Source organism: Streptomyces sp. NPDC048106, assembly GCF_040706415.1.
In the GTDB taxonomy this organism is placed as follows: domain Bacteria; phylum Actinomycetota; class Actinomycetes; order Streptomycetales; family Streptomycetaceae; genus Streptomyces.
The window spans coordinates 115,343-336,688 of sequence record NZ_JBEZND010000003.1 but is presented as its reverse complement, the minus strand read 5'-3'; the positions used below and the strand labels follow the sequence as shown (position 1 = coordinate 336,688).

181 protein-coding genes and 1 pseudogene (1 of these 182 running past the window's edge) are annotated in these 221,346 nt (G+C 73.0%); 90 read left to right on the top strand and 92 right to left on the bottom strand.

Going from position 1 to position 221,346, the window contains the following annotated elements; translation table 11 throughout:
* Positions 1-439: 439 nt before the first annotated feature.
* Complete coding sequence (locus AB0927_RS04635) at positions 440-1,366, bottom strand: DUF4232 domain-containing protein (RefSeq protein WP_366666038.1); 927 nt, start codon at positions 1,364-1,366, stop codon at positions 440-442.
* A gap of 375 nt (positions 1,367-1,741) precedes the next feature.
* Here AB0927_RS04635 and acnA point away from each other — a divergent pair, with 375 nt between their 5' ends.
* Positions 1,742-4,459 (top strand): aconitate hydratase AcnA, encoded by a 2,718-nt coding sequence (gene acnA / locus AB0927_RS04630; RefSeq protein ID WP_366666037.1) that lies wholly within the window; start codon positions 1,742-1,744, stop codon positions 4,457-4,459.
* Positions 4,460-4,550: 91 nt separating this feature from the next.
* On the opposite strand, the gene AB0927_RS04625 is transcribed toward acnA, so the two are convergent.
* A complete protein-coding gene (locus tag AB0927_RS04625; protein WP_366666036.1) occupies positions 4,551-4,958 on the bottom strand; it encodes a hypothetical protein in 408 nt (135 codons plus the stop codon).
* Positions 4,959-5,169: 211 nt separating this feature from the next.
* Here AB0927_RS04625 and AB0927_RS04620 point away from each other — a divergent pair, with 211 nt between their 5' ends.
* The 6 genes from AB0927_RS04620 to AB0927_RS04595 all read left to right on the top strand — a co-directional run bounded on the left by AB0927_RS04620 (position 5,170) and on the right by AB0927_RS04595 (position 14,273).
* The gene (locus AB0927_RS04620) at positions 5,170-5,949 is read left to right on the top strand and encodes an SDR family oxidoreductase (protein ID WP_366666035.1); all 780 of its coding nucleotides are present in this window, start codon (positions 5,170-5,172) and stop codon (positions 5,947-5,949) included.
* 238 nt (positions 5,950-6,187) lie between these two features.
* A complete protein-coding gene (locus AB0927_RS04615) occupies positions 6,188-8,302 on the top strand; it encodes a non-ribosomal peptide synthetase (RefSeq protein WP_366666033.1) in 2,115 nt (704 codons plus the stop codon).
* A complete protein-coding gene (locus AB0927_RS04610) occupies positions 8,299-9,531 on the top strand; it encodes a cytochrome P450 (protein WP_366666032.1) in 1,233 nt (410 codons plus the stop codon). The genes AB0927_RS04615 and AB0927_RS04610 overlap by 4 nt, the downstream gene beginning before the upstream one ends.
* A gap of 154 nt (positions 9,532-9,685) precedes the next feature.
* Positions 9,686-11,275 carry an MBL fold metallo-hydrolase gene (locus tag AB0927_RS04605; RefSeq protein WP_366666031.1) on the top strand — a complete coding sequence of 530 codons (1,590 nt, stop codon included), beginning with the start codon at positions 9,686-9,688 and terminating at the stop codon, positions 11,273-11,275.
* A gap of 52 nt (positions 11,276-11,327) precedes the next feature.
* Positions 11,328-13,073 carry a fatty acyl-AMP ligase gene (locus AB0927_RS04600; protein ID WP_366666030.1) on the top strand — a complete coding sequence of 582 codons (1,746 nt, stop codon included), beginning with the start codon at positions 11,328-11,330 and terminating at the stop codon, positions 13,071-13,073.
* Positions 13,074-13,091: 18 nt separating this feature from the next.
* On the top strand, positions 13,092-14,273 hold the full coding sequence (locus AB0927_RS04595; RefSeq protein ID WP_366666029.1) for a cytochrome P450: 1,182 nt from the start codon (positions 13,092-13,094) through the stop codon (positions 14,271-14,273).
* 60 nt (positions 14,274-14,333) lie between these two features.
* On the opposite strand, the gene AB0927_RS04590 is transcribed toward AB0927_RS04595, so the two are convergent.
* The 5 genes from AB0927_RS04590 to AB0927_RS04570 all read right to left on the bottom strand — a co-directional run bounded on the left by AB0927_RS04590 (position 14,334) and on the right by AB0927_RS04570 (position 20,332).
* Positions 14,334-17,018 (bottom strand): SpoIIE family protein phosphatase, encoded by a 2,685-nt coding sequence (locus AB0927_RS04590; protein WP_366666028.1) that lies wholly within the window; start codon positions 17,016-17,018, stop codon positions 14,334-14,336.
* A gap of 111 nt (positions 17,019-17,129) precedes the next feature.
* Complete coding sequence (locus tag AB0927_RS04585; protein WP_366666027.1) at positions 17,130-19,016, bottom strand: DUF4157 domain-containing protein; 1,887 nt, start codon at positions 19,014-19,016, stop codon at positions 17,130-17,132.
* A gap of 15 nt (positions 19,017-19,031) precedes the next feature.
* Positions 19,032-19,277: a DUF397 domain-containing protein gene (locus tag AB0927_RS04580; RefSeq protein WP_366666026.1), complete on the bottom strand. Its 246-nt coding sequence runs from the start codon at positions 19,275-19,277 to the stop codon at positions 19,032-19,034.
* 30 nt (positions 19,278-19,307) lie between these two features.
* The gene (locus tag AB0927_RS04575) at positions 19,308-19,550 is read right to left on the bottom strand and encodes a DUF397 domain-containing protein (RefSeq protein ID WP_366666025.1); all 243 of its coding nucleotides are present in this window, start codon (positions 19,548-19,550) and stop codon (positions 19,308-19,310) included.
* Positions 19,547-20,332: a helix-turn-helix transcriptional regulator gene (locus tag AB0927_RS04570; RefSeq protein ID WP_366666024.1), complete on the bottom strand. Its 786-nt coding sequence runs from the start codon at positions 20,330-20,332 to the stop codon at positions 19,547-19,549. Before AB0927_RS04570 ends, AB0927_RS04575 begins: the two co-directional genes overlap by 4 nt.
* Positions 20,333-20,477: 145 nt before the next feature.
* Here AB0927_RS04570 and AB0927_RS04565 point away from each other — a divergent pair, with 145 nt between their 5' ends.
* A complete protein-coding gene (locus AB0927_RS04565) occupies positions 20,478-20,879 on the top strand; it encodes an ATP-binding protein (RefSeq protein ID WP_366666023.1) in 402 nt (133 codons plus the stop codon).
* Between the two features lie 2 nt (positions 20,880-20,881).
* Here the strand turns inward: AB0927_RS04565 and AB0927_RS04560 are convergent, their stop codons facing one another.
* Complete coding sequence (locus AB0927_RS04560; RefSeq protein WP_366666022.1) at positions 20,882-24,685, bottom strand: GH92 family glycosyl hydrolase; 3,804 nt, start codon at positions 24,683-24,685, stop codon at positions 20,882-20,884.
* Positions 24,686-25,068: 383 nt separating this feature from the next.
* Between AB0927_RS04560 and ngcE the strand changes: the two genes are divergently transcribed.
* From ngcE to AB0927_RS04515, 9 genes are all read left to right on the top strand, one after another.
* Complete coding sequence (gene ngcE, locus AB0927_RS04555) at positions 25,069-26,511, top strand: N-acetylglucosamine/diacetylchitobiose ABC transporter substrate-binding protein (RefSeq protein ID WP_366666021.1); 1,443 nt, start codon at positions 25,069-25,071, stop codon at positions 26,509-26,511.
* Between the two features lie 29 nt (positions 26,512-26,540).
* The gene (locus AB0927_RS04550) at positions 26,541-27,467 is read left to right on the top strand and encodes a sugar ABC transporter permease (protein ID WP_366666020.1); all 927 of its coding nucleotides are present in this window, start codon (positions 26,541-26,543) and stop codon (positions 27,465-27,467) included.
* A 4-nt stretch (positions 27,468-27,471) separates the two neighbouring features.
* Entirely contained in the window at positions 27,472-28,395 is a 924-nt protein-coding gene (locus AB0927_RS04545) for a carbohydrate ABC transporter permease (RefSeq protein ID WP_366666019.1), read from the top strand.
* Between the two features lie 202 nt (positions 28,396-28,597).
* Complete coding sequence (locus tag AB0927_RS04540; protein ID WP_366666017.1) at positions 28,598-29,809, top strand: ROK family transcriptional regulator; 1,212 nt, start codon at positions 28,598-28,600, stop codon at positions 29,807-29,809.
* A 132-nt stretch (positions 29,810-29,941) separates the two neighbouring features.
* Positions 29,942-31,033 (top strand): substrate-binding domain-containing protein, encoded by a 1,092-nt coding sequence (locus AB0927_RS04535; protein WP_366666016.1) that lies wholly within the window; start codon positions 29,942-29,944, stop codon positions 31,031-31,033.
* A gap of 248 nt (positions 31,034-31,281) precedes the next feature.
* Positions 31,282-32,073: an ATP-binding cassette domain-containing protein gene (locus tag AB0927_RS04530; protein WP_366666015.1), complete on the top strand. Its 792-nt coding sequence runs from the start codon at positions 31,282-31,284 to the stop codon at positions 32,071-32,073.
* Positions 32,074-32,135: 62 nt separating this feature from the next.
* The gene (locus AB0927_RS04525; RefSeq protein WP_366666064.1) at positions 32,136-33,419 is read left to right on the top strand and encodes a sugar ABC transporter permease; all 1,284 of its coding nucleotides are present in this window, start codon (positions 32,136-32,138) and stop codon (positions 33,417-33,419) included.
* Positions 33,420-33,620: 201 nt separating this feature from the next.
* On the top strand, positions 33,621-35,549 hold the full coding sequence (dxs, locus tag AB0927_RS04520) for a 1-deoxy-D-xylulose-5-phosphate synthase (RefSeq protein WP_366666014.1): 1,929 nt from the start codon (positions 33,621-33,623) through the stop codon (positions 35,547-35,549).
* Positions 35,550-35,701: 152 nt separating this feature from the next.
* Entirely contained in the window at positions 35,702-37,210 is a 1,509-nt protein-coding gene (locus AB0927_RS04515; protein ID WP_366666013.1) for an amino acid permease, read from the top strand.
* A gap of 30 nt (positions 37,211-37,240) precedes the next feature.
* Here AB0927_RS04515 and AB0927_RS04510 read toward each other — a convergent pair whose 3' ends face one another.
* Positions 37,241-37,684 carry an NTP pyrophosphohydrolase gene (locus tag AB0927_RS04510; RefSeq protein ID WP_366666012.1) on the bottom strand — a complete coding sequence of 148 codons (444 nt, stop codon included), beginning with the start codon at positions 37,682-37,684 and terminating at the stop codon, positions 37,241-37,243.
* Between the two features lie 77 nt (positions 37,685-37,761).
* Between AB0927_RS04510 and AB0927_RS04505 the strand changes: the two genes are divergently transcribed.
* The gene (locus AB0927_RS04505; protein WP_366666011.1) at positions 37,762-38,778 is read left to right on the top strand and encodes a hypothetical protein; all 1,017 of its coding nucleotides are present in this window, start codon (positions 37,762-37,764) and stop codon (positions 38,776-38,778) included.
* A 60-nt stretch (positions 38,779-38,838) separates the two neighbouring features.
* Here AB0927_RS04505 and AB0927_RS04500 read toward each other — a convergent pair whose 3' ends face one another.
* From AB0927_RS04500 to AB0927_RS04480, 5 genes are all read right to left on the bottom strand, one after another.
* Positions 38,839-40,965, bottom strand: coding sequence for a 3-hydroxyacyl-CoA dehydrogenase NAD-binding domain-containing protein (locus tag AB0927_RS04500; RefSeq protein WP_366666010.1), 2,127 nt, complete (start codon positions 40,963-40,965; stop codon positions 38,839-38,841).
* Positions 40,962-42,179, bottom strand: a complete 1,218-nt coding sequence (locus AB0927_RS04495) for an acetyl-CoA C-acyltransferase (protein WP_366666009.1) — start codon at positions 42,177-42,179, stop codon at positions 40,962-40,964. Before AB0927_RS04495 ends, AB0927_RS04500 begins: the two co-directional genes overlap by 4 nt.
* A gap of 215 nt (positions 42,180-42,394) precedes the next feature.
* Positions 42,395-43,684, bottom strand: coding sequence for a ribonuclease D (locus tag AB0927_RS04490; RefSeq protein ID WP_366666008.1), 1,290 nt, complete (start codon positions 43,682-43,684; stop codon positions 42,395-42,397).
* 257 nt (positions 43,685-43,941) lie between these two features.
* On the bottom strand, positions 43,942-44,601 hold the full coding sequence (locus tag AB0927_RS04485) for a response regulator transcription factor (RefSeq protein ID WP_030777669.1): 660 nt from the start codon (positions 44,599-44,601) through the stop codon (positions 43,942-43,944).
* A gap of 281 nt (positions 44,602-44,882) precedes the next feature.
* A complete protein-coding gene (locus AB0927_RS04480) occupies positions 44,883-45,560 on the bottom strand; it encodes a DUF3000 domain-containing protein (protein ID WP_366666007.1) in 678 nt (225 codons plus the stop codon).
* Between the two features lie 111 nt (positions 45,561-45,671).
* Here AB0927_RS04480 and hemE point away from each other — a divergent pair, with 111 nt between their 5' ends.
* Positions 45,672-46,739 carry a uroporphyrinogen decarboxylase gene (gene hemE / locus AB0927_RS04475; RefSeq protein ID WP_366666006.1) on the top strand — a complete coding sequence of 356 codons (1,068 nt, stop codon included), beginning with the start codon at positions 45,672-45,674 and terminating at the stop codon, positions 46,737-46,739.
* Position 46,740: 1 nt separating this feature from the next.
* Here hemE and AB0927_RS04470 read toward each other — a convergent pair whose 3' ends face one another.
* Positions 46,741-47,565, bottom strand: coding sequence for a rhomboid family intramembrane serine protease (locus tag AB0927_RS04470; protein WP_366666005.1), 825 nt, complete (start codon positions 47,563-47,565; stop codon positions 46,741-46,743).
* Between the two features lie 52 nt (positions 47,566-47,617).
* Positions 47,618-49,003, bottom strand: coding sequence for an FAD-dependent oxidoreductase (locus AB0927_RS04465; protein ID WP_366666004.1), 1,386 nt, complete (start codon positions 49,001-49,003; stop codon positions 47,618-47,620).
* Positions 49,004-49,137: 134 nt separating this feature from the next.
* Here AB0927_RS04465 and hemG point away from each other — a divergent pair, with 134 nt between their 5' ends.
* Both hemG and hemQ read left to right on the top strand, forming a co-directional pair.
* The gene (gene hemG / locus AB0927_RS04460; protein ID WP_366666003.1) at positions 49,138-50,592 is read left to right on the top strand and encodes a protoporphyrinogen oxidase; all 1,455 of its coding nucleotides are present in this window, start codon (positions 49,138-49,140) and stop codon (positions 50,590-50,592) included.
* A gap of 5 nt (positions 50,593-50,597) precedes the next feature.
* On the top strand, positions 50,598-51,329 hold the full coding sequence (gene hemQ, locus AB0927_RS04455) for a hydrogen peroxide-dependent heme synthase (RefSeq protein ID WP_366666002.1): 732 nt from the start codon (positions 50,598-50,600) through the stop codon (positions 51,327-51,329).
* 33 nt (positions 51,330-51,362) lie between these two features.
* Here hemQ and AB0927_RS04450 read toward each other — a convergent pair whose 3' ends face one another.
* Both AB0927_RS04450 and AB0927_RS04445 read right to left on the bottom strand, forming a co-directional pair.
* Complete coding sequence (locus AB0927_RS04450) at positions 51,363-52,967, bottom strand: alpha/beta hydrolase (protein WP_366666001.1); 1,605 nt, start codon at positions 52,965-52,967, stop codon at positions 51,363-51,365.
* Between the two features lie 109 nt (positions 52,968-53,076).
* Positions 53,077-53,862: a TIGR04222 domain-containing membrane protein gene (locus tag AB0927_RS04445; RefSeq protein ID WP_366666000.1), complete on the bottom strand. Its 786-nt coding sequence runs from the start codon at positions 53,860-53,862 to the stop codon at positions 53,077-53,079.
* A 115-nt stretch (positions 53,863-53,977) separates the two neighbouring features.
* Between AB0927_RS04445 and AB0927_RS04440 the strand changes: the two genes are divergently transcribed.
* Positions 53,978-54,508 (top strand): hypothetical protein, encoded by a 531-nt coding sequence (locus AB0927_RS04440; RefSeq protein ID WP_366665999.1) that lies wholly within the window; start codon positions 53,978-53,980, stop codon positions 54,506-54,508.
* Between the two features lie 42 nt (positions 54,509-54,550).
* Here the strand turns inward: AB0927_RS04440 and AB0927_RS04435 are convergent, their stop codons facing one another.
* The 4 genes from AB0927_RS04435 to AB0927_RS04420 form a co-directional block, all read right to left on the bottom strand.
* On the bottom strand, positions 54,551-55,903 hold the full coding sequence (locus tag AB0927_RS04435; protein ID WP_366665998.1) for a DUF692 domain-containing protein: 1,353 nt from the start codon (positions 55,901-55,903) through the stop codon (positions 54,551-54,553).
* Positions 55,904-56,019: 116 nt separating this feature from the next.
* Complete coding sequence (locus AB0927_RS04430) at positions 56,020-57,246, bottom strand: MFS transporter (RefSeq protein WP_366665997.1); 1,227 nt, start codon at positions 57,244-57,246, stop codon at positions 56,020-56,022.
* A gap of 128 nt (positions 57,247-57,374) precedes the next feature.
* Positions 57,375-57,701 carry a divalent-cation tolerance protein CutA gene (cutA, locus tag AB0927_RS04425; RefSeq protein WP_366665996.1) on the bottom strand — a complete coding sequence of 109 codons (327 nt, stop codon included), beginning with the start codon at positions 57,699-57,701 and terminating at the stop codon, positions 57,375-57,377.
* 107 nt (positions 57,702-57,808) lie between these two features.
* Positions 57,809-58,501, bottom strand: coding sequence for a peptidyl-tRNA hydrolase (locus tag AB0927_RS04420; protein ID WP_366665995.1), 693 nt, complete (start codon positions 58,499-58,501; stop codon positions 57,809-57,811).
* Positions 58,502-58,600: 99 nt separating this feature from the next.
* Here AB0927_RS04420 and AB0927_RS04415 point away from each other — a divergent pair, with 99 nt between their 5' ends.
* Positions 58,601-59,482 (top strand): ATP-binding cassette domain-containing protein, encoded by an 882-nt coding sequence (locus AB0927_RS04415; protein ID WP_366665994.1) that lies wholly within the window; start codon positions 58,601-58,603, stop codon positions 59,480-59,482.
* Positions 59,479-60,150, top strand: a complete 672-nt coding sequence (locus AB0927_RS04410; RefSeq protein WP_366665993.1) for an ABC transporter — start codon at positions 59,479-59,481, stop codon at positions 60,148-60,150. The genes AB0927_RS04415 and AB0927_RS04410 overlap by 4 nt, the downstream gene beginning before the upstream one ends.
* Before the next feature lie 6 nt (positions 60,151-60,156).
* Here the strand turns inward: AB0927_RS04410 and AB0927_RS04405 are convergent, their stop codons facing one another.
* The 3 genes from AB0927_RS04405 to AB0927_RS04395 all read right to left on the bottom strand — a co-directional run bounded on the left by AB0927_RS04405 (position 60,157) and on the right by AB0927_RS04395 (position 63,515).
* Positions 60,157-61,011, bottom strand: a complete 855-nt coding sequence (locus AB0927_RS04405; RefSeq protein ID WP_366665992.1) for a polysaccharide deacetylase family protein — start codon at positions 61,009-61,011, stop codon at positions 60,157-60,159.
* A 113-nt stretch (positions 61,012-61,124) separates the two neighbouring features.
* The gene (locus AB0927_RS04400) at positions 61,125-62,642 is read right to left on the bottom strand and encodes an FAD-dependent oxidoreductase (protein WP_366665991.1); all 1,518 of its coding nucleotides are present in this window, start codon (positions 62,640-62,642) and stop codon (positions 61,125-61,127) included.
* A gap of 30 nt (positions 62,643-62,672) precedes the next feature.
* A complete protein-coding gene (locus tag AB0927_RS04395) occupies positions 62,673-63,515 on the bottom strand; it encodes a PPK2 family polyphosphate kinase (RefSeq protein WP_366665990.1) in 843 nt (280 codons plus the stop codon).
* Between the two features lie 260 nt (positions 63,516-63,775).
* Between AB0927_RS04395 and AB0927_RS04390 the strand changes: the two genes are divergently transcribed.
* Positions 63,776-64,039, top strand: a complete 264-nt coding sequence (locus AB0927_RS04390; RefSeq protein WP_366665989.1) for a hypothetical protein — start codon at positions 63,776-63,778, stop codon at positions 64,037-64,039.
* Positions 64,040-64,111: 72 nt separating this feature from the next.
* Here AB0927_RS04390 and AB0927_RS04385 read toward each other — a convergent pair whose 3' ends face one another.
* The 3 genes from AB0927_RS04385 to zapE all read right to left on the bottom strand — a co-directional run bounded on the left by AB0927_RS04385 (position 64,112) and on the right by zapE (position 66,974).
* Complete coding sequence (locus tag AB0927_RS04385; RefSeq protein WP_366665988.1) at positions 64,112-65,044, bottom strand: slipin family protein; 933 nt, start codon at positions 65,042-65,044, stop codon at positions 64,112-64,114.
* Between the two features lie 130 nt (positions 65,045-65,174).
* The gene (locus AB0927_RS04380; protein ID WP_366665987.1) at positions 65,175-65,753 is read right to left on the bottom strand and encodes a carbonic anhydrase; all 579 of its coding nucleotides are present in this window, start codon (positions 65,751-65,753) and stop codon (positions 65,175-65,177) included.
* A 117-nt stretch (positions 65,754-65,870) separates the two neighbouring features.
* Positions 65,871-66,974: a cell division protein ZapE gene (gene zapE / locus AB0927_RS04375; RefSeq protein ID WP_366665986.1), complete on the bottom strand. Its 1,104-nt coding sequence runs from the start codon at positions 66,972-66,974 to the stop codon at positions 65,871-65,873.
* Positions 66,975-67,011: 37 nt separating this feature from the next.
* On the opposite strand from zapE, the gene AB0927_RS04370 reads away from it, so the two are divergent.
* From AB0927_RS04370 to AB0927_RS04335, 8 genes are all read left to right on the top strand, one after another.
* Entirely contained in the window at positions 67,012-67,806 is a 795-nt protein-coding gene (locus tag AB0927_RS04370) for a pyrimidine reductase family protein (RefSeq protein ID WP_366665985.1), read from the top strand.
* A 131-nt stretch (positions 67,807-67,937) separates the two neighbouring features.
* Positions 67,938-68,411 carry an indole-3-glycerol phosphate synthase gene (locus AB0927_RS04365; RefSeq protein ID WP_366665984.1) on the top strand — a complete coding sequence of 158 codons (474 nt, stop codon included), beginning with the start codon at positions 67,938-67,940 and terminating at the stop codon, positions 68,409-68,411.
* A 76-nt stretch (positions 68,412-68,487) separates the two neighbouring features.
* Complete coding sequence (gene murC / locus AB0927_RS04360; RefSeq protein WP_366665983.1) at positions 68,488-69,879, top strand: UDP-N-acetylmuramate--L-alanine ligase; 1,392 nt, start codon at positions 68,488-68,490, stop codon at positions 69,877-69,879.
* 13 nt (positions 69,880-69,892) lie between these two features.
* Positions 69,893-70,300, top strand: a complete 408-nt coding sequence (msrB, locus tag AB0927_RS04355; protein WP_366665982.1) for a peptide-methionine (R)-S-oxide reductase MsrB — start codon at positions 69,893-69,895, stop codon at positions 70,298-70,300.
* Positions 70,301-70,426: 126 nt separating this feature from the next.
* Positions 70,427-71,539 (top strand): ABC transporter ATP-binding protein, encoded by a 1,113-nt coding sequence (locus AB0927_RS04350; RefSeq protein WP_366665981.1) that lies wholly within the window; start codon positions 70,427-70,429, stop codon positions 71,537-71,539.
* On the top strand, positions 71,536-72,189 hold the full coding sequence (locus tag AB0927_RS04345) for an ABC transporter permease subunit (RefSeq protein WP_366665980.1): 654 nt from the start codon (positions 71,536-71,538) through the stop codon (positions 72,187-72,189). The genes AB0927_RS04350 and AB0927_RS04345 overlap by 4 nt, the downstream gene beginning before the upstream one ends.
* The gene (locus tag AB0927_RS04340) at positions 72,186-72,857 is read left to right on the top strand and encodes an ABC transporter permease (protein WP_366665979.1); all 672 of its coding nucleotides are present in this window, start codon (positions 72,186-72,188) and stop codon (positions 72,855-72,857) included. Before AB0927_RS04345 ends, AB0927_RS04340 begins: the two co-directional genes overlap by 4 nt.
* A 95-nt stretch (positions 72,858-72,952) precedes the next feature.
* Positions 72,953-73,873 carry an ABC transporter substrate-binding protein gene (locus tag AB0927_RS04335; protein WP_366666063.1) on the top strand — a complete coding sequence of 307 codons (921 nt, stop codon included), beginning with the start codon at positions 72,953-72,955 and terminating at the stop codon, positions 73,871-73,873.
* A gap of 109 nt (positions 73,874-73,982) precedes the next feature.
* On the opposite strand, the gene AB0927_RS04330 is transcribed toward AB0927_RS04335, so the two are convergent.
* Positions 73,983-74,420, bottom strand: coding sequence for a DUF6114 domain-containing protein (locus AB0927_RS04330; protein ID WP_366665978.1), 438 nt, complete (start codon positions 74,418-74,420; stop codon positions 73,983-73,985).
* Positions 74,421-74,425: 5 nt separating this feature from the next.
* Complete coding sequence (locus tag AB0927_RS04325) at positions 74,426-75,121, bottom strand: DUF6230 family protein (protein ID WP_366666062.1); 696 nt, start codon at positions 75,119-75,121, stop codon at positions 74,426-74,428.
* A gap of 745 nt (positions 75,122-75,866) precedes the next feature.
* Between AB0927_RS04325 and AB0927_RS04320 the strand changes: the two genes are divergently transcribed.
* From AB0927_RS04320 to AB0927_RS04310, 3 genes are all read left to right on the top strand, one after another.
* Positions 75,867-76,517: a Tat pathway signal sequence domain protein gene (locus AB0927_RS04320; RefSeq protein WP_366665977.1), complete on the top strand. Its 651-nt coding sequence runs from the start codon at positions 75,867-75,869 to the stop codon at positions 76,515-76,517.
* 403 nt (positions 76,518-76,920) lie between these two features.
* The gene (locus tag AB0927_RS04315) at positions 76,921-77,565 is read left to right on the top strand and encodes a ScbR family autoregulator-binding transcription factor (RefSeq protein ID WP_366665976.1); all 645 of its coding nucleotides are present in this window, start codon (positions 76,921-76,923) and stop codon (positions 77,563-77,565) included.
* A 22-nt stretch (positions 77,566-77,587) separates the two neighbouring features.
* Positions 77,588-78,784 (top strand): damage-control phosphatase ARMT1 family protein, encoded by a 1,197-nt coding sequence (locus tag AB0927_RS04310; RefSeq protein ID WP_366665975.1) that lies wholly within the window; start codon positions 77,588-77,590, stop codon positions 78,782-78,784.
* Here AB0927_RS04310 and AB0927_RS04305 read toward each other — a convergent pair.
* Both AB0927_RS04305 and AB0927_RS04300 read right to left on the bottom strand, forming a co-directional pair.
* Positions 78,756-80,018, bottom strand: coding sequence for a cytochrome P450 (locus tag AB0927_RS04305; protein ID WP_366665974.1), 1,263 nt, complete (start codon positions 80,016-80,018; stop codon positions 78,756-78,758). The genes AB0927_RS04310 and AB0927_RS04305 overlap by 29 nt on opposite strands.
* Positions 80,015-80,861: pseudogene (locus AB0927_RS04300) on the bottom strand (alpha/beta fold hydrolase). The gene AB0927_RS04305 and the pseudogene AB0927_RS04300 overlap by 4 nt, the downstream one beginning before the upstream one ends.
* A 133-nt stretch (positions 80,862-80,994) precedes the next feature.
* Between AB0927_RS04300 and cyc2 the strand changes: the two are divergent.
* The 4 genes from cyc2 to AB0927_RS04280 all read left to right on the top strand — a co-directional run bounded on the left by cyc2 (position 80,995) and on the right by AB0927_RS04280 (position 87,657).
* Positions 80,995-83,157 carry a germacradienol/geosmin synthase Cyc2 gene (gene cyc2, locus AB0927_RS04295; RefSeq protein WP_366665973.1) on the top strand — a complete coding sequence of 721 codons (2,163 nt, stop codon included), beginning with the start codon at positions 80,995-80,997 and terminating at the stop codon, positions 83,155-83,157.
* Positions 83,158-83,276: 119 nt separating this feature from the next.
* Positions 83,277-85,160, top strand: a complete 1,884-nt coding sequence (phsA, locus tag AB0927_RS04290; RefSeq protein WP_366665971.1) for an O-aminophenol oxidase PhsA — start codon at positions 83,277-83,279, stop codon at positions 85,158-85,160.
* A gap of 375 nt (positions 85,161-85,535) precedes the next feature.
* Positions 85,536-86,663, top strand: a complete 1,128-nt coding sequence (locus tag AB0927_RS04285) for an aminopeptidase P family protein (protein ID WP_366665969.1) — start codon at positions 85,536-85,538, stop codon at positions 86,661-86,663.
* Positions 86,664-86,724: 61 nt separating this feature from the next.
* On the top strand, positions 86,725-87,657 hold the full coding sequence (locus AB0927_RS04280; RefSeq protein ID WP_366665968.1) for an aminoglycoside phosphotransferase family protein: 933 nt from the start codon (positions 86,725-86,727) through the stop codon (positions 87,655-87,657).
* Positions 87,658-87,672: 15 nt separating this feature from the next.
* Here the strand turns inward: AB0927_RS04280 and treZ are convergent, their stop codons facing one another.
* Complete coding sequence (gene treZ / locus AB0927_RS04275; RefSeq protein ID WP_366665967.1) at positions 87,673-89,418, bottom strand: malto-oligosyltrehalose trehalohydrolase; 1,746 nt, start codon at positions 89,416-89,418, stop codon at positions 87,673-87,675.
* A gap of 226 nt (positions 89,419-89,644) precedes the next feature.
* On the opposite strand from treZ, the gene AB0927_RS04270 reads away from it, so the two are divergent.
* Positions 89,645-90,202 (top strand): DUF1707 and FHA domain-containing protein, encoded by a 558-nt coding sequence (locus AB0927_RS04270; protein WP_366666060.1) that lies wholly within the window; start codon positions 89,645-89,647, stop codon positions 90,200-90,202.
* 49 nt (positions 90,203-90,251) lie between these two features.
* Here the strand turns inward: AB0927_RS04270 and AB0927_RS04265 are convergent, their stop codons facing one another.
* From AB0927_RS04265 to AB0927_RS04255, 3 genes are all read right to left on the bottom strand, one after another.
* On the bottom strand, positions 90,252-91,736 hold the full coding sequence (locus tag AB0927_RS04265; protein WP_366665966.1) for a hypothetical protein: 1,485 nt from the start codon (positions 91,734-91,736) through the stop codon (positions 90,252-90,254).
* 116 nt (positions 91,737-91,852) lie between these two features.
* Positions 91,853-91,999 (bottom strand): hypothetical protein, encoded by a 147-nt coding sequence (locus AB0927_RS04260; protein ID WP_366665965.1) that lies wholly within the window; start codon positions 91,997-91,999, stop codon positions 91,853-91,855.
* On the bottom strand, positions 91,996-92,145 hold the full coding sequence (locus AB0927_RS04255) for a hypothetical protein (protein ID WP_366665964.1): 150 nt from the start codon (positions 92,143-92,145) through the stop codon (positions 91,996-91,998). The genes AB0927_RS04260 and AB0927_RS04255 overlap by 4 nt, the downstream gene beginning before the upstream one ends.
* Before the next feature lie 391 nt (positions 92,146-92,536).
* On the opposite strand from AB0927_RS04255, the gene AB0927_RS04250 reads away from it, so the two are divergent.
* The 4 genes from AB0927_RS04250 to AB0927_RS04235 all read left to right on the top strand — a co-directional run bounded on the left by AB0927_RS04250 (position 92,537) and on the right by AB0927_RS04235 (position 96,026).
* Positions 92,537-93,355, top strand: a complete 819-nt coding sequence (locus tag AB0927_RS04250; protein ID WP_366665963.1) for an IclR family transcriptional regulator — start codon at positions 92,537-92,539, stop codon at positions 93,353-93,355.
* Positions 93,356-93,502: 147 nt separating this feature from the next.
* The gene (locus AB0927_RS04245) at positions 93,503-94,174 is read left to right on the top strand and encodes a TetR family transcriptional regulator (RefSeq protein WP_366665962.1); all 672 of its coding nucleotides are present in this window, start codon (positions 93,503-93,505) and stop codon (positions 94,172-94,174) included.
* 7 nt (positions 94,175-94,181) lie between these two features.
* Positions 94,182-94,961 (top strand): SDR family NAD(P)-dependent oxidoreductase, encoded by a 780-nt coding sequence (locus tag AB0927_RS04240; RefSeq protein WP_366665961.1) that lies wholly within the window; start codon positions 94,182-94,184, stop codon positions 94,959-94,961.
* 24 nt (positions 94,962-94,985) lie between these two features.
* Positions 94,986-96,026: an NAD(P)-dependent alcohol dehydrogenase gene (locus AB0927_RS04235; protein ID WP_366665960.1), complete on the top strand. Its 1,041-nt coding sequence runs from the start codon at positions 94,986-94,988 to the stop codon at positions 96,024-96,026.
* A 101-nt stretch (positions 96,027-96,127) separates the two neighbouring features.
* Here the strand turns inward: AB0927_RS04235 and AB0927_RS04230 are convergent, their stop codons facing one another.
* From AB0927_RS04230 to AB0927_RS04220, 3 genes are all read right to left on the bottom strand, one after another.
* Positions 96,128-97,744, bottom strand: a complete 1,617-nt coding sequence (locus AB0927_RS04230; protein ID WP_366665959.1) for a flavin monoamine oxidase family protein — start codon at positions 97,742-97,744, stop codon at positions 96,128-96,130.
* A gap of 421 nt (positions 97,745-98,165) precedes the next feature.
* The gene (locus tag AB0927_RS04225; RefSeq protein ID WP_366665958.1) at positions 98,166-99,419 is read right to left on the bottom strand and encodes a M14 family zinc carboxypeptidase; all 1,254 of its coding nucleotides are present in this window, start codon (positions 99,417-99,419) and stop codon (positions 98,166-98,168) included.
* Between the two features lie 124 nt (positions 99,420-99,543).
* Positions 99,544-101,085, bottom strand: coding sequence for an FAD-dependent oxidoreductase (locus tag AB0927_RS04220; protein ID WP_366665957.1), 1,542 nt, complete (start codon positions 101,083-101,085; stop codon positions 99,544-99,546).
* A 103-nt stretch (positions 101,086-101,188) separates the two neighbouring features.
* On the opposite strand from AB0927_RS04220, the gene AB0927_RS04215 reads away from it, so the two are divergent.
* Complete coding sequence (locus AB0927_RS04215) at positions 101,189-102,103, top strand: LysR family transcriptional regulator (RefSeq protein ID WP_366665956.1); 915 nt, start codon at positions 101,189-101,191, stop codon at positions 102,101-102,103.
* On the opposite strand, the gene treY is transcribed toward AB0927_RS04215, so the two are convergent.
* Positions 102,090-104,432 (bottom strand): malto-oligosyltrehalose synthase, encoded by a 2,343-nt coding sequence (gene treY / locus AB0927_RS04210; RefSeq protein ID WP_366666059.1) that lies wholly within the window; start codon positions 104,430-104,432, stop codon positions 102,090-102,092. The two genes, AB0927_RS04215 and treY, sit on opposite strands and share 14 nt — an antisense overlap.
* A gap of 511 nt (positions 104,433-104,943) precedes the next feature.
* Here treY and AB0927_RS04205 point away from each other — a divergent pair.
* Complete coding sequence (locus AB0927_RS04205; protein ID WP_366665955.1) at positions 104,944-106,182, top strand: SAV2148 family HEPN domain-containing protein; 1,239 nt, start codon at positions 104,944-104,946, stop codon at positions 106,180-106,182.
* A 102-nt stretch (positions 106,183-106,284) separates the two neighbouring features.
* Positions 106,285-107,007 carry a 3'-5' exonuclease gene (locus AB0927_RS04200; protein ID WP_366665954.1) on the top strand — a complete coding sequence of 241 codons (723 nt, stop codon included), beginning with the start codon at positions 106,285-106,287 and terminating at the stop codon, positions 107,005-107,007.
* Between the two features lie 22 nt (positions 107,008-107,029).
* Here AB0927_RS04200 and AB0927_RS04195 read toward each other — a convergent pair whose 3' ends face one another.
* Entirely contained in the window at positions 107,030-107,893 is an 864-nt protein-coding gene (locus AB0927_RS04195) for an aminoglycoside phosphotransferase family protein (RefSeq protein ID WP_366665953.1), read from the bottom strand.
* A gap of 390 nt (positions 107,894-108,283) precedes the next feature.
* Between AB0927_RS04195 and AB0927_RS04190 the strand changes: the two genes are divergently transcribed.
* Both AB0927_RS04190 and AB0927_RS04185 read left to right on the top strand, forming a co-directional pair.
* A complete protein-coding gene (locus tag AB0927_RS04190) occupies positions 108,284-108,778 on the top strand; it encodes a DUF1697 domain-containing protein (RefSeq protein ID WP_366666058.1) in 495 nt (164 codons plus the stop codon).
* Positions 108,779-109,160: 382 nt separating this feature from the next.
* Positions 109,161-109,484 (top strand): hypothetical protein, encoded by a 324-nt coding sequence (locus tag AB0927_RS04185; RefSeq protein WP_366665952.1) that lies wholly within the window; start codon positions 109,161-109,163, stop codon positions 109,482-109,484.
* A gap of 49 nt (positions 109,485-109,533) precedes the next feature.
* Here AB0927_RS04185 and AB0927_RS04180 read toward each other — a convergent pair whose 3' ends face one another.
* The 15 genes from AB0927_RS04180 to AB0927_RS04110 all read right to left on the bottom strand — a co-directional run bounded on the left by AB0927_RS04180 (position 109,534) and on the right by AB0927_RS04110 (position 124,624).
* Positions 109,534-110,271, bottom strand: coding sequence for a sirohydrochlorin chelatase (locus tag AB0927_RS04180; protein WP_366665951.1), 738 nt, complete (start codon positions 110,269-110,271; stop codon positions 109,534-109,536).
* Positions 110,272-110,276: 5 nt separating this feature from the next.
* Positions 110,277-111,167 (bottom strand): ABC transporter permease, encoded by an 891-nt coding sequence (locus AB0927_RS04175; protein ID WP_366665950.1) that lies wholly within the window; start codon positions 111,165-111,167, stop codon positions 110,277-110,279.
* Positions 111,154-111,933, bottom strand: a complete 780-nt coding sequence (locus AB0927_RS04170) for an ABC transporter ATP-binding protein (RefSeq protein ID WP_366665949.1) — start codon at positions 111,931-111,933, stop codon at positions 111,154-111,156. Before AB0927_RS04170 ends, AB0927_RS04175 begins: the two co-directional genes overlap by 14 nt.
* Positions 111,934-111,967: 34 nt before the next feature.
* Complete coding sequence (locus AB0927_RS04165) at positions 111,968-113,077, bottom strand: aliphatic sulfonate ABC transporter substrate-binding protein (RefSeq protein ID WP_366665948.1); 1,110 nt, start codon at positions 113,075-113,077, stop codon at positions 111,968-111,970.
* Positions 113,078-113,301: 224 nt separating this feature from the next.
* Entirely contained in the window at positions 113,302-114,633 is a 1,332-nt protein-coding gene (locus tag AB0927_RS04160; protein WP_366665947.1) for a GTP-binding protein, read from the bottom strand.
* Between the two features lie 2 nt (positions 114,634-114,635).
* Positions 114,636-115,571, bottom strand: coding sequence for a sulfate adenylyltransferase subunit CysD (gene cysD / locus AB0927_RS04155; RefSeq protein ID WP_366665946.1), 936 nt, complete (start codon positions 115,569-115,571; stop codon positions 114,636-114,638).
* Positions 115,568-116,188, bottom strand: coding sequence for an adenylyl-sulfate kinase (cysC, locus tag AB0927_RS04150; RefSeq protein ID WP_366665945.1), 621 nt, complete (start codon positions 116,186-116,188; stop codon positions 115,568-115,570). The genes cysD and cysC overlap by 4 nt, the downstream gene beginning before the upstream one ends.
* A complete protein-coding gene (locus AB0927_RS04145) occupies positions 116,185-116,895 on the bottom strand; it encodes a phosphoadenylyl-sulfate reductase (RefSeq protein WP_366665944.1) in 711 nt (236 codons plus the stop codon). Before AB0927_RS04145 ends, cysC begins: the two co-directional genes overlap by 4 nt.
* Positions 116,892-117,074 carry a hypothetical protein gene (locus AB0927_RS04140; RefSeq protein ID WP_366665943.1) on the bottom strand — a complete coding sequence of 61 codons (183 nt, stop codon included), beginning with the start codon at positions 117,072-117,074 and terminating at the stop codon, positions 116,892-116,894. The genes AB0927_RS04145 and AB0927_RS04140 overlap by 4 nt, the downstream gene beginning before the upstream one ends.
* Positions 117,071-118,768, bottom strand: coding sequence for a nitrite/sulfite reductase (locus AB0927_RS04135; protein ID WP_366665942.1), 1,698 nt, complete (start codon positions 118,766-118,768; stop codon positions 117,071-117,073). The genes AB0927_RS04140 and AB0927_RS04135 overlap by 4 nt, the downstream gene beginning before the upstream one ends.
* A gap of 145 nt (positions 118,769-118,913) precedes the next feature.
* On the bottom strand, positions 118,914-118,997 hold the full coding sequence (locus tag AB0927_RS04130) for a putative leader peptide (protein WP_310739661.1): 84 nt from the start codon (positions 118,995-118,997) through the stop codon (positions 118,914-118,916).
* A 126-nt stretch (positions 118,998-119,123) separates the two neighbouring features.
* The gene (locus AB0927_RS04125) at positions 119,124-119,696 is read right to left on the bottom strand and encodes an N-acetyltransferase (RefSeq protein ID WP_366665941.1); all 573 of its coding nucleotides are present in this window, start codon (positions 119,694-119,696) and stop codon (positions 119,124-119,126) included.
* 61 nt (positions 119,697-119,757) lie between these two features.
* Positions 119,758-121,092: a hypothetical protein gene (locus tag AB0927_RS04120; protein ID WP_366665940.1), complete on the bottom strand. Its 1,335-nt coding sequence runs from the start codon at positions 121,090-121,092 to the stop codon at positions 119,758-119,760.
* A 200-nt stretch (positions 121,093-121,292) separates the two neighbouring features.
* Positions 121,293-122,639, bottom strand: a complete 1,347-nt coding sequence (locus tag AB0927_RS04115) for a GAF domain-containing protein (RefSeq protein WP_366666057.1) — start codon at positions 122,637-122,639, stop codon at positions 121,293-121,295.
* A gap of 347 nt (positions 122,640-122,986) precedes the next feature.
* On the bottom strand, positions 122,987-124,624 hold the full coding sequence (locus AB0927_RS04110; RefSeq protein WP_366665939.1) for an acyl-CoA dehydrogenase family protein: 1,638 nt from the start codon (positions 124,622-124,624) through the stop codon (positions 122,987-122,989).
* A gap of 164 nt (positions 124,625-124,788) precedes the next feature.
* Between AB0927_RS04110 and AB0927_RS04105 the strand changes: the two genes are divergently transcribed.
* Positions 124,789-126,066 (top strand): YihY/virulence factor BrkB family protein, encoded by a 1,278-nt coding sequence (locus AB0927_RS04105; protein WP_366665938.1) that lies wholly within the window; start codon positions 124,789-124,791, stop codon positions 126,064-126,066.
* Positions 126,067-126,120: 54 nt separating this feature from the next.
* On the top strand, positions 126,121-126,888 hold the full coding sequence (locus AB0927_RS04100; RefSeq protein WP_366665937.1) for a helix-turn-helix domain-containing protein: 768 nt from the start codon (positions 126,121-126,123) through the stop codon (positions 126,886-126,888).
* On the opposite strand, the gene AB0927_RS04095 is transcribed toward AB0927_RS04100, so the two are convergent.
* Positions 126,871-127,272: a VOC family protein gene (locus tag AB0927_RS04095; protein WP_366665936.1), complete on the bottom strand. Its 402-nt coding sequence runs from the start codon at positions 127,270-127,272 to the stop codon at positions 126,871-126,873. The genes AB0927_RS04100 and AB0927_RS04095 overlap by 18 nt on opposite strands.
* A 61-nt stretch (positions 127,273-127,333) precedes the next feature.
* Positions 127,334-127,966: a VOC family protein gene (locus tag AB0927_RS04090; protein WP_366665935.1), complete on the bottom strand. Its 633-nt coding sequence runs from the start codon at positions 127,964-127,966 to the stop codon at positions 127,334-127,336.
* 275 nt (positions 127,967-128,241) lie between these two features.
* Between AB0927_RS04090 and AB0927_RS04085 the strand changes: the two genes are divergently transcribed.
* From AB0927_RS04085 to AB0927_RS04075, 3 genes are all read left to right on the top strand, one after another.
* Positions 128,242-129,105 carry an isocitrate lyase/PEP mutase family protein gene (locus tag AB0927_RS04085; RefSeq protein WP_366665934.1) on the top strand — a complete coding sequence of 288 codons (864 nt, stop codon included), beginning with the start codon at positions 128,242-128,244 and terminating at the stop codon, positions 129,103-129,105.
* Positions 129,102-129,350 carry a hypothetical protein gene (locus tag AB0927_RS04080; RefSeq protein WP_366665933.1) on the top strand — a complete coding sequence of 83 codons (249 nt, stop codon included), beginning with the start codon at positions 129,102-129,104 and terminating at the stop codon, positions 129,348-129,350. The genes AB0927_RS04085 and AB0927_RS04080 overlap by 4 nt, the downstream gene beginning before the upstream one ends.
* Before the next feature lie 225 nt (positions 129,351-129,575).
* Positions 129,576-131,144, top strand: coding sequence for a carboxylesterase family protein (locus tag AB0927_RS04075; RefSeq protein ID WP_366665932.1), 1,569 nt, complete (start codon positions 129,576-129,578; stop codon positions 131,142-131,144).
* A gap of 84 nt (positions 131,145-131,228) precedes the next feature.
* On the opposite strand, the gene mmuM is transcribed toward AB0927_RS04075, so the two are convergent.
* Positions 131,229-132,161, bottom strand: coding sequence for a homocysteine S-methyltransferase (gene mmuM, locus AB0927_RS04070; protein WP_366665931.1), 933 nt, complete (start codon positions 132,159-132,161; stop codon positions 131,229-131,231).
* Positions 132,162-132,336: 175 nt separating this feature from the next.
* Here mmuM and AB0927_RS04065 point away from each other — a divergent pair, with 175 nt between their 5' ends.
* Positions 132,337-133,152: an isocitrate lyase/phosphoenolpyruvate mutase family protein gene (locus AB0927_RS04065; protein ID WP_366665930.1), complete on the top strand. Its 816-nt coding sequence runs from the start codon at positions 132,337-132,339 to the stop codon at positions 133,150-133,152.
* On the opposite strand, the gene AB0927_RS04060 is transcribed toward AB0927_RS04065, so the two are convergent.
* The 3 genes from AB0927_RS04060 to AB0927_RS04050 form a co-directional block, all read right to left on the bottom strand.
* Positions 133,086-133,817 (bottom strand): alpha/beta fold hydrolase, encoded by a 732-nt coding sequence (locus AB0927_RS04060; protein ID WP_366665929.1) that lies wholly within the window; start codon positions 133,815-133,817, stop codon positions 133,086-133,088. The genes AB0927_RS04065 and AB0927_RS04060 overlap by 67 nt on opposite strands.
* A 93-nt stretch (positions 133,818-133,910) precedes the next feature.
* A complete protein-coding gene (locus AB0927_RS04055; protein WP_366665928.1) occupies positions 133,911-136,805 on the bottom strand; it encodes a glycoside hydrolase family 2 TIM barrel-domain containing protein in 2,895 nt (964 codons plus the stop codon).
* A gap of 303 nt (positions 136,806-137,108) precedes the next feature.
* On the bottom strand, positions 137,109-138,353 hold the full coding sequence (locus AB0927_RS04050) for an FAD-binding protein (protein ID WP_366665927.1): 1,245 nt from the start codon (positions 138,351-138,353) through the stop codon (positions 137,109-137,111).
* Positions 138,354-138,463: 110 nt separating this feature from the next.
* On the opposite strand from AB0927_RS04050, the gene AB0927_RS04045 reads away from it, so the two are divergent.
* From AB0927_RS04045 to AB0927_RS04020, 6 genes are all read left to right on the top strand, one after another.
* Positions 138,464-139,471, top strand: coding sequence for a hydroxyacid dehydrogenase (locus AB0927_RS04045; protein ID WP_366665926.1), 1,008 nt, complete (start codon positions 138,464-138,466; stop codon positions 139,469-139,471).
* A 99-nt stretch (positions 139,472-139,570) separates the two neighbouring features.
* On the top strand, positions 139,571-140,890 hold the full coding sequence (locus AB0927_RS04040) for a radical SAM protein (protein ID WP_366665925.1): 1,320 nt from the start codon (positions 139,571-139,573) through the stop codon (positions 140,888-140,890).
* A gap of 138 nt (positions 140,891-141,028) precedes the next feature.
* Positions 141,029-142,483 (top strand): cellulose-binding domain-containing protein, encoded by a 1,455-nt coding sequence (locus AB0927_RS04035; protein WP_366665924.1) that lies wholly within the window; start codon positions 141,029-141,031, stop codon positions 142,481-142,483.
* Positions 142,484-142,714: 231 nt separating this feature from the next.
* Positions 142,715-142,912 (top strand): 4-oxalocrotonate tautomerase family protein, encoded by a 198-nt coding sequence (locus AB0927_RS04030; RefSeq protein WP_031050342.1) that lies wholly within the window; start codon positions 142,715-142,717, stop codon positions 142,910-142,912.
* Positions 142,913-143,022: 110 nt separating this feature from the next.
* Positions 143,023-144,306: a multidrug effflux MFS transporter gene (locus AB0927_RS04025; RefSeq protein WP_366665923.1), complete on the top strand. Its 1,284-nt coding sequence runs from the start codon at positions 143,023-143,025 to the stop codon at positions 144,304-144,306.
* 144 nt (positions 144,307-144,450) lie between these two features.
* Positions 144,451-145,386, top strand: coding sequence for a LysR family transcriptional regulator (locus AB0927_RS04020; RefSeq protein WP_366665922.1), 936 nt, complete (start codon positions 144,451-144,453; stop codon positions 145,384-145,386).
* Between the two features lie 87 nt (positions 145,387-145,473).
* Here AB0927_RS04020 and AB0927_RS04015 read toward each other — a convergent pair whose 3' ends face one another.
* The 5 genes from AB0927_RS04015 to AB0927_RS03995 are packed head-to-tail and all read right to left on the bottom strand — an operon-like array spanning position 145,474 to position 150,954.
* Entirely contained in the window at positions 145,474-146,358 is an 885-nt protein-coding gene (locus AB0927_RS04015; RefSeq protein WP_366665921.1) for a DUF6282 family protein, read from the bottom strand.
* Entirely contained in the window at positions 146,345-147,049 is a 705-nt protein-coding gene (locus AB0927_RS04010; protein WP_366665920.1) for an RraA family protein, read from the bottom strand. The genes AB0927_RS04015 and AB0927_RS04010 overlap by 14 nt, the downstream gene beginning before the upstream one ends.
* Positions 147,046-149,250 (bottom strand): isocitrate/isopropylmalate family dehydrogenase, encoded by a 2,205-nt coding sequence (locus AB0927_RS04005; protein ID WP_366665919.1) that lies wholly within the window; start codon positions 149,248-149,250, stop codon positions 147,046-147,048. The genes AB0927_RS04010 and AB0927_RS04005 overlap by 4 nt, the downstream gene beginning before the upstream one ends.
* Positions 149,240-150,022: a hypothetical protein gene (locus tag AB0927_RS04000; protein ID WP_366665917.1), complete on the bottom strand. Its 783-nt coding sequence runs from the start codon at positions 150,020-150,022 to the stop codon at positions 149,240-149,242. The genes AB0927_RS04005 and AB0927_RS04000 overlap by 11 nt, the downstream gene beginning before the upstream one ends.
* Positions 150,019-150,954 carry a hypothetical protein gene (locus AB0927_RS03995; protein WP_366665916.1) on the bottom strand — a complete coding sequence of 312 codons (936 nt, stop codon included), beginning with the start codon at positions 150,952-150,954 and terminating at the stop codon, positions 150,019-150,021. The genes AB0927_RS04000 and AB0927_RS03995 overlap by 4 nt, the downstream gene beginning before the upstream one ends.
* Positions 150,955-151,502: 548 nt before the next feature.
* Here AB0927_RS03995 and AB0927_RS03990 point away from each other — a divergent pair.
* The 5 genes from AB0927_RS03990 to AB0927_RS03970 all read left to right on the top strand — a co-directional run bounded on the left by AB0927_RS03990 (position 151,503) and on the right by AB0927_RS03970 (position 159,515).
* A complete protein-coding gene (locus AB0927_RS03990) occupies positions 151,503-153,185 on the top strand; it encodes a DUF6880 family protein (protein WP_366665915.1) in 1,683 nt (560 codons plus the stop codon).
* Between the two features lie 250 nt (positions 153,186-153,435).
* Positions 153,436-154,554 (top strand): ribosome small subunit-dependent GTPase A, encoded by a 1,119-nt coding sequence (gene rsgA / locus AB0927_RS03985; RefSeq protein WP_366665914.1) that lies wholly within the window; start codon positions 153,436-153,438, stop codon positions 154,552-154,554.
* 243 nt (positions 154,555-154,797) lie between these two features.
* Positions 154,798-157,500, top strand: a complete 2,703-nt coding sequence (locus tag AB0927_RS03980; RefSeq protein WP_366666056.1) for a SpoIIE family protein phosphatase — start codon at positions 154,798-154,800, stop codon at positions 157,498-157,500.
* A 93-nt stretch (positions 157,501-157,593) separates the two neighbouring features.
* Positions 157,594-158,994 (top strand): AlkA N-terminal domain-containing protein, encoded by a 1,401-nt coding sequence (locus tag AB0927_RS03975; RefSeq protein WP_366666055.1) that lies wholly within the window; start codon positions 157,594-157,596, stop codon positions 158,992-158,994.
* Positions 158,991-159,515 (top strand): methylated-DNA--[protein]-cysteine S-methyltransferase, encoded by a 525-nt coding sequence (locus AB0927_RS03970; protein WP_366665913.1) that lies wholly within the window; start codon positions 158,991-158,993, stop codon positions 159,513-159,515. The genes AB0927_RS03975 and AB0927_RS03970 overlap by 4 nt, the downstream gene beginning before the upstream one ends.
* Here the strand turns inward: AB0927_RS03970 and AB0927_RS03965 are convergent.
* Entirely contained in the window at positions 159,473-160,087 is a 615-nt protein-coding gene (locus AB0927_RS03965) for a TetR family transcriptional regulator C-terminal domain-containing protein (protein WP_366665912.1), read from the bottom strand. The two genes, AB0927_RS03970 and AB0927_RS03965, sit on opposite strands and share 43 nt — an antisense overlap.
* Positions 160,088-160,186: 99 nt before the next feature.
* On the opposite strand from AB0927_RS03965, the gene AB0927_RS03960 reads away from it, so the two are divergent.
* On the top strand, positions 160,187-161,134 hold the full coding sequence (locus tag AB0927_RS03960) for an alpha/beta fold hydrolase (RefSeq protein ID WP_366665911.1): 948 nt from the start codon (positions 160,187-160,189) through the stop codon (positions 161,132-161,134).
* Between the two features lie 119 nt (positions 161,135-161,253).
* Positions 161,254-162,462 carry an SGNH/GDSL hydrolase family protein gene (locus AB0927_RS03955; RefSeq protein WP_366665910.1) on the top strand — a complete coding sequence of 403 codons (1,209 nt, stop codon included), beginning with the start codon at positions 161,254-161,256 and terminating at the stop codon, positions 162,460-162,462.
* Positions 162,463-162,480: 18 nt separating this feature from the next.
* On the opposite strand, the gene AB0927_RS03950 is transcribed toward AB0927_RS03955, so the two are convergent.
* Entirely contained in the window at positions 162,481-162,963 is a 483-nt protein-coding gene (locus AB0927_RS03950; RefSeq protein ID WP_366665909.1) for a DUF456 domain-containing protein, read from the bottom strand.
* Positions 162,964-163,011: 48 nt separating this feature from the next.
* Positions 163,012-164,001, bottom strand: a complete 990-nt coding sequence (locus AB0927_RS03945) for a helix-turn-helix transcriptional regulator (RefSeq protein WP_366665908.1) — start codon at positions 163,999-164,001, stop codon at positions 163,012-163,014.
* 469 nt (positions 164,002-164,470) lie between these two features.
* On the opposite strand from AB0927_RS03945, the gene AB0927_RS03940 reads away from it, so the two are divergent.
* The 3 genes from AB0927_RS03940 (at position 164,471) to AB0927_RS03930 (ending at position 168,388) form a co-directional block, all read left to right on the top strand.
* Positions 164,471-165,586 (top strand): protein phosphatase 2C domain-containing protein, encoded by a 1,116-nt coding sequence (locus AB0927_RS03940; RefSeq protein ID WP_366665907.1) that lies wholly within the window; start codon positions 164,471-164,473, stop codon positions 165,584-165,586.
* 105 nt (positions 165,587-165,691) lie between these two features.
* Positions 165,692-167,434, top strand: a complete 1,743-nt coding sequence (locus AB0927_RS03935) for a pyruvate dehydrogenase (RefSeq protein ID WP_366665906.1) — start codon at positions 165,692-165,694, stop codon at positions 167,432-167,434.
* 561 nt (positions 167,435-167,995) lie between these two features.
* A complete protein-coding gene (locus AB0927_RS03930) occupies positions 167,996-168,388 on the top strand; it encodes an ATP-binding protein (protein WP_366666054.1) in 393 nt (130 codons plus the stop codon).
* 70 nt (positions 168,389-168,458) lie between these two features.
* Here AB0927_RS03930 and AB0927_RS03925 read toward each other — a convergent pair whose 3' ends face one another.
* A complete protein-coding gene (locus tag AB0927_RS03925; RefSeq protein ID WP_366665905.1) occupies positions 168,459-169,502 on the bottom strand; it encodes a DUF2637 domain-containing protein in 1,044 nt (347 codons plus the stop codon).
* Positions 169,503-169,860: 358 nt separating this feature from the next.
* Here AB0927_RS03925 and AB0927_RS03920 point away from each other — a divergent pair, with 358 nt between their 5' ends.
* Positions 169,861-170,610 (top strand): GntR family transcriptional regulator, encoded by a 750-nt coding sequence (locus AB0927_RS03920; RefSeq protein WP_366665904.1) that lies wholly within the window; start codon positions 169,861-169,863, stop codon positions 170,608-170,610.
* A 47-nt stretch (positions 170,611-170,657) separates the two neighbouring features.
* Here AB0927_RS03920 and AB0927_RS03915 read toward each other — a convergent pair whose 3' ends face one another.
* The 3 genes from AB0927_RS03915 to AB0927_RS03905 all read right to left on the bottom strand — a co-directional run bounded on the left by AB0927_RS03915 (position 170,658) and on the right by AB0927_RS03905 (position 173,994).
* Complete coding sequence (locus tag AB0927_RS03915; RefSeq protein WP_366665903.1) at positions 170,658-171,212, bottom strand: DUF2231 domain-containing protein; 555 nt, start codon at positions 171,210-171,212, stop codon at positions 170,658-170,660.
* A 166-nt stretch (positions 171,213-171,378) separates the two neighbouring features.
* Entirely contained in the window at positions 171,379-172,146 is a 768-nt protein-coding gene (locus AB0927_RS03910) for a hypothetical protein (RefSeq protein ID WP_366665902.1), read from the bottom strand.
* Positions 172,147-172,311: 165 nt separating this feature from the next.
* A complete protein-coding gene (locus AB0927_RS03905; RefSeq protein WP_366665901.1) occupies positions 172,312-173,994 on the bottom strand; it encodes a PucR family transcriptional regulator ligand-binding domain-containing protein in 1,683 nt (560 codons plus the stop codon).
* Positions 173,995-174,335: 341 nt separating this feature from the next.
* Here AB0927_RS03905 and AB0927_RS03900 point away from each other — a divergent pair, with 341 nt between their 5' ends.
* The 4 genes from AB0927_RS03900 to AB0927_RS03885 all read left to right on the top strand — a co-directional run bounded on the left by AB0927_RS03900 (position 174,336) and on the right by AB0927_RS03885 (position 179,012).
* Positions 174,336-175,229, top strand: coding sequence for an FAD binding domain-containing protein (locus AB0927_RS03900; RefSeq protein ID WP_366665900.1), 894 nt, complete (start codon positions 174,336-174,338; stop codon positions 175,227-175,229).
* On the top strand, positions 175,229-175,846 hold the full coding sequence (locus AB0927_RS03895; protein ID WP_366665899.1) for a (2Fe-2S)-binding protein: 618 nt from the start codon (positions 175,229-175,231) through the stop codon (positions 175,844-175,846). The genes AB0927_RS03900 and AB0927_RS03895 overlap by 1 nt, the downstream gene beginning before the upstream one ends.
* Before the next feature lies 1 nt (position 175,847).
* The gene (locus AB0927_RS03890) at positions 175,848-178,268 is read left to right on the top strand and encodes a molybdopterin cofactor-binding domain-containing protein (RefSeq protein ID WP_366665898.1); all 2,421 of its coding nucleotides are present in this window, start codon (positions 175,848-175,850) and stop codon (positions 178,266-178,268) included.
* Between the two features lie 102 nt (positions 178,269-178,370).
* Positions 178,371-179,012: a LysE family translocator gene (locus AB0927_RS03885; RefSeq protein ID WP_366665897.1), complete on the top strand. Its 642-nt coding sequence runs from the start codon at positions 178,371-178,373 to the stop codon at positions 179,010-179,012.
* A gap of 23 nt (positions 179,013-179,035) precedes the next feature.
* Here the strand turns inward: AB0927_RS03885 and AB0927_RS03880 are convergent, their stop codons facing one another.
* Complete coding sequence (locus AB0927_RS03880; protein ID WP_366665896.1) at positions 179,036-179,476, bottom strand: SRPBCC family protein; 441 nt, start codon at positions 179,474-179,476, stop codon at positions 179,036-179,038.
* 81 nt (positions 179,477-179,557) lie between these two features.
* The gene (locus AB0927_RS03875; protein ID WP_366666053.1) at positions 179,558-180,265 is read right to left on the bottom strand and encodes a polysaccharide deacetylase family protein; all 708 of its coding nucleotides are present in this window, start codon (positions 180,263-180,265) and stop codon (positions 179,558-179,560) included.
* 224 nt (positions 180,266-180,489) lie between these two features.
* On the opposite strand from AB0927_RS03875, the gene AB0927_RS03870 reads away from it, so the two are divergent.
* From AB0927_RS03870 to AB0927_RS03850, 5 genes are read left to right on the top strand one after another with little or no spacing between them, the layout of a single operon-like run.
* On the top strand, positions 180,490-182,496 hold the full coding sequence (locus AB0927_RS03870) for a serine protease (RefSeq protein ID WP_366665895.1): 2,007 nt from the start codon (positions 180,490-180,492) through the stop codon (positions 182,494-182,496).
* A complete protein-coding gene (locus AB0927_RS03865; RefSeq protein ID WP_366665894.1) occupies positions 182,493-184,727 on the top strand; it encodes a tetratricopeptide repeat protein in 2,235 nt (744 codons plus the stop codon). The genes AB0927_RS03870 and AB0927_RS03865 overlap by 4 nt, the downstream gene beginning before the upstream one ends.
* Positions 184,728-184,758: 31 nt before the next feature.
* A complete protein-coding gene (locus AB0927_RS03860; protein WP_366665893.1) occupies positions 184,759-186,255 on the top strand; it encodes a VWA domain-containing protein in 1,497 nt (498 codons plus the stop codon).
* Positions 186,252-187,298, top strand: coding sequence for a hypothetical protein (locus AB0927_RS03855; RefSeq protein WP_366665892.1), 1,047 nt, complete (start codon positions 186,252-186,254; stop codon positions 187,296-187,298). Before AB0927_RS03860 ends, AB0927_RS03855 begins: the two co-directional genes overlap by 4 nt.
* A gap of 38 nt (positions 187,299-187,336) precedes the next feature.
* Entirely contained in the window at positions 187,337-188,578 is a 1,242-nt protein-coding gene (locus tag AB0927_RS03850) for an extracellular solute-binding protein (protein ID WP_366665891.1), read from the top strand.
* Between the two features lie 111 nt (positions 188,579-188,689).
* Here the strand turns inward: AB0927_RS03850 and AB0927_RS03845 are convergent, their stop codons facing one another.
* The 3 genes from AB0927_RS03845 to AB0927_RS03835 all read right to left on the bottom strand — a co-directional run bounded on the left by AB0927_RS03845 (position 188,690) and on the right by AB0927_RS03835 (position 193,526).
* Positions 188,690-189,481 carry a serine protease gene (locus tag AB0927_RS03845; RefSeq protein WP_366665890.1) on the bottom strand — a complete coding sequence of 264 codons (792 nt, stop codon included), beginning with the start codon at positions 189,479-189,481 and terminating at the stop codon, positions 188,690-188,692.
* Between the two features lie 208 nt (positions 189,482-189,689).
* Positions 189,690-192,509, bottom strand: coding sequence for an AAA family ATPase (locus AB0927_RS03840; RefSeq protein WP_366665889.1), 2,820 nt, complete (start codon positions 192,507-192,509; stop codon positions 189,690-189,692).
* A gap of 156 nt (positions 192,510-192,665) precedes the next feature.
* Positions 192,666-193,526, bottom strand: a complete 861-nt coding sequence (locus AB0927_RS03835; protein ID WP_366665888.1) for a helix-turn-helix transcriptional regulator — start codon at positions 193,524-193,526, stop codon at positions 192,666-192,668.
* A gap of 151 nt (positions 193,527-193,677) precedes the next feature.
* On the opposite strand from AB0927_RS03835, the gene AB0927_RS03830 reads away from it, so the two are divergent.
* Both AB0927_RS03830 and AB0927_RS03825 read left to right on the top strand, forming a co-directional pair.
* Complete coding sequence (locus AB0927_RS03830) at positions 193,678-195,351, top strand: AMP-binding protein (RefSeq protein WP_366665887.1); 1,674 nt, start codon at positions 193,678-193,680, stop codon at positions 195,349-195,351.
* The gene (locus AB0927_RS03825; RefSeq protein WP_366665886.1) at positions 195,348-196,961 is read left to right on the top strand and encodes an AMP-binding protein; all 1,614 of its coding nucleotides are present in this window, start codon (positions 195,348-195,350) and stop codon (positions 196,959-196,961) included. The genes AB0927_RS03830 and AB0927_RS03825 overlap by 4 nt, the downstream gene beginning before the upstream one ends.
* Before the next feature lie 21 nt (positions 196,962-196,982).
* On the opposite strand, the gene AB0927_RS03820 is transcribed toward AB0927_RS03825, so the two are convergent.
* The 3 genes from AB0927_RS03820 to AB0927_RS03810 form a co-directional block, all read right to left on the bottom strand.
* Positions 196,983-197,732 carry a hypothetical protein gene (locus tag AB0927_RS03820; protein ID WP_366665885.1) on the bottom strand — a complete coding sequence of 250 codons (750 nt, stop codon included), beginning with the start codon at positions 197,730-197,732 and terminating at the stop codon, positions 196,983-196,985.
* A 119-nt stretch (positions 197,733-197,851) separates the two neighbouring features.
* A complete protein-coding gene (locus AB0927_RS03815; RefSeq protein WP_366665884.1) occupies positions 197,852-198,079 on the bottom strand; it encodes a hypothetical protein in 228 nt (75 codons plus the stop codon).
* A 77-nt stretch (positions 198,080-198,156) separates the two neighbouring features.
* Positions 198,157-199,146, bottom strand: a complete 990-nt coding sequence (locus tag AB0927_RS03810; RefSeq protein WP_366665883.1) for a zinc-dependent alcohol dehydrogenase family protein — start codon at positions 199,144-199,146, stop codon at positions 198,157-198,159.
* 86 nt (positions 199,147-199,232) lie between these two features.
* Here AB0927_RS03810 and AB0927_RS03805 point away from each other — a divergent pair, with 86 nt between their 5' ends.
* The 6 genes from AB0927_RS03805 to AB0927_RS03780 all read left to right on the top strand — a co-directional run bounded on the left by AB0927_RS03805 (position 199,233) and on the right by AB0927_RS03780 (position 203,638).
* Positions 199,233-199,610, top strand: coding sequence for a helix-turn-helix domain-containing protein (locus AB0927_RS03805; RefSeq protein WP_366665882.1), 378 nt, complete (start codon positions 199,233-199,235; stop codon positions 199,608-199,610).
* Positions 199,610-199,873, top strand: a complete 264-nt coding sequence (locus AB0927_RS03800; protein ID WP_366665881.1) for a hypothetical protein — start codon at positions 199,610-199,612, stop codon at positions 199,871-199,873. The genes AB0927_RS03805 and AB0927_RS03800 overlap by 1 nt, the downstream gene beginning before the upstream one ends.
* Positions 199,870-200,232: a helix-turn-helix domain-containing protein gene (locus AB0927_RS03795; protein ID WP_366665880.1), complete on the top strand. Its 363-nt coding sequence runs from the start codon at positions 199,870-199,872 to the stop codon at positions 200,230-200,232. Before AB0927_RS03800 ends, AB0927_RS03795 begins: the two co-directional genes overlap by 4 nt.
* Before the next feature lie 130 nt (positions 200,233-200,362).
* Positions 200,363-201,250, top strand: coding sequence for a 2-oxo-4-hydroxy-4-carboxy-5-ureidoimidazoline decarboxylase (gene uraD, locus AB0927_RS03790; RefSeq protein ID WP_366665879.1), 888 nt, complete (start codon positions 200,363-200,365; stop codon positions 201,248-201,250).
* 4 nt (positions 201,251-201,254) lie between these two features.
* A complete protein-coding gene (gene pucL, locus AB0927_RS03785) occupies positions 201,255-202,172 on the top strand; it encodes a factor-independent urate hydroxylase (RefSeq protein ID WP_366665878.1) in 918 nt (305 codons plus the stop codon).
* An 86-nt stretch (positions 202,173-202,258) separates the two neighbouring features.
* Positions 202,259-203,638, top strand: a complete 1,380-nt coding sequence (locus AB0927_RS03780; protein WP_366665877.1) for an 8-oxoguanine deaminase — start codon at positions 202,259-202,261, stop codon at positions 203,636-203,638.
* Between the two features lie 155 nt (positions 203,639-203,793).
* Here the strand turns inward: AB0927_RS03780 and AB0927_RS03775 are convergent, their stop codons facing one another.
* The 10 genes from AB0927_RS03775 to AB0927_RS03730 all read right to left on the bottom strand — a co-directional run.
* Positions 203,794-205,101: a S53 family peptidase gene (locus AB0927_RS03775; RefSeq protein WP_366665876.1), complete on the bottom strand. Its 1,308-nt coding sequence runs from the start codon at positions 205,099-205,101 to the stop codon at positions 203,794-203,796.
* 25 nt (positions 205,102-205,126) lie between these two features.
* The gene (locus tag AB0927_RS03770) at positions 205,127-207,553 is read right to left on the bottom strand and encodes a hypothetical protein (RefSeq protein ID WP_366665875.1); all 2,427 of its coding nucleotides are present in this window, start codon (positions 207,551-207,553) and stop codon (positions 205,127-205,129) included.
* A gap of 316 nt (positions 207,554-207,869) precedes the next feature.
* Positions 207,870-210,845 (bottom strand): AAA family ATPase, encoded by a 2,976-nt coding sequence (locus AB0927_RS03765; protein WP_366665874.1) that lies wholly within the window; start codon positions 210,843-210,845, stop codon positions 207,870-207,872.
* 344 nt (positions 210,846-211,189) lie between these two features.
* Complete coding sequence (locus tag AB0927_RS03760) at positions 211,190-211,612, bottom strand: acyl-CoA thioesterase (RefSeq protein ID WP_366665873.1); 423 nt, start codon at positions 211,610-211,612, stop codon at positions 211,190-211,192.
* Between the two features lie 85 nt (positions 211,613-211,697).
* Positions 211,698-212,348 (bottom strand): hypothetical protein, encoded by a 651-nt coding sequence (locus AB0927_RS03755; RefSeq protein WP_366665872.1) that lies wholly within the window; start codon positions 212,346-212,348, stop codon positions 211,698-211,700.
* Positions 212,349-212,463: 115 nt separating this feature from the next.
* A complete protein-coding gene (locus AB0927_RS03750; protein ID WP_366665871.1) occupies positions 212,464-213,060 on the bottom strand; it encodes a histidine phosphatase family protein in 597 nt (198 codons plus the stop codon).
* Positions 213,061-213,150: 90 nt separating this feature from the next.
* Positions 213,151-213,909 (bottom strand): SDR family NAD(P)-dependent oxidoreductase, encoded by a 759-nt coding sequence (locus AB0927_RS03745; protein ID WP_366665870.1) that lies wholly within the window; start codon positions 213,907-213,909, stop codon positions 213,151-213,153.
* Entirely contained in the window at positions 213,906-215,381 is a 1,476-nt protein-coding gene (locus AB0927_RS03740) for a condensation domain-containing protein (RefSeq protein ID WP_366665869.1), read from the bottom strand. The genes AB0927_RS03745 and AB0927_RS03740 overlap by 4 nt, the downstream gene beginning before the upstream one ends.
* Entirely contained in the window at positions 215,378-220,780 is a 5,403-nt protein-coding gene (locus AB0927_RS03735; RefSeq protein WP_366665868.1) for an SDR family NAD(P)-dependent oxidoreductase, read from the bottom strand. Before AB0927_RS03735 ends, AB0927_RS03740 begins: the two co-directional genes overlap by 4 nt.
* Positions 220,781-220,823: 43 nt before the next feature.
* Positions 220,824-221,346 carry the end of an amino acid adenylation domain-containing protein gene (locus AB0927_RS03730; protein WP_366665867.1) on the bottom strand. The gene runs 4,538 nt beyond the window's last position, so the window shows 523 of its 5,061 coding nt (coding positions 4,539-5,061); the start codon falls outside the window, past its right edge — the gene reads right to left on this strand; the stop codon is at positions 220,824-220,826.

Below are 221,346 nucleotides of genomic sequence, written 5' to 3'. Positions count from 1 at the left end.
GCCCACGCCGACCGGCCCACGCCGACCGGGACCCGCGCCGCTACGTTGACCTCACGTCGACCGGGACCCCGCGCCGACTGGAACCCCGCGCCGCTACGTTGACTTCACGCCGGCCGGGATTCCCACGCCGACCGGAACCCCGTGCTGGCCGGGGCCCCGTGCTCGCAGGGGCCCTGCGCCGCTACGAGACCCCGCACCGACCTGGATCCCACGCCGACCGGGACCCGCGCCGCTACCTTGACCTCGCGCCGGCCGGGACCCCGCGCCGACTGGAACCCCGCGCCGCTACGGGTCCCGCACCGCTACGTTGACCTCACGCCGCCCGGAACCCCCCGCCGCTACGGGACCCACACCGCCCGGCACCCCACACCGCCCGGCACCCCACACCGCCCGGCACCCCACGCCGCCCCCGCCACCCACCCCAACCCCCAACCGCCCCCTACGCCGGCGGCCGGGTCCACGCGCGGACGGCCAGTTTGCCGGTGGTGCCGAGGTCGAGGTGGGGGGTCACGGTCACCGGGGCGGCGCCCTGCTTCGCCCGTACCCTGACGTACGGGACGTTGACCGGCGTGCCGAACTCCGTGAGGTTGCGCCACATGAGGCCCGAGTCGGCGCTCTCGCCGGGCTTCAGGACCAGCGGACGGGCCGGCTGGTCGAAACCGGTGCCGGTGCTGATGCCGCCGCTTCCCTGGAGGATCCGGACGCCGTGGACGGGCGCGAGGTCCTCGTCCAGCAGTTCCAGGAGCGGGTAGCCGTCGAGCGCGTAGTCGCGCTTGCCGCAGTTCTCCAGGTGCAGGCCCACCACGCGCAGCCCCATCGCGGCGTCGCCGTCGTCGATGGTGAGGCGCAGACCGGAGGCCGGGCACTCGCCGGGCGCGGGCGGCGCCTCGGCGGCGGGCACCTTGGTCACCTGGGCGACCTTGACGCGGCCCACCTGGTTCGAGCCGGGACCCGGCGCCCCCAGCCGGACCGTGCCGTGCTTCGTCGCGCCGGGGCCGACCGAGCGCACGGTCTCGTAGTGGTTGCCCATGACCGCGCCGGTGTCCGTGGTGAAGTCGAACAGGATCGTGTACGTCAGCGCCTCGGTGCCGTGGTTGGTGACCTCGTAGGTGGCCGAGATCCCGGAGTCGGCGGCGGGCAGGGGGTCGGCGTGCACCACGTAGTCGGACGGGGTGGGGCTCGGCGTGGCGGAGGGGATGGTCACCGACGTGATCCGGACACCGTCCACGGGCGGGTCGTCGACCGGAACCGCGGAGGCGGGCGCCGCGGACGCGGCCGCGCCGGGGGCGCCCGCGTGTTCGGATCCGCACGCCGTGAGCAGCAGCAGCGCGGCGAGGGCCGGAAGGAGCGAGGTGGCATTGCGCATCGGCTCATCCCATCAGTGCCGCGGTCCCCGGTCCGTGGCGGAAGCCACAGTTCCGGCCACAGGCGTGTCACGGGCGCCCCGCCGGACCCGGCCCAGCCCCGGAGGAGCCGGACGACCCCAAACAACCCGAACGACCCGGTGAGAGGGCGCGTCCCTGCCCGGCATGGCCATGATGAGAGGCCGAACCCCGGCCCGGCATGACCATCCGGCACCCATGTACTAGAGTTATCTCGACATCGAGATATCTGCCGAGGCGCACCGCGGTCGCCCATTCCAGTAAGGCGAGCCTAACTTAGCCTGACCTCACTGGACCGGCCAAGCCGGCGTGGCGGCACGATTGACGGTGGTACGCGCACATCAATGAAGGAGACTGTCGTGTCGGCGAACAGCTTCGACGCCCGCAGCACGCTGCAGGTGGGCGACGAGTCGTACGAGATCTTCCGGCTGGACAAGGTGGAGGGCTCGGCCCGGCTGCCGTACAGCCTCAAGGTCCTGCTGGAGAACCTGCTCCGCACGGAGGACGGCGCGAACATCACCGCCGACCACATCCGTGCCCTCGGCGGCTGGGACTCGCAGGCCCAGCCCAGCCAGGAGATCCAGTTCACGCCGGCCCGCGTGATCATGCAGGACTTCACCGGCGTGCCCTGCGTCGTGGACCTCGCCACGATGCGTGAGGCCGTCGCGGCGCTCGGCGGCGACCCGGCGAAGATCAACCCGCTCTCCCCGGCCGAGATGGTCATCGACCACTCCGTCATCGCCGACAAGTTCGGCACCAGCGACGCCTTCAAGCAGAACGTCGACCTGGAGTACGGCCGCAACCGCGAGCGTTACCAGTTCCTGCGCTGGGGCCAGACCGCGTTCGACGACTTCAAGGTCGTCCCGCCGGGCACCGGCATCGTGCACCAGGTGAACATCGAGCACCTGGCCCGTGTCGTCATGGTCCGCGACGGCAAGGCCTACCCCGACACCCTGGTCGGCACCGACTCGCACACCACCATGGTCAACGGCCTCGGCGTCCTCGGCTGGGGCGTCGGCGGCATCGAGGCCGAGGCCGCCATGCTCGGCCAGCCGGTCTCCATGCTGATCCCGCGCGTCGTCGGCTTCAAGCTCACCGGTGAGCTCCAGCCCGGCACCACCGCCACCGACCTCGTGCTCACCATCACCGAGATGCTGCGCAAGCACGGCGTCGTCGGCAAGTTCGTGGAGTTCTACGGCGAGGGTGTGGCCGCCACCTCCCTGGCCAACCGCGCCACCATCGGCAACATGTCGCCGGAGTTCGGCTCCACCGCGGCGATCTTCCCGATCGACGGCGAGACCCTCAACTACCTGCGCCTGACCGGCCGTTCGGACCAGCAGGTCGCGCTGGTCGAGGCCTACGCCAAGGCCCAGGGCCTGTGGCTGGACCCGAAGGCCGAGCCGGACTTCTCCGAGAAGCTGGAGCTCGACCTCTCCACGGTCGTGCCCTCCATCGCCGGCCCGAAGCGCCCGCAGGACCGCATCGTCCTGGCCAACGCCGCCGAGCAGTTCAAGCAGGACGTCCGCAACTACGTGGACGACGTGGACGAGGCGGGCCAGGAGTCCTTCCCGGCCTCCGACGCCCCGGCTGTCCACCCGAACGGCGGGCCGTCCAACCCGGTCCAGGTCACCGCCGCCGACGGCTCGACCTACACGATCGACCACGGCGCGGTCACCGTCGCGGCCATCACCTCCTGCACCAACACGTCCAACCCGTACGTCATGATCGGCGCCGCCCTGGTCGCCAAGAAGGCGGTCGAGAAGGGCCTGTCCCGCAAGCCGTGGGTCAAGTCCACCCTCGCCCCGGGCTCGAAGGTCGTCACCGACTACTTCGACAAGGCCGGCCTCACCCCGTACCTGGACAAGCTGGGCTTCAACCTGGTCGGCTACGGCTGCACCACCTGCATCGGCAACTCCGGCCCGCTGCCGGAGGAGGTCTCCAAGGCCGTCAACGACCACGACCTCGCCGTCGTCTCGGTCCTCTCCGGCAACCGGAACTTCGAGGGCCGCATCAACCCCGACGTCAAGATGAACTACCTGGCGTCCCCGCCGCTGGTCGTCGCGTACGCCATCGCGGGCTCCATGAAGGTGGACGTCACCCGTGACGCCCTGGGTACCGACCAGGACGGCAACCCGGTCTACCTGAAGGACATCTGGCCCTCCGAGGCCGAGGTGAACGAGGTCGTCGCCAGCGCCATCGGCGAGGACATGTTCAACAAGTCCTACCAGGACGTGTTCGCCGGCGACGCCCAGTGGCAGTCGCTCCCGGTCCCGACCGGCAAGACCTTCGAGTGGGACGCCGAGTCCACCTACGTGCGCAAGCCCCCGTACTTCGAGGGCATGGGCATGGAGCCGGCCCCGGTCGAGGACATCACCGGCGCCCGCGTGCTGGCCAAGCTGGGCGACTCGGTCACCACCGACCACATCTCCCCGGCCGGTGCCATCAAGGCCGACACCCCGGCCGGCAAGTACCTCACCGAGCACGGTGTGGAGCGTCGCGACTTCAACAGCTACGGCTCGCGCCGCGGCAACCACGAGGTCATGATCCGCGGTACGTTCGCCAACATCCGCCTGCGCAACCAGATCGCGCCGGGCACCGAGGGCGGCTACACCCGCGACTTCACCCAGGACGGCGGCCCGGTCTCCTTCATCTACGACGCCTCGCAGAACTACCAGGCCGCCGGCACCCCGCTGGTCGTCCTGGCCGGCAAGGAGTACGGCTCCGGTTCGTCCCGCGACTGGGCGGCCAAGGGCACCGCGCTCCTCGGCGTCAAGGCCGTCATCGCCGAGTCGTACGAGCGCATCCACCGCTCGAACCTCATCGGCATGGGCGTCCTGCCGCTCCAGTTCCCGGAGGGCGCCTCGGCGGACTCCCTCGGTCTGACCGGTGAGGAGACCTTCTCCTTCGCCGGCGTCACCGAGCTGAACGACGGCACCACGCCGCGCACGGTCAAGGTCACCACCGACACCGGTGTCGAGTTCGACGCGGTCGTCCGCATCGACACCCCCGGTGAGGCCGACTACTACCGCAACGGCGGCATCATGCAGTACGTGCTTCGCCAGCTTGTCGCTTCTTGAGCTGATCGACGCGCAAGCGCCCCGTCAGGCTTCGGCCCGGCGGGGCGCTTGCCGCCTTCGCGGGCGTCCTTCGTGGTGCGAACCACGTGACTCAACTCCCGTAACCCCGAACTGTCACGTTGGGATCACGCAGTCGAGTCGCTCCGCCGGGTCCCTTGGTGACGCGAAGGAGAGGTACTGCGGACAGGAGAACGAACAGTCCGAACAGCGTGATGGGCAGTAGCCCTACCGGTTGCAGCAGCCGTGCCGGGTCGGCTTTCACCCACGGCCAGTTGCCGATCCAGTTCGTGGTCACATCCAGCGTCATCACCACCACCGCGAGCAGGATGCCGCCGCGGCGCACGCGCGCCGCCAGCACGACGACCAGCGGATCCAGGAACACCAGGGCGTTCAGGTAGACCTGGGAGACCACCGGGAAATGCGCAAAGGCATGGATTCCGTTCGTCAGCACCCAGAACAGGTGCACACCGAACCCCTCGCCGAAGCCGATCAGGTACACCGCGAGAACCCACCGAGCCCAGCGCGGCAGACCGCTCCACTTTTCCCGCAATTGAACCTCCCCCAGCCCAGGTTATGCCGCGCCCACAGCCGAGCCGAAGCCGGGGCAAGGACGCGGCATTGCGGAGTGACCCACGTCACACTGCCGGCATCGTGACGCGAAAAGTTTAAGTACAGCTTTAGTCGGTGTTGCTAACTTGCTCCAAGGCGAAATGCGCCACGGAGGAAGAGCAATGGATGAGCGACGTCGACTTTCGTCGGCGATGGGCGCTGATGCCGCTGGGGCTGTATGTCTTGCGGAGGCGGGAATGGACGTGGCGATGCTCGCCCCGGTCGGCTCGTCCCGCACAGCGGCAGCGGATGCGATCGCGGAGTCGGGCCGACGGTCCATGACCGTCTTCGCGGACCTCGACGATTTCGCTTCCGTCGAATCCGCGCTGGCCCGAGTGCGCGCTTCATTCGGCACTCCTTCCGTGCTGCTGACTGTCATAGGTCCCGGCTCGTACCGCGGCCCGGGAGGACTTCTCGACCAGGACTGGAAAGAGGTCGTCGAGCGTCCGCTCCGCAGGGCCTTCCTGGCCGGCCGGGCGTCCATCGACTCCCTGATCAAGAATGGCTGGGGCCGGGTCATCGCCGTCCTCGACGTCGACCGTTCCGGTCGGGCACAGCCGCACGAGGACGCGGTACTGCGAGCCGGCTTGGAGGGGCTCGTCCGCACGCTCGCCCTGGAGTTGAGCCCGTTCGGCATCACTTCGAACCTCATCACGTCCGACCGCTCCGGTTCGGCTAGGGAGTGGGCGGGGGCGCGCTACGGATCGCGGGTCGCGGACCTGGTGGGCTTCCTCGTCAGCGATGAGGCCTCCGCCGTATCCGGTCGGAGCATCCCGCTGAACGACGACGGTTCGCAGCCCGAGGCGTCGGATGGTCCCTCGTCGGGGCGGCGATGCGGCGGCGAGCTGAACAAGCAAGTGGCGGTCGTGATGACGATTTAGGTCGACCGTTCTCCCGCCGCACCACATCGGTCGATATCGAGCTAGGGAATAGTTCGCCGCTGATCGGCATGGCCAAACCGGACCGGGTACGACTGCGCGCCGAAACTCGTGCGCGCTCGGAGGGCGTATTGGTATGACGGATCAACACGAGGGTCTCAGCATCGCGAACCTTTCGCAGGAGCTGACCGCCGCTTTGTCAGTCCGGGCGAAAGAGCGCGACGAGACACTCGAATCGGTTGTGCGCGAAGCCTGGGAATCGGCGCTGAGCCGGCTGCCGTCGCACCTCGGCGCCGGAGACATCGGCTGCGCCCTGGATTTCTCCCTGTGTCCGCCTGGCGACCGGATCCGGTTGGGCGTGGAGTACCGGCCCGACGAATTCCCCCGCGAGGACGCTGACCGGCTGCTGGCCTTGCTGGTCCGGATACTTGAAGCGGTGGAGCGGAACCCGGGCCGACCCGTCGAGAGCGTGGAGCTGCTCGACGCCGCCGAGCGGCGCCGGATCCTGACCGAGTGGAGCGGTTCCGGCGACCGTCGGCCTCCCCTTGCTTTGAGCCGGCTGCTGGAGCAGCCGGTGAAACGGAGTCCGGACCGCATCGCACTGGTCCAGGGGAGCGAGGCGATCTCCTACCGCGAGCTGGACAGCCGCGCGAACCGGCTCGCTCGTCTGCTCATGGACAGCGGGGTGGGACCGGGGCAGCTCGTGGCGTTGGCCCTGCCACGATCCATCACCTTGATCACGGCCGTCTTCGCTGTGGCCAAGACGGGAGCCGCGTTCCTGCCGCTGGACCACAGCTACCCGCTCGATCGCCTGTCCTTCATGCTCGACGACGCCGCACCGGCGCTGCTTTGCACCACTGAGGAGGCCGCCGAAGGACTGCCGGAGCGAGCGTGGCCGCCGCAACTGGTGCTGGACGACGCCGAGTTCGCCGCCGGCATCCGGGACCTGCCGGACACGCATCCGGATCCGTCCGGAGCCTGGGCCGGCCACGCGGCGACCGAACTGGCTTACGTCGTCTACACCTCGGGTACCACGGGCCGGCCGAAAGGTGTGGCCGTCACGCATTCCGGACTGCTGGATCTGGCGTCGGCCGCGGCCGACCGGATGGCGCTCGGCGCCGGCGACCGGATACTGCAGTTCTCCTCGCCGAGTTTCGACGCGTTCGTCTTCGAGTTGCTCGCGGCCTTCGCCGCCGGAGCCTCCCTCGTCATCCCGCCGTCCGGGTCGGCCCTGGCCGGGGAGGCGTTGGCCGAGACGCTCGCCGAGAACCGGGTCAGCCACGCGGTGCTCCCGCCCGTGGCCGCCGCGAGCATAGTCCCCGAGGCGGTGCCCGAACTGCGCACCCTTCTGGTGGCTGGTGAGCCGTGCTCCGGCGATCTCGTCGCCCGGTGGGCTTCGCGGTGCCGAATGATCAACGCTTACGGCCCGACCGAGGCGACGGTGTGCGTCACCATGAGCGAGCCCCTGTCCGGCTCGGCGACCCCGCCGATCGGCAGGCCTGTCGCCGGTGCCCGCGTGTACGTACTGGACCGGCACCTCCAGCCGCTGCCCGTGGGCATGCCGGGAGATCTCTACGTCGCCGGCGGCGGCCTCGGCCGCGGCTATCTGGGCCGCCCGGCACTGACCGCCGAACGCTTCGTCGCCGATCCGTTCACGGGCGACGGTGACCGCATGTACCGGACCGGCGACCTGGCCTCCTGGCGAAGTGACGGGAGCCTCTCCTTCCATGGCCGGGCCGACGATCAAGTCAAACTGCGGGGGTTCAGGATCGAACTCGGCGAAGTGGAGGCGGTGCTGGCCGGCCACCCGCTCGTCGCACAGGCGGTAGCCGCGGTCCAGGAGGACGAACGAGGAACCAGGCAGCTTGCCGCCTACGTGATTCCCGCCGGCTCGGAGCAACCGTCGTCGGGCGAGCTGCGTGAACACGCCAGTCGCTCCCTCCCGCACTTCATGGTGCCCGCCGCCTACGGCATCATCGACGCTCTTCCCACGACACCGAGCGGCAAGCTCGACCGGCGCGCGCTCCCGGTGCCGGTCCCGGCTCAAGCCGCGACCGCGCGTCCTGCCCGCACCCCCGCCGAGCTCGCGTTGTGCGAGATCTTCGGCCAGGTACTCGAGCGCGCCGACGTGGGCGTGACGGGCAACTTCTTCGAGCTGGGCGGCGACAGCCTGCTTGCCGTCTCGGTGATCCAGCGGGCGCGCCGGGCGGGCTTCGCGCTCTCGCCCATGGAGATCGTCAACAACCCGACCGTCGAGGCGCTGGCCGCGGTCGCGGAACCGGTCGGCCCGTCACGTGGACGAGGAGCCGGATCGGCGGGGCCGGCCGACACCGACGGGAGAGGCGGCGCACGATGACCGCGCGACCCGTGGTGCCGCCCGAGGAGATCGATGACATCGATCTCGCCGACCCCCGCCTGCACGCGGAGCGCGACCTGAGCGAGGTATGGCGCCATCTGCGCGCCACGAGGCCCGTCCACTGGCAGTCGGCGCGCGAGGGCAGGCCCGGATTCTGGGTGATCACCCGGCATGCCGACGCGACCGCCGTCTACCGGGACAAGGATCACTTCACGACGGAGCGCGGCAACGATCTGGCCATGCTGCTCAACGGCGGCGACCCGGCCGGCGGAACGATGATGGCCGTCACCGACGGGCTGCGGCACACCTTGCTCCGCAGCATCATGATGAAGGCGCTCTCCCCGCGGCGGTTGGAAGAGATGCGGCGGGAACTGCGGCGCAGGGTGGACGCGTTGCTGGCGAACGCGATGGACGACGAGAACTGCGACTTCGTCCGCGACGTGGGGGGCGATGTCCCTCTTGGGATGATCTGCGACCTTCTCGCCGTACCGGAGTCCGACCGCAAGTACCTCCTGGATCTCACTGCTCGATCCTGGAGCAAGCACGCCTCCGACACGCCCCCGGAGGACGCCAGGACCGCGCAGGGCGAGATTCTGCTCTACTTCGCGGACCTGGCCGACGAGCGGCGCGGCGGCGACGGCGAGGACGTGGTGAGCCTGCTGGCGAACAGCCGTGTCGACGGCAAGTACCTCAGCAACGCCGACGTCATGGCCAACTGCTACGGCATGATGATCGGCGGCGACGAGGCCCCGCATCACGCGATCAGCATGGGGCTGCTGGCCCTGCTGGAACATCCGGACGCCTGGTCCCTGCTCAAGAGCGGCGGCGCGCGACTGGAGACCGCGGCGGAGGAAGTACTGCGCTGGACGGTGCCCGCCCTGCACGCCGGTCGCACCGCGACGGGCGACGTCACCGTGGGCGGCCGGCTGATCAGGAGCGGGGATGTCGTCAGCGTGTGGATCTCCTCGGCCAACCGGGATGCCGAGGTCTTCGAGGACCCGGACCGGTTCGATCTCGACCGATCGCCGAACGAGCACCTGTCCTTCGGCTTCGGCAAGCACTTCTGCATAGGGCACTATCTCGGGCGCATGGAGGTCCAGGCGGTCCTGGACGGCCTGCGCCGGATGGTCGGCAGCGTCGAGCAGGTCGGGCCGGAGCGCTGGATCTACTCGGACATCCTGCACGGCTTGAGTTCGCTGCCCGTGGTTCTTCACGGCTCGGCGGCTTGAGGGGAAAGGACCCCACAGGTCGTGACCGACATGCGGCCCACCAGCCTGATCGCGGCCATGGACGGCGTCGCACAGCCCCACCGCCGACTCGGCTCGACAACCCGATGGGCGCCGCCGCTCGGCGGGCTCCCGCCATTGAGGACAGAGAAGACAGATGGCCGACAACACCGAGACCCGGTATCTCAGGTCCAACGTGATCCTGGAGCCGCTGGTCGACCGGTTCTACGCGTGGCTGCACACCGTGGCGCCGGTGCAGGCTTCGATGAACCTGGCGAACGTGCAGCTCCCGATGCTGGAGTCGTATCTTCAGTCCCCACAGGTGCACGTCTCGGCGAGCACCAACCCGAAGTTCCGTGGCGGCTACTACGTCGGCGTCCCGCGGTCGCGCGCGGCGGAGATCGCCGCATTGGTCGCGTCCATCCGGCGGGACCGGGCTCCGATGCTGGAGTTCGCCGCGGCGGTTGCCGAGGCCGAGAACCTGATCCGTCAGAACGCGACCGGATCCGACCTTTCCCCCCTGTACCCGAGGCTCCCCTCGGCCCTCAGGGGACTCGTGGAGATCTGCTACGACACCAGCAACCAGCCTTCGCTTCACTTCCTGGAGCCGCTGGTGTACCAGAGCGCCGCCTATATCGAGCAGCGGCAGTCGGTCCAGCTCTCCCTGGACGACGGTGAGGAGCGGCCGTTCATCCTGAGCACTCCGCGCCTGCCGTCAGCCACCACGCTCGACCTGGCACTGCCGTTCCGCCATCCGGGCCTCACGGAACTGGTCGGCGCACGGATCAGGCCGACGACGGCGGCCCGGCTGCGTGACGCGCTCGAACTCGACGACGGCCAGGCAGCCGTCCTCGACCAGATGCTGGACGCGAGCCCGAGCCTCTCGGCGGACCGGCACATCGACGGAGGCGGCCGGATCCGCTATTTCGGCCACGCCTGCCTCGTGTTCCAGACGGCCGAGGCCGCGATCGTCACCGACCCGTTCATCAGCACGGACAACCGGTTCGGCGACCGCTTCACCCTCGACGACCTCCCGGACCACATCGACCTGGTCCTGATCACCCACGGCCATCAGGATCACATCGTCCTGGAGACCCTGCTCCAACTGCGCGGCCGAGTGGGGTCGGTGGTGGTTCCGCGCTCGTCCCGGGGAAACCTTCCCGACCCGTCGATGGCGCAGTACCTCAGGCACCTCGGCTTCCCGGTGACCGAGGTCGACGACTTCGACGAGGTCGCCTTCCCCGGCGGGAAGGTCACCGCGACACCGTTCCTGGGCGAGCACGCCGACCTCGACATCCGCGGCAAGTCGACGTTCTGGGTGGAACTGGCCGGCAAGTCGGTCTTCGTGGGTGCCGACTCCTCGGGCATCGATCCGGACCTGTACCGCTACATCCGCGGGCATCTGGGTTCCGCGGACATGGCGTTCCTCGGCCTGGAGTGCGACGGGGCTTCGCTCACCTGGCTCTACAAGGGTCTGCTGACCAAGCCGGTGACCAAGAAGATGAGCGACTCGCGCAAACTGTCGGGGTCGAACGCGGCACAGGCCGGCGCCATCATCAGCGAACTGGGCGCGGGCGAGGCCTATGTCTACGCGATGGGCGAGGAGAGCTGGCAGGGCCACATCATGGCTACCTCGTATACGGACGACAGCTACCAACTCCAGCAGATCGACGAGTTCCTCCTCTGGTGCAAGGACCGCGGGATCGCCGCCGAGCACCTGTTCAACAAGCGCGAGTGGCGTTGGTGAACCGCGGAACGTGTCCACCACCGACGATGGGATGGCAGTGAGAACTGGATCCGTGTCCGAACGAAGCCCTCTGACGCTTCCCGCTCTGCTGGCGCACCGCGCGAGAACAGCGTCCGACCAGATCGCGTACGTTCACCTCGTCAATGGCGAGGAGCCCGGCGAGCAGACCACCTACGGGGAACTGCACGCCGCGGTGCAGGGCAGGGCGCGGGCGCTGGCCGGACGGCCCGGCGCAGCCCGCAGCGCGGTGCTGATGTATCCCACCGGCCTGGAGTTCATCCGCGGCTTCCTGGCCTGCGCCGCGGCCGGGATAGCCGGAGCGCCTGTGCAGGTTCCGACGCGGCGACTGGCGGTACGGCAGTTGCGTGCGATCGCCGACGACGCCGGCACCACCATGGTGCTCACCACCCGGTCGGTCCGCGACCAGGTGTACTCGGACTTCGGCGAACTGCCCGAACTGGCCGGCCTTGAGCTGATCGCCACCGATGAGCTCACTCCGCCCGCGACGCTCGTTCGGCTGCCCGAAGTGGGGCTGTCCGACGTGGCGTTGCTCCAGTACACCTCTGGTGCCACCGGGTCGCCCAAGGGCGTCATGGTCACGCATGCCAACTACTGGGCCAACACCGCGGAGACCGACGCGCTGTGGCCGTTCGGGGACGACGGCACCGTGGTGACCTGGCTTCCCCTGTTCCACGACATGGGAGTGATGCTCGGTGTGGTGGTGCCGCTGTGGGCGGGGTGCCCTGCCTACCTGATGGAGCCGGAGGCTTTCATCCGGCGTCCCGCTCGCTGGCTGGAGGCGCTGTCCCGATTCGGTGGCACCCATTCGTCCGCGCCGAACTTCGCCTACGACCTCTGCTTGCGTGACGGTCCCCGGAAGCCGATCGATCTCTCGCGCTGGCGTGCGGCGATCAGCGGGGCGGAGCCGGTGCGTCCGCACACGATGCGCGAATTCATCGGGAGGTTCGCCCCCTACGGCCTGGACCCGCGTGCCGTCTCCCCGGCCTACGGGCTGGCCGAGAACACCCTGAAGGCATGCGGCAGCCGAGGGGACACAGAGCCCGCCCAGGTCTGGCTGGACGCCGACGAGCTCGGGCAGGGACGTGTGGTCCTCCTTCCGGGCGATCCCGATGGGGGCAGCGAGCCGGCCGGCGCCGGAGTCCCGGTGATGAGCTGCGGGGTCCCCGTCGGCGGGACCCGGATCCGGATCGTGGACCCGCACACGTCGCGCGCCGTCGGTCCGGACCGGCTCGGCGAGATCTGGGTGTCCGGTCCGTGTGTGGCCGCTGGGTACACAGGCCGTGGAGAGGAGAGTGAGCGGAGCTTCCGGGCGCGTATCCGGGACGAGGAGGAGGCCGGCCCGTTCCTCCGCACCGGTGACACCGGATTCGTACGGGACGGTGAGGTGTATGTCACCGGCCGAATGAAGGACATGATCACCATCAAGGGCCGCGACCGCTATCCGCAGGATCTGGAGTATTCGGCGGAACAGAGCCATCCACTCCTGCATCCCGCCTCGGCCGCTGCCTTCGTCGTGGCCACCGGTGAGCAGGAGTCCCTGGTCGTGGTGGTGGAGGTCGACGGCAAGGCGCAGCGGTCCGCGGGAATCGACGAGCTGTCAAAGGCCGTTCGGGGGGCGGTCGCGCGCGACCACCGGCTCGAAGCCGCGGACGTGGTGCTCATACGGCGCGGTGCGCTGCCGAGGACCACCAGCGGCAAGATACGTCGCAATACCTGCCGTGAGCAGTACGAGTCCGGTGCGCTGCCCAGACTGGACAGGGCCTTGGAGCGCGCGTGATCCGACTTTGGAGTCAGTGTGGGCGCCATTCCTGAAATCGACCTCTCCGATCCGGCCGTACTGTCCGACCCGTTCACCGTGTACGGACGAGCGCGGGAGCAGAGCCCCCTCGCACGCCTGCTCAAGCCCGGCCTCGGCGCGATATGGGCGTTGACCCGGTACGAGGACGCCAAGGCGATGCTCACCGACGCGCGCTTCGAGATGAACGCGAACAGCTACGTGCGTCCGGACGTACCGGAGTTGCAGCAGCAGCAGAACATACAGCAGATGGACGGCCCCGGACATGCCCGTCTCCGCCGCCTCGTCTCGCCGCCCTTCACCGCACGCCGAACCGCCGAGTTCCGGCCTGCCCTGCAACGCATCGTGGAGTCCTTGCTCGATGGCCTCGCAGGGCAGGCAGACGGTGAACCCGTAGACCTGCTCGCGCACTTCGCCCGACCGCTGGCAGTCCACGTGGCCTGCGAACTGGTCGGCGTCGTGCCGGAGGACTACGACACCTGGCGGGCCCACGCCGCGGCCGTCGCCGTCGGTCACGGCCCCGAATTCATGCGGGCCGTCCCCGGCATCGCGCGTTCCGCGACGGAGGCGGTCGCCCGCAGCCGCCGGGAGCGGGCCCTCGGCCTGCTCGCCGAACTGCTCGGCACGGACGCCGAAGACCAGGACCGACTGACCGACGCGGAGCTGATCACCCTGGTCTGGCATCTCGTTCTGGCCGGGCAGGGCCCGGCCTACCTCATCGCCAATTCCGTCGAAGCCCTGCTCCGACACCCCGACCGGCTCGCCGAGCTACGCGCCGACGAATCACTGATGCCCGGTGCGGTCGAGGAGTTGACCCGCATGCACGGACCGCAGGTGCTGACCCTGCCGCGCTACGCTCGCGAGGATGTCGAGATCGCCGGCGTGGCGATTGCGGGCGGCGACCGCGTCTGCGCGGTGCTGGCCAGCGCGAATCGCGATCCGCGCGTCTTCGAGGATCCGGACCGGCTCGACTTCCGCCGCCCGCCCGGTCGGCCCGCGCACCTGGGGTACTCGCACGGCCCGCACTTCTGTCTCGGTGCGGCGTCGGCGCGCGTCCAAACCCGAGTCGCGCTCAGCATGCTGTTGCGCCGCTTCCCGAAGCTCGCCCTCGCCGAAGGGGACACCCTCCGCGTTCCGAACTCGGAGTTCTGGCGGCCCACCGCGCTCCTCGTCACGCTGTGACCTCGGATATCCAGCCCCCAAGGACGATCTGATGCCGCCATGCCCTCCGCCGTACCCCAGTCACGGGCCAGGCGCGTCCCGCAGCGCCGTCTCCGCCCAGATGACCTTCCCCTGCGGCGAGTATCGCGTCCCCCACCGCTCCGTCATCTGCTGCACCAGGAACAGCCCCCGCCCGCCCTCGTCCGTCGCCGCGGCGTACCGCAGGTGCGGCGAGGTGTTGCTTCCGTCGGCCACCTCGCAGATGAGCGTCCGGTCCCGGATCAGCCGCAGCCGGATCGGCTCGGAGCCGTACCGGATCGCGTTCGTCACCAGCTCGCTGAGCACCAGCTCCATCGCGAAGGCGGGCTCGTCGAGACCCCACTCCCCGAGCCGCTGGGACACGGCGCGCCGCAGCCCGGCGACGGCGGCCGGATCGGCGGGTACGTCCCACTGCGCCACCTGCTCGGAGGTGAGCGCCCGCGTGCGCGCGACGAGCAGCGCCACGTCGTCCTTGGGGCCCTCCGGCAGCAGCTCCTCCAGCACCGCCGCGCAGCTCGCGTCCGGGGACCGGTCGGGATGGCCGGCCAGCGCCCGGCGCAGCAGCTCCATCCCCTCGTCCAGGTCGCGGTGCCGGTCCTCGATCAGACCGTCGGTGTACAGCACCAGCTGCGTGCCCTCGGCCAGCTCCAGCTCGGCCGTCTGGAACGGCATGCCGCCCAGCCCGAGCGGCGGCCCGCCCGGCAGCTCGGGGTAGGTGACGCTGCCGTCGGGGTGGACCAGGGCGGGCGCCAGGTGCCCGGCGCGGGCCATGGCGCACCGGCGGGTCACGGGGTCGTAGATCGCGTACAGACAGGTGGCGCCGACGATCGCGCCCGTGGCCTCCTCGGGATTCTCGTCCTGGTCGATGCGGCCGACCAGGTCGTCCAGGTGGCTGAGCAGTTCGTCGGGCGGCAGGTCGAGGGTGGAGAAGTTGTGCACGGCGGTCCGCAGCCGGCCCATCGTGGCGGCGGCGTGCAGCCCGTGCCCGACCACGTCGCCGACGACCAGCGCCACCCGGCTGCCGGACAGCGGGATCACGTCGAACCAGTCCCCGCTCACCCCCGACTGGGCGGGCAGATAGCGGTAGGCCGCCTCCAGGGCGCTCTGCTCGGGCAGCGCGCGCGGCAGCAGGCTGCGCTGGAGGGTGACCGCGAGGGTGTGCTCACGGGCGTAGCGGCGGGCGTTGTCGACGCTGACCGCCGCGCGGGCCACCAGCTCGTCCGCCAGCGTCAGGTCCTCCTCGTCGAAGGGGTCCCGCTTGGCCCGGTAGAAGTTGGCGATGCCCAGCACCACCCCGCGGGCCCGGATCGGGACCGAGACGAGGCACTGGATGCCGAAGTCGAGGATCTCCTCGGTGCGCTGCGGATCCTGGGCCCGCCAACCCGTCGCGGCGGCCAGGTCGGGCACCAGTTCGGAGCGGCCGGTGCCGTAGCCGCGGGCCTGGGGGGTGGACGGCTTGAAGTCGATCAGCCGGTCCTTCTCGTAGAGGGGGTGGTCGTCGCGGATGCCGTGCACGGCGATGCGCCGCAGGGTGGCGGCGGTGGGGGCGGGCTCCTCGCCGTGCAGGACGCCGTCGTCCAGGTCCACGGTGACGTAGTCGGCGAAGCGGGGTACGGCGATGCGCGCCAGCTCCTCCGCGGTGCGGCGCACGTCCAGGCTGGTGCCGACGCCGAGCCCGGCGTCGTAGAGCAGTTTGAGCTGCTCCCGGGCGACCTCGGCGCGGCCGGAGAGGGCCTGGAGCTCGGTGGTGTCGCGCAGGGTGACCACGGTGCTGCCGGGGGCGCCGCCGTGTTCGGTGGGCCGCTGGCTGACCGCGAGCAGTCGCTCCCCGGCGAACAGCACCTCGTCGGTGGTCTCGCGTCCGGAGGCCAGCAGTTCCACCGTCTCGGGGTCGAGGCCGGGCAGCTCGGACAGGTGCCGTCCCTCGGCGTCGGGCGGCAGCCGCAGCAGGCGCCGCCCCTCGTCGTTGACGAGCAGCAGCCGGCCGTCGTCACCGACGATGAGCACGCCCTCGCGCACCGAGTGCAGCACCGTGTCGTGGTGCTCGTACATCCGGGTCATCTCGTCGGGCGCGAGGCTGTGCGTCTGGCGCCGCAGCCGCCGCCCGACCAGCGCGGTGCCGCCGGTCGACACGACGAGCGCGCCCGCCCCGGTGGTCAGGATGATCGGGACCTGCCGGTCCACCTGGCTGGTGACGTTCCTGACCTTGAGCCCGGCGGCGACGAGGGCGGTCACCTTGCCGTGCGCGTCCTCGATCGGCGCGGTGGCCTGCATCTCGTGACCCAGCGGGCCCTGCACGCTCTCCGTGTAGACCCGTCCGGCGAGCGGGGGCCCGATGTTACCCACGAACCGCCGGCCGATCCTGCTCGGCATCGGGTGCGTGTACCGGATGCCGTGGGTGTCCATGACGACGATGAAGTCGACCCCCGCCGCCTTGCGCGCCGTCTCGGTGAGCGGCTGGAGCACCTTGGAGGGGTCGGGGGTCGCCAGCGCCTGGAGGACGCCGGGGGAGTGGGAGAAGGTCTCGGCCACGGCGACGGAACGACGCTTCGCCTCGGTCTGGGTGTCCCGCTGGGACTGGAGGACCAGGGCGAGGACCCCGCTGAGCACCAGCAGCACCACCAGGGCCACCTGGAGCAGGAAGACCTGCTTGGCGACGCTCCACTGCCTCCTGCCGACCACAGAACGCCACAGCAGGCGCCTGAATCGAGCGACGGTGTCCGACATGCCGCATTTGTAGCACCGGGGTCCGTGGTGTGGCCACGGCCGGTCCGCAAAATGGACATGTGTTCTATGGGGTGGGCGGTGATCAGCGCGGGGTCGACATTGTGTCGAGTGCTAACCCTGCGGGAGCTGGCTCACCCGGGTTTCCGAGGCGGCCAGGCCCGGGATGGGGGCGCCGCTGTTGTAGCCGCCGCGTCCGCCCGCCGTCCATACGTACTGGTTGCCGTTGGTGCGTTTCGACGCGGTGTCGTAGACGTAGGCCCGTACCCGGTAGTCCTCCTCCAGGAGGTAGGCGAAAGCGATCCCCTGGCTGTCCGTGAGGCCGTGGACGTGGCACCTCATGTTGAGGGCCGGCTCGAAGCGGTCATTGCCGACGCCGTTGGCGCGGAGCTGGTTCGCCGCAAGCTGTTCGCGGGTGGTGGCCTTGAGCTGGTCGGGCGAGGCGCCGTTGAGGTAGACGATGTCGGGGTGCATGACCCAGGTGCCGCGGTCGTTCGCCTTGGTGGTCAACTTCCGTTGTTCCAGCTCCTGTTGGGCGGCGATGGCAGCGGCGTCGCGTTCCGCCTGGACCTCGGCCCAGACGGTCCGTGCCCTCTCGACGGACTTGTCCTTGCCGGCCTTGGCCCGCATGTCGTCGGGGAGTTCACCGACGTAGGTCCAGAACACCTCGTCGAACTGGGCGTGTTGGTCGGCCTCTCGAAAGACGTCCCGGAGCGGCCGGGGAGGGGCCGGGGCCTGGGCGGGGGCCTCGGCCTCCATCCGCTGCACCGGCCGCGCCCCCGCGCCCGCAGCGTGCCCCTCCGCCTCGGCCTCCAGAACCGGCGCCGAACCCGCCAGCGCGCGACGGGCGTTGGCCTCCGCCTCCCGCTCGAAGCGGTCGGACGGATCGCTGACCCTCAGCCCGGAGCCGTTGTCCGTGCCGGCCACCGGGCCGCTGCGCTGCTGGATGACGTGCGTCAACTCGTGGGCCAGGGTGTGCCGGTCGCCTCCGCCGTCACCGATCACCACATGATTGCCGGAGGTGTACGCGCGCGCGTTGACCTCGGCCGCCGAGCGGCGGGCGGCGGCGCCGGTGTGGACGCGGACGTCGGAGAAGTCGGCGCCGAGCCGGGCCTCCATATCGGCCCGCACCCCGGCGTCCAGCGGCCGCCCGGCACTGCCGAGCACGCTCCGCACGGCCGACGTCTGCACGACCTCGTCGGCGTCAGCGTGGGACGCGTGCGCCGAGGTGGCCAGACGCTGGACTTCTTCGTCCTCGTCCGCCTCCCGCGCCGCCGCGCAGGCCGGGCAGTCGGAACGGTGCTTCGGCCCGGCGTTGTCGGTGGTACGGCTCTCGCTCACCCGGCCGTCGCTGGAGTTGCACCGCGAGCAGAGCATCCGGAGGTTGTTCATGTCCCAGGCGGCGGCCTGTGCGTCGGCCAGCAGCATGGCGTCGAAGGTGTGACCGTCGGAGTCCTGCACCTCCTGGACCTCCTCCTCGCTCACGCGCGAGATGATGCCCCGCTTGTGGTCGATGGTGGCGAAGTCCTTGCTGCCCCGGGGGGCGTCCCGCTTGCGCGGCACCCAGTTCTCGCAGTTCTCGCAGCAGTAGGTGGCCACACCGTTGCCGTCGGTCTGCGAATTGAGGCTGTTGTAGAACTGGTCCTGCACGGTATCGGGGAAGCCGAGCTGGGCCCGGCCGCCCTGCCAGAGATCACGGCCCAGGGCATCCCGCCTCGGCGTCACCACCCGGACGGCGTTCGCGTTGCCCCGCTGCGCGCGCAGCCTCGGCGAGTAGGGCATGTCGGCTGCCTCGCGCTGCTGCCGCGAGGCGGTCTGGCGCAGTTCCCTGGGCATCCGCTGCACGCGTAACTCCTGGACCGCGCGGGCGACCGCGGCGTTCCCGATGCTGCGTTGCAGACCGAGGAACGCGGGCGCCTCGTGCGCGACCGTGCTGGTGCGCGGCGGAGCCGACCGCTGGACGCTCTGACCGGAAGCCTTGTCGGAGTCTTGCCTACGCACCTGGAGCTCCTTTGTTCACTTGACCGAGGACGTGAAGGCGGCCCAGGTGAGAGGGCTGACGCGGAGGGCGGGCGCCTTTGAGGGGTTCTGCTTCGAGTCACGGATGTGGATGGAGTGGGGGCAGGCGGCGACTTCCACGCATTGGCCGCCCTCGTCACCGCTGTAGCTCGACTTGCGCCAGGCGACGGCCACTTCGAGGCAGGCGCCGCCTTCGCTGCCGCTGTAGGTCGACTTGAACCACTGAAGTGCTTCCGCGCTCATTGCTCTCCTAGCAGGCGGTCGAGCAGGACGTCACTTGACCGAGGACGTGAAGGCGGCCCAGGTGAGAGGGCTGACGCGGAGGGTGGGCGCCTTTGAGGGGTTCTGCTTCGAGTCACGGATGTGGATGGAGTGGGGGCAGGCGGCGACTTCCACGCACTGGCCGCCGTCGCTGCCGCTGTAGCTCGACTTGCGCCAATTGACGGCCACTTCGAGGCACTGGCCGCCTTCGCTGCTGCTGTAGCTCGACTTGAACCACTGAAGTGCGGCGCTCATTGCTCTCCTAGCAGACGATCAAGCAGTCTTCTCGAGTCCTCAACCGTGAGGGCTTGTGTCCGCAGCATCGCATACTTGCGAGCCAGGATAGAGACTTCGCCGGGGTCGGAGACCCATTGGCTTCCGCGCTGGGATTCGGTGTAGGCCAGGTGCTGGTGGTCGGGTGTTTCCAGCAAGGTGAAGGGGCCTGCGTCGCCCGCGTGATGGGGGCGGTCCAGTGGAAGGATCTGCAGTGAGACGTTGGGGAGTTCGGAGCACTCGCGAAGAAACTGCATCTGCTCAAGGTGTGTCTCGTTGCCTCCAGTGGGCCAACGCAGCGCGGGCTCCCAGACGATGAAACTCAGTGTCGGCGGATCTGTGCGCCGGAGGATCTCGCGGCGCTTCATCCGGCCCTCGATCTTCGACTCGAGTTCGTCGGCGGTGTAAGCGGGGATGCGACCACTCAACAGTGCTCGGGCGTACGCCTCGGTCTGGAGCAGACCCGGCACGACCAAGGCGTCGTACCACGACAGCGCAATAGCCACCTTCTCCTGATCCATATACTCCTCCGCCCACAGCGGAAACTGGTCGATCTCCGGCAGGTTCGTCACCCCCGCCGCCAACGTCCCCCGCGTCTCCAGAAGCTCGTCGCACCGCTCGGCGATGTCCAGCTTCAGTGGGCGTCGGCCCTGTTCGATCGACGCGATGGTCTCGTCGTTCACGCTCAGCGCCGCGGCCAGCGCGGGTTGGCTCAGACCTGCCGCTCGCCGGGCCACAGCCAGTTGACGGCCCAGCATCTTCATGGCCGACTGGTTCTTCCTCCGTGTAGGCGTCATGCCTGTTGAACTCCCCGCACCGTCCGTACGCCACCCCGCACGAACCCGTACAAACAATCTGTACGGGATCACATACTGATGCAGGCTAGTCACGCTGGGCGACATTCGTCCCGTGAACGAGCAGATCGATCTCCTCCGCCAGCGCGACCAGTTCTACGCCCGCGCCCGCCGCTCCGTCCCCGCCGCCCGACGGTTCACGGCGTGGTCGCTGTCGTACTGGGGCCTGTCCGGCTGGGAGCGGAGCGCGGACGTGTTGCTGTGTGTGAGCGAGCTGGCCACCAACGCCGTGGTGCACGGTGCCCCGCCGGGCCGGGGCTTCCTGCTGCGGCTGCGGTACGACGGTGCCCTCGTCCGGGTCGAGGTCCACGACAGCGGAACGGGTGTCCCGGCGGTCGTGGACGCCGCCACGGACGAGGGCGGGCGCGGGCTGCTGCTCGTGTCGGTGCTGGCCGACAAGTGGGGCGTGGGGGAGCGGCTGCCCGGGAAGACGGTGTGGTGCGAGTTCGCCCCCTGAGGTCAGGCCAGCAGTTCCACCTCCGCGAGCGTCGCCGAACTGTCCAGCAGCAGCCGGTACTTGGCGTACGTGCCCGGTGAGGCGATGGTGAACGCCCTGGTCTGCCGGTCCCAGGTGAAGGTCTCGCCGGAGCGGTGGTCCAGGGTTCGCCAAGTCGTGCCGTCGGTGGAGCCCTGGAGGGTCCAGCCGGTCGGTGCCTTGGTGTGGTCGGCCGCCGACGTCAGCGTGTACTGAACGGGGCGCACGGCCCGACTCACCGGCAGGGCGACGGAGTCGACCGTCTCCTCCGTCGCCGAGGTGTTGTCGAACAGCGGGCCCTCGCCCGTGAGGACGTCCGCCCGGGGCGTCGGCGCCCGGTCGTCCCGCGTGATCGAGACCGGACCCGCGTCCTTGCCACTGCCCCAGGCGGAGGGCCGGGGCCCCATGGTGAACGTCAGCTCCCCGCCCTCGGCCAGCAGCGAGTGGGGCAGCGAAGTCGACCTCCAGGGGCGGCCGTTGACGGTCACCTTCTGGACGTACACGTTCTTCGCGCTGTTCTCCGGCGCGTTCACCACCAGGTCGTGCCCGTTCTCCAGATGCACGGTGGCCTTCCTGAACAGCGGGGAGCCGATGGAGTAGTCGCCGCTGCCCATGACGAGCGGGTAGAAGCCGAGCGCGGAGAACAGGAACCAGCCCGACTGCTCGCCGTTGTCCTCGTCACCGAGATAGCCCTGCCCGATCTCGCTGCCGAGGTAGAGCCGGGACAGGATCTGCCGCACCGCCGCCTGCGTCTTCCAGGGCTGCCCCGCCGCGTCGTACATGTACGGGACGTGGTGCGCGACCTGGTTGGACTGCCCGAGCATGCCCATGCGCACGTCCCGCGCCTCGGTCATCTCGTGGATGACCCCGCCGTAGGAGCCGACGAACTCCGGCGATGCAGTCTCCGGCGTGGCGAAGAACTCGTCCAGCTTCTGGGCGAGTTGGTGTTTGCCGCCGTACAGCCCGGCCAGGCCCCGGGTGTCCTGCGGGACGCTGAAGGCGTAGCCCCAGCCGTTGGTCTCCGTGTAGTCGTAACCCCACACCCGGGGGTCGTAACTTGCCTGGTTCTGACGCCAGTTACCGCTGGTGTCCCTGCCCTGGAAGAAGCCCACCCGGGGATCGAAGAGACTGACGTAGTCGCGGGCCCGGTTGAGAAAGTAGTCCGACTCCTCCCGGTAGTGCTTCTCGCCCGTCTTCCCGTACAGCGCCTCGCCCATCCGGGCGATGCCGTAGTCGTTGACGTACCCCTCCATCGCCCAGGACAGCCCCTCGGCGGTGTCGGTGCCGGTGTAGCCGAGGAACGGCGAGGTGCTCATGCCCTTGCGGCCCACCCCGGACGACGGCGGGACCACCGTCGCGTTCTTCAGCGCCGCCGCGTACGCCGCCTTCGCGTCGAACCGCACCCCCTTGACATAGGCGTCGGCGAACGCGACGTCCGACGAGGTGCCGGTCATCAGGTCCGCGTAACCGGGCGAGGACCAGCGCGAGGTCCAGCCACCGTCCTTGTACTGCTGCACGAAGCCGTCGATCAACCGGCCCGCCTGCGTGGGCGTCAGGAACGAGTACGCCGGCCATGTCGTCCGATAGGTGTCCCAGAAGCCGTTGTTGACGTACACCTCGCCGTCCACGATCTTCGCGCCGGTGCGCGTCGGGGTGTCCTGGCCCCGCGCCGGGGAGAACGGGGAGGCGTACCGGTCGGCGCCGTCCACCTTCTCGTAGCCCGAGTTGGGGTACAGGTACAGCCGGTACAGGCTGGAGTACAGCGTGGTGAGCTGGTCCGGCGTGGCGCCCGCCACCTCGACCTTGCCGAGCAGCCGGTCCCAGGTGCGCCGCGCCCGCGACTTCACGGTGTCGAAGGAGGTGCCGTCCGGGATCTCCTGACGCAGGTTGGCCTTCGCCTGGTCGACGCCGATCAGCGAGGTCGCCAGGCGCAGGGTGACCGTGTGGCCGGCGCCCGTCGCGAAGCGCAGCCAGCCCTTCACCCCACGGGCGGACCCGTCCGTCACCGGTCTGTCGAACACGCCGTACACGAAAAGCCGCGTCGCGCCGGTCGACAGGCTCGACCTGACGTCCGAATAGCCGGTGACGGTGCCGTGCTCCTTGTCGAGGGTCAGGCCCGCCTGCGCGGTGACGTTGTCGAACAGCACGCTCGCGTCGGCGCCGGGGTAGGTGAAGCGCAGCGCCGCCGCGTGGTCGGTCGGCGCCATCTCCGCCCTGAGCCCGTTCTCGAACCGGACGCCGTAGTAGTACGGCCGCGCCGTCTCGTTCTCGTGCCGGAACGCCAGCGCGCGCGCCTCGCGGCCGGTGTCCGGGGTGCCGGACGCGGCCGACGGCATCACCTGGAAGGTCTGGCGGTCCCCCATCCACGGGCTCGGCTCATGGCTCGCGGCGAACGCCTGGATGGTCGGCAGATTGGCCTCGTTGTTCGCATGTGCGTACTCGTAAAGCCAGCTCAGCGAAGACGCGTTGGTCACCGGCGTCCAGAAGTTGAAACCGTGCGGCAGCGCGGTCGCCGGGAAATCGTTGCCACGCGAGAAACTGCCGCTGGAGTTCGTGCCGCGCGTGGTGAGCGCGTAGTCGGAGAGATGCGCTTTCGGGGTTTCGGGCGCGACCGGTTTCAAAGACACGTCGTCGATCCAGCCGCGGAACTTCGCCGGGCCGCCGGGGGAGTCGTACGCGACCAGGATCCGGTCGACCGTCTTCCCGGCCGCGACCGACCCGATCCGCGAGACGACGTCGTTCCACTGGTTGACGTACAGCGACTTGGAGTCGCCCTGCCCGCGCGGCGACAGCGGGAACCCGTGCTGGTCCAGCGCGCCCAGGGCGCTGAGGTAGGTGCCGTCGGTGAAGGCCAGGTCGAGGGAGACGTTCGTGGCGTCGTAGTCCCGGTCTCCGTCGGCCATCGACGGGAAGATCCGGTAGGACAGCCGCGTGTCGCGGCCGACCCGCACATCGACGTCGAACACCTTGTTGTACGAGTACGCGCGCCCGTCCGCCGTGTGCCGCCCGGCGTAGCGCAGCGCCCTGGTCCCGGTGAACCCGGCCCGTGCCTTCGCCGTCGGCGAGGCGGTGGGGCCCCGGTCGACCAGCGTGCGCATGTCCCGTGGCACCGGGCCGCCGCTGCCGCCCGTGGAGAACTGCACGTCGGCGAGCTGGAGGAGGTCCGGGGCGCCGTTGTTCCGCGTCACCTCCAGACGGAAGTGCCGGTACCCGGCCGGCTGCGGCAGCTCGTACGACTTGGTCTGGAACCGCTCGGGGAAGGTCTCGCCGGAGCGGGTGTCGAGGGTCTTCCACTTCTTGCCGTCGGCCGAGCCGAGCAGCGTCCAGTCCCGGGGGTCGCGCCCGGCGTCGTCGTTGGCCGACGTCAGCGCGTACCTCCGCACCTCTGCGGGCCGGTCCAGGTCGAACTCCGCCCAGCCGCTGGGCCGGAGGACCAGCCACTTGGTGCCGGGCTCGCCGTCGGCCAGGTTCTCCGCGACCTCGCCCGCGCCGGTGTTCTCGCCGCTCGCCCGGACCTCGGTGACGCGGTCGTTCACATTGCCCGGTAGGCCGGTGCTGTAGCCGCCGTCCACGCCCGAGGCGCGCGGGGTGCCGCCGGGGCCGGTGTCGACCGTGTCCAGCCAGTCCGGCGCGGGGTCCCCCGCCTCGAACGAGGACGCGAACTCCCGGCCGGCCGCCGGGGCGTGGGCGGGCAGTGCGACCGCGGCGCCCCGCGCGCCCGCGGCCATGACGAAGGCGGCCGTGAGGACGGCCGCCCGGACCCATCTGTGCCGAGTTCTCCGCTGCATGTACGGAATTCCCTCCGTGCGCCATTGCGGACAACGTTGTCAGAAACGGGGCACAGGAACCAAGTAGGTGATCAAGTGGCGAGCCGTGTCAAGGGGGTTGGGCGTGTCGTTCGCGGGGCTGATGTCGTGCCGATTTCCCGGAGGCTTCGTGCGGCCCGGTCCCGTGTCCGTGAGGTCTCAACTCGGAAAAGACCCGCCGGGAACCCTGTATTCGATCTTGCTCCGCTGACGGGAAATGGACTATACCTGTCGGCGCCCGGTACAAGAGCAATCCCGGCAGTACATGCACGAAGAACTTCCTGCACCACCCAGCTTGACCCGAACGCGGTGCCGGGCAGGATCCGGTTCACCGCCTGAGTCCTGGAGAAGGCGAGGACTTGAGCATGGGATCCACTGCGCACGACCGTGAGGGTGTCGGCCGCCGAGAACTGATCAGGCGGTCCGCCGCGCTCGGCCTGGTCGCCGTTCCGGGGATGGGCCTGTTGTCCGCCTGTGCGAGCAGCGGCGGCGACGGCCAGAGCAAGGCCAAGGCCGGCGAGAAGACCACCAAGAACCCCCTCGGCGTCAACAACACCGCCAAGATGGAGTTCGTCCTCTTCGACGGCGGCTTCGGCAAGGAGTACGCGCAGGACGCGGTCAAGATCTACGAGAAGGACTTCCCGAAGGCCACGGTGAAGTTCGCCGCCACCCAGAAGATCCAGTCCACCCTCCAGCCCCGCTTCAACCAGGGCAACCCGCCGGACCTCATCGACAACTCCGGCGCCGAGCAGATGGACATGGGCGTCCTGGTCGGCAAGAGCCAGCTCACCGACCTCACCCCGCTCCTGGACGCGCCGTCGTACGACGACCCGAACAAGAAGGTCCGCGACACGCTGCGCCCCGGCATCGTGGAGATGGGCCAGTTCGACGGCAAGCCGGTGTGGATCCTGTACTACGCCTACACGGTCTACGGCGTCTGGTACTCGCAGAAGGCCCTCGACTCGCTCGACGCCGAGTACCCGAAGACCTGGGACGAGATGCTCCAGGTGTGCGCCAAGGCCAAGAAGAAGGGCATGGCGGGCTGGACGTACGCGGGCAAGTACCCGTACTACATCCCCTTCTCGCTCTACCCGATGATCGGCAAGGTCGGCGGCCGCGATGTCCTCGACGCCATCGACAACCTGGAGCCGAACGCCTGGAAGCACCCGGCGGTCAAGGCGTGTTTCGAGGCGTACTACGAGCTGTACAAGAAGGGTTACGTCCTCAAGGGCACGCCCGGTCTCGACCACATCCAGTCGCAGACCGCGTGGGCCAAGGGCGAGGCGCTGTTCATCCCCAACGGCTCCTGGGTGGAGAACGAGTCGGCGAACGTCATCCCCAAGGACTTCGACCTCGCCGTCTCCGCGCCCACCGGCATCGACAGCAGCGACAAGATGCCCTTCGGCACCATCTGGGCCTCCGGCGGCGAACCGTTCATCGTGCCCTCCAAGGCCGCGAACCCCGAGGGCGGCATGGAGCAGCTCCGCATCATGCTGTCGGAGGCGTCCTCGAAGAACTTCACCGCCAAGGTGAAGTCGCTGACCGCGTACAACGGCGGCACCAGCGGCATCGAGCTGACCCCGGGCCTGAAGTCCGGCGTGGCGGCGCTCCAGCTCGCCGGCGCCAACGTGGTCAACCCCCGCCTCCAGGACTGGTACGTGCAGTTGGAGAAGGAGAAGATCGGCGTGGGCGCGCTCGGCGAGATGATGGCCGGCCGCATCACTCCGGCGGAGGCCATAAAGAAGATCCAGGGCTTCGCCGACGAGGCGGCCAAGGACACCACGATCAAGCACTACAAGCACCAGTAACCAGCACCCCCGAGCGCACCGGAGTGGCGATGCAGCACGGCAAGTACCGGTTCATCGTGGGGTTTTTGGCAGTGCCCCTGGGACTGTACGCGCTGTTCGTGGTGTGGCCGTTCATCCAGTCCATCTACTACTCGTTCACGGACTGGACCGGCCTGAGCCCCGAATTCAAGATGGTCGGCTTCGACAACTACAAGAGGATGCTCGACGACGACATCTTCTGGAAGTCGTTGCAGCACAGCCTGCTCTTCGCCCTGGTGCTACCGGTCGTGACGATCAGTCTGGCGCTCTTCTTCGCCTTCATGATCAATGTGGGCGGACGACGCAGAAGGGGCGGCCCCGCGATCACGGGTGTGCGGGGCTCCTCCTTCTACAAGATCGTTTATTTCTTTCCGCAGGTGCTGTCCATCGCGATCGTGGCGCTGCTGTTCCAGTTCGCGTACAACCCGGACAGCGGGGCGATCAACTCGCTCCTGCGCGGCATCGGACTCGGCCACCTCCAGCCCCTGTGGCTGGGCGATCCGAGCCTCGCCCTGTGGTGTGTGATGGCGGTGCTCGTCTGGTCCACGACCGGCTTCTTCGTGGTCCTGTTCTCCGCGGGCATGGCCTCGATCCCGGCCGAGCTGTACGAGGCCGCGCTGATCGACGGGGCGAGCCGCGCCACCACCTTCTTCCGCATCACCCTGCCCCTGCTGTGGGACACCGTGCAGTCCGGCTGGGTCTACATGGGCATCCTCGCGCTCGGCGCCGAGTCGTTCGCCGTCGTACAGATCATGACGACCGGTCCGGGCGGGCCCGACTACTCGACCACGGTGCTGGTCCTGTACGTGTACCAGAAGGCGTTCCGGGACGGTCAGGCCGCCTACGCCACCACCATCGGCGTCGCCCTGCTGGTCGTCACGCTCGCGTTCGCGGCGATCGTGATGCGGCTGGGCCGTCGCGAGCGGCTGGAGTTCTGAACCGATGAAGACGACCGAGACCCCCGCTCCGCTGCCGGCCGAGTCCGGTGGACCCGTCTCCAAGGTGGACCTGCCGGTTTCGAAGCCCGGCCGCCGTAAAAAGGAGGGCGGCGTCCTCAACGTCTTCTCGCACGGCGTGCTGGTCGTCTGGGCGATCATGGTGGTCCTGCCGCTGCTGTGGGCGGTGATGACGTCCTTCAAGAACGACAGCTCCATCTTCGGCTCGCCCTGGGCGCTGCCGGACCGGCTGCACTTCGAGAACTGGGCGCGGGCCTGGACCGACGCCAACATGAGCGACTACTTCCTCAACACCGTCCTGGTGGTCGGCGGTTCGCTCATCGGCACCCTGGTGCTCGGCTCCATGGCCGCCTATGTGCTCGCCCGCTTCGACTTCCCGGGCAACCGGTTCATCTACTACCTGTTCATCGGCGGCATGAGCTTCCCGATCATGCTGGCCCTGGTCCCGTTGTTCTACGTGGTGAACAACATGGGCCTGCTGAACACCATCCACGGGCTGATCCTGGTCTACATCGCGTATTCGCTCCCGTTCACCGTCTTCTTCCTCACGGCCTTCTTCCGCACCCTGCCGACCTCGGTGGCGGAGGCGGCGTTCGTGGACGGGGCTTCGCACACGCGTACGTTCTTCCAGATCATGCTGCCCATGGCCAAGCCCGGTCTGATCAGCGTGGGCATCTTCAACTTCCTGGGCCAGTGGAACCAGTACATGCTGCCCACGGTCCTCAACACCGACCCCGACAAGAAGGTGCTCACCCAGGGGCTGGTCCAGTTGGCGGTCAGTCAGGGCTACAAGGGTGACTGGTCGGGGCTCTTCGCGGGCCTGGTGATGGCCATGCTGCCGGTGCTCGGGGCGTACATCGTCTTCCAGCGGCAGGTGGTCCAGGGGCTCACCGCGGGGGCGCTGAAGTAGCCCGCCCGGCCCAGCGGGGGTGACGCCTCGTAATCATCGTGCGCACGCCGTCCGGCCTCCGGGCGGCGTGCGCCGTTGTGGCGGATGCCCCGGATCCGGGTCAACCTCTTGACGGGAGTCGCCCCGAACGGCTCAGCTTAGAGTTCACTAGTTGGACATACATGGGGCCCCGCCGAAGCGGCCCCCCGCTCAGGAGGTCGTCGTGGAGACTCCAGGGTCGCAGTCGTCACTGCACCGAGCCAACCTGGAGCGGGTGGTACGGGCCGTCCGGCTGGCCGGTTCCCTCACACAGGCGGAGATCGCGCGGAGCACCGGCCTGTCCGCCGCCACGGTCTCCAACATCGTGCGGGAACTGAAGGACGGCGGGACGGTCGAGGTCACCCCCACCTCCGCGGGCGGGCGCCGGGCCCGCAGCGTCAGCCTCAGCGGGGACGCGGGCGTCGTGATCGGCGTCGACTTCGGCCACACCCACCTGCGCGTCGCCGTCGGCAACCTGGCCCACCAGGTGCTGATCGAGGAGGCCGAGCCGCTGGACGTGGACGCCTCCGCGGCCCAGGGCTTCGACCGGGCCGAGGAACTGATCAACCGGCTGCTCAGGGCCACCGGGGTCGACCGGTCCAAGATCGCGGGCGTGGGCCTCGGCGTGCCCGGCCCGCTGGAGCTGGAGTCCGGCACCCTCGGATCCATCACCATCCTGCCCGGCTGGGGCGGCACCAAGCCCGCCGCGGAGCTGCGCGAACGCCTCGGCGTGCCGGTGCACGTGGACAACGACGCGAACCTCGGCGCCCTCGGCGAGCTGGTCTGGGGCAGCGGCAAGGGCGTGCGCGACCTGGCCTACATCAAGGTCGCCAGCGGCGTCGGCGCCGGCCTGGTGATCGACGGCAAGATCTACCGGGGGCCCGGCGGCACCGCGGGCGAGATCGGGCACATCACCCTGGACGAGTCGGGGCCGGTCTGCCGCTGCGGCAACCGCGGCTGCCTGGAGACCTTCGCGGCCGCCCCCTACGTCCTCCCGCTGCTCCAACCGGGCCACGGCCCCGGCCTGACCATGGAAGGCGTCGTACGGCTCGCCCGGGAGGGCGACCCGGGGTGCCGCCGGGTGATCGCCGACGTCGGCCGCCACATCGGCAGCGGTGTTGCCAACCTGTGTAATCTGCTGAACCCCAGCCGAGTGGTCCTCGGCGGTGATCTCGCGGAGGCCGGCGAGCTGGTTCTGGGGCCCATCAGGGAGTCCGTGAGCCGCTATGCGATCCCCAGCGCGGCCCGCCAACTCTCGGTTCTCCCAGGGGCACTTGGGGGCCGTGCGGAGGTGCTGGGCGCGCTCGCGCTCGCCCTGAGCGAGATGGGTGATTCGGCGCTTCTGGACGGTTCTGCCACCGGCGCTCCGGCTGTGTCCACGCCTGCCTTCACTTAGATAACGGATGGCACCGTTGCCATCTCGTTAAGAATTTACTTCTTGACGTCGTACGCGTGGCCGAGTTGACTCACCACCACCTCGGCCGCAGTGCGGCCCTGTCAGGGAGGCACCCCAACAATGAACGCAACGATGCGTAGAGTCGTCATTGGCACCGCCGCTGTTTCCATGGCCCTTTCGCTGGCCGCCTGTGGTAAAGCGGGCGACAACAAGAAGAGCGACGACTCCTCCAGCAGTGGTTCCGGCGGCAAGACCATCGGCCTGCTGCTCCCCGACAGCGTCACCGCGCGCTACGAGAAGTTCGACAAGCCCTACTTCGAGGCCAAGGTCAGCGCGCTCTGCTCGGACTGCAAGGTCGAGTACGCGAACGCCGCCGGTGACGCCGCCAAGCAGGCCCAGCAGGTCAGCAGCATGATCACCAAGGGTGTCAAGGTGATCGTGGTCAGCGCGCAGGACTCCGCCGCCATCAAGTCCTCCATCCAGACCGCGGTCAACAAGGGCATCAAGGTCGTCGCCTACGACCGCCTCGCCCAGGGCCCGGTCTCGGCGTACGTCTCCTTCGACAACGTCAAGGTCGGCGAGCTCCAGGGCCAGGCGCTGGTCGACGCGCTCGGCTCCAAGGCCACCAAGTCGTCGAAGGTCGTCATGATCAACGGTGACGACGCCGACCCGAACGCCGCGGAGTTCAAGAAGGGCGCCCACAGCGTCCTCGACGGCAAGGTCGACATCGCCTACGAGCAGTCCGGCCTGTGGCAGGACACCGTCGCCGCCCAGAAGATGAAGGCGGCCATCACGCAGCTCGGCGCCAAGAAGATCGCGGGCGTCTACTCCGCCAACGACGGCATGTCCGGCGGCATCGCCACCACGCTCAAGGGCTCCGGCATCAGCGGCATCCCGCTGACCGGCCAGGACGCGGAGCTCGCGGGCATCCAGCGCATCGTCGCGGGCACCCAGTCCAGCACCGTATACAAGGCCTTCAAGCCGGAGGCCGAGGCCGCGGCCGAGGTCGCGGTCGACCTGCTCCAGGGCAAGAGCATCTCGTCCGTCGCCACCGTGACGAAGACCAGCGGCTCCGGTGACAAGGTGCCCTCGCAGCTGCTGACCCCGGTGTCGGTCACCAAGGCCAACATCAAGGACACGGTGATCAAGGACAAGCTCTACACCGTCCAGGACATCTGCACCGCCGCCTACGCCAAGGCCTGCAAGGCCGCCGGTCTCGAGTAAGCACTTGAGCGTCGCTCGGGCCAGGCTCGCAGAGCCGCCCGGGCCCTGACCGCCTCAGCGGTCACGCGAAACCTGTCCGACGCCCGCCCCGGCCTTCGTACCCCGCTGCCGGGGCGGGCGTCGGACGGATCCCGTTGCCGCCGGCAGCGGATTCGCCCCTGTTCATTCTGTAAGCCGCGTGCTGCATGCACGCTCCTCCGCGCCCGACCCCCCGGCGCGGAATTCCCGCCGGTCAGGCGGCGAAGGAGATGGTTCACGTGTCCGCTACGCCCGTGCTGGCGTTGCGCGGAGTCTCCAAGCGATTCGGTGCGGTCCAGGCCCTCACCGATGTCGAACTGGAGGTCCACGCCGGAGAAGTGGTCGCCCTGGTGGGCGACAACGGCGCAGGAAAGTCGACCCTGGTCAAGACGATCGCGGGTGTCCACCCCATCGATGACGGCGTCATCGAATGGGACGGCAAGCCGGTCAGCATCACCAAGCCGCAAGACGCCCAGGGACTCGGCGTCGCGACCGTCTACCAGGACCTCGCCCTGTGCGACAACCTCGACGTCGTCGGCAACCTCTTCCTCGGCCGCGAGCTGCTGCACTACGGCGCCATCGACGAGGTCACGATGGAGAAGCAGGCCCGTGAGCTGCTGAGCACGCTCTCGATCCGGATCCCGAGCGTGCGCATCCCGATCGCGAGCCTCTCCGGTGGTCAGCGCCAGGTCGTGGCCATCGCCCGCGCCCTGATCGGCGACCCGAAGGTGGTCATCCTCGACGAGCCCACCGCCGCCCTCGGCGTCGAGCAGACCGCACAGGTCCTCGACCTGGTCGAGCGGCTGCGCGAGCGCGGCCTCGGCGTCATCCTCATCAGCCACAACATGGCGGACGTCAAGGCGGTCGCGGACACCGTCGCCGTCCTGCGCCTGGGCAGGAACAACGGCTCCTTCCCCGTGAAGAGCACCAGCCACGAAGAGATCATCGCCGCGATCACGGGAGCCACGGAGAACGCCGTGACTCGTCGTGCGGAGCGTCGCAGCACGGAGGCGGCAAAGTGAGTGACACGTCCAAGACCGTGAAGGACGAGGGCTCGTCCGAGGCCGAGAAGGCCGACACCGCGGTGGAGACCCCGGAGAACGCGGCCCCCGCGGAGGACCCCACGGCCGCCCCGGTGCCCGTCGTCGACCCGCGCCTGCTGGTCCGCGAGGAGGGCCTCAAGGGTTACCTCACCGAGTTCAAGCGCAAGGTGAAGGGCGGCGAACTGGGTTCGCTCCCGGTCTTCGTCGGCCTGATCGTCATCTGGACGATCTTCCAGCTCAAGAACAGCCTGTTCCTCAGCGCGGACAACCTGTCCAACATCAGCTACTTCCTGTCGGCCACCGGCATGCTCGCCATCGGCCTGGTGTTCGTGCTGCTGCTCGGTGAGATCGACCTCTCCGTCGGCTCGGTCAGCGGCCTGTCGTCCACCGTCTTCGCGACCTTCGTGGTCAGCCACGGCATGAACCCCTGGCTGGCCTTGGTCCTGACGATCGTCACGGGCATCGTCATCGGCGCCGTGCACGGCTGGTTCTTCGCCAAGATCGGTGTACCGGCGTTCGTGGTGACCCTGGCCGGCTTCCTCGGCTGGAACGGCCTGATGCTGTGGCTGCTCGGCTCCAGTGGAACGATCAACATCCCGTCGGACTCCGGCCCTGTGCACATCTTCGGCCAGAACTCGTTCTTCATGGACCAGGCCATCGTCGGCGCCTACCTGCTGGCGGGCCTCGGTGTCGTGCTGATGCTGGTGGGCTCGTTCAACGAGCAGCGCCGCCGCCGGGCGGCCGGGGTGCCCTTCCGGCCCACCAGCGAGATCCTGTTCCGAGCCGGACTGCTCGCGGTCGCGTCCTTCGCCGCCGCGGCCACGCTGAACAACGCCTCCGGTGTCTCCAACGCCCTGGTGATCTTCCTCGCCGCGCTGGTCGTCGTCGACTTCGTGCTCCGTCGTACGAAGTACGGCCGTAAGGTCTTCGCGGTCGGCGGTGGCATCGAGGCGGCGCGCCGTGCCGGTATCAACGTGCCGCTGGTGCGGATCAGCGTGTTCGCCATCTCCGGTGGCTTCGCGGCCCTCGGCGGCATGTTCTTCGCCGGCCAGACGTCGAGCGCGACGCTGAACGCGGGCGGCGGCAACACGCTGATGCTCGCCATCGCCGCCGCGGTCATCGGCGGCACGAGCCTCTTCGGCGGTCGCGGCTCGGTGTGGTCCGCGCTGCTCGGCATGCTGGTCATCCAGTCGATCCAGACCGGTCTCGACCTGCTGAACATGAACACCTCGATCCAGTACATGATCACCGGTGCGGTGCTCCTGGGCGCGGTGGTCATCGACTCCGTGTCCCGCAAGAGCCAGAAGGCGGCCGGGCGCGCCTGAGGCCGCCCGCGATCCGCACGGCTGTGCCCGGCACCGACACAGGTGCCGGGCACAGCCGTGCCCCGGTGCGGGATCGGCCGTCTCCGCCGGGCACAGCCGTTCGAGCCACGACCCACCGCCCGCGCACCGGCCGCTCGGGCGGAACATTAGACTCGTCGAGCCCGGCGAAAGCTCGATCAGCTCTACTGCAAGGAGGCACGGGTGCCGCTGCTGACCCGCATCAGGGGACCGCGCGATCTGGACCGGCTCAGCCTGGAAGAGCTGGACCAGCTGGCAGGTGAGATCCGGACCTTCCTCGTGGAGGCCGTCTCCAAGACCGGCGGACACCTGGGCCCCAACCTCGGCGTGGTCGAGCTCACCATCGCCCTGCACCGGGTCTTCGAGTCCCCGAAGGACAAGGTGCTCTTCGACACCGGCCACCAGTCCTACGTGCACAAGCTGCTCACCGGCCGCCAGGACTTCTCCCGGCTGAAGATGAAGGGCGGCCTGTCGGGCTACCCCGCGCAGGCCGAGTCCGACCACGACGTCATCGAGAACAGCCACGCCTCCACCGTGCTCGGCTGGGCCGACGGCATCGCCAAGGCCAACCAGCTCATGAAGCGGGACAGCCACGTCGCCGCCGTCATCGGCGACGGCGCGCTGACCGGCGGCATGGCCTGGGAGGCGCTCAACAACATCGCCGCCGCCAAGGACCGCCCCCTCGTCATCGTCGTCAACGACAACGAGCGGTCGTACGCCCCCACCATCGGCGGACTCGCCAACCACCTGGCCACCCTGCGCACCACCGACGGCTACGAGCGCTTCCTCGCCCGCACCCGCGAGGTGCTGGAGAAGACCCCCGTCGTCGGCAGGCAGCTCTACGAGACGCTGCACGGCGCCAAGAAGGGCCTGAAGGACTTCATCGCCCCGCAGGGCATGTTCGAGGACCTCGGCCTGAAGTACGTCGGCCCGATCGACGGCCATGACATCGAGGCGCTGGAGTCGGCGCTGACCCGCGCCAAGCGGTTCGGCGGCCCGGTCATCGTGCACTGCCTCACCGAGAAGGGCCGCGGCTACCAGCCCGCCCTCCAGGACGAGGCCGACCGCTTCCACGCCGTCGGCCGGATCCACCCGGACACCGGCCTGCCGATCGCCGCCTCCGGCGCCGACTGGACCTCCGTGTTCGGCGAGGAGATGGTCCGGCTGGGCGAGGAGCGCGAGGACCTCGTCGCCATCACCGCGGCCATGCTCCAGCCGGTCGGCCTCGACCGGTTCGCCAAGCGCTTCCCCGACCGGGTGTACGACGTGGGCATCGCGGAGCAGCACGGCGCCGTCTCCGCCGCCGGCCTCGCCCACGCCGGCGTCCACCCCGTCTTCGCCGTCTACGCCACCTTCCTCAACCGCGCCTTCGACCAGGTCCTGATGGACGTGGCCCTGCACAAGTGCGGCGTCACCTTCGTGCTCGACCGGGCCGGCGTCACCGGCACCGACGGCGCCTCCCACAACGGCATGTGGGACATGTCGATCCTTCAGGTCGTGCCGGGCCTCAGGATGGCCGCGCCGCGCGACGCCGACCAGGTGCGGGCCCAGCTCCGCGAGGCCGTCGCCGTCGAGGACGCGCCGACCGTGGTGCGCTTCTCCAAGGGCGCCGTCGGCCCCGCCGTCCCCGCCGTCGGCCGCGTCGGCGGCATGGACGTGCTGCGCGAGGCGGGCACCGAACGGCCGGACGTGCTCCTGGTCTCCGTCGGCGCCCTCGCCCCGATGTGCCTGGAGATCGCCGCCCTGCTCGACAAGCAGGGCATCTCCACCACCGTGGTCGACCCGCGCTGGGTCAAGCCGGTGGACGAGGCGATGGCCCCGCTGGCCGAACGGCACCGGGTCGTCGTCACCGTCGAGGACAACAGCCGGGTCGGCGGCGTCGGCTCCACCATCGCCCAGGCGCTGCGCGACGCGGGCGTGGACGTGCCGCTGCGCGACTTCGGCATCCCGCCGCGCTTCCTCGACCACGCCTCGCGCGCCGAGGTGCTCGCCGAGATCGGTCTCACCGCGCCGGACATCGCCCGGCAGGTCACCGGCCTGGTCGCCAGGCTGGACGGCCGGTTCGACCGTACGGCGGACGCGGTGGAGTCCGTGGAATCCGCGCGCGACTAGGAACAGCGCCTGTGACCGGGCCGGTTCCGCCGCTCCTCGCGGTGGCGGAACCGGCCCGCGTGCGTAAGCCTGCCTGTCACGGGGCACTCGCGTCCCGTTCCTCTCGATCATGTCGAGCCAGGTCGAGGACGACGAGCGTGGGAGGCCGCAACGTGAGCAGCTCGCTCTTCAGGACGAAGAACGTCGAGCAGTCGATCCGGGACACCGAGGAACCGGAGCATGCGCTCAAGAAGTCGCTTTCCGCGCTCGACCTGACCGTTTTCGGTGTCGGTGTGATCATCGGTACCGGCATCTTCGTGCTGACCGGACAGGTCGCCAAGAACAACGCGGGACCCGCGGTCGCCCTGGCCTTCGTCGCCGCCGGCGTGGTCTGCGCCCTCGCCGCCCTGTGCTACGCCGAGTTCGCGTCCACGGTCCCGGTGGCGGGCTCGGCGTACACCTTCAGCTACGCCTCGCTGGGCGAGCTGCCCGCCTGGATCATCGGCTGGGACCTGGTCCTGGAGTTCGCGCTCGGCACCGCGGTGGTCGCGGTCGGCTGGTCCGGCTACATCCGCTCGCTGCTGGACAACGCGGGCTGGCACCTGCCGGGGTACCTCTCCGGCCGGGACGGCGCCCACGGCTTCGGCTTCGACATCCTCGCCGCGATCCTGGTGCTCGTCCTGACCGCGATCCTCGTCGTCGGCATGAAGCTCTCGGCCCGGATCACCTCGCTGGTCGTCGCGATCAAGGTGGCCGTCGTACTCATCGTGATCATCGCGGGCGCGTTCTTCGTCCGCGCCGACAACTACCGCCCGTTCATCCCGCCGGCCCAGCCGGTGCCGGCCGGTGCCAGCCTCAAGGCCCCGCTGGTGCAGCTCATGTTCGGCTGGGCGCCCGCCAACTTCGGCGTGATGGGCATCTTCACCGCCGCCTCGGTGGTGTTCTTCGCCTTCATCGGCTTCGACATCGTGGCCACCGCGGCCGAGGAGACCCGCAACCCGCAGCGGGACGTGCCCCGCGGCATCCTCGGCTCCCTGCTCATCTGCACCGTGCTCTACGTGGCCGTCTCCATCGTGGTCACCGGCATGCAGCATTACACCCAGCTGTCCGTGGACGCCCCGCTCGCCGACGCCTTCAAGTCCATCGGGCACCCCTGGTACGCGGGCGTGATCAGCTTCGGCGCCGCCATCGGCCTGACCACCGTGTGCCTGATCCTGCTGCTCGGGCAGACCCGGGTGTTCTTCGCGATGAGCCGCGACGGGCTGCTGCCGCGCTTCTTCTCCCGGGTCCACCCCCGCTTCCGGACCCCGCACCGGCCGACCATCCTGCTCGGCGTGATCATCGCGATCGTCGCCGGGTTCACCAGCCTCAGCGAGCTGGCCGAACTGGTCAACATCGGCACGCTGTTCGCCTTCGTGGTCGTCGCCATCAGCGTGATCATCCTGCGCAGGACGCGCCCGGACCTGCCCCGCGCCTTCCGCACCCCGTGGGTTCCGTTCGTGCCGATCCTGTCCGTGTGCGCCACGTTCTGGCTGATGCTCAATCTGCCCGCCGAGACCTGGCTGCGGTTCGCCATCTGGATGGTGATCGGGTTCGTCGTCTACTTCCTCTACGGCCGCTCGCACAGCCGCCTCGCCCATCCCGAGCAGCCGAAGCCGGAGCCCGCGCCCCCGATGTCGTGACCGGCGGGACCTTCGAAACAGGCTCCGGCCTCAGCCGAGCACCGCGCGCGGTCCGGTGACCCGCGCGCCCAGCGCCGTCACCCGCCGCCGCAGTTCACGGTCGGCGGTGACGACCAGACAGGTACGGCCCGCCGCCTGTGCGGCCAGCTCCACGATCCGGTCGTCCCCGCTGCCGGACGCCTCCACCACCCGCACCCCGGGCACGGACGGCACCCCGCGGGCGGCGCCCTCGACCACCAGCACCAGGTCGAGCGGCCCGGGCAGTTCCGCCGTACCGGAGTCCGCGTACGCCACCAGGCGGTCGCGCAGCCGCTCGGCGGCCCCGCGCCGGTCGCGCCACCAGCCGTCGGGCACGGATCCGACGACGTTCGCGCCGTCGACGACGAGCAGGGGCAGGACCGCGTCCGAGGCGACCGGGGTGTCGGGGATGCCGGGGGTGTCGGGGGTGCCGGGGGTTTCCGGAGGGTTCGTCATGCCTGCCATGGTGCCTTCGCCGACCGTCGGGGGAGGGCGCGGGCCGGGCGCGGACCGCCCCGGCTTAAAGTGACCGGGTGAACGGAGACTGGCTCCTTCGCGGCCGAGACGGCCGGCTCAGTGTCTACCAGTCGTCGGGCGACGCCGTCCTGTGCCGGGCGGAACTCGGCCCCGGCGGCCCCTGGACCGAGCCGCGCAGGATCGGCGGCGAACAGAAACTGCATCCCGTCCCGGCCGTCGGCCAGGGCGCGGACGGCTATGCCCACCTGGTGTCCTGGCGGCCCACCGCCAAGGGCGAGTCGGGCCTGGTGCACTCCACCCACTTCCGCGCCCGTCTCGCGGCCCTGGACTGGAGCCCGGTCGGCCACCCCGACAAGAAGGGCGACCGCACCGGCCCGCCCGCCGTCGCCGTCGACGCCCAGGGCCGCGCGCATGTCTTCGTGCGCAACGCGGGTGGCGGCGTGAGCATGCTCGCGCAGAAGGAGAAAGGCGGCTGGGAGCCCTGGCGGGACCTCGGCGGCAAGGACGTCCAGGACGGACTCGCCGCGGTGACGGGGGAGTCCGGCAGGGTCGAGCTGTACGCGACCACCCCGCAGGGCGTCCTGTACTGGCGTCAGGAGGCGCCCGGCGCCCAGCCGGTGCTCCAGGAGCCCCTGAAGGCGCCGGTCCGCCCAGGGAGCCTGTACGCCCTCGCCACGTCCGCCGGCAGTACGACGCTCTACTACACCGGCACCGGAGACGAACTGCGCGCCTGGCGGCCGGGCGGCGAACCGGTCACCCTGCTGCCCTCGCCCGGCCACGGCCCGGTCACGGCCGTCCGCTGCGACCTCGACGGCCACGACTGCACCCTGCTGGCCCAGCGCTCGTCGAGCGGCCGCGTCGCCTTCGCCGCCTACCCGACCGAACTGGAGTCCGCGGGCGCCTGGTGGACCGAGTCGGGCCCCCGGCTCACCGTGGACGCCCGGGTGGCCCTCGGGACGGACGAGGACGGCCGGGTGGTGGCGGCGACGCTGTCCCCGTCCACCGGCCGGCTCCTGCTCACCCGCCGCAAGGACGAACCGGGGCTCGCGCTGGAGGCGTGGCGGGCGGTCTGACCGCCCCGGCAGACGAAAGGGCCCCCGCCGAGGCGGGGGCCCGTCACGTCGTCACCGGTGTTACGCGGGGACGCTCGCCACGCCCGGGGCCAGGAACGGCTTGCCGTTCACCCGCTCCGAGACGCCCTCACGGTCCAGGTACGGCGTGATGCCGCCCAGGTGGAAGGGCCAGCCGGCGCCCGTGATCAGGCACAGGTCGATGTCCTGGGCCTCGGCGACGACGCCCTCCTGGAGCATGAGCCCGATCTCCTGCGCCACCGCGTCCAGGACGCGGTCGCGCACCTGCTCCTCGGTCAGGACGACATCGCCCTGCTTGAGAAGCGCGGCGACCTCGGGGTCCAGCTCCGGCGTGCCGCTGTCGTAGACGTAGAAGCCGCGCTTGCCGGCCTCGACCACGGCCTTCAGGTTCGGGGAGACCGTGAAGCGGTCCGGGAAGGCCCGGTTGAGGGTCTCCGAGACGTGCAGGCCGATCGCCGGGCCGACCAGTTCGAGCAGCACCAGCGGGGACATCGGCAGGCCCAGCGGCTCGACCGCCTTCTCGGCGACGGCGACCGGGGTGCCCTCGTCGATGACGTTCTGGATCTCGCCCATGAAGCGGGTCAGGATGCGGTTCACGACGAACGCCGGGGCGTCCTTGACCAGCACCGCGGTCTTCTTCAGCTTCTTGGCGACCGCGAAGGCGGTGGCCAGGGAGGCGTCGTCGGTCTGCTCGCCGCGGACGATCTCCAGCAGCGGCAGGATCGCGACCGGGTTGAAGAAGTGGAAGCCCACGACCCGCTCGGGGTGCTGGAGCTTCGAGGCCATCTCCGACACCGACAGCGAGGAGGTGTTGGTCGCGAGGACCGCGTGCGCCGGGGCGACCGCCTCGACCTCCGCGAACACCTTCTGCTTGACGCTCATCTCCTCGAACACGGCTTCGATGATGAAGTCCGCGTCCGCGAAGCCCTCGGCCTTGTCCAGGACACCGGTGACCAGCGCCTTGAGGCGGTTGGCCTTGTCCTGGTTGATACGGCCCTTGCCGAGCAGCTTGTCGATCTCGGCCTGGACGTAGCCCACACCCTTGTCGACGCGCTCCTGGTCGATGTCGGTCAGCACGACCGGCACCTCCAGGCGGCGCAGGAAGAGCAGCGCGAGCTGGCTGGCCATCAGACCGGCGCCGACGACGCCGACCTTGGTGACCGGGCGGGCCAGGCTCTTGTCCGGGGCGCCGACCGGGCGCTTGCCGCGCTTCTGCACCAGGTTGAACGAGTAGATGCCGGCGCGCAGTTCGCCGCCCATGATCAGGTCCGCGAGGGCCTGGTCCTCGGCGTCGAAGCCCTGCTGGAGGTCACCATTGCGGGCGGCGTCGATGATCTCCAGGGCACGGTAGGCGGCCGGGGCGGCGCCGTGCACCTTGGAGTCGGCGATGAAGCGGCCCTTGGCCACGGCCTGGTCCCAGCCCTCGCCGCGGTCGATCTCCGGACGCTCGACCTCGACGTCCCCGTTGAGGACCCTGGCCGTCCACAGCAGCGACTGCTCCAGGAAGTCGGCACCCTCGAAGAGGGCGTCGGCGATGCCCAGTTCGAAGACCTGCTTGCCCTTGAGCTGCCGGTTCTGGTTCAGCGAGTTCTCGATGATGACCGAGACGGCCTTGTCGGCGCCGATCAGGTTCGGCAGCAGGGTGCAGCCGCCCCAGCCGGGGACCAGGCCGAGGAAGACCTCGGGCAGCGAGAACGCCGGGATCGCCTTGGAGACGGTCCGGTAGGTGCAGTGCAGACCGACCTCGACGCCGCCGCCCATGGCCGCGCCGTTGTAGTAGGCGAAGGTCGGCACGGCGAGGCCCGCGAGGCGCTTGAAGACCTCGTGGCCGCCCTTGCCGATGGCGAGCGCGTGCTCGTGCTCCTTCAGCAGCTCGACGCCCTTGAGGTCGGCGCCGACGGCGAAGATGAACGGCTTGCCGGTGATGCCGATGCCGGCGATCGCACCGTCGGCCGCCTCCTTCTCGACCTGGTCGATCGCCGCGTTCAGGTTCGCGAGCGAGGCCGGTCCGAAGGTGGTCGGCTTGGTGTGGTCCAGGCCGTTGTCCAGCGTGATCAGCGCGAAGCGGCCGGCGCCGAAGGGGAGGTCGAAGTGGCGCACGTGCGCACTGGTGACGACCTCGTCGGGGAACAGGTCCGAGGCCTGCTTCAGAAGCTCGGTGGTGCTCACTTGTCCCCCTCGAAGTGCGGGTTCTCCCAGATGACCGTCGCGCCCATGCCGAAGCCGACGCACATGGTGGTCAGGCCGTAGCGGACGTGCGGCTGCTCCTCGAACTGGCGGGCCAGCTGCGTCATCAGACGGATGCCGGAGGAGGCCAGCGGGTGGCCGAAGGCGATGGCGCCGCCGTACTGGTTGACGCGCGCGTCGTCGTCCGCGATGCCGTAGTGCTCAAGGAAGGCCAGGACCTGGACGGCGAAGGCCTCGTTGATCTCGAACAGGCCGATGTCGGAGATGGACAGACCCGCCTTGGCGAGCGCCTTCTCGGTGGCCGGGATCGGGCCGTAGCCCATGACCTCGGGCTCCACGCCGGCGAAGGCGTAGGAGACCAGGCGCATCTTGACCGGCAGGCCGTGCTCGCGGGCGAAGTCCTCGCTGGCGATGATCGACGCGGTGGCACCGTCGTTCAGACCGGCCGAGTTGCCGGCGGTGACGCGGCCGTGGACGCGGAACGACGTCTTGAGGTTGGCCAGCCCCTCCAGGGTGGTCCCCGGGCGCATCGGCTCGTCGGCGGTCACCAGACCCCAGCCGGTCTCGCCGCCCACGGGGGTGGTGCGGCGCACCGAGATCGGGACCAGGTCCTGCTGGATCTTGCCGTCGGCGTACGCCTTGGCGGCCTTCTCCTGCGAGCGCACCGCGTACTCGTCGGAGCGCAGCTTGGTCAGGCTCGGGTAGCGGTCGTGCAGGTTCTCCGCGGTCATGCCCATGAACAGGGCCGACTCGTCCACCAGCTTCTCGCTCACGAACCGCGGGTTGGGGTCGACGGCCTCGCCCATCGGGTGCCGGCCCATGTGCTCGACGCCACCGGCGATGACGGCGTCGTAGGCGCCGAACGCGATGGAGCCGGCCACGGTCGTCACGGCGGTCATGGCGCCGGCGCACATGCGGTCGATGGAGTAACCGGGCACCGACTGCGGCAGGCCGGCGAGGATGCCGGCGGTGCGGCCGAGGGTCAGGCCCTGGTCACCGATCTGCGTGGTCGCGGCGATGGCGACCTCGTCGATCTTCTTCGGGTCCAGGCCGGGGTTGCGGCGCAGCAGCTCCCGGATCGCCTTGACGACGAGGTCGTCGGCGCGAGTCTCGTGGTAGATGCCCTTCGGGCCCGCTTTGCCGAACGGGGTGCGGACGCCGTCGACGAAGACGACGTCCCTGACGGTACGAGGCACGATGGCTCTCCTCCATGGTGCGGGACGCTGAGCGCTTGCTTAAGCCCATGCTACTTGCGAGTAATGTAGCTGCCCAGTCCTGGCGGGGCCAGCGGCGAAGGTCACACCGAAGGGGCCGCGCCCTGCGGGCACGGGGGAGAGGCGGCGGGCGGCCGGCGGTTCACGTCCGGGCGGGCGGACATCTTGGCGCGATCTCGTCGGCCGGGGCGCCGCCCTTACGCTCCCTTGTCCGACAGCGCGGCCACCAGCACGGGCGTCACCAGCCCGACCTGCCACGGGCGCGCGCCGTACCCGGCGAGCGCGGCGGAGACGGACGCCGCGTCGACCACGGCCGGCGGCTGCCAGCAGACCCGGCGGACGGTGTCGGGAGAGGCGACGTTCTCCTGGGGCATGGACAGCCGCTCGGCGAGCGCGGTCACCGCGGCGCGCGCCGCCGACAGGCGGGCCGCCGCCGAGGGGTCCTTGTCGGCCCACGCCCGCGGCGGGGGCGGGCCGGTCACCGGCTGTCCCGGCTGCGGCAGCTCCGGCTCCGGCAGGGCCTTCGCCCGGTCCACCGCCGCCTGCCACTGCTCCAACTGCCGCCGCCCGGTCCGGTGCCCGAACCCGTGCAGCGCGGCGAGGGCGTGCACATTGCCCGGCAGGGCCAGCGCCGCCTCCACGATCGCCGCGTCCGGCAGCACCTTGCCCGGCGACACGTCGCGCCGCTGAGCGATGCGGTCCCGCGTCTCCCACAGCTCCCGTACGACCGCAAGCTGCCTGCGGCGGCGCACCTTGTGCATCCCGGACGTACGGCGCCACGGCTCCCTGCGGGGCTCGGCCGGCGGGGCGCTCGCGATGGCGTCGAACTCCTGCAACGCCCAGTCCAGCTTGCCCTGCCGGTCCAGCTCCTTCTCCAGGGCGTCGCGCAGGTCCACGAGGAGTTCGACGTCCAGCGCGGCGTAGCGCAGCCACGGCTCGGGCAGCGGGCGGGTGGACCAGTCGACGGCCGAGTGGCCCTTCTCCAGGACGAAGCCGAGGACGTTCTCCACCATGGCGCCGAGGCCGACCCGGGGGAAACCGGCGAGCCGGCCGGCCAGCTCGGTGTCGAACAGCCGGGTCGGGACCATGCCTATCTCGCGCAGGCACGGAAGATCCTGGGTGGCCGCGTGCAGCACCCACTCGACGCCGGACAGCGCCTCGCCGAGCGTGGACAGGTCGGGGCAGGCGACGGGGTCGATCAGTGCGGTGCCGGCGCCCTCGCGGCGCAGCTGCACCAGATACGCGCGCTGGCCGTAGCGGTACCCGGAGGCGCGTTCGGCGTCCACGGCGACGGGACCGGAACCGGCGGCGAAGGCGGCGACCACCTCGGCGAGCGCGGTCTCGTCGGCGACGACGGGCGGAATGCCCTCGCGGGGTTCGAGAAGGGGTGTCGGCGCCTCCGTCACAGAAGATCCGGCGTCGTCCGGAGACGTGTCTCCACTGCTGCGCCGGGTGCTGTCTGCTGCGATGTCTTGGGCGTCGGTCACCTGTCAAGGGTATCCATGCGCGGACGGCGCCCGTCGCCGGAACGTTCCGTCGACGGGCGCCGAGGGGGCGTAAACCAGTCAGCCCGGTGAATCCGCCGGTCCACGGGAGTGAACCGGCCGCTTTCCGGAAGCGGTCGTTTGAAAGGGGAACCGGGGCGGCGGGGAGGGAGCGGGAAGCGGAGCGGGGTGGGGAACAGGATGGGGAGCAGGGAGGGGAACGGAGAGGGGAACGGGGAGGGGAACGGGGAGGGGAGGGGTCAGTGGATGATTCCGGTGCGCAGGGCCACGGCGACCATGCCGGCCCGGTCGCCGGTGCCCAGCTTGCGGGCGATGCGGGCGAGATGGCTCTTCACGGTGAGGGCGGACAGGCCCATGGAGACGCCGATCGCCTTGTTCGACTGGCCCTCCGCGACCAGTCGCAGCACCTCGACCTCGCGTCCGGACAGTTCGCGGTAGCCGCCCGGGTGGCTCGGGGCACCCGGGGGGCGGCGGTGCATACGGGCGGCGGCGCCGAGGGGGGCGGCACCGGGGCGGGTGGGGAGCCCGATGTTGGTGCGGGTGCCGGTGACGACGTAGCCCTTGACCCCGCCGGCCAGGGCGTTGCGCACCGCGCCGATGTCGTCGGCGGCGGAGAGGGCGAGCCCGTTGGGCCAGCCCGCGGCGCGGGTCTCGGACAGCAGGGTCAGGCCGGAGCCGTCGGGCAGGTGGACGTCGGCGACGCAGATGTCGCGGGGGTTGCCGATGCGGGGACGAGCCTCCGCGATGGACGAGGCCTCGATCACATCGCGCACACCGAGTGCCCACAGATGGCGGGTGACGGTGGAACGCACGCGCGGGTCGGCCACGACCACCATGGCGGTCGGCTTGTTCGGGCGGTAGGCGACCAGGCTTGCGGGTTGCTCAAGGAGAACGGACACCAGGCCTCCTGGGTGGGGGGACGGGGCCGGCTTGTGGGGAAGAAGCCGGGACGAACCGTGCTTTCAAGGTCACAGTCGTCTTCGGCAGCAAACCTGTCCGCCTTTAGAGAGTGATCACGATCTAGTGAGTAACAATCTGTGCAATTCGGACACGCGATCGATCATCCGAAGATCGAGTCGGTCCGAGCGAGTGCGATTCCAGTGCGCAATGTGGCCGTATCGACAAAGAGATGGTCAATAAGCGCCCCGGAGGATGACGGCGGTCATGACGCGCCGTCACTTCACCGGGACTGCGGACCCCTGCGCTGCGGCAGCGTCACCACGGAGGCGTCGCCCGGACCGGCCGGCGGCAGCCCCCCGACCTGGGCCAGCAGGTCGCACCAGGAGGCCAGGTGGGCGGCCGTGTCCGGCACCCCGCCGAGCCCCTCGCGCGGCGTCCAGGACGCCCGGATCTCGATCTGCGAGGCGGCCGGCCGGTCGGCGAGACCGCCGAAGTAGTGGGAACTCGCGCGCGTGACGGTGCCGCTCGGCTCGCCGTAGCCGAGGCCGCGCGCCTCCAGCGCCCCGGTCAGCCAGGACCAGCACACCTCCGGCAGCAGCGGATCGGCCGCCATCTCCGGCTCCAGCTCCGCCCGTACCAGCGTCACCAGCCGGAACGTGCCCCGCCAGGCGTCGTGCCCGTCCGGGTCGTGCAGCAGCACCAGGCGACCGTCGGCCAGCTCCTGCTCGCCGTCGACCACCACCGCCTCCAGCGCGTACGCGAACGGCGCGAGCCGCTGCGGCGCGGGGGTCGGCTCCACCTCGACCTGCGGGCGCAGCCGGCAGCCGCGCAGGGCGTCGACCGCGGCCCGGAACGCCGGCGGACCCGCGGCACCCGAGTGCCGGTCCGCCTCCTCGGTGTCCTTCACGTCGCCCAATCCGTCAGCGCCATCCGACATTTGTCCGTGAGCCGCAGCCATGCGGGGAAGAGTAAGGGGAATCGGGCCCCTGCGCAGGCAAGACACCCCGCGACGTGCGCGTGCCCGCCGCCCCCGCGCGGCCCCTTGACGCCGTCGTGCGAGACTTTCCCCGTGACCGCCAACAACGCCTCCCAGGGCAAGCAGCCGACCGCGACGTACGACAGCGCCTTCCTCAGGGCGTGCAGGCGTGAATCCGTGCCGCACACCCCCGTGTGGTTCATGCGCCAGGCCGGCCGGTCCCTGCCCGAGTACCACAAGGTGCGCGAGGGCATTCCCATGCTGGAGTCCTGCACCCGGCCCGAGCTGGTCACCGAGATCACCCTCCAGCCGGTGCGCCGGCACGGCGTGGACGCGGCGGTCTACTTCAGCGACATCGTCGTCCCGCTCAAGGCCATCGGCCTCGACCTGGACATCAAACCCGGCGTCGGCCCGGTCGTCGAGCAGCCGATCCGTACCCGCGCCGACCTGGCCCGGCTGCGCGACCTGACCCCCGAGGACGTCTCGTACGTCACCGAGGCCGTCGGCATGCTCACCCGCGAGCTGGGCCCCACCCCGCTGATCGGCTTCGCGGGCGCCCCCTTCACGCTGGCCAGCTACCTGGTCGAGGGCGGCCCGTCGCGGACGTTCGAGAACGCCAAGGCGATGATGTACGGCGACCCCGAGCTGTGGGCCGACCTGCTCGACCGCCTCGCCGACATCACGACCACCTTCCTCAAGGTCCAGATCGAGGCCGGCGCCTCCGCGGTGCAGCTCTTCGACTCCTGGGCCGGCGCGCTCGCCCCCGCCGACTACCGGAGCTCGGCGATGCCCGCCTCGGCCAAGGTCTTCGACGCGGTCGCGGACTACGGCGTCCCGCGCATCCACTTCGGTGTGGGCACCGGCGAGCTGCTGGGCCTGATGGGCGAGGCCGGCGCGGACGTCGTCGGCGTCGACTGGCGCGTCCCGCTCACGGAGGCCGCCCGCCGCGTCGGCCCCGGCAAGGCGCTCCAGGGCAACCTGGACCCGACCGTGCTGTTCGCCGGCAAGGAGGTCGTCGAGACCAAGGCCCAGGAGGTGCTGGACGACGCCGCGGGCCTGGAGGGCCATGTCTTCAACCTCGGTCACGGCGTGATGCCCAACACCGACCCGGACGCGCTGACCCGGCTGGTGGAGTACGTCCACGGCGCGAGCGCCCGCTGAGTCACCACGTCCGGTAGGGCCGCGCGCGCCTGCCGAACAGCAGGCCGGGCGGCTCCGGCGGGGGCGGGGTGCCGGGTCTGAGGGGCAGGGCGATGAGCAGGCCCACCACGAAGCCGATCACGTGGGCCACGTACGCCACCGTCCCGGTGTCGGAGACCCCCTGCCCGGACGAGTAGACGGCCTGGAGCACGAACCAGAAGCCCAGCACCAGCCAGGCCGGCAGCCGCAGCGGCAGGAACACCAGGAACGGCACCAGCACCCACACCCGCGCCCGGGGCCACAGCACGATGTAGGCGCCGAGCACCCCGGCGATCGCCCCGGACGCGCCGATCAGCGGGTCGGCCGAAGCGGCGTTGAGCAGCGCGAAGCCGTACCCGGCCGCGTAGCCGCAGACGACGTAGAAGACGAAGAAGCGGATGTGGCCCATCCGGTCCTCGACGTTGTTGCCGAAGATCAGCAGGAACAGCATGTTGCCCAGCAGGTGCAGCCAGCCGCCGTGCACGAACATCGCCGTGAACACCGACAGCGGCGGCGACTTGTGGAAGTCGGGCGGTGCCACCACGCAGCCGGGACCCTGCGGGCCGACGCCGACCTGGCCCGTCGGCACCAGTTGCGGAAGCTGATGGTGGATCAGCTCCCTCGGGACCGCCGCGAAGCGGTCCATGAAGGCCTCCAGATGGCACGTCTGCGCCAGACTCCCGCCGCCGGTCAGGGAGCCGGCCATGCCGGGCGTCGACAGGAACACGAGGACGTTCGCGACGATCAGTGCGTACGTCACCCAGGGGGTGCGGCGCACCGGATTGATGTCATGGACGGGGATGACCACACAGGAGTAGTGCCCGGCCGGGCCTCGGCCGACCGGGTGATCCCGGCGCCGGTCAGCCGCCGCCCACCGTCCGGGCCGCCTTGCGCGCCGCCACCAGGACCGGGTCCCACACCGGCGAGAACGGCGGTGCGTAGCCGAGGTCCAGGGCGGTCATCTGCTCCACCGTCATCCGCGCGGTCAGCGCCACCGCCGCGATGTCCACCCGCTTGGCCGCGCCCTCCCGCCCCACGATCTGCACGCCCAGCAGCCGTCCGGTGCGGCGCTCGGCGAGCATCTTGACCGTCATCGGGGAGGCCCCCGGGTAGTAGCCGGCCCGGCTGGTCGACTCGATGGTCACCGCCTCGAACTCCAGGCCCACCCGGCGCGCGTCCTTCTCGCGCAGACCGGTGCGGGCGATCTCCAGGTCGCAGACCTTGCTCACCGCGGTGCCGACCACGCCCGGGAAGGTCGCGTAGCCGCCGCCCGCGTTGGTGCCGATGACCTGGCCGTGCTTGTTGGCGTGGGTGCCCAGCGGGACGTACTGCTCCTGCCCGGAGACCAGGTTCAGCACCTCCACGCAGTCGCCGCCCGCCCAGATGTTCTCGTGGCCGCGCACCCGCATGGCCAGGTCGGTGAGCAGCCCGCCGTGGGCGCCGAGCGGCAGCCCGGCGGCCCGCGCGAGCGAGGTCTGCGGGCGGACGCCGATGCCGAGGACCACCACGTCGGCCGGGTACTCGGCGTGCTGGGTGGCCACCGCGCGCGCCCGGCCGTCCGCGCCGGTGAGGATCTTGGTGACCTCGGCGCCGTTCACCATGGTGATGCCGAGGCCCTCCATGGCGCGGTGCACCAGGCGGCCCATGTCCGGGTCGAGGGTCGACATCGGCTCCTGACCGCGGTTGACGACCGTCACCTCGAAGCCCCGGTCGATCAGCGCCTCGGCCATCTCCACGCCGATGTACCCGGCGCCCACGACCACCGCGCGCCGGCCCCGGGCGCGGGCCAGGGTGTCGAGCAGCGCCTGTCCGTCGTCCAGGGTCTGCACCCCGTGCACCCCGGGGGCGTCCGCGCCCGGCAGCTCCGGGCGGACCGGGCGGGCACCGGTGGCGATCACCAGTTTGTCGTACGACGTCCACGACTCGGCGCCGGAATCCACCTCCCGCGCGCGCACCCGCTGTCCCGGGACGTCGATCTCCGTGACCTCGGTGCGCAGCCGCAGGTCGATGTCCCGGGCGCGGTGCTCCTCGGGGGTGCGGGCGATCAGGTCGTCCCGCTCGGGGACCGCGCCGCCCACCCAGTAGGGGATGCCGCACGCCGAGAACGAGGTGAAGTGACCGCGCTCGAACGCCACGATCTCCAGCTCCTCGGGCCCCTTCCGCCGTCGCGCCTGCGACGCCGCCGACATGCCCGCGGCGTCCCCGCCGACGACGACCAGCCGCTCCCGCCCCTGATGCATGCTCATGGGAACACGCTAAAGGGTCACGGCGGCGGCACGCGGGGGACCGCGGCCTTCGGGCCGGTGGGCCTCCTGTGGCCTGCGGCCGAGGGACCTACGGCCCTGTCCGGACTGTCGGAGGGGTCTGAGAGAGTGGGGGCATGAGCGCAACGGGTACGAGTTCGGGGCACGTCGTCGTCATCGGAGCCGGTATCGCCGGTCTGGCCGCCGCCCACCGGCTGCTGGCGCGCGGCGCGCGGGTGACGGTGCTGGAGGCGTCCGAGCGGGTCGGCGGCAAGCTGCTGCCCGGCGAGATCGCGGGCGTCCGGGTCGACCTCGGCGCCGAGTCGATGCTGGCCCGCCGCCCCGAGGCCGTGACCCTCGCCCGCGAGGTCGGCCTCGACCGCCGGCTCCAGCCCCCGGCCGTCGCGGGCGGCGCCATCTGGACCCGCGGCGCGCTGCGCCCCATGCCCAAGGGCCACGTCATGGGCGTGCCCGGCACCGCCGCCGCGCTCGCCGGCGTCCTGTCCGAGGACGGCCTGGCCCGCATCGAGCAGGACGCCGTCCTGCCCCGCACCGAGGTCGGCGACGACGTGGCGGTGGGGGAGTACGTGGCGGCCCGGCTCGGCCGCGAGGTCGTCGACCGCCTGGTCGAACCCCTGCTCGGCGGGGTGTACGCGGGCGACGCGTACCGCATCTCGATGCGCTCCGCCGTCCCCCAGCTCTTCCAGGCCGCCCGCGCGCACGCCTCCCTCACCGAGGGGGTCCGCGAGATCCAGGACAAGGCGGCCGCCCAGCAGCAGACCGGGCCCGTCTTCATGGGCATCGAGGGCGGCGTGGGCACCCTGCCGCTCGCGGTCGCCGAGTCCGTCCGCTCGCGCGGCGGCGAGATCCGCACCGACACGCCCGTCACCGAGCTGCGCCGTGACCCCGCCGGCGGCTGGCGGATCACCGCGGCCGGGCAGCCGCTGCACGCCGACGCCGTGGTGCTCGCCGTACCCGCCCCGGCCGCCGCGCGGCTGCTGCGCCCCGAGTCCCCCGCGGCCGCCGCCGAGCTGGCCGCCGTCGAGTACGCCTCGATGGCCCTGATCACCCTCGCCTACCGGCGCGCCGACCTGTCCCTCCCCGAGGGCAGCGGCTTCCTGGTGCCGCCCGTCGACGGCCGCACCATCAAGGCCGCGACGTTCGCCTCCCAGAAGTGGGGCTGGATCGCCGACGAGGACCCGGAGACGGTCGTGCTGCGCACCTCCGTCGGGCGCCACGGCGAGACGGCGGTCCTCGACCGGGACGACGCCGACCTGGTCGGCGTCTCCCGGCACGACCTCGCCGAGGCCGTCGGCGTCGAGGCCGCGCCCGTCGAGACGCGGGTCACCCGCTGGACCGACGGGCTGCCCCAGTACCCGGTCGGGCACCACGGGCGGGTGGCCCGCATCCGCGAGCACATCGCCAAGCTTCCGGGCCTCGTGGTCTGCGGCGCGCAGTACGACGGCGTGGGCGTCCCCGCGTGCGTCGCGAGCGCGAACGCGGCGGTCGACCAGCTGTCCGGTGATCTGCGCGGGGTCGAGGAGCTGACCGCCCACCCGGTGCAGAGCCTTCACGGCGGAGCAGGAGAATAGGAACCATGAGTGAAGACGCCCCCATCATCGAGTCCGGCAGGATCCCCAACAAGGGCAAGCTGGCCAAGGACCTGAACGATGTCATCCGCTACACCCTGTGGTCGGTCTTCAAGCTGAAGGACGTGCTGCCGGAGGACCGCACGGGCTACGCCGACGAGGTCCAGGAGCTGTTCGACCAGCTCGCCGCCAAGGACGTGACGATCCGCGGCACGTACGACCTCTCGGGCATGCGGGCCGACGCGGACGTGATGATCTGGTGGCACGCGGAGACCAGCGACCAGCTCCAGGAGGCGTACAGCCTCTTCCGCCGGACAAAGCTCGGCCGCGCGCTGGAGCCGGTGTGGTCCAACATGGCGCTGCACCGCCCCGCCGAGTTCAACCGCTCGCACATCCCGGCGTTCCTCGCCGACGAGACGCCCCGCGACTACGTGAGCGTCTACCCCTTCGTGCGCTCGTACGACTGGTACCTGCTGCCCGACGAGGACCGCCGCCGCATGCTCGCCGACCACGGCAAGATGGCCCGCGGCTTCCCGGACGTGCGCGCCAACACGGTCGCCTCCTTCTCGCTCGGCGACTACGAGTGGATCCTCGCCTTCGAGGCGAACGAGCTGGCCCGCATCGTCGACCTCATGCGCCACCTGCGCGGCTCCGAGGCCCGGATGCACGTCCGCGAGGAGATCCCGTTCTTCACCGGCCGCCGCAAGGACGTGGCTGAGCTGGTGGCGGGGCTGGCGTAAGCGGGACTGGCGTAAGCGGGACTGGCATAAGCCTCAGCCCGCGGCCGGTTTCCGGCCCGGCCCGGGTTCGGGTTCGGCGCGGGGCGCGCACGACGCGTTCCGTGCCGGGCCGCGGCCCTGAAGCAGATAGCGCTCCAGGTAGCCGTTGACGCAGCCGTTGGGGCCGCCCCCGATGCCGTGCGTGCCCGCGCCCCGCTCGGTCACCAGCAGGGAGCCGGCCAGCCGCCGGTTCATCTCCAGCGCCCCCTGGTACGGCGCCGCCGCGTCCCGTTCGGCCGCCAGGATCAGCACCGGGGGCAGCGCGCCGGGGGCGGTGCGCACGTCCAGCGGCCGTTGCCGGGGCGCCGGCCAGTAGGCGCACGGCAGGTTCAGCCACGCGTTGTCCCAGGTCTCGAAGGGCGCGACGCGGGCCAGCCGGGTGTTGTCCCGGTCCCACACCGCCCAGTTCGCGGGCCAGGGCGCGTCGTTGCACTCGACGGCCGTGTACACCGCCCGGCTGTTCTCCGCCGCCGCGGCCGACGTGCGGCCCGGCGGGTCCAGCTCGGTCAGCGGCCGCGGATCGCCGTGCAGATAGGCGGAGAGCGCGGCGGCCCGGCTCGGCCAGTAGTCGTCGTAGTACGCGGCCGACAGGAACGCGTGCCGCAGCTCGCCGGGCCCGGTCTGCCCGCCCGCCGGCTCGCGGGCCAGCCGCGCCTCCGCCCTGTCGTAACTCGCCTGCACCTTCTGCCGCGTGTCCCCGAGCCGGTAGACGTCGTCGTGCCGGGCGATCCAGTCCCGCAGGTCCGCCCAGCGCCGCTCGAACGCGGCCGACTGGACGAGGTTGCTGCGGTACCAGATCGCGCGCGGGTCCGGGTCCACCGGCGCGTCCAGCACCATCCGGCGGACATGGGAGGGGAACATCGCCGCGTACAGGGAGCCGTAGTAGGTGCCGTACGACGCGCCCATGAACGTCAGCCGGTCCTCGCCCAGCGCGGCCCGCAGGACGTCCAGGTCCCGTGCGTTGTCGAGGGAGTTGTAGAAGCGCAGCCCGCCGCCCGAGCGCCGGGCACAGCCGCGGGCGTACGCCTTCGCCTCGGCGACGCGCCGGCGTTTGTACGACTCGGAGGGGTGCGACGGCGCCTGGGTGGGCGTCCTGCCGAACCGCTCCGGGTCCTCACAGGACAGCGGCGCCGACCGGCCCACGCCGCGCGGGGCGTAACCGACCAGGTCGTACGCGGCCGCGATCCGTTTCCAGGCGGGGAGCGTGCCGGCCAGCGCGAAGTACATGCCGGAGGCGCCGGGGCCGCCCGGGTCGTAGACGAGGGCACCCTGCCGGGGGACGGCGCGCTCGCCGTCCTTCCCGGTGGCCGGGGTCCGGCTGACGGTGAGCCGGATCCGCCTGCCGTCGGGGCGGGCGTAGTCGAGGGGGACGGAGACGGTGCCGCAGCGCAGGCCGGCGGGGGAGTGCGGGATCGCCGGCACGTCGGCGGGGTCGCAGGCGCCGTAGTGGATCCCGGCGGCGCGTGCGCGCAGGGCGGCCACGAAGGTACCGCGCAGTTCGGCGGCGCCGGAGCGGCCCGGCGCGCCCCCTGCCGGGGCGGCGGCCAGGGCGGCCAGCAGCAGGGACCCGGCGGCCGAGCAGAGGGCGACGGCTTTCATCCAGCATCCCTTCGGGTCACCGCGGCGGACACCAGGGATGTTTCGTTCCCGCGCCGGGGAAGGCAAGCACCGTCCGGCCGGTGTCGGCGCCCGCGCCCCGATGCGCCCCCTATCTACGGTGTGGTGGCGCGTCGCGGTGGGCGAAGGCGGCGCGCAGCTCCGGTTCGCCGACGGCGCGGATGCCGCGCAGGGCGACGGAGGTGAGCAACGACCGGTCGGCGCCACCGCGCTGACGCGGCAGCGCGCCCAGCAGCCGCTGCCCGGCGGGGGAGGCCCAGGGCGAGTACGGGTGCACCTCGAACCGGGCGACGGCCAGACAGCTCAGCGACAGCGTGAACGGCAGGAGGAACCACAGGCCGACCATCAGGCGGGACGTGTCGGCCTGGACGGGCAGCAGCAGCGCGGCGACGGCGAGGACCGCCACGGCGAGTGCGGCGACCCGGACCTGACGGACCGCCGCGCCGACGGTGCGGCCCGCCGCCGCGTCGGACACGGCGAGCCCGCTGCGCACGAGGCGGTCGGCGAGGCGTCGTACGGCGTCCGCGCGGGCGGCACGGGTGCGCACCGGCGCGATCCGCGACTGGCCGTCGGGGCCGATCGCACCTATGACGGACCGTTCCATGTCGTCCCGGCCGTGCGGGTCGACGACGGTGGCCCACCCGGTGTGGGCGAGGAGCAGGCGCCGTTGGCGGGCCATGGAGACGAGGGTGACGTCGGCGACGCGCCGCGGTCCTCCGGACAGGAACGCCGCCTCGTACAGGGTCAGTTCCCGCGCATCGCCCACCGCTGCGGAGTCCCGGTCCGTGGCCGCGTCGCGGAGTGCCGCCAGACAGAGCCGGACACCGGCCGTACCGGCGAACGCCCAGGCAAGGAGCAGGAGGAGGAGCCAGAACATGAGGTGCTTTGTATGTCAGGGACATGGGCGAACGCCAGGACTTTTCACATACGGAGTGGACCCTTTCGATTAGGGCCCTGCCGTCGGCGGCGGGGGCGGTGGCATGATCCGGGCCATGGAACAGCTCGCGTACTCGGCCGCATGGCTGTCCCGTTGGCGTGACGACATCACGGACGCCCTGAACTCCATGATGGCGACGTTCGAGGAGACCTACGGCTACGAGCCGGACGTGAACGAGATCCGGATCGCCGGCGAAGAGGACCTCCGGGCCGCCCGCGACTACGGCCGGGAGGGCCTGGGGTTCGGGGAACTGCTGACGTTCTACGAGTCGATCGGGGAAGTGACGCTGCCGGACGTGGGCAACGGCTGCTTCGTCCACTCCGCGCGCGCCGTCCTGGACCGACTCGCGGCGGAGGGGCCCGTCTTCATCCCGGAAGCCGACGATTTCCAGGGGATGGTGATCGCCTCGGACGGCGGGGGCATCCTCTACGTCGCCGACTGGGGCGGCGTGATCCACCGCTCCCGGACCGCCTCCCTGGACGACGCGGAGTTCGACAGGGCCGCCGACAGCCTGCCGGAGTTCCTCGACCGCATCCGGCGCCGCGTCGTCCGCTGGGTGGAGACGGGCACCGTCGGCGACCTGTAGCGATCACCGGCCGCGGTCGCCGGGGGCGTACCGGATCCGCGTTCAGGCCCGCCGCGACAGCACCCTGCGCGCGGCCCTGGCCACCCGTCCCCGCGGCGCCGGGCCGGAGCGGTCCAGCCACCACTCCCGCAGCTCGCGCCTCGGCACCCCCGCCCGCTCCCCGTCCAGCAGGAACCCCGCGAAGTCCAGCGCGTCCCGCCGGTAGCCCCCACCCAACGGCCGCGTCCGCGCGTACTCCAGGAACGACTTTCGGTACGACGCCCCCAGCAGCACCGGCAGTTCCGGTGCCACCTTCGCCACCACGTCCGCCCGCTTCGCCGCGAGCGCCCGCGCCTGCACCCCCATCCGCGCCCGGTCGAACCCCTCGGGCAGGGGCGTCCCGGCCACCAGCGAGGACAGCACGGCGGCCTGCGCGACCCCGAGGCGCTGCCGGGCACGCACGTCGGCCGTGTCGTCCGGTCTGTTCATGTCGCCAGTGTCGCCAGTGTCGCCAGTGTCGCCCGTGTCATCCGTACGCGCCGACGGGACGGGCCGCGCCGACGGGACGGGCCGCGCCCGCGCCCCCACCCGTCCGCCGCTCTCCACGACCTCCCGGATAGCCGCCAACTCCCGCTCCAGCTCGGCCGGTTCGGGGAAGTTCTCGTCTCGCTCCAGCAGGACTCCGGGCGGGGCGGCCCGTGAGGCGAGGTCGGCCAGGATGCCGAGCACCGCGTCCGGCACCGGGTGCGCGTGGCTGTCGTGCCACACCCCGTCCCGCTCGACGCCGCCCGCGACATGGACGTACGCGATCGCCTCCAGCGGCAGCCCGGCCAGCGCCTCGGCCGGGTCCTCCCCGCGGTTGACGTGGTTGGTGTGCAGGTTGGCCACGTCGATGAGCAGGCGTACGCCGGTCCGGTCGGCCAGCTCGTACAGGAACTGCCCCTCGGTCAGCTCCTCGTCCGGCCAGGAGAACAACGCGGCGATGTTCTCCACGGCGAGCGGCACGGGCAGCGCGTCCTGGGCGATGCGCACGTTTTCGCAGAGCACGTCGAGGGCGTCCCGGGTGCGCGGCCCGGGCAGCAGATGGCCCGCCTCCAGGCGCGGCGAGGCGGTGAGCGCGCCGCCCGCCCGGACGAACGCGATGTGCTCCGTGACCAGCGGCGCCCCGAGCGCCTCCGCGCGTTCGGCGAGCGCCGTGAGCCGGCCGGCGTCGGGCCGTTCCGCGCCGCCGAGGCCGAGGGAGACGCCGTGCGGCACCACGGTCACCCCGCGCTCCCGCAACCGCCGTAGCCCTTCGGGGAGATGGCCCGGGCAGACGTTCTCCGCCACGACCTCCACCCAGTCGATCCCGGGCATCCGCTCCACGGCCTCCGCGATCTCCGGCCGCCACCCGATGCCGGTCCCCAGTCTCCGCACGGCCCGTCCCCCTCCCGCCCCCCGGCGCACGTGTCGTACATGACCCCGGCGGCCGGCCCCGAATCCCCTCCGCGCCGCCTTCAGAGCAACATTTGAGGTTCGGCCGGCCGAGCGTCCTAGGCGAGCCGGTTGACGCGGTGCAGATCCGGCACGCAGAGGTTGAGCACGGTCGTGGCGGCGATCACCGCGGCGCATGCCAGCAGCACACCCTGGCCGCTCCACACGTGGACCGCGAGGGCGGTGACGAGATAGCCAAGGGGGATGGCGAGCCGCTCCCCGACACCGTTGAACGCGCTCATCCGGCCCTGTTCCGCCGACGGCACATGCTGCTGGAAGGCGGTGGTCCAGGCGACGATCGCGACATCGAGTCCGACCCCCGCCAGCAGGGCGGCGACCAGGACCAGCGGCAGCGGCGCGCTCCAGGCCATGGCCGCCAGCGGGAGCGCGAGACCACCGCCCGCGGCGACCGCGACGGCAAGCAGCCGGTACGGCTTCCACCGCAGGCACACCAGGGTCCCCGCCAGGAGACCGCAGGCGAAGGCCGCCTGGACCAGACCCCAGTCGCGGGCCCCGGCGTACCGGCGGGCGGCGACCAGGGGGCCGAGGAGCTGGAAGCCGGCCAGCCAGGCCGCGACGAGGACCGTACCGGCGGCCGTGTACGTCCACAGCCAGGTACGGGACCAGAACCCCCTCCAGCCCGCCCGCAGATCGGCGAGGACGCCGCCGGCCGCGGCGGGTGGCACCGCCAGGCGCAGGCCCAGCAGCAGGACGGCCGCGACGGCGAAGGTGCACGCGTCCCAGGCCAGGGCCCATGCCGCGCTGCTCGTGGCGACGACGAATCCGCCGACGGCCGGGCCCAGCACCTTCACCGCGTTGCCCGGCAGCCTGAGCAGCGCGTTGGCCCGCTGGAGGTGTTCGCCGGGAACGATCTGCGCGACGGTGCCCTGCGTGGCCGGGACGATGAACGCCGCCGCCGTCCCCGACACGAAGCCGCACGCCGCGATCGACACCGTCGTCGCCTGGCCGGTGGCCACGGTGACCGCCAGCGCACCCTGCGCGCCCGCCGCCACCAGGTTCCCGAGGAACAGGATCCGGCTCCGCGACAGACGGTCCGCGAACAGGCCGCCCAGCAGCAGGAAGAGGATCGTCGGAACGGTGTTGACGGCGAGCACGAGCCCGAGCGAGCCGGCCCCTCCACCCTCCTCGATCACGGAGTAGGCCAACGCGAGGGGGGCCATCGCGGACCCGGTTTTGGAAATGAGATCGGCCGCCACGAACCGCCGGAAGGCCGCTATCCGTAAGGGCGTACTGACGGTCTTCGACGACACTGCGGCGGTCTCCATGATCTCCCTCGAACTCGGTGCAGCGCGCACCCTAACGCAGCAACTCGCGCGCACGTCGGTGGGGATCTGCCGCGTCTTTCGGATCTTGTCGGCGGTCGCGCGGTCTACCTGAATCCGAAAGAAAGGCCCTACTCCGCTGGTGTCGTGTTGGCGGCGATCCACTCCAGGCAGGCTTCGGAGCCTGCCTGGATCGGCACTGCCGCGAGTTCCGGGTTCTGCCACGGGTGATGCTTCAAAATGTGGGCTTCCAGTTCGGGATAGCGGGCGGCAGTGGTCTTCAAGAGCAGCTGCCACTCTTCGCCGGTACCGAACTCCCCGTCGTGCCAAAAGGCGGAGATCACCGGGCCGATGATCTGAGCACCTGCCGCCAGGCGGCGGCTGACGACGGTACGCGCCAGTTCAACAGCCTGGTCTCGTGTCGGAGTTGCCGTAGATACCTGGAAGTAGTCAGCCATGCCGCGAGCGTAGCTTCATCTCTGATCTCCGCGAGGACGAAGTCGGCCTGATCGTGTTCAGATGTCAGCGCCAACCGAGCCAGCCGCGCGGTCAGGTTCCACGGCCCTCACCGCAACCCCGGATGATCCGCCACCACCGTGCACGAGCCGGGCGCGATCTCCGTGTAGCCGGCGTCGCGGACCAGGGGGAGGCCGCTGTGGGTGAGGCGGGTCCAGGCGGCGGGGGTGGCGGTGCGGACGGAGAGGGGGTAGCCGGCGGCGCGCCAGGCGGTGCGGGCGTCGTCGGGCAGGGCCCACCAGGCGAGTTGGGCGCCGTGGCCGGTCTGGGCCATGGTCTTGCCGGCGGACATCGCGAGCTCCGGGTTGAGCCACAGGACGGGGGCGGTGGGGTCGGCGTCCAACGGCGGCTCGGGGTCGTCCAGTTCGGTGCCGGACACCTGGAGCTTGGCCAGGTCCTTGGGCCAGCCGTCCAGGGGGATCGGCGGGAAGACCCGTACCTCCGCGGACTTGCCGGTCACCGTGATCCCGGGCAGCGTCCCCGCGCGCCGCCACTCGGCGCCGCGGGCCCGCCGGACCACCTTGCGGATCTGGGCGTCCTCCCAGTTCCGCACGGCCTCGGCCCACTCGCCGTCGCCGACCGACCGCTCGTCGCCGAGCAGCGTCAGGACCGCCCGCGCCGAGGTCTCCAGCGCGTCGGTGCGGGCGGGCGGCGCGTCGCGCTCTATGCGGACGACGAGGGGCAGCACGAACTGGCGGGCCTCGTCGCGGGGGGCTTCGGCGGGGATCGGAACATCGCTCACGACAGGCCAGCCTACGGAGCCGCCCGCGCGCCGTTCAACGCACGTCCCGCATGGCGAGGACCACCCCCGCGCGGCGGCGCCCTGAAGAAGAATGACCCCATGCACCGTGACCTGCGCATGACCGCCGTGGGCCGCCGCTACGGCGTCCGCGGCCCGTGGGTGTTACGAGGCGTCGACCTCGCCATCGCCCCCGGCACCCTGACCCGGATAGAGGGGGCGAACGGCACCGGGAAGTCGACCTTGCTGCGGCTGCTCGCCCGGCTGGACGCCCCCACCGAGGGCCGGATCACCGGCCGCCCCCGCACGGCCTACGTGCCGGAGCGGTTCCCGTCCGCGCTGCCCTTCACGGCCGCCGGCTACCTGACCCGGCTCGGCACCGTCCACGGCCTCTCCCGCGCGTCCGCCGCCCGCGCCGCCGGTACCTGGCTGGAGCGGTTCGGCGCGGCAGCGTACGCCGGCACGCCGATGGCGCGGCTGTCCAAGGGCAGCAGCCAGAAGGTCGCCGTCGCGCAGGCACTGCTCGCCGACCCCGAGCTGCTGGTCCTGGACGAGGCCTGGACCGGGCTCGACGCCGACGCTCGGGACGAACTGGAGCGGGCGGTGGCCGAGCGGACCGCCGAGGGCGGCGCCGTCGTCTTCGTGGACCACGACCCGCGACGGCTGGCGGGGGCGCCGGACGCGACGTACACCGTGGCCGGCGGCGGGCTCGAAGTCCGCACGGCGGACGCGGTTCCGGCCACCGGGTCGCGCGCGGTCGTCGTCGTGCAGGGGGCGTCCGGCGGGCGGCTGCCGCCCGACGCGGCGCGGCTCGTCACCGCCGCCGAGGAGACCGGCCCCGGCCGCCACCGGCTGACCGTGCCCGCCGCCCGCTCCGACGTCCTGCTGCGCACCCTGCTCACGGCCCGACCGTCCTGGCACGTCGTCAGCGTCGCGCCGCCCCCCGACGCCGTACCGGCCCACGACCCCGGGAGCCGGGCATGACCGCACTCCTGCGTTACCACGCCGAACTGCTGCTGCGCTCCCAGCGCTGGCTGGCCCCGGTGATCCTGTACGCCGCGTTCCTCGGGGTGGGTGTGCAGAGCGGTCAGCCGGTGCTGGACTCGCTCGGGTACACGGCGGCCGGGCTGCTGCCGGTGGCCGCCTGGCTGGTGCGGATCTGCGTCACCGGCGAGCCGCCCGCCGCCCGCGCCGTCGCGGCCGCGCCGCGCGGCCCCGCGAGGGCGCACCTCGCCTGCCTGCTGACGGCGCTGACCGCCGCGGCCGTCCTCGGTACGGCGGCGACCCTCGTCGTCACCCTGATCAGCGACCCGGCGAGCAACGGCGACCGGGTCCGGGTGCCGCGCCTGGACGCGGGCGCCGCCGGACTGTCGGCCGTGCTCGCCTGCGCGCTGCTCGGCGCGGCCGTCGGCGCGCTCACCCACTGGCCGCTGCTGCGCTCCACCGGGCGCGCGGTGCCCGCGATGCTGCTGGGCGCGCTGCTGGCGACGGTGCTCGCGGGCTCCCCGGCGCAGGCCGCGGTCAGCGGCCTGGTCACCGGTTCGCGGTCCGGCCGGGTGCCGGTGCCGCTGCTGCCGCTGGCCGGGGCGGCCCTGCTGGCGGCCGTGGCCTTCGCCGTGGCCTGCGCGCTCACCGCCCGCAGGACGCCCTGAGCGGACTCAGCGGTGGCCGCTGGTCTCGCCGATCAGCTCGGAGACCTTGACGAACCGGTAGCCGCGCTTGCGCAGCTCCGGCACGACGGCGCGTACGACCGTCTCCGTGGTCGGGGCGGCGCTGCGGGTGCAGTGCATGATGACCACCGAGCCCGGCCGCACCCCGTCCAGCACCTGCTTGGCCACCGCGTCGGCGTCCGTGGCGAACGCGTCCCCGCTCACCACGTCCCACTGGACCGCGGTCATGCCGAGCCCGCCGAGCGTACGCAGCGCCTGGTCGTCGTAGCAGCCGCCCGGGAAGCGGAAGTACGGCAGCGCGTGGCGCAGGCCCGCCTTGCGGAAGGCGGTGTAGGCCCGCTCCACGTCCGCCCGCATCTCCGAGGCGTCGAGCGTCGGCAGGCCGTAGCAGCTCGGCGTGAACGCGTAGTGGCTGTAGGAGTGGTTGGCGATCTCGAACCGCGGGTCGCCGCCGAGGCCGCGGGCCTCGTCCGGGTACTGCTCGGCCCACCGGCCGGTCATGAAGATGGTCGCGGGCACCTTCAGCGTGCGCAGGGCGCCGATCAGACCGGGGTTGTCGAAGTGCTCGCCGGCGGCGGCGCGGGCGCCCTCGTCGGCGGTCATGTCGGCGTCGAAGGTGAACGCCACGGTCTTGCCCCGGTCGCGCGGGCCGTGCTCGAAGACCGGGGTGAGGCCGCCGGGTCCCGAGGCGAGCACGGGCGGGCGGGTGGCGGACGGGGAGGCGGTGGCGGGGGAGCGGGCCGGGGCGGGGCGGGTGCTGCCCGTGGGGCCCGCGGTGGCGCAGGCGGCGAGAGCCGAGCCCAGCGCACAGACGGCGGCGATACGGCGTGCTAGTGGGATCACCCTACGAAAATAAGACTGATTGCCCATTTGTATGGCGATATGTTCTATGGCGCGGCGGTACGGTCACCCGCGCGGCGGTCGGCCCAGGAAGCACCGGGGCCGCGCCCGCGGGCTCACTCGATGTCCCGCTGCTCCAGCGGCCGGACCGCGGGCCCCTGGAGCACCCGGCCGTCGATGTCGAAGCGGGAGCCGTGGCAGGGGCACTCCCAGGCGCGTTCGGCGCGGTTGAAGGCAACCAGACAGCCCAGGTGGGTGCAGCGCGCCGAGACGGCGTGCAGCGCGCCCGCGTCGTCGCGGTGCACGGCGAGCCGCTGCTCCCCGGCCCGGACCAGCGCGCCGTCCCCCGGTGCGAGGTCGTCGAGGTCGGCCGGCGGCTTCAGCCGGTCGCCGACGAAGTGCCGGGCCACCTCTGCCTGCGTCTTGAGCAGCGCGGGCGCCTCGCGCACCACCGACTTCAGGCGCCGGGGGTCGTACAGCTCCCGCCAGGGGCTGTCCCCGCCGGTGATCAGCGCGGTCAGCAGCAGCCCGGCCATGATGCCGCCGCTGAGGCCCCAGCCGCCGAAGCCCGTGGCCACATAGGTGTGCCGGGCGCCCGGGTGCAGCGGGCCGACCAGCGGCACGGTGTCGGTGGCGTCGTTGTCCTGGGTGGCCCAGGCGTGGTCGAGGCGCACACCGGGGAAGTGCCGCGTGGCCCAGTCGGCGAGCCCGTCGAAGCCGGCGCCCGGGTCGCCGGTGCCCGGCGTGAAGTGCTCCCCGGTGACCACGAGCAGCCGCCCGCCGTCGTACGGCGCGGTGCGCACCGAGCGGGTGTTCTCCTCGGGCGTGATGTACATGCCCCCGGGGTCGGGGCCGTCGCCCAGCGGTCCGGCGACGACCAGTTCCCGGCGCGGGTGCAGCCGGGCGAAGAGCAGGGCGCGGTCGAAGACCGGGTAGTGCGTGGCGACGACGACGTCCCGGGCGGTGACGGTACGGCCCGTCTCGGTCGTCAGCCGGCAGGGTCCCGAGCCGCCGCCCTCGTCCAGGCCGACGACCCGCGTCGCCTCGTACACCCGGCCGCCGCGGGCGAGGAGGTCCTCGGTGAGCGCCCGCAGGTACTTCACCGGGTGGTACTGCGCCTGCCCGCGCACCCGCACCGCGCCCGCCACCGGGAACGGCAGCCCGGTCTCCGTGGTGAACGAGGCGTCCAGGCCCGCCTCCCGCGCGGCCCGCGCCTCCGCCCGCACCTCGTCCACGCGCTCCTGGTCCCGGACGTAGGTGTACGCGTCCCGGTTCTCCCACTCGCAGTCGATGCCCAGCTCGGCCACCAGGTCCGCCGCGTGCTCGATCGCCTCCGACTGCGAACGGGCGTACAGCCGCGCCCCCTCGGGCCCCCGGGTGCGCCGCAGCCGGTCGTAGACCAGGGTGTGCTGGGCGGTCAGCTTGGCGGTGGTGTGGCCGGTGACCCCGGCCGCCACCCGTCCGGCCTCCAGCACGACGACCCGCAGCCCGGCCCTGGCCAGCTCGTACGCGGTGCTCAGCCCGGCCATCCCGGCGCCGATCACCGCCGCGTCGGCCTCGGTGTCCTCGGTCAGGGCGGGGTGGGCGGATCCGGGGGCGGTGCCCAGCCAGTACGACTCGGTGACCTTGCGCATGCCCGCCGGGTACCCCCGGCCGGGGCCGGCTCACGTCTCCTTCAGCAGCCGCTCCCGGCACTCGGCCAGATCGAGGCGGGACCGCGGGTAGCGGGGGTCCAGTTCCCGCAGGTGTTCGAGGAGCAGGCGGCCGACGGCCCAGTTCCGGTACCACTTGTGGTCGGCGGGGATCAGGTACCAGGGCGGGGTGGCGCAGCGTTCGAGGGCCAGCTCGTACGCCTCCTGGTAGGCGGGCCACAGGGCGCGTTCGTCGATGTCGGAGGGGGCGAACTTCCAGCGCTTGTCCGGGCGGTCGAGGCGGCGCAGCAGCCGGCGGCGCTGCTCCTCGTAGGACAGGTGGAGAAAGCACTTGACCAGGGTCACGCCGTCCTCGGCGAGGGCGCGCTCGAAATCGTTGATCCGGCCGTAGCGGCTGCCGATCGCGGCGGGCGGGACCAGGTGCCGGACGCGGGCGACCAGGACGTCCTCGTAGTGCGAGCGGTCGAAGATGCCGATCTCGCCCGGCTCGGGCAGCGCCCGCCGCACCCGCCAGAGGAAATCGTGCCGGAGCTCCTCGGCGGTCGGTGCCTTGAAGGCGTGGATACGGCAGCCCGAGGGGTTGAGGTGGCCGATCACGTGCTTGACCGTGCCGCCCTTGCCGCTGGTGTCCATGCCCTGGAGCACCAGCAGCACCCGGCGCCGGTCGCCCGCGGTGCCCGCCGCCCACAGCCGCTCCTGGAGTCCGGCCAGCTCCTCGCCCATGCGGTCGGCGTCGGCGAGCGAGGTGTTCTTGCCGCCGGGGGCGGCGGGGGTGGCACTCGCGTCGTGCGCGGTCAGGTCGACGGGTTCGCCCGGGGGCAGGCGCAGCACCTGCCGCAGGTCTTTCTTCGCCACGGGTGTCCCTTCGTCGATCATGTAATGTGCCCTGTACTCAGGTACGGATTAACTGTCAATTCGGACACATCCATGCCCTCTTGTGTCCGATCCTTGTTTGACCAAAGCTATTTGCATCCGGCGGGAAGCCGCGGGATGACCTCAAATCGGAAATGCTCATCGCCGTAATGCGTTACGAGTACTGAGGTATATGAGTCGCCGGCCGGGGCTTTCGGAAAAACTCTCCGGTCTTCTGGAGCGAGCGCTGCGGCTCGTGGATCGTGACGCGCTACGCGGACTGCCACGACGTGCTCAGCGACGTGGACGGATTCGCCAGCGACTGGCGCAGGGCAACTGGGGCGCCGGGGCGGCTCTGGTACGCGGACTTCGACCGTCCGCACTACGCGCAGAACCTCGGTACCGAGCGCCGGATCCACCTGGTGGTCGACTGCATGCCCACCCCGGAACTCGTGGCGCTCTTCCCCGAGGAGTTCAAGAACCGGCTGCCGTGGTCCGAGGTGCTGTCCGCCCGCACCGCGGTCTGACCAGACGGTGGTTCGCGGCGCCGTGACCGGAGCGAAGGCCCCGGTCACGGCGCCGCGTCGTCGGCCTCGCCCTCACTCCGGGCCCAGTGTCCCGTCGAGCTTCCGGTCCGGTGTTCTGCCGAGATCCTGGTGCGTCGCTCCGCCGAGATCGTGGCTCGTCGTCCCGTCGCCGTTCGGCGTGATCTCCCGGGGGCCCTGCTCACGGCGCGGCGCCGACCCGGAGGCCTCGCCGTCCGGTGCGGTCTCCCGGTTGCCCCGCTCCAGGAAGTGCAGCAGCTCCACCGGGATCGGCAGCACCAGCGTGGAGTTCTTCTCGGCCGAGACCGCCATCACCGTCTGCAACAGGCGCAACTGGAGCGCGGCCGGGGTGCCGGACATCTGCTGGGCGGCCTCGGCGAGCTTCTTGGAGGCCTGCAACTCGGCGTCGGCGTTGATGATCCGGGCCCGGCGCTCCCGGTCCGCCTCGGCCTGGCGGGCCATGGACCGCTTCATCGTGTCGGGCAGCGAGACGTCCTTGATCTCGACCCGGTCGACCTGGATGCCCCAGCCCACGGCCGGACTGTCGATCATCAGCTCCAGGCCCTGGTTGAGCTTCTCGCGGTTGGAGAGCAGATCGTCCAGATCGCTCTTGCCGATGATCGACCGCAGCGAGGTCTGCGCCATCTGCGAGACGGCGAACTTGTAGTCCTCGACCTTTATCAGCGCGCTCGTCGCGTCGACCACCCGGAAGTAGACGACCGCGTCCACCCGCACGGTGACGTTGTCGCGGGTGATGCCCTCCTGGGCGGGGATCGGCAGCGTGACGATCTGCATGTTGACCTTCGCCAGCCGGTCCACGAAGGGAATGATCAGCGTGAAGCCCGGCGGCCGTACCTCATCGGCGACCCGGCCGAGCCGGAACAGCACCCCGCGTTCGTACTGCTTGACCACGCGGGCCGCCATCCCCGTGTACACCAGGGCGACGCAGACCAGCGCGACGATCGCCCCCACCAGCTCCGGGACCATGGCGACCTCCTCACAGAGAGGCCCGTTTCATCTGTCGATGCAACGATATGCCACTTTTGGCCCAACCCGGAGATGCCCGAACCCGGAGGTGCCCGAACCCGGTGGGACTCGGACTCGGAGGGACTCGGACTCAGAGGGACTCGAAGCAGTCGGTCTCCGGCCGGTGGGTCCGCACCGCGCCGGTGTGCACCTCGTAGTACCACCCGTGCAGCCCCAGCCGGCCCTGTTCGAGGCCCCGCCGCACGCACGGGTACGAGCGCAGCCGCAGCAACTGCGTGAGCACATGGCACTGCACGGCCTCGGCGACCTCCGGGTCCTCGGGCGCCCCGGACGGGCGCGGGGCGGCGTGCGCCAGCCAGTCGCGCACGGCGGGTACGGCGGTCAGGTCGTCGCCGCGCACGAGCGCGCCGACCGCGCCGCAGTGCGAGTGGCCGCAGACCACGATGTCGCGGACGCCGAGCACCTCCACGGCGTACTCGATGGTGGCCGCCTCGCTGGTGGGGTGGGCGGAGGTGTGCGGCGGGACGATGTTGCCCGCCGTGCGCAGCTCGAACAGCTCGCCGGGGCGGGCGCCGGTGATCAGGGCGGGGACGACGCGGGAGTCGGAGCAGGTGATGAACAGGACCTGCGGAGACTGGCCGTCGGCGAGCCGGGCGAAGTCCTCGGGGCGGTGTCCGAACTTCCGGGCGTTGTCGATGAGGGGCTGCATGGAGTCCACGCCTCTCGTGCGGGCCAAGCATTGGTCAACAGGAGGTCAAGAAAGACATTAGCGTGGCAAAGCCCCCCATGGGGCGCAATTCACCCGATGGGGGGACGAGTCTCCTGGTCAGGAGCCGACGAGCCCTTTCGCGTCCCGGGCGAGCGCGGTGAGGCGGGAGATCGCGCGGAAGTACTTCTTGCGGTAGCCGCCGTTCAGCATCTCCTCGCTGAACAGCTTGTCGAACGGGAGTCCGGACGCCAGGACCGGGACCTCGCGGTCGTAGAGCCGGTCCGCGAGCACCACCAGGCGCAGCGCCGTCGACTGGTCCGGCACCGGGCGCACGTCGGTGAGGCAGACCGCCGTCAGCCCGTCGGTCAGCGCGCCGTAGCGGCTCGGGTGCACCTTGGCCAGGTGCTCCAGCAGGTGCGGGAAGTCGTCCAGGGAGGCGCCCGCGGTGGCGTACGCCGTCTTGGTCACCTGCTCGTCGCTGAACGGCGCCGGTGCCTCGGGCAGGCCCCGGTGGCGGTAGTCCTCGCCGTCGATGCGCAGGGCGCGGAAGTGGGCGGACAGGCCCTGGATCTCGCGCAGGAAGTCGGCGGCCGCGAACCGGCCCTCGCCCAGCTTGCCGGGGAGCGTGTTGGAGGTGGCGGCGAGCGCCACCCCGGCCTCGACCAGCTTGCCGAGCAGCGTCGAGACGAGCACCGTGTCGCCCGGGTCGTCCAGCTCGAACTCGTCGATGCACAGCAGCCGGTGCTCGGACAGGGTCCGCACGGTCTGCTGGAAACCGAGGGCGCCGACCAGGTTGGTCAGCTCCACGAAGGTGCCGAACGCCTTGCGGGAGGGCTCGGCGGGGGTGGCGTGCCACAGGGAGGCGAGCAGGTGGGTCTTGCCGACGCCGTAGCCGCCGTCGAGGTAGACGCCGCGGGGGCCCGCCGGGGCCTTGGGCGCCTTGGCCCGGCCGAAGCCGAGGAAGCCGCGCCGGCCCGCGCCGGAGGCGTGCGCCCCGCCGAGTCCGGCCGCGAAGCCCTCCAGGACCGTGACGGCCTCGCTCTGGCTGGGCTGGTTCGGGTCCGGTATGTACGTCGAGAAGCGGACCGAGTCGAAGCGCGGCGGCGGCACCATCTCGGCGACCAGCCGGTCCGCGGGGACGTGCGGCTCGCGCTGGCAGAGGGAGGAGGGGCCCGCGTCGGTCAGGGCGCTGGATCCGGGGGCGGTGGTGGAGGACGACACGGTTACCCATGCTAAGCGCCGTGTCAGACTGCACGACATGCGACGCCTGTTCCCTGTGACCGACGAAACACCAGCCCAGGCCTCCGGCGGGAGCGGTGGCGCCGCCGTGGCCGCCGACCACGAGTGGAGCCTGGCGGAGCTGGCCGCCGCCTACGCCTACCCGGCGGGCCGGCCCTGGCTGCGCGCCAACATGGTGTCCTCCCTGGACGGCGCCGCCCAGCACGACGGCCACTCCCAGCCCATCTCCAGCGCCACCGACATGCGGATCTTCGGCACCTTGCGGGCGCTCGCGGACGTCGTGGTCGTCGGCGCGGAAACGGTACGGCAGGAGGGGTACCGGCCGGCCCGCGCGCGGGCGGAGTTCGCCGCGGCGCGCAAGGCCGCCGGGCAGGAACCCGCCCCGGCCATCGCGGTCGTCACCGCGAGCCTGGACCTGGACTTCTCGCTTCCCCTGTTCACCTCGCCCCACGTGCCCACGCTGATCCTGACCGGGGCCGCGGCCGCGCCCGAGCGGGTCGCCGCCGCCGGGAAGGCGGGCGCCCGGGTGATCGTCGCCGGGGAGGGGACGGGCGTCGACCCCGACCGCGCGGTACGCGCCCTCGCCGGGCTCGGCCACACCCGGCTGCTCACCGAGGGCGGCCCCCGGCTGCTCGGCCAGTTGATCGCCGCCGAGGTGCTGGACGAGCTGTGCCTGACCCTCTCGCCGACGCTCACCGCGGGGGATGCCCAGCGCATCGCCGGGGGGCCGCCGGTCGCCGTGCCGCGCCGGTTCGAACTCGTGTCCCTCCTGGAAGAGGACGGATTTCTGTTCGGCCGTTACCGCCGGCCCTGAAAATCGGCGGAATCTGCCGTTCCGTTTAGGCTTCGGCGGGCACACTTAGACCCGCAGTACCCGTGCGGGCACGGGGAAGGATGGTTTCCGCAGGGGCCTTGCCGTGGCCCCCGGAGGAGAAGAGGCGTTTGGTGTTCACAAGCGTTCTGATGATCGAGAAGGCACTGACGTCCGCGGACGTCGAGTTCGTCACCACGTTGCACGGCGACGAGCCGGTGACCTTCCATGTGCTCCTCCAGCCGCGCGGCGACCAGGCGGACCGCCTGCTGCGGGCCATCGACGACATCGCGCTCGGCGAGCTGGACGAGGCGGTGCGCGAGCACGAGACGCCGGAGGGGGAGGACGCGCGGAGCGTCGGGCGGCAGGCCCTGGACGTGTCCGTCACCGCCCTGCGGGCCTCGGGCAGCGCGGCGGACGGGCGGCTGGTCGAGGACCACCCGCTGGAGGCGCTGAAGGCGATGGTGGCGGAGGTGGGCGCGGACGAGGTGATCGTGCTCACCGACCCGCACTACGTGGAGGAGTTCTTCCACCGGGACTGGGCTTCGCGGGCCCGGCACAAGGTGGGCGTGCCGGTCCTGAAGCTGTTCTCCCACAGCAAGGCGTAGGGCCTTCACCGAAGGCGGGGCCCGAGCGCATAGGCTGGGACCCGTTCGAGCTCGTACCGTCTCTGGGGAGAAACGCATGGCACCCGGCCTTCCTGCCGCCATGGACCGACCGCACTTCATCGGCATCGGCGGCGCCGGGATGTCGGGGATCGCGAAGATCCTCGCCCAGCGCGGGGCCGAGGTGGCCGGCAGCGACGCCAAGGACTCGGCGACCGCGCGGGCGCTGCGGGAGCTCGGGGTCACCGTGCACCTCGGGCACGCGGCCGAGCACCTCGCGGACGACGCCGACTGCGTCGTCGTGTCCTCGGCGATCCGTGAGGACAACCCGGAGCTGGCGCGCGCCGCCGAGCTGGGCATCCCGGTCGTGCACCGCTCGGACGCGCTGGCCGCGCTGATGGCGGGACTGCGCCCGATCGCCGTGGCCGGCACCCACGGCAAGACGACGACCACCTCGATGCTGGCCGTCTCGCTCGGCGAGCTGGGCCTGAAGCCGTCGTACGCCATCGGCGGCGACCTGGACGCGCCCGGTTCCAACGCCCTGCACGGCGAGGGCGACATCTTCGTCGCCGAGGCGGATGAATCGGACCGCAGCTTCCACAAGTACGCCCCCGAGGTCGCCATCGTCCTCAACGTCGAGCTGGACCACCACGCCAACTACGCCTCGATGGACGAGATCTACGAGTCCTTCGAGACCTTCGCGGGGAAGATCGTGCCCGGCGGCACCCTGGTGATCTCCGCCGACCACGAGGGCGCGCGCGAGCTGACCCGGCGCCTCGCGGGGTCCGTCAGGACGGTGACGTACGGCGAGGCCGCGGACGCCGACGTCCGGGTCACCGCCATCGTGCCGCAGGGGTTGAAGAGCCTGGTCACCGTGGTGCTCGACGGCAAGGAGCTGACCTTCGCGGTCTCCGTGCCCGGCCGGCACTACGCCCTCAACGCCGTCGCCGCGCTCACCGCCGGGGCCGCGCTCGGCATCCCGGCCGCCGAGCTGGCGCCCGCGCTCGCCGCGTACACCGGGGTCAAGCGGCGCCTGCAGCTCAAGGGCGAGGCCGCCGGGGTGCAGGTGATCGACTCCTACGCCCACCACCCCACCGAGACGACCGCCGACCTGGAGGCCATGCGGGCCGCCGTCGGGGACGCCCGGATCCTCGTCGTCTTCCAGCCGCACCTGTTCTCCCGCACCCAGGAGCTGGGCAAGGAGATGGGCCAGGCCCTGGCCCTCGCCGACGCCTCGGTGGTCCTGGACATCTACCCGGCCCGCGAGGACCCGATCCCGGGCGTGACCAGCGAGCTGATCATCGAGGCCGCGCGGGCCGCGGGCGCCGAGGTCACCGCGGTGCACGACAAGGCCGCGATCCCGGACGTGATCGCGGGAATGGCCGGGCCCGGTGATCTCGTTCTCACCATGGGCGCGGGCGATGTGACCGACCTGGGCCCGCTGATCCTGGACCGCCTGTCGCAGCAGTAAGGGGCCGAGACCCATGTCGTACGACGTCGAGAAGCCGGACGAGCAATGGCGCGCGGAGCTGAGCCCGAAGGAGTACGCGGTGCTGCGCCAGGCCGCGACCGAGCCGGCCTTCACCGGTGAGTACACGGACACCACGGCCAAGGGCGTCTACTCCTGCCGCGCCTGCGGGGCCGAACTGTTCACCTCCGACACCAAGTTCGCCTCCCACTGCGGCTGGCCGTCCTTCTACGACCCGAAGGACACCGACGCCGTGGAGCTGATCGAGGACCGCTCCCACGGGATGGTCCGCACCGAGGTGCGCTGCGCCCGCTGCGGCTCGCACCTCGGGCATGTCTTCGCGGGGGAGGGGTATCCGACCCCCACCGACCAGCGCTACTGCATCAACTCGGTCTCGCTGCGACTGGCGCCCGAGGAGAGCTGACACACCTGGTTCGCGCCGGGAACACCGGGCCGTTGCCGTCTAGACTCACGCGGCAACGGCCCGCGCGTCGTGCACCGGGGCCGCGGGCGGGTGGACAGTTGTCAAACCCGAAGGGTGTTCGGCGTTTTGATACGGATAGATGCAGTCACGAAGCGGTACGACGACGGCACGGTCGCGGTCGACCGGCTGTCGCTGGACATACCGGACCGCGCGATCACCGTCCTCGTCGGGCCCTCCGGCTGCGGCAAGACGACGACCCTGCGGATGATCAACCGGATGGTGGAGCCCACCGCGGGCAGCATCCTCCTGGACGGCGCGGACATCCGGCAGCAGCCGGTCAACTCCCTGCGGCGCTCGATGGGTTACGTCATCCAGAACGCCGGTCTCTTCCAGCACCGCACCATCCTCGACAACATCGCCACCGTGCCCCGGCTGCTCGGCTGGAGCAAGCAGAAGGCGCGCGGCCGGGCCGCGGAGCTGATGGCGCGGGTCGGCCTCGACGCCTCGCTCGCCAAGCGCTATCCGTACCAGCTCTCCGGCGGCCAGCAGCAGCGCGTCGGCGTGGCCCGCGCGCTCGCCGCCGATCCGCCGGTGCTGCTGATGGACGAACCGTTCTCCGCCGTCGACCCCGTGGTCCGCAAGGGACTCCAGGACGAACTGCTCAGGATCCAGGCGGAGCTGGGCAAGACCATCGTCTTCGTCACGCATGACATCGACGAGGCGATCAAGCTCGGCAGCATGGTCGCCGTGCTGCGCGAGGGCGGCCGCCTCGCCCAGTTCGCCCCGCCCGCCGAGCTGCTCAGCGCGCCCGCCGACGCCTTCGTGGAGGACTTCCTCGGCGCGGACCGGGGGATCCGCCGGCTGTCCTTCTTCCCGTCCGACACACTGGAGCTGGAGACCGCGCCGCTCGTCCCGCTCGACGCGGACGCCGAACGGCTCGCCGCCGGGTCCGGCGCCCCCTACCTCCTGGTCACCGACGCCGACGGCAGACCGCTCGGCTGGGCCGAACCCGGCCGGCCCCTCGACGCAGCTCGACTCATCGACCACGGGCGGCCGTTCCGGCCCGGCACCGACTCGCTGCGCACCGCACTCGACGGGGCCGTGCTGTCGCCGACCGGATGGGCCGTCGCGGTGGACGGCGAGGGGCGCGCGGTGGGTGTCGTGTCGCAGCAGGTCATCGGGGAGGCGATCCGCGCGGCCCATGGCCGGGCGGGCGCCGATGTGAAGGCCGCCCGATGAACGGCTTCTTCGATCTGCCGAGCGACCTCCAGTACAGCTACCTCGGCCTCGTCGGGCTGCATCTGCGCGAGGCGCTGATCCCGGTGCTGGCCGGGCTGGTCATCGCGCTGCCCCTCGCCCAGCTCTGCGCCAGGTTCCGCTGGGTCTACCCGCCCGTGCTCGGTCTCACCACCGTGCTCTACTCCATCCCCTCGCTCGCCTTCTTCGTCGTCCTCATCGACTACTTCGGGCAGAGCGAGACCACGGTGATGATCCCGCTCGCGGTCTACAGCCTGGTGGTGCTGGTCCCCGGCATCGTGGACGGCGTCCGCTCCGTGCCGCGGGAGACGCTGGCCGCCGCCGAGGCGATGGGCTTCGGCCCGCTGCGCCGCTATCTCCAGGTCCAACTCCCCATCGCCGCACCGGCCATCATCGGCGGGCTGCGGGTGGCGGTGGTCTCCAGCCTCTCGCTGGTCAGCGTCGGCATGCTCATCGGCAACCAGGGCGCCCTGGGCAACATGCTCTACGACGCCAACGCCTACCACCGGCCGGCCCTGGCCCTCAACTCGGTCCTGACCACAGCGGTGCTGGCGATCATCGGCGACGCCCTGCTGGTCCTCGCGCGCCGCCTGCTGACCCCCTGGATGCCGAGGAAGGGCGCCACCCGGTGAACGTACTGCACCTCATCCACTCCTTCTTCGGCGACGGCGCCCACTGGCACGGCTACGACGGCATACCGGCCCGGCTCGCCGAGCACGTCACCTACTCACTGGAGGCGCTGCTGCTCGCCGCCGTGATCGGGCTGCCCGTCGGCCTGGTCACCGGGCACTACGGCCGGGGCGGCAACGCGCTCGCGCTGCTCGCCACCGCCGGGCGGGCGCTGCCCAGCTTCGGGCTGCTGGTGCTGATGGTCCTCTGGATGGGGCTGGGCCTGGTGCCGGTGATGATCCCGCTGGTGGTGCTCGCCGTGCCGCCGATCCTGGTCACCACCTACGAGGCGGTGCGCACCGTCGACCCGGCCCCGGTGGACGCCGCCCGGGGGATGGGGATGTCCGAGGCCCGGGTGCTGTTCCGGGTCGAGGTGCCGGTCGCGCTGCCGCTGATCCTCTCCGGGCTGCGCACGGCGGCCGTGCAGATCATCTCCACCGCCACCATCGCGGCGTACGTCGGTCTCGGCGGGCTCGGCCCGTACATCATCGGCGGCCTCGCCCAGCGCGACTACGAGAAGGTGGTGGGCGGCGCCGCGCTCGTCGCCGGGCTCGCCCTGGCGACCCTCCTCGTGTTCTGGGCGGCCTCCCGGCTCACGGTGTCACGGGGAGTGCGCGGACGCGCCGGTTGACGCGAGTGCCGGCCGCGCCGCTCTTCATCAAGAATGCATTACGAGAGCGGGACGTGCGGTTGACTCGACGTCAAGCCCCTGGATTGGATCAGGTGGTGACTTCAACAACCCATATCAGCAGGTCCATACGGAGGAACCGGGGCGCGGCGGCGGTGGTCGCGCTCGCGATGGCGACGGCCCTGCTGGCGGGCTGTTCCTCCAAGTCCGACGGCGTGGTCGTCGGCTCCAACAACTTCCCCGAGAGCAACCTGCTCGCCGACATCTACGGCGAGGCGCTGAAGGCCAAGGGGATCGACGTCACGTACAAGCCGAACATCGGCAGCCGGGAGACCACCTACGGCCTCCTGAAGAACGGCTCCGTCGCCGTCCTGCCCGAGTACAACGGCGCGCTGCTGGCCTACCTCGATCCCAAGGCGACGCCGAAGAGCGCCGAGGAGACCACGGCGGCCATCAAGACCAAGCTCGACCCCAAGCTGACGCTGCTGGACGCCTCGTCGGCGCAGGACAAGGACTCGCTGGCGGTCAACGCCGCCACCGCGCTGAAGTACCACCTCACCGCGCGGTCCACCGCCGCCGACCTGAAGGGGGCCGCGAAGGACCTGGTGATCGGGGGCTCGCCGGAGTTCCAGACCCGGCAGCAGGGCCTGGTGGGCCTGAAGTCCGTCTACGGCCTGGAATTCAAGTCCTTCAAGGCCCTGGACGCGGGCGGCACGCTCACCCAGACGGCGCTGAAGAAGAACGACGTCCAGGTCGCCGACATCTTCAGCACCGACCCGACCATCGCCAAGGAGAAGTTCGTCGTCCTCCAGGACCCCGAGAACCTCTTCGGCTTCCAGAACGTCCAGCCCGTCGTCTCCAAGGCCGCGCTCCCCAAGAAGGGCATCGCCGCCCTCAACGCCGTGTCCGCCAAGCTCGACACCGCGACCCTGCTGGACCTGGACGCCCAGGTGCAGCTCCAGCACAAGGACCCGCTGGACGTCGCGAAGGCGTGGCTGAAGTCGGCGGGGCTCGACTGAGGTCTCCGTGACGCGACGGGCCGGGCCACGCGCCGACGCCCCTCGGCACCCACCGGCGGCTTCCACGTGACCGCGGAAACCGCCGGTGGGGCCGGAGAGTTCCGGGACGTCAGACCGCGGTCGTCTCGGCCTCCTTGGCGAGGGCCCGTGCCCGGCGGCGCTTGCGGCGGCTCAGGCGCGGCTCCTGGTCAGGCAGCCAGCCGAAGGCGAGGCAGCTACCGACGACGCCGAGCAGCAGGCCGATGAAGAAGCCGCCCAGGTTGGATGTGACCCAGGTGCCCAGCGCCAGCAGCACCCCGGTGATGGAGTAGAAGAGCCGCTGGGCGGGGTTGAAGAGGATCAGCAGGCCGAGCAGCGTCATCAGGCCCGGCAGCAGATAGCCGGCGAGCCCCTGCATGCCGATGTGCATGACGACCTTCAGCGACGCCTTCTCGGACAGCAGGATCTCGCCGCCGCCCAGGGCGAGCAGCAGCCCGCCCCAGAACGGCCGGCGGGACCGCCACGCCCGGAAGCTGCGCCGGGGACTCTCTCCCGCGGTTTCCGGCACGGCGCTCAGCAACCCGAGTCGCTGAAGCGGAGCTTGAGACCGGGCAGCTTGAACACCCCAGCCGTCGTCGCGTAGTTGGTCTGCCGCAGGTTGTCGATGTGCACGCTGTCGGCCTGCTGGCTGAAGACGCCCTTCGGGCCCTTCGCGTTGGCCTTGTCCAGCGTGCTCGCGTCGTTGCCGATCTCGATGTTCTTGAACGCCGCGTCACCCGACATCTCGGTGGAGTCGGTCGTCAGGTCGGAAGCGCTGACCTTCTTCGCACCGCTGCCCGCGGTGATCAGCAGGTTGGTGCCGCCGAGGTCGACGCTCTGGCACAGCTTGGTGAGCGTGGCCTTCTTGATCGCCGAGGTGACGATGAGGACCTGGCCGCCGGTGTCACCGGCGTTGGGGCTGTCCTCCGCCATGTTGTCCAGGCCGCCGTACTGCTCGAAGCCGGTGCCGTCCAGCTCGGTCGCGGTGACCGTGAAGGGCATGCCGGAGATGGCGAACTGCACGCCCAGCGCGCCCTGCGCGGTGAAGACCGCGAGGCCGGCCGCGACGAGGGTGGCGGGCACCGCCATGATCGCGGCGCGACGGGCCCGGACACGGCCCCGTCTCCCGGCCGCGGGGGTCGCCGTGCTGGTCGGTATTTCCGAGGGAGAACCGCTTCCGGGGTTCTCGGGGCTGTTGCCGGTGGACGAGACGTCCGGGGACGAGGCCATGTCTGCTCCCATGGGCATGGATCGTTGCGTGGTTGGGCTTCAGTGGCGCGATGTCCTGGCGCGGACAGCGGCCGCCGCGGACGCCTCCTCGCACTCCCGGCGGGCACAAGGGCTTTCTCGTTACGCGGCGGTAGCCTTTCGAGGAAGTTACCGCCGGTTACTTTTTGGGGTCAAGGGAGATGTGAAAAAAGGGTGTCGGTGGTGCGTGCGGGCCGTCCGGAGCCCCCAACTCCCTGCCGAAGTCGCTAAGTTGATCAGTTCAACGGGTTGACGGCGTTGGTTGACGGGGCTACAAATTCTCCAGATTCCACGGATCCGTGGCGCAGGATCCCTTGAGCGGTGGCGGTCGTGTCCCCCAGGGACGTCGGCCGCGTTCCCGGCCCTCTCGCGGCAACCGCTCCATCGCATGGCGATCGTCTCGAACGCGGGCCGCTGGGCACACCGGCCCTTTCGGGCGATGGCCGCTTCGAACGGTGATCTTCCCGCACTGCGCGTGAGCACGGCACGGACAGCTCCCCCACGGGTCCGTACCGGCGCCCCCATGTTCGTCCGGCCCGGCCGATTCCCCCCGGGTACCGGCCGGTGTCCGGCCTGCCGTCGCCGCCGGTCCGTCGCGTAAGGAGAAGGCGTGACGGGCCCGCGGCGGCGGCGACATCCGCACCAACAGCACCGCCGTGCACCATCAGCACCACCCGCACCGCTGCGCACCGCCCCCGTTCCCCCACTTCAGCAGAGAGGCACCCGCATGCGTACGCGTACCCTCATCACCCTGGCCGGCGCCGCCACGGCCACCGCGCTCGCCCTCGTGTCGGCCGGTCCCGCCTCCGCGGCCGGCTCGGTCCTCACCACGGGCAGCGCCGGCGGCACCGCCGTCGCGGTCGGCGACACGCTCACCGCGCCCCTGGCGAGCGGCACCTCGGCCACCCTCTACTCCAGCGCGACCGGCACCAGCGGCGTGAAGTGCAGCACCTCCCAGTTCACGGCCAAGGTCACCGGCAACCCGACCGCGCCCGGCACCGCCACCGAGTCCCTCACCGGGCACACCTTCAGCAACTGCACCAGCAACGTGACCGGTGTGCTCGGCGTCAACAGCATCACCATCGACAACCTGCCCTACACGGCGACGGTCTCCTCCAGCGGCACCCTCAACGTCACGCCCCCGAGCGGCTCCGTCATCCAGTCCACGGTCAAGCTGAGCACCCTGCTGGGCAGCGTCACCTGTGTCTACCAGGGCTCGGGTCTGACCGGGACGGCGTCCAACGCCGACAACAGCATCAACTTCACCAACCAGCAGTTCAACAAGGTCTCCGGGTCCTCGCTCTGCTTCTCCACCGCCTACTTCAGCGCCAAGTACGCGCCGGTGACGGACGGCGGAGCGGCGGTCTTCGTCAACTGATCGTCAACTGATCTATGTGGACGGCCACTTCGCGCCGTCGTGAGTGCAGCGCCCAGGCGGCGTCGTCCCGGTGCACACCAGCACCGCGGCGGCGCCGCCCTGCTGTGTTTCACGGGACGCGGTGACGGCTGTACTTCCTTGCATCAACGGTCAGTTGACGTTTTTCGGCCCTCCGGTGAGACGCCGTTGAGGAGCCGGCCGCCCGCCTCGTATCGTGGCGATCATGGGTGCGGCATGCGCCGTCGAGCGCCCGTTCGGCGCCGGGATGCCGGAGCGGGTGACACGTGTCCCGCAAACGGGTAGCAATCCGGACTCCTGTTGTCATTCCGTGAGTTATCGTATGCAAGGGGTTAAAAACAAACCGCATGTCCCGTTCGTTCGTCTTGCGAGGAGGGGTCACAGGATGGCGAGGCAGTTACGCGCCGAACAGACCCGGGCCACGATCATCACGGCCGCCGCCGATCTGTTCGACCAACACGGCTACGAGTCCACCAGTCTCAGCGACATCGTCGCACACGCGAAGGTCACCAAGGGCGCTCTCTACTTCCACTTCGCCGCCAAGGAGGATCTGGCGCACGCGATCCTGGAGCTGGAGGCCCGTGCGGCCCGCCGCCTGGTGGCCGACATGGAGGGCCGTGGCTACTCCTCGCTGGAGGGCCTGATGCGCACCACCTTCGGGGTCACCCGGCTCGCCGTGGACGACCCGGTGCCGCGCGCCGGACTCCGCCTCGCCACCGCCGACGTCACCGTGCGGCCGCCGCTGCGGCACCCCTACACCGAGTGGCTGGAGTTCGCCGCCCGCAAGTTCTCCGGGGCCGTGCGCGAGGCCGATGTGCACGGGGACCTCGACATCTCCGCCGCCGCCCACTCGCTCGTCTGTTTCTTCTTCGGCACCCGGGTCGCCGGCCGGTTCGAACCGGCGGGACGCCTGCCGCGCAGGGTCGCCGAGATGTGGCACCTGATGATCCGCGGCCTCGTCCCGGTGCACCGGCGCCCCCGCTACGTCACGCTCGCCACGCAACTGGAGCGGGAGATCAGAACCGCGTGAGGCGCGCGGTACGGTGACGGACATGCCCGAAACCCCGTTCGCACCCGTGATCCTCGGCAACGAACCCGGCTCGTTCCCCCACAGCGTGCTGGCCGAGCGGCACCCGGCGATCATCCGGCAGGTGCGGGACGCCTTCCCGTACGGACCCGGGCAGCACCGGGCGCTGGACGAGCTGCTGGAGAGCTGCGCCGAGGGGACCGTCGCACCCCTGCCCGCCGACGCCCCGGACCGGGCGGCGTGGCATGAGTGGGGCCTGGCCGAGTACGCCGGGCGGTCCTGGTTCGACCTCCCGTGGCTGTGGTCGGAAAGCTATTTCTACCGCCGACTTCTCGAAGTCGTCGGCTACTTCGCCCCGGGGCCCTGGCGGGGCATCGACCCCTTCCGGCCCGTCAAGCGCGCGGAGCTGGACGCGCCCGAGACCGGCCGGGAACTCGCCGCCCTCGACGGCCTGCGGGATCTGCCGGAACCGGAGCGCGGGGAAGCCCTGTTGCACGGCTCGCTGTGGGGAAACCGCGCCGACCTGGGCTTCCGGCTGTCCGCCGCGGGCGCCGAGGCCCGTGAACCGGTGCCCGCGCTGGTCGCCGACGACAGCGAGCCGCTGTGGTCGCTGCTGCCGCCCGGGGGCGCCGCCACGCTCGTCCTGGTCGCGGACAACGCCGGCCGCGAACTCGTCCCCGACCTGCTGCTGATCGCCCACCTGCTCGCCGGGGGCCGGATCGCGCGGGCGGTCCTGCACGTGAAGCCGTACCCGTACTACGTCTCGGACGCCACCATGGCCGATGTGCTCGACGCCCTGGAGCTGTTGCGTACGGCGCCGGGCGCGGCCGGTGAGCACGGGCGGCTGCTGCGGTCCGCCATGGCCGACGGCCGGCTCGCGGTGCGCGCCCACCCCTTCTCCTGCGCCCCGCTGCCGTACGAGCGGATGCCCGAGGAGCTGCGCGCCGAGTTCGCCGGCGCCACCCTCACCCTCTTCAAGGGCGACCTCAACTACCGCCGTCTGGTGGGTGATCGGCGGTGGCCGCCGACCACGCCCTTCGCGGCGGCGACCGCGTACTTCCCCGGCCCGGTGGCCGCGCTGCGCACCCTGAAGTCGGAGGTGATCACCGGGCTGACCGCCGCCACCGAGGCGCGTCTGGTGGCGGCGGCCGACCAGCGCTGGCGCACCGACGGCACGCACGCGCTGATCCAGGTCAGCCGGCCCGCACCGGCAGCGACTTGATCCCGTTGATGAAGTTCGACACCAGCCGCTCGGCCGGCCCCGCGAGCCGCAGTCCGGGCAGGGCGCGCGGCACCTCCTCGTACAGCAGCCGCAGTTGCAGACGGGCGAAGTGGGCGCCCAGGCACACGTGCGGGCCGTCGCCGAAGGAGACGTGCGGGTTGGGGGAGCGGGCGAGGTCCAGCCGGTCGGGGTCGGCGAAGACCCGCTCGTCGCGGTTGGCGGCGGCGTGGAAGACCACCACCTTGTCGCCCGCCGGGATGCGCCGGCCCGCCAGCTCGGTGTCGCGCGCGGCGGTGCGCCGGAAGGTCAGCACCGGCGGATGCCAGCGCAGCAACTCCTCGACCGCCGGGCCCAGTTCCGCCTTGCCGGTACGCAGCAGGTCGTACGACGCCGGGTGTCCGGCCAGGGCCAGCAGTCCGCCGGGGGCCGCGCTGCGGACGGTGTCGTTGCCCGCGACGGTGAGCAGGAAGAAGAACATCTCCAGCTCGGGCGCGGAGAGTTCGTCCTCGTGGGCGAGGGCCGTCATGACGTCGTCGCCGGGGTGCCGTCGTTTGTGCGCGGCCAGTTGGTGGGCGTAGTCGAACATGTCCCGCAGCATCGCCGGGGAGCGCGGATTCAGCGGCTTGCCCGACTCGTCCAGCACCGGGGGACCGGCCTCGTCCGGGTCCTGGTAGCCGATCACCCTCTGTGTCCAGCGCAGGAGCAGCCCGCGGTCCTGTTCCGGGACGCCCAGCAGGTCGGTGAGGTTGAGGAGGGCGTACTCGTCGGTGACGGCCGCCACCAGGTCGAGGGTGCCGTCGCCCCGCGCGGCCCGCTCCAGCGCCGCCGCGAGCAGCGTCCGCGCCCGCTCCCGGGCGACCGCCGCGAACCGCTCGATCCGCCCCGGCGTGAACGCCCGGCTGACCAGCCGCCGCAACCGTCCGTGCCCGGGCGGATCCTGGTTGAGCATCATGCGCCGGATGAACGGCAGATCCTCCGGGTCGGGATCCCGGATCTGCGTCGCGCCGAGGTGCGACGAGTACGACGCCGAGTCCTTCAGCACCCGTACGACGTCCGCGTGCCGGGTCACCGCCCAGAACCCGGGCCCGGCCGGCCACCCCAGCACCTCGGGCTCCTCCTGCCAGGCCACGGGATGTTCGTCGCGCAGGACGCGGTAGGCGTCGTACGGCACCCCCGTGGCGTACCGGCGCGGGTCGAAGACGTCCGGCACCGGACCGGCGGCCCGTGTGCTCACGCCGCCCCGCCCCCGTCCGCCCCGGCCGCCCCGTCCTCCGTCCCGTCCGCGCGCAGGAAGTCCTCCACCACCCGGATCAGCTCCAGCGGCGTCTCGTCCATCGCGTAGTGCCCGGCCCCGGCCAGGGTGACGAGCTGCCCGTGCGGGTACCAGGACAGCCAGGTCGCCCGCATCAGCGCGGGCGACAGCGCCGGGTCCAGCTCGCCCGCCACGGCCAGCGCGGGCACCTCGCGGCCGGCCACCTCGGCCTGGAAGTCCTCGCCCGCCCACGAGTCCAGCCAGGCGCGGAACGCCTTCGCGTCGCTGCGCCGGAGCGAGCGCGCGACCATCCGGTCCAGCCAGACGGCCGGTCGGCGGCCGCCGGTGGTGAAGTCGATGATCGCGCGCCGGTTGGCCGGCTTGTGCGCCGCGTCCGTGAACAGCGCGCCCTGCTCACCCGAAAGCGGCAGGCCCGCGGCGGGCACCGGGGAGACGCCGACGACGCGGCGCAGCCGCTCCGGGGCGAGCGCGAGCAGCCTCCCCCACTGCCTTAAAGGCGTGGGAGGTGCCCCCACGGCCACCACGCCGCCCATGGAGTGCCCGATCACCGAGAACCGCGGCCAGCCGAGCCGGTCGGCCAGCGCCACCAGATCCACGGCCGCCTGCGCCGTCGTATACGGTCCCGAGGCGTCCGAGGCCTCACCGTAGCCGCGCAGGTCCACCGGCACATAGGTGAACCGAGGCGCGGTCCAGGTCCGGCAGGACGGGCGCGAAGGCGGACCGGTCGGCGAACCATCCGTGCACGGCGAACACCCGGTGGGCGCTGTCGCCGTGCACCTCATGGGGCAGCACGAAGGAGTTCATGCGCCTACCGTGGCCCCGGTGTCCGAGCAGGGCAAGAGCACGGACGGGGCATACATCGGGGCCTGTTCACGCGATGGTGTGATCATGTCCCCTGCGGTGGATGGGCGTTCGGGGCCACGGGTAGGGCCCGCCCATGACGCAGCCGTTCGAACTCCCGCACTTCTACATGCCGTTTCCCGCGCGGCTCAACCCGCACCTCGACGAGGCCCGCGCCCATTCCACCGCGTGGGCGCGCGAGATGGGCATGCTGGAGGGCTCCGGGATCTGGGACCGGGCCGACCTGGAGGCGCACGACTACGGACTGCTGTGCGCCTACACCCACCCCGACTGCGACGGCCCCGCCCTCTCGCTGATCACCGACTGGTACGTGTGGGTGTTCTTCTTCGACGACCACTTCCTCGACATGTTCAAGCGGACCCAGGACCGCGCGGCCGGCAAGGCGCACCTCGACCGGCTGCCGCTCTTCATGCCGACCGACCCCGCCACCCCGGTGCCCGAGCCGGAGAACCCCGTCGAGGCGGGCCTGAAGGACCTGTGGGCGCGTACGGTGCCCGCGATGTCCCTGGACTGGCGCCGCCGCTTCTCCGTCGCCACCGAGCACCTGCTCAACGAGTCGATGTGGGAGCTGTCCAACATCAACGAGGGGCGGATCGCCAACCCCGTCGAGTACATCGAGATGCGCCGCAAGGTGGGCGGCGCGCCCTGGTCCGCCGGGCTCGTGGAGTACGCGACCGAGGAGGTGCCCGCCGCCGTCGCCGGGACGCGGCCGCTGCGGGTGCTCATGGAGACCTTCGCCGACGCCGTCCACCTGCGCAACGACCTGTTCTCCTACCAGCGGGAGGTCGAGGACGAGGGCGAGAACAGCAACGGCGTGCTCGTCCTGGAGACCTTCTTCGGCTGCACCACCCAGCAGGCCGCCGACACCGTCAACGACATCCTCACCTCGCGCCTGCACCAGTTCGAGCACACCGCGCTCACCGAGGTGCCCGCCGTCGCCCTGGAGAAAGGTCTCACCCCGGCCGAGGCGGCGGCGGTCGCCGCGTACACCAAGGGACTCCAGGACTGGCAGAGCGGCGGCCACGAATGGCACCTGCGCTCCAGCCGCTACATGAACAAGGGCGCGCGCGAGGACTCGCCCTGGCGGCTCCCCAGCGGCCCCGGCACCTCCGCGGCCCACGTCGGGGCCCTCCTCGCCGCCGCCGCGCACGAGCGCCTGCGCGCCTACACGCATGTGCCCCACCAGAAGGTCGGCCCCTCCGTCCTGCCCGAGTTCCGCATGCCGTACGCCGTGGCACTCAGCCCCCACCTCGACGCCGCCCGCCGCGAGTTGCGCGCCTGGTGCGACCGGGTGGGCATCCTCCGGGAGGGCGTCTGGGACGAGGACCGGCTGCGCGCCTGCGACCTCGCCCTGTGTGCCGCCGGACTGGACCCCGACGCCACCCCCGAGGCCCTCGACCTCAGCACCCAGTGGCTCGCCTTCGGCACCTACGGCGACGACTACTACCCGCTCGTCCACGGCCGCCGCGGGGACCTGGCCGGCGCCCGTCTGGCCACCGCCCGGCTGTCGGCCTGCATGCCGGTCGACGGCCCGCCCGCGCTCGTGCCCGGCAACGCCATGGAACGCTCCCTGACCGACCTGTGGGCCCGCACCACCGCCGGGATGAGCACGGAGCAGCGGCGCACCCTCAGGGCCGCGGTGGACACCATGACCGAGAGCTGGGTGTGGGAGCTGTCCAACCAGGCGCAGAACCGCGTCCCCGACCCGGTCGACTACCTGGAGATGCGCCGCGCCACCTTCGGCTCCGACCTCACCCTCGGCCTGTGCCGGATGGGCCGCGGCCCCGCCATCCCGCCGCAGGTCTACGAAAGCGGCCCGGTGCGCTCCCTGGAGAACGCCGCCGTCGACTACGCCTGCCTGGTCAACGACATCTTCTCCTACCAGAAGGAGATCGAGTACGAGGGCGAGATCCACAACGCCATCCTGGTCGTGCAGAACTTCTTCGGCATCGACTACCCGGCCGCACTCCGCGTCGTACACGACCTGACCACCCAGCGCATGCGGCAGTTCGAGCACGTGATCGCCCATGAACTGCCCGTGCTGTGCGACGACTTCGGGCTGTCCCGGGAGGCGCGCGCGGCGCTGGACGGGTATGTCCTCGACCTGCGCAACTGGCTGGCCGGGATCCTCAACTGGCACCGGAACGTGGACCGTTACCGGGATGCCTGGCTGGCGCGGCGCGCCCATGGATTCCTGCCCGACCGGATGCCCGCGCGACCGCTCCTCCCGCTGGGCTGACCGACCGTTTCGCAATCTTCTCGTACGGAATGGGGCATTCAGGGAACTTCGGCGGACTCCCGGCAGTCTTCACGGTCAAGGGGAACAACACAACGCGAGAACACGGGGGGTGTTCGAGCTTGACCGAGATCATCGAGCAGGCCGTCGGGAGGATCACCGGGGCGGCGGCGGAGACGAAGCAGGCCCACGGTGAACTGAGGCCGTACGTCGCACCGTTGACCGTGCCGCCGGTGCTGCGGCCGGAGGCGGCCGACGTCCGGCAGGAGACCGAGATCGCCCTGCGCCCGACCTGGGTGCGGCTGCACCCGCAGCTCCCGCCCACCCTGATGTGGGGCTACGACGGCCATGTCCCGGGCCCGACCATCGAGGTGCGGCGCGGCCGGCGCGTCCGCATCGCCTGGACCAACCGCATCCCCAAGGACGCCGAGTACCCGGTGACCGCGGTCACGGTGCCGGTCCGCGCGCCCGGCACCGCGCCCGCCACCACCGAGCCCGGCCGCGGCGGCGCCGAACCCGACAAGGACGTCGCCGCCCTGCCCGCCTGGACGGTCACCCACCTGCACGGCGCCCAGACCGGCGCCGGCAACGACGGCTGGGCGGACAACGCCGTCGGCTCCGGCGACGCCCAGCTGTCGGAGTACCCGAACGACCACCAGGCGACGCAGTGGTGGTACCACGACCACGCCATGAACATCACCCGCTGGAACGTGATGGCAGGGCTCTACGGCACCTACCTCGTCCGCGACGACGAGGAGGACGCCCTCCATCTGCCGTCCGGGGAGCGGGAGATACCGCTGCTGCTCGCCGACCGCAACCTCGACACCGACGAGGACGGCCGGCTCAACGGGCGGCTGCTGCACAAGACGGTCGTCGTCCAGCAGAGCAACCCGGAGACCGGCAAGCCGGTGTCCATCCCGTTCAGCGGGCCCTACACCACGGTCAACGGCCGCATCTGGCCGTACGCCGAGGTGGATTCCGCCTGGTACCGCTTCCGGCTGGTCAACGCCTCCAACGCGCGCATCTTCGACCTCGTGCTGATCGACGAGGACGGCGACCCGGTGCCCGGCATCGTGCACCAGATCGGCAGCGACGGCGGGCTGCTGCCGCGGCCCGTGCCGGTGGACTTCGGCGCGGAACTGCCCGCCCTGACCGCGGCGCCCGCCGAGCGCTTCGACCTGCTGGTGGACTTCCGGCGGCTGGCAGGCCGCACCCTGCGGCTGGTCAACAAGGGCCCCAACCAGCCGGCGGGCGTGCCCGACCCGGCCGGCGACGTGCGCTATCCGGCCGTCCTGGAGTTCCGGGTCCGCAAGGCGGCCGTGCGCGACACCTTCGAGCTGCCCGAGGTCCTGTCCGGCTCCTTCCGCCGGCTCACCCACGACACGCCGCACGGCCACCGGCTGGTCGTGCTCACCCCGCCCGCCGCCAAGGGCGCCGGCGGCCACCCGGAGATCTGGGAGATGACCGAGGTCACGGACACCGGCGGGCTGACGCTCCCGGCCGACGGCGTCATCCAGCTCACCGGCTCCGACGGCACCACCAAGACGTACCGGCGTACCGCGCGGACGTTCAACGACGGGCTCGGGTTCACCCTCGGCGAGGGCAGCTACGAGCAGTGGAGCTTCCTCAACCTCGCGCCCATCGTGCACCCCATGCACATCCACCTGGCCGACTTCCAGTTGCTGGGCCGGGACGCCTACGACGTCTCCGGCTTCGACCCGGCGGCCGGCGGCACCCGCACCCCGATCCGGTACGACGCGGGCACCGCGATCCCGCTCGCGCCCAACGAGCAGGGGTACAAGGACGTCTTCCGGGTGCCCGGCGGCCAGCTGCTGCGGGTCATGGGCCGCTTCGACGGGGCGTACGGCAGGTTCATGTACCACTGCCATCTGCTGGAGCACGAGGACATGGGCATGATGCGCCCGTTCGTCGTCATGCCGCCCGAGGCGATGAAGTTCGACCACGGTGCCGCGCACGACGGCGGCCACGGGGGGCACACGGGCTGAGCCGACTCCGAACCGGCTCCGAGCCCGGCTCCGAACCGTTCGTCGCGTCGCGGCCCGGGCCTCCGCCGGGCCGCGGCGCCCGCCGGGCATCCGCATCGAGCATCCGCATCGAGCATCCGCATCGAGCATCCGCGTCGGGCATCCGCGCCGGGAATTCGCTGGTCGGTGCGGCCCGCGCCGGTGATGATGGCCGTATGCCGACCGACCGGCCGCACCGAGGACCCCGACCCGCGCGGAATGCCGCGGCGCGCGCCGCGGCCGTGGGATCGTCCGATGGGGTCGCGTGGCCCGGTCCGGGCGGGCAGGATGCTGCCCGGGGCGCCGCTCGTGACGCCCCGGCACCTGCCCGACCAGCCAGATCGCCCGGAGGCCCGGATGACCGGTAGTACCACCACGCCCTTCAGCGCAGCCGACCACAGCGCCCGCATGGAGCGCGCCGCGCGTGCCGCGGCCGACGCCGGGCTCGCCGGGCTGCTCGTGGCGCCCGGCCCGGACATGGTGTGGCTGACCGGATACACCCCCACCGCCGTCACCGAGCGGCTCACCCTGCTGGTCCTCGCCCCCGGCCAGGACCCCGTGCTGGTCGTGCCGACCCTGGAGGCCCCGGACGCCGCGCAGTCCGCCGCGGGCGAGGCGCTGACACTGCGCGACTGGACCGACGGCAAGGACCCCTACGCCGTCACCGCGGACCTCCTCGACGGCCGCGGGCGCTACGGCATCAGCGACAACACCTGGGCGATGCACGTCCTCGGCCTCCAGCGCACCCTGCCCGACAGCTCGTACGCCGCCCTCACCGACGCCCTGCCCATGCTGCGCGCGGTCAAGGACGCCGCCGAGGTGGAGCTGCTCGCGGCCGCCGGAGCCGCGGCCGACGCGGCCTTCGAGGAGATCCGCAAGGTGCCCTTCGCCGGGCGCCGCGAGACCGACCTCGGCCAGGACCTCGCGGGGCTGCTGCGCCGCTTCGGCCACTCCCAGGTCGACTTCACCATCGTCGGCTCGGGACCCAACGGCGCCAACCCGCACCACGAGGTCGGCGACCGCGTCGTCCAGCGCGGCGACATGGTCGTCCTCGACTTCGGCGGCCTGAAGGACGGCTACGGCTCGGACACCACCCGCACGGTGCACGTCGGCGAGCCCACGGAGGAGGAGCGCCGGGTACACGACATCGTGCGCGCCGCCCAGGAGGCGGGCTACCAGGCGGTACGGCCGGGCGTGGCCTGCCAGGAGGTCGACCGCGCCGCCCGCGCGGTGATCGCCGACGCCGGGTACGGCGAGTACTTCATCCACCGCACCGGGCACGGCATCGGCGTCACCACGCACGAGCCGCCGTACATGATCGAGGGCGAGGAGCTGCCGCTGGTGCCCGGCATGTGCTTCTCGGTGGAGCCCGGCATCTATCTGCCCGGCCGGTTCGGCGTGCGCATCGAGGACATCGTCACCGTGACCGAGGACGGCGGCCGGCGCCTCAACAACACCACCCGTGACATGGTCATCGTGGACTGACGCCCCAGGGCGGCCCCAGGGAGACCAACCCGACGACACCCGGAACGGCAACGCGCGATCCATGACCCAGGCACCGATCCCCACCGCGGACACCGTCCGCCAGCTGGTCCGTTCGCTGCTCAAGGAAGGCCCGGAGGGCGACGGACCCGACGTCCGGCCCGTGCGGGAGGGACACGCGTACACCTGGTGGGTCGGCACCCGCCAGGTGCTGCGCCTCGCCCCCGACCGGGAGGCCTCCGCCCGCCGTCGCCGGGAGCTGCGGCTGCGCGCCCTGGTCCGCCCGCACGTCCTGGTCGCGGTGCCCGTCAGCGTCGCGCACGCCGACTGGGCGCCCGGCCTCGCCTGCACCCTCGACACCGTGGTGCCCGGCGGCACCGCCGAGGAGCACGAGGTGTCGGCGGCCGGCGAGGCCGATCTCGCCGGGCTGCTCACGGGCCTGCGCGCGGTGCCGGTACGGCAGGCCGAGTCGCTCGGCGTGCCCCGCGCCGCCCCGCGCTCGCTGGAGGCGCTGCGCCGGATGGCCGTGCACGCGGCCGAACGGCTCGCCGTCGCCGACGAGTTCGACGCCGCGCCGATGTACCAGTTGACCCCGGCCGGCGCGGCCCAGCTCGCCGCGCAGCCCGGCGTCGCGGTGCTCACCCACCACGGGCTGACCGGCGAACACGTGGTGGTCAGCGCCGACGGGCGGGTGCGCGGCGTCCTGGACTGGACCGAGGCGGCGCTCGGCGACCCCGCCGAGGACATCGCGGGACTCGCCGTCGCCGTCGGCTCCCCGGCCGCCGTCCGCGCCGCCACCCTCGCCGGTTACGGCGCCCGCCCCTGCCTGCGCGGCCTGTGGCTCGCCCGCTGCGACACGGTCCTGCGCCTCATGGACCACCTCGACGGCCGCACCCCCGGCGACCCGGCGCTGCTGCGCGCCCAGCTCCGCCGGGCGTGGGAGCCGATCCTGCTGGAGCGGGTGACCGACTTCAAGACGGCGGGGGAGGAACCGTGATCGGCACCCGCCGCCTCAGGGCTGCGTGAGCACCACGCACGACTCCCCGGGCAGTTGCAGCATGCCGTCCGCCCCCGGCGCCTCCACCGGCTCCCACGCGGCCAGCACCAGGGCCGGGCGGGAGCCCAGCGGGATGGCGGCCGGTTCCTTGCCCAGGTTCACCGCGACCCGTACGTCGCCCCGCCGGAAGGCCAGCCAGCGGGCCTCCTCGTCGTAGGCCACCTTCGTGTCGGCGAGGTCCGGGTCGGTGAGGTCCGGCAGGTCGCGGCGCAGGGAGATCAGCAGGCGGTACCACTCCAGCACCCGCGCGTGCGGCGGGCGCCCGGGCTCCGACCAGTCCAGACAGGAGCGGTCCCGGGTCGCCGGGTCCTGCGGGTCCGGCACGTCCTGCTCGGCCCAGCCGTGCGCCGCGAACTCCCGGCGCCGGCCGCGTCGTACCGCCTCCGCCAGGCCGGGATCGGTGTGGTCGGCGAAGAACTGCCAGGGGGTGCCGGCCGCCCACTCCTCGCCCATGAACAGCATCGGCGTGAACGGCGCGGTCAGCACGAGCGCCGCCGCGCAGGCCAGCAGGCCGGGGGAGAGGTGGGCGGAGAGCCGGTCGCCCTGCGCGCGGTTGCCGATCTGGTCGTGGGTCTGGGCGTAGCCGAGCAGCCGGTGCCCGGCGACCCGCGCGCGGTCCAGCGGACGGCCGTGGTGCCGCTCCCGGAAGCCGGAGTACGTGCCGTCGTGGAAGTAGCCCCCGGTGAGCGTCCTGGCCAGCGCGGCGAAGGGCGCCCGCGCGAAGTCCGCGTAGTAGCCCTGGGACTCGCCGGTCAGCGCGGTGTGCAGGGCGTGGTGGAAGTCGTCGTTCCACTGCGCGTGCAGCCCGAGCCCGTGCTCCGCGCGCGGCGTGATGAAGCGGGGGTTGTTGAGATCGGACTCGGCGATCAGGAACAGCGGCCGGCCCAGCTCCGCCGCGAGGCCGTCCACGGCCTCCGACAGCTCCTCCAGGAAGTGGCGGGCCCGGGTGTCGTACAGCGCGTGCACCGCGTCCAGCCGCAGCCCGTCCAGCCGGAAGTCCCGCAGCCACGCCAGCGCGCTGTCGACGAGGAACGCGCGCACCTCGTCCGAACCGGGCGCGTCCAGGTTCACGGCCGCGCCCCACGGCGTGGTGTGCGTGTCGGTGAAGTACGGCCCGAACGCGGGGAGATGGTTGCCGGAGGGCCCCAAGTGGTTGTGCACGACGTCCAGGACGACGCCGAGCCCCAGTTCGTGCGCCCGGTCCACGAACCGCTTCAGCGCCTCGGGGCCGCCGTACGGCTCGTGCACCGCCCACAGCGACACCCCGTCGTACCCCCAGCCGTGCCGCCCGGGGAACGGGCACACCGGCATCAACTCCACGTGTGTGATGCCCAGTTCCACCAGATGACCGAGGCGGGCGGCTGCCGCGTCCAGGGTGCCCTCGGGGGTGTACGTGCCCACGTGCAGCTCGTAGAGCACCGCACCCGGCAGCCCCCGCCCCGGCCACGGCGCGCGCCACGCGTACCGTCCCTGGTCCACGACGGCGCTGAGTCCGTCCGGGCCGTCCGGCTGGCGGCGCGAGCGCGGGTCGGGCAGCACCGGACCGTCGTCCAGCGCGAACCCGTACCGCGCGCCGTCGTCCGCCGCCGCCTCCCCCCTCCACCAGCCCCTGCGATCGGGATCGCGCGCCAACGCGTGCGCGGCGCCCTCGCACTGGAGCGTCACCCGGTCTGCCTGCGGTGCCCACACCTCGAACTGCACGGACGGTTCCCCTTCGTCTGCTCACCGTGATGTCCCGCGCTCCCATCGTGCCCGCCCGGACGGGTGATCCGCCCTTCAATCGGGGCCTTTCCCTCCAGGTGTCGTGGAACGTTTCCCGACGGGCCGCGCGGAAGTGCCGGTGCGCGGGCGCCGATTGCCCGTTTTCTGGACACCCGCCGCCCGCTGACCGACAATCACAGGCGTGACGTCGTCCTTCGAGTTCCCCATCGCCCCGGCCCCGGCCTCGGTCCCGGCCCCGGCGTCCGCGCGGCTGTCCGACGCGGAGCGGGACGCGGCGCTGGAGGTGCTGCGGGACGGCGCGGCCAAGGGCCGGCTGTCGCACGACACGTTCCTGCACCGCATGGAACTGGCCCTCGCCGCACGTCACGCCGACGAACTCGCCGTCCTCATCGCCGATCTGCCCCGCGAGAACCGGGTCTCCCGCGCGGTCTTCGGCACCGTGGAGGCCGTCTCCGGGTTCACGGTACGGCTGCGCCGCGCCTGGCAGGCCGAGCGGCTGCCCAAGCTGCTGCTGCCGGGACCGGCGCACACCCGTCCGCTGCGCATCGGCCGCGACCCGGGCAACGGGCTGCGGCTGACCCACGAGACGGTCTCCCGGGTGCACGCCGAACTCAGCCACCAGGGCGGGCTGTGGATCCTGCGGGACCTCGGCTCCACCAACGGCACCACCGTCAACGGCCGCCGGGTGATCGGCGCGGTCGTGGTCCGCGCGGGCGACCAGGTCGCGTTCGGGCGGGTGGCGTACCGGCTGTCGGTGAGCTGAGCGCGCCCTCCGGCGTACTCCTGACGCCGGAGGGGGTCGTGAGTGCCCGTCAGCGACGGGTGATCCGCAGCACTCCGGTCTCCGTGCCCTGGTAGAGGGTGCCGTCCGGCGCGGTGGTGCCGGTCATCTGGAGGGGGTTGTAGAGCAGGCCGAGACCGATGGACGACGTCTTCTGGACCGTGCCGGTCGCGGGGTCGACGACCGCGTAGGAGTAGTCGGCGAAGGTGTTGGAGCCGACCACGTCCGTCGGCCCGCTGACCGTGAAGGTGTAGATCCTGCCGTCGTCGAGCGAGAGCCGGGGCAGCGCCGCCGACTTCACGCCGCTGTTCCACACGAGGTGGCAGCCGCTGCCGTCCGCGTCGACGTCGATCCGGCTCATGCCGCCGTCGAAGTCCGCGGAGGACGGGACGCTGGGCGGGGCGCCGTCCGGGAGCGCCGGGTAGGCGTAACCGAAGGTGTTGGTGACGAAGACGCTGCTGCCGCTGGCGATGACGGCGTCCTCGGTGCCGCTCTGGGCGTACTGGGTGAGGACCGGGGTGGCGCACAGCGGGGTGGGACCGTCGGCGACCCGGTACACCAGCAGGTTCTCGTGCGGCGCCGCGTTGTCGGTGATGGTGACGTACTCGGTGCCGTCGCCGGGGCCGAAGAAGCTGGGCGTGGCGCCGGTGCCCCAGCTGAGCTGGCCGGGCTTGCGGCCCGGGCCGCGGTCGTAGGCCGCCCGCCAGTCGATCACGGGGGTCCCGTCGGCCGTCTGGCTCAGCAGGTACAGCGCGTGGTCGGTGGCCACGGCGGTGTGGCCCGGCACCGTGGAGATGCTGTTGCCGATGCCCTCGCCGGTGCTGAGGGTGCGCACGGCTCCGGTCGCGGTGTCAACGGTCCCGATGACGCCGCCGGCGCTGGCGAACCACACGCGGCCGTCCCACCCGGGGCTGAGGCCGACGACGGCGTCACCGGCCGGGAGGGCACCGGCCAGCGGGGTGGACTGGTCGACCGTCAGCTTCCAGTCGCCGCCCTGGAGGTGGTGGCCGATGCGCAGCAGGTTGTCGTCACCGTCGACGACGACCAGCGCACCCGTCGCGTCCAGGTAGGCGTAGACGCCGCCGAACAGGCTTCCCTTCGGCAGGGCGAGCGACGCCAGATCGCCGCCCGTCGCCGGGTCGAGCAGATGCACGGTCGGGGTCTGCCCGAAGATCGTGGTGCACAGGGTGACGGGATACCCGTCGGAGCCGATGACGACGGTGGGGCAGGCCGAGGCCAGTGCGGTGCGGCTCCAGGCGATAGAGCCGGTCCCGGGCCCGGCATAGGGCGTGGTGTCGCTCGACGCGCTGTCACCGTGCATGGTGGCCGTGCCGTTCGGCGCGGTGGCCGGGTTCTGCGGCGGCAGGGGGCCGAAGCCGGGGGTGGTGGCCGAGGCGGTGGCGGTGGCGGTGGTCGCCGCCACCACGGCGGCCGCCACCACGGCGGCCGCCACCACGGCGGCCGCCACCGCGGCCAGCAGGTGGCGGAGGCGGCGACGCGGGGCAGGTGGGCGCATGGCGGGGTCCTTCGCTGAGGTCGAGGCGGGAGGTCCGGCGGCCGGACGGAGAGGACAGGGAGGAAAGGAAGGCCAGGGAGGACGGGGAGCACGGGGAGGACGGAGGGGGTGGGGAGTCAGGCGAGTCGGCGCAGGGCGAGGTCGGCGAGGAGGGCGGCGCCGTCCGGCAGCACCGCGTCGTGGAACACCGCGTCCGGGGCGTGGTTCCCCGGGACGGTGCGGGGGTCGCGGCCCGGCGGGCAGGCGCCGAGGCTCGTCATCACCCCGGGAACGTCGGCGAGCACCCACCGATGTCGTCGGAGACGAGAGCGGGGTGGGTGGCCTCGGCCAGGGTCCCGCGGTCGGCCGCGATGCCGGTGGCGGTCGGGACGGGGCAGCGGGTGAACCAGATCTCGTCCGGAACGGACATGGGTGCTCCAAGCGGCATACGGGGGGGAAGGCGGGGCGCGGGCGAACCCGGCGCGTGCGGCGCTCGGTTCACCACCACGCGAGAAGTCGTACGAGGGCGGGTGCGGCGGTCGTCAGCGACAGCCGGTGCCGCGGGACCCGCAGAGGTCCAGGTAGAGCCGCGCGGCCAGCGGCGGGCGGAACGGGTCGAGCGGACCGGGCGTCGTCGTCACGGGTGCTCCCCTTCCGTTGCGGTGTGCGGCGTGCAACGGAGGCTGGCACACGTGTTCCGCCCGGAGCAATGCTTCCCACCATGTGGCATGCCCTTCGTCGGGCAGCGTTCACAGGAGGAGACACGGCGCAATGTTCTGGCAACAGTTGCCAGATCGTGGCAGCCTCCGCATGCTGGGGTCATGACGACGGATGCGCGCACCAGCGTTCCCGACGCGCCTCCGGGAGCGCAGGCGGTCACCCGCGCGCTGCGGCTGCTGCACTGTTTCCGGGACAACGTCGGAGAGCTGACCGCCTCCCAACTCGCGCGCCGCATGGAGCTGTCGGTGTCCACCGCGCACCGGCTGGCCCGAACGCTGGTCGCCGCGGGCTTCCTGGAGCAGGACGAGCGCAGCGCCCGCTACCGGCTCGGCCCCTCGGTCGCCGAACTGGGCCAACTCTCCCTGCACCAGCGGGGCATGCACCGCGTCGGGCCCGAACTCGACGCGCTGGCAAGGGCCACCGGCACCACGGCCGACCTCGCCATCCGCGGCGGCGCCCACGCGGTGATCCTGGCCGGCGGATCGGTGAACGCGGCGTCCGGACTCGGCCTGCGCCGCCCGCTGCACTCCACGGCCCTGGGCAAGGTGCTGCTGGCGTGGGCGCGCCCTGGTGAGCAGGGCCTCGACGCGCTGCCGCCGCTGCGGGCGCACACCGACCGCACCATCACCGCGCCGGCCGAGCTGCGCGCCGAGCTGGACCGCGTCCGGAAGGCGGGATTCGCCCTCAACGACGGCGAGTCGGCCTACGGGGTGCGCACCGCCGCGGTGCCGGTCCTCGACGCCGCCGGCCACGCGCACGCGGCCCTCGCGGTGCGCTCCACCCCCGACGTCATCACCGACGACCGGCTCGCCTGGTTCGTGAGCCGGGCCAACGCGTGCGCCCGCGCCCTGGAGGTGCTGCTGCTGCCCCCGGCGCAGCGGCACGCCGCCGCTGACGCGGCCGTCCTGGAGGATCGCTGAACATCTCGCCGTGAGGGCGGTTCCGCTGGCGGCGGGGCCGCCCTCCGTGCTTCTCGTGTCCCCGTGACGTGCTTCTGGTGTCCCAGTGAGACACATGTCCCAGTGGGAAAAGTGTCCCATTGGGACATGGAGAGGTATCGTGCGGATATGAAAGCGACGGAGCTTCCCACCGCCACCACCGGGGACCGGCGGCAGCGCAAGGCTCGAAGGACACGTGACGCGATGGCCACCGCCGCGGTCGACCTGATCTTCGAACGGGGTCTCGCCGCCACCACCGTGGAAGCCATCGCGGAGCGCGCCGACGTGACCCGCCGGACCTTCAGCCGGTACTTCGCCGGCAAGGAGGACGCGGCCCTCGACTTCGTCCGCGGTGACGGCGACCGCATCAACGCCCTCCTGCGCGAACGCCCCGCCGCCGAACCTCCCCTGCTGGCCTACCGCAGAGCCGTACGCGACTGGCTCGCCGACCGGGAGAACCCCGCCTGGCACGTCCGGCCCCGCATGCGCCGGCTGCTGGCCCTGGTGGACGGCGAACCCGCGCTTTTCGCCGCGTACGAACGCATCCGGGTCGACGCCCAGGAGGAATCGATCCGCATCATCGCCGAACGGCTCGACACCGACGAGGTACGGGACGTACGCCCCGCCGTCGTGGTCGACGCCGCCGCCGGAGTCCTCACCGCCGCGCTGCGCCTGTGGGCGCGGGGCGCGTCGGGCGACGACTCCGCCGCCGCAGACCTCGCCGCCCTGGTGGAGCAGGCCTACGACGCCCTGACCTCGGAGGCCGCCCAGGCGGCCACCGACCGCAACAGCGAAGAGTGAAGGCACCATGAGCACCATCTCGAACACCGCGTACGCGACCGAGTTCGCCGGGCGCAGCGCCCTCGTGACCGGTTCCGCCTCCGGCATCGGCCTGGCCACCGCCCGGCGGCTGGGCGCCGCCGGCGCCGGAGTCGTCATCGCCGACTACAACGAAGAGGGCGCCGCGAAGGCCGCCGCCGAACTGAAGGCCGAGGGCATCAAGGCCGCCGCGGTCCGGCTCGACGTCACCTCGCCCGAGTCCGTCGAGGCCGCCGTCTCCTTCGCCGTCGACACCTTCGGTGGCCTCGACCTGGCCGTGAACAACGCCGGAATCGGCGGCCCGAGCGCGCCCACCGGTGAGTACGACATCGAGGCCTACAACCGCGTCGTACGCACCAACCTCGACGGCGTCTTCTACTCCCTGCGTTACGAGCTGCCCGCCATCGAGGCCACCGGCAACGGCGGCGCGATCGTCAACGTCGCCTCCATCCTCGGCTCGGTCGGCTTCGCCGGTTCGGCCGCCTACGTCGCCGCCAAGCACGGCGTGGTCGGTCTGACCAAGACCGCGGCCGCCGAGTACGCGGCCAGGAACATCCGCGTCAACGCCGTCGGCCCCGGCTTCATCGAGACCCCGCTGCTCCAGGGCATGGACCAGGCCGCGCACGACGGCCTGGTCGCCCTGCACCCCGCCGGCCGCCTCGGCCGCCCCGCGGAGGTCGCGGAACTGGTCGCCTTCCTGCTGTCCGACCGTGCCTCGTTCGTGGCCGGCAGCTACCACCTCGTCGACGGCGCCTACACCGCCCTCTGAGCCCCAGGAAAGGAGCCACACGCCATGAAGGCACTGCAGTACCGCACCGTCGGCGCCGCCCCCGAGGTCGTCACCGTCCCCGACCCCGAGCCCGGTCCCGGACAGGTCCTGCTGAAGGTCACCGCGGCGGGCGTCTGCCACTCCGACATCGCGGTGATGAGCTGGCCCGCCGAGAACTTCCCCTACCCGCTGCCGCTGACCCTCGGCCACGAGGGCGTGGGCACCGTCGCCGCCCTGGGCGCCGGCGTCACCGGCCTCAGCGAGGGCGACGCCGTCGCCGTCTACGGCCCCTGGGGCTGCGGCACCTGCGCCAAGTGCGCGGAGGGCAAGGAGAACTACTGCCTGCGGGCGGCCGAGTTGGGCATCATGCCGCCCGGCCTCGGCTCCCCGGGCTCGATGGCCGAGTACATGATCGTCGACGACCCCCGGCACCTGGTGCCGCTGGAGGGCCTGGACCCGGTGGCGGCCGTACCGCTGACCGACGCCGGGCTGACGCCGTACCACGCGATCAAGCGGTCGCTGCCCAAGCTGGTCGCCGGCTCCACCGCCGTCGTCATCGGCACCGGCGGTCTCGGCCATGTCGCCATCCAACTGCTGCGCGCCATGACCCCGGCCCGGGTCATCGCCCTGGACGTCAGCGAGGACAAGCTCGAACTGGCCCGCGCCGTGGGCGCCCACGAGGCCGTCCTCTCCGACGCGCAGGCCGCGGGCAAGGTCCGCGACCTGACCTCCGGCACCGGCGCGCAGGCGGTCTTCGACTTCGTCGGCGTCGAGCCCACCGTCCGCACCGCCGCCGCCGTCGCCGGTGTCGAGGCCGACGTCACCATCGTCGGCATCGGCGGCGCCGCGCTGCCCGTCGGCTTCGGCCTGCTGCCCTTCGAGGTCTCGGTCACCGCGCCCTACTGGGGCACGCGCGCCGAGCTCATGGAGGTGCTCGCACTGGCCCGTTCGGGCGCCGTGTCGGTGCACACCGAGACGTTCTCGCTGGACGACGCGCCGGTCGCCTACGAGCGGCTGCACGCCGGCACGATCAACGGCCGTGCGGTGATCCTGCCCAACGGCTGACCACCACCGCGCCCCGGCCGGGCCACCGCGTTCTCGCTCGCGGTGGCCCGGCCGCTCTCACGGGCGGACTCCGGTCGCCCACCGCGGGCCCGCGGGGCGGGTCAGGAAGCCAGAACCCGCTGATGCAGTGCGGTGACGACCTTGCGGGCGGAGGAGATCGCGCCGCACTGCCAGGCGTCCAGGTAGCTCAGGTAGTCGCCGGCGAAGTAGACGTTGCCCTGGGCCTGGTTGAGCGGGGCGAACGCTGGGGCGTCGGGGCCGCCGGACATGGAGTGCCAGGCGGCCTCGATGTGCGGGGCGAACTTCCACTGGTGCGAGTACGAGGCCGCGAGTTCCGACCGGTACTTCTCACCGTGGATCTTCACGCCCTGGGTGACGGCGCGCTCCAGACGCTGGGCCGGGGTGAGCGCCGAGTAGGCGTCGGAGTGGGAGCCGGTGTTGTAGTAGCCGATGACGGTGCCTCGCTCGCCGAGGTGACCGTAGGACGGGTACCAGATGTGGTCCAGATCCAGGTCGGTCTCGGTGATACCGCCCATGATCTTGAAGTCGGTCTCCCACCAGCGGCTCTTGTACTCCAGGCCGATCTTGGAGGCCTGGGAGGGCCGCACGGCCCCCAGGGCGCTCTGCACCGTGGAGCCGAGGTTGTGGGAGGTCCGGGCGAGGATCCAGGGTGCCAGCGTGGCGATGCAGTAGTCCGCGGTGATGACCTTGGTGACGCCGTTACGGGTGTAGGTGACCTCGACGCCGTCGGAGGTGTTCCTGATGTCGGTGACCGCGGCACCGGTGCGGATCCTGCCGGGACCGATGGCCTTCGCGAACGCCATGGGTATCGCGTCCATGCCGCCGACCGGCTGGAACATCAGCATGGCCTGGTCGTAGCCGAACTCGAAGGAGAAGTAGCGGCCGACGTTCGAGGCGAAGACCTCGGACAGGGACGGTATGTCGCCGAGTACCACGCCGGGGGTGCCCGCGGCACCCGGATCGGCGCTGAAGCCGCGGTGCTCGGTGCCGGTGTACTTGTAGTCGGAGCCGAGGGAGCCGTAGCTCTTCAGGAAGGTGAGCAGCCGCTCCTTGTCGTCGGTGCTCAGCTCGGCGTCCAGGGCGCCGGTGCTGGTGGCCTTGGCGAGCAACTCGGAGACGTAGCCGTACACATCGGCCTTGGCGGTGCGGTAGGCGACCGGGGCCTTCATGCCGGTGGACTCGTTGTAGATGAGGGCACTGGCGTTGGTGTTGGTGAACACCTCGACCGGTACCCCGAGTTCTCGGCAGTAGTCCAGGGTGCTCATCCACTGGGCGAGACGGCCCGGGCCGCAGTTCATGTACTGGCCCTGGCTGAAGGTCACATTCTGGGTGACACCGTTCAGGTCGGTGACGGTGTCACCGCCGCGCACGGTGAAGTTGCGGCCGCCGACGCGGTCGCGGGCCTCCAGTACGGTGCAGTCGTACCCAGCCTTGCCGAGCTCGTAGGCGGAGGTGAGGCCGGCTATGCCGCCGCCGATGACGACGACTTTGGCGGGCTTGCCGCCTCGGCCCTGGAGAGTGAAGTCACCGCGTCGGGGAGCGATGAAGGGCGCTTCCTTCTCGGCGGCGTAGGCGGCGGTGGGGGCGAGCCCGAGAGCTCCCATGGTGGCGAACATGGCCCCGGCGCCACCGGTGATCCCGACAGCCCGCAGGAAACCACGTCGGCTGGTGCCCGATCCCGGCTGAGACTCTGCCATCTGGCGGATCCCCTTTCAGTAGGACGCACCACTGGTGTCTGGGAACCGGTGGTGATCTTGAAAGACGAGGAGATCCTCACCGCGCCGTGTTACGAGCCACCCCGCTCAGGCGTGTCGAGCGCGTTTCTCCGTGTTACATGCCATGCGCATTACAGGAACGGCTGGCTGAAACGCGGAAGTGCCTGCCCTCTTGAGACCCCGCGAGCCCGGCGTGATCCAGACGAGAGGCCCTAGCCTAGGGGGTGTCCGGCGGATCTTGGCGCAGACGCGGGGTCCGGCACGCCGATCTGCGGCGTTGTCGTCGGTCGCCGACGCCCGCGTCGACTCCCTCCTCCGCCTTGCATCTCGACGCACCAGACCCCGCTCACCTGGGTCAAAACCGTGCCGTGACTTCCGTCCACCAAGATCCGCCGGACACCCCCTAGCAGTCCGCCTGCTCCCGGGCCTGCTGGGCTGCCAGCAGTACCGTGCGGGACTGGTGCTCCACCTGGTGGTCCAGCGGCACCCAGCGGGCCCGGAAGCGCTGCGCGAAGGCGTCGGACCAGGCGGCGACGAGCCGTTCGAGGTCCGGCGCCGCCCGGTCGCCGCTCTGCCGCAGCACCCGCAGCAGCATCGCGGCCGCCCGCAGCGGCAGCCGCCGGCCGAAGGCGTCCACGCTGCCGACGTAGGCCATCGTCGTGGCGGCCGGCGCGGTGTGGGTCCAGTCCTCGGCCAGGCCCGGGATCAGCTCCAGCGCCCAGCGCGCGGCCCGCAGCAGCGGCCCGTCGGCGCCGTCGAGCCGGGGCAGCGCCTCGGTCAGCACCCGCTCCACCTGCGAGGAGTCCCGCAGCAGCCGCTGGGCCAGCCGCCGCATCGCCGCCTCCGGCGCCGGGTGCGGCGCCGGGTCGTCCACCAGGTCGCTGGCCCACATCGGCACCTCCACCACGGCGGTCAGGCCGCCGTAGCGGTGCGCGTGGTACCAGGTGCTGTGCCGGGCGTCGTCCGGCATGCTCGGGTAGGCCACGCCCGTCTCCGGACCGGGCATCACATGCACACCGGGCCCGGACGCCGGCCAGCCCGCGGCGTCCGAGGCGCCCGTCTCCACCGGGATGTGCAGTTGGGCCGCCGACTTTGCGAACGGCTCCGCGAGGCCCGGCACGTCACGGGTCAACTGCACCCAGCTACCGCCCAGATCGGTGCCGTGCAGGGTCACCTGGAGGTAGGGGCGCAGCTCGTCGATCACGCGGGTCAGCGTCCGCGTCTCGGGCGGCAGCCGGTCCGGGGGCAGCACGGACGGTGACCACTCCGGCTGCTCGGCGCCCGTGGGCCGGTAGAAGCCGAGGTGGTAGTCGAGCAGGCTGCGCGGCGCCGGGGTGACATGGAGGGCGGCGCCGTCCGGGTCCGCGCACAACAGGAAGTGCCAGGAGGTACCGGTACGCAACTCGCGTTCGGCCGCCACCCGTTGGGCCAGCATCCGCAGGGTCGATCCGCCGGCCGGCTCGTTGGCGTGGGCGCCCGCCACCACCAGGACCGACCGCCGGGCGTGCCCCACCGACAGCAAATGCAGCGGGCGTCCCGCGCGCGAGACGCCCACCTGCCGCAGCGCGCACAGCCCAGGTTCCGAACCCGCCAACGCCCTTGCGCAGGCGACCAGTTCGGGAACGCTGGGATAGCGCAGCTCCGGCAGGAGACTCACCCCCGATTCGTCCGCCCTGCTTCGCCCTCCCAGTCCCGCACGGCACGCGGTGGCTGTCAAGCGTCCGGCGGGATACCCCACCGGCAAGCGCCAACCGGAGCCGGTGCCACCGCATCCGCCGTGGTCACCGCTGGTGCAGCCCCCGTCCCGCGAGCGTCAGGAAGACCTCGCCCACCGCCTCCGAGAGCGTCGGGTGCGGGTGCACGTGCCGGGCCACGTCGGCGGGTTCGGCGTCCCAGCCGACGATGAGCTGGCCCTCGGCGATCAGTTCCGAGACGTGCGGGCCGACCAGGTGCACCCCGAGCACCCGTCCGCCACCCGCCTCCGCGACGACCTTCACCATCCCGCCCCGGCCGTGCACCATCCCCTTCGCCAGGGCGGTCAGCGGCATGCTGTTCACGGTCACCTCGTGCCCCCGCCCCCGCGCCTCGGCCTCCGTGAGCCCGACGGAGGCGGTCCCCGGCGAGGAGTACGTCACCCGGGGGACGGTCGCGTAGTCGACCGGCGCGGGCCGCAGCCCCGCGAGCGTCTCGGCGACGACCAGCCCTTCGGCGAAGGACGCGTGGGCGAGACCGAGCGACGGGGGCGGCAGCAGGTCGCCGACGACATGGACACCCGGCACCGCCGTCTCCAGCCGGTCCCAGTCGGCCGGTACGACGAATCCCCGCGCGTCCGCCGCGAGGCCGGCGGCGGCCAGGTCCAGGCCGTCGGTGACCGGCACCCGGCCGACCGCCACCAGCAGCCGCCGTGCCGTCAGCGTCCGGGTCTCGCCGCGCGCGGTGCGCACCCGGGCCCGTACCCCGTCCGTCAGCACCTCCGCGTCCAGCAGCCGCGCCCCCGCCTGCACATCGATGCCGCGCCCCCGCAGCCCCCGGGTGAGATGCCGGCTCACGTCCGCGTCCTCCAGGGGCACGATCCGCTCGGCCGCCTCCACCAGGGTGACCTCCGCGCCCAGGGAGCGGTGCAGGGAGGCGTACTCCACGCCGATCGCGCCCCCGCCGAGGACCAGGACCGACTCCGGCAGCCCCGGCGCGAACAACGCGTCGTCGCTCGTCACCACGCGCTGCCCGTCCGGCTCCAGACCGGGGAGCGTGCGCGGGCGCGAACCGGTGGCGAGGACGATGCCTCGGCGCGCGGTGAGGTGGTGCGCCCCGGGCGTACCGTCGGCACCCACGCCCCCGACCGATCCGGCGCCCCCGTCCGTTCCGGCGCCCCCGACCGTCCCTGCGCCTCCCACCGATCCGGCACCCGCTACCGTCCCGGCGCCTCCGTGCTGTCCCGCGCCCTCCACGGACACCGTCCGCGCCCCCGTCAGCCGCGCGCTGCCCCCCACCACCCGCACGCCCGCCTCCGCCAGATGCGCCCGCAGCCCCTTGTGGTTGCGCGCCACGATGTCGTCCCGGGTGGCGACCAGCGCCGGCCAGTCGACGGAGTCCAGCGTGACCTGCACGCCCCATCGCTCCCGGGCCTCGGCGATCCCGTCGACCAGTTCGGCGGCGTGCAGCATCGCCTTGCTCGGGACGCAGCCGCGGTGCAGACAGGTGCCGCCCAGCTCGTCGCGTTCGACGAGGACGACGCCGAGGCCGAGGGCGGCGGCGCGCAGGGCGGTGCCGTAGCCGCCCGTGCCGCCGCCGATGACGATGACATCCGCTGTGTTCGTGCTCATGACCACCACCCTGCGGCCGTCCCTTGCCATGAGTCCAAGGCAATGTTCTTGTGGAATCCATGCACAACGCTCATGGGAGGGTGGCGAGTTGAGCCTGCGGCAGATGGAGTACTTCGTGACGGTCGTCCAGGAGGCGTCCTTCACGCGCGCGGCGGACGCCCTGCACGTCACCCAGCCCGCGCTCTCGCACCAGATCAAGGCGCTGGAGAAGGAGGTCGGCGGGGCCCTGCTGGAGCGGCTGCCCCGGGGCGTGCGGCTCACCCCGATGGGCCGCGCGTTCCTGCCGCACGCCGAACTCGCCGTGCGCAGCGCCGCCCGGGCCCGCCGCGCGGCCCGCGCCGCCGCCGGGGCCGAGGGCGGCGAACTCCATGTCGCCGCCCTGCACTCCATCGCCGTCGGCGCCCTGCCCGACGTCTTCGCCCGCTGGCGCGCCGCCCACCCGCGGGTCCTGCTGCGGCTGCACGAGTACGCCACCGCCGAGGCACTGGAGGACGCCGTGCGGCGCGGCACCGCCGACCTCGCCATCGGCCCGGAGCCCGTCGAGCCGCCCGGGACCGTCGTGCCGATCGGCGCGGAGGAGATCGTCCTGGTGGTGCCGTTCGACGACCGGCTCGCGGGGCGCGCGACGGTGACGCTGCCCGAGCTGGCCGACCACGCCTGGATCCGCTGCGCCATGGAGCCCGTCGTGCACGGCGCGCGCTTCCTCGACTGGGCCTGCGGGCGTGCCGGGTTCACCCCGCGGACCGCCGTGTGGACCGAGCAGTCCTCGACGGCCGTGCGGATGGCCGCCGCCGGGGTCGGGGTGTGCGCCGCGCCGACGCACATCGTGCGCGGCGCCGTCGGCGAGGACTGCGTGCTCCTCACCCCCGACCCGGCCTGGCGGCGCCCGCTGGCCGTCTACGCCCGCGCGGCGCCCACCGGGGCCGCCGCTGCCTTCGTGGAGCTGCTGTGCGCCGTGTGGCCCGCCGTGAACACCCTTCCGGGCCGGCCCGACGAGCCGGCCCTCAGTCCCGCGTGACCCGCTCCAGCAGCGCCACCGGCAGCGGCCCGAACAGCTCGGCGAGTCCTACCTGGCCGGTGAACTCCCGTTCCGGCGCCAGCACGTCGGCCCAGTGGCCGGGCGGCAGCGGCAGCCGGGTGTCCTGCCAGCCGCCCGACTCCGCGAGCCGCAGCGACAGGCGGGTCACCGCCGTGATCACCTCTCCGGAGCGGGCGAAGGCCGTGCAGTGCTCCGCCGCGGGGCCCCGCGCCGACAGCGGTTCGTACGACGCGGACGCCCCGAAGGCACCGGGCCTGCGGGCCCGCAGCCGCAGCGCCGCGCTCGTCAACGCGCCCTTCTCACCGGCGTCTTCGGGCGGCAGGGAGACCGGCAGGCGGTTGTCCGGGTCCACCAGGGCCCGGTACTCGGCCTCGGCGCCCTGGTAGACGTCCGGGACCCCCGGCATCGTCAGATGCACCAGGGCCGTGCCGAGGACGTTGGCCCGCACATGCGGCTCCAGCGACTTCCGGAAGGCGGCCACGCGTTCACCGGGCGGCCCGCAGGGACCGGCCGCGACGAAGGCGGCCACCGCCTCCTCGTACGGCTCCTCCCGCTCGGTCCAGCTGGTGTACAGGCCGGCCTCGCGCACGTGCTTCAGCAGGTACCGCCGCACCCGTTCCTCCTCGGCGGGACCCAGGCCGAACGCCGTCTGCCAGGCTGCCCAGACCAGTTGCCGGTCCGGGGCGCCCGCCGCGGGCCGGGTCACCTCGGTCACCAGTTCCGCCCAGCGGCCGGGGCACTCGGTGAGGACGGCGAGGGCCGCGCGGACGTCGGCGCTGCGCTTGGTGTCGTGCGTGGTGACGGCGGTGCCGGTGAGCGGGCGCTCGCGCTGGACGCGGGCGCAGTACGCGTGGAACTCGCGCGGGGAGACGCCCGGCCGGCCCGGGTCGCCGCCCACCTCGGTCGCCGACAGCAGCGGCACATAGCGGTAGAACGCGGTGTCCTCGACGGACTTGGCCCGCAGCGCCGAGGCCGTCTGCGCGAACCGGGTGCGCAGCTCGACCCGGTCGGCGTGGTCCGGCGCGGCCGGATCGCCGGGCGGTTCGACCAGCAGCCGGCGCACGAGATCGACGGCCGCCCCCTCCTCGGGCACCGCGAAGGCGAGCCGGGCCTCCTCGGCGGCCCGTTCGGTGACGGCGGCGGCCGCGTCCCCGGAGGCGTACGGCCGGTACACCCGCATGCGGACCAGGAGTTCCTCCAGGGCCGTGCGCAGCGCCCAGGGCGCCCGGTCGCGCAGCGCGAGGTCGGGCGAGGTGGCGCACAACCGCGCCGCGACCCGGGTGAGCCGCTCGGTCTCGGCGGCCAGCTCGTGGGTGAGCACCTTGTAGGCGGCCCGGCGGACCGTGGCGTCCCAGACGCCGCCCCGGTCCGGCTGCGGGGCCGCGAACCGCCGGTATTCCGCGACGAGTTCGGCGGCGCCCTCGGGGTCGGTGAACAGACCGTCGACCCGGCGCAGGGCGTCGTAGCCGGTGGTGCCCGCGATCGGCCAGGAGGCGGGCAGCGGCTCGTCGTCGGCGAGGATCTTCTCGATCACCGTCCAGCGGCCGCCGCTCGCCTCGTGCAGCCGGGCGAGATAGGAGTCGGGGTCGGCGAGCCCGTCGGGGTGGTCCACCCGCAGCCCATCGGCCACGCCCTCCTCCAGCAGCTGGAGGATCTTGGCGTGGGTGGCGTCGAACACCTCCGGCTCCTCCACTCGCACCCCGATCAGCTCCGAGATGCTGAAGAACCGGCGGTAGTTCAGCTCGGTGCGGGCCAGCCGCCACCACACCGGGCGGTACCACTGGGCGTCGAGCAGTTCCGGCAGCGGCAGCCGCTCGGTGCCGGCGCGCAGCGGGAGGACGTGGTCGTGGAGGCGCAGCACCTCGCCGTCGACCGTCAGGTGCGCCAGTTCGGCGCCGAGCGGGCCGCCCAGCACCGGCAGCAGCAGCCGTCCGCCCCCGGCGTCCCAGTCGATGTCGAACCAGCGTGCGTACGGCGACTCCGGTCCCTCGCGCAGCACCTCCCACAGGGCGCGGTTGTGCCGGGGCGCCATCGCCATGTGGTTCGGCACGATGTCGAGCACCAGGCCCAGGCCGTGCTCGCGGGCGGTCCGGGACAGCGCCCGCAGCCCCTCCTCGCCGCCCAGCTCCTCGCGGACGCGGGAGTGGTCCACGACGTCGTAGCCGTGCGTGGAACCCGGCACGGCCTCCAGGACGGGGGACAGGTGCAGGTGCGAGACGCCGAGCGACGCCAGGTACGGGACGGCCGCGGCGGCGGCGGAGAACGGGAAGGCGGGCTGGAGCTGGAGCCGGTAGGTGGCCGTGGGCACCCCCGGTCCGGGTCGCGCAGAGGTCATGGGGAGCTACGTACCCATCCCGCCGCATTTCGTGTCACCCCGGCGGGGCCGGTGGGCGAGGCGGCTCACATTCGCTCACCCACATGGCCTAGGGCGTGTTTCGAAAGTCCCTCCCCCAGCCTTCGGCCGGGAGGTGCCCCCAGCACCAGACGCCGCGGGCCCCGCCCTTCGGGCGGACGACGCTACTTTCGAAACACGCCCTAAGACGCCTGCGCCGGTCGCCGGAGGACCGCGAGGCCGCGGCCCGCCGGCGCCAGCCGCCCCGGCCTTCGCCCCTTGCCTCCACGGGTCCGGCGGGTACCCGGTTATGAGACCGCTCACTCCCCGCGCGCGGGCGGCCCGGAACGGGCGTGAGACGCCGAACAGTTGAGCAAAGCAGCCGGGGTACCGACCTGTCCATCCGGCTGCACCGCGCGGCGCTCCCGGAGTACCCTTCCTTGATCGTTGAGACGGGAAAGGCCCGGGGACGGAAGGCGGTGCACGGGTGGGCTCGGGAGGGCTGGAGCTGCCCCCTGGTGACGAGGGTCACGAGGGGAACTCCGCGGACGTCCCGCCCGGCGCGGTGTCCCTGGCGCGGCCGATGGACGCGGGATCCATCGGGCCGGAGCTGGACTGGGGCGCCGACGCCTGGCACGAGGTGCGCACCCGCGCCCAGCGGGCGGGCCGGGCCTACATCTGGCTGAACCTCGTGGAACAGCGGCTGCGTTCGGTCGTCGCCGCCGTCCTGCGGCCCGTCTACGAACCCGTGCACGGCGACGAGTGGGTGGTCGCCGCGGCCGGACCGGCCGGCCAGGAGTGGGTGCAGCGCGCGGTCGCCGTCCGCGAAGTCAGCCGCCGCAAGGGCTACTTGCTCGACCCCGCCGACGACAACGTGCTCAGTTTCCTGACGTTGCCCCAGCTGCGCGAGCTGATGGTGCAGCACTGGCCCTGCTTCGAGCCGTACTTCGACGAGCGCCGCGACCTCGAACTCGCCCTGGACGAGCTGGAGGTGACGCGCAACGTCGTCTCCCGCAACCGTGCCCTGTCCCAGGCGGTGCTCGGCCAGGCGGAGCGCGCCTCGGCGCGGCTCCTGGAGATGCTCGGCGCGGGCGGCGACGTGCCCTCCGCGCGCCGGCTGCCCGTCGACGCGGTCGAGGACCTGGTCGGGGACCGGTACGCCGATGTCGTCGCCGTGCACTCGGACCGGGTGCGGCTGATGCGCCAGTTCCCGGCCGAGGACATCTTCGGCGGCGCCCGGCGCCTGGACGCCATCGGCATCGGCCTCAACCTGCTGGTGCAGAACTTCTCCGGACGGCGCCTGGTCCGGCTCGCCGAGTCCGGCTGCCGGGTCCGGCTGCTCTTCCTCAACCCCGCCTCCAGCTCGGTCAAACGCCGCGAACGCGAACTCGGGATGAAACGGGGCGAACTGAGCCGCTCCGTCGAGATGAACATCCTGCACATGCGCCGCGTGCGCTCCCGGCTGCGCGACCCGGGCGCCTTCGAGATCCAGGTGTACGACGAGACGCCCCGCTTCACCGCCTACCTGGTGGACGGTGACGGCGCCGACGGCGTCGCCGTGGTGCAGTCCTACCTCCGCGGGGCGCGGGGCATGGAGTCGCCGGTCCTGGTGCTGCGCAACGGCAGCCGGCTGGTCACGTCGGACGACGTGGGCGAATCCGGTCTCTTCCCGACATACCGCGAGGAATTCGAGCTGACATGGGCGGATTCGCGCCCTGTGTCCTGAACCGTCCCCGAGGGGAAAGGGAACAGGGTCCTCCGATTGTCAGTGCCTCGTGTCAGGGTGGAGGCCACTGGGGGAACGCACCATCGAGAAGGGGGACCGCCCATGGGCTGGCACCAGGAGCTGCTGGTCGGCTTCGACCTGGAGACGACCGGCACGGATCCGCGCGAGGCGCGCATCGTCACCGGCGCGGTGATCGAGGTCAGGGCCGGTGAGCCGCTGGGCCACCGGGAGTGGCTGGCCGATCCGGGCGTGGAGATCCCGGCCGACGCGGTCGCCGTGCACGGCATCAGCAACGAACGGGTGACGGCCGAGGGCGAGCCCGCCGACCGGGTGGCCGACGCCATCGCCGAGGCGCTGGTGTCGTACTGGAAGACGGGCGTGCCGGTCGTCGCCTACAACGCGGCGTTCGACCTCACCCTGCTCTCCGCCGAGCTGCGCCGGCACCGACTGCCGTCCCTCGCCGACCGCCTCGGCGGGGCGGCCCCCGCGCCGGTGATCGACCCGTACACCATCGACCGCCGGGTGGACCGCTACCGGCGCGGCAAGCGGAACCTGGAGGCGGTCTGCGGGGAGTACGGCGTCGTCCTGGGCGCGGCGCACAACGCGTCCGCCGACGCCCTCGCCGCGGCCCGTCTGGCCGCCGCGATAGCCGTCCGCCACCCGAAGATCGCCGGCCTCGGCCCGGCCGAACTGCACCGGCGCCAGATCGAGTGGTACGCGGAATGGGCGGCCGACTTCCAGGCCTTCCTGCGCCGCAAGGGGGACGCGGCGGCGGTGGTGGACGGGGTGTGGCCGCTGCGGGAGCTGACGGCCGACGTGGTCTGAGAGGGCCGTAGACGAAGGGGGATCAGAAGGGGTACCAGCGCACCGACTCGTCGCCGTCCCGCAGGGACGCCACCCGGCGGCGGAACTCGGCCAGGGCCTTGGGGTTGCTCGGCGCGTGCTGCGCGACCCAGGCGCAGCTGGCGGTCTCGCGGGCGCCCCGGAGCACCGAGCAGCCCTCCCACTCGCGCACGTCCCAGCCGTACGCCTCGGTGAAGGAGTCGTACGACTCGGCGGGCAGCCCGTACCGGTCGCGGGAGAGGGCCATCACCACCAGGTCGTGCTCGCGCAGGTCGGCGGAGACGGTCTCCAGGTCGACCAGGACCGGCCCCTCGGGCCCGATGTGGACGTTGCGGGGCAGCGCGTCGCCGTGGATGGGTCCCGGCGTCAGGCGGGGCGTCAGCGCGGCGGCGGCCGCCGCGAAACCGTCCCGGCGCTCGCGCAGATAGGCCGCGTCCTCGGGGTCGATCGCCTCGCCCGCGAGCCGCAGCCAGCGCTCCACCCCGCCCAGCAGCTCACGCGGCGGCAGTGCGAACGGAGCGGCGGGCAGCGCGTGCACGAGCCGCAGCAGCTCGGCCAGGTCGCCCGGTTCGGCGGGTCGTACGGCGTCGGGCAGCCGGTGCCACACCGTCACCGGATGGCCCTCGACCAGCCGCGGCTCCGGCTCGGCCGCCCGCACCGCCGGCACGCCCGCCTCGGCCAGCCATCCGGCGATGCCCAGCTCGCGCCGGGCCCGCTCCAGCAGTTCGGCGTCGCGCCCCACCTTGACGACCAGGTCCCCGGCGGCGAACACCGCGTTCTCGCCGAGCGCGAGCAGCCGCGCCTCCCCGGCCGCGACCGCGGGTACGCGCGCCGCGGCCAGTACATCCCGCGCCCGTGCCTCGTCCATCGTGGTGCCTCCGTGCCGCCGTCTTCCGTGCCGCCGTCTTCCGTGCCGCAGTCTTCCGAGCCGCTGTCCGGGGATCCGGCGCCCGCCGTCTCCCCGGACAGTCTCCCATCCACGCGGACCGGAGCCCGCTCCGGCGTCACGGGATGTCCGTTCCGCCGTCAGAGATCCACTTTGTGATTACGAAAGCTTGTTGAACAAGTCACAGCTGTGTTCAGAGGTTGATCCGGCCCCCGCCGAACCGGCAGAGTTTCGCGCAGCCCGCCCCCTGGGGCCGGGCCCGGCCGTCGTGCCCGCCCCCACGGGGCACGACGGCCGCCCTAAGCTGACCGGGTGACGACCTATGCGGCGCTGTTGCGCGGAATCAACGTCGGCGGCAACCGGAAGCTCCCGATGGCCGACCTGCGCGCGCTGCTCGGCACCCTCGGCCACACCGGCGTCCGCACCCATCTGCAGAGCGGACAGGCCGTGTTCACCGCAGACCACGGGGACGAGGACTCCCTGGCGGAGGAGCTGACCCGGGCGATCGGGGAACGCTTCGGCTTCCCGGTGGACGTGCTCGTGCGCGACCACGCCTACCTGGCCGAGGTGGTCCGCGCCTGCCCCTTCCCGGCCGCCGAGCCGGCGGCCAGGCAACTGCACGTCACCTACTTCTCCGCCCCCGTCACCCCCGACCGCTACGCGCACCTCGACCAAGCGGCCCACCTCCCCGAGGAGTTCCGCCTCGGCGACCGCTGCCTGTACCTGTACGCCCCCGACGGCCTCGGCCGCTCCCGGCTCGCCGAGGCGCTGAGCCGCACGCGGGCCACCAAGGACCTGATCGCCACCAGCCGGAACTGGAACACGGTGGTCAAACTGGCCGAACTGACCGCACTCCGCTTGCCCTGAACCGGAGTTCGACCGGTCCTCGCCGTGGTGGCTGATAACCGCCCCTGCCGCGCGCCGACTTGACCTTCCCCTGTGACACACGGGTCGCCCGGGACGCAGAACGGAGTGCCGTCGTGGTCCGACGTCACAGGGGAACGCCGGACCGCGGCGGCTTTACCACGTCCTCACCCGTAAGGGGACGGCTCCCGCGAACAACGCGACAAGTCCGTCCCGCTGTCCCTAGGGTGAAGCACGCCGAACGGCCGGAACGACAGCGCCCGGCTCTCGCCCCGGAGCACGCGCACGCCGTTCCGCTACCGCGTCCGGAGGCGTCAGCGGACACCGGTCACCAGGAGGAGTGGCGATTTTCGGCCTACCTCCGATCCACGAGCGAGGACGGGACATGAGCACCTATGGCTACGGACACGTCAACGGTCCGGGACAGTACGGCGAGTTCGCCGGCCTCGACCTGACCCACGGCACCCCGCCGCTGGAGGCCCTGATCGCGGTCTCCGCCCGGCTCACCGAGGCGCTGCGCAGGGAGTGCCCCGGACTCGTCCGCCAGGGCCAGATCATCGAGGCGGCGTTCGCGGAGTCCGCCGACGACGGACTGCCGCCCAACCGGGGCCGCATCCGCTCCGCCCTGGACGACATCTGCATCGGCGCGTCGGCCGGCACCGCCAGCCTCGCCTACACCCGGCAGCTGGTGCAGGCCCTGGGACTGTGACGCCAGGCCGTGCCAGGGCCCCCAGGGCCCCCAGGGCTCCTCGGGCCGCTCAGGCGCCGAGCGCCTGGAGGGCCGGCCGGCTCGCGGCGTCGTAGCGGCGCAGCAGCAGCCGCGCCACCTCCGGCGCGGGCCCTAGCACGTCTCCGAGGACGTCCGCCCCGGCCGCGCCGCGCGCGATGCGGTCCGGCAGGAAGCCGGGGGCCAGGACGTACGGCGCCACGGCGACCCGCGCGCAGCCGAGCGCGCGCAGCTCCCGTACGGCGTCCTCGGTGCGCGGCAGACGAGCGGAGGCGAACGCGGGTCGCACGGCGCACCAACCGGTGTGCCACCACTCCCGCGCGATGTCGGCGATCACCGCGATCGCCTCCGGGTCACTGGACCCCGCCGAGGCCAGCACGACCCCGGTCGAGGACTTGTCGGCGGGGCTGAGCCCGGCCTCGTACAGGCGCCGTTCCAGCGCCGTGAGCAGCAGCGGCGACGGGCCGAGCACCTCCGCCTGCCGGATCCGCAGCCGCGCCGGGGCCGCCCGCAGCACCGCCGGGATGTCGGCCTTGGCGTGGAAGGCGCGGGTGAGCAGCAGTGGCAGCGCCACGACGTCCCGGACACCCTCGGCCGCCAGGGACTCCAACACCCCTTGTACGGAGGGCACGTTGAAGTCCAGGAAGCCGGTCTCCACGCGCAGCCCGGGACGCTGCGACCGTACCCGCTCGACCAGGGCGTGCACCGTCCGGGCGTGCCGCGGGTCGCGGCTGCCGTGGGCGATGACGAGGAGTACGGGCGCGTTCATGCCGGTCAGCCTTTCACCAGCAGGCCGCGGCTGCGCAGCACCCAGCGCTCCAGCGGGCTGAAGATCAGCAGGTCGATGGCGATGCCGACGAAGAGGATCAGCAGGATGGCCTCGAACACCATGGCCATGTCGCTGGCCGTACGGGCGTTCTCCAGCAACTGGCCGAGACCGGTGCCCAGGTCGGGGAAGTTCGCGATGATCTCGGCGGCCATCAGGGAGCGCCAGGAGAAGGCCCAGCCCTGCTTCATGCCGGCCACGTAGCCGGGCAGGGCGGCCGGCAGGGTGATGTGCCAGGTGCCCTTGACGCCGGTGGCGCCCAGGGTGCGGCCCGCGCGCAGGAACAGCGGGGGCACCTGGTCCACGCCGGAGACCAGCCCGTTGGCGATGGACGGCACCGCGCCGAGCAGGATCACCGTGTACATCATGGAGTTGTCCAGGCCCAGCCAGATCACCGCGGGCGGCACCCAGGCGACCGACGGCAGCGACTGGAGCCCGGAGAGGATCGGCCCGATGGCGGCGCGCACGAACTTCACCCGCGCCACCAGCAGCCCGAGCGGGGTGCCGATCACCAGCGCGAGGCAGAAGCCGAGCAGACCGCGCGAGACGCTGGTCCAGATGTAGCCGAGCAGCTTGCCCTGGAGCCAGTCGTCGCGGAAGGCGGCCCAGACCGCGCCCGGCGTGGGCAGTTTGGTCGGGTCGTCCACGATCTTCAGACTGACCAGGCCCTGCCACACCACCAGCACCACGACGATCGCGGCGACGGGCGGCAGGACCTTGTCGACCAGGGTCCGGCGAAGCGGCGTCCGGTCCGGCTGCGTGGTCTCCAGCGCGTCGAGGCCGGCCTCCACGCTGCCTGCGGCCGGGGTGTTGCTGGTCGTCGTGTCAGTGCTGGCCATGGCGGCGGATCTCCCCACGCAGTACTTCGGTGATCTCCAGGGACAGTTCCGCCACGGGCGCGTCCTCGATGCGGCGCGGCTGCGGGATGCCGACCTCCCACTCGCGGGCCACCCGGCCCGGCCGGGAGGACAGCAGCACGACCCGCTGGGCGAGGCGCACCGCCTCGCGCACGTTGTGGGTGACGAACAGCACGGACAGGCCGGTCTCCGACCAGATCCGGGTCAGCTCGTCGTGCAGCACGTCGCGGGTGATGGCGTCCAGGGCCGCGAACGGCTCGTCCATCAGCAGCAGTTGGCTTTCCTGGGCGAGCGCGCGGGCCATCGCGACCCGCTGGCGCATGCCGCCCGACAGCTCGTGCACGCGTTTGCCGTACGCACCCGGCAGGCGGACGAGTTCGAGGAGTTCCTCGGCCTTGCCGCGCCGCTCGGGGCGGGGAACTCCCCTCAGTTTGAGGGCGAGTTCGATGTTCTTGCCCGCGGTCAGCCAGGGGAACAGGGCGTGTTCCTGGAACATCAGCGCGGGGCGGCCGTCGGTACGGATGGCGCCGGTGGTGGGCTCGTCCAGGCCCGCCACCAGGTTGAGCAGGGTGGACTTGCCGCAGCCCGAGGCCCCCAGGAGGGTGACGAACTCGCCGGGCGCGACATCGAGGCTGATGTCGTCCAGGACGAGCTGGGGCCCGCCCGGACCGGCGAAGGACTTCGAGACATGCTCAAGGCGTGCGGCGTACTCCACCGACCGCGCGGCCTTGGCGAGGGTCGTGGCCATGGTCGTCACCTCCTGGGACGTCTTCGGGCGGGCGTCAGCTGGTGCCGAGTCCGGCGGCGTCGACCGGACGCCCGCCCTCGGCCTTGAGCACCTTGTTGAGGATCGTCAGGTCGTAGATCCCCTTGAGGTCGGGCTTGTCCAGCAGACCGGCCTTGACCGCGTGCGCCGCCTCGGTGTCGAGGGTGGCGGCCAGCGGGTCGTCGGTGAACTGGACGGACTTCCACGCCGGGTCGAGCACCTTGGCCGGCAGCGCCTTGCCCGAGTCGTCCGCGAGCTGCTTGTTCGCGGCCTGCTTCGCCTGCTCCGGCTCGGCGTTGATCCACTTGTTGGCCGCGACGGACGCCTTCAGGACCGCCTCGACGGCCTTCGGGTGCTCCTTGAGGAACGCCTGCCGCACGATGATGTTGGTGATCACGAACTTGTTGCCGGGCCACAGCGAGGACTCGTCCAGCAGCACCTTGCCGCCCTCGGCCACCAGCTTGGACGCGGTCGGCTCCGGCACCCAGGCGCCGTCGATGGAACCGGACTTGAAGGCGTCCGGGGTCACCTTGTTGTCGCTGCGGACGACCGTGACATCGCCCTTGCCGCTCTGCGGGTCGACCTTCCAGCCCTGCTCCGCCACCCAGTTGAGGAACGCCACGTCCTGTGTGTTGCCGAGCTGCGGGGTGGCTATCTTCTTGCCCTTGACGTCCTTCAGGGAGGTGATCTTCTTCGGGTCGACGACCAGCTTCACCCCGCCGGACGCCGAACCGCCGATGATCTTCAGGCTCTTGCCGGCGGACTTGGTGTAGCCGTTGATCGCCGGGGAGGGGCCGATCCAGCCGATGTCGATGGAGCCGGAGTTCAGCGCCTCGATCTCGGAGGGCCCGGCGTTGAAGGTGGCGTAATCGGCCTTGGTGGCGCCCAGTTCCTTCTGGAACAGGCCCTTCTGCCGGCCGACCAGCGCGGTGCCGTGGGTCAGGTTCGGGAAGTAGCCGATCTTGACGGAGTCGAGGCCGTCGATCTTCTCGGCTCCGGCGGCGACCTTCGCGGTGTCGTCGCCCTTGGACTCGGAGCCGTAGCCGCACGCGGCGAGTGCGAGCAGGGGAAGGGCGGCGAGCGCGGCTATCGCACGACGCGGGAAAAGGGAGTTGATGGCAGGCACGGGAGGTTGTCCCCTCGTTGGCCCGGCGGTCACGGTCTCTCAGGTCGTGGCCGGGAGGTCGGCAGGTCTTCGTCTGTGGCGGTGGGGGGTGAGGGCGCGCGTGCGGTGCGCGTACGTCAGCGCACACATCGCGCGACCCCGCCCTGCCCGCTGCCGAGGGCGCCGCTGCCGACGCGGCCGCCCTCCTTCGCGAACATCGAGAAGAAATCAGGGGAGTTCATGACTCAGAAGTCCCATCCGTCGTCGTCGGCCGGGTCCTTGACGGGGTCGGGCGCGGCGAAGGACTCGCCGACCATGCCCGCGGTGAGGGTGGTGCCGTCGGCGGGGTCGATCAGGATGAAGGAACCGGTGCGGCGCGAGTCGGCGTAGGAGTCGACGGGCAGCGGTTCGGCGGTACGGATCTTCACCCGGCCGATGTCGTTGGCGGCGAGCCGCCCGGGGTGGGGGTGCAGCGACAGGTCGTCCAGGGTGAGCCGGGAGGGGATGTCCCGGACGATCGCCTTGACGGTGCGGGTGCCGTGCTTGAGCAGGACCCGGTGGCCCACGGTCAGCGGGGCGTCGGCGACATGGCAGACCGTCGCCTCCACGTCCTGCGTGGTCGGCGGCGCGTCCTTGGCCGGCACGATCAGGTCGCCGCGCGAGACGTCGATGTCGTCCGCGAGGAGGAGGGTCACCGACTGGGTGGTCCAGGCGACGTCGACCGGCTCGCCCAGTAGGTCGATGCCGGAGATCCGGGTGGTCCGCCCGGACGGCAGGACGGTGACCTCCTCGCCGACCCGGAAGCTGCCGGCGGCGATCTGGCCCGCGTAGCCCCGGTAGTCGGGGTGCTCGGCGGTACCGGGGCGGATCACGTACTGCACGGGCAGCCGCGCGTGGCAGCGGGCCAGGTCGTGGCTGACGGGGACGGTCTCCAGGTGCTCCAGGACGGTGGGGCCGCCGTACCAGTCCATGTGCGCGGACGGCTCCACCACGTTGTCGCCGGCGAGCGCGGAGATCGGGATCGCGGTGACCTCCGGGACGCCCAACTCGGTGGCGTAGGCGGAGAACTCCTCGGCGATCGCCGCGAAGACGGGCTCCCGGTAGCCGACGAGGTCCATCTTGTTGACGGCCAGCACCACGTGCGGGACGCGCAGCAGGGCGGCGATCGCGGCGTGCCGCCGGGTCTGCTCGACCACGCCGTTGCGGGCGTCGACCAGGATCACCGTCAGCTCGGCGGTGGAGGCACCGGTGACCATGTTGCGGGTGTACTGCACATGGCCCGGGGTGTCGGCGAGGATGAACCGCCGCCGGGGCGTGGCGAAGTAGCGGTAGGCCACGTCGATCGTGATGCCCTGTTCCCGCTCGGCGCGCAGCCCGTCGGTGAGCAGGGCGAGGTCGGGTGCGTCCTGACCCCGGCTCGCCGACGCCCGCTCCACGGCCTCCAGTTGGTCGGCCAGGACCGACTTGGAGTCGTGCAGCAGCCGTCCGACGAGGGTGGACTTGCCGTCGTCGACGGAACCGGCGGTGGCGAACCTGAGCAGCGTGGTGGCCGACAGCGCCTCGGTGGTCGTGGTCATGGTTAGAAGTACCCCTCGCGCTTGCGGTCTTCCATCGCGGCCTCGGACAGCTTGTCGTCCGCGCGGGTCGCGCCCCGCTCGGTCAGCCGGGACGCGGCGATCTCCGCGATGACGGCGTCCAGGGTCGTCGCGTCGGAGTCGACGGCGCCGGTGCAGGACATGTCGCCGACCGTGCGGTAGCGGACCAGGCGCTTCTCGACCGTCTCGTCCTGGCGCGGGCCGCCCCACTCGCCGGCCGTCAGCCACATCCCGGCGCGCTGGAACACCTCGCGCTCGTGCGCGAAGTAGATCTGCGGCAGCTCGATGCCCTCGCGGGCGATGTACTGCCACACGTCCAGCTCGGTCCAGTTCGACAGCGGGAAGACCCGGACGTGCTCACCGGGCGCGTGCCGGCCGTTGTACAGGTTCCACAGCTCGGGGCGCTGGCGGCGCGGGTCCCACTGGGAGAACTCGTCGCGCAGCGAGAACACCCGCTCCTTGGCCCGCGCCTTCTCCTCGTCCCGGCGGCCGCCGCCGAAGACCGCGTCGAACCTCTCCGACTGGATCTTCTCCGTCAGCGGCAGCGTCTGGAGCGGGTTGCGGGTGCCGTCCGGGCGCTCCCTGAGCACCCCCCGGTCGATGTAGTCCTGCACGGAGGCCACATGGAGGCGCAGCCCGTGCCGTGCGACCGCGCGGTCCCGGTATTCGAGCACCTCGGGGAAGTTGTGCCCGGTGTCCACGTGCAGCAGCGAGAACGGGACCGCGGCCGGGGCGAACGCCTTCAGCGCGAGGTGCAGCATGACGATCGAGTCCTTGCCCCCGGAGAACAGGATCACCGGGTTCTCGAACTCGCCCGCCACCTCACGGAAGATGTGCACGGCCTCGGACTCCAGCGCGTCCAGGTGCGAGAGCGCGTACGGGCTGTCCGTACCGTCCTCGACCTCCGCGAGCGTGGTCATACCAATCCCCTCTCGCTGAGCAGGGCGGACACCGCGGCGGCGGACTCCTGCACGGTCTGGTGCTGCGACTCGATGCGCAGCTCGGGCGACTCGGGCTCCTCGTACGGGTCGTCCACACCGGTCAGCCCGGTCAGCTCGCCCGCCGCCTGCTTGGCGTACAGACCCTTCACGTCACGGACGCTGCACACCTCGACCGGCGTCGCCACATGCACCTCCAGGTACGGGGTGGCGTTCTTCGCGTGCCGTTCGCGCACCGCGTTCCGGCTGTCCGCGTACGGCGCGATCACCGGCACCAGCGTCAACACGCCGTTGCGGGCGAGCAGTTCGGCGACGAAGCCGATGCGCTGCACGTTGGTGTGCCGGTCCTCGCGGGAGAAGCCGAGGCCCGCGGAGATGAACTCGCGGATCTCGTCGCCGTCGAGCACCTCCACCCGGCGGCCCCCGGCGCGCAGCCGGCCCGCCAGTTCGTGGGCGATGGTGGTCTTGCCGGCGCTCGGCAGTCCTGTGAGCCAGACGGTGGCTCCGGTGGTCACGTCGTTCTCCTGGGTCTGGGTCTGGGTCCGGGTCTCGGCCTGAGCCCGGGGCTGATGCCGAGGCCGGATGCGGTCGGTCGTCATCCGTGCAGTCCGCACTCGGTCTTGGCGCGCCCCGCCCACCGTCCGGCACGCGCGTCCTCGCCCTCCAGCACCCGGCGGGTGCAGGGCTCGCAGCCGATGGAGGGGTAGCCGTCCATCAGCAACGGGTTGGTGAGGACCCCGTGTTCGGCGATGTAGGCGTCCACGTCGTCCTGGGTCCAGCGGGCGATGGGGGAGACCTTGACCTTGCGGCGCTTCTCGTCCCAGCCGACCACCGGGGTGTTCGCCCGGGTCGGGGACTCGTCACGGCGCAGGCCGGTCGCCCAGGCCCGGTAGTTCTCCAGCCCCTCGGCCAGCGGGCGCACCTTGCGCAGGGCGCAGCACAGGTCGGGGTCGCGGTCGTGCAGCTTCGGGCCGTACTCGGCGTCCTGCTCGGCCACCGTCTGCCTCGGCGTGAGGGTGATGACACGGACGTCCATCACCGCCGCCACGGCGTCCCGGGTACCGATGGTCTCCGGGAAGTGGTAGCCGGTGTCGAGGAAGACCACGTCCACGCCCGGGCGCACCCGCGAGGCGAGATGGGCGACCACGGCGTCCTCCATCGAGGAGGTGACGCAGAACTCCGCGCCGAAGGTGTCCACCGCCCAGCGCAGGATCTCCAGCGCGGAGGCGTCCTCCAGCTCACGCCCCGCACGCTCGGCCAGGGCCCGCAACTCGTCGTCCGTACGCGTAGCCTGATCGGTCGTCATATCCGCCCCTCCCCTTGGTCGTCGGCTCGCCGCAGTCCCCGCGCGAGCAGCCCGAGGAACTTCAACTGGAACGCCCGGTTGCACGCCCCGCACTCCCAGGCGCCGTGTCCCTGCTCGTTGGGCCGCAGGTCCTCGTCGCCGCAGTAGGGGCAGTGGAAGGGGGCCGCACGCTCGCTCACGACAGGGCCTCCTCGGAGGCGCGGGACGCCCAGGCGGCGAACCGCTCGCCGTCCGTGCGCTCGGCCAGGTAGCGCCGGAGCACCCGCTCGATGTAGTCGGCCAGTTCCCGGGAGGTGACCTTCAGCCCGCGCACCTTGCGGCCGAAGCCCGCCTCCAGGCCGAGCGCGCCGCCCAGGTGCACCTGGTAGCCCTCGACCTGGTTGCCGTCCTCGTCCAGGACGAGCTGGCCCTTCAGGCCGATGTCCGCCACCTGGATCCGGGCGCAGGCGTTCGGGCAGCCGTTGAGGTTGATGGTGAGGGGCTCGTCGAACTCGGGCAGCCTGCGCTCCAGTTCGTCGATCAGGGCGCTGCCGCGCGCCTTGGTCTCCACGATGGCGAGCTTGCAGAACTCGATGCCGGTGCAGGCCATGGTGCCGCGCCGGAAGGGCGAGGGGGAGACGGTGAGGCCGAGCGCGTCCAGGGCCGACGACAGCGACTCGACCTGGGCCTCCTCGACGTCCAGCACGATCATCTTCTGCTCGGCGGTGGTGCGCACCCGCCCCGAGCCGTGCGCCTCGGCGACCTCGGCGATCTTGGCCAGCGTGGTGCCGTCGACCCGGCCGACGCGCGGCGCGAACCCGACGTAGAAACGGCCGTCCCGCTGCCGGTGCACGCCGACGTGGTCGCGCCAGCGCTCCACGGGCTGCGCGGGCGCGGGCCCGTCGATCAGCTTCCGCTTGAGGTACTCGTCCTCCAGTACCTGCCGGAACTTCTCCGCGCCCCAGTCGGCGACCAGGAACTTCAGCCGGGCCCGGTTGCGCAGCCGCCGGTAGCCGTAGTCACGGAAGATCGAGATGACGCCCTCGTGGACGTCGGCGACCTCCGCGAGCGGCACCCAGGCGCCCAGCCGGACACCGATCTTGGGGTTGGTGGACAGCCCGCCGCCGACCCACAGGTCGAAACCGGGCCCGTGCTCGGGGTGTTCGACGCCGACGAACGCGACGTCGTTGATCTCGTGCGCCACGTCCAGCAGCGGCGAGCCGGAGACCGCGGTCTTGAACTTGCGCGGCAGGTTCGAGTAGGCCGGGTTGCCGATGACGCGCCGGTGGATCTCCTCGATGGCCGGGGTGCCGTCGACGATCTCGTCCTCGGCGATGCCGGCGACCGGGGAGCCGAGGATCGCGCGGGGCGTGTCACCGCAGGCCTCGGTGGTGGACAGCCCGACCTCTTCGAGCCGCCGCCAGATCTCCGGCACGTCCTCGATGCGGACCCAGTGCAACTGGATGTTCTGCCGGTCGGTGATGTCGGCGGTGCCGCGCGCGAACTCCTGGGAGACCTCGCCGATCACCCGCAGCTGCCGGGTGGTCAGCCGGCCGCCGTCGATCCGCACCCGCAGCATGAAGTACTCGTCGTCCAGCTCCTCCGGCTCCAGGACGGCGGTCTTGCCGCCGTCGATCCCGGGCTTGCGCTGGGTGTACAGGCCCCACCAGCGCATCCGGCCGCGCAGATCGGTCGGGTCGATGGAGTCGAAGCCGCGCTGGGAGTAGATCGTCTCAATGCGTGTCCGTACGTTGAGACCGTCGTCGTCCTTCTTGAACTGCTCGTTGCCGTTGAGCGGCGTGAAGTGACCCTGGGCCCACTGGCCCTCGCCGCGGTGACGGCTCACCTTGCGGCGGGGCGCTGAGGCGGCGGGGTTGGGTGGGGTGGCGGCCATGGTTGCTACGTCCTTCGGACAGGCTGCGGACAGGGAGAAGCGGCGCTGAAAGGCTCTGACCTGCACGGAAGTGCACGCGCGGCGAGAGGTGAGAGGCCGTGCGCGAGCAGGGACCGGGGTGCGGAGAGCGGCGGTGCTGGAGGAGTCAGCTCGCCGGACAGATGGCGCTGGACATGCGGCCGAGGTCGACGTGCCGCCGACTCACCAAGGCAATTCCAGTTCCAGGCATGACGGCAGCGTGTCACGGAGATCTGGACAGAGTCCAGCTTCTTCCGCCATGCGGACACCCTTGTCTCGTATTACGGACAAGGGCGGGCTCGCTCACATGCGGCGCGGGAAGGCTTGTCGGGGCAGGTCAGGCAGGGTAGGCGCCCGGCCACGGGCCCGGGTTCGCCACGTCGGGCTCCAGCTCGACCCGGGTCTCGTACAGCTTGAAGCCGCGCCGCTGGTAGTTGGCCATGGCGAATTCGCCGTCCTTGTCGCAGGTGTGCACCCACACCCGCTTCGTCGGCGTCCGCCCCGGCCAGCGCTCGGCCAGGTCCCAGGCGCGGGCGGTGCCGTGGGCCAGCAGCCGCCCGCCGATGCCGCGGCCGCGGAAGGCCGGGATCAGCCCGAAGTAGAGGATCTCCACCGCGCCGTCGTCCTGCGCCCCCAGCTCGATGTAGCCGGCCGGGGTGCCGCGCTCGTACGCGACCCACGTCTCCGTGCCGGGCCGCTCCAGCAGCTCCTGCCAGCGCGCGTACGGCCACCCGAGCCGGTCGGTCCAGCGGATGTCCCCGCCGACCGCCGTGTACAGGAACCGGCTGAACTCGGGGGAGGGCACCTGTGCCCGCTCGATCCGCACCTCGCCCTCCGGCGCGGCGGCGGGCAGCAGATCGGCCGGCGACGTCTGCTCCAGGAACCATGTGGTGACAGGGATGCTGCTCATGCGGGCCAGGGAATCATCCCGCCCCGGTCCCTGTCGATCGGCCGGCCCTCGTCGCGGCAGGTCAGCCCAGCGACCGGTCCAGTTCCGCGAGCGGCACCGCGAACAGCATCCGGTCCGACAGCGACCACACCTCGCCGGTCTCCTGCCAGTAGGACAGGGAGCCCGCGGACTCGGCCCAGCAGCGGTGGGTGGCGTCCGCCCCGCACTCGGCCGCCGTCGCGCCCCGGGTGTCCTGCCGCCAGAGCCCGCCGTGTCCGTCTCGCGAACCGGGCAGTCGTCCCACATACCAGGACGTGCGTTCCGCCCCGGCCTCCCGGTACGACAGGACGCCCCGGATCCCGGTCACCCGGGTCCGGTACTCCTCCACCGCGTCCGCCTGCCCCGCGGCGTTCGTGGCGAGCAGCCCCGCGCGGCGCGGGTCGGTGCTGAACGCGTACCGCCACAGCCGGGCGGCCCGCTCGCTGCCGGGCACGGTCCACTCCGCGGCGACCAGGCTGACCGGCGCCGTACCCCGGTCGAGGGAGAGCGCGCCGGGACAGGGCGGTCCGGTGGGCGAGCAGCGGCCGGCGGCGAAGCTGTAGCTGCCGACCGCGGGCATCACGTACCGGTACCCGTCGGCGGACCAGCCGCCGGGCACCCGGCCGACCGCGGGAGCGTCGACGGTGGTGCGCTGGATCCGGTCGAGGTCGTACACATAGAGCGCCGCGGAGCCGCCCCGCCGCGCGGTGACCAGGAGCTTGTCCTGGTACCAGACCATGGAGGAGACCCGGGAGCCCAGGCCCCGGTAGTCGCGGCCGCCGTCCACCGGCACCACCAGCAGCACCCAGCGGTAGGCGGGCCGGCCGGGATCGTCGGTGTCGACGAAGGCGACCCGGGCGAGGCCGCGTTCGGCGCGCGGGCCGGTGCGGGTGCTGTGGTTCCAGCCGCTGAGGACGACCCGGTGCGTGCCCCACACCCCGTCGTCGTCGGCGTCCCCGGACGTGGTCACCGAGGCCGGCCGCCAGTCCGTGGCGTCGGTGTCGGCCGGGTCCCAGCAGTACGCGCGGGTCGGGGAGGGCTCGACGGGCAGGCTCTCGCGGTCGGCGCCGGAGCAGTCGGGGCCCGTGCGCAGGGTGCGGTCCGCGTCGGCGAGCACACTGTCCACGCCGACCGGACGGCCCATCGCCGCGGCCAGGCGGTCCAGGGTGCGGGCGGGCACCAGGCGCTCGCGCAGCCGCAGCCGGCCGGTGTCCGCGGGGGAGGTGAGCGGCGTGAGCGCGCCGGGGCGCTCGGCGACCTGCGCCTGGGAGGTGCTGATCAGGGTGGCGGCCGCGGTCAGCGCCAGCGCGGTCCCGGTGAGTACGGCACGCAGAGCCACGCCCCGCCTGCGCCGGCGGTGTCTGCCGCGATGCATCATGTCGTCCCCTCTTCAGGGCCCTTCCGCTCCGGCGCACGCCGTCGCCCCGGCCCCGGCCGAGGCGGGCCAACTGCGCATGCCGGTCCGTACGTTGACGCCGCGGTCGGGCCCGTAGGGGATGCTACGGCAGTAACGGTCCGCGCAGGGCGAAGACCCCGCAAATACCCGGAAGTCACGCCGGAAGTGCCGCGCCCCCGCCGTCACGCGGGCCGCGGACGGTCCTTCGGCAGGGCCGTCCGCCGGTGCGCCACCGCCGCCGCCGAGGAGCGGGGCAGCAGGTCACGGGGGTCCTCGGGCAGCACGACCTCGACGTCCGCCGCATCGGAGAAACGATACGGCCGATGCTGGAGAAGTCCCCCGAGATAGCGGCGGATCCGCGACATCTCCGCCCGCACCGTGACCGTGCGTGACGGGTCTCCGAAGAGGTCCCCGGCCAGCTCCGCCGCCCCGCGCCCGTCCGGGTGTTCGGTCAGCAGGAACAGCAACTCGGCGTGGCGCGGGCTCAGTTCCCGCGACCAGGCGCCCGCCGAGGCGCCCGCCGAGGCGCCCGCCGAGGCGCCCGCCGAGGCGGACGCCGACACCGTCACCGCGGCGCGCTCCGGCCGGGACAGGTCCAGCACGACGCGGGAGGCGGGCGCGGCCCCCGGCTCCTCGTCCGCCCGCAGCAGCCAGCCCTCGCCGAGCGGCTCCGCCGCGCACCAGCCGAGCGAGGGCAGCCACCGGCGGCCCGGCACCAGCGACTTGGGCAGCGTCACGCGCCGCAGGTACGGCATCCCGGTCACGGCCGCCGACCAGCCGTCCCGGTCCACCACCAGCGCCCGCCCGGTCAGCCGGGCCAGCACCGGCGCGGCGACCGCGCGCAGCCGCTCCAGCGAGCCCAGGTGCAGCTCCCGCAGCCGCGCCTCGGCCAGCTTCGCCACCGCGTCCACCCAGGCCAGCGTCGCCGGGTGCATGGTCTCCAGCGGGCCGCTCACGTCCACCACCCCGAGCAGCCGGCCGTCCCGCGGATCGGTGATCGGCGCCCCCGTGCACGTCCACGAGGCGTGGGACCGTACGAAGTGCTCGGCGGCGAACACCTGTACCGGCCGCCGCACGACCACGGGGGTGCCCACCCCGTTGGTGCCGACGACGTCCTCCCGCCAGTCCGCGCCCAGTTCGAAGCCGTGCCCGTCCGCCTTGCGCAGCACCGGGACCGACCCCTCGCGCCACAGCACGCGCCCGTCGGCGTCCGCGACGACCATGATGTGCTGGGCGACGTCCGCGACCGAAAGCAGCCCCTCGCGCAGGACCGGCAGCACATGGCGCAGCGGCGACTCCTCGCGCCGTCGCCGCACCTCGTCCGGCGGCAGCAGCCCGGCTCTGAAGTCGCGGTCCGGGTCGACGCCGCTGCGCAGCATCCGCCCCCAGGACTGCTCGATCACCGGCCGCGGCGCGAGCGGCAGGCGCTGGCCGGCGAGCGTGGCCTCGCGCATCTCGCTGAGGACCCGCGCCGCCTGCGCCGCGTCCACGGCGGCCAGGCGCGCCACGTTCATCGGCGGGTTCACCAGGGGTTCTCCTCCCGGAGAAGGGCGTCGTACACACACGTGGAGCCGTCCGGGCGGCGCCCTGCGGCCGGCTGCACCTCACATACTGCCGGGCCGGGCAGGCCGGAGGCACAGACTCCGCGCATGTGCGCCAACAAGTTGCAACCCCCTGCAACCCTGGTGAACCGTCGGATCCCGGCCGAGACTTGACCAGGACGCCCATCGCGGCGTTCCCGGGCCGTGAGGCCCATCTTGGCGGGGGTGGTGCCGTGTCGGCGCAGCACCACCCCCGGCCGGGCACCGGCGGTTTTCGGCCGGGCACGCGGACGACTCCCCTTACACCGCGGGGCATTGGGGGAGCGCCCCCCGTTTCAGCAGACCGGGCGCGCCCGCTCCACCACCGACGCCAGGTCCAGACTCCCCGGCAGCGTGCCGAACGTGCCGCCGTGGTCACCGCCGAGGCGGGAGGCGCAGAAGGCGTCGGCGACCTCCGGCGGCGCGTGCCGCACCAGCAGGGAGCCCTGGAGCACCACCGCGAGCCGCTCCACCAGGCGCCGCGCCCGGCCCTCCGCGCCCTCCAGGTCGGCGAGTTCGGTGAACAGGTCCTTCACCGCACGGTCCAGCCGGTGGTCGGCGCCGTGCGACCGCCCGATCTCCGTCAGACACGCGTCCAGCGCGCCCGGCTCCCGCCGCAGCGCCCGCAGCACATCGAGTGCCTGCACGTTCCCGGCGCCCTCCCAGACGGAGTTGAGCGGCGACTCGCGCACCAGCCGGGGCAGCCCCGACTCCTCCACGTACCCGTTGCCGCCCAGGCACTCGGCGGCCTCGACCACCACGGGCGCGCACCGCTTGGTGATCCAGTACTTGGCGGCCGGCACCGCGAGCCTCAGGAAGGCGTGCTCCCGCTCGCCCCCGTCGTCGTACGCCGCCGCCAGCCGCAGCGCCAGCGCGGTCGCCGCCTCCGACTCCAGCGCGAGGTCCGCGAGCACGTTGCGCATCAGCGGCTTGTCCAGCAGCCGGCCGCCGAACGCCTCGCGGTACGCGCAGTGGTGCACCGCCTGCGTCACCGCCTGCCGCATCAGGCCCGCCGAGCCGAGCGCGCAGTCGAGCCGGGTCGCCGCGACCATCCCGATGATGGTGCGCACGCCGCTCCCCTCCTCGCCGACCCGGCGCGCCCAGGTGCCGTCGAACTCGACCTCGGCGGAGGCGTTGGACCGGTTGCCCAGCTTGTCCTTCAGCCGCTGGAGCAGGAAGACGTTGCGCGTGCCGTCGTCGAGGACGCGCGGCACCAGGAAGCAGGTCAGGCCCCCGGGCGCCTGCGCTAGCACCAGGAAGGCGTCCGACATCGGGGCGGAGCAGAACCACTTGTGTCCGGTGAGCGCGTAGGCGCCGTCCTCCGCGAGCGGGCGGGCCCGCGTGGTGTTCGCGCGGACGTCGCTGCCGCCCTGCTTCTCGGTCATGCCCATCCCGAAGAGCGCGCCGGGCTTGCGCGCGGCGGGCCGCAGCTCGGGGTCGTAGACAGTGGAGGTCACCCGGGGCTCCCAGACGGCGGCGAGCGCGGGATCGGCGCGCAGCGCGGGCACGGCCGCGTGGGTCATGGACAGCGGGCAGCAGGTGCCCGCCTCGACCTGGGCCCACAGCAGGAACCCGGCCGCCCGGCGCACATGCCCGGCGGGCCGGGTCCAGGCGCCGGTCAGCCCCGCCGAGACGCCCTTGCCGAGCAGCCGGTGCCAGGCCGGGTGGAACTCCACCTCGTCGATCCGGTGGCCGTACCGGTCGTGGGTGCGCAGCCGGGGCGGCTGCTCGTCCGCCTGCCGCGCCCACTCCTGGAGCTGCGCCGAGCCCCCGGCCCGCCCCAGCGCGGACAGCTCCGCGCGCACCTCGCCGAGCAGCTCGTCCGGCGTGTACCGCGCGACGGCGTCCACCAGCGCCCGGTCGGCGGTGAAGAGGTCGCCGCCGACCAGCGGGGGCGGCTGGTTCGTCACGGTGTGGGTGGGGAAGCCTGCCATGGTTGCGAACCTACCCGGGACGGCGGCGGTGCGGGCCTCCAGAGTGACACAGGGCGGCCGGGGCGGCGGGAGGAATCGGGACAGGCGGTGCGGGACGTGCGGAGCCGGCCGCGGGAAAACCCCGCGAGGTGAGGAGGGCCGCTCGCTGCGGATACCTTTGGGTCGTGCAGCCAGCAAGTGAATCCCCCGAACGGCCGGTCGGACGGCTCCACCGGGCCCGCGCCCTCTACCGGAACGTATCCAAGCGCAGGACCGCCTGGCTGCTGCTCAAGGACACCGTCAACTCCTGCATGGAGTACCGCATCCTCGGCCTGGCCGCCGAGGCCGCGTTCTTCACCCTGCTGTCGGTGCCCCCGCTGCTGCTCTGCCTCATCGGGCTGCTCGCCTACGTCGACACCTGGACCGGCGCGCACACCATCGGCAGCCTGGAGACCAACCTCCTCGACGCCTCCCGGACCGTGCTGTCCGACAAGGGCGTCAAGGAGATCACCGAGCCGATCCTGCACGACGTGATAAACGGCGGCCGGCCCGACGTCATCTCCCTCGGCTTCCTGTTCGCCCTGTGGTCCGGCTCCCGCGCGGTGAACGTCTTCATCGACACCATCACCGTCATGTACGGCCTCGACGGCGTCCGGGGCATCGTCCGCACCCGGGTCATGTCCTTCGTGCTGTTCATCGTGGCGCTGCTGATCGGCTCGGTGGCGCTGCCGCTGATGGTCGCGGGCCCGGACGCGGTGGTCCGGGTGGTGCCCTGGTCGGAGACGCTGGTGCAGGTCCTGTACTGGCCGGTCGTCATCGTCCTGTCCGTCGTCTTCCTGACCACGCTGTACCACGTGTCCGTGCCGGTGCGCTCGCCGTGGATCGAGGACGTCCCGGGCGCCCTGGTCGCCCTCGCCATGTGGGTCTTCGGCAGTTTCCTGCTGCGCATCTACCTCGTGCACACCATCGAGGGCGCCACGATCTACGGCTCCCTCGCCGCGGCCGTCGCCGTCATGCTGTGGATCGGGGTGTCCGCCTTCGCCGTGCTGGTCGGCGCGGCGGTCAACGCCGCGATCGACCGGGTCTGGCCGGCCGCCGCCACGGCCGCCGCGCGCGCGGCCAACGAGCGGGTGCGCCAGGCGCAGGTCGCCGAGTACGTCGCGCGGGCGGCGGCGGCGCGCGAGAGCGACCCGGAGGACCCGGACATGCCGTCCGAGTTCCCCGAGCGGTGGTCGCGGTTCCTGCCGCCGGAGGACGTCACGTCACGGCTGCGGGGGCACGCGCGGGGTCCGCACGGGGCGCACCGGGCGCGCAAGGGATCCAAGGGGAGCGGGGACCAGGACAAGAGGGGCGGCTCCCACACCGGCTCCAACGGCCCGCACTCCGGTGGTCCGCACTCCGGCGCCAACGGCCCGGGCGCCCCCGGCAACGGAAACGGCGACACCCCGTACCGCCAGTGGTGACCTGACCGCGCCGCCCGGACCGGTCCGCGCCGCCGGAGTCGTAGGCTGGCAGCCGTGTACGCCGAACGGACGTCCCCGCTGACCGGCGCGGTGGTGTGGACGAAGGCGCCCGTCGCCGACGCTGCCGCCGCCCGGCCCGTGCTGCCCGACGGCTGTATGGACCTGCTCTGGGACGAGGAGCGGCTGCTGGTCGCCGGCCCCGACACCGGCCCCTACGCCCCCGAGGGTCCGGCCCGCCGCTGGGCGGGCGTCCGGTTCCGCCCCGGTACCGCCCCCGTCCTGCTCGGCGTCCCGGCCCACGAACTCCTCGATCGGCGGGTGGAGCTGGCCGACCTCTGGTCCGCCGCCCGGGTCCGCCGGCTGCGCGACCGCGTGGCGGCGGCCGGCGACCCGGCGACCGCCCTCGAAGGCGTCGCCCTGGACCTCGCCACGGCGGCCGGGCCCCCCGATCCGTGGGTGCACCGGCTGGTACGACGCCTCGACGAGGGCCGTCCGGTCGCCGCGACGGCCGCCGAACTCGGCCTCGGCGCCCGCACCCTGCACCGCCGCTGCCTCGGCGCCTTCGGCTACGGCCCCAAGACCCTGGCCCGCGTCCTGCGCCTGCGCCGGGCCCTGGCCCTGGCCCGCGCGGGCGTGCCCCACGCCGAGACGGCGATCCGCGCCGGGTACGCCGACCAGCCCCATCTCGCGCGCGAGGTGCGCCGGTTGGCGGGCCGGTCGCTCGGGGCCTTTCTGTCGGACCAGGTCGCTCCGGCCGACGGCCCGCGACCGCCGACAAGATCCGAAAGAGAGGACCCAGAGGATCTACTCGCCGGACGGTAGCGGCGCGAACAGGTCGACACCGTTGCCGTCGGGGTCGAGGACGGTGGCGTACCGCTGGCCCCAGACGGCGTCCCAGGGCTTCAACTCCCCGTGGTACCCGGCGCCCACCAGGTCCTCGTACAACGCGTCGACCTCCTCGGGCGCGCCGCACCGGAAGGCGAGCGAGACCCGGCCCCCGGCGGCCGGCGGGCGCCAGGCGGGGTGGAAGGAGCGGACGGTCTCCTCGGTGTCGAGCGCGAGGGTCGGCCCGCCGGGCAGTCCGGCCTCGGCGTGCGGCAGGGTCTCGGCCCCCTCGGGGAACACCAGTCCGAGGCGGCGGTAGAAGGCGAGCGAGGCGGCCATGTCGGAGGCCACCACGCCGATCAGGGCGAAGTGTGCGGTCATGCGGACACCGTAGGCAGGGGCCGGGCGGCGGGTCTTGAACGAATCGGACACCCGGGCCGGTTCAGCCGAACGCGACCGGCCCGCGAGGCGTGTCCACGGTGAAGGTGAGCGCCACCGGGCCCTCGGACAGGGCGAGTCCGGTGCCCAGGGCCGCCAGCGGGCCGCGCACCTCCTCGGGCGCAGGCACCTTCGCGGACACCTCCAGCAGCGGGGTGACCGGCAGCCCCGAGGCGGCGGGGTGGCGCGAGTCGCCCCAGTCGATCAGGAACGGCACCAGGCCCGAGGGATGGGCCTGTTCGCCGCCGGTCAGCCGCCACCGCAGCACCTCGCCGTCCGGGGTGCGGCGGCTCATCGGGTGCGCGGGCCCCGGATCGTACCCCCGCGCGCGGGCCGCCGCGATCGCCCCGTCCAGGTCCGGCGGGCTGATCGCCCAGGTCAGTACGCGCGGCCCGGGAAGCCGGTCGACCCCGAAGGGCCGCTCCCCGACGTGCCCCGGCTGCTCCGGGTCCGGGCCGACGATCTCCAGATAGGCCCGGCCGCCCAGCCCCACCAGGTGGTTCCGGGTGCCATGGCCCATGTGCGCGCCGCCGGGTGCGGGGGTCACCCCGGTGCGCCGCGCGAACTCGGCGACGGTCGCGGCCAGATCGGGAGTGGCGAGGACAAGATGGTCCAGATGCGCAGGAATGGCGTTCACCCCGTGGGAGGCTACGGTCAACGGCCGCCCCGTTCAAGGCCGTCGCGCGAGCGCGGTCGTCGGCGACCGTGACCGTCCACCGCCCGCGGCGGCCCCGGCGGGGCGGATCGGCCCCACAAGTGACGTTTCTGCGGTGAACGATTACTCCACCCGAGTGAGTAAAACTGGCGTCATGGCAATTCCATGTGAGTACCTAGAGATGCTCTTGAATTGGTAAAGGGCGTCGAGCGTGGCGGCCCCCGCCGCCGTGCCGCACTCACAGAAGGAGCCGGACCTTGACCCACGGGAAGAAGCTGCGCGATCGCATCGCCGGGCCCGGGACCACCCCGCTGATCGGTGTCTACGACATGTACTCGGCGTCGATCGCGGCCAGGCACTACGACGGGATGTTCGTCTCCGGATTCGGCTTCGCGGCCTCGTACTACGGCCTGCCGGACATCGGCTTCATCGCCTGGCCCGACATGGTGGCCTTCGTCCAGCGGCTGCGGGGCGCGTTCCCGCACCACCACCTCCTCGTGGACATCGACGACGGGTACGTCGACCCCGAGGTCGCCTGCCATGTCGTCGAGGGCCTGGAGCGCATCGGCGCCTCCGGGGTGATCCTGGAGGACCAGAAGCGGCCCCGCCGCTGCGGACACGCCGACGGCAAGCAGGTGCTGCCGCTGGAGGAGTACCTGGAGAAGCTCCACCAGGTCCTGGAGACCCGCAAGGACCTGGTGGTCGTGGCCCGCACCGACGCGACCGACGAGCACGACATCCTGCACCGCGCCGAGCGGCTCGCCGCGACCGACGCCGACGTGGTCCTGGTCGACGGGGTGCGCAGCGTGGAGTGGATCAAGCGGATCCGGGAGGTGGTCGGCGGCAAGCCGCTGCTGTTCAACCAGATCGCGGGCGGCAAGTCGCCCCGCCTGTCCCTCGGCGAACTCTCCGAACTCGGCGTGGACGTCGCCATCTACAGCACGCCCTGCCTGTTCGCCGCGCACGAGGCGATGGACTCGGCGCTCACCGGGCTGAAGGCCGCCGACGGCCGGCTGCCCGAGGTGGACCCGGCCAGCGGGGTCGGCGTGCGGGCGTCCACCACCCTGCTGGAACGCAACATCGCCCGCGACCGGCTCGTCCCCGAGAGCGTGGGCGTGTGAGGACACGTATCGGCACGGCGGCCGCGCTGGCCGTGGCCTTCCTCGGCGCGGGCGCCGCCCCGGCGCTCGCGGACAACAGCATGATCACGCTGATCGACAACTCGCACGCCGACTCCTGGCTGGAGGTCGACCGCACGGCCAACGTGAACACCGGCAAGGGCGACGCCGGAAGCGACCACGACGGCAGCGCCGTGGACGCGATCGAGGCCCTCTTCGGCAGCCCCCCGTCCGGTGACGAGGACTGAAGGGGACCGAAGACGACTGGACGAGGGCTCAGGCTCACGCGGTCCGACGACCGCGTGCTCGGGGCGACGAGGGCCGGGCACCTCCGCGAGGAGGCCGCCCGGCCCTCGTCGTTCCCCCAGCGGCTGCGCCGAACGGCCCAGCCGGAGGTCTGTGCGCCGGAATACATCCGGGCCCCGTGGTGCTCTGAAGTGAAAGGTGCATGACGCGGCGAAGGGCTGGTGGCGATGACGGCAGACCCGGCGGGACCGGTGGTCCGAACCCCCCACGGCGCCGTACGCGGCCGCTACGAGCGGGGCGTCGCCGTGTTCCGGGGCATCCCGTACGCCGCCCCGCCCGTCGGCCCCCGGCGTTTCCGGCCCCCCGCGCCGCCCGAGCCCTGGGACGGCGTCCGGGACGCGGCCGAGTTCGGTCCGACCGCGCCGAAGCCGCCGTACTCCGAGGCGTTCGCCCAGTACCTCTCGGACCCCTCGATCCCCGGCGACGACTGCCTCAACCTCAACATATGGACACCGGAGCCGGCCCCCGGCGCCCGGCTGCCCGTCTTGGTGTGGCTGCACGGCGGCGCCCTGACCAGGGGCTCCTCGGCCGTGCCGGTCTATGACGGCCGTACCTTCGCCCGCGACGGCGTCGTCTGCGTCTCGGTCAACTACCGGCTGGGCATCGAGGGCTACGGACTGTTCCCGGACGCGCCGCCCAACCCCGGCCTGCGCGACCAGCTCGCCGCGCTGCGCTGGGTGCACGAGGCGATCGGGGCCTTCGGCGGCGACCCGGACCGGATCACCCTGTGCGGCCAGTCGGCCGGCGCGATCAGCGCGGGCGTCCTGCTCGCCTCGCCCCACACCGACGGCCTGATCCGGCGCGCGGTGCTCCAGAGCGGCCCGCCGGAGGTCTCCGAGCGCGACAAGGTACGGCGGATGGTGCGCCGGATGGCCGCCCGTCTGAAGATCCCCGCCACGGCCGCCGCCTTCGCCGCCGTGGACCGCGACCTGCTGCTGCGCACCCAGGCCGAGGTGGGCCGGCTGTCCAGTCCCGTCCTCGGCGGACCGGCCTTCGGCGTCGTCGTGGACGGCGACCTCGTGCCCCGCGACCCGCTCAAGGCCCTGATCGAGGGCGACGCCGCCCGGGACGTGGACCTGCTGATGGGCTGGACCCGCGACGAGTACCGGCTGTGGCTGGTGCCCGGGGGACTGCTGGAGCACGTCGACCGGATCGGTGCCGTCGCCGTCGCCGGGGCCATGGCCCGCTGCCACGCGGGGCACGAGATCCCGCGCGGCTACCGCGCCCTGCGGCCCGGCGCGGGCGCCGCCGAGATCGTCGGCCAGATGGTCACCGACCACCTCCTGCGCGTCCCGCTGCACCGCCTCGCCGACGCCCGCCCCGCCACCAGCCACCTCTACGAGTTCGCCTGGCCCTCCCTGCGCCCCGACCTGCGCGCCTGCCACGCCCTGGAGCTGGGCTTCGTGTTCGACTCCGGGGACATCCCGGAGTCGCAGAGACTGGCCGGGCAGGGTGCCCCGCACGAGCTGTGCGACGAGATGCACGGAGCCTGGGTGCGGTTCGTGACCACCGGCGATCCCGGCTGGGAGTCCTGGAACCCCACACACCCCGTCCGCGTCTTCGGCGACGGCGCCGCGCACACCGCCTACGGCCCCCGCGACGCGGAATACGCCCTGTGGTCCGCCACCCCCCGCACCCCGCCACCCCGCCCCGCCTCCGTCCCCCGCGCCCCCGGCGCCGAACTGGCCTCCGCCATGCGCCGCCTGCGCCGCTCGGTGGGCGCGCTGCGCCACTGAAGCCTGCGCGACCTGCGTGACCGGCGCGACCGGCGCATACCGGCGGACGGGAGGCGAAGGCAGGCCGTCACCGGCGCCCGCCGCTCAGCCCGCCGCCCCCAGCGCCCGCGCGATCGAGCCGATGTGCTCCGGGCCCACCCGGCAGCACCCCCCGATCAGCCGCGCCCCCCGCGCCCGCCACGCCGTGACCTGCTCGGTGGCGAAGGTCGTCCGGCCGTCCCAGGCGCGGGCCCCGGCGTCCCAGGACTCGCCGCTGTTGGGGTAGACCACGACCGGCTTGCCGGTGATCCGGGCGGCGAGCTCCACGGCGGGGGTCACGTCCTGGGGCGCGCAGCAGTTCACGCCCACCGCGATGATCTCCTCCGCGTCGGCCGCCAGGGCGAAGGCACGCTCCAGGGGCTGGCCGGCGCGGGTGCGCGGGCCGTCGACCGTGTACGACAGCCAGGCCGGCACCCCCAGGCCGCGTACCGCCCTGAGCAGCGCGGCCGCCTCGTCGGTGTCCGGGACGGTCTCCAGGGCCAGGACGTCCGGTGCGGCGGCGGCCAGGGCTTCGAGGCGGGGACGGTGGAAGCGCTCCAGCTCGGTGATGGTGAGCCCGTAACGCCCCCGGTACTCGGAGCCGTCCGCGAGCATCGCGCCGTACGGTCCGGCCGAGGCCGCCACCCACAACGGGCGCCGGACGCCGGCGTCCCGGGCCCGCCGGGCCGCGTCCCGGGCCAGCCGGACGCTCAGCGCGAGCAGGCGCCCCGCCTCCGCGCGGCCGATGCCGCGCCGCGCGAAGCCTTCGAAGGTGGCCTGGTAGCTCGCGGTGATCGCCACGCTCGCGCCCGCCAGGTAGTAGGCGAGGTGTGCCTCGGTGATCGCCTCCGGCCGCTCGGCGAGCAGCCGCGCGGACCACAGCTCGTCGGTCAGGTCGTGCCCGGCGGACTCAAGCTGGTTGGACAGCCCGCCGTCGAGGACGACCGTCCCGGCGGCGAGGGCCCCGGCGAGGCCGGGGGCGGAGGCGTTGCTGCTCATGTCAGTGACGCTAGTCCACCTGGCGGTGGAGCGGGCCGGAGTGTCCGGCGGCCGGGTGGTGCGCGCACATGGGTGGTCCGCACCTGTTTCGGGCCGCACACGCTTCGGGATGCACACGTTTCGGTCCGCACACGCTTCGGTCCGCGCCGAAACGACCCGGAGCTAGCGTGGCCGTATGACCGCAGACCTGCCGCCCGGGAAAACGTCCTTCGCCGGACTCCACCACCGTCCGGGCGAGCCGCTGATCCTGCCCAACGCCTGGGACCACGCCTCGGCCGCCACCCTGGCCGCCCGGGGATTCCCCGCGATCGCCACGTCGAGCCTCGCCGTGGCGGCGGCCGCCGGGCTGCCCGACGGGGAGTCGGCGACCCGGGAACACACGCTGCGGCTCGCCCTGACCCTCGGCTCCGAGCCGTACCACCTGTCCGTGGACGCCGAGGACGGCTTCAGCGACGATCCGGCGGAAGTGGCCGTTTTGGCACGGGAGTTGTGGGCGGTCGGCGCGGTCGGCGTCAACCTGGAGGACGGGCTCGGGCCGAGCGGACGGCTCGCCGCGAAGATCACCGCCGTCAAGGCCGCCGTACCGGGGATGTTCGTCAACGCCCGCACCGACACGTACTGGTCGGGGGACGGCGACGAGAAGGACACCCTCCGTCGCCTGGACACCTACCAACAGGCGGGCGCCGACGGTGTGTTCGTGCCCGGCCTCACCGACCCGGCCCGCATCGCCGACCTCGTGCGGCGCCTCCGCGTCCCCCTCAACATCCTCCACTCGCCCGCCGGCCCCACCGTCCCCCGCCTCGCCGCCCTGGGCGTGGCCCGGATCAGCCTCGGCTCCCTCCTCTACCGCAGGGCGCTCGGCGCGGCGCTGGACGTGATGACCGACCTCGCGGCGGGACGGGCGCCGGGCGGTACGACCCCCTCCTACGACGAGGTTCGCGCGCTGGCGCGCAGCGTCTCGGCCAGCAGGTCCGCGAACTCCACCGGGTGATCCAGCGTGCCCAGGTGGCCGCCGGGAAACTCCGCGAACGTCCCGCCCAGCCGCCCGGCCGTGAACTCGGCCGTACGGTGCAGCAGTTGACCGCGCGAGTCGGCCCCCGCGGCGAGCGTGAGCCGGGCCGGGTCCGGCACCGGAAGCGGTGTGTACTTGGTGAACGGATGCAGCACCCGGGCCAGGAAGACGCCCATCGGGGTCGCCGACGCGCCCTCGGCGGGCGGCCGTTCGGGACCGTCGAGCTGTCCGAGCAGCCCGGCGCGCTGCTCGGCCCCGTCCGGCAGCACCGTGACACACGGCGGCTCGTGCGCGACCACGTGCGCCAGCCGCTCCGGATGCCGGGCGAGCAGGTCGAGCACCGCGATACCGCCCGAGCTGGTCCCGAACACATACGCCGACTCGCCCCCGGGCAGCACCGCGTCCAGCACCCGGCGCGCGCCCTCGCTCCAGTCCGCCACCCGCTGCTCGGGCACCGGCAGGCCGAGCCGGCCATGGGCGAGCCCCAGCGGGTCGTACGTCACCACGGTGAACCGGGCGGCCAACCGCTCGACCAGCGGCGCGAGCCCCATCGGATGCCCGGCCCCGCCCGGCAGCACCAGCAGCACGGGTCCCTCGCCGGTGACGTCGTAGTGATCGCGGCCGTCGTCCGCCGTCTCGGTCATCGCTCGTCCTCTCCGGGTCCGGCGCCCGAGGCCGGGGCGCCGATCGTCCTGCCCGGCAGACGGTACGTCCCGTGCCGCGTCGAGGCCTCCGATTTACGAGGTGCCCGGCTCGGGGGAGAAGGTGAAGGAGAACTCGGCGGGTTCGGCGCGCAATTGGTAGTGGGGCAGGGGGCCCGGGCCGCACGACTGGGAGCCGATGCCGTGCTGGGCGTGGTCCAGGTTGACCCAGACGGTGTCGCCCGGCACCAGGTCGGTCCGGTGGGCGGCGGCGTCCAGTTGCTCCGTGGTCCAGCGGCGGGCCGTCAGGAAGAAGACGGGCTCACCCTCGATCCGCAGACCGCCCAGCTCCGCCCAGCGGACGTCGATCCGGGCGCCGTTCTCCTGCGGACGGACGTACGGCGTCTGGAGACCGTCCACCGTCGATTCCCAACGCCCCAGCATCGCGGCCGACTTGGTGTCCGGATACGCCTCTCCGGGGCCACCGCCGAACCAGCGGACCCGGTCGGCCGAGGCGGCCGGCAGGCCGAAGCGGATGCCGAGCCGGGGGAGCGGGACCGCCCAGTCGCCCTCCGGCACGACGCCCACCGTCAGCCGCAGCCGCTCCCCGTCCGATGTCCAGCGGTACACCGTCGAAAGACCCAACTCCCGTGCGGCGGGAGCCACTCGGGTGCGGACCGTCAAGGCCTCGTCGGTCGCCTCCACCGCGTCCAGCCGGTGCCGCATCCGGTGCAGACCGAGCCGGCGCCACAGTCGACCGCAGCGCGGGTCGTCCTGCCAGGCGGCGCCCTCGTCGTTGTCGGTGGGCGCCCGCCACACGTCCAGCCGCAACCCCTCCACGGCCACGTCACCGACCGCCCTCAGGGCGCCGGTGCGCGCGTCGAACGTGCCGAGGCCCAGGGTGAAATCCCCGTCAGACGAACGGAGTCGGGCGTTCGCCGGGCCGTGCGTGACCGCCCGTTCCGTGGCCGGGACCTGTCCCCAGGCGACGACATGCCCCCGCGCCGCCCACGGCGCATCGGCCGCGAGTTCCGCCCGGACCAGCCAGTGGGCCTCCCCTTCCGGCGCCCCGGCCGGCGGCGCGGGCAGCTTGACGTCCACCGACTCACCGGGCGCCGGAGCCGGCGCGGGTACCGGCAGCGGCCCGGACGCGACCGTCTCCCCGTCCACCTGGTACGACCACGAGAACGCGAGCGCCGACAGGTCGGCCACGTCGTACCGGTTGGTCACCTGAACCGTGCCGGCCGTGCCGTCGCCCGTGATGCCCACCGGTTCGAGCACCTTCTTGTACTCGGCCAGGCCGGGGGAGGGCCGCCGGTCCGGGAAGAGCAGCCCGTCGCAGACGAAGTTCCCGTCGTGCAACTCCTCCCCGAAGTCGCCGCCGTAGGCGTAGCCCAGCTCCGGATGCGCGATGCCGTGATCGATCCACTCCCAGACGAAGCCGCCCTGCAACCGGTCGTACGACGTGAACAGCCGCTGGTAGTCGGCGAGTCCGCCGGGGCCGTTGCCCATGGCGTGCGCGTACTCGCAGAGGATGAAGGGGAGCCGGCGCCTGCGCAGCGGGCCGCCGTCCAGGCCGCGGCCGATGCGCTCCACCTCCGCGTGACCGGCGTACATCCGTGAATACACGTCCGTGTCACGGCAGTCGTGGTCGCCCTCGTAGTGCAGCGGGCGGGAGGCGTCGCGGGCGTGGATCCACTCGGCCATCGCGGTCAGGCCCCGGCCCGTGCCGGCCTCGTTGCCCAGCGACCACAGGACGACCGACGGATGGTTCTTGTCCCGCTCGACCATGCGGGCCGCGCGGTCCAGCAGCGCGGGGGTCCAGCGGTCGTCGTCGACGGGGTTGTCCCGCCAGCCCAGTTCGGTGAAGCCGTGCGTCTCCAGGTCGCACTCCTCGATCACCCACAGGCCGTACTCGTCGCACAGGTCGAGGAAGGCCGGGTGCGGTGGATAGTGGGAGGTGCGCACGGCGTTGATGTTGTGCCGCTTCATCAGCAGCACGTCCTCGCGCATGGTCGCGGGATCCAGCGCCCGGCCCCGCTCCGGATGCCACTCGTGCCGGTTGACGCCCTTGAAGAGCACCGGCCGGCCGTTGACCTTGATCAGGCCGTCCGCCACCTCCACCGTGCGGAAGCCGATGCGCAGCGGCACCCGTTCGCCCCCGGTGGCCAGCACCCCGTCGTAGAGCGTCGGCACCTCCGCCGACCACGGCCGGACCGGCACCGTCACCGGCTCCCCGGCCGGGACGTCGATGCCGAGGTCCGGGACCGTGACCCGGCCCGCCACGTCGGAGTCGACGCGCAGGGTGCCGGTGCCCGAGCGGTGGTCGTAGGAGGCGTGTACGAAGAAGTCGCCCACCCCGTCGGCCGGGCGGTGCGACAGGGTGACGTCGCGGAAGATACCGGGCAGCCACCACTGGTCCTGGTCCTCCAGGTAGGAGCCCGCGGACCACTGGTGGACGCGCACCGCCAGCACGTTGCCGGTGGTTCTCAGCAGCGGGCCGACCGCGAACTCGTGCGTCAGCCGCGACCCCTTGAACGTGCCCAGCTCCGTGCCGTTCAACCACACCCGGGCACAGGACTCCACCCCCTCGAACCGCAGCACCGCCCCGTCGCCGTCGCCCCGGGGCCAGTCGGCCGGGAGGTCGAAGACCCGCAGATGGTCCCCGGTCGGATTCTCGGTCGGCACGCGCGGCGGATCGACCGGGAAGGGATAGAGGTGGTTGGTGTAGACGGGGGAGCCGTGGCCCTGGAGGACCCAGTGGCCGGGGACCGTGACCTCCGCCCAGCCGCCGGCGTCGTACCCCTGCGCCGCGAAGCGGGGGGCGTCGGCCGTCGGCGACAGCCGGAACCGCCAGGATCCGTTCAGGGAAAGGGACTTGGCGCTGGACGACGCGTACCAGGCGCGGGGCGGCAACGCCCCGGAGCCGGGGGAGACGTCCTCGACGTAGTCGGTGTCGGTGTCAGTGTCGGTGGAGGAGGCGACGGACATCGGTCTCCGATCTGGTGCCACACACGACGGAAGGGCGGGTCAGGCGGAGGGATGCGGGGCAGGCAGGCCCCCGGCCGCCGCTCACGTGAGGCTAGGGCCTCTCGTCTGGATCATGCCGGGCTCGCGGGCCCTGGCACCGCGCCTCGCGGCGTTGTCGTCGGTTGCCATGGCTCCGCCATGTCGCCCTCCTCCGCCTTGCGATGCACGGCACCAGACCCCGCTCCCTGATCCGGCCTGATCCAGACGAAAGACCCTAGGCGCGCCGCCCGGCCCCCGACAAGGGGGCCGGGAAGGCGGGAGCCGTCAGGCGCCGAGGACGTCGGCGACGAACGCGTTGGTGAACTTGCCCGTGGGGTCCAGGGACCGGACGAGGTCCCGGAAGTCGCCGAGACGGGGGTAGCGCCCGCGGACCACCGCCGAAGGCAGGCCGAAGACCTTGCCCCAGTGCGGGCGCGGATCGAACGGGTCCAGCGCCTCCTCCAGCGTCCGCACCACCGGCAGCACGGCCGCCTCGTCCCGCACCCAGGTGAAGTGCAGCGCCACCGAGTCCCGCGCGTGGGCCGGGCTGAGCCACTGCGGATCGGCGGCCACCGTACGCACCTCGCAGGTCTGGAGCACACCCGCGACGGTCCCGCGTATCGCGTCGATCGCGTGCAGCGCGTCGAGGGCCGCCGAGCGCGGCACCAGGTACTCCGACTGGATCTCCTCCCCGCTGCTCGGCGTGAACTCCGCCCGGAAGTGCGGCAGTCGCTCGTGCCACGGACCCGGAACGCCCAGCTGCTCGGTGCAGTTGACCGCGGGCATGCCCGGCACCGGGTGCATCGGTCCCGCCGCCGGGGCCGCCCAGCGGAAGTCCACCGACGGCCGGTCGGTGCGCCGCTTGACCCACACCTGACGGAAGCCCGGCTCCCGCCAGTCCGTGAACAGGCTGACGCTGTAGGCGGATCCGGCGACCGCCTCGAACTCAAGCCCCTCCAGCGGCAGTTCGGTGAACACGCGCTGCTCCACCTCGAACGCCGGCTCAAGGTCCAGGGTGAGCGCGGTGACCACGCCCAGCGCGCCCAGCGAGGTCACGGCGCCGTCGAAGCGGGCGTCGCCCCGGCCGATCGTCACCGTCGTACCGTCCGCGACCACCAGCTCCACCTCCCGCACCGCCGAGGCCAGCGGCGGGTTGGCCATGCCCGAGCCGTGCGTGCCGGTCGCCACCGAACCGGCCACCGAGATGTGCGGCAGCGAGGCCATGTTCGGCAGGGCGAGGCCGCGGGCATGGACCGCGCGGGCCAGTTCGGCGTAGCGGACCCCGCCCGAGACCCGGACCGTCCGTGCCGCCGTGTCCACCTCGATCACCGCGGGCAGTCCCGCGCTCGACAGCAGCACGCCGTCGGGGCCGGGGTCGGCGACCCGGTTGAAGGAATGCCCGCTGCCCAGGACCCGCACCTTCGCGGCCCCGGCCACCAGGGCGCGCAGCGCGTCGAGCGTCGCCGGACGCTGGTACTCCTTCGCGCCGTAGGTGATGGTGCGGGACCAGTTGGTCACCGTCTCCGTCATGCTGCCGTTCCTTTCGCCGGGGCGGCGGGCCCGTTGACCCTCTCGTCCGCCGCCACCTACGGTAGAGACCGCTTACCGCCCGCGTCGCACCGAGCCCGGAGGATCCGTCCTTGCCCGAGCGCCCGGGGGCCGTGTTCGCCATGGCGCCCGAGAACGTGCCGTATGTCTTCCCGCCCCGCCTCCTCGCCCGCCTGCGCGACCACCTGGACCTCGATCCCGCCCTGGTGGCGCACGACCTCACCGCGCCGCGGGTGCGCGAGGCCCTCGCCCGCGCCGAGGTCCTCGTCACCGGCTGGGGCTGCCCCCGCCTGGACGCGGCCGCCCTGGACGCCGCCCCGAGGCTGCGGGCCGTGCTGCACGCGGCCGGGTCGGTCAAGGGATTCGCCACCGCCGAGGTGTGGCGGCGCGGCATCGTCGTCTCCTCGGCCGCCGACGCCAACGCCCTCCCCGTGGCCGAGTACACCCTCGCCATGATCCTGCTCACCGGCAAGGACGTCTTCGCCCGCCGCGAGGAGCTGCGCGCCCGCCGCGGCCTCCCGCACGGCGCGATCGTCCCCGGCATCGGCAATCACGGCCGCCGCGTGGGCGTCGTCGGCGCCTCCCGCGTCGGCCGCCGGCTGATCGAACTGCTGCGCCCCCACGACCTCGCCGTCGCCCTCGCCGACCCCTACGTGGACGCCGCCGGGGCCCGGCGCCTCGGGGTGCCGCTGCTGCCGCTGGACGAGCTGCTGCGCACCAGCGACGTCGTCACCCTGCACGCCCCCGAGACGCCCGGCACCCGGCATCTGATCGGCGCCCGCGAGCTGGCGCTGATGCCCACCGGGGCGGTGCTCGTCAACACCGCCCGCGGCGCCCTGGTCGACCAGGACGCGCTCGTCGCGGAGCTGCGCACCGGGCGCCTCAGCGCCGTCCTGGACGTCACCGACCCCGAACCGCTGCCCGCCGGATCCCCGCTGTTCGACCTGCCGGGCGCCTTCGTCACCCCGCACCTGGCGGGCTCCCAGGGCAACGAGGTGGCCCGCCTCGGCCGGACGGTGGTCGAGGAGGCCGCGCGGCTGGCGGCGGGCGACCCGCTGCGGCACGCGGTCGACCCCGCGACGCTGGACCGGACGGCCTGAGGAACCCCGCCCGGACCCCTGCGAGGGACCCGGCACCGCTCCGCCCGAGCAGGGGGCATACGGTTGGGCAGTACGCCTGAGCCGGGAGGAGACATACGGATGGGCACTCGCACCGCACTGGTCGAGGATCTGATGGAGCGCTTCCCGCACGTGCCGCGGGAAGCCGTCTTCAAGGAGGACCTGCTCCGCGGCGGTGTGGCCTTCGACAAGTCCGCCCTCAGCGACAACGAGAGCGGGGACGTCAAGCCGAAGTCCTACTTCATCTTCTCCTTCGACCACGGCACCCTGCCCGAGCTGGGCGAGGCCGCGCTGCGCCGGCCCCCGGAGGAGATCATCCTCACCGGCGGGCCGTACGACCTGCGCCGTACGGTCGTCTCCGTACGGGTGAATCCCGCCTCCCCCTACCGGGTGGCCGCCGACGACGAGGGAGTGCTCGGCCTCTACCTCGACGGCAAGCGCATCGCCGACGTCGGGGTGCCGCCGATGCCCGAGTACTACCGGCACACCCTCTCCAACGGGAAGTCGGTGATGGAGGTCGCGCCCACCATCCAGTGGGGCTACCTCATCTACCTGACCGTCTTCCGGGTCTGCCAGTACTTCGGCGCCAAGGAGGAGTGCCAGTACTGCGACATCAACCACAACTGGCGCCAGCACAAGGCCGCCGGCCGGCCGTACACGGGCGTGAAGGACGTCGAGGAGGTCCTCGAGGCCCTGGAGATCATCGACCGGTACGACACCCAGAAGGCGTCCACCGCGTACACCCTCACCGGCGGCGCCATCACCAAGACGGTCGCCGGGCGCGACGAGGCCGACTTCTACGGCCACTACGCCAAGGCCATCGAGGAGCGCTTCCCGGGCCGCTGGATCGGCAAGGTCGTCGCCCAGGCGCTGCCCAAGGCGGACGTGCAGCGGTTCAAGGACTACGGCGTGCAGATCTACCACCCCAACTTCGAGGTGTGGGACCGCCGGCTGTTCGAGCTGTACTGCCCCGGCAAGGAGCGCTACGTCGGGCGCGACGAGTGGCACAAGCGGATCCTGGACTCCGCCGAGATCTTCGGCCCGCGCAACGTGATCCCCAACTTCGTGGCCGGCGTCGAGATGGCCGAGCCCTTCGGCTTCGGCTCCGTGGACGAGGCGATCGCGTCCACGACCGAGGGCCTGCGCTTCTTCATGTCGCACGGCATCACGCCCCGCTTCACCACCTGGTGCCCGGAGCCCACCACCCCGCTCGGCAAGGCCAACCCGCAGGGCGCGCCGCTGGAGTACCACATCCGGCTGCTCCAGGCCTACCGCCAGACGATGGAGGACTTCGGCCTGTCCTCCCCGCCCGGCTACGGCCAGCCCGGACCCGGCCGCGCGGTCTTCTCCGTCAGCTCCTTCATGGACAGCCTGCCCGCGGAGGAGCCGGCCAAGGCCTGATCCGCGACCCTGCGTGACCGCTCGCGTACGGGCAGCTTGTCAGCGGGGCCGGGCCCGTGAAAGGCTCGGCTCCGCGAGGTCTACGCCAACTCCGTCGTCCCTGTGGTGAGTTGCCCTCGCCCGTGATGCAGGAGTTCCATGCCCGACCTGCCGACCCCGCGGAGCGCCGCCGAGACCGCGCTGTTCTCGGATGCCTGGGACGCGGTGCTCTCGTACGCCGCCCTGTGCGCCTCCGGCTCCGCCACGGCCCACCGGCTGGCCACCGAGGCGTTCACCCTCGGCATGCGCGAGGTCCGCGCCGCCCGGCGCACCCATGTGCGCGGCGCGGGCCGGCGCCCCGCCCGGTTGCCGACGATCCCGGCCCTGCTCGGCGCCGTCCGCGCCACGGCCGCCGGCTGGTCGGCCGCGGGCCAGGGCCGGCTGCTCGCCCCCGGCCTGCCCCAGTGGCTGACCTCGCCCGAGGCCGGCCGTCTCACCGGCTCCCCCCGCGCCCACCCGCCGGCCCTGCGCGCCCTGCGCGACCTCCGGGAGCGGGACGCGGCGCTGCTGTGGCTGGCCGAGGTGGAGGCCCTGCCGCTGCCCGCGGCGGCGCACCGGCTGGGGCTGGATCCGGCCACCGTGCGGGCCGAACTCGACCGGGTCCGGGTGCTGTTCCGGGACCGCTGGCGGCGCGCCCATGGCGACACCCCGGCGGCCGAGGGCGCCGGACTGGCCGCGGTGCTGGCCGGCGGGGTGATCGGCTGGGGCGGGCTCGACTATCTGGAGCGGCGCCGGCGGGCCGCCGAGGCGCGGCTCGGGACCGGGCGGGCGGACGAGCCGGTCCGGGGCGAACCCGAGGAGCGCCGGGGGCTCGGGCGGCTGCTGCGCGGGGGCGGCATGTTCGCCACCGCCCTCCTGCTTTCGGCGCTGGCGCTCGGCGCGTCGCTCATGCCGTACGGCGGTTCGGGCGCGGATACCTTCACCGCCCGGGACGACACCGCCGCCACCCGCGACGACACCGGGGCACCCGGCGACGGCGGCGCCCGGGGCGGCGGCCGTCCCGCGGCCGTACCCGGCACCCGCCCCACCACCGCGGGCGCCTCCCCGGTACCGGAGCCCCGGTCCACGCCCACGGTCACGCCCCCGCCCCCGTCCGCCCCGGCGCGCGCCTCCGCCACCCCCGGCAGCCGGGACTCCGGCCGCACGGAACCCCGTCCCGCCCCCGACTCCCCGCCCCAGGGCCTCTCCTCCCTCGCCCACGGCCCCCGGAGCACCGCGCTCCCCCCGGCCACTCCACCGCCCGCCTGCCGCGTCGCCTACGACCTCGTCGACCAGTGGCCCGGCGGCTTCCAGGCCACGGTCACCGTCACCAGCGAGCGGGCCCTCGCCGGATGGCGGGTCGACTGGGCCTTCCCGGACGGCCAGCGGCTCGGCGTGATGTGGGACGCCACCGGCCGGCAGGACGGCGCCCGGGTCACCGCCACCGCCGCCGACTACGACAGGGACGTCCCGGCCCGCACCGCCGTGTCCTTCGGCTTCACCGCCACCCGGTCGGACACCAACCGCGCCCCGGCGGCCTTCACGCTCGACGGCGCGCCCTGCGCGAGCGGCTGACGGCGCGTCCGCCCGGCGGTGGCCGGCTCCCGGGTCCCCCGGGGCGATTGGTCTCTACCTGATTCGGCGTTCTGTCGCCGCGCTACCTGGACGTATCACGATTCGTGATCGGTCCCAGAGTGGATTGCGTCTTGGACGGTCCCGGGCCCGGTGCTGGACTGGGCCACGGCGTCCCGGCCGACCGGCCGAGGACCGCGCGCCATCGGCGCGACCCCTATCCAGGAGAACGCAATGCCCCTCATCCACGTGCAGCAGACCCCCGGCAAGACCGCCGAGCAGAAGGCCGAGCTGGTTCGCGAGCTGACCGACGCGTACGTCAAGGCGACCGGCAGCAAGCCGGAGAGCGTCTGGGTGACCGTGCAGGAGATCGGCACCGACAGCTGGTCCATCGCCGGCGAGACGCTCGCCGCCCGCGCCGCCAAGCGCTGAACCGACGGACCGGCCCCCGAGCCGCCGTTTCCGGGTGCGTATCCCCCGTTCCACCCGGAAACGGCTCCCCCTCTCCGGTCGACACCCGACCAAGGAAGTTGCCACGTGCCATGAAGACCGCCTCGACCCGGACCCCCTACGCGCTGCTGCTCGCCGTCCTGTCCTCGCTGAACGCGGGCGGCCTGTTCGCCTCCGACATCAACCTGCCGGGCGTGCCGGCCACCGCGCACGCCTTCCACACCCCGGTCGCGTCCGTGCAGTGGACTTTCAGCGCGTTCATGATCGGCATCGCGGTCTCGCAGGCGGTCTACGGCCCCCTCTCGGACGCGTGGGGCCGCAAGCGCGTCATCGTCTCCGGGCTCGGCCTGTTCGTCCTCGCCTCGCTGGTGTGCGCCGCGGCGCCCACGGTCGAGGTGTTCGGCGCGAGCCGGCTCCTCCAGGCGCTGGGCGCCGGCTCGGGCATGGTGCTCGGCAGGGCGGTGATCAGCGACCTGTACGAGGAGAAGGACGCGGCCCGGATGTTCGCCACGGTCATGCCGATCGTCGGCGTCTCCCCGTCCGTCGCCCCGCTGATCGGCGGCTACCTGACGACCTACGTCTCCTGGCGCGCGCCGTTCGTGGTCACCGCGCTGATCGGTCTGGTGACCCTGGTCGCGATGATCACGTCCATCCCCGAGAGCCTGCCGCCGGAGCGGCGCAGCAAGCACCTGGGCGCCACGCTCAGGAGCTACCCGAAGCTGCTGTCCCGCCCGCTGTTCTGGGCCTACACCGTCAACCTGTGTGTGGCGTACGGCGGTTACTTCGGCTATCTGGCGGCCTCTCCGCTGGTGTTCGAGAAGATGCGGCTGGCCACCGAGACCACCAGCTACTGCTACATCACGGTCTCGCTCGCGTACGTCGCGGGCAACCTCACCTCGCGCGCCCTGGTCCGCACGCGGTCCGTGGACCGGCTGCTGTGGACGGGCCACGGGTTCTTCCTCGTCGGGGCGCTGATGATGCTGGGGCTCGGGCTCAGCGGGGCCGGCGGGCGCTGGGGCCTGCTGGTGCTGGTCTTCATGCCGGTGATGACGTTCGGCAACGGCTTCCTGCTGCCCCTGTCGATGAGCGCGGGGGTGACCACCTTCCGCTCGACCGCCGGTTCGGCGTCCGGTCTGATGGGCGCGCTCCAGTTGCTGTCCGCCTCGCTGGGCATCTACCTGTCCAGCCGGCTGCCGGCGGGCGACCTGTTCGCCCTCGGCTGGTTCGTGCTGGCCGCCGCGGTGCTGGGCATCTGCGCCTTCGCCCTGTTCCTGTCCCTGGCGGGCCGGCGGACGGCCGCCGCACCCGCGAAGGACGGCGCGGACCGGACGGCCGACAGGCCGGCCGCCGATCTTCAGGAAGCCGCCGCGGAATAGGGGGTGTGCGGGTGTCGCCGCCGGGTGTGCGAGGATTCCTCTGCGGCGACCCCGAAGACTGTATTGATCTATTCATCAACTATTCGTCACCACAGTAATGTGAGTTTCCATCAGGGTCGCCCACGTCGAGGATTGGGGGGTCCTGTGGAACTGCGTCAGATTCAGTACTTCGTCGCCGTCGCGGAGGAACTGCATTTCGGCAGAGCGGCGGGGCGGCTGCACATCGGCCAGCCCGCGGTCAGCCAGCAGGTGCGCCGGCTGGAACGGGAGCTGCGCACCCAGCTCTTCGACCGGTCCAGCCGCACGGTCACGCTCACGCCGGCCGGCCAGGCCCTGCTGCCCGAGGGCCGCGAACTGCTGAAGGCGCGGGACTCCTTCGCCGCCAAGGCCCGGCGGCTGGCCGCGCAGCAGGAGGCCACCTTCCGGGTCGGGATCAGCTCCGCCCTCGGCGAGCGCCTGGACGACTTCCTGGACGCGCTGCCCGACTCCGGGTCCGGCACCCGCTTCGAGTTCCAGACACTCGGCGCCCACAACCGCCTGGAAGAGGTGCGTGCCGGGCGCCTCGACGCCGCTTTCGTCCGGGGCGTCGAAAGCGCCCCCGGCCTGCGGCTGCTCACCCTCTGGTACGACCCCCTGGTGGCGGCGCTCCCCGCCGCGCACCCGCTTTCCGGACGGCGGAACCTGAATCTCGCCGATCTCGCCGGCGTGCCCCTGCGCATCGCGTCCCGCAGCGAGAACCCGGCGCTCTTCGACGCCGTGGTCGCCGCGTGCCGTAAAGCGGGTTTCGAACCCACCTACGGCGCGCCCTTCACGGGATTCCAGGACACCCTCGCCGAGATCGGCGCGAGCGGCGACGGCTGGACACTGATGTATCCGACGGCGGCCGACACGGTCTCCTCGCGCCGGATCGCGCTGCTTCCGCTGGACGGCGAGCCCATCACCATGCGCATGTTTCTCGCGCTGCGGGAGAACGCGGACCCGGCGCGCCTGGAACTGCTCACGGAAACAGCCGCGCGAGTGCGCCGGAAGACCGCGGAGGAGAACCGGCGGCGGTCGGCTTCGACCGGCCTTCTGCCGTGAAACGGAATACCGCTGAATTCCGCTCCGGGCGGACCCGGAACACCGGGTCCGCCCCGAGCGGCCGACACACGCTCACGGACGCGGCCTTCAGAGACCGAGCATCCGCAGGGGCGCGTCGCGCACGACCTCGGTGATCCGGTCCTCGCCGAGGCCGGCCCGCGCGAACCAGTCACGGCTGCGCGTCGTCCACTCCCCGATGTCCATCTGGGAGGTCTGCCCCAGGTCGGAGCTGTAGACCACCCGCGGGACCCGTGAGAGGACGGCGGAGAAGTCGTCCCACTCCTGGTAGCCCAGCAGGTACGTCAGCGCGGTCTGCTCGGTGTAGACCTGCTCCGCCGACGCGAGGTCGAGTAGGTCGGAGCAGGTCAGACCGGTCATCGGGTTGGCGGGCTGGTTGAGCATCAGGCGGGGCACGTCGAGCCGCACCGCCTCCTCGACCAGCAGCGTCACCTCGTGGCGGTCGGCGTGCCCGGTGGAGATCACGATCGGCAGATCGCGGGCCATGCGCAGGAGTTCGCGCACCTCCGCGCGGAGCGTGCCGTCCTCGTCCGTGACGGTGAGCGGACGCAGGCCGTCCGCCAGCAGGGGGTGGGCCGGGGTGCGGGCCAGGCGGCTCGTGTGGGCCCTCCCGGTCACCGTCGGCAGATGGACGATGAGGCGCAGCCCGCTGTCCTCCCCGTGCTGGACCACGGCCTGCTCCACCGACCGGGGGTCCAGGCCGCCCGCGATGTCGTTGAGCACGATCGACCCCGAGACGGGCAGGCCCTGCTGCCGGGCCTCCCAGGCCTGGGCCGCGGTGGAGCCCAGGTGGTTCTTCAGCACCACCCATCCGCCGAGCCGGGCGTAGCGGGCACCGGCCGAGGCCGTGGTGTGCCGCCGCACGTAGGCGTCCGGGCCGGCGTGGTAGTGGACGTCGACGAACGCGGCCCGCTCGGCGGCCGGGGCGGCGGGCCGTGGGTCAGCGAGCGTCATCGTGGCCCTCGTCCTCCCAGGGGCGGGCGTAGCCGTAGCGGGCCCGCGCCTCGTCCAGCCGGCTGCCGTCCAGGGCTGCCGCCCGGATGCGCCGCTCCGTCCGCTCGACCGCCTCGGCGCGGCGGACGACCTCGGCGACGAGGCCGGCGGGGACGCGCAGCGCCCCGTTGTCGTCGGCGAACACCAGGTCCCCGGGGCTGACCCGGGTGCCGGCGATGTCCAGGTCGACGCCGGTGCGCTCCAGCACCACCCGGTTCTTGCCGCTGACCATGGTGACGGCGCTGCTGAAGAGCGGGTATCCGGCCTCGCGGGTCTCCCGCACGTCGCGCACCGACCCGTGCACGACGGTTCCCGCGATCTTCCGGCGCAGCGCCACGGAGGTGAGCAGCGACCCCCAGTTGGTGCAGGCGCCGGTGCCGCCGTTGTCCACGACCACGACCGAACCGGGCGGTACGTCGTCGATGTAGTCGGCGGCGTTGTGGAACGCGCCGTCGTCCTCGATGGGCCGGTAGCGCAGGGTGAACGCGGGACCGAAGGCCACGGCGCCGGGGGTGCGGGCACCGATGCCGGGCAGCACGCACGGCGCTGCCCGCAGGCTGTCCACCGCGTCGGAGAGGGCGGCGGTGTCCAGCCGCGCCAGGCGCGCGCGCAGGGCGCCGTCCAGCAGCGGATCGGCGGATGCGGTGGTCATGCGGTCTCCTCCACGAGCTGACGGGCGACGGTCCAGGCGGCGAACTGACCTGCGTAGGCGATGACTTCGGGACCACGGTTGGGGACGGTCAGCTCGCGGGCGGATTCCGGGGCCCCGCCGCCCACCGCGCACCGGAAGCGAACGGTTCCCGTGTGGTCCCGCGGACCGCCGCCGTCCCAGGCCGCGTCCAGCGTCACGGACACCCGGCCGTTCGGCGGCCCGTCCGGCGCCGGCCGCCGCTCGGCGGCCAGCTCGGCCGCGAACCGGCCGCCGGTGAGGTGGTCGTCCGCTTCCAGGGCCAGGCCGCGGGCGTCGAGCAGGGTGGCCAGTTCCTGGACGGCGGTGCGCTCCCTGCTGGTGACCACGTACGCCCCCAGCGCCTCGTCCAGCCGCTTCGCGAGGTCGGCCGCGCCCTCGGGCGGGCAGTCGATCCGGACGTCCACGTAGGGGTAGTGCCAGCGGTAGGCGGGCTTGACCCGCAGCCCCAGGTCCCGGACGAGGGCGTCCACCGCGGCGGCGGCGTCCGCCTCGATGACGCCGAGGGTGCGCCGGAACACCGTGACGACGGGCTCCGGTTCGGGCAGGTGGGCGATGCCGTCGCGCAGGAAGGCGTCGAGCATCGGCAGGCACTCGCGCGGCGGGCCGGGGAGCATCACCACCGTGGTGCCCCGCACGTCGAGGCGGCAGCCCCAGGCGGTGCCGTTGGTGTTGGGCAGCAGCTCGGCGCCCTCGGGGAACAGCGCCTGGCGGCGGTTGTCCTCGTGCACGGCGACACCGAAGCGGGTGAGCCGTTCGACGACGCCCCGCCAGGCCTCCTCGCGGTGCTCCAGCGGGCGGCCCAGCGCGCGGGCGACCCCGACCCGGGTCACGTCGTCCGAGGTGGGGCCGAGGCCGCCCATGACCACGACCACGTCGTCGCGGCCGAGCGAGGCCCGCACGGCGTCCGCGATCGCCGCCTCGTCGTCACCGACGGTGTGCCGGACGCGGGACGGCACCCCGCGGGCGGCGAGCCTGCGGGACGCCTCGCCCGCGTTCGTGTCGTCGAGGACGGCCCGCAGCAGTTCGTCCCCGACGGTGACGACGGCGGCGGTGTGGGCGCGCGGCACGGCACGGCACGCGTCCAGCACGGACGCGGCGCACTCCGCGGTGGTCGCCGTACCGCCCAGGTCGTACGTCACCCGGTCCCGGCGGCGCGTGACGTGCGAGACCGCGTCCCGCACCTGGCCCGCGGCCTCGCCGAAGCCGAGGTGCTCCAGCAGCATGCCGATGGTGAGGAAGGCGGCGAGCGGGTTGGCGCGGCCGGTCCCGGCCAGGGCGGGGGCGCTGCCGTGCACCGGCTCGAAGTAGTTGCCGTGCTCCCCGATGTTGGCGCTGGGCGCGAGGCCGAGCCCGCCCATCACACCGCCGCCGAGGTCGGACAGGATGTCACCGAACATGTTCTCGGCGACGATGACGCCGAAGCGCTCCGGGCGCCGGGCCATCCACAGCGCGACGGCGTCCACGTTTTGGATTTCGTACTCGATCTCCGGGAACCGGGAGGCGATCTCCTCAAGGCGCTCGCGGGCGTAGGCGCTGCTTCGCCGCAGGACGTTCGGCTTGTCGGCGAGGGTGACCCGGGGGTGCCCGTGGGCGCGGGCGTGCTCGAAGGCGAAGCGCAGGATGCGGTCGAGGCCGTGCCGGGTGAGCATCCGCACGCTCGCGGTGGTGGCGTCGCGGCCGCTGCGCCGCGCGTTGGGGTGGTCGGCGACGAGCGGCCACAGCTCCTCGGGCACCCGGTCCCAGTCGAGGCCCGCGTAGAGGCCCTCGGTGTTCTCGCGGACGACGCAGAAACGGTACGGGGTGCCGCCGAGGTGGTTCTCGACCGGCCGGAGGTTGGCGAACAGGTCGAGGCGTTGGCGCAGTTGGATGATGGGCGACACGTACTGCGGGGCCCGCTCGCGCAGGTGCGGCCGGAGGTCGGCCAGGGCCTCGCGCCCCGGCTTGCTGGTGGTGGCGCCGAGCAGTACCGCGTCACTGCGGTCGATCAGGTCCCAGGTCCGCTGGGGCACCGGGGTGCCTTCGGTGCGCCAGAACTCCCAGCCGATGTCCCCGTGTTCCAGGGTGAGGGGCAGCCCGAGGGCGTCGATCACCGGGAGGGCCGCATCGAGTACCTCGGGGCCGATGCCATCGCCGGGGAGTACCGCGACGGTCTTACTTCTCATGGATCCTCTTCGTTGGCTGTGGTTCCAGGAACGCGGAGACGGCCCGCCGGGTGGCGTGCGGCTGGTCGGCGTGGGGGCGCATGCCCGCCCGCGCGATGCCGGCGCGGATGTGCCCGGGGCCGGTCGCGAGGTGGTGGTCGCGGACGAGCTTGGACTCGGTGCCGTAGACGTGCAGCAGCCTGCCGGGGAACGCCTCGACGCGGCTTCGCGCGTCGGCGCGGTGCAGCAGGCGCAGCCCGGTGGCCAGCCGCCGGCCGTGCCGCTCGTCGTCGGCGTGGTGCCGCGGGCCGGCCGGGGCGGGGGAGGGGTCCTCGGGACCGCGGACCACCTCGTGCAGCAGGCGCAGCGCCGCCGCCGTGCCGTGCGAGGCCACGGCCGCCGCGATGCGTTCCAGGGTCGCGTCGAGCGGCCCGTCGGCCACCGTGGGGGCGGACAGCAGGACGACGTCGGCCCGGTGGGTCCAGGGGCGATCGAGGAGCTGCTGGACGACGGCGCCGCCCAGGGCGTTGCCCGCCAGGAGGTCGGGCTCCTCGGCGCGCAGGATCCCCGCCCACCGGTCGGCGAGCGCCGCGAGGTCGTCCCCTTCGCGCAGCAGCGACAGGGTGTCGTACACCGTCACGCGGTGGCCGGTGGACAGCAGTGCCCCGGCGACGGGCTCGAAGAAGGCGCCCTGGTCCCACTGCGCCATGACGGGGGCGAGCACGCAGGCGGTGCGGGGTGCGCGCGGGTCGCCCAGGCGCACACGGACCGGGGCCGGCACCGGCGAGGTCATGCCGCGACCACCGGGGCGGTCAGCTCGCGCGCGGCGCTGAAGGCGGCACCCATGTGGTCCACGGGCAGTTTGGCGCGTTCCTCGACGGAGAGGTCGAAGTGGCCGAGGACCAGGTCGGGCAGCGGCAGCGAGGGCTTGGCCTCGGCGATCTCGGACTCCATGCGGTGCGCGAGGGTGAGGATCCGCCCGAGGTCGTACCGGTCGGTGCGGCCGGCCCGCCCCAGGTAGGCCAGCCACTGCTCGGTGATCAGGTTGCCGGGGCCCTTGCCCATGCCGAGGACCGAGGAGTCGATCCAGGTGGCGCCCGCGTCGACCGCCGCGATGGAGTTGGCCAGGGCCAGCCCCAGGTTGTTGTGCGCGTGCAGGCCGATGGCGGAGTCGGTCACCGAGCGCACCAGGGTGACCAGGCGCGCGACCTCGTCGGGCAGGAGGCTGCCGTTGGAGTCCGCCAGGTAGATCACGTCCGCGCCCGCGTCCTCGGACAGCGCGGCGAGCTCCACGAGCCGCCGGCGGTCGAGCTGGCTGACGCGGGTGATGTTCACGGTGGTGGTGAAGCCGAGGTCCGCCGCCTTGCGGAGCACGGTGAGCCCCGGTTCGGGCGTCGCGGACGGCAGGCAGAACCGTACGAGCCGCACGCCCGCCTCGAACATCTGGGTGAGGTCGGCGTCGTCGATGTTCTTCGGGTGCAGGATCATGCAGATCCGCTCGGGCGGTACGACGTCGGCCACGGCCCGTATGTAGTCGTCGGTGCCCGTCCCCGTCAGCCCCAGGCCAGGCTTGGGCTGGAAGGACCCCTTGCGGTATCCGATCTCGACCCACTCGATACCGGCCGCCACGCTCTCCCGGGCGTGGTGCAGGGCGTAGTCGAGCGGAAATCCGAAGTTGTTGCGGTATCCCCCGTCTCGCAGCGTCACATCGAGATTGGTGACCATGTCTCCTCCGTTGACTGTCCGAGTGGCGGCTGGAGGGCGAGACAGATGGTCGGCATCGCGAATCGCGACGAAAAATCGGTGTCAACAGATAACTGACACATGGTAGCGATTTCCCCCGTCCCCCCGTTGCCCTGATTTACGCTTCAACAGGTCCGCGCGAAATACCGGCCTTCATTCCCGGACGGAATGGCTGCCGGGCAGACCCGGAATTCTCCGTGGCGCAACGATTGCGCATTCACATCGCTAGCTGCGGCCCCCGAAGGCGGAACGGATGCTAGCGGTGCCGCCGCGGACAGTGCAAGGCGGGAGGGAAAGCGCGGGAAGTGCTGTTCTCGCAGGGTGCTGTATTCGCCGAATAAATTTACTATCCATATACCGTGAGCCGGGCCGAGGGGGTTTCAGGCGGGTCGGAAGCGGCCTGCCACGCGCCAAGTCCAGCATCGGCACCCGGGCCGTCCAAGACCCGATTTGCTCTGACACCCATCATGATCGGTGATGAGCCGAGGTGACCGCCGCCGCACATCCCGTTCTTCCGGTTGAATGCCCCTGTGGCACAGGACGTGGACTTCGACGAGGACGACCTGCGGGCGCTGGCCGGGCCCCGCTCCTTCGAGCGGGGACGGAGGTATCTGGACGCGGTGACCGCCGTGGAGGTCGGCGACGTCTGGGTCACGGCCACCGTCCACGGGACGGACGCCTACCAGGCGGAGCTGATCATCGACGGACCCGACGGCCTTGCCGGGGAGTGTGACTGCCCGTACGGCATGGAGGGCAACTTCTGCAAGCATCTGGTCGCCCTGGGCCTGACGTTGCTCGTCGAGCCGGAGACGGTGCCGCGGCAGCGCGGCCGGGCCAGGACCCGCGCTCAGGAACTGGATGCGTGGCTGGCGGCGCTTTCCAGGGAGGAGTTGCTCACTCTGGTGCGGGAACTGGTCGCCGATGACCGGCAGTTGGCGCGTCGGCTGGAGCTGCGGGCGGCGAGCGCCCGCGGAGACCTGGCCGAGGTCCGTGCTCGGATCCGGGAACTCCTCGACACCGCTCCCTTCGCACGGTACGGCTACGTGGAGTACGCCGATGCCCACGCCTACGGCGAACGGGCCTCGCAGGCGGTGTCCGCGATCGCCGCGCTGACCGCCGACGGGCGGGCCGCGGACGCCGTCTCACTGTCGCGGGAGGCGATGCGGCTGCTGGGCGAGGCGCGGGAGGCGATCGACGACTCCGACGGTCATCTGGGCCGCATCGGGGCCGCGCTCGCCGAAGCCCATCTCGACGCGTGCCGCGCGGGGCGCCCCGACCCGGACGAGACCGCGCGGTGGCTGGTCGGCCATCTGCTCGGTGACCTGGACGATCTCACCGGCATCGACCTCCTCGACTACGAGGATGTCCTCGGCGCGCACGGCATGGCCCGGGTAAGGGAGTCGGCGGCCGCCGCCTGGCGGCGCAACCGCACAGGGTGGGCGGAGAAGTACCTGATGGAACGGCTGGCCAGGGCGGAAGGAGACGTGGACGGCTGGGTCGCCGTGCAGGCGGCCGACCTCGCCCCGGACGGCAGCACCCACCTGGCCGTCGCCCACGAACTGGACACCGCGGGCCGCCCGGACGAGGCCCTGCGGTGGGCGGAGCGCGGCATCGAGGAAACCTTCGACGGCATCGCCCCCGACATCGCCCTGGTCGACTACCTCTGCGACCGCTACACCCGTACCGACAGGCTCTCCGACGCCGTCGCCCTGCGTCGCGTCCAGTTCGCCGCCCGCCGCTCCCTGGCCTCGTACCAGCAGTTGCGTACGGCGGCCCAGGCGACGGGCTGCTGGCAGGCCGAGCGTGATCAGGCGCTCGTGCTCCTGCGCGCCGACGCCGGGCAGCGACAGCGGACCCGGTACGGCGGTCCGGTCCTGGTCGACGCCCTGCTCGACGACGGGGACGTCGACGCCGCCTGGCGGGCCGCGACCGAAACGCGTGCGCACGACCGGCAGTGGCTCGCCCTCGCGGACCGATCCCGCGCCGTCCGTCCCGCCGACGCGCTCGCGGTCTACCTGCGGCTGGCCGAACCGCTCATGAAGCAGACGGGCAACGCCGTCTACGAGCAACTGACCGGTCTCCTGCTGAGCATGGGCGACTGCCACCGCCGTCTGGGCACCGAGGACGAGTTCCTCGCGTATCTCGCCGCTCTGCGTGCCGGCCACAAGCGAAAGCGGAACCTGATGCGGCTTCTCGACCAGCACGGTCTGTGACCCTGCCGGAAAATCGGTGGCGCCGGAACGCGGCCGCCTCTAGGGTGGGATCCACTTCACGCAGTGGCCGTCGGCCGCTGCCGCCGGCCGAGTGAGAAACGGGAGGTGTGACCGATGACTGTCTCTGTGACGGGTGCTGTCCGCAACCAGAAGTTCATCCACTCCACCTCCGTGGCCTCCGGCTGATCCTTCCTGTCTTCTTCGCGCCCACGAGTGCGCGCGGCCGGGGCTGCCCTGTGAAGGGTTTCCCTTGAATCTCTCTTCTCCTTCGGCTTCCTCCACCTCTTCCGCTTCGTCGCACCCCCTGTCCCGCTACGGCTGGGACGAGGGGTGGGAGGCGGAGTTCGCTCCGTTCGCCGGTCAGGACCTCCTGCCCGGCCGGGTCGTGCGGGTCGACCGCGGTCAGTGTGACGTCGTCACCGCCGGCGGGGTCGTCCGCGCCGACACCGCGTTCGTCACGCCGCACGACCCGATGCGGGTCGTCTGCACCGGCGACTGGGTCGCCGTCGAGGCGGGCGGCAACCCCCGCTACGTCCGGGCGTATCTGCCGCGCCGCACCGCCTTCGTGCGGTCCACCTCCTCCAAGCGGTCCGACGGGCAGATCCTCGCGGCCAACGTCGACCACGCCGTGGTCGCCGTCTCCCTCGCCGTCGACCTCGACCTCGGCCGCGTCGAGCGCTTCCTCGCCCTGGCGTGGGAGTCCGGGGCGCAGCCCGTGGTGGTGCTCACCAAGGCGGACCTCGTGGCCGATCCGGTCACCCTGGCCCACCTCGTCCAGGACGTCGAGAACAGCGCGCCCGGCGTGCCCGTGCTCGGCGCCAGCGCGCACACCGGCGACGGGCTCGACGTCCTTTGCGCCCTCGTCGGCTCCGGCACGTCCGTGCTGCTCGGGCAGTCCGGCGCGGGCAAGTCCACGCTGGCCAACGCGCTCGTCGGCGAGGACGTCATGGACGTGCGGGCCGCCCGGGACGTCGACGGCAAGGGGCGGCACACCACGACCACCCGCAACCTGCTCGTCCTGCCCGGCGGCGGCGTCCTGATCGACACTCCCGGGCTGCGCGGGGTCGGCCTGTACGACGCCGAGAGCGGGGTCGGACAGGTGTTCGCCGAGATCGAGGAACTGGCCGAGCGGTGCCGCTTCCACGACTGCGCCCACGAGAGCGAGCCGGGCTGCGCGGTGCGCTCCGCGGTCGACAGCGGCGAGCTGGCCGTACGGCGGCTGGAGAGCTACCGCAAGCTGATCCGCGAGAACCAGTGGATCGTCGCCAAGACCGACGCCCGCGTGCGCGCGGAACTCCGCCGCGAGTGGAAACTCAAGGGCGCCGAGGGCCGGGCGGCGATGCAGGCCAAGCGGGGCCGCTGGTCCTGACCCCGCCGGTGAGGCCGCCCCGTCCCCGGGCCGGGGCGGCCTCACCGGCGTCCTCGATCGCCCCACCCCGGCAGGTCGCAGTATGTCCCCTTCCTTCGCGAATGCTAGAAATGCAACATGAAGAGGCGTTTCGGCCTATTTTCGGGGCGGGATGCTTCCGCCCCCGCCGAAGCGTCCCCGGCTGCCACCGACTCCGGTCGGCTGAGGTGGCTGCCGCCGGGTGTCCGGACCGTGGCCGGACAGATGTTCGTCCTCCAGTTCGTCATCCTGCTGCTGTTCGGCACGGTGGCCGGCACCACCCTGGTGCTGGAGGCCCGCGAGGCCGGTCTGCACGAGGCGGGGCACCGCACCCTCGCCGCCGCCGTGGGCTTCGCCCACGCCCCCGGCACCCTCGACGCGATGCGCTCGCCGGACCCCTCCGCGGTCCTGCAGCCCCGCGCCGAGCAGGTCCGCAAGGAGACCGGCGTCGACTACCTCGTCGCGTTCAGCCCGGCCGGGATCCGCTGGACCCACCCCGACCCCCACCTGATCGGCAAGCGCATCACCGTCGGCTTCTCGCGGGCGCTGCGCGGCCGCCCGTACACCTCCACCTCCGCCACCCCCATCGGCGCGGTCGTGTACTCGACCGTGCCCGTCCTCGACGCCCACGCCAAGGTCGTCGGACTGGTCACCGCCGGCATCACCGTGCGCAGCGTCGAGCAGCAGGTGATCCGGCAGCTCCCCCTGCTGTTCGCGGCCGGCGGCGGCGTGCTGCTGCTGGCGACGGCCGGCGTCGCCCTGGTCAACCGGCGGCTGCGGCGGCAGACCCGCGGCCTGGAACCGGCCGAGCTGCGCCGGATGTACGACCACCACGACGCCGTGCTGCACGCCGCCCGCGAGGGCGTCCTCATCGTCTCCGGCGACGGCACCGTGCTGCTCGCCAACGACGAGGCGCGGCGCCTGCTCGGCCTCCCCGAGGACGCCGAGGGGCGGCAGCTCGCCGATCTCGGGCTCGCGGGGCCCCTCGCCCCGCTGCTGTCCGCCGAGCGCCCGGCCACCGACGAGGTGTGCGAGGCCGGCGACCGGCTGCTCGCGGTGAGCGTCCGGCCGACCGGGTCCGAGGGCTGCCGGCCCTCCTGCGTCATCACCCTGCGCGACACCACCGAACTGCGGGACGTCACCGGCCGCGCGGCGGTGGCCCAGCGGCGGCTGCGGCTGCTGTACGACGCCATGAGCAGCGTCGGCACCACCCTCGACGTGGAGCGCACGGCCGACGAACTGACCCGGTTCACCGTCCCCCGGTTCGCCGACTACGCCTGTGTGGACCTGCTCGACTCGGTCCTGCGCGGCGGGGAGCCCGAGGGCACCACGATGCGCCGCACGGCCCTCGCCGGGATCGACGCCGACCATCCGCTGTACCCCGTCGGCACCCTCACGGACTTCGCCGCGCAGACCCCGCAGGCCATCGGCTTCGGCTCAGGCGCGCCGGTCCTGGAGCCCGATCTGCGCGAGGACACCGGATGGCAGCAGTACGACCCCGTCAACGCGCGCCGCATCCTCGCCCACGGCATCCACTCGATGCTGGTGGTGCCGGTGCGGGCCCGGGGTGTCCTGATGGGCGTGGCGAGCTTCTGGCGCTCCGCGCACGCCGAGTCGTTCGAGGAGGAGGACCGGGCGGTCGCCGAGGAACTGGTGGCCCGTGCCGCGATCGCCATCGACAACGCCCGCCGCTACACCCGCGAGCACACCACCGCCGTCACCCTCCAGCGCAGCCTGCTGCCGCGGGGCGTCCCCGACCAGTCCGCGCTCGAAGTGGCCTACCGCTATCTGCCCGCCCAGGCCGGGGTGGGCGGCGACTGGTTCGACGTCATTCCGCTGCCGGGCGCCCGGGTGGCGCTGGTCGTCGGGGACGTCGTGGGGCACGGGCTGCACGCGGCGGCCACCATGGGCCGGCTGCGCACCGCCGTGCACAACTTCTCCGCCCTCGACCTCAGCCCCGACGAACTCCTCGTCCACCTGGACGAACTGGTCAGCCGCATCGACAGCGACGAGCTGGGCGACCTCGCGGTCGACGGCTCGCTGCGGGACGGGCGGGTCGCGCGCGACGGCATCGCGCACGTCACCGGGGCGAGCTGCCTGTACGCGCTCTACGACCCGGTCGCCGGGCGCGCCACCATCGCGCGGGCCGGTCACCCCGGCCCCGCCCTCGTCCTGCCCGACGGCACCGCCACCTTCCCCGACGTGCCCGTCTCCCCGCCGCTGGGCCTCGGCGACGGCATGCCGGTGGAGACGCTGGAGCTGGAGCTGCCGGAGGGCTCGCAACTGGTGCTGTACACCGACGGGCTGCTGGAGGACCGCCAGCGGGACATCGGCACCGGCCTCGACATGCTGCGCGACACGCTGGCCGAGTCGGCGGGGCACGGCCCCGAGGCCCTGTGCACGGCCGTCCTGGACACGGTGCTGCCCGCCCGGCCGATCGACGACGTGGCCCTGCTGGTGGCCCGCACCCGGCTGCTCGGCCCCGAGCACGTCGCCGAGTGGGAGGTGCCCCGCGATCCGGCGGCCGTGGCCCCGGTCCGTGCCGAGTGCGCCGCCCGGCTGGAGGCCTGGGGGCTCGGGGACGTCGGCTACACCGCCGAGCTGATCCTCAGCGAGCTGATCACCAACGCGGTCCGCTACGGCTCCCCGCCCATCCGCGTCCGGCTCCTGCACGACCGGAGCCTGATCTGCGAGGTCGCCGACGGCAGCAGCACCGCCCCGCATCCGCGCCGGGCGGCGGCCACCGACGAGGGCGGCCGCGGACTGTTCCTCGTCGCCCAGCTGGCCAGCCGCTGGGGCACCCGCTACACCGCCCGCGGCAAGGTGATCTGGGCCGAGCTGGCCCCCCAGGAGGACGGCGGGCCGCCGGCCGGCGGCGCGGACGAGGACAGCACGGAGGACATCCTGGACCAGTGGGAGAGCCTGTAGCCCTCTCTGGCCCAGCCGTCTCCGGGCCTGCCGGCTCCGTGTCCGTTTTCCGCCAGCCGGTGCCGCCGGCCAGGGGCCACACTGGAACCCGTGATGGACGAGGACAGCAGGTACGAGGCGGTGCGCAGCCGGGACGGGCGGTTCGACGGGGCGTTCTTCTTCGCCGTCGAGACGACCGGGATCTACTGCCGGCCGAGCTGCCCCGCGGTGACGCCCAAGCGGCGCAACGTGCGCTTCTACCCGACGGCCGCCGCCGCCCAGCGCTCCGGGTTCCGGGCCTGCCGGCGGTGCCGGCCGGACGCCGTGCCGGGGTCGGCGGAGTGGAACGTCCGCGCGGACGCCGTCGGCCGGGCCATGCGGCTGATCGCCGACGGCGTGGTGGACCGCGAGGGCGTCGCCGGGCTCGCCACCCGTCTCGGCTACAGCGCCCGGCAGGTGCAGCGGCAGCTCACCGCCGAGCTGGGCGCGGGTCCGGTGGCGCTGGCCCGCGCGCAGCGGGCGTACACCGCGCGGGTCCTGCTCCAGACCACCGGCCTGCCGGTCACCGAGGTCGCGTTCGCGGCCGGCTTCGCCAGCGTGCGGCAGTTCAACGACACGGTCCGCGAGGTGTACGCGGCGACGCCGACCCAGATGCGCGCCACCGCCCCGCGCGGCGGCGGTGCCCGCCGGGCCGCCTCCGGCACCGGCATCCCGCTGCGGCTCGCCCACCGGGGCCCCTACCAGGCCGCCGCCGTCTTCGACCAGCTCGCGCGGGAGGCCGTGCCGGGGGTCGAGGAGGTCACGGGCCGGCCCGGCGCGCGCACCTACCGGCGCACCCTGCGGCTGCCGTACGGCACCGGGGTCGCCGCCGTCGCCGAGCGCACCCGGGCGCCGCGCGCGGGCACCGGCACGCACCCGGGCGGCTGGTTGGACGCCCGCCTGCACCTCACCGACCCACGGGACCTCACCACCGCCGTGCAGCGGCTGCGGCGGCTGTTCGACCTCGACGCCGACCCGTACGCCATCGACGAACGCCTCGGCGCCGACCCCCGCCTCGCCCCCCTGGTCGCCGCCCGCCCCGGCCTGCGCGCGCCCGGCGCCGTCGACCCCCTGGAACCGGCCGCCCGCGCTCTGCTGGGCCCGGCCGGGTGCGGGCGCCTCGTCCAGGAGTACGGCAAGACCCTCGACACCCCGAACGGCACCCTCACCCACCTCTTCCCGGAACCGGCGGCACTGGCGGCGGCCGGGGGCGAGACCGGTGCGGCGCTCGCCGCGCTCGCCACCGCCCTCGCCGACGGCACCCTGCGGCTGGACGCGGGCGCCGACCGGGACGACGCGCAGCGGCGGTTGCTCGCGCTGCCGGGGATGGACGCGGCCACCGCCGCCGTGCTCCGGGCCCGCGCGCTCGGGGATCCCGACGTGGCCCCGCCCGGCGTCCGGGCGCCCGACGCCTGGCGCCCCTGGCGGACATATGCCCTACGACACCTTGACGTGACAGGAGAGCGGAACCGATGACCGCCGGATGCTTCACCCACCTCGACACGCCCCTCGGGCGGCTGCTCCTCACCGCCGGTCCGGACGGCGCGCTCACCTCGCTGCACTGCGCGCGGGACGTCCCGGAGGGATTGCGGCAGGACCCGGGCCCCTTCGCCGAGGCGCGGGCGCAGCTCGACGCCTACTTCGCCGGTGAACTGCGCGCGTTCCGGCTCCCGTTGCGCGCCCACGGCACCGAGTTCCGGCGGCGGGTCTGGGCCGCCCTCGACGAGGTGCCGTACGGCACCACCCTCACCTACGGCGAACTGGCCGCCCGGATCGGCGCCCCCCGCGCGGCCGTCCGCGCCGTCGGCGGAGCCCTCGGCGCCAACCCCCTGCTGATCGTGCGCCCCTGCCACCGGGTGATCGGCGCCGACGGCTCCCTGACGGGCTACGCGGGCGGCCTCGACCGCAAGGTGCGGCTGCTGACCCTGGAGGGCGCGCTCAACGGCGAGGAGGCCTACGCATCTCCGGCGGGCTCGAAGATCCGGTCCAGGTGGTAGGCGAGCACGCCGGTGGCGGATTCGGCGGTGCGCTGGCCGACCAGGACGCCGGTGCCGAGGCCGGCCGACATGGCCAGCAGTCCGGCGGCCGCCGCGCCCGGGTCCGTGCCGGGGCGCAGCTGCCCCGCGTCGGCCGCCTGCCGGAGCAGCCCGGCGACGGTCGCCTCCGCCGCGTCGGGGTCCTTGATGAAGGGCTGGGCGGCGAGGGCCTCGTCGGTCACCGAGAGGACGGCGTACGAGGTGTAGAGGTGGTGGAACGTACGGCTCTCCGCGTCCACCGGCAGCGCGGCCGCCAGCAGCGCCTCGATCACCGCGCGCGGTCCGGGGGCGGGTCCCGCGGCGGCGACCCGCGCGGCCACCCGTTCCCCGAACCTGCCCGCCAGGTGCCGTAGTCCGAAGAGCAGCAGCTTCTCCTTGGACTCGAAGTAGTACTGCACCAGCCGCAGCGACACGCCCGCCTCCGCGGCGACGTCGCGCATCCCCACGGCGTGCAGCCCGAGCCGCCCCGCGGCCCGCACCAGGGCCTCCGCGATCTCCGTCCGCCGCTCGGCGTGGTCCACGCGCCTGGGCATCGTCCGGCCTCCTCCACTTTCGCGGTCCGGTCGCCTTGATGGTACAGCCGTACCATCGATGTGGTACGTTCGTATCACGAAAAATCGACTGCCCCGGAGGTGGCCGTGTCCAAGCCCGCAGCACCCCGACCCCCGGCCGACGTGGGCCGCTACGTCAGCGACACCTGGCGCGAGCGCTACTTCGCCGCCTGCGACGCGCTGTACGCGCTGGGCGCGCCCGCGACCGGCGAGACGGACGTGGAGACGTCCTTCGGCACCACGCACGTCTACCGGTACGACCCGCCGGCCGGGTCCGGGGCGGCCGCCCCGGACCGGACACCCGTCGTCCTCGTGCACGGCGCCGGAAGCTGCTCGGCGATGTGGTACCCGAACACCCGCGACCTCTGCGCCGAGCGGACCGTCTACGCCATCGACACCCCGGGCGACCCCGGCCGCAGTGTGCACCGCGCCCCCCTCCACGAGCCCGAGCGCGCCGCGCGGTGGCTGGACGAGACGCTCGCCGGGCTCGGCCTCGACCGGGTGCACCTGGTCGGCAGCTCCTACGGCGGCTGGCTCGCCCTCAACCAGGCGCACCGCGCGCCCGATCGGCTCGCCTCGGTGACGCTGCTCGACCCGGGCGGCCTGGAGAAGGTCGGACTGCGCTTCTTCGTCTGGATCTTCGTCAGCCTGTTCGCCACCTTCGCCCCCAAGGCGCTGCGGCCGCGCCTCGCGTCCTGGCTGGAGCAGCCGGTGCTGGTCGTGCCCGAGCTGCGCGCCATGGTCCGGACCGGCGTGCGCGCCTACCGCATCCGCCGGCCCGCGCCGAAGCCGCTCACCGACGCCGAACTGGCCACCGTGCGCACGCCGTTGTACCTGCTGCTCGGCCGCCGCAGCCTGCTGGTGCACCCCGACCGGCAGGCCGAGCGCGTCCCCCGGCTCGTGCCCGGCGCCCGCGCCGAGATCATCGCGGAGACCGGTCACGGACCGCAGATCGACCACGCCGGGACGACCAACCGCCTGATGCTGGACTTCATGGCCGGCACCGAACGGGACAAGGTCACCGCCTGACCTTCCGAGTCGAGCGGGCTGTTGGGCCGAGCGGGTGGCATCGCGGCGGACGTGCGGCGGCGCGGCCCGGTGCTGTGGCACGGTCGCCTCCGGCGGAGCACGGGGAAGGGCGGGCGTACATGGGCAAGGTGAGAGGGGTCCTCGCGGCCCTGCTGCTGGCGCTGGTCCTGCCGGGCGCGCGGGCCACCGCGGACGTCGCCGCCGCAACCCGCGTCGCGGCCGACGCCCCGCACTGGACCGGCAGTTGGGAGACCGCGCCGTCCGGCACCGCCGCCGCGGTACCCGGCGCGGCCGTCCGCAACGTCGTCCATCTCGGCATCGGCGGCACCGCCGTACGGATCCGGCTCAGCAACCGGCTCGGCACCGGGCCGCTGCGGCTCGGCGCGGTCACCGTGGCGCTGCGCCGGGCGCCGGGACCGGACGCCGCACCCGGTACCCTGCGCGCCGTCAGCTTCAGGGGCGCCCCCACCGTGACCGTCCCGCCGGGGCAGGACACCGTCAGCGACCGGGTGCGGCTGACCGTGCCGGACGCCGCCGACCTCCTCGTCACCGTGTACACCCCCGAGGACGACGGCCCGGCCACCTACCACGCCACCGCCCTCCAGACCAGCTACCTGGCCCCCGAGGGCGCGGGCCACGCCGCCGACGAAAGCGGGTCGTCGTACACGACCGTCGTCCGGTCCTGGTACTACGTCACCGGCGTCGACGTCCTCGGCGGTGCCAACGGCAGCGTCGTGGCCTTCGGCGACTCCCTGACCGACGGCACCGGATCCACCCCCGACACCAACCGCCGCTGGCCCGACCGGCTCGCCGCCCGGCTGCTCGGCCACCGGCTCGGCGTCCTCAACGCCGGGATCGGCGGCAACCGGCTGCTGCGCGACGGCGCCGGACCGAGCGCCCTCGCCCGCCTCGACGCCGACGCCCTCGACCGGGCCGGGGCGCGGATCCTCGTCGTCTTCGAGGGCGTCAACGACATCAAGGGCCTGCCCCCGGCGAACGACCCCGCCGCCTACGCCGACGCCTACCGCACCCTCGTCTCCCGCGCCCACGCCCGCGGCATCCGGGTCGTCGGCGTCACCCTCACCCCGTTCCGCGGATACGCCGCCTACACGGACGGCCGCGAGGAGGTGCGGCAGCGGGTCAACGCCTTCATCCGCACCGGCGGCGCCTTCGACGCGGTCGCCGACGCGGACGCGGCCGTACGCGACCCCGCGGAGCCGACCCGCATCCTCCCGGCGTACGACCCCGGCGACCATCTGCACTTCAACGACGCGGGGATGGCGGCGGTGGCGGAGACCGTCCACGGGGCGCTCCCGGTGCCGGACTGACCCGCGAGGCGGGCCGCCTCACCCCCACCGCAGCACCCCCAGCCACGCCCCGGCGATCAGCAGGCACGCGAACAGCTCGGTCAGCACGCCGGCGCCGCCCGCGCGCATGACCGTGCGCAGGGCCGCCATCGCCTCGCCGTGCCGGCCCAGCCGGAGCCGTTCATGGAGATAGATCCCGGCCAGGAACCCCGGCACCGCCCCCACCACCGGCAGCAGCACGAAGCCGAGCAGGGCCCCCGCACCGGCGTACCCCGCCAGCGCGGGCGTGGCGCCGCTCTCCCGGAGCCGGCGCGGCGGCAGCGTCCAGCGCACCACCCGCGCGAGCAGCAGCACCGCCGTGGCGCCCACCAGCACCGCCCACGCCACCGGGCGCGGATCCTTCAGCGCCCACCACAGGACGGCGGCCCACACCAGCCACGACCCCGGCACCCCGGGCACCAGCACGCCCACCAGGCCGGCGGTGATCACCACGCCGACCAGCAGGAGTTCCGGGGCGCCCATCCGCCCAGGGTGCCGGAGAACCGGCCCCCCGGCGAGACCGGCGGCGGATCACTCCGGTCGGCCGCGGGCGACCCAGCCGCGCTCGTAGGCGTGCCAGCCGAGCTGGAGCCGGGTGGTCACCCCGGCCAGCTCCATCAGCCGCTTCACCCGGCGCTGCACGGTGCGCAGGCCCAGATCCAGTTGCTTGGCCACGCTCGCGTCGGTCAGCCCGGCCAGCAGCAGCGACAGCACCTCCAGATCGGTGGCGTCCGGGCCGTCCGGCACCTCCTCGGCCGCGCCGTCCGCGTTCAGCCGCAGCGGCAGCGCCTCCCGCCACACCGACTCGAACAGCCCGGCGAGCAGCTCCAGGAGACCGCTGGCGTGCACCACCAGCGCGGCCGGCTCCGCGCTGGGCGAGGTCAGCGGCACCATCGCCAGCGAACGGTCGGCCACCACCAGCTTCGTCGGCACCCGGTCCGTCACCCGCACCCGCTCGCCGCGGCCGAACGCCTCGGTCAGCCCGTCGAGCGCCCGCGGCAGATCGAGCGCCGCCCGCTCCACCACCACCCGGTACCGCACCCCGCGCCCGGCCGCCTGCTCCTCCGCCTCGTTCTCCGGCGCGGGGACCGCCACCGGGTCGCCGGTCACCAGTGCGCACACCTCCTCGGCCGCGCCCAACTGCAACTGGAGGAAGCGCTGCGCGACCGCCGAGGCGCCGGTCACCACCTCCACCAGATCGTGCACCGCGGGCTCGACCGCCGCCGCCCGGTACTCCCGCGCGAGCAGGGCCGCGGCCAGCTGCGCCTGCTCCAGCTCGTGCCGCTGCCGGGTGAGCAGCGCGCCCAGCGCCACCGCGGGCGGCGCCGCCACCCAACGGCCGGGCCGCGCCGAGGAACGGGCCGCGAGCCCCTGCCGCTCCAGCCCCCGCAGCGCGCTCTCGGTGTCCCCCACACACAGCGTCAGCCGCCGCGCCAGATCGGCCACATCGGCCGCGCCCACCGCCACCAGCGCCCGGTAGGCCGCCTCTTGTCCCTCGTCCAGCCCTATCGCCGCCAGCATCGCCCCGCGTCCCTCCCTGCGTACCGCGTACCGGGGTACCGCGTACCCGAGTACAAGCCACCTGAGCACGAGCCGTCCCCGCCACCGGCCGTCCGGGAACAGGCCGTCGCGGAGGACCGTGGCTGGCGGGAACCGGCCACGGCGTAAACCCGCCGCGCACATCATCGCCGTAGCGCGGCGGCCTCTGCCAAGGTGGGCCTCGTCGTGGCGGAGAACGAGTGCGCCGCGATCCGGCCACCCGGCGGGTGGCCGACATGGTCCGGTCCGTGAGGACCGTGACGCGGCCCGTGCGGGTCCGGGCGTCAGGAGACGTCCGCGGACGCCAAGGGGACACGGGGCCGGGTCACTTCGCGCGTCGCCGGGCGGTCCCCCCGTGGGGGGTGGGGCCGTCCGGCGGCCGTTCACCTTTTCGCGGCGGGAATCCTCCGATGGCCCGTTTTCCGTCCGTCCGCGTGGTGACAATCAGGGCATGAGCCAGCAGCGGGGAAGGCCCACCGCCCGTCCCGAGGACGACTGGTGGGGGCAGCTGTACGACGTCTCCACCGGGGACACGGGTCCGTCGACCGCGCCCGACTCCCTGGACGACCGCTTCGCCTCGGTGCGGAACACGGTCCGGGAGAGACCGGACCCGCCCGGCTTCCCGGTCCCGCCCGACACCCCCACCCTGCCGATCCTGCCGGTCGTGCCGGCCCGGCGCCCGGCCCCCGAGCCCGCCGCCGGCCCCGACTACGTGGGTTCGGGACCCCCCACCTACGACCCCGAGCCCACCGTCCTCCCCGCCGCCGGGCCGGGGGAGCCGGACGAGTCGGTGGCGGACACGGTGCTGGACGGCGCCCGGTACGGCTCCTGGACGCTGCGGTCGGTGTCCTCGCGCGGGGACTCGGCGCGCTATCGGGGCGAGCCGCGCCGGGACGCGGTGCTGACCGCGCGCTTCGGGAGCGGCGAACACGCGCTGGTGCTCGTCTCGATGGCCACCGGCGCGCGGACCACGCCCCAGGCGCACCTCGCGGCGGCCGAGGCGTGCCGCTGGATCGGCCGGGCCGTGGGCCGCAGCCACCGGCGGCTGGCGGAGGACCTCCGCGCGGCCCGGCGCGCCGACCTCAAGGCCGGCCTGCACCGGCTGACCGGCCGCAGCCTCGGCCGGCTGCGCGCGAGCGCCGCCGAACGGGGCGCCGAGCCGGGGGAGTACACGGCGACCCTGCGCTGTCTGCTGCTGCCCGCCGACCCGCGCTGCCGCACGCGCGTCTTCTTCGGCGTCGGCGAGGGCGGCCTCTTCCTGCTGCGGGACGGCGCGTGGCGGGACATCGAGCCGGGCGAGGCCGACGAGGAGCCGCCCGAGTCGCCCGGGCCCGCTCCCGGCCCGTTCCGCTTCCAGGTCTCGCTAGCCCGCCCGGGTGACGCGCTGCTGATGTGCACGCCGGGCCTGGCCGAGCCGCTGCGCGGTGAGCCGGCCCTGAGCGCCTATCTGTCCCGGCGCTGGTCCGGCCGCCGCGCACCCGGCCTCGCCGCGTTCCTCGCCGACGCCCGGGTACGGGTCAAGGGCTACGCCGACGACCGTACGGCGGCGGCCGTGTGGGAGGCGTAACCGCTTCTCGTATGCCTCCATGGAACCGGGGCACCACGGACGGATCCGGGACCTCGGACGGATCCGGGACGGATCCGGGACCTCGGAAGGGGCAGACGCGAGAACATGGCCAAGCAGAACGTAGCCGAGCAGTTCGTCGACATCCTCGTCCGCGCCGGCGTGCGCCGCCTCTACGGCGTCGTCGGCGACAGCCTCAACCCGATCGTGGACGCCGTCCGCCGCCACTCCGCCATCGACTGGGTCCATGTCCGCCACGAGGAGACCGCCGCCTTCGCGGCCGGTGCCGAGGCCCAGATCACCGGGAAGCTGGCCGCCTGCGCCGGCTCCTGCGGCCCCGGCAACCTCCACCTCATCAACGGCCTGTACGACGCCCACCGCTCCATGGCCCCCGTGCTGGCCCTCGCCTCCCACATCCCCTCCAGCGAGATCGGCCTCGGGTTCTTCCAGGAGACCCACCCGGACCGGCTCTTCCAGGAGTGCAGCCACTACAGCGAGCTGATCTCCAGCCCCCGGCAGATGCCGCGGCTGCTCCAGACCGCCATCCAGCACGCGGTCGGCCAGAGCGGGGTCAGCGTGGTCTCGCTGCCCGGCGACATCGCCGCCCAACCCGCCCCGGAGAAGGCCGCGCAGAGCGCCCTGGTCACCTCGCGGCCCACCGTCCGCCCCGGCGACGCCGAGATCGACGCCCTGGTGGAGATGATCGACAGGGCCGGCAAGGTCACCCTCTTCTGCGGCAGCGGCACGGCGGGGGCGCACACCGAGGTCATGCGGTTCGCCGAGAAGATCAAGTCCCCGGTGGGACACGCCCTGCGCGGCAAGGAGTTCATCCAGTACGACAACCCCTACGACGTCGGTATGAGCGGACTCCTCGGCTACGGCGCCGCCTACGAGGCCACCCACGAGTGCGATCTGCTGATCCTGCTCGGCACCGACTTCCCGTACAACGCCTTCCTGCCCGACGACGTGCGGATCGCCCAGGTCGACGTGCGGCCCGAGGTGCTCGGCCGGCGCTCCCGGCTCGACCTCGCCGTGTGGGGCGACGTGCGCGAGACGCTGCGCTGTCTCATCCCGCGGGTCAAGGAGAAGACCAGCCGGCGCTTCCTGGACCGGATGCTGAAGAAGCACGCCGACGCCCTGGAGGGCGTGGTCAAGGCGTACACCAGGAAGGTCGACCGGCACGTTCCGATCCACCCGGAGTACGTGGCCGCCGTCCTCGACGAAGTCGCCGACGACGACGCCGTGTTCACCGTGGACACCGGCATGTGCAACGTGTGGGCGGCGCGCTACATCTCGCCCAACGGCCGCCGCAGGATCATCGGTTCGTTCTCGCACGGCTCGATGGCCAACGCGCTGCCCATGGCGATCGGCGCGCAGTTCACCGACCGGCGCCGGCAGGTGGTGTCCATGTCCGGGGACGGCGGCTTCGCCATGCTGATGGGCGACTTCCTGAGCCTGGTCCAGCACGACCTTCCGGTCAAGGTGGTGCTGTTCGACAACTCCTCCCTCGGCATGGTCGAGTTGGAGATGATGGTCTCCGGACTGCCCTCCTACGGCACCGCCAACGCCAACCCGGACTTCGCCGCGGTGGCCCGCGCGTGCGGGGCGTACGGGGTGCGGGTGGAGAAGCCGCAGCAGCTCGCCGGCGCGCTCAAGGACGCCTTCAAGCACAAGGGTCCGGCCCTGGTGGACATCGTCACCGACCCCAACGCCCTGTCCATCCCGCCGAAGATCAGCGCCGAGATGGTCACCGGGTTCGCGCTGTCCGCCTCCAAGATCGTGCTGGACGGCGGCGTGGGCCGCATGCTCCAGATGGCCCGCTCCAACCTGCGCAACGTGCCCCGGCCCTGACACCACCCGGTCCGGGGAACGGGTTTCGGCCAGTTTCACGGCGCGTGACGGCATGCCGACCGGCTGTGCCGGGCGCGGTTGCCCGGCCGTCACGGGGCGTCAGCGGCGCCAGTTGGCTCCCCGGAAGGCGGTCGTACGGCCCGGGTACCCGCCCCGGGCCCGGGTGTGGCGGGCCCCGGCGGTGGCCGAACCGCCGGTCATCGGCCCGGTGCGAGGACTGGCTGTTGGTCCACTGGGCAAGCATCCCCCGTGAACGTGTTCGACCAGGAGGGGCAGGGTTCGAGCGGCGTGCGGGCGGGGGCCATGAAGAGGCAGGCACGAGGAGGTGGTCCCGTGACCACCGGGACCCGCTCCGTGGAACCGGGGGACGGTACGGGGGAAACCCCGGGGGAAGGTCCCGGCGGTGTCATGGAGACCGCGGAGGGCGTGGGCACCGCGGGGAGCGGGGGGACCGTCAGGAGCCCCGGAGAGTCACCGGGGCGGCTGGTGCGGGTGCCCGCCGCCGGCCCCGCGGGGGACCGGCGGGACGGGCGTGACCGGCGGGACGGCCGCGGGCGGGGCGTGGAGCCGCCGCAGCGGCTGTGGCGCAGGCTCGGGCGGGCGGACCTGCGCTCGGTGCCCGAGGCCCGCCGGGAGCTGCGCGAGCTGCTGCGGGACTGGGGGAAGCCGGGGCAGTCGGAGATCGCCGAACTGCTCACCAGCGAACTGGTCACCAACGCGCTCGTGCACACCGACGACGACGCCGTCCTCACCGCGGTCGTGGCGCCCGGCGGACTCCGGGTGGAGGTAAGGGACTTCGTGCCCCGAAGACCCCAGGTGCGCACCCCCGATCCGGACGACGACACCCACGGCCGGGGCATGGTCCTGGTGGAGTCCCTCGCGGACGCCTGGGGCGTACGGCCGCACGGCGTCGGCAAGTCGGTGTGGTTCGAGCTGGGCGCCGAGGCGGCGTGAGGCACGGCGGACACGGATCGGGGGCGCGACCCGAGCGGTCGCACCCCCGACTTGGGAAGACAGAGGGCGGCTAGCCGAACTGCTGCTCCAGGTCCTTGAGCTTGCGCTCCAGGGAGTCCAGGCGGGGCAGGGCCATGGTGTCGTCCTCGGCGGTGAGGTCGACGGTCACCGGCTCAGACTTCTTGCGCACCGGCTGGAGGGAGGGACGGGACCGTACGGGCAGTTCCGCCGTCGCTATGGCAGGCTCCGCGGTCGCGGACGCGGAGCCACGCTCCACCGCCTGCACCTCGACCTGCCGGCCGCCGCCGGCCCGGCCCACGAAGCGGCCGTGGCCCCGGCTGATGGCCTTGAGCTGGGCGCGCTCCATACGGTGCTGCTCGCGCCGGCGCTCCCGCGTCTGGTCCTTCTGGCGCTTGTCCTCGCGGACCTCCTCGACCGCCTCGTCCAGGCTGCGCACGCCCTCCAGGAGCATCAGCGACCACGCGCGGTACGTCTCGCGGGGGGCGCGCAGCCAGCGCACGATGCGGATCTGCGGCAGCGGGCGCGGCACCAGGCCCTGCTCGCGCAGCGCGGCGCGGCGGGTCTGCTTCAGCGCGCGGTCGAACAGGACGGCCGCCGACAGGGACATGCCGGAGAAGAACTGCGGGGCGCCCGCGTGGTCGACGCCGCGCGGCGCGTGCACCCAGTTGAACCAGGCCGCGGCCGCGGCGAACAGCCACACGAGGATGCGCGAGCCGAGGGCCGCGTCACCGTGGCTGGCCTCGCGCACCGCGAGGACGGAGCAGAACATGGCCGCGCCGTCGAGGCCGAAGGGCACCAGGTACTGCCAGCCGTCGGTCAGGCCGAGGTTCTGCTCGCCGAAGCCGACGAGGCCGTGGAAGGACAGGGCGGCCGCCACCGCCGCGCAGCAGAACAGCAGCACATAGGAGGCGGTGCCGTAGATGGCCTCCTTGCGCCTGCGGCGCTCCTCGCTGCGCTCCCACGAGTCGTCCGCGCTCGCGTTCTCCCCGGAGGAGCGCTTTCCGCGCGCGAGCACCGCCACCGCCACCAGCATGCCCAGGAGCAGTACGGCGCCCGGAAGCAGCCAGTTCAGCGATATGTCGGTCAGTCTCATCAGGGGTCCCTTGCATTGGGATAGGGCGTAACGCCCGCCATAGTGGCCCACTCCCGGCGGCCCTCAGGGGGTTTCGCGGCAAGAGGCCGCCAAGGGGGTGCGAGGGGATGCGCGGGGACGGCGATCTGCTCGAACTGACGCTTGAGGCGCGGGAGTTGAGTTCGAACAAGACTACCTGTACGGATGGTTCCTCGGAAAGTTCCTGCGAGAGGTGAGGAAGTTGTGAATCACCTGTCCGCACGGCGGTCCGATTCGAGTTGATCTTAGTGGACGGCGGGGGCCGCTCGTCCTCGATCGAGTTTGACGTACCGCTCGGTACGTCTAGGGTGCTTGACGAACAACCGACAACCCGTCGTTAATGACCCCAAGTACCGACAAGCCGCCAGGAGGACCCGTGAAGCAGGGCGTGCAGGGCTCCGCGGCGGCGCACACGCACGGTGAGGGGCTGGTTCCGGACCAGCGGCGGCCCGCTGCCGAGCGGCCCGTGATACAGCGGTCCTCGGTGCGCGGGCAGATCCTGGAGGCGCTGCGCACGGCGCTGGTCACGGGCGAGCTGAAGCCCGGCGAGGTCTACTCGGCGCCGGTGCTCGGGGAGCGGTTCGGGGTCTCGGCGACGCCCGTGCGCGAGGCGATGCAGCAGCTTGCCCTGGAGGGCGCCGTCGAGGTGGTGCCCAACCGCGGGTTCCGGGTGGTCGAGCGGGGGGCGCGGGATCTGGCCGAGCTGGCGGAGGTGCGGAACCTGATCGAGGTCCCGGTGATGCTGCGGCTGGCCCGCACGGTCCCGGCCGGGCGCTGGGCCGAGCTGCGGCCGCTCGCGGAGGACACCGTCCGCGCGGCCGCCTCCGGCTGTCCCGCGACGTACGCCGAGTCCGACCGCGCCTTCCACCGCGCGATGCTGTCCTTCTCCGGCAACGGGGAGCTGGTCCGCATCGCCTCGGACCTGCACCGCCGCGCCCAGTGGCCGCTGGTCGGCGGCCCGGTCCGCCACGCCCGCGCGGACCTCCTCGCGGACGCGGCGGAGCACGTGTCCCTGCTGGACGCCCTCGTCGCCCGGGATCTCGACGTGGTGCGCGGCCTGGTGGCGGAGCACTTCGCGGGCGCGGCCTGAGAGACCGGCCCGCGAGCCGCAGGGTCGTCCGAGCTACTCAGGGAACCTCACGAACCGTCGCCGTCGCCCTCGCCGTGCGCCGTCTTCGAGTAACCGTCGTGCCACGCCGCCTTCGCGCCCGAGTCGCCGATGCGGTAGACGTCCACCACCGCGCCCACCGCGATGACCACGGACAGCAGCCCCACGACGATCCGGACCGGAAGCGCGGACCAGCGCGAGCGGCCCGCCTTGCCCTCCTGGCCCTGGTTGCCCTCCTGGCCTGCCTGACCCTCCTGGAGACGGAGCGAGCGGCCCGCCCACCACACCACCACCGCCAGGACGAACAGCCCCAGCGCCCACGGCAGCAGCCCGTCGCCCAGCTCGGTGTGCCTGCGGACCAGCGGGTCGCTGTCGACATGCCGCTCCAGCCACTCGCCCGCGCTGGTCGTGAGCGGCACGCTCACCAGGGCGACGAAGGCCAGCACGGGCAGCAGGACGCCGAGCCGGCGCGTGGCCCGTGGCCACACCGCCGCGACGACCAGGGCGAGGGCGGTCAGCGGGACCAGCACCACGACGACGTGGACGAGCAGAACATGGGCCGGCAGGCCGTTGACGAGTGACATCCGACGCTCTCCTGGGGTGGGGGGCAAGGGTCTTTCTTTCGGATCAGGTCGCTCGGGCCAACGGCGCCTTGCGACCGCCGACAAGATCCGAAAGAAAGGCCCTGGGCGCGTCACACTGGCACAGCCGTCTCTCAGTTCCTTCTGAGCATGCCCCGCACCCCCTGGCTCACGCCGTGACCGGCCCCGCCGCCGGCGGCGCGAGCTGGGCCGCCAGCCACGTCGGGACGCCCCCCAGGAGCCGGAACAGCCGCCGCGCCTCGTCCCGCAGCCGCGTGGCCGCCGGTTCGTCCTCCGTGTCCGCCAGGGAGACCAGCGCGGGCGCCGTGCCCACCAGATAGCCCAGCTCCTCCCGGATCCGCAGGGACTCGGCGAACCCGTGCCGGGCCTCCGCCAACTCCCCGTCCCGCAGGGCGAGTCCGGCGAGATGGCGCCAGGTGAAGGACAGCAGCAGCGGATCGGCGTGCGCGGTCGCGCCCGCGTGCGCCCGGCGGTACGCGGCGCGCGCCGCCTGCGGGGAACGGGACAGGTTCTCCGCGAGCAGCCCCCGCCGGAAGTCCAGCAGCGCCCGCCCCGCCGCCCCCGGCGGGATCAGCGCCGCCGCCCGCCCCAGCGCGGCCCGCGCCTCGTCCACCCGGTCCCGGATCCCGTGCAGCGTCGCGGCGTACGCGAGCTGCCCCCGTTCGCACGCCGCCGCGCCCCGCTCCTCGTCGGTGTGCGCGAGCGCCTCCGCCGTACGCAGCGCGTCCTCCGCGTCCGCCCAGCCGCCCTCGGTGTACAGGCAGCGCTCGACCAGCAGCACCGCCCGTTGCAGCGCCGCGCCCGGCGTGTCGGGTGGCAGCAGGGCCGCGGCGTCGGCCCAGCAGGCCCGCGAGCGCAACCGCCATACCGCGGTCTGGAGAGGATCGTCACCGGCGGTCGTTCCGTTCCCAGACATGGCGGTATACGCCACGTTGACCTCCCCAGGCACGCCATCGGGCTGTTGAGTGGTGGCGGCATTCCAGCACCGATCACCACGCCCGGCCAAGAGGGTGGGTGAAAGAATTCACAAAGTAGTGGGGCTTGACGGGGGAGCGGTCCGCCTGTTTCGGCCCCCGTCGGCTCAGCTCATGCGCAGCGCCAGGAAGAAGTCGAGCTTGTCCTCCAGGCGCGACAGGTCCCGTCCCGTCAACTGCTCGATCCGGCCGACGCGGTAGCGCAGCGTGTTGACGTGCAGGTGCAGGCGGGTGGCGCAGCGGGTCCAGGAGCCGTCGCAGTCGAGGAACGCCTTCAGGGTCGGTATCAGCTCGGCGCGGTGCCGGCGGTCGTAGTCCGTCAGCGGGTCCAGCAGCCGGGCCGTGAAAGCGCGGCGCACGTCGTCCGGGACGAACGGGAGCAGCAGCACATGGCTGGCCAGCTCCTGGTGTCCGGCCGCGCAGACCCGGCCGGGCCGGGCCGCCGCCACCCGGCGGGCGTGCCGGGCCTCCTCCAGGGCGCCGCGCAGCCCCTCCGCCGAGTGCACGGCCGCGCTGACGCCGAGCGTGAGCCGCCCGTCGTCGGCCAGGCCCGCCGACAGCGGCTCGCGCACCGCCTGGAGCAGCGCGTCGGCGAGCAGGCCGGTCTCCGCGCCCTCGTGGTCCGCGGCGACGGCCGGCACGGCGGGCAGCGGCACCAGGGCGACCGCCTCGTCCCCGGTGTGCGCCACGGCGATCCGGTCGGCGGGCTCGGGGCCGGTCGCCAGCGGGTCGACCAGCACCTCCTCCAGCAGCGACTGGGCCACCGGGCCGCCCTCGGAGTCCGCGCCGTCCCACTCCACCCGGGCCACCACGATCTGCCAGTGCGGGGCGACGCCCAGGCCGGGCAGCAGCACGGGCGCGGCCACCCGCAGCCGGGCGGCGATCTCCGCGGGCGCGGCGCCCGTCTGGACCAGCTCCAGGACCTCCTGGGCGAGCCGGCGGCGCACCGTGCGGGCGGCTTCCCGGCGGTCGCGCTCCACGGCGATCAGCTGGGTGACGCCCTGGAGCAGGTCCATGCGCTGCCCGTCCCAGTCGCCCGCGTCCGCCTCGACGGCCAGCAGCCAGTCCGACAGCACCGTCTCGCGGACATCGCGCGGGGCCTGCGGGGCGCGCCCCGAGGAGCGGACGGGGAAGAGCGAGTACGTCGTACCGCCGAGCTGGACCCGGTGCGGGCCGCGCCGGCCGGTGCGGGCCGCGGCGAGCTGCTCGGTGGCCAGCCGGGCGCAGGTCTCCGGGGACAGGTCCGGGCCCGCCACCTTGGAACCGGCGATCAGCCGCCCGGTGGGGGAGAGCACCCAGGCGCGCAGGTCCAGGTCGGTGCCGAGCAGGTCGAGCACCACGTCGGGGCCGCCGCCCGCCGGGCCCGAGGTCATCATCCGGCGGTGCCGGTCCACCACGGCGGCCAGGTCCCCGGCCCGCTCGCCGGAGACCTGCCGTACGACGTGCTCGGTGACCGTCGCGAACGCCACCGACTCGTCCACCGCCATCAGCGGCAGCCGGTGCTTGGCGCAGGCCGCCACCAGGTCCTCCGGCACCCCGCCCAGCTCGGCGGTGCCCGCCGCGAGGGCCGCCACCCCGGCCTGCACCAACAGGCGCACGAACGGCTCGGAGTCCGCCGCGTCCCGCCGCCACGCCAGGCCGGTCAGCACCAGCTCGCCGCCGGAGAGATAGCGGCTCGGGTCCCGCAGGTCGGTCGTCATCACACCGCGTACCGAGCGGTCCAGCTCGTCCTCGCCGCCGAGCAGCAGCAGGCCCAGCGCGTCGGTGTCCAGCAGTGCGCGCAGCCGCATCTCAGTTGCCGCCGTTTCTGTGTCTCGAAACCTACGATGGTTCTTCGGAGGGTGACATGAAGGAGCCCGGCGCCGTCTCAGGGGCCCGCTCCGGGTCTCCGCGCCGGTGCCCGCGTTTCCTCGGGGAAACGGAGAGGTTTCCGGTGACCTCCGTTCATACGAATCTACAAGATGCTTCCCCTGGCCAGCGAACTCCTTCATGGTTTTGGTGACTGACCCGCCGGAGCGGACGGCGGTGTACTGACCCCAGGCCGCGCCGACACGACACGAACGAACCGGGCCCGCCGCACACGGATCGGCTCGGATCCGCCCGATCCCCAAGAGGAAGAAGAGAGCCGGTCATGGACTTCCTTCGCCCCGCCAGCTGGGAGGAGGCGCTCGCCGCGAAGGCCGAGCATCCCACCGCTGTGCCGATCGCGGGTGGCACCGATGTGATGGTCGAGATCAACTTCGACCACCGCAGGCCCGAGTACCTGCTCGACCTCAACCGCGTCGGAGATCTCTACGAATGGGAGACCGACGGGGACCGCGTACGGCTGGGCGCCTCGGTGCCGTACACGCAGATCATGGAACAGCTCCGTGCCGAGTTGCCGGGCCTCGCGCTCGCCTCGCACACGGTCGCCTCCCCGCAGATCCGCAACCGCGGCGGCGTCGGCGGCAACCTCGGCACGGCCTCGCCCGCCGGCGACGCCCACCCCGCCCTCCTCGCCGCGGGCGCCGAGGTCGAGGTGGCGTCGGCGGTGCGCGGCACCCGGATGATCCCGATCGACGACTTCTACACGGGCGTCAAGCGCAACGCGCTGGAGCCCGACGAGCTGATCCGCGCGGTCCGCGTCCGGAAGGCGGACGGCCCGCAGCAGTTCTCCAAGGTCGGCACCCGCAACGCCATGGTCATCGCCGTGTGCGCCTTCGGCCTGGCCCTGCACCCCGCCACCCGCACCGTGCGCACCGGCATCGGCTCGGCCGCGCCCACCCCCGTGCGCGCCAGGGTCGCCGAGGAGTTCCTGAACGCGGCGCTGGAGGAGGGCGGCTTCTGGGACAACGGGAAGGTCATCACCCCGTCGGCCGCCAAGCGGTTCGCGGACCTGTGCGCGGCCGCGTGCAACCCGATCGACGACGTCCGGGGCACCGCGGCCTACCGCCGGCACGCGGTCGGCGTCATGGCCCGCCGGACGCTGACCTGGGCCTGGGAGTCGTACCGCGGCGCCCGCCGCCACACCGAGGGAGCTGCCTGATGCGCGTCAACTTCACCGTCAACGGACGCCCGCAGGAGGCCGACGACGTCTGGGAGGGCGAGTCCCTGCTCTACGTGCTGCGCGAGCGGCTCGGCCTGCCCGGCTCCAAGAACGCCTGCGAACAGGGCGAGTGCGGCTCCTGCACGGTGCGCCTGGACGGCGTGCTGGTCTGCTCCTGCCTGGTCGCGGCCGGACAGGCCGAGGGCCGGGAGGTGGTGACCGTGGAGGGCCTCGCCGACCTCGCGCGGCGGCGGGCGTCCGGCGGCGCGCTCGACGGAGCCGCGAGCGACGCCGACGCCGAGGCCGACGCCGGCTCGGGCATCGGCTTCGGCACGGACTCCGGCTTCGGCACGGACTCCGGCATCGGCTCCGGGGCCGGCGAGGACACCGGGCTCGCCCCCGTCCAGCAGGCGTTCATCGACGCCGGCGCCGTCCAGTGCGGTTTCTGCACGCCGGGCCTGCTCGTCGCCTCCGACGACCTCCTGGCGCGCAACCCGAGCCCGTCCGACGCCGACATCCGCGAGGCGCTGTCGGGCAACCTGTGCCGCTGCACGGGCTACGAGAAGATCATGGACGCGGTCCGCCTCGCGGCCGCCCGCCAGGCCGAGGGGGTCTGACATGCCCTCCTCGACGCCTGGCACCGCGCGCGCGGACGGTGCCCCCACCGGCGCCCCGACGAAGATCACCCAGGGCGCGGGCGCCAAGGGCGGCATCGGCGAGTCCACCCTCCGCCCGGACGGCATCCTCAAGGTCACCGGGGAGTTCGCCTACTCCTCGGACATGTGGCACGAGGACATGCTGTGGGGCCAGATCCTGCGCTCCACCGTCGCCCACGCCGAGATCGTCTCCATCGACACCGCCGAGGCGCTCGCCCTGCCGGGCGTGCACGCCGTCATGACGTACGACGACCTGCCCACCGAGGTGCGGCACTACGGACTGGAGCTCCGGGACACCCCGGTCCTCGCGCACGGCAAGGTGCGCCACCACGGCGAGCCGGTCGCGATCGTGGCCGCCGACCATCCGGAGACCGCCCGCCGGGCCGCCGCCAAGATCAGGGTGGAGTACCGCGAACTGCCCGTGATCACCGACGAGAGGTCGGCCCTCGCGCCGGACGCGGTCCTCGTCCACGAGCACCGCGACGACCACCACGCGGGGCACGTCCCCCACCCGAACATCCTGCACCGCCAGCCGATCGTGCGCGGCGACGCGGCGCGGGCCGCCGAGCGGGCCGATGTGGTCGTCCGCGGCGAGTACACCTTCGGCATGCAGGACCAGGCGTTCCTCGGTCCCGAGTCCGGGCTCGCGGTGCCCGAGGAGGACGGCGGCGTCCACCTGTACATCGCCACCCAGTGGCTCCACTCCGACCTGCGCCAGATCGCGCCCGTGCTCGGCCTGCCCGAGCGGAAGGTGCGGATGACGCTGTCCGGCGTCGGCGGCGCGTTCGGCGGCCGCGAGGACCTGTCCATGCAGATCCACGCCTGCCTGCTCGCGCTGCGCACCGGCAAGCCCGTCAAGATCGTCTACAACCGGTTCGAGTCCTTCTTCGGGCACGTCCACCGCCACCCGGCCAAGCTGTCCTACGAGCACGGGGCCACGCGCGACGGCAAGCTGACGCACGTCAGGTGCCGGATCGTCCTGGACGGCGGCGCCTACGCCTCCGCCTCCCCGGCCGTCGTCGGCAACGCCTCCTCGCTGGGCATCGGGCCGTACGCCGTGGACGACGTCGACATCGAGGCCCTCGCCCTCTACACCAACAACCCGCCCTGCGGCGCGATGCGCGGCTTCGGCGCGGTGCAGGCGTGCTTCGCGTACGAGGCGCAGATGGACAAGCTGGCGCGGCGGCTCGGCATGGATCCCGTGGAGTTCAGGCAGCTCAACGCGATGGAGCAGGGCACCGTCATGCCCACCGGGCAGCGGGTCGACTCACCTGCGCCGGTCGCCGAACTCCTGCGCCGCGTCAAGGCGATGCCGCTGCCGCCCGAGCGCCAGTGGGAGTCCAGCGAGGGCGCCGACGTACGGCAGTTGCCCGGCGGTCTGTCCAACACCACGCACGGCGAGGGCGTCGTGCGCGGGATCGGCTACGCGGTCGGCATCAAGAACGTCGGTTTCTCCGAGGGGTTCGACGACTACTCCACCGCCAGGGTGCGCATGGAGGTGATCGCGGGCGAGCCCGTGGCCACCGTGCACACCGCGATGGCGGAGGTCGGCCAGGGCGGCGTCACCGTGCACGCCCAGATCGCCCGCACCGAACTCGGCGTGGCCCAGGTGACCATCCAGCCGGCCGACACCAAGGTCGGCTCGGCGGGCTCCACCTCCGCCTCCCGGCAGACGTACGTCACCGGCGGCGCCGTCAAGAACGCATGTGAACTGGTCCGCGAACGGGTCCTGGAGATCGGCCGCCGCAAGTTCGGCGCCCGCCATCCCGCTTGGGCCACCGCGGAGTTGCTGCTGGAGGACGGCAAGGTCGTCACCGACGGCGGCGAGGTGCTCGCCGCACTGGTGGACGTCCTGGAGGGCGAGGCGGTGGAGGTCGAGCAGGAGTGGCGGCACCGGCCGACCGAGGCCTTCGACCTGCGCACCGGGCAGGGCAACGGCCATGTCCAGTACTCCTTCGCCGCGCACCGTGCCGTGGTCGAGGTGGACACCGAACTCGGCCTCGTCAAGGTCGTCGAGCTGGCCTGCGCGCAGGACGTCGGCAAGGCGCTCAACCCGCTCTCCGTCATCGGTCAGATCCAGGGCGGCACCACGCAGGGCCTGGGCGTCGCGGTGATGGAGGAGATCATCGTGGACCCGAAGACCGCGAGGGTCAGGAACCCCTCCTTCACCGACTACCTGATCCCGACCATCCTCGACACGCCGACCATCCCCGTCGACGTCCTCGAACTCGCCGACCACCACGCCCCGTACGGGCTGCGCGGCGTCGGCGAGGCGCCGACCCTGTCGTCGACCCCGGCCGTACTGGCCGCGATCCGCGACGCCACCGGCCTGGAACTGAACCGCACACCGGTCCGCCCCGAACATCTCACGAACACCGCGTGACCACGTGACACCGAGGGCCTCCGGGCGCACCGTTCGGCCCGGGGAAGGCGGTGGTCGGAAAAGGGATTGCCGGGCGCACCGGTGCCTGTGTTCCATGAGGGCATGCTCTCCACCGACCGGCTGCTCGCCTTCGCGGCGATGGCCCTTGTGCTGATCGTGATACCCGGCCCGAGCGTGCTCTTCGTCGTCGGGCGGGCGCTGGCGCACGGCCGCCGCACCGCGCTGACCACGGTCGCCGGCAACACCCTCGGCGCGTACGTCCTCGTCGCCGCCGTGGCCCTCGGCATCGGACCGGTGGTGGAACGCTCGGTCCTCCTCTTCACCACGCTCAAGCTCGCGGGCGCCGCCTACCTGGTGTACCTCGGGATCAAGGCGTGGCGGCGACGCGGCTCGCTGCGAGACGCGTTCGAGGAGTCCGGCCGCCCGGAGCGGGGCGCTCTGCGCACCCTGGGGGAGGGCTTCGTGGTCGGTGTGGCCAACCCCAAGACGATGGTGTTCTTCGCCGCCGTACTGCCCCAGTTCGTGGACCGCGCCCAGGGCCGCGTGCCCCTCCAGATGCTGCTGCTCGGCCTGGTCTTCAACATCATCGCGCTGGTCTCGGACAGCGTCTGGGGCCTCGCCGCCTCCGCCGCCCGCGGCTGGTTCGCCCGCTCGCCCCGGCGGCTGTCCGCGGTCGGCGGCGTCGGCGGCCTCGCGATGATCGGCCTGGGCGTGACCGTGGCCGCGACCGGCCGCAAGGACTGAACGCCCCACGGCGGTACGGCCGTTCAGGCCCGCCCGAGCAGCCGGTTCAGCCCGCGCCCGAACACCGTACGGGCCGTGCGCGTGACGACCGCGTCGAAGGCGCGGGGCAGGAAGCGCACCCGCAGCTCCTCCCGCCACACCACCCGGCTACCGCCCCCGGGCCCCGGCCGGACCTCGATCCGCGCCCAGCCGAGGATCACCCGGCCCCGCTTCTCCAGCCGGCACAGCCCGCCCTCGCCCCCCACGGGCGGGCGCCAGAGGATCACCTCCATGGTGTCGTCGAAGGCGAGCGGTCCGATGCCCGAGCGCGCCGTGAAACGGGTGCCCACGCCGGTCGGGCCGGGGGTGAGCACCCTGATCCGGGTCAGCGGCACGGCGCGCGCGTGCCGGGGCCACTCGGTGACCCGGCGCCACGCCTCGTCCAGGGGAAGCGGGACGGTACGGGTGAGGGAGAAGGTCGGCACGGGACGATCGTAGGCAAGGACGGCCGCGCGCCCGGGACCCCGGCACTTCCTCACTCCGACGGCCCAGCCTCCGCCGGCGGCTCAGGGCCGGTAGACCTTGCCCGGCTCGGCCTTGCCGGGGGCGAGGAGCTGAGGGACCGTCACGAAGGTGTACCCGCGCCGCTTGAGGGCGTCGATGATGCCCGGCACGGCGGGCACGGTGCCGGGGTAGATGTCGTGCAGCAGGATGATCCCGTCCCGGTCCGCCTGGTCGAGGACGCGCTTCTCGATGAGTGCCGAGTCGTTGGTCGCGTAGTCCTTGGCGGTGACGCTCCACAGGACCTCCGCCAGGCCCAGTTCCTTGCAGATCTTGTGGATGTTGGCGTCCGTGCGGCCCTGCGGCGGACGCATCAGCGTGGGCTTGCGCCCGGTGAGCCGCTCGATCGCGTCGTCGGGCCGCTTCAGCTCCGCGCGCACCTGGTCGTCGGATATCTCCGTGAGGATCTTGTGGTCCCAGGTGTGACTCGCCACCTCGTGTCCCTCGGCCGACATGCGTCTGACGAGCTGCGGGTACTTCTCGATGTGCCGCTTGCCCAGCAGGAAGAACGTCGCGTGGACCTGCTTCTCCTTGAGGATGTCCAGCAGTCTGGGCGAGTTCTCGCTGGGGCCCGCGTCGAAGGTGAGCGCGATGCACTTGGCCTTGCGGCAGTCGACGCCGCCGGAACTCACCGGCGCCGCCTGCGCCTGCTCGCGCGCGGTACGCGGCGAGGTGGTGTCGACCTGTGCGCAGCCGGTCAGGGCCAGCGCCATGCCGACGGCGGCGGAGAGGAGCGCGGCCGGACGCAACCCTCGGCGCGGCAGACCCGTCTTGCCTGTCGCGCACACCGACGTCCGGACTTTCTCGATCGAAAGAGGCATACCGGGACTATATACACAGTTCATAGTGCATGCGTTCGAATATGGCCAACATTCACATGCGGCCACCTCGTGCACACCAGTAGTTCCTGGCCGGTACGGGGAGTAACCTCGGCGGCATGACGCGCACGGGGGGACGGGCCGTCAAGTCCCGCTTACGCACGCCGACTTGGATCGCCCGCATCGAGGCGCCGGACGGTGAGGTGCTCGGTGCCGGGGTGCTGCTCGCCCCCGACCGGGTGCTCACCGCCGGGCATGTCGTCACCCCGGGCGTTCGATACGTCGTACGACTCGTCGGCGTGCCCGGACAGGGCGCGGTCACCGCCACCGTCCGCCCGGACGAACACGTGCCGGAGCAGGAGGACGCGTTCGGCGACCGCAGCGGCGACCTCGCCCTGCTGCGCCTCGCCGAACCGCTGCCCGCCGAGCACACCACCCGGCTCTACCGGCTCGCCTCGCCGCATGGACCCGTGAGCATGTACGGCTTCCCGGCCGGCGACGACGGCGGCCGCTGGCACGGCGCCACCCTGGTCGCCGCCCGGGGCCGGGACAGCCGGGTGCAGCTGCGCCCGCTCACCCCCGGCGAACTGGCCGCCCCCGGCTTCAGCGGCGGCGGGGTGGTCGACCACGCCACCGACCAGGTGATCGGCATCGTGCTCAGCGTGGACGAGGGGCAGGTCTCCTCCTTCAGCCAGATGAGCCCCACCGAGACCATCCTCAGCCATCTGCCGCAGGCCGCCGCCTGGACCGACGGCGCCTGGGCCGTCGACCCCCGGCTGCGCAGCCGTACCACCGCGGGCGCGGGGCGGCTCGACGTGCGGTTCGCCACCGAACTCGCCGGGTGGTTCCGGGGCGAGGGCTGGCCGGTGCTCGTCACCGTGGTGCCCGCCAGGGGCGACCGCGCCTTCACCCTCGAACGGGCCGTCACCCTCGCGGACCGGGAGCTGCGCACCCAGCGCACCACCAGCGCCTTCAGCCACGACCCGCCCGAGACCGTGCCCCCGGCCGGCGCGCATGATCTCGCCCTGGACGTCAAGCAGTTGACGGCGGACCAGGTCATGGACCGCATCGCCGAGCGCCTCGGCATCCGTGACGACCCGCGCCCCGAACGGCTCGCCACCCTGCGCGTCCCGCTCGCCGCCGTACTGGTCGGCGTCGACCAGTGCGCCGAACCCGACGTGCTGCTCGACCTGTTGGACCGGCTCGCCCGGCACGGCGCCCGGCTGCTGCTGGTCCACCGCCGCCAGGGCGGCCGGACCGTGCGGGCGGCCGAGTCCCTGGTGCACCGGCCGCTGCGCGAACGCTGGTCCCGCCTCGGCGCCGAACTCGACCGCATCGTGGACGAGTTGGGGCCCGCGCTCGACGCCCGCCGGGACCGGGTGACCGCCGGGCCGGGCGCCGGGACGCTGCTGGACCAGGCGGAGGCCGCCGTCGGACGCAGCCAGATGCTGCGCGCCTGGGTCGCGCACAGCTCGGAACAGGACCGCGAACCCCGGCGGGCCGACCTGCTGTTCACCTTCGAGGACGCCGCCGAGCGCCGCCGCCAGCGCCTGGAACAGGCCCTCGGCCTGCTCGACGCCCGGCTGCGCCGCTGGGAGGAACTCCGCGGCCGGGTCACCGCGGCGTGGCCGCTGTGCCGTCGGCGGGCCGGGGCGGACGGGGACCGGGTGGTGGAGGCGTACCGGCTCTACGAGGCCGCGCTGTCCCTGCTGCGGCAGACGCCGTGCGACATCGAGCGGGCGGAGGAGGCGGCGGACCGGTTCATCGGGTTCTGCTCGGAGGCGGCGAGCGGGGAGGGCGAGGCCGCGGCGGAGCCGCCGGGGAGAGACGACCCCGGCGCAGGCGCAGGCGCAGGCGCAGGTGGCAGGGGCGGCCCCGGCGAACGCGCCGACGCGAGCGGCGACTCCGGGGAACGCGCCTGGAGTTCCGGCGACGAGAACGCGAGCGGCGGCGACGAGAACGCGAGCGGCGGCGAGGAAAACGCGAGCGGTGGCGACGGGCCGGGGGCCGGTGCCGGCGCCGGTCCCGGGCGCCCCGCCCGGCCGCCCGAGCACGCCCGCACCCCCGACCACCCCCCGCCGCCCCGCCGTACCATCGCCGGCCGCCGGAAGGAGCGCGGCTCATGACCTCCTGCGTCCGCCCCGGATGTCCGGGCCGCGTCATGGGGACCGGGTACTGCGACACCTGCGGGCACCGGTACACCGAACCGCGCAGCGAACCGCGCGGCGCCCCCAGCGCGCCGCCGGCCGTGGTCGAGGAGAACCCGGGGCCGCCGACCGTGCACGCCGTGGCCGGGGTCGGCGAACTCGACCAGCACGGGCTCGTCGTGCTGCCCGAGGTGCCCGAGCCCGACGACGTGCTGGTCGCGGACCCGCGCCCGCCCACCGAGGGCCGCCACTGCGGCCGGGAGGGCTGCGGCATGATCATCGGGGTGGGGTACGGCGGTCAGCCCGGCCGCGCCACCGGCCGCTGCCCCCGCTGCGGCACGCCGTACTCCCTGCTGCCCGAGCTGGACCAGGGCGAGGTGGTCGCCGGGCACTACCGGGTGCTCGGCTGCCTGGCGCACGGCGGCCAGGGCTGGATCCATCTCGCCGAGGACACCCGCGCCGAGGGCCACCGCGTCGTCCTCAAGAGCCAGATCAACGGGGGCGGAGCGCTGGCCCGCCGGGCCGTGGCCGAGGAGCGCCGCTCCCTCACCGACCTGCACCACCCGGACATCGTGCGGATCATCACGTACGCCGAACACCAGGCCCCGGGCAGGACGTCCACCGGCTACCTGATCATGGACTACATCGGCGGCCGCTCCCTGCAACGGCTCTTCGACGCCGACGACGTCGAGCGCGTCTTCCACGGCCGCCCCCGCCTCGACCACGTCCTCACCTACGGCTGCAAGATCCTCGGCGCGCTGGAGTACATGCACGAACGAGACCTGCTCTACTGCGACATGAAGCCCGCCAACGTCATCCACTTCGGCCGGGCCGTGAAGATCATCGACCTCGGCGCGGTCCGCGCGATCGGCGACCGGACGTCCCCGTACGTGTACACGGCGACGTTCGCGCCGCCGAAGGCGGAGATCGACCGGCGCGGCTGGCACGTCGACAGCGACCTGTACACCGTCGGCATGACGCTCCAGGCCCTGGCCCGCGACACCGAGCCGGCCCGCGGGCTCGCCCAGGACTCCTTCCGCCGTCTCGTCGACCGCGCCACCCACCCCGAACCCGGCGCCCGGTTCCGGTCGGCAGCCGAGATGTCCCGCCAACTCTGGGAAGTCCTGCGGGAGTTCCGCTCGCTCCAGTTCGGCGAGCAACTGCCCGAGAGCTCCACCCGGTTCCGGGCCACCGGGGCCAGCCTCGACGCCGGGCTCGGCGCGATACCCGCCCTCGACCACTGGACCGCCCGCCCCGGCGAGCGCCCGGCCGAGCTGGACGCCTCCCCGCCCTCGCCCGCCGAGGTCGCCGGCGCCCTCCCGGAACCGGTCCCCGACCCCGCCGACGGCGCCGCCCTGGTGCTGGACACCTTCTCGCCCGACGCCCCCGACCAGGTGGCCGGGCAATGGCCCCGCGACTCCCGCCTCGGCACCCCGGAGACCGCGCTGTGGCTGTGCCGCGCCTACCTCAGACGCGGCGAGCCGGACGCCGCGGCCGACTGGCTCACCGAGGCCGAGACCCAGCTCGGCGAGCGCGCCGCCGCCCACGACTGGCGGATCGCCTGGCACCGGGGCGTCCTGCACCTCAGCAAGGGCGAGGTCGACCTGGCCGGCGCCCGTTTCGAGGCCGTGTACCGGGCGCTGCCCGGCGAGTACGTGCCCAAGCTCGCCCTCGGCCACTGTGCCGAGCACGGCGCCCGCACCGCACGGGCCATGCGCTTCTACGAGGCCGTGTGGAAACGCGACAGCGCGCACACCGCCGCCGCCTTCGGCCTGGCCCGCGGCCATCTGGCCGGCGGCGACCGGGACGCCGCCGTCCGCGTCCTGGACGACGTACCGGCCACCTCACGCCACCACGACGCCGCCCGGATCGCCGCCGTCCGCATCCGCGCCGGCGTCCTGGGCGGCCTGCCGCCCACCCCCGCCGACCTGACCGACGCGGCCCGGCGGCTGCCCGAACTGCGCCTGGACGGCGGCGCCGAGGACGGCGAGTCCCGCGCCCGGCTGGTCGCCGAGGTCCGCGAGAACACGCTGTACGGCGGCGCCATGTCCTGGCCGGCCGGGGACCTGCTCGGACCCGGCGACGAACGGGGCCTGCGCGCCCTCCTCGAACACTCCTTCCGCCAGCTGGCCGCCCAGGCGCGCACCGCCCCGGAACACGGCCGGCTGCTCGACCTGGCCCACGCGGTACGGCCGATGACCACCTTCTGAGGACACCCATGACCCCTGGGGAGAGACACCGATGACCGTGGCCGAGGAGACCGAGGTGACGCTCGACGTCGGCCAGCAGAAGGAGCTGCCCGCCGAGCCGGCCGCCCAGGCGCGGGGCACCGAACGGGAGATGCACGCCATCCTGGAGATCGGCGTGCGCGGCCACGGCGGGGCCGGGCTCGCCGGGGGACGGACGCCGGACGGCGGTCCCGCGCTCGCCGAAGTCCTGATCGTGGACACCTCCCGCTCCATGCTCTTCCCGGCCGCCAAGCTCCACGCGGCCAAGGAGGCCACCGTGGCCGCCGTACGGCTGCTGCCCGAAAACACCGCCTTCGCCGTGCTGTCCGGCCACTTCCACGCCACCGTCGTCCATCCCGGCCCGGACCGCCCGGCGCTCGCCGTCGCCGGGCCCGGCGAACGCGCCGCCGCCGCCCGGGCCGTGCGCATCCTCGACGCCAACGGCGGTACGGCCATCGGCACCTGGCTCGACCTCGCCCGCCGGCTCCTGAAGGACCACCCGGCGCCCGTCAAACACGTCCTGCTGCTCACCGACGGACGCAACGAACACGACCACCGGGCCGCCATGTCCCTGGAGACCGCCCTGGACGCGTGCGAGGGCCGCTTCGTCTGCGACGCCTGGGGCATCGGCGACGACTGGGACGCCGAACTGCTGCTGCACATCACCCGGCGGCTCCACGGCCGCCGGGGCGCCGTCCGGGAGGAGTCCGAACTCACCGCCGCCTACGAGGAGTTGATCGCCGGACTGCTCGGCACGGCGGTGCCCGAGCTGCGCATCAGGCTCACCCCCACCGCCGGCACCGTCATCCGCCAGGTCAAGCAGATCGTCCCCGGGGAGCAGGAACTGGTGCCCGCCCCGGGTGCCGGGCGCGGCACCGAGTACGTCACCCGGGCCTGGGGCGAGGAGGTGCGGCACTTCCAGGTGGTGCTGGCCGCCGACCCGACCGGCCGGGAGCGGGGCGAGGACCTCCAACTGGCCGCCGTGGAGATCGTCGTACCCGACTTCGGGCATCCGGTACGGCTGCCACCGCCCCGCCCGATCCTGGTGCGCTGGACCGACAACCCGCTCGACGCCTCCCGGCGGCACCCCGGAGTCCACCGGCACGAGCTGTACCAGCAGGCGAGCGCCGCCGTGGCCGGCGCCTACCGGGCCTGGCTGCGCGGCGCCGACGGCCGTGCGAGCGCCGACCGCGAACTCACCCGCGCCCTGCACCTGGCGGCCGAACTCGGCGACACCCACCTCCTCGACGCGCTGCGCCTGATCGAGGACGGGCCGGGCAGCGGCCGTGTCCGCGCCGGCCTGAAGGACGTCGACTGGCAGCACCTGATCCTCTCCAGCGCCATGACCACCCCGCCGCTCCATCCGGCCGCGGGGCCGCCGCCCGTCCCCGAGGTGTCCCCGGACGCCGACGAGCTCGTGGAATGCCCGGACTGCGGCTGGCTCGGCCCGGCCGACTCCGTGTACTGCGGGGGCGAGTGCGGCCGCCGGCTGAGAGGACCGTCGGCATGAGCGCCGGTCCGGACCCCGTCCGCGACGACCTGCCACGCCCGCGGGGCGGCCGGCGGCGCCCGGCCGGGCAGGGCCGGCGCGGGCCGGAGGAGGGCGGGCGCGGGCCGGGGGAGGGACGGCGTCCGCCCGGGGAGGGCGGCAGCACGACCGCCCGCGACCTGACCGTCCGCCATCGCCTGCTGCTCGTCCTCACGGCGCTGCTGACGCTCTCCCTCTTCCTGTCCTACGAGGGCGTGCACGGCGACGCCGATCCGCTGCGCACCTCCAGCGCACCGGCGGTGCTGTCCATCGACACCGCGCTGTACGCCCTCGGGCAGGCGGAGCGGGACGCCGGCGCGGCGACCCCCACCAGCGACTTCCAGAAGCAGATCTCGGTCGCCGCGCAGAGCGTCGCGGCCGCCGCCGGGGACGACGTGGGGGGACCGTCCGGGCGGCAGGCGCTGCAGACCGTCGCCGCGCTCGTCACCGTCTACGCGGACAAGGTCCAGCGTGCCCAGGCCCAGCCGGTGGACAGCGCGTTGCGCCAGGCGTACCTCAGCTACGCGACGAGCATCCTGTCGGACCCGGGCTCCGGGATACTGGCCCGGCTGAAGCTGTTGCAGAGCCGGCAGCGCGCCGCGGTGCACCGGCAGACCGCGTTCGGCCCGCTGCTGTGGTGCGGCTGGGCCGCCACGCTGCTGCTCGCGCTCGCGCTGGCCGGCTGCCTGCTGGAGACCCAGCTGTTCCTGCGCCGCCGGTTCCGGCGCCGCTACAACCGGGGGCTGCTGGCGGCGGGCGCGCTGCTCGCGGCCGGACTCGCCGTCACGCTGCTGTTCACGGTGTGGACGCACGCGGGGATGACGGACACCCGGCGACTGCTCGACCGCCCGCTGTCCGGGCGGCAACTCACCGACGCGGGGCGGGCGACCGCCGCGTACCTGGCGGACACCGGCCTCCGCGCCGCGGCGGCCGGGTGGATCCTGATCGGAGGCATCCTGGTCATGGCACTGGCCGAGACGGGACTGCGGCGGCATCTCGACGAGTACCGGTTCAGGCCGCGGTGAGCGGGCCCTTGCGAGGCCGCGCGCGTACGGTCACCGCGGTGGCGGGCTGCCTCGTCCTGCTGGCGGCGGCCGTCGTGCTGGGCGTGCGCGCCGCCGGCCGGGAGCCGACCGTCACCCTGCTGGCGAACTGGACGGGGCGCGACGAGCTGAACCTGCGGCACGCGGTGATCGAGCCGTTCGAGCGGAAGTACCACGTGCACGTGGACTACCAGGGCAGTTCGGCCGAGAGCCAGGTGCTCGGCGCCGATGTCGAGGCCGGGACGCCGCCGGACGTGGTGGTGCTGACCGGCCCCGGCGAACTCGCCGACTACGCGGGCCAGAAGCAGCTCCGGCCGCTCGACGGCCTCATCCCCCGGGAGGACTTCAGCGCGTCCTGGGCGACACCGCTCGCGGACGGGCACGTGTACTGGTTCCCGCTCAAGGCCGACCTCAAGAGCATCGTCTGGTACCCGGCCGGCACCAGCGAGCGAGGGCGCCTCAAGGCCCGGGACGAGCCGGCGCAGTGGTGCGTGGGGATGGGCTCCGGCGCGACCAGCGGGTGGCCGGGCACGGACTGGATCGAGGACATCCTGCTCCAGCAACACGGCCCGCGCGCCTACCAGTCATGGGTGAGCGGCCGGCTGTCCTGGCGCTCGCCCGAGGTACGGCAGGCGTGGACGACGTGGGGCCGGCTGATGGGCGCGGGCACGTCGCCCGCGCTGCTTGGGCGCACCCTCCAGACGGGCTACGCCCAGGCCTCCGCACCGGTCGCGGACGTGCCGCGCGGCTGCACCCTCGAACACCAGGCGTCCTTCATCCGCACCCAGTCCACCGCCTGGCAGCGGGCCGACGGCCGCTACGACCCCTCGTCCCGCCTCATCCCCGGCGCCACCGCCGACGACGCCTGGGAGGTCTCCGGCGACCTGGTCGCCCTCCTGCACACCACCCCGCAGGCCGAGCGACTGATCCGCTACCTGTCCTCCCCGGCCGCCCAACGCGCCTGGGCGGCGGCGGAGTCGGCCTTCTCCGTCGACTCGAAGGTGCCACCCGCCACCGCGGGCCCCACCTGGCACCGGACCCTCGCCACCACCCTGCTCTCCCCGGCCGCCACCCACTGCTTCGACGCCTCCGACGCCATGCCGCCCACCCTCCGCGACGCCTTCGCCGAGGCCACGATCGAATACCTGGCCCACCCCGCCCGTCTCGGCGCGCTGCTCGCCACCCTGGACACGCTGCGGCAGGCCCCGGGTCAGACCTGGCTGCCGTCGGTGTGCGACCAGGCGTCCGCACCGGCGCGATGAGGCGGACCGGATGGGGGCCGCCGATTGGAAAGGGGGGCGTTGCGGGCTGCTCGTGGTCGCTCGCAACGCCCCCCTGGTCTTACCCGAGCGGTGCTCGGGAGATCTTCCGGGTCACGAGTTCACCTGCGCGGTGACCTGGTCCGCGAAGGTGGTCAGCCGGGTGTAGACACCCGGGTACCCCGCCTCCGCGCACCCCTCGCCCCAAGAAGTGATCCCTGCCAGGACGCCCCCGATGAGCAGGGGACCGCCGCTGTCGCCCTGGCAGGTGTCCACGCCGCCGGAGCTGAGCCCGGCGCACACCATGTCGGACTGCACGTAGTCCGAACCGTAGGAGGAACGGCAGCCGGCGTCGGACACGACCGGCACGGTCGCGGTCCGTAGCTGGTCGGCGGAGCTGCCGTTCTCCGAAGTCGTGCCCCAGCCGAGGATCCGCGCCGTGGTGCCGGCCGCGTACACGCCCGTCTGGGAGGAGGAGACGTACGACACCGGCTTGTACGGCATCGCCGTCGACAGGGTCAGCACGGCCACGTCGTCGCCGTTGGTGGCGTCCGAGAAGCCCGGGTTCACCCAGATCCTGCTGACCCGGCTCACCGTGCCGTCGGTGCCGTTCAGCTTGGTGCGGCCGCCGACGACGCGGACGCTGCCGGTGGTCTCGCCGGCCATGCAGTGCGCGGCCGTCACCACCTTGTCGGGGGCCACCAGGCTGCCGCCGCAGAACTGGCTGCCGGACGCGTCCGTGATCTGCATGATGAACGGGTACGCGGCGGTGGTCGTCGCCGTACCGCCGACGACGGGCTGGGGAGCCGCGCTCGCCGTGGGGGAGGCGAGCAGCGCGGACGCCGCGGCGGCGGCGGTGGCCGCCAGGACCGCGGCGGTCCGTCTGGCACGTGTGGGCCCGAACATGAGTCTCCTCAGTGGGGTTGCACCGGTGGGGGTTCGCACGGGTCGGGGGTTGCGCACGGTGGTGGGGGGAGGGTCCGACCCCCTGTACCCGGGCGAGCGGTACGCCCATTACGCTAGGTCCCGGAACCTACGGCTCCCAATGAGGGAACCCCCTAGGGGGTCGGGTGAGGGAAAACCCTCGGTCCGGTTCAGTTAACAGGCGCCCTGCTCAGTGCGCGCGCCGGCCTGCCGCCAATCGGACGATGTCGACCCGCGAGCGGATCCCGAGCTTGCGGTAGACCCGGGTGAGCGTGGCCTCGACCGTCTTGACGCTGATGAACAGCCGTGCGGCTATCTCCCGGTTGGTGGCCCCCTCCATGACCAGCGCGGCCACCTGACGCTCCATCGCGGCCAGCACGTCCAGCGCGTCCAGCGCGGCGGGTACGGCCCGTGCCGGGTCGGGCTCCAGGGTGGTGAGGGCCTCGTCCACCTGGCGCAGCCAGGGCAGCGCACGGCAGCGGCGGAACTTCCGGGTGGCCTCGTCGTAGGCCGCGGACCCGGGGCGCCGGCCGCGCAGCCGGGCCAGCGCGAACGCGGCCCGCGCCTCCTCCAGGCCGTAACCCAGCTTGCCGAGCCGGTCCTGAGCGGACCTCAGCTGGGCGAGCGCCGCCTCGCCCGCGCCCTGCGCGGCACGCACCAGGGCCTCGGAGCGGTCGAGCACGGCGAGGACGCTCTCCCGGCCGAGCCGGAGCGCGTGCTCCCGGGCGGTGTCGATGACGTCCTGCGCCTCGGCGGGTTCACCGATGCGGACCAGCGCCTCGGCGAGGTCCCCCTGCCAGCGGCCGCGGGCCGGGTCGGTGATGCCGAGGCCCAGCTCCAGGGTGCGCACCCGGCGCAGCGAGCGCACGGTGCCCGCCGGGTCACCGGCCACCAACTGGGCGTACCCGAGCGCGCCCAGGGCCCGGGAGAGGTACATCTGGTCGCCGTCGCCCTCGGCGTGCTCCACCGCCTCCCGGGCGAGGGTGAGCGCCCGGTCCACGTCCCCGCCGGAGGCCTCCGCGAGCGAGGTGAGCATCGCCGAGGCGGTCTCGCCGATCCCGGAGTCCCGGGCGAGCCGGAGGCTCTCGCGGGCCAGGTCCAGGGCGCGGCCGCAGTGTCCGGCGCGCAGCTCGGTCTCGGCCAGGCCCCGCAGGAAGTGCACCTCGCTCTCCACCGAGCCGCGCCGGCGCACCTCGCGCAGCAGACCGGTGACGGTGGCCCGCGCCTCGGCCAGTTGGTCGCCCATGACCAGCCAGCGGAACCGGGCACTGCCCGCCCCGTTGTGATGCCAGGCCACCCGCGGGTCCTGGGGTTCGCGCAGGGCCCGCTTGATGGTGCGGGGCGCCTCCGGATGGCCCATCAGGGTCTCGGCCTGCGCCTGGAAGGCGAGGGCGAGCAGCTCGGTGCGCCGGTCCTTGCCGCGCGCGGCCAGCTCGGCGGCGTGCGCGGCGGCGTCGCGGGCCGCGGTGAAGTCGCCCTCCACGATCAGCGCCCGCCAGCCGAGCTGGTAGTGGACCAGGGCGAGCAGCCGCGGGTCGTCGCCGGCGTCGGCGAGGGCCTGCGGGAAGAGGGCGTCCACCTCGGCCATGGTGTGGCCCGCGGTGTCGATGACGATGATCCAGGCGCGCACCCGTTCGGCGGGCACGCTCGCCCGGTTCAGCACCTCCCGGGCGATGTCCCGGGCGAGGTCCACCTCGCCGGCGGTGATGGCGTCCTCGGCCGCCGCCAGCCGGCGCTCCTCCGGACTGGGCGTGCCGTCCACCGGGGTGTGCCGGGCGGCCAGCAGCCCGAGCTGGGCGGCGACCGAGGGCGCGCCGCGGTCCCGGGCGAGGGCGGCGGCCTCGGCGAGCCGGGCGGCGACCTCCGGGTCGGCGCCGGTGGCGGCGAGGGCGAGGTGCCGGGCCCGCTCGATGGGGTCGGAGGCGGCCGTGGACAGCGCCGCGTGCGCGGCCCGCCGCTCCTGCGCGGGTGCCTCCGCGTACAGCGCGGCGGAGATGAGCGGATGCGCGAAGCGTACGGCGGGGACGTCGGACTCGGTTGCCAGCAGCCCGAGTTCGGCGGCCTGGGCGCATTCGGCCTCGGCGTTCTCCCGGCCCGCCGCGTGCAGCAGCGCCGGGGTGGGGCGGGCGCCGGCGCTGGCCACCAGGAGGGTGCGGCGGGCCTCCACGGACAGCATGTCCAGGCGGCTGAGCACCAGGGCGCGCAGCGAGGTGGGCACCGGCAGCGGCTCGCCCGGCCGGGGCGGGGTGGGGCTCTCGGAGAGGGCGCGGCCGAGTTCGAGCGCGAACAGCGGGTTGCCGCCGCTGGTGCGGTGGACCTCGCGGACCGTGGAGCGGGGCAGCCCCCCGTGGCCGCGGTGGCCCAGCAGCTCGGCGATCCGGGTGTGCGACAACGGCCCGAGGCGGACGGCGAGGGTGTCCGGCGGGCAGGACCGCAGATGGCGGTCGTACTCCTGGCTGTCCTGCCCCTCGGTCCGTACCGCGCACAGGAGCTGGACCGGGGTGCCGCCCAGGCGGCGGGCGGCGAAGCCGAGCAGTTCGGCGCTGGCCGGATCCAGCCACTGGAGATCGTCGGCGACCACCAGGACCGGTCCGCGGGCGGCGAGCGCGCGCAGCGCGGACAGCACCGCCAGGCGCAGGGCGAGGCCGTCGCGCTGGAGGCTGGACTCGCCGCGGCCGGTGAGCGCCGACTCCAGGGCGGTGCGCTGGGCGGCGGGCAGCCGGGGACAGACGTCGTCGAGGACCAGGCCGAGGAGGTCGGCGAGGGCGAGGAAGGGAAGGTGGGATTCGGACTCGGTCGCCGAGCAGCGCAGGACGATGTGCGCCGTCGGGGCGTATTCCTCGGCCAATGCCCGCAGGATGGTCGATTTCCCTATTCCGGCCGGTCCGTGGAGCAGCACACTGCCGCCGGAGGCGAGTTGGGCGCGGGCGGCGGCGCACAGCTCCTCGCGGCCTATGACCAGGTCGGAGCGGCACCTCGCAGGCTCCTGGAAGTCCCGTCGCACGGTCACCGCTCCCCTCGTATGTCGTGTCCGGTCCAAATTCTAGGCAACGATCCTCTGAATTCGGGCGGAAGTCGTCGTGAGGGAAATAACAAACGGTCAAGCATGAGGAAATTCAAAGCATCCACGCATGAATGGGAACGTTTCCTTCACCGTCTCGGGAGGCTACGGCAGCAGCCCCGCCCTGCGTGCCGCGGTCACCGCCTCCCCCCGCGTGTGTGCGCCCAACTTCCGCATGGCCGAGCGCAGATAACCCTTGACCGTCTCCGGGCGCAGCCCCAGCCGCTCGGCCACCGCGGCGTTGGTCGCACCCGCCGCCACCCAGGACAGCACGTCCAGTTCGCGCGGCGCCAGAGCCGGTCCGTCGGCCGGACCCGGCGCGGTCAGCAGTCCGCAGGCGGCGAGCAGATCGGCGCGCAGGACGGGATCGGCGATCCGGGGCGCGAGCGCCCGCAGCGCCGCGTGCGCCTCGCGCACCTGCTCCCAGGCCCCCGCCCCGGCCCCCGGCCCGCCGTACGACCGCGTGTCCGCGCCCCGGGCCGGGGCCGCACCGGCCACCGTCAGCAACTCCCGCGCCTCGTCCCGCAGCACCAGCGTCTGCTCCACGTCCCGCGCCACCGCCACCGCCGCGCCCAGCGCCCGGTCGCCGAGCGGCTGGGCCGAACGCAGCGCGCCGTAGAGCACCCCGCGCACCCGGCGCCGCACCACCACCGGCACCGCGAGCACCGAGCGGATGCCCTCCGCGGCCACCGGCCCGTCGTACTCGTGGCTGATGTGCCGGGAGCTGGAGTAGTCCGCCACCGCGCACGGCCGCGCCAGCGCCACCGCCTTGCCGCCGAGCCCGCTGCCCGAACTCACCGCGAGACAGCGCAGCGCGGCCGTCGCCGTGCCGCTGAGCTCGCTGATGCGCACCTGCGGCCGGCCGGACTCCACCAGCCCGCCGAAGGCGACCGGCAGCCCCGTCGCGCGCCGCAGCCGGACCAGCGCGCCACGGATCTCCACCACCGTCACGGCGTCTGCTGTCACCCATCGCTCCTTCGGTGCGGCTGATGTGCGGACCACACCCCCCGTGCTCGCAGGGACCACACCCCCGTTCGGGGGTAGTGAGACCTGCATCACGGATTAGACGATGCCGGGGAGCCGCCCGGCAATGCCCGGGAACATAGGAGGACGACGGATGACGACGGCGACCGATGCCTTCAGGAACGCGCGGGACTTCCTGCTGGCACACCGCGAGGACTATGCCACCGCCTACGACGGGTTCGCGTGGCCCCGGCCGGAGCACTTCAACTGGGCGCTGGACTGGTTCGACGTGATCGCCGCCGGCAACGACCGGACCGCGCTGCACATCGTGGAGGAGGACGGCGGCGAGACCAAGCTGTCCTTCGCCGAACTCTCCGAGCGCTCCGACCGCGTCGCCAACTGGCTGCGCGCGCGGGGCGTCGCGGCCGAGGACCGGATCCTCGTCATGCTCGGCAACCAGGCCGAGCTGTGGGAGACCATGCTGGCCGCGATGAAACTGCGCGCGGTCGTCATCCCGGCCACCCCGCTGCTCGGCCCCGCCGACCTGCGCGACCGCGTCGAGCGCGGCCGGGTCCGGCACGTGCTGGTACGGGCCGAGGACGCCCCCAAGTTCGCCGAGGTGCCCGGTGCCTACACCCGGATCACGGTCGGCGGCGCGGGCGGGGAGGGGTGGCTTTCGTACGAGGACGCGTACGACGCCCCCGCCGGCTTCACGGCCGACGGGCCGACCCTCTCCGACGACCCGCTGATGCTCTACTTCACCTCGGGCACCACCGCCCGCCCCAAGCTGGTCGAGCACACCCATGTCTCGTACCCCATCGGCCACCTGGCCACCATGTACTGGGTCGGCCTGAAGCCCGGCGACGTCCATCTGAACATCTCCTCGCCCGGCTGGGCCAAGCACGCCTGGTCCAACCTGTTCGCCCCGTGGAACGCCGAGGCGACCGTCTTCATCTTCAACTACACCCGGTTCGACGCGGGCCGCCTGATGGCCGAGATGGACCGGGCCCAGGTCACCACCTTCTGCGCGCCCCCGACCGTGTGGCGCATGCTCATCCAGGCCGACCTCGGCCAACTGCGCACCCCGCCCCGTGAGGTGGTGGCCGCGGGCGAGCCGCTCAACCCCGAGGTCATCGAACAGGTGCGGCGCGCCTGGGGGCTGACCATCCGGGACGGCTTCGGGCAGACCGAGACCGCCGTACAGGTCTCCAACGCGCCCGGCCAGCGGCTGAAGACCGGCTCCATGGGCCGCCCCAGCCCCGGCTACCGGGTGGAGCTGCTCGACCCGGTCACCGGCGCGCCCGGCGCCGCCGAGGGCGAGATCGCGCTCGACCTCGCCGACCGCCCCGTCGGCCTGATGGCCGGCTACCACGGCGACCCGGACCGCACCGCCCAGGCCATGGCGGGCGGCTACTACCGCACCGGCGACATCGCCACCCGCGACGAGGAGGGCTACCTGACCTACATCGGCCGCGCCGACGACGTCTTCAAGGCCTCCGACTACAAGATCAGCCCCTTCGAGCTGGAGAGCGCGCTGCTGGAGCACGAGGCGGTGGCCGAGGCGGCCGTCGTGCCCGCCCCGGACGAGCTGCGGCTCGCGGTGCCCAAGGCGTACGTCGTGCTCGCCGAGGGCTACGAGCCCGGACCCGACACCGCCAAGGTCATCTTCGAGCACTCCCGCCAGGTGCTCGCCCCCTACAAGCGCGTCCGCCGCCTGGAGTTCGGCGCGCTGCCCAAGACCGTCTCCGGCAAGATCCGCCGCATCGAGCTGCGCGAGGCCACCGCGCAGGGCTCGGCGGACGAGTACCGCGAGGAGGACTTCCGGTGACCGCCCCGCAACTGTCGTACGCCCACGGCACCGGCACCACCGCGCTGCTCGGCGACACCATCGGCGCCAACCTCGCCCGGACGGCGACGACCTGGCCGGAGCGCGAGGCCCTGGTGGACGTGGCGAGCGGGCGGCGCTGGACGTACGCCGCCTTCGACGCCGACGTGGACCGCCTCGCCCGCGCGCTGCTGGCGAGCGGCATCGCCAAGGGCGACCGGGTGGGCATCTGGGCGGTCAACTGCGCCGAGTGGGTGCTCGTGCAGTACGCCACCGCCCGCGTCGGCGCCATCATGGTCAACATCAACCCGGCCTACCGCACCCACGAGGTGCGCTTCGTCCTCCGGCAGGCGGGTGTGCGCCTGCTGTTCGCCTCGCTCGGCCACAAGAGCAGCGACTACCGGGCCATGGTCGAGGAGGTCCGCGGCGACTGCCACGAGCTGCGCGAGGTCGTCTACGTCGGGGACCCGGGCTGGGAGGCCTTCACCGCGCGCGGCGACCGTAGCGACCGGGCCGAACTGGCGGCCAGGGAAGCGGAGTTGTCCTGTGACGACCCGATCAACATCCAGTACACCTCGGGCACCACCGGCTTCCCCAAGGGCGCCACCCTCTCCCACCACAACATCCTCAACAACGGATACTTCGTCGGGGAGTTGGTCAAGTACACCGAGCGGGACCGGATCTGCATCCCGGTGCCCTTCTACCACTGCTTCGGCATGGTGATGGCCAACCTGGCCGCCACCTCGCACGGCGCCTGCATGGTGATCCCGGCCCCCTCCTTCGAACCGAAGGCCAGCCTGGAGGCGGTGCAGCAGGAGCGGTGCACGTCCCTGTACGGCGTGCCGACGATGTTCATCGCCGAGCTGAACCTCCCCGGCTTCCCTTCGTACGACCTCTCCACCCTGCGCACCGGCATCATGGCGGGCTCGCCCTGCCCCGTGGAGGTGATGAAGCGGGTCGTCGCCGAGATGCACATGGCCGAGGTCGCCATCTGCTACGGCATGACCGAGACCTCGCCGGTGTCCCTCCAGACCCGCACCGACGACGACCTGGAGCACCGCACCGCCACCGTCGGCCGGGTCCTGCCCCACCTGGAGGTCAAGATCGTCGACCCGGCGACCGGGGTCACCCGGCCGCGCGGCGAGGCGGGGGAGCTGTGCACCCGCGGGTACAGCGTGATGCTCGGCTACTGGGACGAGCCCGGGAAGACCGCCGAGGCCGTCGACGCGGGCCGCTGGATGCACACCGGGGACCTCGCGGTGATGCGCGAGGACGGGTACGTCGAGATCGTCGGCCGGATCAAGGACATGATCATCCGGGGCGGGGAGAACATCTACCCGCGCGAGATCGAGGAGTTCCTCTACGCCCACCCGAAGATCAGGGACGTCCAGGTCGTCGGGGTGCCCGACGAGAAGTACGGCGAGGAGGTGCTGGCCTGCGTGATCCCGCACGACGCGGCCGACCCGCTCACCCTGGCGGAACTGCGCGCCTTCTGCGAGGGCAGGCTCGCGCACTACAAGGTGCCGAGCAGGCTCGGCATCCTCGACGCCTTCCCGATGACGGTGTCGGGGAAGGTGCGGAAGATCGAGCTGAGGGAGCGCTACCGGGACTGACGTCCGTCCCGTCCGTCCCCGTCAGCCCCGCTGGTCGCGTGCGCGGCGCCCCGGTCGCGGTGCGCCGTCGGCGTTCAGGGCGTCGGCGGAGTCGTTCACCGGCTGCGGGACGCCCGCGAGGTCGAGCACGAACAGCGGCACGGCCAGGGAGTCCGCGCGGGCGCGGGCGGCGTCGGTGTATCCGGCCAGGGAGAAGTAGACGCAGTCGGCGGACTCCGTCATCGCCGTCAGCCACAGGCACTCCACGTCCCGGGGCGCGGCCGGCCGTACCGTCGGGTCCACCTGCGCGAGCAGCCCCCGGGCGGCGAGCCCGACGCCGTTCGGCGGCCGCTGGTCGGCACGGCGGACGTCCCCGTACCCGAGCCAGCGCAGATACAGCGCGGCGGCGGTGACGGCGTCCCGGGCCGTGCGGACGGCGTGCGGCTGGAAGGCGCGCCGGGCGGACTCCGGCGGGCCGGCACCGGGCTCGACGCGGGCGGTGGAAGGGCCGGCGGGGGTGGTGACAGGGTCCGCGCCCGCCACCGGGATCCGCAGCACCGTGCCGCAGGGACAGCCCAGTTCCGGGTGCGGCCAGTGACCGAGCCGCCCGCAGACGGCGCAGGCGGCGCCGATCCACTCGTCGTCCCAGGACCGGTGCTCGGCCACGACCGGCGCCGCGGCGGGATCCAGCCGCGGGGCGACCGGGGCCCCGCACACGCACGGATACGCCGGGGCGGTGTAGACATGCTCGCGCCGACAGGCCGGACAGCGCACCGGCACGCTCTCGCGCATGACCCACTCACTCTCGCGACGACGCCTCGGGACAGCGCTCCCATGGTGCTCCCGCGGCCCCGCGTCTGTCCGGCTTTTTGCCCGCCGGAAGGATTCCCCGGAGCAGGCGATGACGCCCCCTACACCTCGTGTTCGGAAAGCCCCGGCCAGTCCTCGGGCCCGCCCCCCTGCCACTCGATGAGGTCGTCCTGCTCCACCTCGACCCGGTCCAGATCGGCCAGCCGCAGGATCTCCACCACATCGTCCAGATGCGACGCCAGCCCCAGCGTCACCTCCCCTTCGGTGACCCGGCGGGAGCCGTCCAGAGCGGGTGCGTGTACGACGATGTGAGGGTGCGCGTGTCCCATGGGTTCAGCGTGCGGCGGGACGGGCATGAACGCACCTCGGAACGGCCCGGTATCCGTCACACCGAGCCGTCGCGGCCTCAGGAGGCCGTCACGACGATCTTCTTCCCGGCGTGCAGCCCCTCTTCGAGGTGGCGGTGTGCCTCGACGACGCCGTCGAGGGAGAACACCTCGTCGTGGACGGCGGGCCGCAGTGCGCCGAGGCGCACGCCCGCGTTCAGGAAGGCCGCCATCCGCTTGACCACGACGGGGTCGAGGGTGTGCTCGAAGCTCCGGTAGCCGAAGACGGTGAGCGGCGGGCCCGCCGGGAAGGGCGTGGGCCGGGGGTCCAGGAAGCCCGCGGCGACCAGGGTGCCGCCGGGGCGGGCCGCCTTCAGGAGTTCCCGCTGGCCGGGGCCCATGACGAGATCGAGGACGATGTCCGCGCCGGCCCCGCCGGTGTGGTGGCCGACCGCCTCGGCCAGGTCCGCGTGGTCGGTGGCGACGACCGCGGCGGCGCCGGCGGCGAGCAGTTCGTCCTTCCGCGCGGAGTGCCGGGTGACGGCGATGGGCACGGCGCCGATCTGCCGGGCGATCTGCGTCGCCGCGCGGCCTACGCCGCCGGACGCGGCGGTGATGAGGACGTGGTCGCCGGGCCGCATCCCCGCCTTCTCGACGAGTGCGCCGTAGGCGGTGGAGTAGGCGACCCAGACCGCCGCCGCCTCCGTGACGCCGAGCCCGGCGGGCCGGGCGACGACCCGGCTCGCGGGGACCGTGGTGTATTCGGCGTAGCTGCCCCGGGCGCTCGCGTCCGGCACGGCCGTGAGGATGACCGGATCGCCGGTCTTCAGCCCGGTGGTCCCGGGGCCCAGCGCGTCGACGACGCCGGTTCCCTCGACACCGAGGCGAGCGCGCGGCAGCGGGACGGGCGCGGGCGAGGTGCCGGAACGCATCATCAGGTCGAGCGGGTTGACGGCGAACGCCTCCATCCTGACCCGGACCTCGCCGGCCGCGGGCTCGGCGAGGGGCTCCTCGACGACGTGCATGACCTCCGGCCCGCCGAACTCGTCGAACACGACGACTCGTGGCATGGTGACTCCTCCGCATCCGATGCTGGTTGGTGGTTCGAGGAAGACGCTACGGATCCTTGGGTTACCTCCTGGTACCTTCGACCCTCATGCAGAACGTGGACGGAGCAGCCTCCCTCGCCGACTGCCCGACGCGCCTGGCGGTCGAGATCATCTCCGACAAATGGGCCGTGCTCGCGCTCTTCGGACTCAGCCGGAAACCGCGCAGACACGGTGAACTCGTGGACCTCATCGGCGGCGTCTCGCGCAAGGTCCTCACCCAGACGCTGCGCCGGCTCCAGCGGTACGGCCTGGTCGACCGCCATGCCGACGGGCCGAGGCGGGTCGAGTACCGTCTCACCGACCTCGGCCGGACCCTCATCGAGCCCATCGAGGTCCTGACGGACTGGTCACGGGAGTACGGCGGAGACGTCGCCGACTTCCAGGAGGCGGCGGAAGCCGCTGCTTCGGAAGGCGCGGGGGCGTAGTGCGACTGAGAGTGGAGTTCACGACCGAACCCTTCGACCTGGAAGAGACCCCCGCGCACGCCCTGGTGGCACGGGAGGTCATCGAGACGGCCGGCCTCGACGCCGTGGACGTCGGCCCGTTCGGCAACACCGCCGAGGGCGGCGCCGAGCGCGTGCTCGCCGCGGTGGACGCGCTGCTGCGCGGCAGCCTCCAGGCCGGCGCCACCCGGATCACGCTCCAGGTCAACGCGCTGGGCGACGAGGCCGGGGAGGGCGGTGGATGACCGGGGACGAGCCCTTCGTCGCGGCCGTGAAACCGCTGGTCGACGCCATCGGCGGGGCGATGCTGCCGCCCGGCGAGGCCGGCCCCGAGGACATCGTGCTCGCCTGGGAGGGCGCCGACGTCGTCGCCGTACGGCTGCCCCAGCTCGCCGAGTCCCTCGACCACATCCTGGCCGCGATGGAGCGCAAGGCGGGGCGGCCGCTGTCCGGCCTGGACCGCAAGGCCAAGCAGGAGGTCGTGCGGACACTGGAGGCGCGGGGCGCCTTCGCGGTGCGGCACGGGGTGGAGACCGTGGCGAGCGCGCTGGGCGTCAGCCGCTTCACCGTCTACAACTACCTCAACCGGGAGAAGGACGTCTGAAGCCCCCTGGGGGTGCCGTCACCGCTCGTAACCCGGATTTTTCAACAAAGTGTTGACGCGGAGATGCGGGGGGCGTTAGCTGACGGCAGCCCGTTCAGCACGCAAGCCGGCTCCGGCCACGGAGGCTCACGTGACGTCGACCCCCACGCCCCCGGGCCTGGCCCGGTTCAACGACCTGGAGGAACGGGCGGCCCGCGCCGCCCTCCACGAGGCGTGCGCCTCCACGGCGTGGGTACGACGGCTGGCCGCCGCCCGCCCCTATGCCACCGCCGACGAGCTGTACGACGCGAGCGACGCCGCCGTGGCCGGGCTGAGGGCCGCCGATCTGGCGGAGGCGATGGCCGGGCACCCGCCGATCGGGCGGCCCCGGCCGGGTGATCCCGCCTCGGCCCGCGAACAGCGCGGCATGGCCGGCGCCTCGGCCGGGCTCAGGGCCGAGATGCTCGAACTCAACCTGGCCTACCAGGAGAAGTTCGGCCATGTCTTCCTCATCTGCGCCACCGGTCTGTCCGGCGAGCGGATGCGGGACGCGGTCAAGGAGCGGATCCGGAACACGCCGGAGCGGGAACGGGAGATCGTCCGCGCCGAGCTGGGGAAGATCAACCGGGTCCGGCTGGCCCGACTCGTCGAAGAGGACGCCCGACCCATGAGCACCAGCGCCACCGCCTCCGTGTCCACGCACATCCTGGACACCTCGATCGGCCGCCCCGCCGCGGGCGTCGCCGTCCGTCTCCTCGCCCGCGCGGGCCGGGACGCGGACTGGCAGGCGCTCGGCGGCTCCGCGACGGACGCCGACGGCCGGTGCAAGGACCTGCCGACGCCGCCGGCGGGCACCACCCAGGTGCGGCTCGACTTCGCCGTGGAGCCGTACCTCCGCGACCGGCCGGCGACCGGGGAGGGCGGACCGGCCGTGTTCTTCCCGGAGGTGACGATCAGCTTCTCCGTGGTACCGGGCGAGCACTACCACGTGCCGCTGCTGCTCAACCCGTTCGGTTACTCCGTCTACCGAGGGAGCTAGGTGCATGACCGTCAATTCCCGGCCCGCGATCCTGGGACAGAACCAGTACGGCAAGGCCGAGAACCGAGTCGTCAGGATCACGCGGGACGGCGCCACCCACCACATCAAGGATCTCGCCGTCTCCGTGTCGCTCAGCGGCGACATGGCGGAGGTCCACTACTCCGGCTCCAACGCCAACGTGCTGCCGACCGACACCACCAAGAACACGGTGTTCGCCTTCGCCAAGGAACACGGCATCGAGTCCGCCGAGCAGTTCGGCATCCACCTCGCCCGCCACTTCGTCACCTCGCAGGAGCCGATCCGGCGCGCCCGGATCCGCATCGAGGAGTACGCCTGGGAGCGGATCGCGGCCCCCGGCGCCGACGGGTCAGGGCACTCCTTCGTCCGCAAGGGCCAGGAGACCCGGCTCGCCCAGATCACCTACGACGGCTCGTCCTGGGAGGTCGTCTCCGGCCTCAAGGACCTGACCGTCATGAACTCGACCGACTCCGAGTTCCGGGGCTACGTCAAGGACAAGTACACGACCCTCCCGGAGACCCGCGACCGCATCCTGGCCACCTCGGTCTGCGGCCGCTGGCGGTTCAACTGGACCGGCGACGAGCAGCACATGCCGTCCTGGGAGCAGTCGTACGAGCAGGTCAGGACGCACATGCTCCGGGCCTTCGCCGAGACCTACTCCCTGTCGTTGCAGCAGACGCTGTACCAGATGGGCGCGCGCGTCATCGAGAACCGCGCCGAGATCGACGAGGTCCGCCTCTCGCTCCCCAACAAGCACCACTTCCTGGTCGACCTGGAGCCGTTCGGGCTCAAGAACGACAACGAGGTCTACCTCGCCGCCGACCGGCCCTACGGCCTGATCGAGGCGACCGTGCTGCGGGACGGCTGCGAGCCGCGGATCCCGGTGGACCTCACCAACCTCTGATCCCCCTCTTCTCCCGCTTTTCCCCTCTTCTCCCGCTTTTCTCGGCACCCGCGGCCGGGGCGACGCCCGCACCCGAAGGACGGACCATGGCAGCAGCCCAGCGCATCGTCATCGAGAACTGCTCGATCGCGACCGTCGACGCCGACGACACCGAGTACGCCCGCGGGCACCTGGTCCTCGCCGGCAACCGCATCGAGGCGCTCGGCGCGGGCCCGGCGCCCGAGGGACTGGCGGACGTGGTCCGCCGGATCGACGCCACCGGGCACCTCGCGACCCCCGGCCTGATCAACACCCACCACCACTTCTACCAGTGGATCACCCGCGGCCTGGCCACCGAGCACAACCTGTTCGACTGGCTGGTCGCGCTCTACCCGGTCTGGGCGCACATCGACGAGCCCATGGTCGACGCGGCGGCCCGGGGCTCGCTCGCGATGATGGCCCGCGGCGGCGTCACCACCGCCATGGACCACCACTACGTCCACCCGCGCGGCGCGGGCGACCTGTCCGGCGCGATCATCCGCGCCGCCCGCGAGACGGGCCTGCGCTTCACCCTCGCCCGCGGCTCCATGGACCGCGGCGAGAAGGACGGCGGACTGCCCCCGGACTTCGCCGTGGAGAGCCTTGAGGACGCGCTCGCCGCGACCGAGGCCACCGTCAGGGAGCACCACGACCCCTCCTCCGACGCCATGACCCAGGTCGCCGTCGCCCCCTGCTCCCCCTTCTCCGTCTCCACCGAACTCATGCGCGGCGCCGCCGAGCTGGCCCGCGGGCTCCGCGTACGGCTGCACACGCACGGCTCGGAGACCGTGGAGGAGGAGCGGTTCTGCCACGAGCTGTTCGGCATGGGCCCGACCGACTACTTCGAGTCCACGGGCTGGCTGGGCGAGGACGTGTGGATGGCGCACTGCGTCCACATGACCGACTCCGACATCGCCGCCTTCGCCCGCACCGGGACCGGGGTCGCCCACTGCCCCTCCTCCAACGCCCGGCTGGCCGCGGGCATCGCACGGGTCCCGGACATGCTCGCCGCCGGCGTCCCGGTCGGCCTCGGCGTCGACGGCACCGCGTCCAACGAGTCCGGCGAACTCCACACCGAGCTGCGCAACGCCCTGCTCGTCAACCGGCTCGGCGCCCGCGCGGCGAACGCGCTGGACGCCCGGCAGGCCCTGCGGCTCGGCACCCACGGCGGTGCCCGGGTGCTCGGCCGCGCCGCCGAGACCGGCTCACTGGAGGCGGGCAAGCTGGCCGACGTGGTGCTGTGGAAGATGGACACGCTCGCCCACGCCTCCATCGCCGACCCGGTGACCGCCCTGGTCCTCGGCGCGCCCGCGCCGGTCACCGCGTCGTTCGTGAACGGCCGTCAGATCGTCGCCGACGGCCGCCTCCTGACCGCCGACGAGGACGCCGTCGCCCGCGCCACCCGCGACGAGGCCCGGCGCCTGGCACGGATCGCCCGCGAGGGCTGAGCCCCCGGGCTCGGGGGCGGGGCCGCTCCATCGCCCGCCGGGGGTCAGAGTGTGCGTACGACTGGTGGCATCGGTCCCCGGCGGGCAGACGACGGAAGCGGCCCTCGGGAGGGCCGCTTCCGCTGGGTGAACGCTTCGGGCGCTGTCGTGAAGGGCTAGAAGGCGCCGAGGCCGTTCGGTGTGCCCAGGCCCGTGGGGCCGTCGTAACCGGGCGCGCTGTTGCAGAGGTTGTCGCCGCCGCAGTCGAATCCGTAAGCCCCGTTGTAGCCGCCGGTCACGTCGTACAGGGCGCCGGTGTGGCGGTAGAGGCGGGAGGCGTCGGGGAAGTCGCCCGGGTTTCCGGCCAGGGCGATCATGGAGGCCACGAGCGGGGAGGCGAGGCTGGTGCCGCCCGCCACGGCCCAGCCGGGGTACGCCTGGTAGTCGGGGGTGGTGTCGTAGACGGCGAGTCCGCCGGTGTAGGCGTCGGCGTCCGCGGACACGTCAGCGGTGACGCGGCCGGGGCAGTCGGGGACACCGGTCTGCCAGGCGGGCTTGTCGAACCAGGCCGAGCAGCCGCTGCCCGACAGGTCCCAGGCCGTCTCCGCCCAGCCCCGTGCGGTTCCCGGGTCCCGCACCAGTGACGTGCCGCCGACGGCTGTCACCGAGGGCAGCACGGCGGGGAACTTCGGTACCGTGAAGCCGCTGTCGCCCGAGGCGGCGGTGATCGCCACCCCGGGATGGTCGTAGGCGGACGCGTACGCGAGCATCCCGTACCCCTCGTCCTCCCCGAAGCTGTTGGAGATCTCGGTCGCGCCGAGGCGGGCGGCGGTGTTCTCCGCGGCCGCGATGTCGGCCTCGCCGACGCTGTCCGCCTCCACCAGCAGGATGTGGCAGTCCTGGCAGACCGCCGACACCGCGTCCAGGTCGAGCGCGGTCTCCAGGCTCCAGCCGGTGTACTCGTCGCTGCCCGGGTAGTGGGCCTGCTCGCCCTTCTGGTTGACCTTGGTGAAACAGCCGTTGGCGGTGGTGCAGGCGGACAGCCCGTAGGTGGCGCGGTAGACCGCGAGGTCGGCCTCGGCGGTCGGGTTGTCGTAGGCCTCGACGATGGCGACGGTCTGGCCGTTGCCGCCGGTGGACGGCAGGTTGTAGGCGGAGTGGATGTCGGCCGGGCTGTACCCGTCCGGCAGTGCGGTCGCGTCGTCCGCGGCCCCTGCGGCGGGATGCGCGGCGGCGCGGCCCTTGACGCCGAGGCCCCCGTGCACGTCGGTGCGGACCAGGGCCATGCAGTGGACCTGCCCGGGCGCGGTCGCCGGACAGGCTTCCTTGACGTTCGAGGGGAGCCGGCCGTGCTGGGGCGTGGACTTTGCCTGCTGCTGCGGCGCGTGGGCCGCGGTGCCGGCGGCCGCCGCGCCGGGCGTCGCGAAGAGGACGATCGCGGCCAGCGCGGCGGGTATCGCCGTGGCCGGGAAGAGGCGTCTCATGGGGTTCTCGTTCCTGTCGGCCGGATCAGCGCGCGTTCGCGGCGATGGTGTAGGCGTTGTCGACGACCTGGGTGATCGAGCCGCCGTCCGCGTCGGTCGCGGTCACCCGCAGCGCGGGGCTCGTGCCCCGGGCGGAGGCCGGATTGGGCCAGTGCGCGGTGTAGTGGCCGTCGTGCCCGCCGACCACCGCGGGCTGCCAGGTGGTGCCGCCGTCGAGGGACACGTCCACCGAGGCGGAGGTGATCGCGGCGTGCGACCCGATGCCGTCGTAGGTCTGGTGGCCGACGTCCAGCTTCAGTTGCTGGACCGGGGCGTCGCTGGTGTTCAGCTCGTTCTCGTCCAGCAGGTAGCCGAGCGTGAGCACCGGCAGGATCTCGCAGACGCCCGGGGCGGCGTCCGGGTGGGTGTAGGGGGTGCACTCGTAGCCGGACGGCAGCGCCATGTCCGCGGGCGGGTGGGATTTGTAGGCGTACGTGAACGTCAGGTCCGTGTGGGTGGAGGTCGCCTGGCTGTACTGGGGCACGTCGGACCGCGGCTTGGTGTCGTAGACCAGGCGGTAGGTGTTCGGCTCGGCCGGGGTGTCGCTGTCCGCCGAGAGGAGGTGGTCGTCGATGCAGGCGGGTGAGTCGGCGACCAGCTGCCCGTTGACATAGCAGGACCCGCTGTCGAAGAGGTACCGGCTGCCGAACGAGGCCTGCTGGCTGTCCTGGGAGTTGTCGGGGTAGAGCGCGTTCAGGTAAGCCTCGTCCGCGTTCTCGGTCACGCACGCATCGCAGTACCTGGCCAGGGCGTCCGGCCGCGGCGAATGCCGGCCCCACTGCGGTGTCAGCGGTCCGCGGCCCCAGTCCGTCGAGTACTCGTGGCCGCCGACGTAGGTGCGCGGGTCGGCGTCGGTGGAGTCGAGGCCGTAGCCCGGGCCGATGTTCGACTTGAACGTCCAGTCGCCGCCGTCCGCGGTGCCGACGTAGTCGGTGAAGTCGCCGGGCGCCTCGCGGGGCAGCCCGTCGCTCAACATGACCCCCGAGAATTCCGCCGGCAGGACCGGGTCGATGGAGGCCTTGTCGAACTCGAAGTCCGCGGGGGTCTGGGCCGGGTCGGCGTAGAGGTGCTGGTGGACCGTGGCCAGGTCGCTGGTCCGCACCTCGTACGGGCTCTGCGGGATCTGGTTGTCCCAGCCGAACGCCAGGTCGTACCGGTAGGGATAGGCGCTCTCACCGGGGTAGGGGAAGTCGCCCCCGGACGACGGCGCGATGCCGTTCCACTGGACGGAGTAACGCAGCTTCCCGGCGGGCGGGCCCGAGGCGGTCGGCGCCACGTACACGTCGGTTCCCGGCACGCCCTGGATGTCGGTCCCCTTGGCGCCGCCGAGCCACGCGGAGACGACGTCCCAGTCACCGGTGGTGCTCTGCAGGCCCCAGGTCACGTTCTGGTTGATCTGCCGGGCCGGCCGCGGGGTGGCCGCCGTGGACGGCGTCGTGGTGGTCTTCTCGTCCAGACTCACCGTGGTGACGGTGCCGCCGCTGTCGGGGACGGTGAAGCCGGCGGACACATAGCGCAGTTCGGTCGCATTGCCCTGGTCGTCGAACTCGGCGAACTGGGCCACGGCGAAGTAGTGGCCGGTCGGCAGGGCGATCCGGGCGGTCCCGTCGGCAGAGGCGAACGTGGTCGACACCGTCTTGAACGAGTCCATGTCCCACAGCCTGATGAGCGCGTTCGCCGGGCCGGTCAGGCCCGGAGTGTCGAACCGCGCGACCTCGTACGCGTTCTGCGGGGTCATGCCCTGGCCGGGTGCGGCGGCGGCCAGCGCCAGCCGGTTCACGCCGGGCAGCGGGGTGGTGCCGGCGGGCTTGCCCGCGGCGACGTCGGCGGCGATCCGGCCACGCAGGTACGCGGCGAAATCCTGGGCCGAGGAGGGGGTCATGTAGCCCACGGCGCTGATGCCGGTGCCGGAGGAGGTGAGGGTGATCCCGGGCGGCGGGGTCGCGCCGGCTCGGCTGAACGACAGCGCCACGGGGATCCTCGCCCCGTCGGTGATGTGGTCGCGCACCAGGGCGGAGACGTCGAACAGCGTCCAGTCCAGCGACCGGCCGGCGTACGGGGCGGCCTGCGCGGGCACGATGTAGCGGTCGCCGTTCGGGCCGCGGTAGTTCAGCGCCGGGCCGCCGCTCTGGTCCACCTGCGTGCCGTCGGCGCGCATCAGGATCTTTCCGCCGGTCAGTGTGGTGACGGTCTGCCCGTCCCCGGGCGCCGGGGGGCCGGCCGGTGCGGTGGGTGAGCCGGTCTGCGCCCAGGCCGCGCCCGGCGCGATGGCTGCATCGGCCTGCGCCGGGGCGGCGTGCAGTGCGGCGGTCAGCGACACCGCCAGCAGGGGCGCGGCGAACACGGCCAGCCGACGCGCGGCGCGGCGGCTCAGCCCCGCCGGCAGCCGCGGGCGGCGTCTGTGGTCACTCATCACTCGACTTCTCCTTGTGCAAGGGACATCCGGTTTCGGCGGCGTCACCGAGAGCGGGGGGTGCGGATCCCGTCCGGCTGGGGGCGGCCGGCACGGGGATCCGAGGGGCGATCGCCTGCTCGGCCCGCGGGGCCTCTTCCCCTGAGCCGGGGCAGGCCAGGGACGGGGAAGTGCCCTGCCGCGGGCCGGGGTTAGGACGGGGCCGGAAGCGCCCCCACGACGTCATCGTCACAACACGCCCCGTCGCACTTGACGACCTGTGACGCGCCTGTCCGGTAACTCTGGCCCAGGCGAGCCCGGCCGAGCATCCGGCGGATCACCTATTTTTGGCCACGCGGCCGGGCGGCTGGTCCGGTACGTCCGCCTGTGCGAACTCCGCGCCGGTGGCGCGCACCGCCAGGGCGGTGCGCGAGGAGACGCCGAGCTTGCGCATCGCCGAACTCAGGTGCTGGGCCACCGTCTTCGGGGACAGGAACAGCGCCTCGGCGATCTGCCGGTTGCTGCGTCCCGTGGCCACCAGGCGGGTGACCTCCAGCTCCCGGGGCGACAACCGGTTGCCGTTGGCGCGCCGGCCGCCGCGCTGGGGCCGCTTCGCCGCGACGCCGTGCTCGCGCAGGCAGGCCACCACCCGGTCGGCGTCGCCGAGGGCGCCCAGGGCGATCAGCCGTTCCCGCACCTCGGCCAGGAGGGACAGCGCCGCCTCCCGCTGTCCCGCGGCGAGCTGACAGCCGGCCTTCCGCTCCTGGGCCAGCAGCGCTTCGTAGGGCCGGGGAAGGTCCTGCCAGGCCGCGGCCGCGCGGGCGAACAACCGGGCGGCCGAGGCGTGTTCGCCGCGCGCCTCGGCCAGGATCGCCCGGCAGGTGGCCAGTCCGGCGCGCGGCCCCGGGGCGTCGCGGCCACGCAGCCCCCGGGCGAACGCCGCGGTCAGCTTCTCGGCCTCCTCGACGCGGCCCGCCGCGGCCAGCGCGGCCACCCTCGCCGGGCCGAGGTCCGATGCCCAGACCCAGGTGTGTTTGCGGGCGATGAGGGCGGCCGGCTCCTCGGTGATCTCCAGCGCCTCCTCGGTGCGGCCGGCGGCCAGCGCCAGCCGGGCCAGCGCCGCCGCGGGCTCCATCGAGTCCGCGAGCGCCCCGCTGCCCACCTCCCCGTCCAGCACCAGCCGCAGCCGCTCGGCGGCCGGCCCGTACGCGCCCGCCGCGGCCTGCAACTGCCCGACGACGAGCAGCAGTTCCAGCCGGGCGAGCGGGAGGATGTCCTCGGACTCGGCCAGCGCGGCCGCCCGCTCGGCGAGGCCGTCCCAGGCGCCGGTGAGCCAGTCCAGATGGGTCCGGGTCACCAGGGCGACGGACTCGTAGCGCCGGTACCGGCGGCGGTCGGCCTGCGCGAGGGCCATGTCGAGCCGCCGCGCGGCGACGGCGTACCGGCCCCACAGCATCGCCATGTCGCCGATGTTCACGTTGGCGCGGGTGATCTGCTGCCACTCCGCCGGGGCGTCGGCGTCGTCGGGGATCCGCGCCTCCAGCGCCCACCCGTCCATCTCGCCCAGCATGAGCCGGGCGGTGACCTGGTCCGCGACGAAGCCGAGCCGGTCGGCAGCCGTCATCGACGGCACCTCCACCTCGGCGGCGCGCTCCAGCCACCGCAGGTGGGCCGAGGCGGGCCAGCTACTGCTGCGCGGCCAGCCGAGACGCATCATCGCCCGCGCGGCCTCGGCGGGATCGTGGCCCAGGTGCGGGACCGCCCGCTTCAGCTCGGCGCGGCCCGCGTCGTCCTCGCCCATGAACAGCAGCACACTGCCGAGCTGGACGCGGATGTCGGCCTCCTGGCCGGGGCCGCACACCCCGGCGGCCAGGGCGGCGCGCAGCGGCGGCACCAGCTCCCGGAACCGGGCCGGCCCCGCGAACGACGCGAACGGGAACTTCCTGATCAGCCGGACCATCGAAGCGGGCGGCAGGCCGGCGTTGACGACCAGGTCGTGCAGCAGGGCGCCCGCGGTCGTCTCGTCGCCGGAGGCGAGCGCCAGGTCGGCGGCGCACTCGGCGTACCGGCACCACTCGCTCTTCTCCCCGGCCACGCGGAAGTGGTCGGCCAACTCCCCCACGGGCGGCGGGGCCAGCGCCTCCAAGGTCCGTCCGGCGCGCCGGTGCAGCGTCCGGCGGGCGGGCCGCGGTATCGCGTCGTACACCGCCTGGCGGGCCAGCACGTGCCGGAACGCCACCTGGCCCCAGCCGTCGTCGTCCAGCAGCCCGCCGTCCAGGGACTCGATCAGGCCCACCCGGGCTCGCCCGGCCGCGAGTCCCGCCACGGCGCGGATGGTCGCCTCGTCGGCAGGCCGGCCCAGCACCGCCGCGGCCCGCAGCATCGCCCGCCCCTCGGGGCCGAGCCGTCCCAGCCGCTCCAGCACCATGTCGCGGACCGTGGCGGGCACGCCGATCTCGTCCAGCTGACGGCGTCCCCAGCCGCCGACGCCGAAGCTGAGGTCGGCCCGGTCGGCCAGCAGCCGCACCGCGCCCTCGACCGCCAGCGGCACGCCCTCGGTGCGCTGGTGGACGAACCCGGCGAACCTGTCGGAGACATGCTCCCCGGCCAGCATCGACGACACCAGCCGCGCCGTGGCGGCCACGTCCAGCGGCCCGAGGGCCAGCCGCAGCCGCCCCGCTGCCGAGGCCGAGTCGGCGGCGAGCCGCGTGGCCAGCCGCCGCAGCAGCGTGCCGCCCGCCACGTCCTCCGGCCGGCAGGTCACCACCAGGCCCACCGGCTGCGGCACCCCGGCGGCCAGGAAGAGCAGGAACTCCAGCGTCGCCTCGTCCGCCCAGTGCACGTCCTCCACGGCCAGCACGGCCACGTCCAAGCGGCCCAGCAGCTCGGCCAGCGCCCGGAACACCCGATGCCGGACCGCCGTCGCGTCCTCGGCCGGCCCCGGCGCGGCCGGCAGGTCCCCGGCCCACTCCGGGAACAGCGGCCGCAGTGCCCCTGCCAGTGGGCTCAGCGGCAGCCCCGCCACCGTCTCGGTGGCCTGCCGCACGGCGTCGACCAGCGGGCCCAGGGTCTGCGGGTGGTGCAGCGGCGGGCAACGCGCCACCAGCACCCGGTCGGCCCGGTCCGCCGCCCGGTCCAGGTACTCGCGCAGCAGCCTGCTCTTGCCGATCCCGGCCTCGCCCTCGATCCACACCGCCGCCGGCGGCGCGGCGAGGGCCCGCGCCAGCTCGGTCATCTCCCGCTCGCGGCCCACGAATTCCGGGGCGTGCACGACCGCTGACCCGCCGCTGCCGTCCTGTTCGAGTACCTCCATGGCAGCCCCTCTTCCTTGCCGATCACCCAGGCAGGAGGATATGTCGCCAAGTTGACGCGACCGGTGGCGGTGTCATCACCGCCCGGTTACCGGGACCCCCAGGTCAGCGCGGTGGTCGTCGTGCGGCCGCCGGCCACACGACGCGGTTCATCGGTGAATCCGGAGCGGGCGAACAGCGGGAGCTTTCGCACGGTCCCGACGTGCTCGTCGGTGCGGCAGGGCGCACCCGACGGTCCCTGCCACCCGGGGTCGGGCCCGACGGGGGCGCGGCCAGGTGCGCAGGACCGGGCGGGGGTGGCCGGGTGGCGCCGGATCCGCCGCGGGCGGTCCAGGGCGTCAGCGGGTCACAGGCCGAACGCGGAGGGGTCGGTGGACAGTTCCGCGAAGACCTTGGCCGGGTCGGCGACCAGCCTGCGCTCCTTCAGGTCCAGCAGACCGCCGACGCCCGTGATCTCGGCGGCCAGGGTGCCGTCCGCCTTGCGTATCTCCTGGCGGACCTTGAAGGTCCGGCCGGCGGACCACTCGAAGGCGCAGGTGACGTCCACCTCGTCGCCCGCGAGGAGTTCGCGCAGGTAGCGGATGTTGGTCTCCAGGACCACGGGGCCGACGCCGGTGGACACCAGACCGGTCTGGCTCACACCGGCGGCCTGGAGCAGCGACCAGCGGGCGTGCTCGGCGTAGTTGAGGTACACGGCCTGGTTGAGGTGGCCCTGTACATCGGTCTCGTAACCGCGGACGGTGACGCGGACGGAAAACGGTTCGCTCACGGCTCTGCTTTCCCCTCTTGCTCCGGTACTGCTGTGTTGCCTGCCCGGTGATCCTTCCACGCGCGGCGGCCGGGCCGCCCCCGGGTCAGGCACGGCGCGGCGACGCCAGCAGGTAACGCGTCCGGGTCCGCGGCTCGGTGTACTCGCCCGGCTGCCACCCGGCCCGCTCCAGCGTGGCCGCGCAGGCGGCCAGGGCCGCCGCGTCCGGCGCGTACACCGCGACGGCCTCCGGCTGCGGGGTCGCACGGACCCGGTAACCGGCGCCGGACGCCGACTCCGGGCGGTGGCCGGCCGCCTCCAGGGCGAGGGCGGCGGCCCGCTCCAGATGGCCGCGCTCCCAGGCGCACGGGCGGTCCACCGAGCCGTCGGGGCTGGTCATCCGGCGCAGCTCCAGCAGGCCCTGCCACGCGCTGCGCACCTCCCGCAGGCGCCCGGCCGCCGAGGCCGGGGCCGCCTCCTCGGCTCCGCCGAGGCGTGCCGCGAACACTTCGGTGGACGGCGCCGGTTCCGCCGGAGACTCGGGCGGCGCCGGTTCCGCCGGAGTCTCCGGCGGGGCTTCCCGCACGCGCTGTCCCGCCGGGGTCAGGAAGTGGTCGTGCGGCGGGCGCGGGTGCCGGAAGGCGAGGCCCCGTCGCACCAGCGCCGTGAGCTGCGCCTCCGTGCCGCGCAACCGGCCGGTGACCGGGTCCGCCGCGTCGATCACCCGCCGCTGGGCGGCGGTCGGTTCTCGGGTCACGGTGCGCTCCCCTCCGCGGGTGTCGCCGGGGTACCGCCGCCGGTCCGGCGGCTCGAAGGGAAGCGTAGGACGAGGGTCTGACAGCGGGGCGCGCGCGGGCCGCCGCCCCCGGTCCTCAGCCCGGCCGGATGTTCCACCCCGCCACCACCGGCCGCCCGTGCTCCGTGCCGAGGCGGCACAGCGCCCCCGTGGCGAGCTGGAAGAGGGCGCCGTGGCGGGCGGCGAGGCCGAGCCGGCGGGCGGTGAGGACGCGGAGGAAGTGGCCGTGGGCGACGAGGACCACCACGCCCTCGGTATTGGCGAGGGCGGCGTCGGCCTTGGCCAGCATGCGGTCGGCGCGCTCCCCGACCTGCTCCGGGGACTCGCCCGGGTGGTCAGGGGGGCCCGGCACGACGCCGTCGGTGAACAGGAACCAGCCGGGCCGGGAGCGCTGGATCTCCGGCGTGGTGACGCCCTCGTAGCCGCCGTAGTCCCATTCGCGCAGGTCGGCGTCGATCCGGGCGTCCGGGATGCCGATCAGCTCGGCGGTCTCCCGGGCCCGTTGCAGGGGGCTGACGAAGGCGGCGCCGATGCGGTGCGAGCGGATCAGCGGCACCAGCCGGCGCGCCTCCTCCCGGCCGCGTTCGGTCAGCGGCACGTCGGTCCAGCCGGTGTGCCGTCCGGACCGCGACCACTCGGTCTCACCGTGCCGGACGAGAAAGAGGTCACCCATCCCCGCGCCTTCCCGCTCGCCTGGCAGCAAGGTGTCACGGCAGACCGGTGGCCGCAGGGCGGATTGCGCCAGACGGCCCTCGCCCGGGGATCAGCCGCTCATCGCGCCGTCCACCACCAGATCGTGCCCGGCCACGTACGCCGCCTCGGGCGAGGCGAGCCACAGCACGATCCGGGCGATCTCCTCCGCGGAGCCCACCACCCCGGCCGGACTCTCCGCGGCCATCCGACGGTGCCGGTCCTGCGGACCCTCGCCCGGCCGGGTCGCCCACATGGGGGTGTCCACCGGGCCGGGGGAGATCGCGTTGATCCGGATGCCCTCGGGGAGGAACTCCCGGGCCGCGGCCCGGGTGAGCGCCAGGACGGCGGCCTTGGAGGCGGAGTAGGCGGCGAGGGGCGGGACCGTCATCCGGGCGGCGTTCGACGCGTTGTTGACGATGACGCCCCCGCCGGCCCCCCGCATGTGGGTGATCTCGTGCTTCATCAGCAGGAACGTGCCGGTGAGGTTGGTCGAGATCACCTCGTCCCAGTCGGCGGCGGAGAACTGGGCGAGGGAGCCGACCAGGGAGACGCCCGCGTTGTTGAAGGCGACGTCCAGCGCGCCGTACGCGGACACGGTGGCGGCGACGAGCCCGCGGACGTCGTCCTCGGACCGCACGTCGCAGGGCACGGCGGTGGCCTCGCCGCCCGCCGCCCGGATCTCCGCCACCGTCCGGTCGAGGTTCTCGGGCGTCCGGCCCGCCACCACCACGGCCGCGCCCCGGCGGGCGAACCCCGCCGCCGTGGCCCGGCCGATTCCCGAGCCGCCGCCCGTGACGAGGACGACCCGCCCCGTGAACTCCATCGTCATGCCGCCGGTCTCCAGTCCCCGATCATGCCCCGGAACAGCCCGTCCACGCCGGGCTCCAGGTCACCCCGGCGCTGCACCGACAGCGGCACCGGCGCGGGCTCCAGCGCGCCCACCGGGGTGGTGAGGTCCGCGGTCGCGGCCGCGAGCAGGCCGAAGAAGGTACGGGCCAGCTCGATCGCCGTCTCCCGCCCGACGAGCCGCGGCCTGTTCTCCAGCTCCAGGGCCAGCTCGCCGTGCCGCCGGCCCAGGGAGAACGTGACGTCGTAGCGCGCCGAGCCGGTCACCAGCTTGTTGGTGGCGAGCGTCCCGGATCCGAAACTCCGGGCGGGCGAGGGCGTGTTCTGGAGGATGAACATGGTCTGGAAATAGGGCGTGCGCTCCGGCTCCACCGGCGGCGCCAGCTCGTCGAGCAGCACGCCGTAGGGGAGGTCCTGGTTCTCGTGGGCCGCCATGACCAGGCGGTGCGTGTCCTCCACCAGCCGGCCCACCGGCACGTCGGGCCGGAACACGTACGGCATCACCAGCGTGTTCACGAAGAAGCCGACCACGTCCGCCCAGCGCGGGTCGGTGCGGCCCGCGAAGGGCGTGCCGACGGCCAGCCGGTCGCAGCCGGTCAGCCGCCGCAGCGCCAGCTGGTAGACGGCGAGCCCCAGCACGAAGAAGGACGTGCCGCAGGCGCGCGCCGCCTGCCGGGCGTCCTGGACGAGGCCCTGCGGCAGCCCGAGCCAGGTCATGTCGCCGGCCCACCAGGGCGCCTCGGGGTCCCGGCCCTCCTGCGGCCAGGGCAGGGGCGGCGCCGGGTCGGCCAGCACCCGGCGCCAGTGGTCGAGCTGGGCGTCGTGGCGGCCGCGGGCGATCCGCCGGCGCTGCCACCTGGCGAAGTCCACGTACCGGTGGTCGGGCACCGGGCGGCCGGACGCCCCCGACGACAGCGCGTCGTACCGGTCCGCCAGATCCTCGAAGAAGACGGGGGAGGACCAGCCGTCGAAGGCGATGTGGTGGAAGTTGACGACCACCACCGTCTCCTCCGCCGCGAGGCTCACCAGATGGGCCCGGGTGGTGGGTTCCGACCGCAGGTCGAAGGGGCGCGCGGCCTCCCGCGAGCCGATCTCCCGCAGCCGCCTGATCCGCTCGTCCTCGGGCAGCCGGCGCAGGTCGTGGCGGAGGACGGGGATCTCCCCGGGGTCGTGCAGCCGGGCGGTGAGTCCTCCCGCCGACTCGCCGAAGGACGCCCGCAGGGACTCGTGCCGCGCCGTCACCGCCCGCAGCGCCCGCTCCAGCGTGCCGAGGTCCACCGGGCCGCGCAGCAGCACCGCGATCGGCACGTTGAACGCCGCGGACTCGGGGAACCGCGCCTGGTACGCCCAGTGCCGTTCCTGCCCGAGCGAGGCCCGCCAGGCCGATCCGGCGCCCAGGGCCCCGGCGTGTCCGTCGGGCGTCGTGCTCATCGTCCCGCCTCCCGTCGTGCTCATGCTCCCGCCTCCCGCTGCCGGGCCACGACGACCTCGGCGAGCGCCGCCGGGGTCGGGGCGTCGAAGAGGTCGGCGACGCTCATGGCGATCCCGAACCGGTCCTGGAGCCGGGACGCCAGTTGGACCGCGGTGAGCGAGTCGCCGCCCAGCGCGAAGAAGTCGTCGTCGGGCTTGATCTCGCCCTCGCCGAGGGTCTCGCCGAGGAGGCGTACGACAGTGGAGACGGCGTCGTCGGGGCCGGGGCCGGGGCCGGTACTGGGAGTGCGGGTCTGTACCGGCTGTTGTGGCTGTTGTGGCGGCTGTGGCTGGGGGGATTCCTCGCGCACCACCGTCCGGCCCGGCTGCACGGCCGCGGCACGGTCGGGTTCCCGGGCCGGCCGAGCCGGTGTCCACTCCTCCGCCGGCACCACCGCCACCTGCGGCGGCACATGCTCGGTCAGCAGCCGCATCAGCGCGTCGATGCCCTCGTCCAGGGTGATCCCCGAGGTCAGTCCGATCGGCGGTTCCTCGCGCGCCACGGTGCGGGCGGCCGGCGCGGGCGCCTGCCCGTCGAGCGCGATCTTGGTGTAGCCGCTGACCGTGATCACCGCCCGGCCCAGGTCGTCGTACAGCTCGGCGTCCACGGTGGAGCGGCCGGGCCGCTCCGGGCGGCGCACCATGCGGGCCGTCAGCCGTCCGGGCAGCTCGCCGTGGACGACCGCCCGGCGGCAGGTGAACGGCACGAAGTCGCCGGCCGGCAGGTTCAGGGCCAGGGCGCGGTCGAGGAGGACCGGGTGCACGGGGTGGGTGTCGAGGTCGGCGAGGTGCTCCGGGGCCAGTTCCAGTCGGCCCACCGTCACGTCGTCCTCCCGGCGCGCCGCGCGGACGCAGCCGAACCGCTCCCCGAAGACGAACTCGGTGCTCGCCCCCTCGGGCGCCCCGGGGGTGACGGCCGGCCAGCCCGCGCCGAGCGCGGCCGGGTCGGTGCCCGGCCGGTCCGCGGTCAGGGCGCGGTCCACGCGGACCCGGGCCCGTGCGTGCACGGTCGGCGGTGCCCCGCCGGCCGTGGCCAGGACCGTCGCGTCCCAGGCTTCCTCGGCCGTCTTCGCCAGGGTGACGGCGATGTCCGTCGGCTCCGCGACGAACAGCGGCTCGGACAGCATCAGGTCCTCGATGACGACGGGATCGAGGTCGTCCGCGTCGCCCGCCTCCCGTACGGCCCGTACCAGGAGGTCGAAGTAGGCGGCTCCGGGCAGCAACGCCCGCCCCTGGAGACGGTGTTCGGCCACGATCCAGTCGCCGGGCGCGACGACGGTGTGCCAGCGCGTCCCGCCCTCCCGCGCCGGCTGGTCCAAGGCGGTGCCGGCCATCCCGACGCCGTGCCACGCGGGCCAGTCGATGCTCACGGTGACCGGGGCGCCGGGCGGGGCGCCGACGGCGACCGCGTCCATGTAGGCGTTCGCCGCCGCGTAGTCGGCGCTGCCCAGCAGGCCGTTGAGGGCGGCGCGGCTGGAGAACAGGGCCAGGAAGCGGACGCCGGGCGTGGCGGTGACGATCTCTCGCAGCACCGAGGTGCCGGTCACCTTGGCGGCCAGGACCGCTTCCATGTCCGCCCGGGACCGGGTGCGCAGCAGCCCGCCGCCGGCGACGCCCGCGGTGTGCAGGACTCCGTGCACGGCGCCGTAGCGGGCGCGCAGTTCCTCGAAGACGCCGCGTACGGCCGCCGCGTCGCAGACGTCGGCCGCGTGCAGCGTGACCTCGGCGCCGGCCGCCTCCATCGCGGCGACCATCGGCGCGATCCGCGCCCTCTCGCCGGGCCGGCCGGCCTTGCGGCCCAGCAGGGCGAGGCGCGGGCGCAGCCCGGTGTGGGCGAGCGCCCGGGCCACCGCGAGGCCGATGGCGCCGAGCCCCCCGGTGACGACGTAGACGCCGCGCTCCTCCAGCAGGGTGCCGACCGGTCCGTCGGCCGCGTACTCGGTGCGGTCCGGCAGCCAGCGGCGGGTGCCGCGCAGGGCCACGGCCGCGTCGGCGCTGCCGGGGACGGCGAGTTCACCGGCGAGCACCGCGGCCGGCACGTGGCCGGCGTCGATCAGCCGCACCTGCCCGGCGCCCGCCTCCAGCGCCGCGGACCGTGCCAGGGCGCAGGCGGCGGCGCGGGCCGGGCTCAGCCGCTCGGCGCCGGTCACGTCGATCGCGGACCGGGTGACGACGGCGAGGGGCAGCGGGCGGTTGTCCGCGTCCCGCCGCCCGGCGGCCGACTGGAACAGCTCCACGAGGGACCACAGGGCCTCCTCCAGTGCCTCGGGCTCGTCCGGGAGCGGTTCGGCGAAGGCGCGGCCGTGCACCAACAGGCGTACGTCGACGGCGGCTTGCGAAAGCTGGTCCAGGTACGCGGTGACGTCCTCCGGGTGTCCCCGCCGTACCGTGCCGCGGTAGTCGGCGGCCTCGTACGTGCCGCCCTCGGCGACCGGGACGGTCCGGTATCCCGCCAGTTGGACGGCGGTCAGCAGCTCCCGTGCGGCGTCCGGGTCGGCGGGCGTGAACACCACGGCGTGACCGCGGCTGCCGGGGGTGCGGCGCGCCGCGGCCGGTACATGGCCGTCGGGCCGCCAGCCGGGCAGCGCCAGCACGGGGTGCTCGGGGGCCGCCGGGCTCCCGGGAGCCTCCGGGCTTTCCGGGTCCGCCGCGTGCCCGGTGGCCGTCGCGTCCCGCGCGGGCCGTTCCGGTACGGCCTCCCGCGCGTCCCCGGCGGCCGGCGCGGGCCGGCCGCCCGCGGCGTACGGCAGCCAGAACTCCCGGCGCCGGTACGGGTACGCGGGCAGGGGCACCCGGCGCGTGTCGAGCGGGCGCGGCAGTGCCTCCCACTCCACGTCGGCCCCGTCGCACCAGGCGTGGGCCAGCGCTTCGAGGAAGGTCGGCCAGTCGCCGGCGGCCGCCTTGGCGGGCCGGGGCAGGCAGCCGACGGCCCGGTGACCGGCGTCGCGCAGGCCGGGGTGGCGGCGGATCAGGCTGGACAGGGCCTGGCCGGGGCCCACTTCGAGGACGCGGGCCGGATCCTGGCCCACCAGGGTGTCCAGGGCGTGCCCGAACAGCACCGGTTCCACGAGCTGTTCGGCCCAGAACCGGGGCGAGGTGGCCTGCGCGGCCTCCAGCGGGCGGCCGGTGGCGGCGGAGATCACCGGGATCTCCGGGGCGCGCAGGGCGCAGCCCGCCAGCAGGTCGGTCAGCTCCGCGACCGCCGGGGCCATCATCGGGGTGTGGAAGGCGTGCGAGGTGGACAGCAGCCTGCCCTGCACCCCGCGCTCGGCCAGGATCTTCCGGAAGGCCTCGACGGCCTCGGCCGGGCCGCCGACCACCACCTGCCCGGGGCCGTTGACCGCGGACACCGCGACCTCGGGGACGAGCAGGTCGCGCACCACCTCCTCGGCGGCGGCCACGGCGAGCATCCGGCCGGGCGGCATGCCCTGCATCAGCTCCGCCCGGCGGGCGACGAACCGTACCGCGTCCGCGAGCGGTATGACTCCGGCCAGCGTGGCGGCCACGACCTCGCCCACGCTGTGCCCGACGAGCGCGGCGGGCTCCACCCCGAGCAGGCCGAGGGACCGGGCGAGGGCGAACTCGACGCTGAACAGCAGGGGTTGGGCGTGCACCGTGCGGGCCACGACCGTCGGGTCGGCCTCCTCCTGCCACATCTTCGTCAGGTCGGCGCCGAGGGCGTCGGAGAACAGCGCCAGGCACTCGCGCACCCGGGTGTCGAAGTCGGGCAGCGCGGCGGCGAGGTCCGCCGCGGCCCGTGGATGCTGTGAGCCCTGCCCCGGAAGGGCGAACACCAGGCGCCGGCGGGTGCCGTCCGACAGGGCGGTGGGCGCCGTGTCCGGGCCGGCGAGGAGGCGGGCGGCCTCGGCCGGGCGGGTGAAGGTCAGCGCGGCGCGCACGGGCAGCGCCCGCCGTCCCGTCTGCGCGGTGAAGGCCACGTCGGCCGCGGCCTCGTCCGGCAGCGCGGCCAGGGACGTGGCCAGCCGGGCGCGCACCGCCTCCTCGGCCGCCCGGTCGGTGCCGCTCCACACCAGCAGTTCGGTCCGCTCCGCGCGCTCGGGTACCGGCGCGGGCTCCGGGGCCTCCTCCAGGACCACATGGGCGTTGGTGCCGCCGAAGCCGAAGGAGCTGACCCCCGCGCGGCGCGGCGAGCCGGCCGTGCGCGGCCAGGGCAGCACCGCGTCCGCCACCTTGAACGGGGTCTGCTCCAGGTGCAGTTGGGGGTTGGGGGTGCGCACGTTGATGGTGGGCGGGATGTGCTCGTGGCGCAGGGCCAGCACCGTCTTGATCAGGCCGACGATGCCGGAGGCCGGGCCGAGGTGGCCCAGGTTCGACTTGACCGAGCCGATCGCGCAACTGCCGGGCCGCAGTTCCCCGGTGGCGACGGCGAGCATGGCCTGGTGCAGCCCGTGCACCTCGACGGGATCGCCCATCTGGGTGCCGGTGCCGTGCAGTTCGACGTACGACACGGTGTCCGGGTCCACGTCGGCGACGGCCAGCGCCTCGGCGATGACGCGGCTCTGCCCCTCGGAGCTGGGCGCGGTGAAGCCGGGGCGCGCCGCACCGTCGTTGTTGACCGCGGAGCCCCTGATCACGGCGTGGACCGGGTCGCCGTCGGCGAGCGCGTCGGCGAGCCGCTTGAGGACCACCACGCCGCCGCCGCTGCCGAAGACCGTGCCGCTGGCCTCGGAGTCGAGCGGCCGGCAGTACCCGTCGGCGGAGTCGATGCCGCCCGCCACATGGCGGTAGCCGCGCCCGTACGGCGTCTCGATCTCCACGCCGCCCGCGAGCGCGATGTCGCAGTCGCCGAGCCTGAGGGCCTGGCAGGCCAGATGGGTGGCGACCAGGGAGGTGGAGCAGGCGGTGCGCACGTTGATGCTGGGCCCGTCGAGACCCAGCCGGTAGGAGGCGTACGTGGCCAGGTAGTCGATGTTGTTGGAGACCAGGGCGACCATGTCGCCGACCTGCGCGAGGAGTTCGGGGTCGGCGCGGATGTGGTCGTCCACGTAGGTGTCGCTGGCGCAGCCGCCGTAGACGCCGATCTCGCCGTCGTAGCGGGAGGGTTCGTAGCCGGCGTGCTGGAGCGCGGTCGAGCACAGTTCGAGGAAGAGGCGGTGCTGCGGGTTGCGCAGTTCGCTCTCGCGGGCGGAGATGCCGAAGAAGGTGTTGTCGAACCCGCCCACGTCGTCCAGCAGGGGCCGGGCGGGTATGTAGTGCGGGTCCTTGATCAGCTCCGGGTCCTCGCCCGCGGCCAGCAGCTGTTCCTCGCTGAGCCGGTGGATGCTGTTGCGCCCCGCCAGGAGGTTGCGCCAGAACTCGTCGGCGTCGGCCGCGTCGGGGGCCCGCACGGACAGTCCGATGACCGCGATGGCGTCAGTGCTCACTGCTCCGGTGCCTTTCTCGCTGGGGAAGGGGGTGACCGTGGGGTCAGCGCCTGTTCTGGCGCCCTCGGCGCAGAGCGGTGCGGACCGCGCGGCGGGCGTCGCGTTCGTCGGCCGCCGAGTGCGGCGTCGTCTCGCGGCGTGGCGCCTGGACGGGCGGGGCGGCGGTGGCGTCCGCGCCGAGGTGGGCGGCGAGGGCGCGGGGCGTCGGGAAGCGGAAGACGTCCGCCAGCGTCAGCCGGAGCCCGTCCGCGGAGGCCAGCCGGTGGTAGAGCTGGAGCAGGTTCATCGACACCATGCCGGCGTCGAAGTAGACGGTGTCCGGCATGAGTTCGGCGCCCGGCGGGCACAGCTCGCGGGCGCGTTCGGTGATCAGCCGGGCGAGGTCCCCGGGTGCCGGGCGGCCGGGCGTACCGGTGGGGCCTTCGCCCCGGTGGTCCTTGAGCCGCCGAAGCAGTGCCGGGACATCGGCCTTGCCGTTGCGGCCGAGCGGGAGGTCCGGCAGCCGGATCCAGTGCGCGGGCTGCTGCCAGCGGGGCAGGGTCCGGGCCAGCTCGGCCGCCAGTTCG

What these genes read in the sequence shown, in the direction of transcription:
- AB0927_RS04635 (WP_366666038.1), bottom strand. Translation starts at nt 1,366, where the DNA reads ATGCGCAATGCCACCTCGCTCCTTCCGGCCCTCGCCGCGCTGCTGCTG.
- AB0927_RS04620 (WP_366666035.1), top strand. Translation starts at nt 5,170, where the DNA reads ATGCGCCACGGAGGAAGAGCAATGGATGAGCGACGTCGACTTTCGTCG.
- AB0927_RS04610 (WP_366666032.1), top strand. Translation starts at nt 8,299, where the DNA reads ATGACCGCGCGACCCGTGGTGCCGCCCGAGGAGATCGATGACATCGAT.
- AB0927_RS04605 (WP_366666031.1), top strand. Translation starts at nt 9,686, where the DNA reads ATGGCCGACAACACCGAGACCCGGTATCTCAGGTCCAACGTGATCCTG.
- AB0927_RS04590 (WP_366666028.1), bottom strand. Translation starts at nt 17,018, where the DNA reads ATGTCGGACACCGTCGCTCGATTCAGGCGCCTGCTGTGGCGTTCTGTG.
- AB0927_RS04580 (WP_366666026.1), bottom strand. Translation starts at nt 19,277, where the DNA reads ATGAGCGCGGAAGCACTTCAGTGGTTCAAGTCGACCTACAGCGGCAGC.
- AB0927_RS04575 (WP_366666025.1), bottom strand. Translation starts at nt 19,550, where the DNA reads ATGAGCGCCGCACTTCAGTGGTTCAAGTCGAGCTACAGCAGCAGCGAA.
- AB0927_RS04570 (WP_366666024.1), bottom strand. Translation starts at nt 20,332, where the DNA reads ATGAAGATGCTGGGCCGTCAACTGGCTGTGGCCCGGCGAGCGGCAGGT.
- AB0927_RS04560 (WP_366666022.1), bottom strand. Translation starts at nt 24,685, where the DNA reads ATGCAGCGGAGAACTCGGCACAGATGGGTCCGGGCGGCCGTCCTCACG.
- ngcE (WP_366666021.1), top strand. Translation starts at nt 25,069, where the DNA reads ATGGGATCCACTGCGCACGACCGTGAGGGTGTCGGCCGCCGAGAACTG.
- AB0927_RS04550 (WP_366666020.1), top strand. Translation starts at nt 26,541, where the DNA reads ATGCAGCACGGCAAGTACCGGTTCATCGTGGGGTTTTTGGCAGTGCCC.
- AB0927_RS04545 (WP_366666019.1), top strand. Translation starts at nt 27,472, where the DNA reads ATGAAGACGACCGAGACCCCCGCTCCGCTGCCGGCCGAGTCCGGTGGA.
- AB0927_RS04535 (WP_366666016.1), top strand. Translation starts at nt 29,942, where the DNA reads ATGCGTAGAGTCGTCATTGGCACCGCCGCTGTTTCCATGGCCCTTTCG.
- AB0927_RS04530 (WP_366666015.1), top strand. Translation starts at nt 31,282, where the DNA reads ATGGTTCACGTGTCCGCTACGCCCGTGCTGGCGTTGCGCGGAGTCTCC.
- AB0927_RS04510 (WP_366666012.1), bottom strand. Translation starts at nt 37,684, where the DNA reads ATGACGAACCCTCCGGAAACCCCCGGCACCCCCGACACCCCCGGCATC.
- AB0927_RS04480 (WP_366666007.1), bottom strand. Translation starts at nt 45,560, where the DNA reads ATGGCTGCGGCTCACGGACAAATGTCGGATGGCGCTGACGGATTGGGC.
- AB0927_RS04465 (WP_366666004.1), bottom strand. Translation starts at nt 49,003, where the DNA reads ATGAGCATGCATCAGGGGCGGGAGCGGCTGGTCGTCGTCGGCGGGGAC.
- hemG (WP_366666003.1), top strand. Translation starts at nt 49,138, where the DNA reads ATGAGCGCAACGGGTACGAGTTCGGGGCACGTCGTCGTCATCGGAGCC.
- hemQ (WP_366666002.1), top strand. Translation starts at nt 50,598, where the DNA reads ATGAGTGAAGACGCCCCCATCATCGAGTCCGGCAGGATCCCCAACAAG.
- AB0927_RS04450 (WP_366666001.1), bottom strand. Translation starts at nt 52,967, where the DNA reads ATGAAAGCCGTCGCCCTCTGCTCGGCCGCCGGGTCCCTGCTGCTGGCC.
- AB0927_RS04445 (WP_366666000.1), bottom strand. Translation starts at nt 53,862, where the DNA reads ATGTTCTGGCTCCTCCTCCTGCTCCTTGCCTGGGCGTTCGCCGGTACG.
- AB0927_RS04440 (WP_366665999.1), top strand. Translation starts at nt 53,978, where the DNA reads ATGGAACAGCTCGCGTACTCGGCCGCATGGCTGTCCCGTTGGCGTGAC.
- AB0927_RS04430 (WP_366665997.1), bottom strand. Translation starts at nt 57,246, where the DNA reads ATGGAGACCGCCGCAGTGTCGTCGAAGACCGTCAGTACGCCCTTACGG.
- cutA (WP_366665996.1), bottom strand. Translation starts at nt 57,701, where the DNA reads ATGGCTGACTACTTCCAGGTATCTACGGCAACTCCGACACGAGACCAG.
- AB0927_RS04415 (WP_366665994.1), top strand. Translation starts at nt 58,601, where the DNA reads ATGCACCGTGACCTGCGCATGACCGCCGTGGGCCGCCGCTACGGCGTC.
- AB0927_RS04410 (WP_366665993.1), top strand. Translation starts at nt 59,479, where the DNA reads ATGACCGCACTCCTGCGTTACCACGCCGAACTGCTGCTGCGCTCCCAG.
- AB0927_RS04400 (WP_366665991.1), bottom strand. Translation starts at nt 62,642, where the DNA reads ATGCGCAAGGTCACCGAGTCGTACTGGCTGGGCACCGCCCCCGGATCC.
- AB0927_RS04385 (WP_366665988.1), bottom strand. Translation starts at nt 65,044, where the DNA reads ATGGTCCCGGAGCTGGTGGGGGCGATCGTCGCGCTGGTCTGCGTCGCC.
- AB0927_RS04380 (WP_366665987.1), bottom strand. Translation starts at nt 65,753, where the DNA reads ATGCAGCCCCTCATCGACAACGCCCGGAAGTTCGGACACCGCCCCGAG.
- AB0927_RS04370 (WP_366665985.1), top strand. Translation starts at nt 67,012, where the DNA reads ATGCGACGCCTGTTCCCTGTGACCGACGAAACACCAGCCCAGGCCTCC.
- murC (WP_366665983.1), top strand. Translation starts at nt 68,488, where the DNA reads ATGGCACCCGGCCTTCCTGCCGCCATGGACCGACCGCACTTCATCGGC.
- msrB (WP_366665982.1), top strand. Translation starts at nt 69,893, where the DNA reads ATGTCGTACGACGTCGAGAAGCCGGACGAGCAATGGCGCGCGGAGCTG.
- AB0927_RS04345 (WP_366665980.1), top strand. Translation starts at nt 71,536, where the DNA reads ATGAACGGCTTCTTCGATCTGCCGAGCGACCTCCAGTACAGCTACCTC.
- AB0927_RS04325 (WP_366666062.1), bottom strand. Translation starts at nt 75,121, where the DNA reads ATGGCCTCGTCCCCGGACGTCTCGTCCACCGGCAACAGCCCCGAGAAC.
- AB0927_RS04320 (WP_366665977.1), top strand. Translation starts at nt 75,867, where the DNA reads ATGCGTACGCGTACCCTCATCACCCTGGCCGGCGCCGCCACGGCCACC.
- AB0927_RS04315 (WP_366665976.1), top strand. Translation starts at nt 76,921, where the DNA reads ATGGCGAGGCAGTTACGCGCCGAACAGACCCGGGCCACGATCATCACG.
- AB0927_RS04310 (WP_366665975.1), top strand. Translation starts at nt 77,588, where the DNA reads ATGCCCGAAACCCCGTTCGCACCCGTGATCCTCGGCAACGAACCCGGC.
- cyc2 (WP_366665973.1), top strand. Translation starts at nt 80,995, where the DNA reads ATGACGCAGCCGTTCGAACTCCCGCACTTCTACATGCCGTTTCCCGCG.
- AB0927_RS04285 (WP_366665969.1), top strand. Translation starts at nt 85,536, where the DNA reads ATGACCGGTAGTACCACCACGCCCTTCAGCGCAGCCGACCACAGCGCC.
- AB0927_RS04280 (WP_366665968.1), top strand. Translation starts at nt 86,725, where the DNA reads ATGACCCAGGCACCGATCCCCACCGCGGACACCGTCCGCCAGCTGGTC.
- AB0927_RS04265 (WP_366665966.1), bottom strand. Translation starts at nt 91,736, where the DNA reads ATGCGCCCACCTGCCCCGCGTCGCCGCCTCCGCCACCTGCTGGCCGCG.
- AB0927_RS04255 (WP_366665964.1), bottom strand. Translation starts at nt 92,145, where the DNA reads ATGTCCGTTCCGGACGAGATCTGGTTCACCCGCTGCCCCGTCCCGACC.
- AB0927_RS04250 (WP_366665963.1), top strand. Translation starts at nt 92,537, where the DNA reads ATGACGACGGATGCGCGCACCAGCGTTCCCGACGCGCCTCCGGGAGCG.
- AB0927_RS04245 (WP_366665962.1), top strand. Translation starts at nt 93,503, where the DNA reads ATGAAAGCGACGGAGCTTCCCACCGCCACCACCGGGGACCGGCGGCAG.
- AB0927_RS04240 (WP_366665961.1), top strand. Translation starts at nt 94,182, where the DNA reads ATGAGCACCATCTCGAACACCGCGTACGCGACCGAGTTCGCCGGGCGC.
- AB0927_RS04235 (WP_366665960.1), top strand. Translation starts at nt 94,986, where the DNA reads ATGAAGGCACTGCAGTACCGCACCGTCGGCGCCGCCCCCGAGGTCGTC.
- AB0927_RS04230 (WP_366665959.1), bottom strand. Translation starts at nt 97,744, where the DNA reads ATGGCAGAGTCTCAGCCGGGATCGGGCACCAGCCGACGTGGTTTCCTG.
- AB0927_RS04220 (WP_366665957.1), bottom strand. Translation starts at nt 101,085, where the DNA reads ATGAGCACGAACACAGCGGATGTCATCGTCATCGGCGGCGGCACGGGC.
- AB0927_RS04215 (WP_366665956.1), top strand. Translation starts at nt 101,189, where the DNA reads ATGGAGTACTTCGTGACGGTCGTCCAGGAGGCGTCCTTCACGCGCGCG.
- AB0927_RS04200 (WP_366665954.1), top strand. Translation starts at nt 106,285, where the DNA reads ATGGGCTGGCACCAGGAGCTGCTGGTCGGCTTCGACCTGGAGACGACC.
- AB0927_RS04195 (WP_366665953.1), bottom strand. Translation starts at nt 107,893, where the DNA reads ATGGACGAGGCACGGGCGCGGGATGTACTGGCCGCGGCGCGCGTACCC.
- AB0927_RS04190 (WP_366666058.1), top strand. Translation starts at nt 108,284, where the DNA reads ATGGCCGACCTGCGCGCGCTGCTCGGCACCCTCGGCCACACCGGCGTC.
- AB0927_RS04185 (WP_366665952.1), top strand. Translation starts at nt 109,161, where the DNA reads ATGAGCACCTATGGCTACGGACACGTCAACGGTCCGGGACAGTACGGC.
- AB0927_RS04180 (WP_366665951.1), bottom strand. Translation starts at nt 110,271, where the DNA reads ATGAACGCGCCCGTACTCCTCGTCATCGCCCACGGCAGCCGCGACCCG.
- AB0927_RS04175 (WP_366665950.1), bottom strand. Translation starts at nt 111,167, where the DNA reads ATGGCCAGCACTGACACGACGACCAGCAACACCCCGGCCGCAGGCAGC.
- AB0927_RS04170 (WP_366665949.1), bottom strand. Translation starts at nt 111,933, where the DNA reads ATGGCCACGACCCTCGCCAAGGCCGCGCGGTCGGTGGAGTACGCCGCA.
- AB0927_RS04160 (WP_366665947.1), bottom strand. Translation starts at nt 114,633, where the DNA reads ATGACCACGACCACCGAGGCGCTGTCGGCCACCACGCTGCTCAGGTTC.
- cysD (WP_366665946.1), bottom strand. Translation starts at nt 115,571, where the DNA reads ATGACCACGCTCGCGGAGGTCGAGGACGGTACGGACAGCCCGTACGCG.
- cysC (WP_366665945.1), bottom strand. Translation starts at nt 116,188, where the DNA reads ATGACGACCGACCGCATCCGGCCTCGGCATCAGCCCCGGGCTCAGGCC.
- AB0927_RS04145 (WP_366665944.1), bottom strand. Translation starts at nt 116,895, where the DNA reads ATGACGACCGATCAGGCTACGCGTACGGACGACGAGTTGCGGGCCCTG.
- AB0927_RS04135 (WP_366665942.1), bottom strand. Translation starts at nt 118,768, where the DNA reads ATGGCCGCCACCCCACCCAACCCCGCCGCCTCAGCGCCCCGCCGCAAG.
- AB0927_RS04130 (WP_310739661.1), bottom strand. Translation starts at nt 118,997, where the DNA reads ATGCCTGGAACTGGAATTGCCTTGGTGAGTCGGCGGCACGTCGACCTC.
- AB0927_RS04125 (WP_366665941.1), bottom strand. Translation starts at nt 119,696, where the DNA reads ATGAGCAGCATCCCTGTCACCACATGGTTCCTGGAGCAGACGTCGCCG.
- AB0927_RS04120 (WP_366665940.1), bottom strand. Translation starts at nt 121,092, where the DNA reads ATGATGCATCGCGGCAGACACCGCCGGCGCAGGCGGGGCGTGGCTCTG.
- AB0927_RS04110 (WP_366665939.1), bottom strand. Translation starts at nt 124,624, where the DNA reads ATGGCAGGCTTCCCCACCCACACCGTGACGAACCAGCCGCCCCCGCTG.
- AB0927_RS04095 (WP_366665936.1), bottom strand. Translation starts at nt 127,272, where the DNA reads ATGACCGCACACTTCGCCCTGATCGGCGTGGTGGCCTCCGACATGGCC.
- AB0927_RS04075 (WP_366665932.1), top strand. Translation starts at nt 129,576, where the DNA reads ATGACGGCAGACCCGGCGGGACCGGTGGTCCGAACCCCCCACGGCGCC.
- mmuM (WP_366665931.1), bottom strand. Translation starts at nt 132,161, where the DNA reads ATGAGCAGCAACGCCTCCGCCCCCGGCCTCGCCGGGGCCCTCGCCGCC.
- AB0927_RS04065 (WP_366665930.1), top strand. Translation starts at nt 132,337, where the DNA reads ATGACCGCAGACCTGCCGCCCGGGAAAACGTCCTTCGCCGGACTCCAC.
- AB0927_RS04060 (WP_366665929.1), bottom strand. Translation starts at nt 133,817, where the DNA reads ATGACCGAGACGGCGGACGACGGCCGCGATCACTACGACGTCACCGGC.
- AB0927_RS04055 (WP_366665928.1), bottom strand. Translation starts at nt 136,805, where the DNA reads ATGTCCGTCGCCTCCTCCACCGACACTGACACCGACACCGACTACGTC.
- AB0927_RS04050 (WP_366665927.1), bottom strand. Translation starts at nt 138,353, where the DNA reads ATGACGGAGACGGTGACCAACTGGTCCCGCACCATCACCTACGGCGCG.
- AB0927_RS04040 (WP_366665925.1), top strand. Translation starts at nt 139,571, where the DNA reads ATGGGCACTCGCACCGCACTGGTCGAGGATCTGATGGAGCGCTTCCCG.
- AB0927_RS04035 (WP_366665924.1), top strand. Translation starts at nt 141,029, where the DNA reads ATGCCCGACCTGCCGACCCCGCGGAGCGCCGCCGAGACCGCGCTGTTC.
- AB0927_RS04030 (WP_031050342.1), top strand. Translation starts at nt 142,715, where the DNA reads ATGCCCCTCATCCACGTGCAGCAGACCCCCGGCAAGACCGCCGAGCAG.
- AB0927_RS04025 (WP_366665923.1), top strand. Translation starts at nt 143,023, where the DNA reads ATGAAGACCGCCTCGACCCGGACCCCCTACGCGCTGCTGCTCGCCGTC.
- AB0927_RS04015 (WP_366665921.1), bottom strand. Translation starts at nt 146,358, where the DNA reads ATGACGCTCGCTGACCCACGGCCCGCCGCCCCGGCCGCCGAGCGGGCC.
- AB0927_RS04010 (WP_366665920.1), bottom strand. Translation starts at nt 147,049, where the DNA reads ATGACCACCGCATCCGCCGATCCGCTGCTGGACGGCGCCCTGCGCGCG.
- AB0927_RS04005 (WP_366665919.1), bottom strand. Translation starts at nt 149,250, where the DNA reads ATGAGAAGTAAGACCGTCGCGGTACTCCCCGGCGATGGCATCGGCCCC.
- AB0927_RS04000 (WP_366665917.1), bottom strand. Translation starts at nt 150,022, where the DNA reads ATGACCTCGCCGGTGCCGGCCCCGGTCCGTGTGCGCCTGGGCGACCCG.
- AB0927_RS03995 (WP_366665916.1), bottom strand. Translation starts at nt 150,954, where the DNA reads ATGGTCACCAATCTCGATGTGACGCTGCGAGACGGGGGATACCGCAAC.
- AB0927_RS03980 (WP_366666056.1), top strand. Translation starts at nt 154,798, where the DNA reads ATGTTCGTCCTCCAGTTCGTCATCCTGCTGCTGTTCGGCACGGTGGCC.
- AB0927_RS03975 (WP_366666055.1), top strand. Translation starts at nt 157,594, where the DNA reads ATGGACGAGGACAGCAGGTACGAGGCGGTGCGCAGCCGGGACGGGCGG.
- AB0927_RS03970 (WP_366665913.1), top strand. Translation starts at nt 158,991, where the DNA reads ATGACCGCCGGATGCTTCACCCACCTCGACACGCCCCTCGGGCGGCTG.
- AB0927_RS03965 (WP_366665912.1), bottom strand. Translation starts at nt 160,087, where the DNA reads ATGCCCAGGCGCGTGGACCACGCCGAGCGGCGGACGGAGATCGCGGAG.
- AB0927_RS03955 (WP_366665910.1), top strand. Translation starts at nt 161,254, where the DNA reads ATGGGCAAGGTGAGAGGGGTCCTCGCGGCCCTGCTGCTGGCGCTGGTC.
- AB0927_RS03950 (WP_366665909.1), bottom strand. Translation starts at nt 162,963, where the DNA reads ATGGGCGCCCCGGAACTCCTGCTGGTCGGCGTGGTGATCACCGCCGGC.
- AB0927_RS03945 (WP_366665908.1), bottom strand. Translation starts at nt 164,001, where the DNA reads ATGCTGGCGGCGATAGGGCTGGACGAGGGACAAGAGGCGGCCTACCGG.
- AB0927_RS03940 (WP_366665907.1), top strand. Translation starts at nt 164,471, where the DNA reads ATGAGCCAGCAGCGGGGAAGGCCCACCGCCCGTCCCGAGGACGACTGG.
- AB0927_RS03935 (WP_366665906.1), top strand. Translation starts at nt 165,692, where the DNA reads ATGGCCAAGCAGAACGTAGCCGAGCAGTTCGTCGACATCCTCGTCCGC.
- AB0927_RS03925 (WP_366665905.1), bottom strand. Translation starts at nt 169,502, where the DNA reads ATGAGACTGACCGACATATCGCTGAACTGGCTGCTTCCGGGCGCCGTA.
- AB0927_RS03920 (WP_366665904.1), top strand. Translation starts at nt 169,861, where the DNA reads ATGACCCCAAGTACCGACAAGCCGCCAGGAGGACCCGTGAAGCAGGGC.
- AB0927_RS03915 (WP_366665903.1), bottom strand. Translation starts at nt 171,212, where the DNA reads ATGTCACTCGTCAACGGCCTGCCGGCCCATGTTCTGCTCGTCCACGTC.
- AB0927_RS03910 (WP_366665902.1), bottom strand. Translation starts at nt 172,146, where the DNA reads ATGTCTGGGAACGGAACGACCGCCGGTGACGATCCTCTCCAGACCGCG.
- AB0927_RS03905 (WP_366665901.1), bottom strand. Translation starts at nt 173,994, where the DNA reads ATGCGGCTGCGCGCACTGCTGGACACCGACGCGCTGGGCCTGCTGCTG.
- AB0927_RS03900 (WP_366665900.1), top strand. Translation starts at nt 174,336, where the DNA reads ATGGACTTCCTTCGCCCCGCCAGCTGGGAGGAGGCGCTCGCCGCGAAG.
- AB0927_RS03895 (WP_366665899.1), top strand. Translation starts at nt 175,229, where the DNA reads ATGCGCGTCAACTTCACCGTCAACGGACGCCCGCAGGAGGCCGACGAC.
- AB0927_RS03890 (WP_366665898.1), top strand. Translation starts at nt 175,848, where the DNA reads ATGCCCTCCTCGACGCCTGGCACCGCGCGCGCGGACGGTGCCCCCACC.
- AB0927_RS03885 (WP_366665897.1), top strand. Translation starts at nt 178,371, where the DNA reads ATGCTCTCCACCGACCGGCTGCTCGCCTTCGCGGCGATGGCCCTTGTG.
- AB0927_RS03875 (WP_366666053.1), bottom strand. Translation starts at nt 180,265, where the DNA reads ATGGCGCTGGCCCTGACCGGCTGCGCACAGGTCGACACCACCTCGCCG.
- AB0927_RS03870 (WP_366665895.1), top strand. Translation starts at nt 180,490, where the DNA reads ATGACGCGCACGGGGGGACGGGCCGTCAAGTCCCGCTTACGCACGCCG.
- AB0927_RS03865 (WP_366665894.1), top strand. Translation starts at nt 182,493, where the DNA reads ATGACCTCCTGCGTCCGCCCCGGATGTCCGGGCCGCGTCATGGGGACC.
- AB0927_RS03860 (WP_366665893.1), top strand. Translation starts at nt 184,759, where the DNA reads ATGACCGTGGCCGAGGAGACCGAGGTGACGCTCGACGTCGGCCAGCAG.
- AB0927_RS03855 (WP_366665892.1), top strand. Translation starts at nt 186,252, where the DNA reads ATGAGCGCCGGTCCGGACCCCGTCCGCGACGACCTGCCACGCCCGCGG.
- AB0927_RS03845 (WP_366665890.1), bottom strand. Translation starts at nt 189,481, where the DNA reads ATGTTCGGGCCCACACGTGCCAGACGGACCGCCGCGGTCCTGGCGGCC.
- AB0927_RS03830 (WP_366665887.1), top strand. Translation starts at nt 193,678, where the DNA reads ATGACGACGGCGACCGATGCCTTCAGGAACGCGCGGGACTTCCTGCTG.
- AB0927_RS03820 (WP_366665885.1), bottom strand. Translation starts at nt 197,732, where the DNA reads ATGCGCGAGAGCGTGCCGGTGCGCTGTCCGGCCTGTCGGCGCGAGCAT.
- AB0927_RS03815 (WP_366665884.1), bottom strand. Translation starts at nt 198,079, where the DNA reads ATGGGACACGCGCACCCTCACATCGTCGTACACGCACCCGCTCTGGAC.
- AB0927_RS03810 (WP_366665883.1), bottom strand. Translation starts at nt 199,146, where the DNA reads ATGCCACGAGTCGTCGTGTTCGACGAGTTCGGCGGGCCGGAGGTCATG.
- AB0927_RS03805 (WP_366665882.1), top strand. Translation starts at nt 199,233, where the DNA reads ATGCAGAACGTGGACGGAGCAGCCTCCCTCGCCGACTGCCCGACGCGC.
- AB0927_RS03795 (WP_366665880.1), top strand. Translation starts at nt 199,870, where the DNA reads ATGACCGGGGACGAGCCCTTCGTCGCGGCCGTGAAACCGCTGGTCGAC.
- pucL (WP_366665878.1), top strand. Translation starts at nt 201,255, where the DNA reads ATGACCGTCAATTCCCGGCCCGCGATCCTGGGACAGAACCAGTACGGC.
- AB0927_RS03780 (WP_366665877.1), top strand. Translation starts at nt 202,259, where the DNA reads ATGGCAGCAGCCCAGCGCATCGTCATCGAGAACTGCTCGATCGCGACC.
- AB0927_RS03775 (WP_366665876.1), bottom strand. Translation starts at nt 205,101, where the DNA reads ATGAGACGCCTCTTCCCGGCCACGGCGATACCCGCCGCGCTGGCCGCG.
- AB0927_RS03770 (WP_366665875.1), bottom strand. Translation starts at nt 207,553, where the DNA reads ATGAGTGACCACAGACGCCGCCCGCGGCTGCCGGCGGGGCTGAGCCGC.
- AB0927_RS03765 (WP_366665874.1), bottom strand. Translation starts at nt 210,845, where the DNA reads ATGGAGGTACTCGAACAGGACGGCAGCGGCGGGTCAGCGGTCGTGCAC.
- AB0927_RS03750 (WP_366665871.1), bottom strand. Translation starts at nt 213,060, where the DNA reads ATGGGTGACCTCTTTCTCGTCCGGCACGGTGAGACCGAGTGGTCGCGG.
- AB0927_RS03745 (WP_366665870.1), bottom strand. Translation starts at nt 213,909, where the DNA reads ATGACGATGGAGTTCACGGGGCGGGTCGTCCTCGTCACGGGCGGCGGC.
- AB0927_RS03740 (WP_366665869.1), bottom strand. Translation starts at nt 215,381, where the DNA reads ATGAGCACGACGGGAGGCGGGACGATGAGCACGACGCCCGACGGACAC.